This is a genomic window from Vibrio variabilis (genome assembly GCF_003263785.1).
GTDB classification, from domain to species: Bacteria; Pseudomonadota; Gammaproteobacteria; order Enterobacterales; family Vibrionaceae; genus Vibrio; species Vibrio variabilis.
Genome location: NZ_JYJK01000044.1, coordinates 1 through 214,430, shown reverse-complemented (window position 1 = coordinate 214,430; position 214,430 = coordinate 1). Strand labels below are relative to the sequence as shown.

Here is a 214,430-nt window from a genome sequence, read left to right as displayed (position 1 = left end):
AGAGAACCCGATGCGAGAGCGTCGGGTTTTTTATTATCTAAAATTTGGTAGCTTCCTTTTCAAGGAAGTCGAATCCCGGTTGGGTGCAACCCCAGGCTAGGCGCCCCCGCCATTCCGCCACTTATACTAAGCCCTAAACTAGGCGTCCCCGTCGAATGACTAGGGCTTTTTTACATCTATAGCTTTTTGAAGTTCAATCATCTGCCATTCAATAGATACAAAAAAGGCGGTATTTCTACCGCCTTTGTTCAATGCTTATTGCCTATTCAAACAAGTCTTCATGCAATGCTTTTACTGCATCTTTCGCTTCGCCTTCATCTAGAAGGAAGCAAAGGTTGTGAGGGCTTGCGCCGTAGCAAATCATGCGGATATTGAAGCTGTCTAGAGTATCGAATACTTCTGCTGCTGAGCCTTTGGTTTCGCTCATGTTGTTGCCGATGAGTGCAACTAGGCTGAGCCCTTGTTTGACTTCAACAGTACAAAGCTGCTCGAGCTCTTGCTGAGCTTCAAGTGGAAGTTCTGGTGCACCGCCACCTGTATCAGTTTGATCAAGTGTTAGAGAAACACTGACTTCAGAAGTCGTTACTAGGTCAACAGAGATCTTGTGCTTAGCAAGCACAGTAAATACGTTTGCTAAGAAACCATACGCCTGGAACATTCGAGGGTTACGTAGCGTGACCATAGTTTGGTTGTTACGTAGCGCTAATGCGCGGAACAGAGGTGCGCTCTCTACGGTTTGTCTAACCCAAGTGCCACCTTCTTGTGGTGCTTTAGATGAACCTACAAAAACTGGGATTTGATGACGCAGTGCAGGCAGTAGTGTTGAAGGGTGCAGGATCTTGGCACCGAAATTCGCCATCTCGGACGCTTCACTAAAGCTGATCTCTGGGATTGGACGAGCATTGGGTGCAATGCGTGGGTCAGTCGTGTAGATACCTGGTACATCGGTCCAGATTTCCAGACCTGCAGCTTCTACGGCTTCAGCAATCAGCTGCGCTGTAATCACTACCGCCACGACCTAGCGTGGTAGTCTCACCATCTTCATCTGAGCCGATAAAGCCCTGTGTAACGACAACATGTTGCTTGCAAAGAGGAACTAGCTTCTCGCTAGCTGCTGCTTTGGTCGCTTCGATGTTTGGCTCTGCCTTACCGTAATCACTGTCAGTCTTAAGCGCTTCACGAATATCAAAACGCACTGCATCGATACCACGCTCTTGCATTAAGCGAGTAAGGATGTGTGTCGACATACGTTCACCACATGCCACTAGGTGATCGGTAAGCTTTGGAGTCGCTGCAATGCAAGCTGCTTCCGATAGCGTTGCTACCTTTTCGATCAGAGCGTCTACACGTGCTTCAATAGAGCTTACATCATTGAGCTTTGACATGATGTCGGTATGGATATCGCGAAGCTTGCTAATCAGCTCAGCACGACGAGCTTCGTCTTTAACGCCGTTTGCAAGTTCAACCAATATGTTGGTCACGCCTGAGCAAGCGCTACTGACTACCAATTTGGTTTGCGGGTTATTTTCGATGATTTCAGCACAACGGCTCATGGCTTCGAAGTTGGCGACGCTTGTTCCGCCAAATTTAGCTACATTGAATGCGCTCACAGTGTTTCTCCAGGACTTCCAGTTTAAAGTTTAAGGTTGGTAACCCAACATCCGATGTTTGAAGAGAGAAATAGAGCAGAGGAATCTGAATAATTAGAATAGACCTCAGAAGCTCTTCACCAAATCTTGGTGACAGTTAAAGGGATTCAGCCCATTTAACCGACAAACTAAATCCGACAATTTTAGTTCATCTCGGCACTGCTCCCCATGAGTGAATTGTATTGAAGTTGCGGCTTCACAAATCACTTGCCTGGGCAGTGCTCCTCTTCCGCTGCAGCATCGAGAACGTCAATGAAAACGATTGGCTACAGATAGTGTGTTTATTCAACGTTTTTGCGTGCAAAAAGTCAATGGATGTTTATGCATTTCACATGAAAAACTTGAGTGGTTGGATGTTGCAAAAATGTTGCTTTTTCGCCATTGTAGATGACATTAACGTCCAACGTGATGTTTTTCCCAACAACTACAATAATCTAATAGGATAACTGCCCATGACCATTTCAAGCTTTGTGCCCCCTCACCGAACCCTAATGGGACCTGGCCCATCTGATATTTATCCGCAAGTATTGCAAGCATTGAGCCGCCCAACAATAGGTCACCTTGATCCACTTTTTATTGGCATGATGGATGAGCTCAAAGCGCTGCTGAAGTATGCATTCCAAACCGAGAATGAATTTACTATAGCGGTCTCAGCCCCGGTAGTGCGGGCATGGAAACTTGCTTTGTAAACCTAGTTGAGCCGGGGGATAAGGTTATCGTGTGCCGCAATGGCGTGTTTGGTGAGCGTATGCGCGAGAATGTGGTTCGCTGCGGCGGTGAAGCTATTGTAGTGGATGATGAGTGGGGAGCACCGGTTTCGGTCTCTAAAGTCGAAACGGTGATGGCTGAGCACCCCGATGCGAAGATTCTAGCATTTGTACACGCTGAAACATCTACCGGTGCAGTGAGTGATGCTAAGGCGCTAGGTACGCTAGCTAAGCAGCACAACATGCTATCGATTGTGGATGCAGTGACCTCGCTAGGTGGCGTTCCTCTATTGGTAGACGAGTGGCAGTTGGATGCCGTGTACTCCGGTAGCCAGAAATGCCTATCTTGTGTTCCTGGTTTGTCACCAGTAACCCTCTCTCCTGCAGCCATTGAAGTGATTAAGTCCCGACAAGCGCCTGTTCAGAGCTGGTTCTTGGATCAGAGCTTGGTACTAGGTTATTGGAGTGGGGAAGGTAAGCGCAGCTATCACCACACAGCACCAGTAAACAGCCTTTACGCGCTTCATGAATCCTTGGTGCTTTTGAAGAACGAAGGCCTAGAAAATGCGTGGCAGCGCCACAAAGATATGCATATGTTGCTACGCGAAGGGTTCGAAAACCTGGGGCTGAGTTTTGTGGTTGAAGAGCAAAGTCGTCTGCCGCAACTTAATGCTGTCTATCTTCCAGAAGGTGTGGATGATGCCGCAGTAAGATCGCAGCTTTTAGATGAATACAACCTAGAGATCGGAGCTGGACTTGGTGCGCTCGCTGGAAAAGCATGGCGTATCGGTTTGATGGGTTATGGCGCGAGAAGAGAGAATGTTGCGCTTTGTTTGAAGGCGCTTGAGACTGTGTTGAAGTAAGCCCTGTTATTTAAATATAAAAAACCGAGAGTGCTTAGCACTCTCGGTTTTTGTTTTGTGAATAGCTAATTAAAGCGCAGTAATAGTTTGCTTTTGCTCTTCAAGCTTAACTAGTGTCTCTTTGTAGCCTTCTAGCTTCTCACGCTCTTTGGCCACAACCGCTTCAGGTGCTTTCGCTACGAAGCCTTCGTTACCTAGTTTGCCTTCGATACGTTTGATCTCGCCTTGAGTTTTAGCGATCTCTTTCGCTAGACGATCTAGCTCAGCGTCTTTGTCGATCAGACCTGCCATTGGGATCATCAGCTCAGATTTACCAACCAGTGCCGTTGCACATGCTGGCGTTTCCTCGCCTTCAGCTAGTACCTTGATGTCTTCTAGTTTAGCAAGCGAAGCCAGTACCGCTTTGTTTGCTTCTAGGCGTGCGGCGTCTTTCTCGTCAGCCACTTTCAGCATAACATCCAGACCTTTGCTTGGTGCAATGTCGTATTCAGCGCGAAGGTTACGGATACTAGTGATGAATGCTTTCACCCACTCGATGTCATCCAGCGCTTCTTGGTTGAAGTTAGCTTCTTCAAACTGAGGCAGAGCTTGTAGCATGATCGTGTCGCCTTCAACACCGTCTACTAGCGGCTTCACGCTTTGCCAGATAGTTTCAGTGATGTATGGCAGTACTGGGTGAGCAAGACGAAGTGTCTTCTCAAGTACGGTGATCAGCGTACGACGTGTACCACGTTGCTGCGCTTCGTTGCCTTTCCATAGAACTGGTTTAGTAAGCTCTAGGTACCAGTCACAGAATTGGTTCCAGATGAACTCGTAGATAGTGTTCGCTGCCATGTCTAGACGGTAGTTGTCTAGGTGAGCGTTGAACTCTTTTGCTGCCAGTTCAAACTGAGATTCGATCCACTTGTCTGCTAGTGAGTATTCGATGTCACCTTCGCCGAAGCCACAATCTTGGTCTTCAGTGTTCATCAGTACGTAACGGCTTGCGTTCCACAGCTTGTTACAGAAGTTACGGTAACCTTCAAGACGCTTCATATCCCAGTTGATATCACGACCGGTAGACGCCATTGCTGCAAGAGTGAAGCGAAGTGCGTCAGTACCGTAAGGTTCAATGCCATCTTCGAATGTCTTACGAGTGTTCTTCTCGATCTTCTTCGCTAGTTGAGGCTGCATCATGTTGCCAGTACGCTTCTCAACTAGAGATTCTAGGTCGATACCATCAATCATATCGATTGGGTCAAGCACGTTACCTTTTGACTTCGACATCTTGTCGCCGTTCTCGTCACGGATTAGGCCGGTAACGTAAACTGTCTTAAATGGTACTTGTGGCTTACCGTTTTCATCTTTACAGAAGTGCATTGTCATCATGATCATGCGCGCAACCCAGAAGAAGATGATGTCGAAACCTGTTACCAGTACGTCTGACGGGTGGAAGGTTTTTAGATCTTCTGTGTTTTCTGGCCAGCCTTGCGTGCCGAATGTCCATAGTGCAGAAGAGAACCAAGTATCCAGTACGTCATCGTCTTGACGCAGTACAACAACTGGAGCCAAACCGTTCTTCTCACGAACTTCTTCTTCAGTGCGACCTACGTAAACATTGCCGTCGTTGTCGTACCATGCAGGGATACGGTGACCCCACCATAGCTGACGAGAAATACACCAGTCTTGAATGTCGCGCATCCAAGAGAAGTACATGTTTTCGTATTGCTTAGGTACGAACTGGATTTCGCCGTCTTCAACGGCTTTGGTTGCTGTTTCAGCAAGAGGGGCTGTGCGAACGTACCATTGGTCGGTTAGCATTGGCTCAATAACCACACCACCACGGTCACCGTAAGGGACTGTTAGGTCGTGATCTTTGATCTCATCAAGAAGACCCAGCTCTTCGAATTCTGCCACGATAGCTTTACGAGCAGCAAAGCGCTCCATGCCGTGGTATTTCGCTGGAAGCTCTGTTGAGTAAGCATCGCTTGCTTCACCGTTAGTGTTAAATACTTCAGCGGCGTCACGGATGTTGGCATCGAAGGTTAGGATGTTGATCATCGGTAGTTGATGACGTTTACCTACCTCGTAGTCATTGAAGTCGTGTGCAGGTGTGATCTTCACACAGCCCGTACCTTTTTCCATATCGGCATGCTCGTCACCCACGATAGGGATGCGGCGATCAACGATAGGAAGCAGGATTTCTTTACCAATAAGATCTTTGTAGCGCGGATCTTCTGGGTTGACGGCAACGCCAGTATCACCAAGCATGGTTTCAGGACGTGTCGTTGCAACAACGATGTAGTCTTTGCCTTCAGCGGTCTTAACGCCATCCGCTAGTGGGTAGCGGAAGTGCACATATGGCCTTTTTTGTCTTTGTTTTCTACTTCTAGATCTGAGATTGCTGTGTGCAGTTTTGGATCCCAGTTAACCAGACGCTTACCACGGTAGATTAAATCTTCTTCGTATAGGCGAACAAAGACTTCTTGAACGGCGTTAGACAGGCCGTCATCCATAGTGAAGCGCTCACGATCCCAATCTACAGATGCACCTAGGCGACGAAGCTGTTTAGTGATTGTGCCACCAGATTCGCCTTTCCATTCCCAGATTTTGTCGATGAACGCGTCACGACCGTAATCGTGCTTAGTTTTGCCTTCTTCTGCAGCGATCTTGCGCTCAACAACCATTTGCGTTGCGATACCTGCGTGGTCGGTACCTACCTGCCAAAGGGTGTTTTTGCCTTTCATGCGCTCAGCACGGATCAGAGTATCCATGATGGTATCTTGGAAAGCGTGACCCATGTGTAAGCTACCAGTGACGTTCGGTGGCGGGATCATGATGCTGTATGATTCTTTAGATGTGTCACCGTGTGGCTTAAAGTAGCCTTTCTCTTCCCAAGTCTGGTACAGAGCTTGTTCGATAGATTGTGGGTTATATGTCTTTTCCATAGCTTTCTTGGATACTTACTTTAATCTGTGAAAGAAATTTGCCAAACCTTATAAATAAACGAGAGTGTGTCACGCTTACTTATAAGGATTGACCTTGATTAGGATTCTGAATGCTGAATCTCAATGGTTTGTAGCTGATAGCCCGCTTGACGGTAAATTTTATACCTTTCTCGCGCAACTTGCTTAGCTTTTTCTTCGCAAGAGACGAAGTCTACCACTTGACCAAAGGAGTTCGCAAAGGTTGCGTGACTATTGGCCATATTTATTATCAATTGACGGTTCCAACTGGGTTTAAGCCCCTCAAAACCGATTTCAACAGGTGTGCCATTCTTCGGTCCTTCGCCCACCAAATTATGAGCGATGAACTGCTCTGGTGAAACTTGCCAGAAGAACTCGGCTACTGCTTCCGCATGCTGCCTATCGGCGCAATTGATGTAGAGTTTGGCACCTTGGCCTACGAAGTGACGAGTGAGAAAGTGCACATAGGCAAACCAGCCTTGCTGTGTCGCTTGCTCAGAGTCTTCTCCAATAATGTAAAACGTTGCAGTATTCATATCGTCACTTCTATATACAAAGGGTTTGCTGGTGCCCAAAACTAAAAAAGGGCCTTGCGGCCCTTTTCTCGATTACTCTTCAGTTTCTTGGCCACTGCGGTTAAGCAAGAATTGGACAAGCATTGAGACTGGACGGCCTGTAGAGCCTTTCGCTTTACCTGACTTCCACGCGGTACCTGCGATATCTAGGTGAGCCCAGTGGTACTTTTTCGCAAAGCGCGACAGGAAACAGCCAGCAGTGATGGTGCCACCAGGACGGCCGCCGATGTTTGCCATGTCTGCAAATGGGCTAGCGAGCTGTTCTTGGTACTCGTCTGCCATCGGTAGACGCCAAGCGCGATCGCCCGCTTGTTCAGAAGCGTTTACTAGCTCGTGAGACAGTGGGTTGTGGTTAGAGATAACGCCACTGATGTGGTGACCCAGCGCAATCACACAAGCACCTGTCAGCGTTGCTACGTCAACCACACACTCTGGCTCGTAACGCTCAACGTAGGTTAGGGCATCACACAGTACTAGGCGGCCTTCTGCGTCAGTGTTGAGTACTTCAACCGTTTGGCCTGACATAGTAGTTAGGATGTCACCTGGACGGTAAGCGTTGCTACCCGGCATGTTTTCACAGCCTGCAAGAATACCCACTACGTTAATCGGCAGATTTAGCTTCGCAAGTGCCTTCATGGTACCGAATACCGATGCCGCACCACACATGTCGTACTTCATCTCATCCATACCTTCACCCGGCTTAAGCGAGATGCCGCCTGAATCGAAAGTCAGACCTTTACCAACTAAAACAATCGGTTTTGCGTCGGACTCTGGGTTACCCTTGTACTCCATGATAGACATCATAGATTCGTTCTTAGAGCCACGACCTACCGCTAGGTAAGAGGTCATGCCCAGTTTTTCCATCTCTTGCTCACCGATGATCTTAGTCGTTACGGTTTCATAGTCATCAGCTAGACGACGCGCTTGAGAAGCAAGGTAGGCTGGGTTAGCAATGTTTGGTGGCATGTTGCCAAGATCTTTTGATGCTTTCACACCTGATGCAACCGCTAGACCGTGCGCAATCGCTTTTTCACCTAGGTTTAGCTCACGACGCGTTGGTACGTTGAATACTAACTTGCGCAGTGGGCGACGAGTTTCTGGCTTGCTGCTCTTGAATTGGTCGAAGGTATAGAGACCATCTTTAGTCGCTTCCACAGCCTGGCGCACTTTCCAATAAGTGTCGCGGCCTTTAACGTGAAGCTCAGTTAGGAAGCAAACCGCTTCCATCGAACCTGTTTCGTTCAGCGTGCTGATGGTTTTTTGGATGATTTCTTTGTATTGACGCTCGCCAAGCTCGCGCTCTTTACCACAACCCACAAGAAGCACACGCTCCGATAGTACTCCAGGTACTTGGTGCAAAAGAAGCATTTGGCCTGGCTTACCTTCAAGGTCGCCACGGCGAAGCAGTGAGCTGATATAGCCATCACTGATTTTATCCAGTTGCTCTGCAACCGGAGAGAGACGACGTGGCTCAAAAACGCCAACTACGATGCAAGCACTGCGCTGCTTCTCTGGGCTGCCACTTTTTACACTAAACTCCATGCGTACTCCTACATCCTAAAGACAAATAGAACTAAATGTTAGATAATCGATTATTAGTGTTTGAATTTTATGTGCCAGTTCGGCCTATAATCTAAAGATAAGAATCGATCAAAAAAGTAAAAAATAAAAGGTTTATCCGAAAACTATAGCGATTCAATCAAAAAAACAAGTTTTGTATAGGTGTTTTCACTGTGATTATTGTTAGATATTTGATCAGAGAAACAGTTAAGAGCCAATTAGCCATCTTTTTAGTGCTCTTTCTCGTGTTTTTCAGTCGTCAATTTATCCAAGTGCTTGCTGATGCGTCGGATGGAGATATTCCCGCCGGATTAATTATGACGTTGGCGGGGATCAGCATGCCAACCATGGGACTGCTCATGTTCCCACTGAGTATCTATATCGGTATTTTGGTGACATTTGGCCGTCTTTACGCCGAAAGTGAAATCACGGTCATGAACGCGACCGGTATTGGTAATAAGTTTTTGATCCGCGCGGCGATGTATCTTGCAGTGATCACCACGTCTCTAGCGGCGTTTAACGCATTTTGGCTTGCGCCTTGGACGCAAGAGCAAGAAGTGCAAATCCGTGAAAAACTGGCCTCGGAAAATTCTGTTGAGCTCATTCAAACGGGTAGCTTCCAGCGTACGCCAGATGGTTCCTCTGTAGTGTTTATCGACGATATTCGTGATCGTAAGCTCGACAACGTATTTGTGGCTCAGCTCAGTCCTAGAGACTCAGTGTTGCCGAGTGTGATTGCTGCTCGATCCGGCGAAGTGAAAGAATTGAGTGATGGCAGACAGGTTATCGCTTTGTATGACGGTACGCGTTATGAAGGCGTGCCTACACGCCTAGAGTATATGATAACGGAGTTTTCTGACTACGAAGGGGTGATTGGCCAACGTGAAGTAAAGCCAAGAGGTCGTTCATGGATGGCAATTCCGACGCTGGATTTGCTTTCTGATCCAACGCCTAAAGCGCAAGCAGAGCTTCATTGGCGCATTTCACTTGTTGTCTGTATTCCACTACTGACTATGCTGGTGGTGCCACTTTCAGCGGTGAACCCAAGGCAAAGTAAGTTTGCCAAGATGGGGCCGGCGATATTCGTTTATTTTGCTTACTTTATGGCGATCAGTGCAATGAAGTCGGCGCTGGAAGATGGCGCATTCCCAACCTATATTGGTCTGTGGCCCGTGAATTTTGCCTTGTTGGTCGCGGCGATTAGTGTCAATACCTGGGATACCGTACCTGTGAGACGAGTCAGAGAAAAATGGCGTCGCAAAAGACGCGGTAAGCCGCAAGAGGTAGCGTAAACGTGTTTCGAATTTTAGATGTCTATGTTGGCCGAACCATTATTACCACCATTTTGCTGGTATTGTCGGTGTTTGTAGGTTTGTCCGCCGTGATTAAGTTTGTTGAGCAGCTTCGCTCCGTCGGTGAAGGCAGCTATGACATGTTGGCGGCCATGTACTTTGTACTGCTGGGTATGCCACGTGATGTGGAGCTGTTCTTTTCTATGGCTGCGCTGCTCGGCTCGCTGATTGGTCTTGGTATGTTGGCCGGTAGCTCTGAGCTGGTGGTGATGCAGGCGGCAGGAATTTCCAAAATGCGTATCGGCTTTTCGGTGCTAAAGACCGCAGTGCCGTTAATGCTTGCGGTGATGGCACTTGGAGAGTGGGGGCACCTACCACCCAGCAAATGGCTCGTGATTTAAGGATGCAGTCTATTACTGGGGCAGTATTGTCTCTGTGAGAAACGGGGTCTGGGCGCGAGATGCCAATGACTTTATATTTATCTCCAAGGTTGATGGCGAATCTATTTCTGGCTTGAACCTTTGGCGTTTCAATACAGATAAGCATTTGGTGACAACCATATACGCCGATCGCGCAGACTATCTGGGTGATAACCGCTGGCAGATGCAGGACATTCAGGTGACGGACATGTCTGACAGCGTCGTATTAAGTAAACAGACCATCGATACTCAAGAGTGGCAAACATCGCTCGTGCCTGACAAGTTAGCGATTGTGACGGTGGATCTCAATGAGCTGCCGTTGAGCGGACTTTGGGATTACACTCAATACTTAAAAGACTCAGAGCAAGATGCGTCACGTTATGAGCTGGCTTTTTGGCGCAAGGCTACTCAGCGATATCGGTGGCGGTCATGATGTTGATGGCGCTCTCTTTCGTCTTTGGACCGCTGCGTAGCGTGACGATGGGCGCGCGCATATTATCGGGTGTAATAGCGGGTTTTACTTTCTATATTTCAAGCGAGTTCTTTGGTCCGGTGAGTTTGGTGTATGGCATGTCACCGCTGTTTGGTGCCTTGGGGCCGAGCTTGGTGTTTCTTACCATTGCATTGCTGTTGTTGAGAAGAAAGTTATAGATAAAAAAGAAGGCTCCGATGGAGCCTTCTTTTTTTATGCAATCATGATGGTGGCGAGACCTAAGAATACCGAAAGGCCAACCACATCGGTGATGGTGGTCAGTGCCATACCGCCAGCGAGTGCTGGGTCGATGTTCATCTTCTTGAGTAGAATTGGGATGGTTACCCCTGCCACACCAGCAACGAGCAAATTAGTCATCATTGCAGCTGAAATAATGCCGCCAAGCATCCAATCGCCTTTCCAAGCGACGACGATACCGCCGATGATCAGTGCCCAAAGGATCCCGTTGAGAAATCCGATTGCCGCTTCTTTTAGAAGCAATTCTCTGCGGTTACTGTCACCAATATGACCCAATGCTAAGCCGCGAATCACCAGTGCCACCGTTTGGTTACCAGCGACGCCGCCCATTGATGGCACAATGGTCATCAATACTGCGATGGCGGCCATTTGCTCAAGAGTCGCCTCAAACATGTTAGACACCGAAGCCGCTGCAAGCGCAGCCAGTACATTGGCGCCAAGCCAAACGCTGCGTCGTCGAGCCGATTTCACTACTGGGGCGAATGTGTCTTCGTCATCATCCATACCGGCCATGCTCATCATAGAGTGTTCAGCGTCTTCACGAATGATGTCGACGACGTCATCGATGGTGATACGACCGACAAGGTGATGGTCGCTGTCTACTACCGGTGCGGATACCCAGTCACGACGTTCAAATAACGACGCCACATCGGAGTCACTGGTTTCAACGTGGATTGCTTCATCGGCATCATCCATGACGTCACTGACTTTGATATCGGGCTGAGTGGTTAACAAAGTGGTCAGAGAAAGGTGACCAATCAGCATATCTTCTTCATCAATCACATAGAGCGCATCGGTGGCCTCAGGAAGCTCGCCTTTCATGCGTAAGTAACGCAAAACGACATCGACATCCACATCACCACGAATGGTAATGACGTCGGTGTTCATGATACCGCCGGCCGTATCCTCGGGATAAGAAAGGGCGGTCTCGACACGCAAGCGATCTGCTGTGTCCATTTGTGATAGGACTTCACGGGAAACATCGTCAGGAAGACTACGAAGGACGTAGGCCACGTCATCGGTGTCCATGCCTTCAGTCGCTTCTGCCAGCTTCTCTGGTGCCATTTTGGAGACTAAGGCATCTTTGACATCCTCGTTAAGTTCATCGAGGATTTCGCCGTAATCTTCAGGATCGGTTAGCTGCCAAAGTACTTCACGGCTTTTACGCGGTGAGGCCTCTAAAAGATGGGCAATATCTTCAGGCTCCATGTCCTGAAGTTGTCTACGTACGAATACGAAGCGGCCGTTTTCCAGCGCTTCTGTGACTTCTTGGAGGGTTTGGTGAGCTTGATCGAATTCTATTTGCTCTGCCATGGATGCCCCCTACACTCAACTGCTTGTTAATGTACTGAATAGTAGCCTAATTCTGCTTGTTAATTAATAACAAGTTTTCAAAGGCGAGAAAGTTTTTTGTGTGGAGTAGGCTAGGGAGTGAGGTTACTCATCTTCGTCGAAACGGTGTTCGACCAAGTCACAGACAGCATTGAGTGCCGCTTCTGCCTGAGAGCCTGTTGCCTTGATGGTGATGTTCTCACCTTGTGCTGATTCAAGCATCAACAATCCCATCACGCTATCCGCTGTGGCTTCTTTCTGTTCGTGGTTGCAGATGGTCACCGTGGCATCAAAGCTCTGCGCTAACTCAACCAGTTTAACTGCTGCGCGGGCGTGTAGACCAAGACGATTGAGGATAAGTACAGTGCGTGAGTGAGACATCGATGTTCCTATTGATGTTTTTCGAGTGAAGCGTGACGGATTTTGACCTTATGACCAAGCTGCTCAAAGTACTCACCGATTTGCTGAGTAATATACACAGAACGGTGTTTGCCACCAGTGCAGCCGATTGCCACGGTCAAGTAACTACGATTGTTCTTTTCGAGCAGTGGAAGCCAGCGCTCGACAAAGCCTTGGATCTGCTGTTTCAGCTCAATCACATCAGGGTAAGACTCAAGAAATGATTTGATAGGCGCATCTAGCCAGTCATTGGACGAAGCTCTGGTTGCCAGTGTGGGTTAGGTAAAAAGCGCACATCAAACACATAGTCCGCGTCACTAGGCATACCGTATTTAAATCCAAAAGATTGAAATACCATCACCAGATCTTTTTTTTCTTGTCCTTCAATTTGGAAACGAATGGTTTCACTGAGATCATGAATTGACTGTTCGCTGGAATCGATAACGAAATCGGCCTGTTCTTTGATCGGTGCAAGCAATGTGTGCTCTAAATCGATCGCTTGCTCAAGAGAAAGTTTGTCTTCACGTTGCGACAGTGGGTGAATACGTCGCGTTTCACTATAGCGAGTCAGTAGTACTGATTTGCTGGCATCAAGAAACAGCAGTTTGACGTCGTGCTTTAGCGAAAGCTGATCCAGCGTCAGCGAAAGCTGGGCAAGGTTTTTCGGTAGGTTTCGAATATCGATACTCACTGCGACACTTTGCTGTGTGTCTTGGCTTGAGTCGACAAATGGGCCGAGAAGGTCGACGGGAAGATTGTCGACGCAGTAGTAGCCGGAGTCTTCTAGAACTCGCAAGGCGACGCTTTTGCCAGCCCCTGAGTGTCCACTTACCACAACCAAACGCATGTCTGCTGGTTTCCTTGATTAGTGACTAACAATGATGTCGTAAAGCTCTTGATCGCTCTGAGCATTACGAAGTTGTTTGAGGACAGCTTTGTCGTTGAGACGTTCTGCCATGCAAGAAAGTGTTTTTAGATGCTCTTTACATTGTGCGTCTGGCACAAGTAGAGCAAACATAAGATCGACAGGGCGATTATCGATAGCGTCAAAGTCCACCGCATCTTGGCATTGAAGCAATACTGCCACGGCCTTGTCGCTGTCTTGCATACGGCGTGCGGGATAGCGATGCCATTACCGATACCGGTACTGCCGACTTTTTCTCGGCTTAGCATGCACTCGAACAGTTCTGTTGAGTTTTTTCCAGTATGCTGCGCAGCGATTTCACTGATGATCTCAAGTGCGCGCTTTTTGCTCGTACAAGGGACTGCACTTTTGGTGCAGTCCAGTGTTAATACTTCACTTATTTGCATGTTAGTGATTACTTAACTTTTCTTTGTGCTTATTCAGTTGTCTGGTTAGTTTATCTACTAACGAGTCAATTGCAGCGTACATACTCTCATCATGAGAGGCTGCGTGAATTTCAGCTTGATTTACGTGGAGCGTAGCTTCGGCGATCTGGTCTAATTTTTCAACTTTTAAAACCACATGAATGTTGTTTATATGCTCAAAAAAGCGCTCGAGCTTCTGAAATTTACTGTGAACGTAGTCTTGCATTGAATCAGTGAGATCAACATGGTGGCCTGTAATTTGAATTTGCATAGACTTTCCTTCTTAGTTATTGACCTTAGAGTAGGCGTTTTCGCTGACTGGAAGGGGCAATGCCCAACGATTCACGGTATTTCGCTATGGTTCGCCTAGCGACCTGAATTCCTTGGTCAGCGAGTTGAGCTGCGATTTTACTATCGCTCAATGGCTTGGCTGGGTTTTCCGCAGCAACAAGCTTCTTGATTAGGGCACGAATGGCGGTTGACGAGCATTCTCCGCCGTTATCGGTCGAAACGTGGCTAGAGAAGAAGTACTTGAGCTCGAAGATGCCTCGTGGTGTGTGCATGTATTTCTGTGTGGTTACACGCGAAATGGTCGACTCGTGCATGTCGACCGCGAGTGCGACGTCGTTCAGCACCATAGGCTTCATGCTTCTTCGCCATATTCGAAGAAATCGTGCTGATGCTCCACAATGCACTTAGCCACTTTTAATAGGGTTTCATTGCGGCTTTCTAGCTTTTGATTAGCCATTTTGCTTCTTGAAGGTTAGAACGAATATATTGGCTGTCTGCGCTGTTGCCCGTACCTAGCTGAGCATACTGCTGATTGACCTTTAGCTTAGGCACGCTGTCTGGTTGATGTGCACTACCCACTTGCCGCGGTCTTTGAATACGGATACGTCAGGTACCACATATTCAGTTTCATCCGGGGTGATCTTGCTGCCTGGGCGGGGGTCGAGCTGCTGAATCAACTTCATGACCTCACGAAGCTCAGCTTCTTTTAGCTTGGTCTCTTTGATGACAAGCTTATAGTCACGATTGCCCAATTGATCGATATGGTGAGTCAGGACTAACTTGGCCTCGGCAAGCCATGGCGTATCTTCGGGGAAGGTCGCAAGTTGTAGCAGTAAGCAGTCTTGAAGGTTGAGAGATGCAATACCCAGAGGATCAAATTGCTGAATGCGTTTGCGTACCGCCTCGACTTCATCAAGCTCAACGTCTTCAATATCGACACTTTCCAAAATTTCTTCGCAAGAGAGTGTCAGGTAGCCGTAGTCGTCTACAGCATCAATGATGGCTAGAGCGATGGCGCGATCGGTTTCCGTAAAGGGGGTTAGGTCGAGTTGCCACACCAAGTAGTCTTGCAGTGACTGAGTGGTTTCACCTTGATAAATAGGCATGTCATCATCAACAGCAATACCGGTATTACCCGTATTGGCGCTATAGACATCGTCCCATGTGGTATCCATTTCTAGCTCGTTAGATATCTCTGATTTTTCAATTTGATCAGAGCTGTCCTTAAGCTCAGGCTCACTGGTTATTTCTGCAGTTGGGCTCTCATCTTTGCTCTCAGCATTGGGCTTGTCGTCATTGCTTGTCTCGTCGGTAGACTCTTCAACGTCGAGAAGTGGGTTTGAGTCCAGCGCTTCTTGGATCTCTTGTTGCAAATCAAGCGTCGACAATTGCAGTAAGCGAATCGCTTGCTGCAATTGTGGCGTCATTGCTAACTGTTGACCTAGCTTGAGTTGTAATGAGGGTTTCATGCAGTGTTATGAACCTATTATTTATTTTTTATCCATGCCTATTAAATCATAGTCTGAATTGTTCACCGAGATAAACCTGCTTTACGTGTTCATTATTGAGAACATCTTCAGGACTTCCCTCCGCGATCAAGTGACCTTGACTCACGATGTAGGCTTTTTCGCAGACATCTAGCGTTTCGCGCACGTTGTGGTCGGTGATGAGTACACCTAACCCTCTGTCACGCAAGTGTTCGATGATTTTCTTTATATCAATTACAGAAATTGGGTCAACCCCAGCGAAGGGTTCATCAAGCAGGATAAACTGCGGGTTTGCGGCCAATGCCCTAGCGATTTCTACACGTCTACGCTCACCACCAGAGAGAGCCATACCTGCGCTTTTGCGAATATGCTGGATATTAAACTCGTCAAGCAAATCCTCGAGTCTGTCTTGTCTTTCTTCTTGAGTCAGTTCGTTGCGCGTTTCCAGTACCGCCATGATGTTGTGTTCAACACTGAGCTTACGGAAGATCGAGGCTTCTTGTGGCAGATAGCCGATGCCCATTTTGGCGCGGCTGTGCATCGGTAGGATACTGATGTCATTACCATCGATGGTGATGCTACCTTCATCACGTGCCACTAGACCAACGATCATGTAGAACGAGGTTGTTTTACCTGCGCCATTTGGACCTAGCAGTCCGACAATCTGACCGGACTCAACCGATAGACTTACGTCAGAGACTACTTTGCGGTTTTTATAGCTTTTCGCCAAATGTGAAGCTTTCAGTAACGCCATATTGGACTCTACTTCTCTTGAACTTGTTGTGGCTGCAGAACGGTCGAAACGCGTTCGTTGGCGTTACCGTCAGCAACCAGTTTTTGAGATGAAATACGGTACTTGATGGTGGTACCACGGATCACGCTGTCATCTTGTGACAACATGGCCTGTTTTTTCATCGTTAGCTGATCGTCTTTTAGTGAGTAGTGAAGCTCTTTTGCTTCGCCATACAAGGTTTTACCATCGTCCGTTAACTGCGAAAAGGTAGCCAGATCACCAAACCCTTGGATGACTTCTATGGTTCCGGTTTGGGGTTCTCGGGTCACGACGATTTTGTCGGCATTAATGTTGATGCTACCTTGCTTTAACTTCACATCGCCCGCAAATGTTACTTTGTTGCTCTTCATGTCGAGCTGTTGGGTGTCTGAGTCAATGTATACCGGCTGTTCGGTATCGGTCGACAGGGCCAGTGCCGCTGTTGGCAGTAGCAGGCACAGGCTAAGACTAAGGTGCGAGAGTTTCATATTTACTATTCACTTTGTTGTAAAGTTCCGCGAGATGATTGGCAAAGTTTCCTTTCATTGCATCACCTTGCGTTTCAAATTGTGGACCAAGCATGATGACCTTGTTGTCGGCCCAAAAATCACGATTTTCGAGTTTGATACTCATAGTTTGCGTCGATAATGTGTCAAACCCAGATTCTGGGAGCAAGTTTCGAGCGACGACATTGTCATGAAGCGTTAGTACTTCTTGCTTGTCTAATACTGCCGTCTCGGCAGAGATCTCCCACTCTTGGACTTCACCATTGGCAAAGATACGTACCACGGGTTGTTGGAATACGGTTTCTCCTCGTTTCGAGAAGTGCTCTAGATGCGCAGAAGTGATGCTGTAGCTGCGGATCCCCGTATCGCTGTAGGAGATATTGTGTAAGTTGGTACCGCTAAATGCCGGTAACTCAATGTCCGGTTCAATTTGGATGATATTTTTATCATCCTTGCTGTACAAGTAGTAAGCACTACCTGCGATAACAATGGCAAGTAAACTGTAAAGAATACGAGATAAACTCATATACTTAGACCCTTGTGAAGCTCAAGTTCTCCCTTTGATTCTAGGATCAGATCACAGATTTCCCTAACCGCACCATGCCCACCGCGAATCGTGGTCACGTGGTCTGCTTTTTTTGCTATTAGTGGATGACCATCCGCCACGCAAACACCGAGTCCAACTTGTGCCATCACGGGCCAGTCAATAAGGTCATCACCGATGTAAGCAGTATGCTGAGGGGCAATACCAAGCTTGTCGCAAATGTCTTGGTAAGCGATTACTTTGTCATCTTGACCCTGGTAAATCAATGTGATGCCAAGGGCTTTCATGCGGTTCTCGACAATCTTTGAGCTACGTCCAGTTATGATGGCCACCTGTACACCTGCACTCATTAACGCTTTGACGCCGTAGCCATCACGAGTATGAAAAGTCTTTAGCTCTTCACCATCGTTGCCCATGTATATCAGGCCATCAGAAAACACGCCGTCAACGTCGCAGATCAATAGTTCAATGGCCGCGGCTTTTTCGACCGTTGCTTTACTGATTGGGCCGTAAAGTGTTTCAACACACTCAGACATTACACTACTCCTGCTTTGAGCAAGTCATGCATGTTTAATGCACCGACTACTTTGTTTTGTTCCAGTAAAACCAGGCCGCTAATTTTTTTCGACTGCATCAAGTTTAGTCCTTCTGCGGCTAACATGTTTGGCGTTGCTGTTGTTGGGGTGGCAATCATGACTTCGCCGATGGTCTCTCGTGAATATCCACGCGACGATCGAGAATTCGGCGTAAGTCTCCATCGGTGAAAATACCGAGTAGAGTATGTTTGTCATCGACAATGGTCGTCATGCCTAACCCTTTATTAGAGATCTCGAGTAGAGCATCACGAATTAAAGTGTTCGGGCCAACCATCGGAAGCGCATCGCCAGTGTGCATGATATCGCTGAGTTTCAGAAGCAGTTTTCGGCCGAGTGCGCCACCTGGGTGGGAGAGGGCAAAATCTTCTTCGCTAAAACCGCGAGCCTCAAGCAGTGCCATAGCCAGAGCGTCTCCCATCACTAGCGTCGCTGTTGAGCTCGACGTCGGAGCAAGCTCCAATGGACAAGCCTCTTTGGGCACCGTGATTTGCAAGTGGTAATCGGAAAGCTTACCCATTGTCGACTCTGGCTTACCGGTCATGCTAACAGTAGTAATACCTAAGCGTTTGAAAACGGGAAACAGACTGATGATTTCATGCGCTTCGCCTGAATTTGAAATCGCAATCACCAGATCGCGAGCTTCTACCATGCCCAAATCGCCATGCGCTGCTTCACCTGGGTGAACAAAAAACGCCGACGTACCAGTGCTCGCGAGAGTCGCAGCGATTTTCTTGCCAATATGCCCAGATTTGCCAATTCCCATCACGATCACTTTACCTTGATGGTTCAAAATGGCTTGGCATACCGCTTCAAAATGTTCGTCAAAGTAGCGCTCAATGTGCATTAACGCTTGCACTTCGGTATTGAGAACACGTTTGGCACTGCCGATGAAATCAAATTCAGACATACAATTGCTCCTAAGCTGCCATGTTGGCAAATAGATACACTTGATAACCTAAGAAGAGCACAAACAAAATGCCCCCTTCGATGCGATTAATGCTTTTTGACTTGCCAAGAGCCATAACGACCAGGAGCAAAGAGAGTCCTAGCATTACCCAGAAATCTCGGCCCATCGCATGCTCGCTCAAAAGCGATGGATTGAGGACACCAGGGATACCCATGACGGCAAGGATGTTGAATACGTTGGAGCCGATAATATTGCCCACGGCCATATCATCTTCGCCTTTGAGCACGCCTGCAAGAGAAGCGGCAAGTTCAGGTAAACTGGTGCCGATAGCGATAATCGTTAGGCCTATCACCAAGTCGCTCATTCCAAAGTACTGTGCGATAACAACGGCACTGTCGACCAAACGATCCGCAGCGAGTGGCAGTACTATCAGACCAATGACTACCCACATAGCGGCTTTGGCATTACTGACGCCTTCCGGTACTTCAGATTCTTGATCGTCCAGTAAGGCATCGGCATTACCACTTTCTTTTTCCGCTTTGCTGATACGAAGCATCGCTAGGATAAAGGCGGCAAATAAAGCGAACAGGATGACACCTTCAAAGAAACCAAGGTGACTATCCCAAAGTATAAGACCGGCAATGAGTGTGACAGCAATCATCAGCGGGAGTTCGCGTCTCAGAACGGCTGATGAGATAGAAAGTGGCTTGATCATCGCGGTAATACCGAGAATGAGTGCGATGTTGGCAATGTTGGAGCCGAGTACGTTACCTACAGCAGTGTCAGTTTTGCCTTCTAGCGCTGCGGTAGCGGAGACCATCATTTCGGGAGCGGAAGAGCCCATCGCAAGAATGGTCATGCCAATCACCAGTGGTGAAATACCTACGTTGCGTGCCAACGCGGCAGCACCAAATACCAGTTTGTCCGCACTCCATACGAGAAAAACCAGTCCAATAATCAGAAACACCACGGCTTCGAGCATGTTTAATTCCACTTCTTTTTTTCTGAGACAATTGGCGGCTAATTTTGACGCTTTGTCATCCAAAATGGAAGCTAATCAATAAATAAAATACCGATTACACTGTTAATTACGTACCTCTACTAACGCAAGTTGATAATTTGTTGAGTGAAGCCAGTCATCTCAAAACAGGGAATGGCTTATTCATCGAGAGTATTTTGTTGAATTGTTTATACAACTGAGTGAAGGTTAGGGTTTTAATTGTAGCCAGGTATCATTATCATGGAAGGTTATTAAACTTGGGATTCGAGATAAGGAAGTCTATGTCAAACAATGACTTGGTTTCTATTAGCGGGTTAACTTTTTCACGTGGGTCACGAGTTATCTTTGATGATATCGAACTGCATGTGCCAAAAGGCAAAGTGACCGCCATAATGGGACCTTCGGGAATTGGTAAAACGACGCTATTACGCTTGATTGGTGGGCAGTTGATGCCGGACCAAGGGGAGGTGTGGTTTGACGGCGACAATATTCCAGCTTTGTCTCGTAAACGTCTTTATCAAAGTTCGAAAAAAAATGAGCATGCTGTTCCAGTCGGGCGCGCTGTTTACCGATTTGACGGTATTCGATAACGTGGCATTTCCACTGCGTGAACACACAGAACTCGATGAGTCTATGGTTCGCACGCTGGTGCTGCTGAAACTCGAAGCCGTTGGCCTAAGAGGCGCGGCAGAGCTGATGCCGAGCGAACTCTCTGGCGGTATGGCACGACGGGCAGCTTTGGCACGAGCCATTGCCTGGATCCCGAGTTGATTCTTTATGATGAGCCATTTGTCGGCCAAGACCCCATTACCATGGGCGTGTTAGTAGAGCTCATCCGCAAGCTCAATAATGCACTGAATGTCACTTCCGTCGTTGTGTCTCACGATGTGCCAGAGGTGATGTCGATCGCTGACTGGGTTTACTTGCTGGCGAACGGCAAAATTGTTGCTAAAGGTACGCCAGAGGAGCTGCGCAATAACCCAGATCCTCAAGTACAACAATTTCTTAAAGGCGAAGCCGATGGTCCGGTGCCATTTCGCTTTCCTGCCTCTCCGTTAGAACAGGAGCTATTTTAATATGGCATCGCTTTCGCTGTGGGTTCAAAAAGTCGGCCAGCGCGCGCTTTCTGTGGGTTATGCATGGGGTCGGGCGACGTTTATGCTGTTGGGTGTGGTGTTATCTCGTCCGCAGCCGAAAAAGCATTTCCCACTGCTGGTCAAACAGCTTTATAACGTTGGGGTGCAGTCTCTGGCGATTATTTTGGTCTCAGGACTATTCATTGGCATGGTACTGAGCTTACAAGGTTATGTGGTGCTGGTGGACTATGGCGCGGAAGGCAGTTTGGGGCAAATGGTGGCGCTATCGCTACTAAGAGAGCTTGGCCCTGTGGTCACAGCGCTGCTTTTTGCTGGTCGTGCTGGCTCTGCGCTGACTGCTGAAATCGGCTTGATGAAAGCCACTGAGCAGCTTTCTAGTTTAGAAATGATGGCGGTTGACCCAATAAAACGTGTAGTGGCGCCGCGCTTTTGGGCGGGTGTCATCTCCATGCCCCTATTGGCGATGATCTTTATGTCGGTGGGTATCTGGGGTGGACAGTTAGTGGGCGTGGATTGGAAAGGTATCGATCATGGTAGCTTTTGGTCAGCGATGCAGTCTTCGGTGGAGTTAGGCCGTGATATCGGCAACAGTGCGATCAAGTGTGTGGTGTTTGCGATTACCGTGACTTGGATTGCTTTATTTAATGGCTATGATGCGACGCCAACCTCTGAGGGCATCAGTCAAGCCACGACGCGAACCGTAGTGCATTCCTCGCTTGCGGTACTCGGATTAGATTTTGTTCTTACTGCCTTGATGTTTGGCAACTAAGCTTACAACAATAATTAAAGGAATTCTTAATGCAACAAACAAGAAAGTTAGAATTGTGGGTAGGCAGTTTTGTGTTGTTAGGCCTGTGCGCAATCTTGTTTATGATTTTTCAGGTTGCTGACGTCAAGAGTCTAGGCTCCGGTGATACTTATACCCTAGAGGCTAGGTTTGACAATATTGGTAGCCTGAAAGTGCGCTCTCCAGTCAAAGTGGGCGGCGTGGTTATTGGACGAGTGAGTGATATCCACCTCGATAAAGAGTCCTTTCTGCCTGTTGTGAGTTTGGCAATCAGCAGTGACTACCAGTTTCCAGACACTTCTAGCGCACAAGTACTGACCTCTGGATTGATAGGAGAGCAGTACATTGGCTTAGTGCCTGGCTTTGTTTTTGATGATGAAGGCTATTTGGTCGATGGTGACCGAATTGAAGATACGAAATCGGCATTGGTATTGGAAGATATGATTGGCCAGGTGCTGTATAGCATCGGTGGTTCGGATGAGAGCAGCAAGGAGTAAGTGATGTTGAAGCGATGGTTTGAAATGTGTTCAGCGCTGATGGTAACGATATTGCTCTCAGCCAATGCAGTGGCAGATACAATTGATGCGACCAAGCCTTATGACATGATCATTAAGGTCTCAGATCAGGCTTTCTCCCGTCTTAGCGCGGAGCAAGATGTGATTAAAGCCGACCCCGACCACTTGAAAGTGGTAGTGGAGGAGGAGCTGATGCCTTATGTGAATTATCGCTATGCGGCACTCAAGCTGCTTGGGCCTAATCTAAAAGGAGCCAAACGTGAAGACGTGATGGAATTCATCAATGCGTTTCGTGCTTATTTGGTCACATCTTACGCACAAGTCTTGACGCAATATACGGGTCAAGAAGTGCAATTTGGTCCTGAACCCAAAATCGACGACAAGACGTCTATTATCGGCGTCAAGGTGGCCATCATGGACTCACCGCGCCCGAACATTAATCTTGAGTTTAAGCTCCGCAAGGATAAGAAAACCGGTGAATGGAAAGCGTTTGATATGATTGCCGAAGGCATCAGCCTACTTTCCAGTAAGCAGTCGGAGTGGAACACCAAGATCCGTCAAGAGGGTATCCTTTCGGTTGCTAATGAGCTTGAACAGTTGGCGAAAGCGCCAATTCGTTTTGAGGGCAGCGGGAAGTAATGGTGGCAAAATTAGAACAGCGTACTGACACAAGCTTGGCATTGGTGGGTAATATAAGCCGCGATACTGTGCCAGAACTTTGGCGTGATGTTCAGCGAATTAATTTCACTCAGCCAGAGATGAATTTGGCGCTAGAGCAGGTCGAGCGCTTCGATTCTGCCGGATTGGTGATGTTAATCCACTTATTAGAGCATGCAAAAAATCGAAAGTGTCATATAATGCTCAGCTTCGTGCCCGATGAGCTGAACATACTGTTTCAGCTATACAACGTTGAATCAGTCATAGAGAAACACATTTAGGAGTATCTTGTGGATAGCACAAAAGTACAGGAACTATTACAAAACGCGTTGAACCTAGAAGAGCTTATCGTCAAAGGCGAAGGTAGCCACTATGAAGTCATCGCGGTAGATGCTCAATTTGAAGGCATGAGCCGAGTTAAAAAACAGCAGACGATTTACGCTCCGCTGATGGAATACATTCAGCGTAATGACATCCACGCAGTATCAATTAAAGCCTATACTCCAGAAGAGTGGGCTCGTGATAAAAAGCTGATGTCTCTTTAAGGTTTATTAATGGATAAGTTTCGAGTTATTGGATCGAATACACCGCTGACAGGCGAAGTGTCGATCTCTGGTGCTAAGAACGCAGCACTGCCAATTTTATTTGCTTCTATTCTGGCAGAAGAGCCAGTAGAAGTCGCTAACGTCCCTCATCTTCGCGATATTGATACGACGATGAAGCTACTTAGCCGCTTGGGTGCCAAGGTGCATCGCAACGGTTCTGTTCATGTTGATGGTAGCGAAATCAATGAGCTCTGTGCGCCTTATGACTTGGTGAAAACCATGCGTGCATCCATTTGGGCACTTGGCCCTCTTGTGGCTCGTTTTGGTAAAGGTCAAGTGTCACTGCCTGGTGGTTGTGCGATTGGTGCTCGTCCTGTGGATCTTCATATTCATGGTCTAGAGCAGCTAGGCGCAACTATCACGCTTGAAGATGGCTACGTGAAAGCAGAAGTCGATGGTCGCCTAAAAGGCGCGCACATCGTAATGGATAAAGTCAGTGTTGGCGCAACCATTACTGTCATGTGTGCCGCAACGCTTGCGGAAGGCACAACCGTGCTTGATAACGCAGCGCGTGAACCAGAGATTGTGGATACCGCAGACTTCCTGAACAAGCTTGGTGCTAAAGTGACGGGCGCGGGTACAGATACCATCACTATTGAAGGTGTTGAGCGTCTTTCTGGTGGTAAGCATACCGTGGTTGCAGACCGTATCGAAACGGGTACCTTCTTAGTGGCAGCTGCAGTATCTGGCGGTAAAGTGGTTTGCCGTAATACCAGTGCGCATCTACTTGAGGCCGTACTGGCCAAGCTTGAAGAAGCCGGCGCTGACGTTGAAACTGGCGATGACTGGATTTCATTAGACATGACAGGTCGCGAGCTAAAAGCGGTATCGATTCGCACGGCTCCTCATCCAGGTTTCCCAACCGACATGCAAGCGCAGTTTACGCTGTTGAATATGATGGCGAAAGGTGGCGGTGTCATCACGGAAAACATCTTTGAAAACCGCTTTATGCATGTGCCTGAGCTAATGCGTATGGGCGCAAAAGCGGAAATTGAAGGTAACACGGTTATCTGTGGCGATGTGGAATCACTGAGCGGTGCTCAAGTGATGGCAACTGACCTTCGCGCTTCAGCGAGTTTGGTGATTGCCGGTTGTATTGCACAAGGTGAGACCATCGTTGACCGTATTTATCACATCGATCGTGGTTATGAACGCATCGAAGACAAATTGTCAGCACTGGGTGCCAACATTACCCGTGTCGCGGGCGATGAATAACAACATTTAAGATTCAATTAGCCGAAATCCAAGGGTTTCGGCTTTTTTTTGAAGCCATTGTCGGAGAACAAAATGGTTGCTTTACTTCGCTGCATCGCAGTGGCTATCTTCGCCGTCGTGATGTTTGTATTTGGCTGCGGCTATTGTCTGCTCAGCCCTAGAAATCCAAAACATGTGTTTACCTTTGGCCGCTATTTTGGCGCGATGTCAAAGATCCTCGGTGTGAAGCTCGATTTGCGCCTTCCAGAAGATGCGTACAAAACGTGGTCAACACATCTATATTGCCAATCATCAGAACAACTGGGATTTATTCACAGTCTCTTCAGCGGTAACGCCGAACGTGGTGACGGTAGGTAAAAAGAGCCTATTGTGGATGCCGCTTTTTGGTCAGCTTTACTATCTAACCGGAAACATCTTGATTGACCGTGCCAACCGCAGCAAAGCGAAAGGTACGATCGACCAAGTGGTGGATAGCATGAAGAAGAGCAATCTATCAGTATGGATGTTCCCTGAAGGAACTCGCTCACGCGGTCGCGGCTTACTGCCGTTCAAAACCGGTGCTTTCCATGCGGCTATTGGTGCAGAAGTGCCAATCATTCCAATCGTTTGCAGCAGCACTGGCCATTTAAAGCTGAACAAGTGGGATAACGGTCATATCATCGTTGAGATGTTGCCACCGGTCTCTATTGAAGGCTACGGTAAAGAAGACGTGCGCAAACTGGCGAACGTTTGCCGAGAGCAAATGGTGGAGAAGCTCGCGGAACTGGACGCCGAAGTCGCTGAGCTTAACGCGAAGAAATAATCAAAAAAGGGTTGCCAATGGCAACCCTTTTCTCTTCAATCGAAGCAATTATTTGCGAACTGCGATTGCTTCAATCTCAATCTTCACATCTTTTGGAAGACGAGCAACTTCAACACAAGAGCGCGCCGGGTAGTTTGCTACGTTGTGCTCATCGAAGAACTTGCCGTATACCTCATTCACAGTACCAAAGTCATTAAGGTCTTTAACGAACACGGTCATTTTAACGATGTCTGAAACCGTCAGGCCAGATGCTTCAACGACAGCTTTCACGTTATCTAGAGACTGACGTGCTTGTTCAGAAATGTCGTCTGACACGTCACCTGTTTGAGGATTCACAGGGATTTGGCCTGAAGTCAGTACCATGTTGCCTAGATCAACACCTTGAACGTAAGGACCAATTGCTGCTGGTGCAGACTCTGTATGAAGGACTTTTGTCATCGTTTTATCCATTATGATGGGATTAGTAAGAGCTTAAGACTGCCTCTAGCACAAATAAAAATCAAGCCTACAACAATGAGAAATATTATAGGCTTGAATGAGTATTGACTTGTGATTCACTCTAGCGTTCGGTCACGATCTCGCGAGAGTAAACTTTTTCGCAGTATTTGCATTTCAAACGGATGTCTTCGTGCTTTTCAAATACTTTGAAGCTGCTGTCTACTGGTTCGTTATGCGTGATGCAGTTGCTGTTCGGACACTCAAAAACACCAGTGATGGTTTCTGGAAGCTCTAACGCCAGCTTTTTGCACACTTCGTAGTTTTCAATCTGGTTTACTGTGGCATGCGGTGCATACAGTGCTAGCTTGTTCGCTTGCTCTTCGGTGATAAACACGTTTTCAATCTTTAGCAGATCTTTACTGCCTAACGCTGATGACGGTAAGTTCAGGCCGATAGTCACGCGCTGTTTTGATTCATCCATCGCGAACAGCTTCAACACCTTGATGCCAATATTCGCTGGGATGTGGTCAATAACGGTGCCGTTTTTGATTGCTTCTACCTGCAATTGAGTTTCTTTAGCCATGACAATCTCTCCTTAAAGTGCTTCGTTTAGAACAAGTGCTAGTAGCGCTTCACGAGCGTATACACCGTTTTCTGCTTGTTGGAAGTAATACGCGTAAGGCGTTTTATCAACGTCTACGGTGATTTCATCCACACGTGGCAGTGGGTGTAGGACTTTAAGGTTGTCGCGTGCCTCTTTCAGCGTCTCTGCTGACAAGATATACGCCGACTTAATGTGCGCGTATTCAGATTCGTCAAAGCGCTCTTTCTGTACGCGAGTCATGTAAAGGATATCAAGGTCTGGCACGACGCTGTCGATGTCCGTGTGCAGGCTATATTGAATGCCCGCTTCTTCTAGTTCTTCACAGATGTAATCCGGCATCGCTAGCGCTTCTGGTGCGATAAAGAAGAAGCGTACGTTGTCGAATTTAGCCAGCGCTTGAGTCAATGAGTGAACTGTGCGGCCGTATTTTAGGTCGCCCACAAACGCAACGTTGATGTCATCTAAGCGGCCTTGCGTCTCATAAATAGAGTACAGGTCGAGCAGGGTTTGTGTTGGGTGTTGGTTTGCACCGTCTCCCGCGTTGATAACCGGTACACCGTTAGAGAACTCAGAAGCAAGACGTGCTGCGCCTTCTTGAGGGTGGCGCATAACGAAGGCATCAACGTAGGAAGAGATGACCTGTACAGAGTCTGCCAGCGTCTCGCCTTTTTTCGCCAGTGACGTGTTACCACCGCTGTCGAAACCAATCACATCACCGCCGATGCGCTGGATAGCCGTTTCGAAAGAAAGTCGGGTACGTGTCGATGGCTCGAAGAAGCAGCTCGCCACGACTTTATTCTTGATTAACTCAGGTTGAGGGTTGGATTTTAGATGACCCGCGGTTTTCACAATGAGTTCTAGCTCCTCACGTGACAGTTCCGGAATCGAGATAATGTGCTTTTGATAGAGCGTATTCGCCATGTTTATCTTCCCTATAGTGACAACCAGACCAGATTTAACAGCCATAAAAAAGCCCCCATATTGGGAGGCTTAGAATTCGATAGGAAATAATAACGGTGCGTGATAAGCAAATTGCTTACCGAGAGTGTGTTGTGATGTCAAACTCGCTTGCGCCATTAATCGTTCCCCAGACAAATTGCCGAGAATTATACGCCCAAAATTTGCGAGCGCAAGCGATTACATCAAACATTTAGCGTCAATTATTGCCAACTTTGTTAGCTGCCTAACGTGGCCACCATGACCGCTTTAATAGTATGCATGCGGTTCTCAGCTTCATCAAAAACGATTGAATATTCAGACTCAAACACATCATTGGTCACTTCAAGGCCATTGAGTCCATATTTATCCGCAATTTCTTTACCTATAGTCGTCTGATCGTCATGGAAAGCGGGCAAACAGTGCATAAATTTTACGTTTTTATTCCCAGTTGCTTCGATCATCGCCATGTTAACTTGATAAGGTTTCATGACCGCGATTCGCTCTTCCCATGCTTCGGCAGATTCGCCCATCGATACCCACACGTCGGTATATAGGAAGTCACAATCTTTGACGCCCGCTTGGACATCTTCGGTTAGGGTGATGGTCGCACCGGTAGTTTGAGCTATGGTCTGACACTCATCAACTAAGCTTTGCTCTGGCCAAAATGCTTTAGGGGCGACCAAACGAATATCCATGCCCATTTTGGCTGCGCCTACCATCAGTGAATTGCCCATGTTATTGCGCGCGTCACCTAAGTAAGCAAGTTTGATTTGATGCAGTTGCTTGCCTTTGCCGTGCTCAAGCATAGTGAGGAAGTCGGCAAGGATTTGAGTGGGGTGGAACTCGTCTGTTAAACCATTCCATACCGGAACGCCAGCATGTGCGCCAAGCTCTTCAACAATCTCTTGGCCAAAGCCGCGATATTCAATGCCATCGTACATACGACCTAACACGCGCGCCGTATCTTTCATCGATTCTTTGTGACCAATTTGCGAGCCAGATGGGCCGATGTAAGACACTTGTGCGCCCTGATCAAAAGCCGCCACTTCAAAGGCACATCGGGTACGGGTCGATGCTTTTTCGAAGATAAGCGCAATGTTTTTGCCAACCAGTTTCTTTTGTTCAGTACCGGCGTATTTTGCCGATTTGAGCTCTTTAGACATGTCGAGCAAAAATTGAATTTCTTTTGGTGTGAAGTCGAGAAGCTTGAGAAAGTTCCTATTCCGTAAGTTGTAAGCCATGTTCCGTACCTCTGTGTTAGTTGTTGATTCTATTTATACATACAAATTCTTATTTTGTGAATAATTATTTTGTTTAAGTGCAAAAAAAGCCCCTTATTTGGGGCTTTTGTAAATAGTTATGTTTAAATGCCGTCACGCTCTATTGGGCAGCTCATACAGCGAGCACCACCACGGCCACGGCCAAGTTCATTGCCTGGAATGGTCAACACTTGAATGCCGGCTTTGTCGTATTTCTCATTGGTATACACGTTGCGTTCATAGCCGATGACCACACCAGGTTTAACTGTCAGCACATTGTTGGCGTCGTTCCATTGCTCTCGTTCAGCTTCGTAGTTGTCGCCACCTGTTGTGATGATCTTCAACTGATCCACATCCAGCGCGCTTTCTAGTGCCTTCAGATAGTTTGGCAGTTTCTCCACCTGCATTTGACCGTTATTTGATGGCGTTAAACGCCACGTATCGAGTTTGTCATTGATGATTTCTGGATAGACCGAGAAGGTATCGACATCCATGTGGGTCATCACTGTATCTAAGTGCATGCACGAACGATGCTTAGGTAGGTCGATAGCAATCACTTGGCTGGCTTGGCCTGATTTAAATAAGCTGGCTGCCAGATTTTCCACCCCTTGCGGTGTTGTACGCTCAGAGATACCAATAAGCACCGCGCCTTTACCAATGACCAGAACGTCGCCGCCTTCGATATTGGCATTGTCGTAGTGCAGATCTTCATCCCCGAAGTATTTAATAAAATCTTGACCAGCAAACGTAGGGTGCCAGCGGTAGATAGCACGAAGGTGATTGGTTTCGCGTTGACGAGCCGGTTTCATCATTGGGTTTAGTGAAACGCCGCCATACACCCAGCATGAGGTGTCGCGGGTGAAAAGATGGTTAGGCAAAGGCTCAATGACAAAGTCGAGCGGCCTGCTCATCTTTTGCAATATCGATGGTGTTTTGATTGGTAGCTCAGAGTAGGCAAGGCCACCGAGTAACACGGTCGCTAAATGCTCGTTGTCCATTTGCGCTAGGTATTGACGCAGCTCGCTGGCAAAAATAGGTCCGTAGCGAAAATCGGAGATTTGCGTATCGAGTAGCCAGGCTCTGGCATCGTCTACAGCGAGGGTTTCTACTAGCAAGTCATGAAGCAACAAAACCTCGACGTCTTGGCTGCGCAGTGTGCTTGCAAAAGCATCGTGCTCTTCGCCAGCCGCTTCTACTGCCAGTACGTCATCGAACAAGAGTTCATGACAGTTCGATGGGGTGAGGTGGGTTAGGGCTCTTTCTGGACGGTTTAGCAAAACGCGTCGTAATTGACCGACTTCCGAGCCGACATACAACTTACTCATTACGATTCCTTTCAGCTTGATCTGCCGCTATTTATGACAAGCTTGTTATCAAGATGCAAGTTTAGCGACCAGTAAATATCACTGCTGAAGGTTTTAATTGCAGTTAAATTTATTGATTGATGGATTCTATACAGACAAAGAGAGTGGCATTTTGGGTGTTTACTTGGGAGGATGAATGCTTGGATATGCAACGTTTTATACTTAGTGGTTATTAATACACATGTCTTCTACTTGAATAAAAAACCATTTTGCGGCGGGTTTGTTGTTGATTAATGAATAAAACGAAAATCTAGTCATAGTGTGATTGGCTAGCGGATATGCATACTTCATCTATAACTTTGCGGTGATCTAAGTTGCATTTATCCCCAACCACCAACGCACCTAAAAAAAGTGAAGCCTTTGAGTATGAAAATGTTAAATTTATGTATATGTGATCCTTGTCACGCTTTGTTCTCAATGCGATTTCGAAAAATAGTCAGTAAAGATCTCGTTTTGATCTTTCGATCTCTGGCGACTTCTCGTATTATTCATGCCGTTAACCTATTTATAGCTGGAGCACTTTATGTCTCAACAAGATGAGTATATGTCCGTTGAAGAACTGATCGAATTTCAGAAGGAAGAAACTCGCGATATCATTCAAGCGCTAATTGAAGATGGAAGTGATCCAGAAGCACTTTACGAGATCGAACACCACCTGTTCGCAGAAGACTTTGATCGTCTAGAGAAAGCGGTCGTTGAAGCGTTCAAGATGGGCTTCGAGGTGCTAGAAGCAGAAGAAACTGAAGACGAAGATGGCAACAAGCTGCTTTGTTGTGATGCGACAATGGAATCGGCACTTAACGCTGAGCAAATTGATGCTCAAGTAGAGAAGCTAGTTCACCTAGCAGAGAAATACGACATCATCTACGATGGCTGGGGTACTTACTATGAAGGCGAAGACGCGCTATACCCTGAAGAAGGTGATGAAGACGAATAAGTCTTGATGAAAAGGTCAGCTCAGCTGACCTTTTTTGATCTTGCTATCTTTCCAAATGCGATTTGATTATACTTCGCCTAACATGATCTAGGTCAATATAATCAATGAAGATGAATCTCGCCGGTCTTTGGCAACTCTCCCCCTTACCGATCTCTCTATCCCTCAAGATGATCTGACGTTTCCCGGAGCACTGAGCCAAGTACTACCAGAAACCTTGTCTGAACAAGCGATTCGTGAGCAAGAGTGGCACTTAATGCATGACTTTGAGCTGACGGAGGCTCAGTTGGCGAACCCTGCGGTGGATTTGGTTATTGGCGGCGTTGATTATTATGCAGAGGTGCGCATCAACGGGCGTGCGGTCATGGATTGTGATGGTAGCGAGACAACTTATCGCAAAGAGATTCGAGCTCATCTTCAACAAGGTCCAAATCGAGTCGAAATCCTATTTCTTGAGTATGATGAAGATGACCTGCTTGTTGATATGGATAACGCGCCAACATGTTCACTAGCTCAAGAAAAGTCTCGCACTGAAGAGCGCATGGGCGTTTGGCAAATGCCTTACTTGCAGTTTATTCCTCACGTACGGCTTGAGCATGTGGCGATGGAGCAGATCTGGCACCATGGTGGCGGCTGTGAATTCAAAGTGGACTTACACTATCAAACGTTTCGTGCAGGCCTCGTCTCGGCGTCGGTCAAGTTCGATGGTATGACTTACTTTTTGCCGATAGATGTTCGTGCTAATCAAGCCTCCGCACTGTTTCAGGTAGAAGCACCTAAATACGCAGACCCAGAACACCCGAATAAAGAGGATCTCTACAACCTAGTAGTAGAACTCGATGGCCAAAAGCAAGAGTTCGACGTCGCACTCAGCCAACAACTCTGCGTCACCCACGTAGCTCTCTAATAGCTAGGCGATGCGCAGCGAGCCAGTTGTTCCTCCCCTTTATAAGGGGAGGCTAGGAGGGGTAATCTCTTGATCTTAATCTTTAAGCACCTAAAGCAACTGCTTCAACCGATACAGCTCTTCCAACGCCTGACGCGGCGTCAAATCATCCGGATTAATCTGCGCCAACGCCTCTTCCACTTCACTTGGCTCCGGAATCAAGCTCAGCTGATTCGCAATATCCACCTGTGGTGATTCTGCTCGCGTTGGATTCTGACCAATCTGCTCCAACTGCGTCAGTTTTTGACGTGCGTTTTTAATCACCGCTTTCGGTACGCCAGCAAGGCCTGCTACGGCAAGGCCGTAAGACTTACTTGCCGCGCCCTCTTGAACCGCATGCATAAACGCAATTGAGTCACCATGCTCGACCGCATCCAAATGGACATTGGCGAGGTTTGGCAACTGATTTGGCATCTCAGTGAGCTCAAAATAGTGCGTAGCAAACAACGTCATCGCCCCCACTTTAGTCGCTAACCATTCTGCACTTGCCCAAGCGAGCGATAGGCCATCGTAGGTACTGGTGCCGCGGCCAATCTCATCCATCAGCACTAAGCTGTTTTGAGTGGCGTTATGTAAGATATTGGCGGTTTCTGTCATCTCAACCATGAAGGTCGAGCGGCCAGAGGAAGATCATCAGAGGCGCCAATACGAGTAAAGATACGATCGAGTGAACCAATTTCAGCCGACTCAGCAGGTACGTAACAGCCGATGTGCGCCATCAATGCAATCAGCGCGGTTTGACGCATATAAGTCGATTTACCACCCATGTTTGGACCGGTAACGATAAGCATCTTACGCTCTGGGTTAAGCGCTATTGGGTTAGCAATAAATGGCTCATCCATCACCTGTTCAACCACAGGGTGACGGCCAGACTGGATCTGAATGCCTGCTTTCTCAGTTAATGTTGGTCGGCAGTAATCTAGGCTTTCTGCGCGCTCAGCTAAGTTTTGCAGTACATCGAGCTGGGACAAAGCGGACGCTAGGTTTTGAAGCTGCTCTAGGCTTGGCAGCAGTAAATCAAACAACTCTTCCCATAGTTTTTTCTCTATGGCGAGTGCTTTTGATTTTGAGTTCAATACTTTATCTTCGTGCTCTTTAAGCTCTGGGATAATGTAGCGCTCGGCATTTTTCAACGTTTGACGACGAACGTAATGCGGCGGCACAAGGTGGCTCTGCCCACGGCTTACTTGAATGTAGAAGCCGTGAACATTGTTGTAGCCAACCTTAAGGGTGTCGATGCCGTGACGATCACGTTCATCGTGCTCAAGCTTGTCTAGGTAGGCCGTTGCGCCGTTGGCAAGGTCTCGCCACTCGTCTAGCTCGGCATTGTAACCATCGGCAATTACACCTCCGTCACGAATCACAACTGGAGGGTTGTCTTTAATGGCGCGCTCAAGCAGATCGGCCATTGAGTCCATTGGTGCAGAGAATTCGGCGAGCTGCTTGAGGTACGGATGTGCCACCGTCTCTAGGCTAAGTGCTAGCTCAGGTAATTGCTGGAGTGCGCTACGCAGGCGAGCCATGTCACGCGGCCTTGCTGAGCGCAGTGCCAATCTTGCTAGGATACGCTCAATATCGCCGATCTGTTTCAGCGTTGGCGCTAGCTCTGTGTAAAGGGCGTCTTGCTTGATCTCGGAGATCGCATCTAGGCGATAGTTCAGCGTTTTTTGGCAGCGCATTGGCTGGTGGATCCAGCGCTTAAGCATACGGCTACCCATGGCCGTTGCAGTATGATCGAGCACTTCAGCGAGTGTATTATCATAACCGCCAGACAGGTTTTGAGTGAGCTCTAAATTGCGTCTTGTTGCAGCGTCTAAGATCACGGATTGATCTTGGCTGTCCAACGTCAGCGAGCGAATGTGAGGCAGTGCGGTTCTTTGGGTGTCTTTGACGTACTGAATCAAGCAGCCAGCGGCGCAAAGCCCAAGTTCACACTGCTCAACACCAAAACCGACTAGGTCTTTGGTGCCAAATTGTTGGTTCAACTGTTGCCTTGCGGTATCGATTTCAAATTCCCAAACTGGACGGCGGCGATTGCCATTGCGATTGGCCATAATGCCAACCGGTTCAAAGTCTTCAGGGAATAGAAGTTCTTTTGGCGCCGTGCGTTGCAACTCGGCCAACATCGCTTCTTCACTACGAGGTTCACAAAGTTGAAAACGACCGGAGGTAATGTCTAGAGTGGCATAGCCAAATTTACCGTTTTGGTGGTAGATTGCGGCAATCAGGTTATCGAGTCGTTCTGATAGTAGAGCTTCGTCAGAGACGGTACCCGGTGTGACGATACGAACAACTTTTCTTTCTACCGGCCCTTTGCTGGTCGCCGGATCGCCAACTTGTTCGCAAATCGCGACCGACTCACCAAGCTGCACCAGTTTGGCAAGATAACCTTCGACAGCGTGAAAAGGGACACCCGCCATTGGAATAGGTTCACCCGCAGAAGCACCACGCTTAGTTAGCGAAATATCAAGCAATTGCGATGCGCGTTTGGCATCATCGTAAAACAGCTCGTAAAAGTCGCCCATGCGATAGAACAGCAAAATATCTGGGTTTTCGGCTTTTAGCTTCAGATACTGCTGCATCATTGGTGTGTGTTTTTGTTCCGCTTTCACTGTCACTTCTTTGCTACTGGTTTTCGTTGCCGCCTAGGATACGTGAAAGCAGCGAGAGCGAAAAGGGCAGAGTCTTTAATGATGCTCGTTAACATGATGTCACATCACAGTTAGCCTCAGTTTGAGGCGAGGAGTAGGGGAAATGCAAAACCTATCTGAGTTAAGTACGCAATTGGGTCAGCTATTGCTACAAGGTGATCAAGTACTAGTCACAGCCGAGTCATGCACAGGCGGTGGTGTCGCCACTGCTATTACGGATATTGCGGGTAGCTCGGTTTGGTTTGATCGTGCGTTTATTACCTACAGTAACGATGCCAAAATGGAAATGCTTGGGGTGCGTGCAGAAACGCTCGGTCAATATGGTGCGGTCAGTGAGGCTGTGGTTATAGAGATGGCGCAAGGCGCACTCAGCCATTCAAATGGCACCTTGAGCGTCGCTATCAGTGGTATTGCTGGCCCTGGAGGGGGCAGCGAGGATAAGCCTGTGGGCACGGTCTGTTTTGCTTGGGCTTCCTCTGTTGGCTGGCAAAAAGTAGAAACGTGCCTGTTTGCAGGTGACCGAGCTGCAGTACGTAATCAAGCCGTTTGGCATGCCTTAACGACTTTGCTTGACCATGTGACTGACGAAGAGCCGTTTAGTTAATCATGCGGAGCATTGAAGTGAGTCTCAGGGGGGGACGCTAAGCGTATGGAAATTAACAGACTCTTTTAGAACTCACACCAAGGTCACAAAAAAATCTTCATACAGGTATAGACACTGTATGAATCAACAGTATAATGAAACACATCTTGCGGCGGTTTTGAACACGCTGCTCACCTGATTAAAACAGCTCAAGCACGTAAGTTGCCTAAAGCGTATATCCGTAAAGGATAGTTGTGGAGAAAGTAATGGACGAGAATAAACAGAAGGCGTTAGCCGCTGCATTAGGTCAGATTGAAAAGCAATTTGGTAAAGGCTCAATTATGCGCTTGGTGATAACCGTACCATGGACGTTGAAACCATTTCAACCGGCTCACTTTCTCTGGATATCGCGCTGGGTGCTGGTGGCCTGCCAATGGGTCGTATCGTTGAGATCTACGGTCCTGAGTCATCAGGTAAGACAACGCTGACCCTTGAGTGTATTGCCGCAGCTCAAAAACAAGGTAAAACTTGTGCGTTTATCGATGCAGAACATGCACTCGACCCTATCTACGCGAAAAAGCTCGGTGTTGATATCGATGCGCTATTGGTGTCTCAGCCAGATACCGGTGAGCAAGCACTTGAGATCTGTGACGCACTAGCACGCTCTGGCGCGATTGACGTTATGGTTGTTGACTCGGTTGCAGCACTAACACCAAAAGCAGAAATCGAAGGCGAGATGGGTGACAGCCACATGGGTCTGCAAGCTCGTATGCTTTCTCAAGCAATGCGTAAGCTAACAGGTAACCTAAAGCAGTCTAACTGTATGTGTATCTTCATCAACCAAATCCGTATGAAGATTGGTGTGATGTTCGGTAACCCAGAAACCACCACTGGTGGTAACGCGCTTAAATTCTACGCATCTGTTCGTCTTGATATCCGTCGTACTGGCTCTATCAAAGAAGGCGATGAAGTGGTGGGTAACGAAACTCGCATCAAAGTGGTTAAGAACAAGATTGCTGCACCATTTAAGCAAGCGGAAACGCAAATTCTTTACGGTCAAGGCTTCAACCGTTACGGTGAGCTGGTTGACCTAGGTGTTAAGCACAAGTTAGTTGAGAAAGCGGGCGCTTGGTACAGCTACAATGGCGACAAGATTGGTCAAGGTAAAGCGAACGCGTGTAAGTTCCTGCGTGAGAACCCAGAAGCGGCACAAGCGATTGACAGCAAGCTGCGTGAACTGCTGCTAACACCAGCACTTCCTGAAGAAGCTGAAACTGGTGAAGCGCCGGCAGAAGAGCTATAAATCTTCATCTGAATTAAACAAAGCCCTGCACTGCGGGGCTTTGTTGTATCTGTTGTCTTATCAAGCTATTAGTTTTTATGTATCAACGAAAGCCACCGACGCTATCAGCCAACGAAGCCGCCATCCAATTATTAAGCCGCCGCGATCACGGTGAGTACGAGCTGTATCAAAAGCTGAGTTTCAAAGGGTATGAAGAGTCGGAGATCGAAGCTGCGATTGAGCTGTGTAAGTCCTATCGTTATCTCGATGATCTGCGCTTTGCAAAAAGCCAAGTTCGCCAACATATCTACAAAGGCCATGGCGAGCGCCGTATTCGTCAAGAACTGAATCAAAAACGTGTCGCAGAGTCAGTGGTTAATGAAGCCATGCTGGAAGAAGAGGTCGATTGGTTTGAGCTGGCCAAAACCACGGCCGAGAAAAAGTTCCGTCACGGAAAAGCGAGCGATCCCAAAGAATACGCCAAGCAAGTGCGGTTTTTACAGTACCGAGGCTACTCTTTTGAGCAGATAAACTACGCGCTGGACTCACTAGAAACTGAATGAACGCCATACGGGAGTGCCTGCAACTGCTTGTCCTAACTTGAATAAAGTGTCATTTCCTAACCTTTAATGCCTTTTTTACTAGAAGACTAGGCGAATCCTTACTCATGGGGTTACAATATGCCCCCAAAATCTAACTCGAATTATTTCAGGAAGAGCTGCATGTACATGAGCACAGACGAGGTTCGCAACGCGTTCCTTAAGTTCTTTGAGAGCAAAGGGCACCAAATCGTAGACAGTTCATCGTTGGTTCCACACGATGACCCAACTCTGCTTTTCACTAACGCCGGTATGAACCAGTTTAAAGACTGTTTCCTTGGCCTAGAGAAGCGTAACTACACTCGTGCCACTACGGCCCAGCGTTGTGTTCGCGCTGGTGGTAAGCACAACGATCTAGAGAACGTTGGCTTCACTGCTCGTCACCACACTTTCTTTGAGATGCTGGGTAACTTCAGCTTCGGTGATTACTTCAAAGAAGATGCCATCAGCTTTGCTTGGGAATTCCTAACAGAGACGCTAAAACTGCCTAAAGATCGCCTGCTGGTGACCGTTTATGAAACGGACGACGAAGCATTCGAGATTTGGAACAAACAAGTAGGCGTTCCTGCAGACCGTATTATTCGCATTGGCGACAAAAAAGGCGGTAAGCCATACGAGTCAGACAACTTCTGGCAAATGGGTGACACCGGTCCTTGTGGTCCATGTACAGAAATTTTCTACGATCACGGTGAGCACATTTGGGGCGGTCGTCCTGGTACTCCGGAAGAAGACGGTGACCGTTTCATCGAGATCTGGAACAACGTATTTATGCAGTTCAACCGTCACGCAGACGGTACAATGGAGCCGCTACCAAAACCATCGGTAGATACAGGCATGGGTATCGAGCGTATTTCTGCCATCATGCAGGGCGTTCACTCAAACTACGAAATCGATGTATTCCAAACGCTAATCAAAGCAGCGGCAGAAGTGATCGGCTACGAAGATCTTTCTAACCAATCACTGCGCGTTATTGCTGACCACATTCGCTCGTGTTCATTCCTAATCGTTGACGGTGTAATGCCATCAAACGAAGGTCGTGGCTACGTGCTTCGTCGTATTATCCGTCGTGCAGTCCGTCACGGTAACAAGCTTGGCGCACAAGGTGCCTTCTTCTACAAACTGGTTGGCACACTAGCATCTGTAATGGGTACTGCTGGTGAAGAGCTTAAGAAGCAACAAGCGGTTGTGGAAAAAGTACTGCGTATCGAAGAAGAGAACTTCGGTCGTACTCTTGAACGTGGTATGACAATCCTGACGGAAGCACTTGATAATCTTGGCGACGAGAAAGTGTTAGACGGCGAAACTGTATTCAAACTTTACGATACCTACGGCTTCCCTGCTGACCTGACTAACGATGTGGCTCGTGAGCGCGAGTTTGCTATCGATGAAGAAGGTTTTGAGAAAGCGATGGAAGCTCAGCGTCAACGTGCGCGTGAAGCTGGCCAATTTGGCACTGACTACAACGCCGCAATCAAAGTTGATACCGACACTGAGTTCTGTGGTTACACAGGTACAGAAGGGAACAGCACAGTGGCGGCAATGTTTGTTGAAGGCGATGAAGTGGAAGCACTGTCTGCTGGTGACAAAGCGATTGTGGTACTTGAAGAGACACCGTTCTACGCAGAGTCGGGCGGTCAATGTGGTGATGCTGGCGTACTGAAAACATCAGCGGGTCTATTTAAAGTAGAAGACACTCAGAAGCTGGGTAACGCAATTGCACACCACGGTGAGCTGGTTGAAGGTGTACTTGCTAAGGGCGATGAAGTCGCAGCGACTGTCGATGCAGAGCGCCGCGCAGCTATCTCGCTAAACCACTCAGCCACGCACTTGTTGCACGCAGCACTGCGTCAAGTTCTGGGTGAGCACGTCACGCAGAAAGGCTCCCTAGTGAAGCCTGATAACCTACGTTTTGACTTCTCTCACCTTGAAGCGATGACCAAAGCGGAAATCAAACAAGTTGAGCGCCTAGTGAACGCTCAGATCCGTACAAACCACGTGATCGAAACCAACGTCATGGACATTGAGTCAGCGAAAGCAAAAGGCGCGATGGCTCTGTTTGGTGAGAAGTACGATGATGAAGTTCGCGTTCTTTCTATGGGCGAGTTCTCAACTGAGCTTTGTGGTGGTATCCACGCAAGCAACACTGGTGATATTGGTCTATTCAAGATCACTTCTGAAGGTGGTATTGCAGCGGGTATCCGTCGTATCGAAGCGGTAACCGGTGAAGCGGCTCTGGATGCGATTGAAGCAACAGCGGCACAATTTGAGGCAAAACTTGGTGATGCGGCAAGCAAAACGAAATCTCTAGAAAAAGAGATTGCTCAGCTTAAAGACAAGCTAGCAGCAGTAGAAAGTGCCAACATCATGGGTAAAGTAGAAGAGATCAATGGTACTAAGGTACTGGTTGCGGCTCTTGAAGGTGCTGACAGTAAGAACCTTCGCACTATGATGGACAACGCTAAGAACCAAATGGGTAGCGGTATTGCATTCATTGCGAACGTTGCTGATGGCAAGATTGGTTTGATTGCGGGTGTGACTAAAGACCTGACTGGCAAAGTGAAAGCGGGTGATCTTGTTAAGATGGTCGCTGAGCAAGTTGGCGGTAAAGGTGGCGGTCGCCCAGATATGGCGCAAGCAGGCGGCAGTGATGTTGATGCATTGCCAGAAGCACTGCAGTCTATTCGTGGTTGGTTGGAAGAACGTCTATAACGCTCTGAACTAACAATGAAAATGCCCAATCAACGTAAGTTGATTGGGCATTGTTGCTTTAGGGTGTAACCTATTCAGGCGATCAATTGCATACCATAAAGCAGCCTACAAATTTAATAGGCGAGGCAATCTGCGTCGCCTATCTATAAGGAGCGGCCTTAATGGTCGCAGTTTCAAAATCTGACAACTTACGTTGTCTTGGGAAGGTGAAGACTGGTGAAAAGACCACTAATCGTACAAAAGTTCGGAGGAACTTCTGTTGGCTCTGTTGAGCGTATTCGTAACGTCGCAGAGCAAGTAATTCGTGCAAAACAAACAGGCAAACAGGTCGTTGTTGTTGTCTCTGCAATGTCGGGAGAAACCAATCGTTTGGTGGATCTGGCGAAACAGGTCGACAGCGTACCAAACGCGCGTGAACTCGATGTGCTTCTAGCGGCCGGAGAGCAAGTCTCAATGGCATTGCTTTCTATGGCTTTAAATAAGCTAGGACATGCCGCAGTATCGCTGACCGGTGCACAAGCGCAGATTACTACCAACAGTCGCCACAACAATGCCACGATTAGTCACGTCGACACCTCTGTTATTGACCAGTATTTAGACCAAGACAAAATCGTCATCGTTGCCGGCTTCCAAGGCGTTAATGAGTCTGGCGATATCACCACGCTTGGGCGCGGCGGATCTGACACCACCGCGGTGACCTTAGCTGGCGTGCTCAATGCCGAAGAATGCCAGATTTATACTGATGTAGACGGCGTTTACAGCTGTGACCCACGTGTCGTCACCAATGCAGTCAAATGGGCTGAAATCGATTTTCCTACGATGCACGAAATGGCGCGCAAAGGCGCGAAAGTATTGCATCTACCTTGCGTAAGTTACGCTTGGCAACATCAGGTGCCGCTGCGTGTGTTATCAAGCTTTGAGTACGGACAGGGCACGTTGGTCGTTGGCGAACAAGCCAAAGCACAAGTTCAAGGCATTGCATTGAGAAAGCAGATGCGCCTGCTCAAAATTGCTAAGTCTCATGTCGATGTGGTCGACAAACAGAAAGAGATGCTCGGTGTGGATGAAGCGGAATGGCTGCACGATGAACACTTTAGTCAGCTTTTGCTCAAGTCAGATTGTTCCGACAAGCTCAAATTGGTGATTGAAAATAAACTCGTTGCGGAACAAGACGTGGCGTTAATTACTATGATTGGCGTCGAGGCCATAGCGCAAGCGTCACAATATCAACAACTTCTCAACCATTCAGACATATCTGTTCTACACTTTTGTGAGGATAAACACTCAATTACATTGGTAATAGAGCCTGAAGCTATCGACAAAGCGGCGGTCGTACTGCATGATAACACCATTATCACCAGTGGCACCGTAGTGGAAGACGTGAAACAGGTACATTTGGGGTAAATACTTTTCATAAGAGAGTTTACGAAAATATAACTTTTGTTGGATAATAAGTTTCGTAGCAAGATAATTAGAGACTACTCAAGGAGCTAAGAATGCTGATTTTGACTCGCCGTGTTGGTGAAACGTTGATGATTGGTGATGAAGTCACTGTTACTGTATTGGGTGTAAAAGGCAACCAAGTTCGCATCGGTGTGAATGCTCCGAAAGAAGTATCCGTGCATCGTGAAGAGATCTACATGCGCATTCAAGCGGAAAAGGGAAATGGTAACGTTGCATCTGGCAACTACTAATTCTAAACGAGAGGGCTGGCACATTGCCGGCCTTTTTGTTGCGTGAAATTCGCCATAAACTCGTGGCACAAGGGTGAATTTTGCTTAGGAAAGCTACGATTAAATGGTGGTTTGGTTAATTTGCCAACGCTTAGTCTGTTTTTTCCTATTTTTGCCAAGAAAATGTTTGACTTATTTTTGGTAAATCGTAATATGTGCCTCCGCAAGACGGTGAGGTGGCCGAGAGGCTGAAGGCGCTCCCTGCTAAGGGAGTATACGGTTTGTAGCCGTATCGAGGGTTCGAATCCCTCCTTCACCGCCATTCTTGCATTGTGTTGTATGACACTGTTCTTATTGAACATATTGCGCGCTCGTAGCTCAGCTGGATAGAGTACCTGGCTACGAACCAGGCGGTCGAAGGTTCGAATCCTTCCGAGCGCGCCATTTCTCTCTTCGGAAAGAAATACATGCGGTGAGGTGGCCGAGAGGCTGAAGGCGCTCCCCTGCTAAGGGAGTATACGGTTTGTAGCCGTATCGAGGGTTCGAATCCCTCCCTCACCGCCATTTATTGACTGTTTAAGTCAATTTTTTTGTTCAAAAAGAAAATAAATGTGATATGCTTCACATCCTTGCGCGCTCGTAGCTCAGCTGGATAGAGTACCTGGCTACGAACCAGGCGGTCGAAGGTTCGAATCCTTCCGAGCGCGCCATTCTCTTTTTTATAGAGAATGCCCATTGGGAAAGGAGTTTCTCTATTAGAGAAAAAGGGTAATGCCCTGTAACGTCAAATGACAATGCGAAAACTTATTGCGCGCTCGTAGCTCAGCTGGATAGAGTACCTGGCTACGAACCAGGCGGTCGAAGGTTCGAATCCTTCCGAGCGCGCCATTCTCTCTTTGAGAGGCACTTTCGTTTCAATTGATAGTGGAAGCCAAGCATCATTAAGTGACAATACGAAAATTTGTTGCGCGCTCGTAGCTCAGCTGGATAGAGTACCTGGCTACGAACCAGGCGGTCGAAGGTTCGAATCCTTCCGAGCGCGCCATTCATTCTACTTTGTAGAGAAGAGGGCAATGCCCTGCAGCGTCATCTGACAATGCGAAAACTGTTGCGCGCTCGTAGCTCAGCTGGATAGAGTACCTGGCTACGAACCAGGCGGTCGAAGGTTCGAATCCTTCCGAGCGCGCCATTTTCTTTCTTTACAGAGATCTAGGGCAATGCCTGCAGCGTCATCCGACAATGCGAAAACTTGTTGCGCGCTCGTAGCTCAGCTGGATAGAGTACCTGGCTACGAACCAGGCGGTCGAAGGTTCGAATCCTTCCGAGCGCGCCATTCTTTAAAAAACCTCGCTTCGGCGGGGTTTTTTATTAACAAAAATTTATCATATCAATAACCTTATTATTACAACGTAATGTTTTTAAACGAAAAATTGCGGTAATTTTAAGCGTGTCCCAGTTTTTCAGCTTTAGTTTGTTTATGTTGAAACCTTAAGTCAGGTCATAGTATGAAGTTCTGCATAACTTGAAATGCACCGCAAATTGTTGTGCGCATCATAGTTTTTCATTCGAATGACGTTTTAATGACGGTGTAAGATTAAACAAAATTGACAAAGATTCACCAATCGAGATAATCCTAGACCTCTTGCAATGGATCGATGCAAGACCATTGCCAGTCAATCAGTGTGCAGTGACGCCACAGATAATGATTGAGTAACTTGTCAGGATGACAAAGAAAGGACGCAACATGACTAATATTGGAAGCCTGCTAGGAGATGCAGCCACCCTAATGCTGACGGGTATGGTTGTCGTATTCGTTTTCCTAACAATCCTCGTTTATCTCGTTCGGTTAATGTCGAAACTGGTACCACAAGAAGTACCAGAGCCGATCGCAGTTCCTACTCAAAATACAACACAACAATCCCCCTCAAATGGCGTTAGTCCGAATGTGGTTGCAGCAATTTCTGCCGCTGTACATCAATACCGCACGTCGGCTGCTAAATAGATTGAGTTAAAAGTTTAAAAAGGAGTTTATGAGCATGTCTAAACCACTCGCTATCACGGACGTGGTACTTCGTGACGCCCACCAGTCTCTGTTTGCAACTCGCATGCGTATCGAAGATATGTTGCCGATTGCCGCAGAACTCGACAAAGTTGGCTACTGGTCTTTGGAAACGTGGGGGGAGCAACCTTTGACGCGTGTATCCGTTTCCTTGGTGAAGATCCTTGGGAGCGCTTGCGTGAGCTGAAAAAAGCCATGCCGAATACGCCAATGCAAATGCTGCTTCGTGGTCAAAATCTATTGGGCTACCGTCATTACGCAGATGACGTGGTCGAGAAATTTGTTGAGCGTGCTCATGCTAACGGCATGGATGTGTTCCGTATTTTTGATGCGATGAACGATGTTCGTAACTTCGAAAAAGCAGTGAAAGCAGCGGTTGATGTAGGCGCGCACGCGCAGGGTACGCTGTCGTACACTACAAGCCCAGTCCACAATACCGACACTTGGGTTGACCTTGCTAAACGCCTAGAAGATTTAGGCTGTCACTCACTATGTATTAAAGATATGTCAGGTCTGCTCAAGCCATACGAAGCAGAAGAGCTTATCTCGCGCATCAAAGCATCATGTGAAGTACCACTAGCACTGCACTGCCACGCAACAACAGGTCTTTCTACAGCGACAGCTGTAAAAGCAGTGGAAGCCGGTGTGGATATTCTGGATACCGCTATCTCTTCAATGAGCCAAACCTACGGACACACACCAACGGAAACTGTGGTTGCGATGCTACAAGGCACTGAGCGTGATACCAACCTGAAACTTGAACAGATTGAGCCGATCGCCGCTTACTTCCGTGAGGTGCGTAAGAAGTACGCGAAATGGGAAGGCCAGCTAAAGGGTGTTGATTCACGTATCCTGATTGCTCAGGTACCTGGCGGTATGCTGACCAATATGGAAGGTCAGCTCAAAGAACAAGGTGCGGCCGATCGCATTGATGAAGTTCTCGAAGAGATCCCACGCGTACGTGAAGATCTGGGCTTCATTCCTCTCGTGACACCTACCTCTCAGATCGTTGGTACTCAAGCTGTGATCAACGTGCTTACTGGTGAGCGCTATAAGAGCATTACTAAAGAAACGGCGGGCGTACTCAAAGGCGAATACGGCAAAGCACCCGCAGAGGTTAACGCTGAGCTACAAGCTAAGGTACTCGATGGCGGTGAGGCAATCACTTGTCGCCCAGCAGACCTTCTGGAAGCTGAGCTGCACACACTCACCGATGACCTGCTACAAAAAGCAAAAGCGGATGGCATTTCTCTCGCTGAAGACACTGTGGACGACGTTCTTACTTACGCACTTTTCCCACAAGTTGGTCTTAAGTTCCTGAAAAATCGTCATAACCCAGATGCATTTGAACCAGCACCAGGCAAAGAAGAAGCGAAACCTGCTGCGCCAGTAGCGGCTCCGGCGGCATCAGCTCAAGGCATTGAGGCCTACAGCGTGAAAGTCGATGGTCAGGTTTATGATGTTGAGGTTGGCCCTAAAGGCGAGCTAACGTCTGTAACACCTACTCAAGCTCCGACAGCAGCGGCAGCTCCAGCACCTTCAGCAACCAATGTTGAAGCGGTAGCAGCGCCACTTGCAGGTAACATCTTCAAAGTAAACGTTGCTTCTGGTGCGCAAGTTCAAGAAGGCGACGTGCTACTTATCCTAGAAGCAATGAAGATGGAAACCGAAGTTCGCGCAGCGCAAAGCGGCGTGGTTCAAGATGTACACGTGAAAGAAGGTGATGCCGTTGTTGTTGGCGCGCCTCTTGTTAGCTTAGCGTAAGGGAGTACCATGGAAGGATTGATGACCTTATGGTCAGAAACAGGGATCGCTAACTTTGAATTCGGCCAGATCTGCATGATCATGGTCGGATGCATCTTGCTGTTCTTAGCGATCCGCAAGGGTTTTGAGCCTTTGCTACTTTTGCCTATCGGCTTTGGTGCGATCCTAGCGAACATTCCAAATGCTGGCTTTACTGAGCCAGGTGGTTTGCTTTACTACGTCTACTACATTGGTATTGAGTCAGGGGTGTTCCCGCTGCTTATCTTTATGGGTGTAGGGGCAATGACAGACTTTGGCGCCTTGATTGCCAACCAAAAACCTTGTGGCTCGGGGCAGCGGCGCAGTTTGGTATCTTTGCTACCTTATTTGGCGCAATTTTGCTGAACTACGTACCGGGTATGGAGTTCTCCATGCAGGACGCAGCGTCAATCGCCATCATTGGCGGTGCCGATGGTCCAACCGCTATCTTCTTAGCAAGTCGTCTCTCTCCTGATTTGCTGGGCGCGATTGCCGTTGCGGCATACAGCTACATGGCATTGGTGCCGATCATTCAACCACCAATCATGAAAGCGTTAACGACACCTGAAGAGCGTACCATCAAGATGGCGCAGCTTCGTCATGTCAGCAAAGGGGAAAAGGTTCTGTTCCCACTTGCAGTACTGCTAATGACGATTTTGTTCCTGCCATCAGCCACACCACTTGTCGGTATGTTCTGTTTGGGTAACTTGATGCGTGAAGCGGGCGTGGTCGATCGCCTGTCAAAAACGGCTCAAAATGAGCTTATCAACATTGTCACCATTTTCTTAGGTTTAGGTGTTGGTTCTAAGCTTCAAGCGGATCAGTTCTTGAATTTTGAAACTCTAGGTATCTTGCACTCGGTGCCGTAGCGTTCAGTATCGGTACTGGTGCAGGTGTGATGATGGCGAAGCTCCTCAACAAGTTCTCAAAAGAAGATATCAACCCACTGATTGGTGCAGCAGGGGTTTCTGCCGTACCGATGGCGGCACGTGTCGTGAACAAGGTTGGCCTTCAAGCGAACCCACAAAACTTCCTACTGATGCACGCAATGGGACCAAACGTTGCTGGCGTCTTGGGCTCAGCGGTTGCAGCGGGTATCTTGTTGGCGCTCGTTGGCTAATCGATTGGCGATAAGCTGTGATTCGAAGGGAAGCGAAAGCTTCCCTTTTTGCTTTCTTATTAAACCAAGAAAGTGAACATAGCCGATAGCTAAAGTGATTGAATTTGTTACATACTTGCTATTGAACGATGAAAAGATAATCTAGACTCATGGATGGAAATCGTTACTATGAAGTCTTAGTCAGGAAGAGGAAGCTGCAATGAAATGTAAACAGATCGTGATTCCAGAGTTTGGTGCTGCAGAGGTGTTAGCATTTCAGGAAGTCGATATCCCACAGCCACAGGCTGGTGAAGTGTTGGTGAGAGTGGCGTACTCAGGGATCAATCCGATTGATGTAAAAACGCGTGCAGGACTGGGCTGGGCAGCCGCCGAGAACAAAGATAACCTTCCTTGGGTTCCTGGCTATGATATCGCGGGCACGATTGAAGGACTAGGTGAGGGCGCGGCGCAGTTTGAGGTTGGCGAAGAGGTTGTGGGCTTTATTGGTTTCCCAGTACGTGGTGGAGGCTATAGCCAGTATGTGTGTGTGCCTGAATCGGAGCTGACACCGGTTCCTAGTTCTGTCACTTTAGAAGCCGCTGCAGCCTTGCCTTTGGCTGGACAAACTGCGGCACAAGCTATTAATAAAGCTCAAGTTCAAGAGGGCGAGCGAGTATTGATTCTGGCTGGCGCTGGCGGTGTGGGTCACATTGCAGTGCAGATTGCCGTCGCAGCGAAAGCGGAAGTGTACACCACCTGTAGCGAACGTAATTTAGATTACTTGGCGACGCTGGGAGCACATGCGATTAACTATGAATTCGCACCGGCCTCAGAGCGTTTGAGTGATGTCGATGTACTGATCGATCTGGTTGGCGGCGATACTGCGCTCGATGCACTCAAATGTCTAAAAGACAATGCTCGTGTTGTCACTATTCCTACTATCACTGCGGACTTGGTCTGCGAAAAAGCCAAGCTGCTTGGTTTTGAAGCCAGTGGTATGCTGGTATCGCCAGATGCTAAGCAGATGGAAACCTTACTCTATATGGTGGGTGTTGGACTGCTGAAGACAGAGATCCAACACGTTTATCCTTATCAACAAGTGGTCGAGGCGCATCAGCAAGTCGAAACCAGCCGTACACGCGGTAAAGTACTTCTTAATATGCAATGCTAGAAACATTCTCTCAATATCTCGCGGAGTCTTGGTTCGCCGACTCCGCTCTCGCTGTTCTTTTTATCTCAGGATTTTTAAGTGCCACGCTTTTGCCTGGCGGATCGGAAGCCGGTTTAGTTGCGACACTGAGCTTGCAGCAGTACTCGCCCGTATGGGTAATCGTTGTCGCTACCATAGGTAACACGTTAGGCGGCCTGACCAACTATTGGATAGGAATTTGGCTGCCGAATCGAACTCAAAACGAGAAGCACGGTCATAAAGCCATAGCTTGGCTGCAAAAGTATGGTTACTGGAGCTTGTTGTTCAGTTGGTTGCCCGTGATTGGCGACCCGCTCTGTTTAGCGGCCGGTTGGCTAAGAATGAAATTTCTTCCTTGCGTTATTTTGATAGCCATAGGCAAGGCACTGCGCTATATCGCGCTGACTGCCATCTTCTATGGGCTATTCTAGTTTTCTCGATCTTTTAAGGAGCTCTTATGAGAAAGATCTGGCTCGGCTTGCTGTCGGTCGTTTTTGTTTACGGTTGTAGTAACAGCGACGTTTCGACTCACACAACGAGTGCACTTCCTCCCGGTATTACCCTTGTTGAGGAAATGAAAGCCGATCCCGATAGGGTGATGATCCCGTACTCTAAGTACAAGTTGGATAATGGCCTAACGGTGATCTTGGCACCCGATGACTCAGATCCCTTGGTGCACGTAGACGTGACCTATCATGTTGGCTCAGCGCGTGAAGAAATTGGTAAATCAGGTTTCGCTCACTTCTTTGAACATATGATGTTCCAAGGCTCTGAGCATGTTGGTGACCAGCAGCACTTTAAGATCATTACGGAAGCGGGCGGTACCCTAAATGGTACGACAACCAGAGATCGAACCAACTACTTTGAAACAGTACCGTCGAACCAGTTAGAGAAGATGCTATGGCTGGAAGCCGATCGCATGGGTTTCTTATTGGGAGCGGTCTCGCAGCGTAAATTCGAAATTCAGCGTGATACGGTAAAAAACGAGCGTGCACAGAACTTTGATAATCGTCCTTATGGCTGATTTGGGAGCGTATGGGCGAAGCCATGTTCCCAGAAGGGCATCCGTATTCTTGGCAGCCGATTGGCTACGTTGAGGATCTTGATCGTGTCAATGTGAATGATTTGAAAGCCTTCTTCCTACGTTGGTATGGGCCAAACAATGCGGTATTGACCATTGGTGGCGACATCGATAAAGCGCAAACCTTAGAGTGGATTCATAAATACTTTGGCACTATCCCTGAGGGGCCAAGTGTTGAGAAAGCCCCTAAGCAGCCAGCAGTATTGCCAGAAGATCGCTATATCACTTTAGAAGATCGCATTCGTCAGCCAATGGTGGTGATTGGTTGGCCAACGACAAGCTATCGCGGTGCGGACGACCAAGTGGTACTCGATGCCATGGCGGACGCCATTGGTGGCGGTACCAATGGTTTGTTGTATCAAAAGCTGATTAAACCCCAAAAAGCACTCGATGCTGGCGCATTCAGTGATTGTAACGAGCTTGCTTGTAACTTTTATGTGTATGCGATGGGCGCGTCCACCGATAAAGACGGCCTAAAATCGCTTTACAATGACTTACTCGCCACCTTGGATGAGTTTGAAAAGCAAGGCATCAGTGAAGAGCGCCTGCAGCAAATCAACGGCCTTTCTGAAGCAGGTGCGGTGTTTGCACTGGAAAGTGTAAAAGGTAAGGTGACTCAGTTGGCCGCGAATGAAACCTTCTATGGCAAACCTGATCGCATTGAGCAAACCCTAGAGCGGATTCGCGCAGTCACTCCAGAAGCGGTGAGAGCGGCTTACCAAGCGTTTATCCAAGACAAGCATAAGGTCACACTCAGCGTAGTGCCGAAAGGGCGCACTGACATTGCAGTGCAACCTGCAACATTTGTAACGCCAGCGCGCACGCTGCCAGAGTATAAAGAAGTGACCGAAGCGGATCTTGATTTCCGTCGTCCAGTGGATAGCTTTGATCGCAGTGTAATGCCAGAAGTGGCGGAGGCTGTCAGTGCGAAAATGCCAGAGCTGTACGAGGTGTACTTTGATAATGGCAGTGAACTGCTAGGTACTGAAACGTCTGAAACGCCAACGGTGGAGATCCATTTCCAACTACCTGCAGGCAGTCGTTATGTGCCAAAAGGTAAAGAAGGACTCGCGGGGCTAACCGCTTCTATGATGGAAGAGGGCACGACTACTCGCACGGTTGAGCAACTACAAGCCGAACTTGATCGTTTGGGCAGCCAGATTGGATTTAGCGAAGGGGCATATACCACGCGTGTTTCTGTGTCTGCGCTGGAGCGAAATCTACCGCAAACACTGACGCTTCTTGAAGACATGCTATTTAACCCAGCAATGAAGCAACAAGACTTCGACCGTCTTAAAGCACAAACGCTGGAAGGTTTGGTGTATCAACACCAAAAACCAAGCTGGATGGCCTCACAAGCAACCCGTGATGTGCTATATGGCGACAGCGTATTTGGCCGCTCTTCCGACGGCAGTAATGCGTCGATTTCATCTATTACTTTGGATGACGTCAAAGCGTTCTATCGCGAGCACTACACGTCGCAAGGCGCACAGATTGTCGTGGTGGGGGATATCTCTAAGAAGCAGGTTACTGATCAGCTAGCATTTTGGTCGCAATGGCAAGGTGAAGCCGCGCCGCTGATTGATCCTGAGGTCATCCCTTCTTTGGCTGGGCAGACGATCTACTTGGTAGACAAGCTTCTGCACCGCAAAGTATTGTTCGTATGGTACGCCAGGGCTTGCCGTTTGACGCCACGGGTGAGCTCTACCTAAGCCGTCTCGCTAATTTTAACTTGGCAGGTAACTTTAATAGCCGTATCAACCAGAACTTAAGGGAAGATAAAGGCTATACCTATGGCGCAAGTGGTTACTTTGCAAGTAACCGAGAAGTGGGTGCGATTGTGTTTAGCGCTCAGGTGCGTGCTGATGCAACGCTTGCTTCACTTGAAGAGATGATCGCAGAGCTAAAAAACTACAGCGAGAATGGTATGACGGACGAGGAACTCGCATTTATGCGCCTCGCCGTTGGGCAGCAAGATGCATTGACGTATGAAACCCCGAGTCAAAAAGCGAGTCTGCTTTCGTCGATTTTAACCTATAGTTTGGATAAGGATTACCTGAAGCAGCGCAATGACATTGTGGCTAGTGTTGATAAATCAACGTTGAATGCGCTGGCGGCGAAGTGGTTTGACCCTAGCAATATCAACTGATTGTGGTGGGAGATGCTAAGCGTTTGAAGCCAGAGTTAGAGAAACTGAATATTCCAATTACAGAGCTTGAAATCTCTCAGTAACATGACCATATATTGAGAATGGGTGACTTAGCGAACACAAAGCTTTGCTGTTCGCTAATACATCCGCCCTTCAATTGGAATAACAAACTATAAGCGAATCGCATTGTGACTAAATTTGCCCAGCGACTGGATCAAGTTGCTAAACATCAGGCCGTGTTCAAAGAGTTTGGACGCGGAGTGGAACGGGAATCGCTGCGTTACACCGACGATGGTCGATTAGCGACAACACCTCATCCTAAGTCGTTAGGCTCAGCCTTCACTAATGAGTACATCACCACAGACTTCTCTGAGTCTTTGCTGGAGTTTATTACCCCAGTATCACGTGATGTCGACACGCTGATCAATCAGTTATCCGATATTCATCATTTCACGCAAACCAAGCTGGGCGATGAGAAGCTATGGCCGCTGTCGATGCCTTGCTATGTGGGTTCAGAAGATGACATTGCGTTAGCGCAGTATGGCACGTCCAACTCAGGTCGTATGAAGACGCTATACCGTCAAGGTCTCAAGCATCGTTACGGTAGCTTGATGCAGATTATCTCTGGTGTGCACTTTAACTTCTCATTCCCTGAATCGTTCTGGGATGCATTGTTTGGTGAACAAGACGAGAAAACGCGTCAAGATGCGAAGTCGGACGCTTACTTTGGTTTGATTCGAAACTATTACCGCTTCGGTTGGTTGATCCCGTATTTCTTTGGTGCATCTCCTGCTATTTGCTCATCGTTCCTCCAAGGTAAAGAGACTAAGCTGCCATTTGAAAAAGTGGGCGGCACTTTGTATTTGCCAAAAGCAACCTCGTTGAGATTGAGCGATCTGGGTTACACCAACAGTGCACAAAGCGCATTAAAGATTGGCTTTAACAGCCTTGACCAGTATCTGGAAGGATTGAACCAAGCGATTCATACCCCATCGCAAGACTTTGCCAAGATTGGCGTCAAAGTCGATGGTGAGTATCGTCAGTTGAACGATTATGTGCTGCAGATTGAAAACGAGCTGTACGCGCCAATTAGACCTAAGCGTGTGGCGAAAAGTGGTGAAAAACCATCAGAGGCACTGTCTCGTGGTGGCGTGGAATACATAGAAGTTCGCTCATTAGATGTGAATCCATTTAGCGCTATCGGCATTACCGCTGAGCAAATTCGTTTCCTAGATCTGTTCCTAACTTGGTGTGCACTTAAAGATTCCGAGCCAATGGATGATTGTGAGCTCGCATGCTGGCGCGAAAACTGGAACAAGGTGATCGTCGAAGGTCGTGAGGTTGGTCTGCAGCTGCAGATCGGTTGTCATGGCGAAGTGCTTGATAGTCAATCTTGGGTCAAACGCGTGTTTATTGATCTTCGTGAGATCGCCAAGCACATGGATGCGGCGCACGGTGGTAACGAGTACAGCGCGGTGTGTGATAAGCTTGCGGCATGGAATGAAAACCCTGAGTTGTCGATTTCTGGTCAGCTACTGGCGAAAACCAAAGAGCTAGGTGGACTAGGTAAAGTGGGCTGCGAATTGGGTAAAGAGTACCGTCAGATGAATCTTTCTCATGAGTACAAAACGTATTCGACTCAAGTGATGGAAGATGAGGTAACGCGTTCGGTTGCTGCTCAGGTGAGTATTGAGTCGGCGGATAGCGTCAACTTCGATGACTTCTTGTCTGATTACTTTGCTTATCTATCACCGGAGCAAGCCCAGGTCGCGAACTAAGCTTACCTACTGAGGTTGCACAGCGCTACTGCGCCACTTACAATCACGCTAAAGACATTGCTTTTGAAGACATAGTTCTCACGGTCTTAATCCAAGGTTGGTACCGTGAGTAAACCAAGGAGAAAATATCATGCCACTACTGGATAGCTTTACGGTAGACCACACTAAAATGCACGCTCCAGCGGTACGCGTTGCGAAAACAATGCAAACCCCTAAAGGCGACACGATTACGGTTTTCGACCTACGTTTTACAGCCCCAAACAAGGACATCTTGTCTGAGCGCGGCATTCACACCCTAGAGCACCTCTATGCTGGCTTTATGCGTGCACACCTAAATGGCGATCAGGTAGAGATCATCGATATCTCTCCAATGGGTTGCCGCACGGGCTTTTACATGAGCTTGATTGGTACGCCATCAGAGCAACAAGTCGCTGACGCTTGGCTAAATGCGATGCAAGACGTATTGAAAGTGGAAAGCCAAAACAAGATCCCTGAGCTTAACGAGTATCAGTGTGGTACGGCGGCGATGCACTCACTGGATGAAGCGAAAGCGATCGCTGAGAAGATCATTGAAGCGGGTATTCAGGTGAACAAGAACGATGAGCTTGCACTGCCTGAGTCTATGTTGCAAGAGCTGAAAGTAGACTAATTGACTTAGGTCGCTTTGAGTAGAAAGGCGGCTAGCGGAAATTAAAAAGGATGGCAAATGCCATCCTTTTCTGTTTTTAAATCTGATTTAAGCCCACTGCGCTTCAAACCAGCTCTCTAAGATCACAACAGCTGATTGGCAATCGACATTGCCTTTTGACAATGCCTTGTAACCGCCCATCTCAAACAATTCTGAGCGAGCCTCGGCTGTAGACAGTCTTTCATCGTGCATTTCTACTTGGTAACCGAAACGGCCATGAACGCGGTTAGCAAACTTCTTAGCGCGTGCAGTGATGTCTTCAAGTGCTTTGCCGCGTACATCTGTTGGCAAGCCGACAACAATAAGATCAGGTTGCCACTCTTTTAATGTTGCTTCGATATCATCCCAGTTTGGAATGCCATCTTTGGCTTTGAAGGCCTTTAGTGGACTTGCTGTACCTGTGACCTCTTGGCCGATGGCACTACCAATGCTTTTGGTGCCGAAATCGAAAGCAACGATGGTTCTGGATGTCATAAATTCTCTGTTTGTGAAGGCAATGTACTTATAAAACTAGGGCTACGCGTAATAGAGTCTATGCGTGACCGACGTCCGCTGAAAGCTGAGCGATGTCGAACCCTAACATACCTACCGCACTACTCCAACGTTCTTCCACTGGAGTATCAAAGATAACGCTTGGGTCTGCCTCTATGGTGAGCCATGAGTTTTCAGCCAGTTCCGTTTCCAGCTGTCCTGCGCTCCAGCCCGAGTAACCAAGAGCGACAATATAATTGTCAGGTTGGGCATCCGTACCGAGTACCGCCAAAATGTCTTTTGACGTGGTGACTGAGACGCGATCGGTGATCTGAATGCTAGACTGATACTGATCTTTAGGATTGTGCAGGATAAAACCGCGATCCTCGGACACGGGGCCGCCGTTTAGTACTGGTTCGTCGAGGCTCTTACTGTGTGTGGTTTGTGAAGCAATAGGGAGTTCAACTTGTACTTGCTTAAGCATGTTTGCGACAGTCACATCAATCGGGGTGCTGATCATGATGCCCATGGCGCCCTCATCGTTGTGCTCGCACACGTAAATCACGCTGCGCTGAAAGTAGGGATCTTTCATCCCTGGCATGGCAACGAGAAAGTGATTAGCTAAGTTCATACCCGTCTCTCCCTATCTACATCCACTAGTGGCTATTTGCCTAAACGACGCTCGATAGCGTCCATTAGCTTGCCGGTAATAGAGATGTCAAAGGCGGCTTCGATTTCACGAATACACGTTGGGCTGGTCACGTTGATTTCTGTCAGTTTGTCACCAATAACATCCAGTCCTACAAAGATTAAGCCTTTCTCTTTCAAAGTGGGAGCAACAGCCTCAGCTATTTGCTTGTCTGTCTCACTTAAGGGACGTGCTTCACCGCGGCCGCCAGCGGCTAAGTTACCACGGGTTTCACCTTTTGCAGGGATGCGGGCTAGGCAGTACGGCATTGGTTCGCCATCGACAACAAGAATACGCTTATCACCGTTACTGATATCAGGAACGAATGTCTGTGCCATCGCATAGTTTTGACCATGATTGGTCAGCGTTTCGATGATTACAGATACGTTCGGATCGTCTTGTTTAACGCGGAAGATAGAAGCGCCACCCATACCATCGAGTGGTTTTAGGATTACATCACCATGTTGGTCACGGAACTGCTTAATCTTCTCGGCTTTGCGCGTCACAATCGTCGTTGGTGTCAGTTCTGGGAACCACGCAGTGAATAGCTTCTCGTTGCAGTCACGCAGGCTCTGAGGCTTGTTGACGATGAGCGTCCCTTTTTCTTCTGCACGTTCTAGGATGTAGGTCGCGTAGATGTATTCGGTGTCGAACGGAGGATCTTTACGCATCAGTACGGCGTCAAGTTCGGACAGTTCAATGGTTTGCTCTGAGGTAAATTCGTACCAGCCGTTAGGATCTTCTTTGAGGCTTACGACTTTAGTGTCGGCAACGGCAGTGCCTTGATCTAGGTGTAGGTCATTCATTTCCATGTAGTGGATTTCATAACCGCGACGCTGAGCCTCCAGCATCATTGCAAAGCTAGAGTCTTTCTTGATGTTGATGGAGGAAATTGGATCCATCACGATACCGAGTTTGAGCATTTTTTTCTCCCGTTAACCTAAATCGCCAAAGCGTACTTGAAGTGCTGTTATCGCTGTAAGCGCAGCCGTTTCTGTTCTCAGTACACGAGGACCAAGCAGGGTTTCTTCGAATTGATATTGTTCCGTCATTTCAATTTCTTGCGCTGATAATCCGCCCTCTGGGCCGATAAGTAGACGAACCTTTTTAACCGGCTCTGGCAAGGTATTGATTGAATATTTGGCTCTTGGATGAAGGTTGAGTTTGAGCGCGTCAGATGGCTCTGCACACCACTCTTCAAGCGACATGATCGGACGAATCACAGGAACCGTGTTACGGCCACATTGCTCGCAGGCACTGATGGCGATCTTTTGCCACTGCTGCAGCTTCTTCTCGAAACGTTTGGCATCGAGCTTAACGCCGCAACGCTCAGAGATGAGTGGTGTGATGGTGTTGACGCCCAGTTCGACCGATTTCTGAATAGTGAACTCCATCTTGTCGCCACGAGAAATGACTTGTCCTAGGTGCAGATCGAGCGGTGACTCAATACTGACCGCAATTTTCTCGCGGATGTCGACATCAACGTTTTTCTTGCCGACGCTTGTTATCGTCGCTGGAAACTCATGACCGCTGCCATCAAACAGCAGCACCTCTTGACCTTCTTTCATACGTAACACTCGGCCGATGTGTCCTGCGGCATCATCACTGAGCGCAAGGGTGCCCAAAGATTGAATCGTTTCAGGGTGATAGAGTCGAGGTATACGCATAACAATTTCCAAACAACAAACAGTATTGAGGTATAAGATGGATGCCCGCCCCCGAAATTACAAGGGCTTGGCGTAGGATTTAACTGGGATTTTTACATGCCTGTGCCACGAACGGATTGTCGTTGCCTTGAATGCGCTTAATGCGCTCGTTACGAGTGCACTCCCAAGCGTCGACCGGGTAGGTTTTATTCCAGGCATTCATGAGCTGTGTCTGTTGTCTAGACAGCTTGAAGCCATATTCTTGGCTCATATAGAGGTAGGTGCGAGCGATAGAGCCACGTGCACGATCCGGCGGCATGACTTTGCGCTGCTTAAAGTTAACCTGCATCTCGCAGCGGCCGTAACTGACCCCATCCATGCCACTCCATTGTGAAAAATTGTAGTTGGAGCGATCGCCATTTACTTCACCGATCGCTGGCGTTAGGTTATGCAGGTCGGCTTCCATGAGTTTGAATTGCTTGTCGTTTTCGCGTGCAGTTTTTGCGTCCGCCTTGTTGCCAACATTGTCGCTGGTGGCCAAATTGCCATGCAGGAACCACGTGCTCCCACTCAATGCGACTGGCACGTTTTTGTTGCTTGCGCACTTGATACCCGCAAGCGGATAGATCCGGGATGCCTTTTTTACCCTGCCATTGAATATCGCAGCCACAGTAAAAACTGATCGGGTGGTCGGCATAAATCTTGACCGCTTCCTTCTTCGCTTTGCTAAAGCTACTTGGCGGTGCACTGTAAGTGGTAATAGGGAGAGTGGCGGCCAACAAACAGGCCGCAATGAAAAGCTGGCGGATCATAGCAAGGTCTATAAAAGGTTGAGATAACCTAGTGTAACTCGCAAAAAAGACCTTAGCTATTGATGGTTAAATTATTAAAATGGTTAGATCATGAAACTAGCTTAGCTGCGTACCAGTAAACTCAATCGTATCTCCACACTTACGACAGCGATAGCTGGCTTGTTGGCGCATCACTTTGTTGTGACGACGAACCGTGACGGCAAAGGTGTCACATTGGCAGCGATATTCGAATGTCCGCCCTTGTACTGAACTCACATTTAACGAATGCGTGGTTTTCGGCGTGATGCTAAATACCTGACTCATGACCATTTGCCACTCTTTGCCATGTGGGCGCACTCGTCCAAACAGCGCATAGGTGATCAAGTGAGCGACTTCATGTGGGATGACCTCTTGTATAAAGTCTTGCTGGTTTTCGACAAACAGCACGGGATTGAGGCGCACTTCCCACGATTGCAGGTAGGCCTTACCCGCAGCCTTACCACGCAACTTATAGTTGAGGGCTGGGACTGGGAAGTCGCGCTCAAAGTACTGGCGAGCTTGCTCTATGCAGCGAGACAGCGTCTTGATGGCTTGATAATGAAGTTGCTCAGAAAGCGAAGCGTCCACGGGGTATAACCTACAACAAAAAAGCGCCCAAATAGGGCGCCATTTTACTTAGGTTAGTTGAGTATGCCAACGTGTTACACGTGGTGTTTCTTCTTGATGGTCTCATGATAGGCGTGCCATGTGCCGTAACCAAGAATCGGCATTGTGACGATCATCCCGATACCGTACGTGGCGAAGCCAATGAGAATACCGCCGCAGATGATTAGAGCCCAGACGATCATGGCTGGTACGTTCGATTTCACAGCATTAAAGCTAGTGAATACAGCCGTCATGATGTCGACTCGACGCTCCATCATAAGCGGGATGGAGAACGCTGAGATGGAGAAGATAACCGCCGCTATTACCGCACCCACTACGCTACCGGTAATCAAGAACGGAGCAAATTCAGTGAGTGGCGCACCTTGCACAGAAGGGTAGAGTGCGTGAAGCAGAGCCGCTATTCGCATCCAAAAGATCATGGCGACGGCTAGAAGCACCGCAAACGCCCATTGCGAGGTGGAGTTGCGTCCAATCGCTTTCATGGAGTGGAACAGACTGGGCTTGTGTCCTTTCTCTCTTTCCCATGCGGCATCATAGAGACCTAGCGCAAGAAATGGCCCGATCAACATGTACACAACCAGACTTGGCATGATCACTAGGTGCGTGCCTTGCCATTGCACCAGAAGCACGATGGCGACGGCAGCGGCAGTAAAACAGAGCCCGTAAAAGGCGCTAATGATCGGCATGCGAATAAGGTCATGCAGTCCCAGCGCTAGCCAATGAAATGGTGCAGATACACTGAGCTGGTTGCATGGAATAGTTTTAGCGTAATCTTGATCCCTGACTTCTTGCTTCTTCTGGAAGTCATCAGAATTAACAGTTCGAGGCATATGTCCTCCCTGATTGACAAACTGGCCTTCGTTTTTCAGGGCGTGGCGCTAATGACAATGGAAGCGTAGGGCGGGAGAATTGCAATATCCAGCCACTTTCCGTTGTAAGCGTCTTCCCTCTTAAGTGCTCTATTCTGCATACGAACAAACCCGTAAAGCGGTCTATTCGCAAGGGCACTTTTGTCTAACTATTGACCGTGTTAGGGGAAAACACAATTTTCAGAAGGGTATTAAATACAAGCCACAAGATAAGAAATTAACACTTTTGTAACAAAGTGTTTGAAAAGACAGGATTAAAAAAATAAAAAAGCCCTCAAAAAATTTTGAGGGCTTTTTTGGAGTAAAAACTCAGACTAAGAGTAATTACAGACCAGCAAACTCACGTAGGATGGCTGCTTTGTCTGTCGCTTCCCAAGGGAACTCTTCGCGACCGAAGTGACCGTATGCTGCTGTCTTCTTGTAGATAGGCTGAAGCAGGTTGAGCATTTCTTGTAGGCCGTATGGACGTAGGTCGAAGTTTTGACGAACTGCTTCTACGATGATGTCGTGAGAAACTTTTTCAGTACCAAATGTCTCAACCATGATAGACGTTGGATCCGCAACACCGATTGCGTAAGACAGTTGGATCTCACAACGGTCAGCCATACCAGCCGCTACGATGTTCTTCGCTACATAACGTGCTGCGTATGCTGCAGAACGGTCAACTTTTGATGGATCTTTACCAGAGAATGCACCACCACCGTGACGAGCTGCGCCGCCGTAGGTATCAACGATGATCTTACGACCCGTTAGACCACAGTCACCCATAGGACCGCCGATTACGAAACGACCGGTTGGGTTGATGAAGAAGTTAGTCTCTTTGTTGATCCACTCAGATGGTAGTACTGGCTTGATGATCTCTTCCATTACCGCTTCACGCAGATCAGGCGTTGAGATTGAATCACAGTGCTGAGTTGAAAGAACAACTGCATCGATACCCACGATCTTACCTTGGTCGTATTGGAACGTAACCTGAGACTTAGCGTCTGGACGTAGCCAAGGTAGAGTGCCGTTCTTACGTACTTCCGCTTGCTTTTGAACCAGGCGGTGAGAGTAAGTGATAGGTGCTGGCATTAGGATGTCAGTTTCGTTGGTTGCGTAACCGAACATGATGCCTTGGTCGCCCGCGCCTTGCTCTTTAGGATCCGCTTTATCAACACCTTGGTTGATATCTGGAGACTGCTTACCGATGGTGTTTAGAACGGCACAAGAATCCGCATCAAAACCCATGTCAGAGTGAACGTAGCCGATTTCGCGAACGGTTTCACGAGTGAGCTCTTCGATGTCTACCCATGCTGAAGTGGTGATCTCACCACCCACCATCACCATGCCAGTCTTAACGTAAGTTTCACAAGCAACACGTGCTTTTGGATCTTGTTCTAGGATTGCATCAAGAACCGCATCAGAAATCTGGTCTGCGATTTTATCTGGATGGCCTTCTGATACTGACTCAGAAGTAAACAGGTGCTTAGCCATGAGAGCTCCAATTACTGTTTTTAAGCGAGTGTCTAATTACTCACTTGTAATAAATTCAATGATATATAGTAGGTGTATCTACATCTAGACGTCTATTCTAGTCATCAATGTTCGATTAGCAAGCGATTTTTGCTTTTAACATATAGCCAAACGTTTGCCTATTTTGCGCGTGGATCGCCACATTCCGGCGACATTATTCCGCGATAATGCCAAAAAATGACGGTAAATCGTTTGCAGAGACTATATGGCTTTGCGACAATAGCGGCCGCTGATTATTCAATCAGTCTATGAAAAACTTGGAATTCGCTTAATGCACTCAGGAGCAGACATGTCTTCTCGTAAACAACTCGCTAATGCAATCCGCGCGCTAAGCATGGATGGTGTTCAACAAGCTAACTCAGGTCACCCAGGTGCACCAATGGGTATGGCAGATATCGCTGAAGTTCTTTGGCGTTCTCACCTAAATCACAACCCGTCAAACCCAGAGTGGGCTGACCGCGACCGTTTCGTACTGTCAAACGGCCACGGCTCAATGCTGATTTACTCTCTGCTTCACCTAAGCGGCTATGAGCTATCCATTGACGATCTTAAAAACTTCCGTCAACTGCACTCAAAAACACCAGGTCACCCAGAGTACGGCTACGCACCAGGTATCGAGACGACAACGGGTCCTCTAGGCCAAGGCATCACTAACGCGGTTGGTATGGCGATTGCCGAGAAATCTCTTGCAGCGCAATTCAACAAAGAAGGTCACGATATCGTTGACCACTTCACTTATGTCTTCATGGGTGATGGCTGTCTGATGGAAGGTATCTCTCACGAAGCGTGTTCACTAGCGGGTACCCTAGGTCTTGGTAAGCTGATCGCTTTCTGGGATGACAACGGCATCTCTATCGATGGTGAAGTGGAAGGTTGGTTCTCTGATGACACACCTAAGCGCTTCGAAGCTTACGGCTGGCACGTAATTCCTGCAGTAGACGGTCACGATGCTGACGCGATCAATGCAGCGATTGAGGCGGCAAAAGCGGATCCACGTCCAACACTTATCTGTACTAAAACCATCATCGGTTTTGGTTCACCAAACAAAGCGGGCTCTCACGACTGTCACGGTGCTCCACTAGGTCACGACGAAATTGCAGCAGCACGTGAATTCCTAGGTTGGGAACACGGTCCATTCGAAATCCCTGCTGACATTAAAGCAGAGTGGGATGCAAACGAAGCGGGTAGCGCAAAAGAAGCAGCTTGGAACGAGAAGCTAGCAGCTTATGAAGCGGCTTATCCAGAGCTTGCGGCTGAGTTTAAGCGTCGTGTGAACGGTGAGCTTCCTGCTCAGTGGGAACAAGAAGCAAGCAAGATCATTGCTGACCTTCAAGCGAACCCAGCAAACATTGCATCACGTAAAGCATCTCAAAATGCACTAGAAGCGTTCGGTAAGATGCTTCCAGAATTCATGGGCGGCTCTGCTGACCTAGCGCCATCAAACCTAACCATGTGGTCTGGTTCTCAGTCGCTAACGGCTGACGATGCGTCTGGTAACTACATCCACTACGGTGTACGTGAATTCGGTATGACAGCGATCATCAACGGTATCGCGCTACACGGTGGTTTCGTACCATACGGTGCAACCTTCCTAATGTTCATGGAATACGCTCGTAACGCAATGCGCATGGCTGCACTGATGAAAGTGCAAAATATCCAGGTTTACACGCACGATTCTATCGGTCTGGGTGAAGATGGTCCAACGCACCAACCAGTTGAGCAAATCGCATCACTGCGCGTAACGCCAAACATGAGCACATGGCGCCCATGTGACCAGGTTGAGTCTGCGGTAGCTTGGAAATACGCGATTGAGCGTAAAGACGGTCCAACATCGCTTATCTTCTCTCGTCAAAACCTAACGCAGCAAGATCGTGACGCTGAGCAGCTAGCAAACGTTGCTAAAGGTGGTTACATCCTGAAAGATTGCGAAGGCACGCCTGAGCTGATCCTTATTGCAACAGGTTCTGAAGTTGAGCTAGCAACCAACGCTTACGCTGAACTGACGGCTGAAGGCAAGAAAGTACGCGTAGTATCTCTTCCTTCTACTGACGTATTTGACGCGCAAGACGAAGCATACCGTGAAGCGGTTCTTCCAGCAGCAGTGACTAAGCGTATCGCGGTTGAAGCGGGTATTGCCGATTACTGGTACAAGTATGTTGGCTTCGGTGGCAAGATCATCGGTATGACGACATTTGGTGAGTCTGCGCCAGCAGGCGAGCTATTCAAGATGTTCGGCTTCACGACTGAAAACGTTGTGAACACGGCAAAAGAGCTGCTTGCATAAGCACCTTTTTTCTTGAAATGAAAAACCGAGCCTAGTGCTCGGTTTTTTTATGGCTATTCAAACTCTTTGCCTTTGTTATCAAGTGTGCGCTTGCCACAGTCTTGGCAGGTTATGTAGCGATCCATATCGTAGTAATGGCCGCCATTAATAAACGTATGCGCAAACAGCTTAATTTTGCCCATTAACGATGGGTCGGTATCGTAACTGCTTGGCTTGCGTACCAGCATCTCTTTGTGAGTGGTGGGTTTGTTGCAAGCTTGGCAATAAGTTGCGCTTGTCATAGAGAACACCTCCTGTGCGTTAAAAACTGTGTGGTTAAAAGACACAAGATCATGACTCTCTTCTGAGTGTAACAGGGCTATTGATGGGAAGAGCGAGCGCTTTAGAGAGGTGCATCGCAACTATTGGTGATAAATAGCGCAATCAAATTGCGAATCACGTAATGCGAAATGTCGGTCGATCGGTTACCATGCAAGCCTTTATCACGTGAACAAAAAGGCGTAATGCGATGCTAAGAGTGGCAATCAATGGCTTTGGACGCATTGGACGGAATGTACTCAGAGCGCTATACGAAAGCGAGAAGAACGACCAAATCAAAGTCGTCGCCGTGAACGAACTTGCGCAACCTGAAGCGATGGCTCATTTGCTTCAATACGATACCAGTCATGGTCGTTTTGATAAAAAGGTTACTCACGACCAAGAGCATCTCTATCTGACTCATAAAGATGGTCAGTTCGACACCATTCGTATTCTGCATCTTGGAGACATCAGTCTATTGCCATGGAAAAACCTAGAGGTTGACATCGTATTAGATTGCACTGGCGTATTTGGCAGTCGTGCTGATGGTTTGAAGCACATCGAAGCTGGTGCCAAGAAGGTGCTGTTTTCCCACCCTGGCAGCAATGATCTTGATAACACCATTATTTACGGTGTTAACCACCATACTCTGACCAAAGATCACACCATTGTCTCCAATGGTTCTTGCACCACGAACTGTATCGTGCCGGTTATCCAAGCGTTAGATGAAGCCTTTGGTATCGACTCTGGGACTATCACCAGCATTCACTCTTCAATGAATGATCAACAAGTTATCGACGCTTATCATGCGATCTACGCCGTACTCGCTCAGCCAGTCTATCTATCATTCCGGTGGATACGAAACTTCATAAGGGCATCGAACGCATCTTTCCGAAATTTTCTAACAAATTTGAAGCAATTTCTGTAAGAGTGCCAACAATTAACGTCACCGCTATGGATCTTAGTGTAACTATAAATACGAATGTGAAAGTTAATGACGTAAATCAAGTCATTATTAACGCATCTCGGTGTACATTAGACGGCATTGTTGACTATACTGAAGCACCGCTGGTTTCCGTGGACTTTAACCACGACCCACACAGCGCCATTGTTGATGGGACACAGACTCGAGTGAGTGATGGTCGTCTGGTCAAAATGTTGGTGTGGTGTGACAACGAGTGGGGCTTTGCTAACCGCATGTTAGACACCGCGTTAGCAATGCAAGCGTCTCAGTAGTATCAAGGGCGCTCTTGGGGAAAATATTAATTTTGAAGGTTGAAATTAATATTCATGAGCCCAATATAAGTAACCAGTTGATGAATTCTAAAACTTGGCAAGAAGCCGGGTTTCAAAAACTTTATTTATTTTTTAGTTGAGAGGACTAAACATGTCTGTAATCAAGATGACTGACCTGGATCTAGCAGGTAAACGCGTATTTATCCGTGCTGATCTGAACGTACCAGTAAAAGACGGTAAAGTAACATCTGACGCTCGTATCATTGCGTCTCTACCAACCATCAAGCACTGCCTAGAAGCTGGCGCTAAAGTTATGGTTACGTCTCACCTAGGTCGTCCTACTGAAGGCGAGTACGCAGAAGAGTTCTCTCTACAACCTGTAGTTAACTACCTAAACGACGCACTAGATTGCGACGTTAAACTAGCAAAAGATTACCTAGACGGCCTAGAGCTTAACGCTGGTGAGCTAGTTGTTCTTGAAAACGTTCGCTTTAACAAAGGCGAGAAGAAGAACGAAGAAGAGCTATCTAAGAAATACGCTGCACTGTGTGACATCTTCGTAATGGATGCATTCGGCACTGCTCACCGTGCACAAGCTTCAACTCACGGTGTTGGCATGAACGCACCTGTAGCGTGTGCTGGTCCTCTACTAGCTAACGAACTAGATGCACTAGGCAAAGCAATGGACAAGCCTGCTCGTCCAATGGTTGCTATCGTTGGTGGTTCTAAAGTATCGACTAAGCTAACGGTCCTTGAGTCACTATCTAAAATTGCTGACCAACTTGTTGTTGGTGGTGGTATCGCGAACACGTTCATCGCTGCAGCTGGCCACAACGTAGGTAAGTCTCTATACGAAGCAGACCTAGTAGACACAGCGAAGAAGCTAATGGACGAGTGTGCAATTCCAGTGGCTACTGACGTTGCATGTGCAAAAGCATTCGATGAGAACGCAGAAGCTGAAATCAAGCACGTATCTGAAGTTCAAGACGACGACATGATTTTCGACCTAGGTCCAGACTCAACTGCTGAACTAGCGAAAATCCTGAAAGATGCTAAAACTATCCTATGGAACGGCCCTGTTGGCGTATTCGAATTCAAGAACTTCGAGGCGGGCACAGAAGGCATTTCTAAAGCGATCGCTGAATCTGAAGGTTTCTCTGTAGCAGGTGGTGGTGACACGCTAGCAGCTATCGACAAGTTCGGTATCAAAGCTGACGTTTCTTACATCTCTACAGGTGGCGGTGCATTCCTTGAGTTTGTTGAAGGTAAAGTACTACCAGCAGTAGCAATGCTTGAAGAGCGTGCTAAAGCATAATTATCTTTTTATAAAGCGGGCTAATGAGTCCGCTTTTATCTATGCTGCAATGGCTGGTTAACTTTGATACAATGCCGCCCGTTGTGAGCAAACGATTGCCAATTTTTATTTAAAACGACAGAAAATAGGACTTATTCCATGTCTAAGATCTTCGACTTCGTAAAACCAGGTGTTATCTCTGGCGATGACGTTCAGAAAGTATTTGAAGTTGCTAAAGAGAACAACTTCGCTCTTCCTGCAGTTAACGTAGTTAACACTGACTCTATCAACGGTGTTCTTGAAGCTGCAGCTAAAGTTAAAGCTCCAGTTGTAGTTCAGTTCTCTAACGGCGGTGCTGGCTTCTTCGCTGGTAAAGGCGTTAAGCTTGAAGGTCAAGGCGCACAAATCCTAGGTGCAGTTGCTGGTGCGAAATACGTACACGCAGTAGCTGAGTCTTACGGTGTTCCAGTGATTCTTCACACTGACCACGCTGCTAAGAAACTTCTACCATGGATCGACGGTCTTCTAGATGCTGGTGAAGAGTTCTTCGCTCAAACTGGTAAGCCTCTATTCTCTTCTCACATGATCGACCTTTCTGAAGAGTCTCTAGAAGAGAACATCGAAATCTCTGCTAAGTACCTAGCTCGCATGGCGAAAATGGGTATGACTCTAGAGATCGAACTAGGTTGTACTGGTGGTGAAGAAGACGGCGTAGATAACTCTCACATGGACGCATCTGAGCTTTACACTTCTCCAGAAGACGTAGCATACGCATACGAGAAACTAGTGGCTGTTAGCCCACGTTTCACTATCGCTGCTTCTTTCGGTAACGTACACGGTGTATACAAGCCAGGTAACGTTGTTCTAACTCCAACTATCCTACGTGACTCTCAAGCATACTGTGCAGAGAAGTTCGGTATCGCACCTAACGCTCTAAACTTCGTATTCCACGGTGGTTCTGGTTCTACTGAAGCAGAAATTCAAGAGTCAATCAGCTACGGTGTTATCAAAATGAACATCGATACTGATACACAGTGGGCAACTTGGGACGGTATCCGCAAGTACGAAGCTGAAAACCACGATTACCTACAAGGTCAAATCGGTAACCCAACTGGCGATGACGCGCCTAACAAGAAGTACTACGATCCACGCGTATGGCTACGTGCAGGTCAATCTTCAATGGTTGCTCGTCTAGAGAAAGCTTTCGCTGACCTAAACGCTATCGACGTACTATAAGATTAAATCGCATAAGATTTAACTGATAGTAAGATGAAAAAAGTCGCTCTTTGGAGCGGCTTTTTTTATGCCTGTAGGAAAATAACGTGATGTGATTAAAAAAACTGGCACAACCGCTCTTGATTGCGTAACCTTTTGTTATGTTTTGTGTATTGGTATTTGTAATCGGTATGCTTTAACGTTTTCGCGCGCCTTTGCTAATAAGTCAGTGGTATTAGCTAAGACTCGCTTTGCTCATCATTATCCTAGAGGTAAACAATATGGCCAATGAGTCTGTTGATATTGAAACTCCCCTTGTAGACAGTTTGTCTCATGCTGAGAAATGGTTAACTAACAACTCTGATCTTCTGGTTCAGTACGGTGTGAACATCATTTCGGCACTGCTTATCCTGTTCATTGGTAACATCGTGGTTAAAGCGATTGCCGGTAGCGTCGCTAAGTTGCTGCACAAGAAGAAAATGGATAAGGCCGTTGTCGAGTTTATTCACGGCATCGTACGTTACACCTTGTTTGTTATTGTTCTGATTGCGGCACTAAGTCGCATCGGTGTACAAACCGCATCCGTGGTTGCAGTGATTGGTGCTGCGGGTTTGGCTATTGGTCTCGCATTGCAAGGTTCGCTGTCTAACTTTGCTGCCGGGGTATTGATTGTTGGCTTCCGTCCATTCAAGTCAGGCGATTACGTCGAGATTGGTGGTGTTGCTGGCTCGGTTGATTCTATTCAGATCTTCCAAACCGTCCTAACGACACCTGACAACAAAATGGTTGTGGTACCAAACGCGTCTGTCATTGGCTCTCCAATCACCAACTACTCGCGTCATGCAACTCGCCGTATCGACCACGTGATAGGTGTCTCTTATGGCTCCGATCTTAAAAAGGCAAAAGAGGTGATTCGCAAGACGCTTGAAGCGGACGAGCGTGTCCTCAAAGAGCCTGGAATTACCGTGGGTGTCGTTGCACTTGCTGACTCATCAGTGAACTTCGTCGCTCGCCCTTGGGTTCGCACTGAGCAATATTGGGATGTGTACTTCGATACGCTGCAAGCGATCAAAGAAGCGCTCGATGCAGAAGGTATTGAAATCCCATTCCCTCAGATGGATGTGCACTTGAACAAAGTGGACTGATCGCTCAGGCGTCACCATCAGATGTAACAAAGGAGAAGCTAGGCTTCTCCTTTTTCTATTTCAATGACTTGATTTGGAACGTTTTCCAGTACTCGTTTGAGAGCATTACCATTAATGCCAAATGTCCACTCAGGCTTACCTGGTGTATACAGTATCTCTTCAGCATCAAACAAACGGCTATCGACAACGATGGTGATGTCTTCAGGGAGTCCTATCGGGCATACCGCTCCCGGTACGCAGCCTATCTGTTCAATCATTTCTTCATTACTGCAGATAGAGGTACGTTTGCCGAGTGCGTGTTTTAGCTGCGCTTTGTCTAACCTAGAGTCTTTATCGGTTAGAAACAGAGCAAACCCACCGCCCTTCTTTTTTAAGAATAAGCTCTTGCTGTGCAGCCCTGTCCAACCAAGCTCTTTTCCTATCCGAACATCGGTTTCAAAGTCCAGAATAGGCTCATGCTGCCATTTCGAAAAGGAGACCGATAAGGTCTCCAGTAATGTAAGGTTAGCAAGATAGATGCTTTCTGTTCTATCCATTTAGGTTTACTCCATTAACCCTTTGGTAAGTAGTAGAGCAATAGTAAACATCATCGCCGCTACCGCCAAGTCGATACCTTTCTTAACCTTTGGTTTTGATAGTGTTGGACCGAGTTTTGCCGCACCCATAGAGAGCGAATAGAACCAGACGAAGGAAGCCAGTACCGTGCCGATCGCAAAGGCAATTCGGTCATTACCTTCAAACTGTCCACCAATCGAGCCGAGGATCACCACAGTATCTAGGTACAAGTGTGGGTTTAGTACGGTGACCGCAAGGGCACCTAAAACCACAGTACGTCTTCCGCGCGCCAGGACTTCACCTGATGACTCTTTTGCTGCGGGCGCTTTAAATGCACTTCGCAGCGAGAGCAAACCATAACCAGTCAGAAAAGCGATACCACCTAAAGTCACCGCGGTTAGCAGCAGCTCGTTTTGCGACAATATCGCACCGCCACCAAAGATACCCAGTGAAATGAACGTCATGTCCAGCAGGCTACATACGGTCGCCGTTGTTAGGTGATGATTACGCTTAATACCCTGATTTAATACATAAGCGTTCTGAGCGCCAATTGGGATAATCATTGTCGCGCCCAATCCGAAACCTTGAAGAAGCACCCAAAAATTCACTTTAATTTCCTCACCACTGCATAAAAGAGAGCGAGAGAATAGCGATTCGATTATGATTAGGATAGTTAATAATATTAATGAGAAATAAGCTAGGCTAATGACTTTTTTGAGAGGTTAAAAGATGCGCGGATTAGACTACAAATGGATAGAGGCACTGGATGCGATTGTTGAGCAAAAAAGCTTCGATAAAGCGGCGGAGCACTTGTATATCTCTCAATCTGCCGTATCTCAGCGCGTGAAGCAACTGGAAAAATGGTTGGCGCAACCGGTACTGGTTCGCGAGCAACCACCACGTCCAACCGCAGTAGGTAAAAAGCTGTTAGGTCTTTACCGTCGAGTGCGCCTACTTGAGCAAGAATTGGTGCCGGAGCTTGCTGCTGATCTTGGCGATAAGCGCTATCGGTTTCTCTCGCGACGAACGCAGATAGTCTAGCGACTTGGCTGTTACCGAGTTTGTTTCCGCTTCTAGAGTCCAAGCGCGTAGAGCTTGATCTTATTGTTGATGATGAAGGCAGAACCATAGAAAAGCTGAAAAATGGAGAAGTAGTCGGCGCAATCAGCTTAGAGCCACAATCGATTCCTGGCTGTGTCGCCGATTACTTAGGACGCGTTGACTATCTTTGTGTGGCGAGCCCAAGCTTTATCAAACGCTACTTCAGCCAAGGGGTGAACCGGGAAACCTTGATGAAAGCGCCAGCCGTTGCCTATGACCAACACGACAAGATGCATCAGAAGTTTGTGAATCAACACTTCAATATTATGCGCGGCAACATACTCAAACACACGGTGCGAAGCTCAGAAGCGTTTGTGAAACTGGCGGTTGCAGGTGTGGCTTACTGCCTTATTCCTAAGCTGCAAATCCAAGATGAACTCGAGTCCGGTGCCTTGATTGAATTGACGCCCAATATCCTGCTATCCCACCAAATCTACTGGCATCACTGGCAGTTAGAAAGTGGTGTGCTGAGTGAAGTATCGGATGCCATTATTGGCCACGCTAGGCAATTCTTGCCTCAGTAATGACAGACATTGTTTGGTCAATGTTCTGTCAGCTTTTTAATGTCCGGGAACCTATAGTCCAAACCTATGCCTAATATTGAGTATAAGAAAATAAGACGAGGAGTCTTCATGAAACAGTCATTAGTTGTTGGTAGTTTGGTCGCCAGTCTATTTGCGGCGCCAGTGTTTGCAAGTCAGCTGGAATTTGCCCACATTTCTACAACTGGCTACGGTGAAATCCAAGCCAAGCCAGATATGGCTGAGTTTTCCGTTCGAGTGGTGCAGTCTCAAATGGACGCTGATCAAGCTAAGCAAGGCGTAGATACTGTCGTCGACAAATTTCTTGATGGTTTAACCAAGAATGGTATCGATAAAGCGGACATCCAAAGCTCAAATCTTTACCTATCACCGCAGTATCATTATCCAGAAAAAGGCAAGCCAGAGCTGATTGGTTATCGCGCTTCGCGCACGGTGACCGTTCAAGTGATGGATCTCGACAAGCTTAATAACTACTTAGACCTTGCCTTAGAGTCCGGGATTAATCAGGTCGATAACATTCAACTGAAAGTGAAAGACGAAGGGCAGTATCAAGAAGCGGCGCGCATGGCGGCGATAAAAGATGCGCAAAGCAAAGCGTCTTCATTAGCGAAAGGCTTTGATCAGCAGCTTGGTAATGTGTGGCGTATTGAGTACCGTCAGCAGATGAATCAGCCAGTGGTGATGCGTGCGATGGCGATGGATAGTAAGGCGGAGTCGAATAGTTATCAGGATTCGGTGATTACGATTCGTGATCGGGTGGATGTGACGTATCGGATTGACAATTAAAAAAACGCCCTGCATTCGCAGGGCGGTTTACTGTTAATGGGAGCGCCAATTAGTGAAGAATACGCGCTCTCAACGTCCCTTCAATCTGCTTCAATTTCGCCAACGCTTCTTCCGAACGCGCCGTCTCTACATCAATGACCACATAACCGATATCCGCAGAAGTCTGCAGGTACTGACCTGCGATGTTAATCCCTTCATCCGCAAAGATGGTGTTGATTTGCGTTAGGATACCTGGGCGGTTTTGGTGAATGTGTAGCAGACGAGAGCAGTCAGTGTGCTCTGGCAGTGATACTTCTGGGAAGTTCACGCTTGATAGCGTTGAGCCGTTGTCTGAGTATTTCGCGAGCTTACCAGCAACCTCAACACCAATGTTCTCTTGTGCTTCTTGTGTCGAACCACCAACGTGAGGAGTAAGGATCACGTTGTCGAACTTCATCAGTGGAGATTCAAACGGGTCTGCATTGGTTTTCGGTTCTTCTGGGAACACGTCAATTGCTGCGCCAGCAAGGTGACCGCCTTCTAGAGCATCACAAAGGGCAGGGATATCAACCACAGTACCACGCGCCGCGTTGATAAAGATGGAACCTGGCTTCATGCGCTCGAACTCTGCCGCGCCCATCATGTTCTTAGTGCCAGCAGTTTCTGGAACGTGCAGTGAGATGACGTCACACTTGTTCAATAGCTCAGTCATGGTGTGGACTTGTGTTGCATTACCAAGAGACAGTTTGTTCTCGATATCGTAGAAGTAGACACGCATACCCAAGTTTTCAGCAATGATACCCAGCTGAGTACCAATGTGACCGTAACCGATAATACCAAGGCGCTTACCACGAGCTTCATAAGAGTTATCCGCACTCTTCTTCCAAATGCCACGGTGAGCGAGAGCATTCTTCTCTGGAATACCACGAAGTAGCAATAGGATTTGACCAAGGACTAGCTCAGCCACGCTTCGCGTGTTTGAGAATGGTGCGTTGAAGACTGGCACGCCGCGCTTAGCCGCAGCTTCAAGGTTAACTTGGTTAGTACCGATACAGAAGCAGCCAATTGCCACAAGCTTCTCTGCCGCGTTGATCACCTTGTCTGTTAGGTTTGTGCGGGAGCGAATACCGATAAAGTGAACGTCTTTTACCGCTTCCATTAGCTCGTCTTCTGGTAGCGAGCCTTTGTGGTAAGTGATATTGGTGTAACCGGCAGCTTGTAGAACCTCTACAGAAGATGGATGCAAACCTTCCAGCAGAAGAATCTTAATCTTGTCTTTTTCCAGTGAAACTTTGGCCATTGAACTCATCCTTAACATGGGAAATTTGGGCTAAATTGGCGCACATTTGACAGTGAGAATATCAGGGAGGGAGCTTCCAACTGCTTGAGGCAAACGTTTTCCTTGTGCGTCTTGTGACCAATAAAGTAACAAAAAAGTTTAACGATGGGTAAGAAAATTACGGAATAAGGCATAATTTTCTTATAGGAAAACGAAAAAACGGCACCATGGGTGCCGTTTGTAGTCAAATGACGTAATCACGTTCAATATATCGGCCAGTTATAAAATCTGGCGTCAACGTGAATGCGGGGTCATTACTCTTCGATTTTCGCGCCTTCTGGCGTACCAGTGATGATCACGTCGGCACCGCGGTGCGCGAACAGACCCACAGTAACAACACCCGCTAGGGCGTTAATGCTGTCTTCCATCGCTTTTGGATCGGTGATTTGCATGCCGTGCACATCTAGGATCACGTTGCCGTTGTCGGTCACAACACCTTCACGGTACACAGGGTCACCGCCAAGCTTTACCAGCTCACGAGCTACGTATGAACGCGCCATTGGGATAACTTCTACAGGCAGTGGGAACTTGCCCAGTACGTCGACGGCTTTAGTGCCATCAACGATACATACAAATTTGTCAGAGATAGCCGCTACGATCTTCTCACGAGTCAATGCCGCACCGCCGCCTTTGATCATGTCGCGAGCTGCGTTGATTTCATCTGCGCCGTCAACGTAAACATCAAGTGCTGCTACATCGTTACAGTCGAATACTTCGATGCCAAGTGCTTCTAGCTTCTCAGTGGAAGCAATAGAGCTTGAAACGGCACCTTTGATGTCTTCTTTGATTGTGCCTAGCGCATCAATAAAGTGGTTAACAGTAGAGCCGGTACCTACACCAACAATGCTGCCTTTCTCAACATACTTAAGTGCTGCCCAACCAGCGGCTTTCTTCATCTCGTCTTGAGTCATGGTGAAATCCCAATGTTTAGAATTAAGGTCAAAATGCGGGCGAATTATATATCAAAAAACGCAAGAAATGACGGTTAAGTTGGCGAAATGAAGAAAAACAGCAAAAATCAGCAATCGATTGCGCTTTTCGCGATTATTTTTGCCAGCGCCAAATTTTGCTTGGTGTCATGATGGTACTGAGTGGAATATCCCATGATTCAATCGGTAGCCTTTCGACTTGCTGACAATCGTGAGCCAGCCCAATGGCCTTTGGGCTCGTCTGATTAGTGGCAAACGGTGCCAGGGTTCGGTCATAGTAGCCGCCACCCATTCCGAGACGTTGGCCATCCTTATCGAAAGCAACCAGCGGAGTAAAGAGGATATCCAGATCCGCGACAGGGCATATCGTCTGGGTATCAAGTTTTGGTTCGAGGATCTTATATTGATTGTGCACCAGAGGAGTGGTGCGTGCGTAGCGCAAGAACAGGAGGTGGCCTTTGGAAAAAGGATGGATAACCGGAAGGTAGGTCTCTATTCCTTGTTGCCAGCACCAATCAATCAGCGGCTGAGTATCCAGTTCGCCATCGGTTGCCAGATACAGCGCGACTTTTTGACCAGCGCGGATCTCGCGTAGCTGCTTGGCGCGTTCGACCAAGTCGAGAGCATACTGAGCTTGTTGATCTGAGCGGAGTGATTGGCGGCGGCCTCGAATCAAGGTTCGAATTTGCTGCCTAGTCGATGGTGACATTAGGAATACCCCAGAGTGCCGTTGAGGATTGTGGCCCTTGAACCAGCTGGTTCAAGGCGGATCAGCAATGATAACCGTAGGCTTCTCGATACGAGCCGAGCTTGCTCAATAGCTATCAAGTACTAACCCTTTGGTATTGCTTATCGGCTCAGGGACTTAAATCCACTGACGCACACCCCAGGGTAAAATTAGGCTTGCTGTCCTTGCTTTACTTTGCTGATGGCATCATCAAGTGATGCCGCGAGCTGCTCCATGCGCTCGTTCATTTCTGTCACTTCTTGAAGTGACTCATTACTGCGGTTGTTGAGCTCATACGACATGTTAAGCGCCGCGATGGTCAGCAGTTTCAACTCGTTGGTTACTTTAGTCCTTTGGGACATTTCTTGCAATCGGTTATCTAAGTCTTTCGCCGCTTGAACAAGGGTATCTTTCTGATCTGCTGGGCAATTTACCCGCGTCAGTTTACCCAAAATTTCCACTTCGACAGCTTGATTTTCCATAATGACAAGAACTCTTTTAAGTATCACCAATAGCGGTAATGTTGAGGGAGAAACTATAGGTAAAGCCACATTAAGATTCAAGCTTTTCTGGTGACTCCGTGCCAAATGCGTGGCTAATCACACACGAAATCGACAATTCGCACAAAAGCTATTCAGAAACGAGTGGGACACCATTTCCGCCATGAGTGGGAAGTGGTAGCATTGCACATCCAATTCGAATAAAAGCGGCACGACTGGTGACCCAGTTGGCTGCCCTACAGGACAACGAGAATCGTTATGAGTGAATCAACACTACCCGATTACATTGCGGTAGCGACAGAGCTACAACAAGCCGGCCTTGCCGTTTCCCCTGCTGAACTGCATGGCCTATTGGTTGGCATGTTAAGTGGCGGGTTAGGTTTGAAAGATGACAGCTGGCAACCTCTGTTGTTTGACTACACCAATGATGGGCTAGGTTGGCCTCAATCTCTGTTAACTCGCTCAAAAGCGCTGTTGGAGTTGTCCATCAAAGAACTGACGGCAGAGCAAAGCTTTGAGCTTGCTTTGTTTATTCCTGGTGAGGGTGTGGATGCTAGCTTGTTTGAGCAGGCAGATGGCCTTAGCGAGTGGGTGAACCACTTTATCTCGGGGCTCGGACTTATCAACGCGCCTTTGGCAAAAGCGTCGGCCGATACCAAAGAAGCGCTGGGTGACTTGGAAGAAATTGCCAGACTGGGCATCGATGAAGATGACGATCTGGAAGAGCAAGCGCAATTGTTAGAACAGGTTATCGAGCACGTTAAAGCTTGCGTATTGACTATTCACGCTGAGTTTGGCGTAAAACCCAATAAAGCGGCTGAATCACCGACGATTCATTAATCTAGGTGCGGGTCAGGTTGGCGAACAAGGAGAAAGTCTGTGCCCAAAAAGTATGATGTTGTTATTGCTGGTGGAGCAATGGCGGGAGCGACGCTCGCTATGGCCTTGGACACCAGCTTTGATCATGCGCTCAACATAGCGGTTGTCGAGTCGTTTGCACAAGACAATGCCGCTCACCCTGGGTTTGATGCCCGGTCTATTGCTTTGTCACATGGCACTGTCGAGATCCTGAAAGGTTACGGCTTGTGGCATGTGATCGAGGATCATGCGACCCCCATCACGCACATTCATGTATCAGACCGTGGCCATGCGGGCATGACGGACTTTTATGCTGATAAAGAAAGTCTTGATGCGATGGGGTACGTGGTTGAGCTTGCCGAGATAGGCAGGCGTTTTAATGACGAGCTCGCTAAGCGCGAACACATTGACCTATTCTGTCCTTACTCTGTCAGTGAGGTCGTACAGCATCAACAAGCGGTCACCGTCGACATTCAATCCCCAGAAAATGAAACCTTGCAGCTAGAGGCGAAATTAGTTGTCGCAGCGGATGGTGCGGATTCCGCGATTTGTCAGGCGGTTGGGCTAGAACAACATATCCAAGATTTTGAGCAAGTGGCCGTCATCGCCAATGTGCTCACCGGTGAAGCGCCAAACGGTCGAGCGTTTGAGCGATTTACCGAGCATGGCCCGCTTGCGTTGCTGCCTATGTCACAATCGCGAAGCTCGCTCGTTTGGTGCTTGCCACCAGAGCAGGCGAAGTCGGTACAAGTGTTGCCAGACCATGAGTTTTTAGAGGCGCTTCAAGAGGCGTTTGGTTGGCGACTGGGGCGTTTTTGATCGTGTCGGTTCGGTTGTTAGCTACCCGCTCTTGTTGAGATACAGACCACAAATCGTTGCTCATCGTGTTGCTGCGGTGGGAAATGCGGCGCAGACGTTACATCCGATTGCCGGGCAAGGATTCAATTTGGGTATTCGCGATATTGCGACATTGGTGGATTCGCTGCTTGAAAACCGAAAAGATGTCGGTGAGTACGCTAATCTAACAAAGTTTCAAGCGCAGCGTCAGACTGATCGAGAGCTCACGATAACTATGACATCAGGTTTGGTGCGCGTATTTTCCAATGATTTATTAACGCTCAGGATGGCGCGAAATCTTGGATTGGCAATGATGGACAACTTCCCACGGCTAAAGACTCCTGTGTTTAATCGTGCTTTGGGTGTGGTGAATAGGTAATACGAAGATGCAAAGTTTTGATATCGCCATCGTCGGTGGCGGAATGGTGGGACTCGCGTTAGCGCGTGCTCTAAAAGACACGGGGTTGCGAATTGCGATTGTCGAGGGCACGACGCCTTCAAAAGATCTCTCTGGTGATCCTGATATTCGTGTCTCGGCACTGAGCCGAGCGAGTGAAATGATCCTCAAAAACCTAGGCGCATGGGAAGCGATTGCCAAGCATCGCAATGCGCCTTACCAGGCGATGGAGGTCTGGGAGCAAGACAGTTTCGCTCGCATCGAGTTTTCTGCCAGCCAAATGTCCCAGCCTAACTTAGGCCACATTGTTGAGAATAGAGTGATTCAGTTGGCGCTGCTGGAACAGGTCGAGCAACAAAGCAATGTGACGCTCTTTATGCCACATCGCTGTCAGTCAATGGCGATGGGTGAAAGTGAAGTTTGGACGACACTGGACAACGGTCAGTCATTTACCAGCAAGCTCATTGTTGGTGCTGATGGCGCGAATTCTTGGGTTCGTAAGCAGCAAGATATTCCGCTGACTCACTGGGATTATGGGCACAGTGCGCTCGTCGCCAATATCACCACTGAAGATCATCATGCCAAAGTGGCGCGTCAGGTGTTTACCTCTCAAGGTCCTTTGGCGTTTTTGCCGATGAATGAAGACAACTTGTGCTCCATTGTTTGGTCAACTGAGCTACCCGTGCTGAAAAGCTGGCGAAGATGTCCGATGCCGAATTCAACAAAGCGCTGACAGCAGAATTTGATAGCCGTTTAGGTTTGTGCCAGGTGCATTCAGAACGTCGCGTGTTTCCTCTGACCATGCGTTATGCCCGAGATTTTGTGACTGAGCGTGTAGCACTAGTCGGCGACGCGGCGCATACCATTCACCCACTCGCTGGGCAAGGGGTAAACTTAGGTCTGCTGGATGCGGCAAGCTTGGCGCAAGAGTTGAAAAAATTGTGGCATGAAGGGAAAGATGTGGGTCGCAAGCGTCATTTGCGTGAGTACGAGCGCTGGCGTAAAGCTGAGGCGGCAAAAATGATCGCCGCGATGCAAGGCTTTAAGGATCTGTTCGAAGGTGATAATCCAGCGAAGAAGCTGATCCGAGGGATTGGTATGAGTCTAGTCGGGCAGTTGCCTGGTGCGAAACAAGAAATCATGAGTCGTGCTCTTGGGATGCGAGGTCGTCTACCGGAGCTTGCTAAGTCATTGGTGAATCAAGACTAACCAACAGATGCTTGTTTGAAAATAGAAAGGACAGCCTTGAGCTGTCCTTTCTAATTTGTAGTAAGTTTGACTAAAATTTCAGTTAGGCGTACGCGCACCTCAGCTTCATGACTTCTTGGTTAACCTCTTTCACCGCTTTGAAATGGCGCTGCTCTGCACGTTCAGGGATGATCAGTTTACCGTTGTCGAACTCAAAGCCACCGAGTCCGTAAATGTAGATCTTTCCCTTAAACAATCGACTGATGTGTTTAGCAATCATACTTGGCGTATAGCGCTTAAACAGTCTCATTGAACCTTCCTTATAGTGTACCTAACGTTGTCCTAGCTCGGGAATTATAGATAAAACCCTTACTAAATTGTGTGATTAGGGAGGCTTAATTGCCCTCTTGCTGGCGTCACTTTTTTGTTTTGTGCTACGTTTTGCATTTCTTCCAACTTATCGCCAATGCCACGTGATACTTAGCACAAAAGCTCATTCTGGGGGCTTCCATTCTTGATTCTCTGTTGTTTCTGATAGCCTAGTCGGTGAAAAGTGAGAATCAATAATATCGTGTAGCCTCGACGGTTGGTTTGATAACCGACGACCAATAGTTACGTTTTAATAGACCGGACAGAGCAAGAAAAGTTGTCATCTGACATACAAATTTACACATTCATGACGGAGTGGGATTGGAAACTATTTGAGAGAAAAGCAAAACAAAAAAAAGCCCGCACAGCGGGCCAAATGTCACAGATGCATTACACAAAAGTGGAGTTACTGCTCTAGGCAGAGATTCACTCTAGTGCGTGTTTCAATTTAACCTTGGGATAAAATTGAACACAAAGCCACCATAACGCAAATTTAACGTCGTGACTATTTATGCTGAATAAATGTATAAGTTTTCATTGCTGCGTGTGGTAAAATCCGACTAAGTTCACATTTGGCCATCATTGGTAGACAAAATGTTGCATTTTGTAGCGCTAAATTTAGCCCTGGTGATGTAGAGAGGCATTGGATTGGCAAGCTGGTGGGCCACAACGACTAACGAATGATGTCGCTCCAGAGCGGTGAGCATTGTCTTGTGAGGTCATCTAAAGCCAGTTCGATCCCAGCAATACGCTCGCCACTGCTAATGGTAATGGTAGGTGTTGCTTTTAGGGTCGGGTCAAACAGGATGGGCATTGGGGTTTTGAGTAACAGTGGCGTTACCGTACCAATTTTGTAGCCGGTGAGTAATTCGATATCTTGGCTATCAACGCAAGTCATACGTCTAGATTGCAGTACCGCTCTCACCTTCTTAGGGTCGATTTGGCGATCGCCTGGACAGCACGCTAGCGCATAGTGATTGCCCATGTCTCTCAATACCATGGTTTTGACCATCATATCGGGCGTAATGCCGCGCAGCATCGCCGCATCTTCAATCGACACGGCTTCGCGCGGCTGCATCAGTACCCGAAATGGAATGCTATTTTGCGTCAAGTATTGTGTGATCGCAGTTTCAAATTCGGGTACATCAGGCATCGGTGACGACACTCTATTTATTCGCTATCGAGCGAGTATGGAGGAAGTGACAATGTCAGGCGGCTATCTGGTTGAGATGCTAGGCGGAACTCAACGTCGTCATCAAGGTTATTGTTGATGATGATTGACGCCTTAAATGTGTGATCATCGTATTGGAATACGTTAACGACATCGCCTGCCTTACGCCAGTTGTCACCGACAGAGCGTTCAATGATGATTTCCTCATCGTCAGCGACAGCTGCGGTTAGGCGCCCTGTGAGTGTCGCTAGCATACGCTTGTTAATACCACGATACTTGGCTCGAGCGACCGTTTCTTGGCCGGTGTAACAGCCCTTAGTGAAGCTAATTCCATCCAATGCCTGTAGATTGAACGCTTGAGGAATGTGTTGGTTTTGCTGCTCTGCATTTAGAGTAGGTAATGCTGCATCAATGTCGAATTGAGTCCAGATAGACTCTTGCACCCATTGAGTATCTTGAGCGTCTAAGGACTCAATCAGTTCATCGCTAGCCAGTACCAGCCAGCGCGTTTCATCAATGCGTACAGCGCTGCTGCCATTTTGCTGTCTAACATCACCTGTTGATGGGAAATGCTCATCAACCCACGCTTGAGCCTGCGCTCCCATCACACCAATACACGCCTTGCTGCTTTGGGTGAACTCAACTTTAGAGAAGATGGCGTATTTTTTCAGCTCAACCAACTCTTGAGCAATCGCTGATAGTGGCTGAAACATCGCGTAGCCTTGCTCTGTGTGGAACAAGCGAAACACACTCCAGGCTTTACCTTTTGCATCACAATGAGCGCCAAGCGTGGATTGCTGTGCCTCCAATGAGACCACATCACAGGTCACCTGACCTTGAAGGTAAGACTTACGGTCATCACCTGTCAGTTCTATCGCGCCCCAAGAGCTGAGAGGCGTCAACATCAGAGGCGGAAGCGTTGTCTCTGGAGTAAGGGATAGTGCTTGAATGCTAGGTTGCCATTCCATAGGTTGTGATCTCTTTGTTATACATGGTTGTTATGTTAATCGCGACGTTACCATTTGTCAGCTTAAACTGCGTAGTAGAGGTAGATAGTTCAATAAGTTTGGAAACCCAAACAGGGCTTGTTGCACGAAATCTTGTGAGCAAAGTTGAGTTTGTGTGATGCAGAGTGTGGTGGGGCATGCACTTGCTTGTTACACTCGCCCAATAATGAGTAGTAGATGGAGATTAGAATGTACTCTAGTGAAGAAAAAGCGCGCATCAAGTGGGCGTGTCGTAGAGGTATGTTGGAGCTCGACGTCGTGATTATGCCTTTCTTTGAGGAGTGCTTTGATACTCTCAATGACCAAGAGCAACGTGACTTCGTATCGCTGCTGGAATGCGACGATCCGGACTTGTTCACTTGGGTGATGGGGCATGGGCGTAGCGAAAACCTAGGTCACGCGTCGATGGTCGACAAAATCGTCGCACATAACTTAAGTAAAGTTCGCTAATCAAATTTATGGCGCAGGCCGAGGTTCCTCATCTTGACCTGCATTTGTCCGCTTGTTTCCTTTCTTCTGCTATTGATAGTGTAATCAAGTTTCTGATTGGCTTCGCAGTTCTGTTTTCGCCATTACCTCTAGTGAGCCTACCCTTGGTATGGGCAATGCTTGTCTCTACGTCAATGGTACGACCTAGTGTTGCTGGGCGCCTGCGTTTTAAAGACGATAGGTGGTGCCTCAACGATGACAGGTTAAACAAGGTGCATTTTAATCTCGCCTTATCTGCATGGGTGATCGCCCTCTATGATGCGAAACACGGTTGGCGGCTTATTTGGCGTGCTTCCACAACAGAGCGAAGTTATCGGCATTTAGCCGTGACCATAAAAGGCTGGCAATAAAAAAGCAGCCGGTGAAATGGCTGCTTTGATACAGGTGCTTATGAGCAGACGATTGCTCTAAGTCGCTTAGGGTTCCAGAGATTGCGGCTCCAGAATAGTTGGGCCGCTGTTTTCCAGCATCTCAGGGTAGTCGAGCGTGTAGTGCAAACCGCGACTCTCTTTACGTTGCATCGCACAGCGAACCATCAGCTCGGCAACTTGCAATAGGTTACGCAGTTCTAGCAAATTGTTCGATACCTTGAAGTGGCTGTAGTATTCATGGGTTTCTTGTTGTAGTAACTGAATACGACGCAGCGCGCGCTCAAGTCGTTTATCGGTGCGCACAATGCCCATGTAATCCCACATAAACAGGCGTAGCTCGTGCCAGTTATGCTGAATAATAACCTCTTCATCAGAGCAGCTGACTTGGCTTTCATCCCAAGCTGGTAATGTGTCTGGGTGCGTCGCGCTGTCAAATTTTTCCATGATGTCTTTGGCTGCAGACCAAGCGTACACCACGCACTCAAGTAGCGAGTTTGACGCCATGCGGTTTGCTCCATGAAGGCCGGTGTAGCTCACTTCGCCAATCGCATAGAGCTGATCAAGATCTGTGCGACCCGCTTTATCCACCATGACACCACCACAGGTGTAGTGTGCCGCTGGAACAATCGGGATCGGCTCTTTGGTCATGTCGATGCCAAGATCTTGCAAGCGCATGTGAATGGTAGGGAAGTGCTTGATGATAAATTCTTCCGGCTTATGACTGATGTCGAGATACATGCAATCCGCACCTAGGCGCTTCATCTCGAAATCAATAGCACGAGCAACCACATCACGCGGCGCAAGCTCTTCGCGTTCATCAAAGTCTGGCATAAAGCGCGTACCATCGGGGCGTTTTAGGTAAGCCCCTTCGCCTCGCAGCGCTTCAGTGAGCAGGAAGTTACGTGCGTCTGGGTGGAACAAACACGTTGGGTGAAATTGGTTAAATTCTAGGTTGGCAACGCGGCAGCCTGAGCGCCATGCCATTGCAATACCGTCGCCAGAAGAGACATCTGGGTTTGAGGTGTACTGGTACACTTTTGACGCGCCGCCCGTTGCCAGCACGACAAACTTAGCGCGCACCGTTTCAACGTGCTCTTGGTTGCGGTTCCAAATATAGCGCCAACCACTTTGTCTTTGCTGCCACCGACTTTGTCTTCAGTGATCAAATCAAGCGCGTTATAGCGCTCGAAAATTTCAATGTTCGGGTGGTTTTGCACGTTGTCTTGCAGCGTCGTCTGCATCGCCATGCCTGTAGCATCTGCCGCGTGCAGAATGCGACGATGGCTGTGTCCACCTTCGCGCGTTAAGTGATAACGGGGTGCCTCGTCCTTTTCGGTTTCAACTTGGTCAAATGGAACACCGCCATCGATCAGCCATTGCACGCACTCTTTCGCGTTTTCTGCAATGAACTGCACCGTGTCTTCTTCACACAGGCCTGCACCCGCAATATTGGTGTCGTTAACGTGTGACTCGATGCTGTCGGCTTCATCGAAAACGGCGGCAATACCGCCTTGAGCGTAATAGGTTGCCCCTTCACTGAGCGGTCCTTTACTTAAAACAATAACCTTAGCGCGCTCAGCAACTCGTAGCGCGAGAGAAAGACCAGCAGCGCCACTTCCTATAACTAAAACATCACAAAGATGTTCTCGGTTTGTGTTCATAATTCTATTAAAATCCTGACCTATGGTAGAGCTAGCAAACTCTACCCAGCTAAAAGTGCACGATAGGAAGCTGCGTAATGCAGCTGGCGAAGGGCACTTGCTAATTGGATTATCGCCATGTGAAACGGGTCGAAAAACTCGTTGTGTTGTGGCGTTAACTAATCCATTCTAGTGAGTTGAGCCCATTGTAGTGGACGCTAAATCACATTGTGAATGACAAATAACAAAAAAATCCAGAAAGTTTTGAACTTTCCCATTTGCATAGAGTCACAATAGTGCTCATGTTAGCGGTGGTGTCAAGACTACAATATGCATAATTAATACTCATATCTGAGAAGGTAAGGGTGAGAACGAATAGGAGTGAACGCTCGCATGAACGAGCAGCCGACCGATCAGGTGTTGATTGAGCGCGTTCAAAGTGGAGATAAACAAGCATTTAACCTGTTGGTTTTGCGCTATCAAAACAAGGTTTGCAATCTCATATCAAGATACGTGAGCAATTCGGGCGACGTAGCGGACATAGCCCAAGAAGCGTTTATTAAAGCGTATCGTGCGATCCCAACGTTTAGAGGTGAAAGCGCCTTCTATACTTGGTTGTATCGCATAGCAGTGAACACCGCAAAGAACCACATTGTTGCCCAGAGTCGCAGGCCGCCGGCCAGCGATGTGGACGCAGAAGATGCCGAATTTTTTGAAACCGGTAACGCTTTGAAAGAAATTTCGAACCCTGAGAACTTAACGTTGTCGAACGAATTGAAGCGAACAGTTTTCGCTGCAATTGAAGCGTTACCAGAAGATTTGAAGACTGCAATGACCCTTCGTGAACTTGATGGTTTGAGTTACGAAGAGATTGCAGAAGTAATGGATTGCCCAGTAGGAACGGTACGTTCGCGTATCTTCCGTGCTCGTGAAGCGGTAGAGAAGAAGATTAAGCCTCTTCTTCAACGCTAAAACTAGTTACAACTATGGTGAATATAATGGCTGACAAACAGAAGCTTTCAGCATTCATGGATGGAGACTTGATCGACGATGCGCTAATCGAAGCGCTCGAGAATGATCAGGAGAGCAAACAAACCTGGCAAAACTACCACCTAATCGGTGATGTGATGCGTGGCGATGAGCCACAGAGCCTGGATTGGAATATTGCTGAGAGCGTCGCACTGGCACTCGACGATGAGCCAGCACATCAAGCGGTAAGCAAAGAGACAGTGATGCCGATTGAGGCACAACCGACACCGTCGCAAGCGAAACGTCAGCTACCGGCATGGCTCACTCAGTTTGGCCAAGTGGGTATTGCAGCATGTGTATCGCTCGCCGTTATTTTAGGTGTGCAGCAGTTCTCTGGACAAGATGCAACACAACCAGAGATCGAGCAGCTACCTGTTTTGCAAACTATCCCATTTGCGGGTAGCGCTGAACCAGTGAGTTTGACTCGTGATTCAGTCGCGAGAACGAACCAGAATGAAAGCGCCAATGTGCAAGAGCAGCGTCGCCGCATCAATGCTCTGCTTCAAGATTATGAGCTACAGCTGCGCTTAAACAGCGACGACCAAGCGTCTCTGACTACGGATACAGAATCGGTAATTGAATGAAAAAACTTCTGACCAGTTCGTTATTGCTGTTCAGTTTGTTTGCTAACTCGGCCTTTGCAGAAGAGCAATCTTCTGTAGAGGCTTTATTGCATCAAATGAATGACGCCAGTCAGCAATTGAACTACGAACTGTCCTATATCCTGATCAAAAAGAACAGTATTGAGCCTTTGTTGTATCGCCATGCAAGACATGAAGATCAGCAATTGGCGCATTTGGTTTACTTGAGTGGCCCGGTGCGTGAGGTTATCCGCCGTGGCAACGAAGTCAGCTACATCGAACCCGGTGCTGATCCATTCACAATAGAGTCGGGCAAGATGGTGGCACCTTTGATGCCCCTGCTTAACAGTGACATCAAAAAGCTAAGCCAGTATTACGATTATGTTCGCGTTGGTCGTGCCAGAGAGGCGGGAGCGGCGGCACAAGTGTTTCGTGTGGTACCAAAAGATGGCCTGCGCTACTCCTATGTATTGTGGGTGGACGAAAAAAGTAAGCTTCCGTTACGCGCTGATCTTCTCGACCGAGATGGTGAGATCCTTGAACAGTATCGTGTGATTTCATACACCATTAACGATCACATCGCGACCATGCTTAGCTCACTTGATGAAGTTCAGCTTCCAGCGGTATTGTCACTGCCAAAGGGCAACATTGAACAAACCTTCTGGCAAGTTGGCTGGGTACCAAGTGGCTTTACGCCCAAAGATCTTAATCGTTATCGCATGATCGCCACCGAAGATGTGGTGGAGAGTCAGATGTATACCGATGGCTTATTTAGCTTCTCCGTGTACGTCTCTGATCGTGATAGTAACTCGATGAAAGGCCAGTTAATTCGTCAAGGACGCCGAACCGTGCACAGCATTGTCACTGGAGACATGCAGATCTCTGTCGTCGGCGACATTCCTCCTGCCACCGCGCAGCGTATCGCACAATCTGTTAAACTGAACAAAGTACAGCAAGCAGATGAAGGCGTAACCCCATGATGACCGCTCTTGCAACGGTGACCTCGGTGAAAAGCCGTGGTCATCGTTACCAAGTCGAATTGAGCTGTGACCAACAAACCAGTTGCAGCTCTTGCCAATCAAAAAACAGTTGTGGAACCGGTATTGTCACCAAAGCGGTCGGTAATAAACAGTTGAGCTGGCACTTACTGACCTCCAAAACCGTCAATCCTGGCGATATCGTTGAAATCGCGTTTCCAGAAAAAAGTCTGCTGCAATCGGCGGCATTGATCTATTTATTACCTCTCTTGTTCCTGTTTTTGGGAGCGATGGCAGGTCAGTTGTGGTTAGCGCCCTTACTTGGCGGCAGTGAGCTGGTGGTGATTGGTTTTTCAGCAATTTCTGCCTACTTTGGCTTCCGACTTGCGAAAAAATGGGTGTCTCCAATGGAAGCGGCTTCGCACCAACAGGTTGAATTGGTGCGGGTGCTCGGGCAGTCCATTGCCTAAATAAGGTGCGAACCGCAACGAAATTGGGTAGAATCTGCCAACTTAATTGAAATGCGTGTTTTTTCCGCTATTTCATTCCCTAATTGTTTAAGAGTTTAGCTACACCAAATCTATGAAGCACATTCGTAACTTTTCTATTATCGCCCACATTGACCACGGTAAATCGACGCTGTCGGACCGTTTGATCCAAGTTTGCGGCGGCTTAAGCGACCGTGAAATGGCGGCACAGGTTCTTGATTCTATGGATCTAGAGCGCGAGCGCGGTATCACTATTAAAGCTCAGAGTGTTACTCTGGATTACACGGCGAAAGATGGGGAAACCTATCAGCTAAACTTTATCGATACTCCAGGACACGTTGACTTCTCGTACGAAGTATCACGTTCATTGGCGGCTTGTGAAGGTGCGCTACTGGTGGTTGATGCGGGTCAGGGTGTTGAAGCTCAGACACTCGCTAACTGCTACACCGCGATTGAAATGGAACTTGAAGTGGTTCCCGTTCTTAATAAGATCGACCTTCCAGCAGCGGAGCCAGAGCGCGTTGCTGAAGAGATCGAAGAGATCGTGGGTATTGATGCAATGGAAGCGGTTCGCTGTTCAGCGAAGACCGGTCTGGGTGTTGACGACGTTCTTGAAGAGATCGTAAAAGCGATCCCAGCGCCAGAAGGCAACCCAGACGATCCACTGCAAGCGCTAATCATCGACTCTTGGTTCGATAACTACCTTGGTGTTGTTTCTCTAGTACGTATCAAAAATGGCGTGCTGAAGAAGAATGATAAGATCAAAGTAATGAGCACAGGTCAGGTTTGGGGTGTAGACCGTCTTGGTATCTTCACACCAAAACAAGTGGATACGACTGAGCTAAATACTGGTGAAGTAGGCTGGGTTGTATGTGGTATCAAAGACATCCTTGGCGCGCCAGTGGGTGATACACTGACCACGGCTAAGAATGGCTGTGAAGTGGCACTACCAGGCTTCCAAAAAGTAAAACCTCAGGTATACGCGGGTCTATTCCCAGTATCGTCTGATGATTACGAAAACTTCCGTGATGCACTAGGCAAACTAAGCCTAAACGATGCATCACTGTTCTATGAGCCAGAGAGCTCAGCTGCACTTGGTTTCGGTTTCCGTTGTGGCTTCTTGGGTATGCTTCACATGGAGATCATCCAAGAGCGTCTAGAGCGTGAATACGACCTAGACCTGATTACGACAGCGCCGACAGTAGTCTACGAAGTAGAGAAAACGGATGGTTCACTTCACTATGTTGATAGCCCAGCGAAACTGCCGGCAACCAACGATATTGAAGAGATCCGTGAGCCAATCGCGCGTTGTAATATCCTAGTACCATCAGATTACTTAGGTAATGTGATTACGCTTTGTGTTGAGAAGCGCGGTACTCAGGTAGACATGGTTTATCACGGCAACCAAGTCGCTGTGACTTACGATATCCCGATGGCAGAAGTGGTACTCGACTTCTTCGACCGTCTGAAGTCTACATCTCGTGGTTACGCATCACTGGACTACAACTTCCAACGTTTTGAAGCGTCGAACATGGTTCGTGTGGACGTACTGCTTAACGGCGACACGGTTGACGCATTGGCCATCATTACTCACAAAGACCAGTCTCAGAGCCGTGGTCGCCAGTTGGTTGAGAAGATGAAAGAGTTCATCCCTCGCCAGATGTTCGATATCGCGATTCAGGCGGCGATCGGTAACCACATCATTGCGCGTTCGACTGTGAAACAGTTACGTAAAAACGTAATCGCGAAATGTTACGGTGGTGACGTGAGCCGTAAGAAGAAACTGTTGAAGAAACAGAAAGAAGGTAAGAAGCGTATGAAGCAGATCGGTAACGTCGAACTGCCTCAAGAAGCGTTCCTTGCGATTCTGCACGTAGCAAAGACTAATTCTTTTGCCTGACGTGGCGACATAATACAGCAGAAGTGAAAGTGCTCAGTGAGTGCTTTCACTTTTCGTTATTTTTAAAGATACGAAAATTAAGGGAATTGAATGGCTAATACCTTCTCATTGATCCTCGTCATCGTGACGTTAGTGACTGGTGTCGTTTGGGTTTTGGATAAGCTCGTATTGAGAAAGCAGCGTCAGCAGAAGCTGGCGGATATCCAAGCGCAAGCAAATCAAATTGATGAAGAGACAGCAAACAAAGCGGTCGCACCATCTTGGTTTGTTGAGAATAGTGTTTCAATTTTCCCTGTGATTGCCTTTGTTTTGGTGTTGCGTTCGTTCATCTACGAACCGTTCCAAATCCCATCAGGATCAATGATGCCAACGCTACTGGTTGGTGATTTCATCTTGGTTGAGAAGTATGCCTACGGACTAAAAGATCCAGTATGGCGTACTCAGCTAGTTGAAACGGGCAAACCTGAACGAGGCGATGTTGTCGTATTTAAGTACCCACCGCAGCCAAACATTGACTACATTAAACGTGTCGTTGGTCTGCCGGGTGATACGGTTCGTTACAGCGCTCGTAAGGACATCTGTATTCAGCGTCCAGGCGAGTCAAGCTGTAAGCCGGTTAAGCTGTCTAATGTCCAAGACAGTCCGTTTATCCAAAATGGTATCCCGCTTATCCAGATGGATGAAAAGCTGGGTGAAGTAGGTCACCAGGTATTGGTCAATCCACTGCGCCGCGACCGTGTTGATCAATATCAGCCTCGCAACGGCGTGAACGAATGGGTGGTACCAGAAGGTCAGTACTTTGTGATGGGTGATAACCGTGACAACAGTGCCGATAGCCGTTACTGGGGCTTTGTGCCAGAAGGCAACCTAGTAGGTAAAGCGGTTGGCATTTGGATTAGCTTCGAATTTGAACGTGGTGCAGACAGCATTCTGCCTACATGGATCCCAACCGGTGTCAGATTTAATCGCATCGGTGGAATAGACTGAACGAGAGAGCATGAATTCTCCTATTAAACTTTTAGAAAAAAGCTCGGCTATCAGTTCAATGATAGCGAGCTGCTGATGCTGGCGCTGACTCACCGCAGCGCCCACGGCAACCATAACGAACGACTAGAATTTCTGGGCGATTCAATTTTAAGTTTTGTCATTGCTGACGATCTTTACCATCGTTTTCCTAAGGTAAACGAAGGGGACATGAGTCGAATGCGTGCCACCTTAGTGAGAGGTAACACTCTGGCTGAGCTAGGGCGTGAATTCGTCTTAGGAGATTACTTAAAATTAGGTCCAGGCGAGCTAAAAAGTGGCGGATTCCGTCGTGACTCAATCTTGGCTGATGCGGTTGAAGCGATCATTGGCGCGATTTATCTTGATAGCGATGTCGAGACGGTTCGCGGCATCGTGCTGAGCTGGTATCAGTCGCGTCTTGATGCGATCAAGCCGGGTGTGTCACAGAAAGATCCAAAAACTCGCCTGCAAGAGTTTCTACAAGGTCGAAGAAAACCACTCCCTGTCTACACAGTGACTAATATTAAAGGGGAAGCGCATAACCAAGAGTTTACCGTTTCCTGTGAAGTGGCAGGTGTGGATAAGCCTGTTATCGGCAAAGGCACCAGCCGCCGCAAGGCAGAACAAGCGGCTGCGGAACTGGCTCTAGAGAAACTGACCAATGTCTGATAAACCAAATTCTGATCAAGAGTTCGATCTCGATGCGTACTTCGCGTCAACGAGCGACTCGGCAAGCGTAGCAACTCAAGAAAGCACGGGTGAACAGCACTGTGGCTTTGTGGCTATCGTAGGTCGTCCTAACGTCGGTAAATCGACGCTGCTTAACCGCATTTTAGGACAGAAGATCTCGATCACCTCTCGTAAACCACAGACCACGCGCCACCGTATTATGGGCGTGGACACGGAAGGCGATTATCAAGCGATCTATGTCGACACTCCGGGTCTGCATATCGAAGAGAAGCGTGCGATCAACCGTCTGATGAACCGCGCGGCAAACAGCTCGCTAAGTGATGTGAACTTGGTGCTCTTCCTTGTGGATGGTACGCAGTGGACTGATGACGATGAAATGGTGCTGAACAAGCTGCGTAAGTCGAACTTCCCAGTTATCTTGTGTATCAACAAGGTAGACAATGTGAAAGATCGCAATGACGTGATGCTGCACATGCAAGAGATGACCAAGAAGATGGAATTTGTTGATGTAGTGCCAATTTCGGCCAAGCACGGTAAAAATATCGACGTGATTCGTCAACACGTTCGTGAGCACCTGCCTGAGGCGATTCACCACTTCCCGGAAGAATACGTGACCGACCGCTCTCAGCGTTTTATGGCATCTGAAATCTTGCGTGAAAAGCTGATGCGATTCACTGGTGACGAGCTGCCTTACTCGGTGACCGTTGAGATTGAACGTTTCGATTACAACCCAGATACGGATGGTTTCCACATCAATGCGTTGATCCTTGTAGAGCGCAGTGGCCAGAAGAAGATGGTGATTGGTAAAGGTGGCGAGAAGATCAAAACCATCGGCCGCGAAGCTCGTCTTGATATGGAAGAGTTGTTCGACCGTAAAGTGTATCTAGAGACCTGGGTTAAAGTGAAATCAGGTTGGGCTGATGATGAGCGCGCACTACGCTCTCTTGGCTACATCGACGATATCGAAAACAAATAATACCGCAGATCAGAGTAGCGTTAGCTGCTCTGATCCCTTTTAGACAGAATATGACCTATGGATGGATTGCAACGCTGCTTTGTTTTGCATCGAAGACCTTACAGTGAATCGAGCTTAATACTCGATGTATTCAGTGAGGAATATGGTCGCGTCACGCTGCTTTCCAAAGGCGCTCGAAGTAAGCGCTCGAATCTTAAAGGCGCTCTACAGCCTTTCACCCCATTATTGTTAAAGTGGTCCGGCAATGGCTCAATGAAAACATTGAGGCAAGCGGAAGCCATTAGTCTTGGTCTGCCGTTAACCGGTGTGAACCTCTATTCTGCTATGTACGTGAATGAGCTGATTGCTCGCGTATTGGCAAGTGAGATCCCGTTTCCTGAATTATTTCACGACTATCTTCAAGCTTTAACAGAGCTCGCCCACAATACCAATCCTGAACCTGCGTTGCGGCGTTTTGAACTCGCTCTCCTTTCTGCAATGGGATACGGTGTAGACTTCTTACACTGTGCTGGTACCGGCGAACCTATCGATCCGACAATGACTTATCGTTATCGGGAGCAGAAGGGATTCATCGCCAGTGTGCGTAGAGACAACCTGACCTTTTTAGGTGAAGAGCTCATCGCCATCAGTGAGCGACGTTTCCTGAGTAAAACACAGTTACAAGCGGCAAAACGCTTTACACGCATAGCCTTAAAGCCGTATCTTGGCGGAAAACCATTAAAAAGCAGGGAACTGTTTCGAATGAAGCAGTCCTGATCATGGAGTAATCATCGATGAGTTCTATCCTTTTAGGTATCAATATTGACCATATCGCGACCCTACGTAATGCTCGCGGTACTAAGTATCCAGACCCAGTGCACGCGGCAGAGATTGCTGAGCGTGCAGGTGCAGATGGCATCACGATTCACCTTCGTGAAGACCGTCGTCACATCCTAGACCGCGACGTGCGTATCCTACGTGAAACGCTACAAACGCGTATGAACCTAGAAATGGCGGTCACTGATGAGATGATCGACATCGCGCTAAAAACTCAGCCTGAATTCGTGTGTCTGGTCCCAGAGAAGCGTGAAGAGCTGACGACGGAAGGCGGTCTAGACGTTAAAGGTCAGTTTGAAAAGATCAAGGCAGCGACAGAGAAGCTAACGGCAGCAGGTATTAAAGTGTCTCTGTTTATCGATGCTGATCGCGAGCAGATCGATGCTTCAAAAGCGGCTGGTGCACCATTCATCGAACTTCACACTGGTCACTACGCGGATGCAGAGACCGAAGAAGATCAACAAGACGAACTGAAGAAAATCGCAGCTGGCGCAAGCTACGCGGCTGACATCGGGATCACAGTTAACGCGGGTCACGGTCTGACTTACCACAACGTTGGCCCTATCGCGCATTGCCAGAGATTTACGAGCTGAACATCGGTCACTCTATTATTGGCCGCGCGGTGTTTGATGGTCTGCATAAAGCGGTTGCTGACATGAAAGCAGTCATGGAAGCGGCGCGCCGCGGTTAATCCGAGCACGATATATAACGAGTAGAGGCGAAGCTGAGTGGCAATCTTAGGACTTGGGACAGACATTGCGGAAATCGAACGTGTAGAAAAGGCGTTATCACGAACGGGTGAGGCGTTTGCTAAGCGTATCTTGACTGACAATGAACTGATTCAGTTCCAGAGCCTAAAGCAGCAAGGGCGCTTTCTCGCAAAGCGCTTTGCGGTAAAAGAAGCGGCCTCTAAAGCGCTCGGTACCGGTATTGCCCATGGCGTGACATTTCACGATTTTGAAGTGTCCAACGATGAACACGGCAAGCCTATCCTAACGCTCAATAAAAAAGCCGCACAAATTGCGGCTTCTATGGGGGTGGTCTCTAACCACCTCTCTATTTCTGATGAGCGACACTACGCAGTAGCCACCGTCATCCTAGAAAGCTAGAACACTCCAAGGACCAAGGACCAAGGACCCAGAACTTACGCCCCTTCACCTTCCTTCCCTTTCAAATACAACTCAGAACTCTCCAACACCTTCTCCATCTCATCTTGCAGTTCAAACAGCTCAGGCTCAATGTCTTCCAGACTGTCACCGGCACGTAGGGCTTTCTCTATCGTCGCACAGATGGATTTAAGTCGGGGCACACCACAGTAGGAGCAGCTGCCATGCAGCTTATGGATGAGGTGGATCACTTGCTCGACATCGTCAAAGCCATTGTCGAGAATGTTGTCGGCAAGCTCAGCCACTTCCGGAATAAAGTCGACCAACATTTGCAGCATGTCGATGGCGAGATCTTCTTTATTGGCTGCTTGCTTAAGCGCTGCATTCCAGTCAATAACTTGTGAGGTTGGCTTTTCCACCACGATAGGTGGCGCTTCTGTCGCCGTGCTTACATCAGTAGGCGCAACAAAGTCTAAGCACGCTTCTGGCTCTGCTGGGCGCACTGGCACCCATTTGTTGAGTACCTGAAGTAGCATGGTTTCATCAATCGGCTTGGTGAGGTAATCGTCCATGCCTTCTGAAAGTAAGCGATCTCGCTCGCCACTCATTGCGTGAGCTGTTACCGCAACCACAGGTGTGGCCGCGTTTTGCTGAGTCTCTTTGATAAGCTTGCAAGCCGTCACGCCATCCATTTGCGGCATCTGAATGTCCATGAACACCATATCAAAATGCTGCTCTTGCGCTTTTTGCACTGCAGCCTGACCGCTGATACAAGACACCACGGTTTCGACCCGCTCTGAGAGCAGCGCAGTAATGAGCTTAAGGTTGGCTGGATTGTCATCCACCGCCATGACGTTAAGGCTGCGTTTTTCGGTTGAAATCACCTCGACCGCAGGCGCTAGCTGAGCCGGCTGTTTATCGACTAAAGATTGCAGCAGCTTTTTACGTGACAGCGGTTTAGTCAAACATTGCACATGGTGCGTTTGCATCAGGTAATCCGACAGCGCCAACTGAGTACTAGCCGTACCTATGATGATGTTTGACGTCGATTGCTTGCAGCGTGCGATCCACTCTTCGATGACGGCGAGCGGCACTTCTTCATTGGTCGGCAAGCAAACAATAATGTAATCGAACGACTCTACACGCTCAGGCAATGTAGAGCGGTAGGTGACCATCACACCCTCATTGGTGAGCGTTTGCTGCAGTACCGAAGCTGCTTGCATGTTCGGTTCAACCAGCAGAAGTCGCTTGTTGTGAATCACTGCAGGATCGATAGGGTCGAGCATTGGAATGTCGGTCGAGCTCAGTTTCACGGTAAACCAGAAGGTCGAGCCTTGGTGCAGGCGACTGGTGAGACTGATATCACCACCCATTTGGCCTACCAGCTTCTGGGTGATAACCAAGCCAAGACCAGTACCGCCATAACGTCTTGAGATACTCGCATCGGCTTGACTAAACGCTTGGAACAGCTGCGCTTGCTGGCGTTCGGAGATACCGATGCCGGTATCGCGAACCATAAATTGCAGCTCGACACGATCTTCTTTACTGCTTTTCAGCTCAACCGAAATGTCGATGTTGCCGCGCTCAGTAAACTTAATCGAGTTACCGACTAGGTTGGTGAGGATCTGTTGAATACGCAGGGGGTCACCGACAAGGCCGCTTGGGATCTTCGGATCTACTTTTAGCGTCAGCTCAAGGCCTTTCTCGTGGGCGCTGGTGGCTTGCAAAGCAACCACTTCATCTAAGCTGTCTTGGAACTCAAATGGGATGTTTTCCAGCGCCAGTTTGCCAGCTTCAAGTTTCGAGAAGTCGAGGATGTCGTTGATGATGTTAAGCAGGTTGTTGGCCGACTTTTCGATGGTTTGCAGGTAATCGGTTTGACTGTTGGTCAGCTGAGTTTTCAGCATCTGACGGGTAAAGCCAATGACGCCATTGAGCGGGGTACGGAGCTCGTGAGACATGTTGGCCAAGAATTCAGATTTCACGCGAGCTGCTTCTTGAGCGCGCTTTTTAGCGATATCGAGCTCGACGTTCTGGATTTCTAGCTGTTCAAGCGTCTCACGAAGGTCGGAGGTCGCTTGGTCGATACTGTGCTGCATCTCCACGTGGTATTCAGACAGTGATACCGCCATGGCGTTGATACCGTTTTTTAGTGAGTCGAGCTCACCGTGCATTTTGCCTTCAATTCGCACATCTAGATGACCACGGCGGATGCGATCCACCATGTTTTTCATGTGCGAGATAGGGCGAGTCACGTCATACATCAAGCGATAGGCAAATATACCGGACAGAATGAGCCCGAGCACTAAGACTAAAATGGCTGAGAAGACTTCTTGATACTGCTGCAATCGCAGCGACGACAGGTCGAGCTCAATGGCCACATAGCCAAGCATTTGACTGGTGGGGGTTAGCTCTCGGGCATCGGTCGCGAGCTGACTCTCTGCAATCACAGGGGCTCTAAGAATTAACGTGTTGTCGCTAAACTCAGAGGAGCTAAGAAACGGGATGGGTTTGTCTTTGGGAAATGTTAGCGTGTCGAAATTTGGATGAAAGTTAGAGGTAACAAACAGCTCATGTGAAGCGTCAAAGACGGCGATACTGCGAACAAATTTGGAATTTTTACGGTGCGCGTAACTGATCAGGCGTCTGACAGACTCTCGGTTTTGATTCACAAGTCCCTGTTCACTGGCAATCGCCAGCGGTTCAATAATACTTGAACCGGCATTCAGCACCTGTGACTCAAGGTCGTGGTAACGGTTATAGGAGAAAAAGGCACTAAGAAGGAGACCGATGATCAGGGTCGGTGCCAAGGTTAATGTGATTACGCGAGCGCGCAGGCCGTATCTGGTCATGTTAATTCGACATCATTATTTACCAACAGAGTGTCATCTGATGGGGGATATGGGACAATACCCAGTATTGCATCCTCAAGATGACGTAAGCTTAATCAAAGCAGCGCTGTTCGACAATCATTCAGACTCAGAATAGTGAAACTCTAACAATATTTTATAGGCGCAAAGCATCAATGCTTTGCCTTGGAATTGGTCATGGCACGTTTTTTTAAACCAACAAAGAAAACCTCTTTCTCCAAAAAGCACCAAGAAGTGCAGATTGAACGCATGGATCACCACGGTGCCGGTATCGGCTATCTCAACAAAAAACCGGTGTTTGTTGAGGGCGCGCTTGCAGATGAAAAGGTGTTGGTGCAACTGACCGAAAGCAAAGCCAAATTTGCTAAAGCGAACCTGATCAAAATTCTCAAGCCCGCTGAGCAGCGTGTTGAGCCATTTTGTCCGCACTACAACGAGTGTGGTGGTTGCAATCAACAGCACCTAGAGCGCGAAGCACAAATCGCGAACAAAGAGCGCGTACTGTCGCAGCTGATGACTAAGTTTGCAGGCCAAACGTTGGAACTGTCACCATCCATTACTGGCCAAGGGCTGGGCTATCGCCGCCGAGCAAGGCTCAGTATCCACCTCGATAAGCAGCGCGGTCTCGTGATGGGCTTTCGCCGAAAGCAGAGCAATCAGATTGTCGATGTTGACCACTGCCCTGTGCTTGATGACAGACTCAATGCTCTGATCCCTCAGCTACGTAGCATTTTTGCTGACTTCAAGCAGCAAGCGATATTGGGACATCTTGAACTTGTGCTTGGTGATGCTGAGCCGGTTGCGGTCATTCGTCATACCAAACCGTTGACGGATAAAGACCAAGCGCGTTTAAAAGCGTTTGCAGAGCAAGCAGGCGTGACGCTCTACTTTATGCCAGAAGCGAATCAGCTCGATAGAGTCGTCGGCGAGCAGCCGTTTTATAGCGAAGTCGGCGTGAAGCTGCCATTTTTGCCATCGCACTTTATTCAAGTTAACCAAGCGATCAATGCTCGCATGGTGGCTCAAGCGCTTGAATGGCTGGCACCAGAGTCAACCGATCGCGTGTTAGACCTGTTCTGCGGCCTAGGCAACTTTACTCTGCCACTTGCTAAGCAAAGCGCCCATGTGGTTGGCGTTGAAGGGGTGCAAGATATGGTCGATTGGGCGGCGGACAATGCGAAACTTAATGGCCTTTCGAATGTCGAATTTTATCAGGCGAATTTGGAACAAGAGCTATCACAGCAACCTTGGGCATCGCAGCAGTTTGATAAGATTTTGTTAGATCCTGCGAGGGCAGGTGCGAGTGGTGTTATCGACCAAGTTTCCGCATTAGGTGCGACACGTGTCCTTTATGTTTCTTGCAATCCTGCTACCCTTGCGAGAGACAGTCAGAGCCTACTTGAACAAGGCTATTCATTGACTCGTTTAGGTATGATGGATATGTTCCCTCATACCAGTCATCTTGAGTCGATGGCGTTGTTTGAAAAATAGCGCAGATGTCATAGTAATAACGCTAACTGGGATAGGTTAGTGAACCAATAAACTAGGAAGAAAAAGAAATGGTTGCGGTAAGAAGCGCGCATTTGAACCCAGAAGAGCAGTTCAATTTGGATAATTGGATTGCGTCACTTAAGCAAGATAAAAACACCTCAAAAAGATTGAAAGACGTGTATCGTCAGTGCGAGGAAATCGTTGCCGATAGTGAGCAAGGGGCCTTGCTGTTGTGGCGCGGGAGAGAGATGAATGAAATCCTCATTACCCTGTCTATGGATAAAGCCACGCTGGTGGCAGCACAGCTCTATCCAGTCGTCTCAAGTGGCCTCTACGATCGCGAGCTACTAGAAGAAAACTACGGCAAAGAAATCATCAAACTGATCGACGGCGTGGAAGAAATGGCCGCTATCGGTCAGCTTAATGTCACCCTTCAAGATTCAGAGGCGTCGGGGCAAGTCGATAACGTGCGTCGCATGCTACTTGCGATGGTAGATGACTTCCGATGCGTAGTGATTAAGCTTGCAGAGCGTATCTGTAACCTGCGTGAAGTTAAAAATGAGCCAGATGACGTGCGCCGCGCGGCGCGAAAGAGTGTGCCAACATCTATGCACCGCTTGCCAACCGCCTTGGTATCGGTCAGCTCAAATGGGAAATCGAAGACTACGCCTTCCGCTACCAGCAGCCAGACACTTACAAACAAATTGCCAAGCAGCTTTCTGAACGTCGTATCGTCCGTGAGCAATACATCAAGGACTTTGTTGATGACCTAACCAGTGAGATGCAAGCTTCAAACATCTTGGCTGAAGTCAGTGGCCGTCCAAAGCACATCTACAGTATCTGGCGCAAGATGCAGAAGAAGAATCTGGATTTTGACGAGTTGTTTGATGTGCGCGCAGTGCGAATCATCGCTGAGCGTTTGCAAGACTGCTACGCGGCACTGGGCGTCGTGCATACCAAATACAAGCACTTACCTAGCGAGTTCGACGATTACGTCGCCAACCCAAAACCGAATGGTTACCAATCGATTCATACCGTGATCTTGGGACCAGAAGGTAAAACCATTGAAATCCAAATCCGTACTAAGCAGATGCACGAAGACTCCGAGTTGGGTGTTGCAGCGCACTGGAAGTACAAGGAAGGGGGCAGTGGTGGTCGCAGCGGATATGATGAGAAGATCACTTGGCTGCGTAAACTACTCGATTGGCAAGAAGAGATGTCAGACTCTGGTGAGATGCTTGATGAGCTTCGAAGTCAGGTGTTTGATGACCGCGTTTATGCGTTTACGCCACGCGGCGACGTAGTCGACTTACCTATGGGCGCGACACCGCTTGATTTCGCTTACCACATTCACTCTGAAGTGGGGCATCGATGCATTGGCGCTAAGGTAGGTGGACGTATTGTCCCGTTTACCCATAAGCTCGCAATGGGTGATCAGGTTGAAATCATCACCGCGAAAGAGCCAAACCCATCTCGTGACTGGCTCAATCCGTCAACGGGTTTTGTGCACTCTGGTCGAGCACGCGCGAAGATCAACGCATGGTTTAGAAAACAAAGCCGTGAGAAGAATTTAGAAGCGGGTCGAGAGATCCTTGAGGCTGAGCTGACTAAAATCGGTGCAACTCTCAAAGATGCCGAACAGTACGCACTAAAACGCTTCAACGTGAATTCCGCCGATGAGCTGTATGTCGGTGTTGGCAGCGGTGACCTGAGAATCAACCAGATCATCAACCACATCAATGCCTTGGTAAACAAGCCAACCGCGGAAGAAGAAGATCAGCAAGCGCTGGAGAAGCTGCAAGAGTCAGAGAACAAAGCGCCAGCGCAAAGCCGCCCGCATAAAGATGCGGTGGTAGTGGAAGGTGTTGATAATCTAATGACTCACTTAGCGCGCTGCTGTCAGCCAATTCCAGGCGACCAGATAAAAGGCTATATCACCCAAGGACGCGGTATCTCAGTGCACCGCGCTGACTGTGAGCAGCTAGAAGAGCTTAGCCATCACGCGCCAGAGCGTATTATTGATACGGTTTGGGGCAGCGGATTTGTTGGTTCATACATTTTGACGATTCGTGTTGAGGCGATGGAACGTGGCGGTCTACTGAAAGACATCACGACCTTGCTGACCAACGAAAAGATCAAGGTGACCAGCATGAAGAGTCGCAGTGATTACAAACGCCAATTGTCTATCATGGACTTTGATCTGGAAGTGAACAATATTGAGGTATTGTCGCGCGTGACTAAGCGTATTGAGCAGATTAAAGATGTGATGAATGTGAAGCGGTTGGGGTAAAAAACACGCGCTCCCAACCCAAACAAAACAAAAACCAAGGGCGAGTGCTACCACACTCGCCCTTGTCGTAACCAGGAACCCAACATGACCCAACCTATAGACCAACTCCTCACCATCATGGCGCAGCTTCGCGACGAAGAAAAAGGCTGCCCATGGGATAGAAAGCAAACCTTCGACACCATTGTGCCTCACACTATCGAAGAAACCTTTGAGGTGGTCGATGCGATTCACAACAAAGATTGGCCGAACCTAAAAGAAGAGTTGGGCGATTTGCTGTTCCAAGTCATCTTCTACAGCCAGATGGCCAAAGAGCAGGGGCTGTTTGATTTTAATGAGGTAGTAGAAGGGCTTAACGAGAAGCTCACCCGTCGCCATCCGCACGTTTTTTCTGACGTCGAGTTTGAAGATGAAGCGGCGATCAACGCTAACTGGGAAGCCGAGAAACAGAAGGAAAAAGCCCAACTAGGCAAAACTGCGCAAAGTATTCTAGACTCAATACCACAGTCGCTTCCTGCGCTTTCCAAAGCCAACAAAATCCAGAAACGTTGCGCAAAATTTGGCTTCGATTGGGATGCACTTGGATCTGTGGTTGAGAAGGTTCAAGAAGAGATTGAAGAGGTCGTTGAAGAAGCGATTCAAGTCGATGTAAACGAAGACAAATTGGAAGAAGAAGTCGGCGATCTCTTGTTTGCAGCAGTGAATCTTGCTCGCCATTTGCAGAAAGATCCTGAAGTGGCGCTAAGAAAAGCCAACGACAAATTTTCTCGCCGATTTAAGGGGGTAGAGGCGCGTGTTGCGGAGGAAGGTAAGTTATTGACGGACTTCAGCCTTCAAGAGCTAGATGCGTTTTGGAATGATGTAAAAAAACAAGAAAACTGCTCGGATTTGTGAACCGGTTCTCACTGGTGTACGTTTCTACTATTGATTTGAAGCAAAAAATAAAAATTTTGAATGTGATAAGTTTCACGTTGTGGCGGTAAAGGGCTTCTGGTATATTTGCATCCCGTCCAGAAGAAATCCATTTTCCCTCATTCAACCAACTTCAGGTTAAACATGACGACAAATTATATTTTTGTTACTGGCGGGGTAGTATCCTCTCTAGGTAAAGGTATTGCAGCAGCATCTCTTGCAGCAATTTTAGAAGCACGTGGTCTTAAAGTGACCATGATGAAGCTTGACCCTTACATCAACGTTGATCCAGGCACAATGAGCCCAACTCAGCACGGTGAAGTGTTCGTCACGGAAGATGGCGCTGAAACTGACCTTGACCTTGGTCACTACGAGCGTTTCATCCGTACCAAGATGACAAAACGCAACAACTTTACTGCTGGTCGTGTTTACGCTGACGTTCTACGTAAAGAGCGTCGTGGTGACTACCTAGGTGCGACTATTCAGGTTATCCCACACATCACAAACGCTATTAAAGATCGTGTTATCGCAGGCTCTGAAGGCCATGACGTTGCGATCGTTGAAGTTGGTGGCACCGTTGGTGATATCGAATCTCTACCATTTATGGAAGCTATCCGTCAGCTAGCGGTTGAGCTTGGTCGTGAGCGTGCCATGTTCATGCACCTGACTCTCGTTCCTTACCTAGCAGCAGCAGGCGAAGTGAAAACTAAGCCAACGCAGCACTCTGTAAAAGAGCTTCTATCTATCGGTATCCAACCAGATATCCTTGTTTGTCGTAGCGATCGCATGATCCCTGCAAACGAGCGTAAGAAGATTGCTCTGTTCTGTAACGTACAAGAGAAAGCAGTTATCTCAATGAAGGACGTAGATTCTATCTACAAGATCCCTCAGCTGATTAAAGCGCAAGGTCTTGACGATCTTGTTTGTACTCGCTTTGGTATTAACGCTCCAGAAGCAGACCTATCTGAGTGGGAACAGGTAATCTACGAAGAAGCGAACCCAACGGGTGAAGTTGTTATCGGTATGGTGGGTAAGTACATTGAACTACCAGACGCCTACAAATCGGTAAACGAAGCGCTTAAGCACGCTGGCCTTAAAAACCGTCTAAACGTGAAGATCAAGTACGTTGACTCACAAGATGTTGAGAGCAAAGGCGAAGAAGCACTAGCAGGTCTAGACGCAATCCTCGTACCAGGTGGCTTCGGCGACCGCGGTGTAGAAGGTAAGATCCTTGCTGCGAAATACGCTCGTGAGAACAAAGTACCTTACCTAGGTATCTGTCTAGGGATGCAAGTGGCGCTTATCGAATACGCTCGTAACGTAGCGGGTATGGAAGGCGCACATTCAACAGAATTTAACAAAGAGACGAAATACCCTGTGGTAGGCTTGATCACAGAGTGGGTTGATGGTGAAGGTAAAGTTGAAGAACGTACTGAAACCTCTGATCTTGGCGGCACAATGCGTCTAGGTTCTCAGCTGTGTCACCTTGAAAAAGGCACGAAAGCTTACGAGCTATACGGCAATGCGAAGATCCACGAGCGTCATCGTCACCGCTATGAAGTGAACAATGTACTTCGTCCTCAAATTGAAAAAGCAGGTCTAAAAGTTTCCGGTCTATCAGCAGACAAGAAACTAGTTGAAGTGATCGAGAACCCAGCACACCCATGGTTTGTTGCTGCGCAGTTCCACCCAGAATTCACTTCAACACCACGCGATGGTCACCCACTGTTCTCTGGCTTTGTTAAGGCAGCAGGTGAGTACCAGCGCGGTACTGAAGAAAAGTAAAAAGGATACGGGCGGCAGCGAAGGTTGTGCGGCTGCCCTAAATTTGACATTTATATTTAATGAGAGGAAACATTAATGTCTAAGATCGTTAAAGTTCTAGGTCGTGAAATCATCGACTCACGTGGTAACCCAACTGTTGAAGCTGAAGTACACCTAGAAGGCGGTTTCGTAGGTATGGCTGCGGCTCCATCTGGCGCATCTACTGGTTCTCGCGAAGCTCTTGAGCTACGTGACGGCGACAAAGCACGTTTCCTAGGTAAAGGTGTTCTTAAAGCTGTTGAAGCTGTGAACGGTGCAATCGCTGAAGCTCTAGTTGGTAAAGACGCTAAAGCTCAAGCTGACGTTGACCAAGTAATGATCGACCTAGACGGTACTGACAACAAGTCTAAGTTCGGCGCGAACGCTATCCTAGCTGTTTCTCTAGCAAACGCTAAAGCGGCTGCAGCGGCTAAAGGTATGCCTTTGTTCGAGCACATCGCTGAGCTAAACGGTACTGCTGGTCAGTTCTCTATGCCTCTACCAATGATGAACATCATCAACGGTGGTGAGCACGCAGACAACAACGTTGACATCCAAGAGTTCATGATCCAACCAGTTGGCGCTAAGACTCTTAAAGAAGGTCTACGTATCGGTGCAGAAGTATTCCACAACCTAGCTAAAGTACTTAAGTCTAAAGGCTACAGCACTGCAGTTGGTGACGAAGGTGGTTTCGCTCCTAACCTTAAGTCTAACGCTGAAGCTCTAGAAGTTATCGCAGAAGCTGTTGCAGCTGCTGGTTACGAACTAGGTAAAGACGTAACTCTAGCGATGGACTGTGCAGCATCTGAGTTCTTCGACAAAGAAGCTGGCATCTACAACATGAAGGGCGAAGGTAAAACTTTCACTTCTGAAGAGTTCAACCACTACCTAGCTGAGCTTGCTAACCAATTCCCAATCGTTTCTATCGAAGACGGTCTAGACGAGTCTGACTGGGATGGCTTCAAGCATCAAACTGAACTACTAGGTGACAAGCTTCAACTAGTAGGTGACGACCTATTCGTTACTAACACTAAGATCCTTGCTGAAGGTATCGAGAAAGGCGTAGCTAACTCTATCCTTATCAAGTTCAACCAAATCGGTTCTCTAACTGAGACTCTAGCTGCTATCAAGATGGCTAAAGACGCAGGTTACACAGCTGTAATCTCTCACCGTTCTGGCGAAACTGAAGATGCAACTATCGCTGACCTAGCGGTAGGTACTGCTGCAGGTCAAATCAAGACGGGTTCTATGAGCCGTTCTGACCGCGTTGCTAAGTACAACCAGCTAATTCGTATCGAAGAAGCGCTAGGTGAAAAAGCACCTTACAACGGTCTTAAAGAAGTTAAAGGTCAAGCTTAATTCTTGATTTTTAAGAGACATCAAAAAGTCGCTCGTTAGAGCGACTTTTTTTTGCCAAAATAATGGCTCAGATTTGTGACATTTGTCATCAAAACGGGTAACAGTTTAAGTAACACCATCCAGTATGTTACTTCTGAATTTCGTCTTTTCGGTTAAAGTGACTACAGTTTTCATAAAAACGTATTCCTACTTATACAGAGGACATTACCATGGCTAAAGTTAGCAGCCCTACTACTACGTTTAACAACGAGTACTTCTCATTCATCGTTTCCGAATCTTGGAAGCACATCGGTGCATCTCAAGAGCACGCTGATATCCTAGCGCACAACCTACTTGTAGGTGGCCTACAGGGTAAACTACACCAAGGTCTAGGTGTTATCGAAGCGGTAACTATCCCTTACGAAGCGGGCATCCTTGACACGACTACGACTCCAGAAATCGAGTCTGAAGGTGACACTTGGGCTGTTTACAACGGTAAGAAGTCTTCTGGCCACTACGTATGTACGCTAATGGCTCAAACGGCTATCGAGAAAGCACGTAAGCACGGTATCTCAATCGTATTCGGTTACGACCACTGTGACGGCGGCAACTTCTCTAACTACACACAGATGGCTATGAAAGAAGGCATGTTCGCTATGTCTTCAAACAACTCTGTACCTCTAAACGCACCATTCGGCGGCATGGATCCAGCAATGTCTTGCCCTCCGTTCGATGCGGCTCTAGTAGGTGGTGAAGAGCTTCCTCTAGTAACGTCTATCATGATCGGTGAAGGTTACGACTCTCACATCTGTGACGCTATCGTAAACGACCGCGACCTACACGTTGCTGCACTTGTTGACCAAGACACGGGTGAGCTAACGGCTGACGCTCGTAAGTGGGGCTCTCTAATCGAAGGTTACGGCCGCGTTGCTGACTGTAAAGCACCATGGACGTTCCTAACACCACGTCTGTACTCGCTAAACATCTGGAACGAAGTAATGACAGCAATCATCAACCCGAAAGGTAAGATTGCTCCTGAGCTTCCAGCGGTACCAAGTGACTTCTTCACTATGGAAGATGCACCATGTCCAGTAGGCGGTTCTTACATCCTAGTGATCGACCCAAGCCACTTCGGCCCTATCGAAGAAGTGAAGCGCAAGTCTGACATGTTCGTTAAAGCGATCAAAGAAAACCGTCCACGCGCTGGCTTCAACGAAGTATTCATCCCAGATGAGTGGGGTCTAAAAGCGCTTGCAACTGCAACTGATGAGCACCAAGTAATGGACGCTCACTGGGACGGTTTCAAAGACTTCCTAAAACGTTCTGGTACTTCAATCGAAGAGCTAAACGCGAAGTGGGAAGCAAAAGTTGGCGCTGAGCGCGCTGCGGAAACTATCCGTAACTAATTGAAAATCATACGCACATGATTTTAAGCCCGGTCCTTTGGACTGGGCTTTTTTTGCTTGTAACCGACTGTTACTGGCTTAGGGAGATTCGCCGGGTTATTTTGAGGCGGACTGTCTGTATTGCTTTGGGCTACAGCCCTCAAACTTGCTGAACGCGCGAAAAAAGGGTGGTGCAGAGTGGTAGTTGAGTAGCTCTGCAATTTCAGCAATGGGCAGCGAGGAATTGGCCAAGTACTCTTTGGCAAGCTGCATTCGAGTATCCAATACTAGCTGCTTAAAGGTGGTGTGTTCCGCGTCTAGTTTACGTCTAAGCGTGCGAGAGGTCATGTTAAGGTCGTCTGCCACCATTTCCATCGTTGGTAAGCCGTATTTCATTTGGCTGAGTAGCTTAAAGCGAATTTGGTAGCTCAGCGGAGAGTCAAGGCTATCGTCGAGTTGCTGGCTTTGCACAGTGGCGATGTGGGCAATGATTGCAGGTTGTAGGGTAATATCATGGAGCACCCAAGTGACCGGAAAGCGTAATTGGTTGGCCTTGGCGTTAAAACTCAAGTTGTCGGTAAATATCTCTCGATACAACGGCGCGTAGCTTGGCTCATCGTAGGAAAAATCGACAAAAACATATTGAGGTTCAAACAAGTCGCCAAGAAAGTTTTTTACTCCAAGGTAGTAGTGGCACAGAGACTCTTCAACATTGTAGTGCTGTGCAGAGCGTCCTTCGGAGCGGTCAACAATCGTAATGTAAGCCCACTCACTGTCGTAGCCAATATGAATATCCACATAATCTTTGGTCACAAACGAAAATTGTAACCCGGTATCGAGCAACTGCTTAATATTCTGACAGTTGATCATCGCATAGCCCCAAGCGCCCATATCTTGAAGTTTGAGTCGTTGAGCGATTCGCAGGCCTAGCCCGTCAATGTGCAGTTGGTTTACGGTGAGATCAATCAACTGATGTACTTGAGAGACCTGGATCGGATGGTAGTGCCCTTGAGTGATACGCACTATGCCTGCTTTACGTAGAAACAGCTGAGCATCGAAGTCACGGCCTAGGGATTGGCGTACGATCGCTTCCCAATGACCAATAATCGCTTGTAAGAAGTGCTGGTGGTTCAAAGAATACACAGAATATGTCCTGAAATATCATGTCACTGTCCGGAAGTGTAATTAATATTGCCCAGTTTAGCCACTATAATAGTCTTATCTTGAGAGGCCGCCGCAGCGACTTCTCCATTAACTAGAGGAATTATCCATGTTTAAACCAAAACGTGTTGAAATTGCGAAAGACAAACTAGACCTATACCAAGACATCTACTGGAACAAGTCAGATGCGGATTTCTACATCAACGAAGACATTGCTCCTATGCAAGCACGCATGGCTGAGCAAGGCGTTGAAGCATTTAGCCTGCTAGGTAAGCAGCACGTTGGTGCATTTGGTGCGCCTTATGTGAACAGCTTCGAAGGCGTTGACATTGCAATGTACGGTCTAACTATGGATAAGTGCTCACCAAACGCAGGTGGTCACAAGTTCGGTCCTGCTGCTATCCGTGAAGCATCAAAAACGGGTATGGGCATGATTCACCAAGACGGTACTATGCCGTTCGAACTGTGTAACATCATTGACTACGGAAACTGGGATGGCCTAGGTCAGTTCAACCTAGACGAAGAAATGCGTGCAGCACAAGAAGTGGTAGACGACATGGTGGTTAACCACGGTATCACACCATTCTTCTTCGGTGGTGACCACACAGTGGCCTACCCAGGTCCAGCGGCACTGGCGAAAGTTCACGGCCCGGTATCGCTCATCCACATCGATGGTCACTTTGACCTACTGACTCGCAAAGACTTCGACTACGAGTCATACTCAGGCAACTGGTACTGCCGCCTAGCATCAGAAGGTGCAATGGATCCATCAACCAGCTTCAGCCTCGGTATGCGTGGCCGCTGGTGTGCATCACAGCAAGGCAAAGCGAAAGCGATTGGTGGTAACTTCTTCCTAGCGGATGAAATCTACGACCTAGGCATCGACTACATCGTTGAGCAAATCCTAGAGAAGCAAGGCGACGGTCGTCCGGTTTACCTAACGTTTGACCTAGATGGCCTAGATCTTCTAGACCACAGTGCAAACTCAAGCCCAGATCCATTCGGTGTTTCTGCGCGCATGTACTACGACATCTTCCGTAAGCTTCGTGCAACTAAGCGTATCAACCTAGTAGGTGCAGATATCGCGGAATTTGCTCCTCAGAAGAACTCTGACGAGAAAGATGCGCTACTAACAGCAGCATTCGGTTGGGAACTACTGACATGGTTGGCAGAGTGTCGCTACATCCGTGAAGGCAAGAAGAACCCAACTAACTGGCCAATGAACTTCGGTCGTAACATCGAGTTCTAATCTGGTTTCAGATAGAAAAATGCCCGCTCATTCGAGCGGGCATTTTGTTTTTTGGCAAAAGGAAACTATTTGCTGAAGTTCATCGCCATCGCAGCCGCGATATTACGAGAAGTCATCTCCACATTAAACGCCGCTTCTTTCAAAGCCGTTGGCAGGTCGGTTGCGCCAAGTACCACGCTGTAAGCCGCATCAATACCGTGCTCATGCACAACAGCGCAATCTTTCGCGGTACTACCCGCAATCGCGATCACAGGAATATCGTATTGCTTAGCGGTGCGCGCCACACCAATTGGTGTTTTGCCATGGATAGTTTGGCTATCAATGCGGCCTTCACCAGTAATCACAAGGTCGGCATCTTTGACCACTTCGCTAAGGTTTACAGCATCCATTACGATCTGAATGCCCGGACGAAGCTCGGCATCAAAGAGACCTAAAAGTGCAGCACCTAGACCACCCGCAGCGCCAGCACCAGCGGTATCTACGACGTCACGACCATTGGTCGATTTAATCACTTCCGCGTAGTGCGCCAGGTTACTGTCTAGCGTTTCAACCATTTCAGGCGTTGCCCCTTTTTGCGGGCCAAACACATGAGAGGCGCCTTTCGGGCCACATAGCGGGTTATCGACATCACACGCTACTTCTAGCTTGATATCCGCGAGACGAGGATCTAGCTCAGCAAGGTCGATGTGGCTGAGCTTGCGTAGCTCACCGCCACCAAAACCCAGTGCATTGCCGTCGGCATCAAGGAGTTTTGCACCTAGAGCTTGCGCCATACCAATACCACCGTCATTGGTCGCACTACCGCCGATACCGACGATAATGTGCTTCACTCCGCGATCCAGCGCCGCTTTAACCAGCTCACCCGTGCCAAAAGTGGTGGTTAGGAGTGGGTTGCGTTTTTCAGGCTCTACCAAATGAAGACCAGATGCTGCCGCCATCTCAATGATGGCAGTTGAACCATCACCCATCAGACCGAAAAAGCCTTCAACGGTTTGCCCGAGCGGCCCTGTTACATCACAAGTAACAATAGAGCCGCCAGTGGCATCAACCAGCGATTGCACTGTGCCTTCGCCGCCGTCTGCCATCGGAAGTTTGATGTATTCGGCGTCGGTGAAGATTTTCTTAAATCCTGCCTCAATAGCTTCGGCAACTTCCATGGCCGTAAGACTTTCTTTGTATGAATCTGGAGCGATGATAATTTTCATAATTAAACCTTAAACAAATAGACCGAACACACCGAAGATCATGACCGAAACGAACGCGATCATCAGACCAACCGCAGACTCGTAAGGAATGAGTTTGAGACGCTCGCGAATATCCATATGCACTGCGCCACCTGTGGCGTGGAAGAAACTACCGTGTGGCATGTGATCCAATACAGTAGCACCAGAGTGAATCATGGCTGCACCCGCTAGAGCAGGAACGCCGAGTTCAAGAATGGTGGAGCTAAATACGCTTGATGCGACCGCAGTACCAGCTGTGGTCGATGCGGTGGCGAGTGCCATCATGGCACCTGAAATTGGAGCAAGAAGGTATGATGGAAGACCAGATGCGGTTAGCACATCAATAAGACCGTCTTTAAGACTGAGTTAGCGATGATGCCAGCAAGGGTACCCGTACCAAGAAGCATGACGGCCACTGGTGCCATACGCGATAGACCAGATACGGCAAAGTGGTTGGTATCGGCAAAGCGACCCATGACGACGGCACCCATCAAGCCACCGAGTGGCAGTGCGATGAGCGGGTCAACGTTGATGCCAGCAATTGGGCGAAGCGCAAGCAGTGCGATAGCAACAAGAGGTGCCACAATCGCAGCGCCAAATTTAGGCAGCTTAGAGTGGTCAACAGCAACGACTTCGCTCTCTGCGACTTTCGAGCCTTTGTTTACCAGCTTTTTCGCGATGAAGTAGGCGAAGATCATGCCGCACAGGCCAGGGATAACACCCGCTGCCATCACCGAGGTAAGAGGTACGTTGAATGCGTCTGCTGCTGCGATCGCATTTGGGTTCGGCGACATTACGTTACCCGCTTTACCACCGCCAACCATTGCCAGCAAGATAGCGGTTTTAGAGATGTCAGCACGGCGTGCAATCGCCAGTGCGATTGGTGAGACGGTAATAACCGCAACGTCAACGAATACGCCAACCGCAGTCAAAATCATGGTGGCAATCGCTAGGGCAAGAAGCGCGCGAGTTTCGCTACTTTCTTAACAATGGTTTCAGCAATAGAAGTTGCCGCGCCGGACTCAATCAGCACGCCAGCCAAAACACCCGCAGCCAGAATACGAAGTACTGCAGTGACAATGCCTTGTGCACCACCGATCATTAGAGCAACAGTATCGGTGAGAGAAACGCCGCCGACAACACCACCGACAAGGGCGCCGATGATCATACCGTAAGCAGGTGGAACTTTCTTAAGGATAAGGGCGATGGCAACAATCAGAGCTGCTAGTGCGCCTAAGGTAGAGACTTCAATCATGGTTTGTTTTCCGCAATTTTAATAATTTTTTCTTTGGGTCTAAAAACCCTTATTGAGCGGAAGAGTAGCCATTTAGGGGGAGGTTTTCTTTATGCGAGCTGACGAATTTATCACTGGTGATTATGGTTAATTTGTGCAAATGCACAAATTAACCATTTTATTACAAACATTTTAACGCTAGGTAGAGTTGTACCTTTTCATCTAAATTGTTGATATTTAAGCTGGTTGTTTGCTCTATTTTGTCGAGCCGATATCGCAAAGTGTTACGGTGGATATGGAGGGATTCACAAGTTTGAGCTAGATCGCAGTTTTGCTCAAAAAAAGTGCGCAGCGTCTTTAGAAGCACGCCTTTGCTATCAGCAGCAATCAGTTTTTCAATCGGAGTCTTTAGCTGATTGGCGCGCCATGGGTCGTGTTTGATGCTGCTTATTAGTACCGATAACTTGCGGTCTTGATAAAACAAAATAGGGCCATCCAGGCTGTGGCTACTTTTCGATCGTCGCTTTGGCGGTTTCATAGGATTTGGCAATACCGACCAGTTCAGGGAAGTAGTCACCTATCGCCATTTGAATTGAAAAATCACACTCTTGGTCGATACGCTTTAGCAGCTTTGCCACACGCTTCTCTTCTTCTTTGCGGCTCCAAGAGTCATTAATAATCGTCACTGGCTTCAAAACCACGATCTCATTCATCGATACCGAAGCGATCCCGACGATGTTATCGCGCTCTGGATACTCCAATAGATGCACCAGCTTTTGTAGGTGTTCAAGTGTTACTGGCTCGCCCGGTCGTGGGATCACCTTGATCACAGTAGCAACGCGAGGCTGGGCAAGGTCGAGATCGAGCCTTTGTGCGATAGAGAGTAATTGGCCTTCGTTTAAGCTTGAGCCTTCTATGAGTTGTAGCAGCAGCTCTTCGCGATGTCGTTTATTCCATTGCACCTGCGACATTAAGGCCGCCTGTTCAACGATAAGCTCGGCGGTCATCTTGACCAGCTCACCATAACTGCGCACCTCTTCCGGTGTACCAGAGATACCCACTACACCAATCACGTTCTCGTCGTAGATAATAGGTAGATTGATTGCCTTTTTAACCCTGAAGTAGAGGCAACGGAGTCATTGATCTCTAAGGTGCGGTTATCGCGGATCGCCAGTAGCGCGCCTTCGTGGATCTGATGCAGCCTAGAGGGATCACTTGAACCAATGATGACGCCATTTTCGTCCATCACGTTAATAGAGTAATCGATGATCTTTTTCGCACGATCGACAATTTGTTTAGCAATGAGAGAGTTAAGCTGCATACGTTGAACATGTTATCGGAAGATGCTTTTGAGTATACCCGATTGTCTTGCAAACTAAGGTATAATCGCCGCGAGATTACCAAGAGAAACAGTGATGGAATTCGAGTTTATTAAAAACAGTTTCACAGGTGAGTACCTAGTGAGATGCGAAATGGGCCAAGAAGTGATTGCTCGTTTGTTACATGAAGAGATCAGTACCAGTGACCGCACCATCATGGAAATTACCGAGTTGCTCACCCAAGCTGCCCAGTTTTCGGGCAATGAGTTTAAGTGGCAAGGTAAAGAGATCTCACTCAGTGTGGTCGACTCCGAGGTTCATGTTTACGAAAACTCCTTAGCTTTTGACAGCTTAATGGAGATGGATGAAGAGTTTTCTGTGTACGAAAGTGAGAGTCATAGCGAGTGTGGACTCGAGGATTTTCGCTCAGTTTTAGAGCAATGGGAGCGTTTTATTCATAACAGGTAATGACCCTTTGCCCCAAATTTGCACACTCCTAGTGCTAATAACATAAAACGCATTATTTTTGTGAATACCTTGCACCATTAAAGTGCAAGGTATTTTCATTTGCGTAACATAAAAATGTCAATCCCATATATATCAATGATTTAAAAAGTTGGCACGTACCTTGATTACTAGAATACGTAACAGGGATAAAAGGCGAAGGGGATGCCATGAAACTTATTAACGCAATCATTAAACCATTCAAACTCGATGATGTAAGAGAAGCACTTGCAGATGTTGGTATTGAGGGAATGACCGTTTCTGAGGTCAAAGGATTTGGCCGTCAGAAAGGACACACAGAATTATATCGTGGTGCGGAGTACCAAGTGGACTTTCTACCGAAAGTAAAACTTGAAATCGCGACGCACGCAGACAACGTAGACCGAGTTATTGAAGCGATCACTAACGCTGCTCAAACCGGCAAGATTGGCGACGGAAAAATATTTGTGTACGACCTAGCCCAAGCAGTACGTATTCGTACGGGCGAAATGGACGCTGAAGCACTTTAAGGGATTGGAGAACTTATTATGGAATTAGCAACGACTGTAAGCGAACTACGTTACGCGCTGGACACTTTTTACTTTCTTATTTCAGGCGCATTAGTAATGTGGATGGCGGCAGGTTTCGCCATGTTAGAAGCGGGCCTAGTCCGCTCAAAGAACACAACAGAAATCTTAACGAAAAACTTCTGTCTTTACGCGATTGCGTGTACTTGTTACCTCATCGTGGGCTACAACATCATGTATGTGGATAACGGCGAAGGCGGTTGGCTACCATCATTTGGTGCGCTAATTGGTACGCAAGGTGAAGGCGCAGACCACTCTCTAGAGTCGGACTTCTTCTTCCAAGTAGTATTCGTAGCGACAGCAATGTCAGTTGTCTCAGGTGCGGTTGCTGAGCGTATGAAGCTTTGGTCTTTCCTAATCTTCTCTGTAGTGCTTACAGCATTTATCTACCCAATGGAAGGTTACTGGACATGGGGCGGCGGTTTCCTATCAGAAGCAGGTTTTAGTGACTTCGCAGGCTCAGGTATCGTTCACATGGCTGGTGCAGCAGCCGCTCTAGCAGGTGTTCTACTATTGGGTGCTCGTAAAGGTAAATACGGTAAGAACGGTGAAATCCACCCAATCCCAGGTTCGAACATGCCACTAGCAACACTAGGTACGTTCATCCTATGGCTAGGTTGGTTTGGTTTCAACGGCGGTTCTCAGCTAATGGTGTCTGACTTCGAGAACGCAACAGCGGTTGGTCAAATCTTCCTAAACACCAACGCAGCAGCAGCAGCGGGTGCAATCGCAGCAATGCTTGTGTGTAAGACAACTTGGGGCAAAGCTGACCTAACTATGATTCTTAACGGTGCACTAGCTGGTCTGGTCGCAATCACAGCAGACCCACTGTCGCCATCACCAGTTTACTCGGTAGCAATCGGTGCAGTAGGTGGCGCGCTAGTGGTATTCAGCATCATCGGTCTAGACAAGCTTAAGATTGACGATCCAGTAGGTGCTATCTCAGTTCACGGTGTGTGTGGTTTCTTCGGCCTAATGGTTGTGCCACTAAGCAACGGTGACGCAACGTTCGGTGCACAGCTTCTAGGTGCGGCAGTTATCTTCGGTTGGGTATTCGCAGCAAGTCTAGCGGTATGGGCGGTACTGAAAGCAACAATCGGTATCCGCGTATCGGAAGAAGAAGAGCTAGAAGGTATGGACATGCACGACTGTGGTGTTGGTGCTTACCCAGAGTTCGTCAGCATGAAATAACATTTAGTTACATTTTTATTAAAAACCTGCCTTATTAGGCAGGTTTTTTTATGTCAGATCATTGTTTTTCAAATCTGTATGAATATAATAACGCAACTGATAAACGTTCTCATTATGAATTAAAGGAACTAAACAATGAAAAAACTGCTAACTCTTTCTGCAATCGCAGCAAGCTTTGCCGCTCCAGCGATGGCTGCGGAAGAAGTCAACGTTTACTCTTACCGTCAACCTTTCCTTGTTGAACCAATGTTCAATGAATTCACTAAAGAGACGGGTATCAAGGTAAACGTGAAGTTTGCTAAGAAAGGTTTGGCAGAGAAGCTTGCTCAAGAAGGCGAATACAGCCCAGCTGACGTTGTGCTTACAACGGATATCAGCCGTCTTGCTGAGCTAACAGACAAGGACGTAGTTCAAGCGGTAGACAGCGACGTGATTAACTCGAACGTTCCTGCTCAGTACCGTGATAAAGAGAATGAGTGGTTTGCACTGACTCTACGTACTCGTAACGTTTATTCATCTCGTGACCGTGTAGGTAAGCTAGGTGCAGAGTTCAACTATGCAGACCTTGCTAAGCCAGAGTACAAAGGCAAAATCTGTACTCGTAGCGGTAAGCACCCATACAATGTATCTTTGGTTTCATCTATGATTGCTCACCACGGTGAAGCGGAAACGAAAGAGTGGCTAGAAGGCGTTAAAGCTAACCTAGCTCGTAAGCCACAAGGCAACGACCGCGCACAAGTTAAAGCGATCAAAGAAGGTCTTTGTGATGTTTCTCTAGGTAACAGCTACTACCTAGGCAAAATGGTTAATGATAAAGAGCAAAAAGCTTGGGCTGATGCGGTTTACATCAACTTCCCGAATCAAGAAACCACTGGCACACACGTTAACGTGAGTGGCATGGCAATGGCGAAATACTCGCCAAACAAAGAAAATGCACTGAAGCTAATGGAGTTCCTAACAGGCGACAAAGCTCAGCAAATGTACGCAGAAGTGAACTACGAGTACCCAGTAAAAGAAGGCGTTAAGCGTTCTGAGCTTGTGGAATCTTGGGGTGACTTCAAAGCCGATACTATCTCGCTAGATGACATTGCTGGTTACCACAGCGCTGCGATCAAATTGTTAGATGAAGTTAAGTTCGACCTATAATCGAAAAAAGGGGGTATAATGCCCCTTATTCAATCTGGTTTATGACTTCTCGACTTCGCGTCGCCTGATGTATGTTTAGGCAATGAAAGAAAAAAATGTTGTTTGGAAAACCAGTAGTGGAGTGCTTACTCTGCTACTGGTTTTGCCTATTTTAGCGATCTTCTATACCGCACTTGGTGAATCAAGTGACCTTTTCGCACACCTGATGTCGACGGTGATGCCCACCTATATCCTCAATACCATCAAACTGGTGGTTGGTGTTCTGCTGCTTTCTCTTATTTTTGGTGTACCAAGTGCTTGGCTGATGGCTATGTGCCGTTTGCCGACGGAGCGAGTATTGCAATGGGCGCTGGTGCTACCTCTGGCGATGCCGGGCTATATTATTGGTTATATCTTTACCGATTGGTTTGACTTTGCCGGCCCTATTCAAGTGTGGCTACGGGATGTGTTTGCCTGGCAAGCGGGTGACTACTGGTTCCCGGACATTCGTACGGTTGGTGGCGCCACGGTTGTACTCTCTTTGGTGCTTTATCCCTACGTCTATCTGCTGTGCCGCGCGGCATTTATGGAGCAAAACGTCTCTTTACTGCAATCGGCAAGACTTCTTAAGTGCTCGCCGTTAGAAAGCTTTTGGCGTATCTCACTGCCACTCGCGCGTCCCTCTATTGCGGTAGGCCTGTCGCTGGTGGCGATGGAAACCATTGGTGACTTTGGTACGGTAAGCTACTTTGCGGTCAGCACTTTGACTACGGCGGTTTACGATACTTGGCTTGGCTATTCGAACTTGAGTGCTGCAGCCAAAATTTCCGCCATGATGATGGTGGTGATTGTGCTGCTACTGGGCGCAGAGCGTTATAGTCGTCGTAAACAGAAACTGTTTCAAAGTCAGTACAACAGTCATGAAGATTTTCGTTATGAGTTACGTGGCTGGAAAAAATGGGCAGCACTAACCTGGTGTTGGGGATTGGTATCGGCAGCGTTTATCTTCCCGCTGGGTCAGTTAGTGATTTATGCCTACAAGTACTTTGAGCAAAGCTGGACGGAAGAGTTTCAAACCTATGCCATCAACAGTTTACAGGTGTCGATCATTGCTGCCATCATTGGCGTAATCGTGGCTTTGGTGGTGAATTTTTATCGCCGTTTGGATCCAAGTCGTAAGGGTGTTGTTTTCATGCGTGCCTCGTCGCTGGGCTATGCCGTGCCGGGAACTGTGCTGGCGATTGGCGTGATGGTGACGGTCTTGTTTATGGATCATTCAGTGAATGACTTTGCCAAAGCAATGGACTGGCAGCGCCCAGGTCTCATCTTCTCTGGTTCGATGTTTGCGCTGATTTTTGCCATGGTGGTGCGCTTTTCTGCGGTAGCGATTGGCAGTATTGAAACCAGTCTCAGCAAGGTTTCCCCGTCGCTTGATATGGCCTCGCGCACTATGGGCTGTAAGAAGAACCAGATGTTGGTTCGCGTGCATTTGCCTCTGATTAAACGTGGTGTTTTGATTGCTGGCTTGTTGGTGTTTATTGAGTCGATGAAAGAGCTCAATGCTGCGCTGCTGCTGCGTCCATTCAACTTTGAAACCTTGGCCACCTACGTATTTAACTTTGCCTCAGATGAGCATTTGGAGCTTGCTGCGATGCCAGCCGTCTTGTTGGTACTCGTTGGCTTACTGCCGCTCATTATTGTTAACCGTTCATTGGAGCAAAATCACTGATGACCACTGCACTGTCGATTGAAAATTTATCTTGTCAGTATGACGAGCAAACGATCCTTGAAAACTTGTCTCTAGAGGTCAATCAAGGTGAAATTGTTTGTTTGCTAGGCGCCAGTGGCTGCGGTAAAACCACCTTGCTGAAAGCCATCGCCGGCCTATTGCCGCTTTCAGCAGGCAAGATGACGCTGGGTGAGCGTGAGATTGATAACGGTGAAACTTGGATGCCGCCAGAGCAGCGTAACATTGGTATGATCTTCCAAGATTATGCGCTGTTTCCTCATTTGACGGTGGCGCAGAACGTGGCATTTGGGCTTAAAGGCACTCCGAAGTCAGAGCAAGATGCCATCGTCATGGAAATGCTGTCACTGGTACACCTTGAGCAATACACCGACCGCTATCCCCATCAATTATCCGGTGGTCAGCAGCAGCGTGTGGCGATTGCGCGCAGCTTAGCGTACAAACCTGATCTATTGCTACTTGATGAACCGTTTTCCAACATTGATACCCAAGTACGTCATGAGTTGATCCGCGAGATCCGCAAAATCTTCAAAAAACAGGGTGTGACCGCGATTTTCGTGACTCACAGCCGTGAAGAAGCGTTCGCGTTTGCCGACAAAATGGCGGTGATGAACCAAGGTGTGATTGAGCAATATGGCTCGGCATCAGAGCTCTATTTCTGCCCATCGAGTAAGTTCGTTGCGGACTTCTTAGGTGGCGGCAGTTACTTGCAAGCTAAGCATGTCAATGACTCAACCTTCGAGACGGCTATTGGCCAAGTTGAAGCTCAGTCCTGTGCCTTGATTGAACACGGTGCAGATTGCCAACTCTTGGTGCGCCCACAGCACATTCAACTGACTCAGTCAGATAAGAGCACTATTACGGTTATTGAGCAGCAGTTCATGGGTGACCATTGCCGTTATGTGGTAGATATTGAAGGTACCCGCGTATTGGCAACCTCATTAGAAGCGCTGGATGTTGGCCAAAGTGTCGCGGTGAGTGTTGATGCCCAAGGCATCGTTGCTTTTGCTTAATGCGTGCTCTGGAAACTAGAGCTCGATACGCTGACCATTATTGAGATAGGTGGTGCAGGCCACACGGAGTAGAGAGGTGAAGTTACCGATTTCGCCTCGCTTTTCGACTACTTCCCGATAAATCCTCGATAGAAACTCCGCCACCGATATCTCGGCGTCCTCTGCAATCTCTTCAATGATCTTCCAAAACACCGCTTCCAGTCGAATGCTGGTGACGACGCCGTCAATGCGCACGCTACGCGACTTCAATTCAAACAAGTTGGTTTCGGCACCAGAGTAGATTTCACACATTGGTGAGCGCTCCAATGAACAGTGGGTTTGAATAGCATAGCGGCTACTGCGCGATTGTCTGTTGTGCTTTAGTCTTAGTTGAGTAGCTTGTTGAATTGAGCTAACCAGGCAGGGTGTGCAGGCCATGCAGGCGCGGTGACAAACTGGCCGTCAGTAACAGCGTCGGTAACCTCAATATCAGCGTAGCTGGCACCAGCGAGTTTCACCTCTGGCGCGCAGGCTGGATAGGCTGAGATAGTGCGTCCTTCAATGACGTTGGCGGCTGCAAGTAGCTGTGCGCATGGCAAATTGCGGCAATCGGTTTTTGCGTTGCCGCGAACGCTTGTACTAACTCAATCACCTCTGAGTTCAGTCTTAAGTATTCTGGTGCACGTCCGCCCGGGATGAGTAGGGCATCAAAGTCGGTCGCATCGATACTGCTGAAGTCTGCATTGAGGGTAAATAGGTGTCCCGGCTTTTCGGTGTAGGTTTGGTCGCCTTCAAAATCATGTATCGCGGTTTTAATGGTGTCGCCTGCTTTCTTTTCAGGGCAGACCACCGAGACTTGGTGTCCTACCATTAGCAGTGCTTGAAAGGGCACCATGAGTTCATAATCTTCCACAAAGTCGCCTGCAATAATCAGTACCTTAGCCATCGTGTTCTCTCCTTGTTACTTGTCGTGGTTGGGAAATGAGTCGCTAAATTCTGAAGTTAACAAATTTTTTACAATGTTTGGTAGTAGTGGATTACTACAAAAAAAAGCCCGGAGACAGTCGTTCCGGGCAAAGATGTTCTCCACCTATAGGGAGCTTTTTGCTAATAGGCGGTCAAGAAGGTGAGTCGAGACCGCTTAAGGCAAAAAGGAAAGGAAACAGTGACTACAAAGACAAAAAGTCTTTCATCTGTTGAAGAACATATTCCGCTTGTTCCTTGTCTTCCATTTCACAGAAGATGCGCAGCAGTGGCTCGGTTCCAGAGAAACGCGCAATCACCCAGCCGCCATTTTTAAAGTACACTTTCGCGCCATCGGCATAGCTAACTTTTTCTACCTCATACTCAAACTCAGGAAGCAGTTTCTCGACGTAGAGTTTGTGGTATAGGCTGTCTTTTTGTGATGGTTTAAAGGTGCAATCACCTTCGGCGGTATAGGCGTAGCCATACTTGCCGTAGATCTCTGATAGCAGCTCGGAAAGCGTCTTCTGAGTGACACTGAGCATTTCGACTAACAGGCTAGAGGCAAATACGCCGTCCTTACCTTTGATGTGACCGCGAATGGTCAAGCCGCCTGAGCTCTCACCGCCAATCAGTGAATCGTCGGCCTCCATTTGACTACTGATGTGCTTAAAGCCTACGGGAACCTCAAAGCTCTTTTGACCGTAGTCGGCAGCGACCTTATCCAGAAGATGAGTGGTAGCGATATTACGAACCACTGAGCCTTTCCAGCCTTTGTATTCAAGGAGATAGTAGTAGAGCAGTAGCAGAACTTCATTCGGGTGAATGAAGTTGCCTTTTTCATCAATGATGCCAAGACGGTCAGCATCGCCATCGGTACCAATACCGATATCGTAGCCTTCTGCCGCCACGAGGTGCTTAAGACGATAAAGTGTCGCCGCACTTGGTGAAGGCATCAAGCCGCCAAAGTCCGGGTTTTTACCATCGTTGATGACGTCAACATCACAGCGTCCATTAATAAGCACCGTTTGCAGTGCGTTTTTCGCTACCCCAAACATCGGGTCGATGAGCACTTTAAGATTGGCGCGTTTGATCGCGTCGATGTCGATAAGGTCGATGATCGAATCAACAAACTCGTTCATCGGGTTGATCACGGTGATCGCGCCGCGCTCGACGCACAGCTCGAAATCGCCAGAAATGACTTCTTGTTGAGTCAGGTTGGCAATCTGCGCTTCGATCTTCTCGGTGATCACTTCATCAGCGTCACGACCGCCTTCAATAAACACCTTGATGCCGTTGTAATCTGCTGGGTTATGAGACGCGGTGATACACGCAGAATACGCGCAGCCCATGCTTTTCGCCTTGTACATGACTATCGGGGTAGGCACAAACTTATCGATAAAGCTCACTGGGATACTGTTAGCTGCCAATACTTCTGCAAACCAGCGCCCCGCTTTGTCAGATAAAAAACGGCGGTCATAGCCAATCACGAACCCGCGCTCGGCCACGTTTTCGGCTTTAATGATGTTAGCTAGCGCCTGCGCGACGAGCTTCACGTTGTCCTTAGTGAATTCTTCGCCAATAAAGGCGCGCCAGCCGCCTGTTCCAAATTTGATCATCTCTCTCTCCTAAGAGGTTATCTGCTCATGCAGTGTGACCAATGATGAGCTCACACAGTAGCTCATCATTGCAGAAGGGCGAATTAGCCCAGCACCACATGAACTTGGTTCACGCTGCCTTCCGCTTGCGGTGGAATAGCCCCCTCAATCGCTTCGCCGTTCAGGGTGATAGATTTCACGCGTTTGCTAACATTGCTTGGGTTGTCGACTTTGATTTGATACGTCGCACCGCGCCATTGGCGAGTCACCTCAAACCCTGGCCATTCTGTCGGAATACATGGATCAACCACTAGCCCATTAAAGCTCAGTCTTACACCGAGAATGTAGTTGGTCGCGGCGAAGTAAGCCCAGCCAGAGGTACCTGTTAGCCAAGGGTGGTTAGCTCGGCCATGATCTTGGTGGTCACGACCCATGATGAACTGCACATAAGAGTACGGCTCTGTGATGCGCGTTTCGATCATGTCGTTTTGGTTATACGGGTTGAGCGCGTCATAGTATTTCATCGCTTGATCGCCGCGTCCCAGTTTCGCCTCAGCAACCCATGCCCATGGGTTTGGATGCGAGAAGATCGCGCCGTTTTCTTTTACGCCTTGATAAACGCGAGTGACGAAACCGATATCATCGTTTGGTGTTGCAAAAGACGGTGCATTAAGGTGTAAGCCGAAGTCTGAGTAGAGATACTCATCGACTGCGTCCATGGCTTTCTTGCCGCGCTCTTCGCTTACCGCGCCAGACACCACTGCCCAGGTGTTGGATTCAAGGTGAACTTTACCTTCGGTTTGGGTGCTGGTACCGACTTTGTCGCCATTTTTGGTGATACCGCGGATATACCAACCGCCGTCTTCATCCCAAAGGTGCGTTTCACAGGCGTCTTGAACTTTTTGCGCCATTTGTTGGTAGTAGGCGACATCATCAAGCTCACCACGGTTACGTGCGAGGTCAACGAAGTCTTGCAGAGCCCAATAATGCAGGAACGCCACCATGGATGATTCACCACCACCTAGGTTTAGACAATCATTCCAGTCCGCACGCAGACCTTTGGCGATGCCTGTCGCACCTACGTGCTCATCGGTAAAGTTAAGTGCCGCTTTCATGTGCTCGTAAACGGTCGCATTGCCGCCGTCAGCGTATGGGATCACCTCATCAAAGAAGTCTGTTTCGCCGGTTTCCATCACGTAGCGACAAATCGTTGGTACTAACCATAAATGATCGTCTGAACAGGTATCGGCAATGCCGTGGATCTTGTCTTCGTCACTTGGTGTTGGAACAACGGTTGGCGATTTTGATGGCTCTACATCGGCTTTGTCTGGATCGAACCAGTCTGGATCGAATAGGTGCAAACCGTAGCCTGCTTTCACCTGACCACGCAGTAGATCAACGATGCGTTTACGTGTCATTTCTGGGGCTGAGTGAGGTACCGCCATCGCATCTTGCGCAGTATCGCGATAACCCAAACCAGTACGACCGCCCACCTCAATGAAAGACGCAAAGCGCGACCAAACCACACAGGTTTCCGCTTGGTACAGCGTCCATGTGTTAAGCATGGTGTCCAGCCCTTCGTTAGGCGACGTCACTTGGAATTTTGCGCAGCGCTCATCCCAGTGGGCTTTAATCGCATCAAAGGCTGCATCGACTTCAGACAAGTCTTGGTACTTGGCGCGCAGACGCTCGCCGTTGCCTTTACCAATACCCAGTACGTATGCGAAACGCACTTCTTCACCCGGGGCAATAGTAAATTGCTTGTGTAAAGAACCACAGTGGTTGTAGCAGGTTTGGGTATGGTTCGAGCATTGACCTTTTTCAACGGCAATCGGGTTTGATTCATCGCGGTACAGGCCAAGGAAGCTATCACGCTGACCATCGTAGCTGTCTGGAGTGAACGTCGACGCTAGGTAGTAGTAGCCTTCAAAGTCGTTGGTGTTGTAGAACAGGTCGTACTCAATCACACCCTCTTGGTAGCTGGTGCCCGCAGAATAGAGCGACATCTGATGGTTTTGGTTGTCAGAGGCAATGTGGCTAAACGAGAACTCAACAAATGAGAACGCGCTGATGGTACGCGGTTTATCGCCAGTGTTGCGGATAACGACATCCCATACTTCCGCATCTTCACCTTTTGGTACGAACAGCGTTTTGGTGGCCTCGATGTCGGAGTATTGGCATTTGAATTTAGAGTAAGACAGGCCGTGACGAACTTCGTAATTGGCTTCATCTAGGCTTTTTGCCACAGGCTGCCAAGAGATTGACCAATAGTCGCCTGTCTCGTCATCACGTAGGTACACATAGTGCCCAGGACGGTCAAACGTTGCGTTAGGACGGAATTTCGTCACGCGATTGTATTCTGGGGAATTGTAGAACGAGTAACCGCCCGCATTGTGCGAAATGACGGTACAGAATTTTTCTGTCCCTAGGTAGTTAGTCCAAGGAGCAGGGGCATCGGGACGAGTGATAACATATTCTCGGTTCTCGTTATCGAAGTAGCCGTATTGCATGATGATATCCTTATTGGGGAAATTAAAACCGTTTGTTTGTTATTGGCGCTGCGTTTGGTATTGCGCGCCTTGTATACCTTGCCCTGTTGGCCAAGGGTGTTTGTATTTCACGCGTTGTCTGTCGAGCAAACTGAGGTGGCGTTTAAGCCGTGACAGAAAGGCGCGATAATCTTTGTGGTTGTTGGTGCTCCATGCGGTTTCTGCCAATGCAGTGAGGCGTGGGAACATCATATAGTCGAGTGTCTCTGGTGAAGTGATCCTCTCTGTCCAGACAGCCGCTTGCATGCCCAAAATGCGCTTTTTGACGGGATCATCTGGATGCAGCTGAGCCAGCGGCTCATAGTGATAGGCTTTCTCAAGGGTGATGGTATTCGCGCTATGCACACCTGGCTCATTGACGTTGTTATCTTGAGCCATGTCGAGGTAGGTGCTTTGGCCTGGCTGGAGAATGACGTCGTAGCCGAGTTTGGCAGAGTTAATTGCCGCTTCTTCACTCAGCCAAGAGTAAACAATGGTGTCTTTACTGACTTTGTTGACCAGGTTGCCTTCTTCCCAGCCCAGCATGCGCTTGCCAAGTGACTTAAGTTTATCTTCGACATGACGCAGTAGGTGGCCTTGAAGATCTTTCGGGTTGTGATAGCCATGTTCGGCCATCAATGCATGGCAGCTTGGGCTGTCACTCCATACTCCAACTGGAACTTGGTCTGCGCCAATATGAATGAACGGAGAGGGAAACAGAGCGGCAACTTCTTCAAACACGGTATCAAGAAACTGATAGGTGCCCGGTAAACCAGGAGAAAGTACGTTATCACAGTAGTTCTGGGCACTGCGATAGCTAGAGCTGTCGTCTTTGTCGACCAGCAGATGTGGCAATGATTTAATCGCAGCACGACTGTGACCCGGGACGTCAATTTCAGGTATGACTTGGATGTTACGTGCAGCGGCGTACTCAATGATTTCAGCCACCTCTTGCTGGGTATAATAACCGCCATAGTCGCGCTGAATACTGTGCAGTTGAGGCTCTAAAACGCGCTTTGCACCGCGCCATGCACCTACATCCGTCAATTCAGGAAAGGCATGAATCTCAAGGCGCCAAGCTTCATCGTCGGTAAGGTGCCAATGAAAGGTGTTGATCTTGTAGTGAGCAAAGAGATTCAAAAGACGTTTTGATTTCGCTTATTGGCTGAAAGCTGCGAGCACTGTCGAGCATGACGCCGCGATAGCGAAAACGCGGAGCATCGTGAATGGCAACGTGAGGGACATACAAGGTTTGACGGTCTTTGTCGAAGTCCATCAATTGCATCAGTGTTGCGCAGCCATACACAAACCCGGCGTTGCCATTGGATTCGATTTCAATTCCGGTGTGATCAACACGCAGTTTGTAGGCTTCATTATCCAGCACTGGTGAGTGTCGAAAACGAATATCTTGCTGACCGATGGACTTGGTCGTGATCGCGAACAAACGGTCGATCTCATCTTTGAGCCAATTGGCGACCGATTGCATTGCTTGATCTTCGACGCAGATCTGGCTGTAACGAGTCAGCTCATACACGCTGTCGCCAAGTTCGATGGACTGTGGCTCAGGGATCAGGCCGTGTTTGCCTTCAAAGACGTCGTCAATTGGATTCGATTTGTCTTCTCCTGACCAAGTACAATTGGGGAGGTGGTCACCGGATACTGGGTTAAGCTGTCAGTATTGAGGTAGGCTTCTTTAATGCATCATGGAGTGATTTGAAAGGCGCGGTGGCAATACAAAACTCAACATATACATGATTGTTGGCGTACAGAGGTGTCCCTTCAATATTGAGGCTACAGAAGGTGCCGACTTGCGCAAGGTTACCTTGAGATAAGCTGTCTGGCGTAATAAAGCGCTCGAAAACAAAGTGCAGCTGCCAATTGGCATGGCTTTTCTCAGATAAGTTATGCAAGGTTAAGCCAAAGCGGCAGCCTTTTGGCAAACGCTCTACAATGGCTAAATCGACACGAAAATCCATATCCGCCCCTTACTCGTACAGGTTGTGTTTCTCAATGCCTGCCATCATCAAAGCACCATCCATCGCATCTCCTTGTGGAGCCACGATCCAGCGCTGTGCAGCAGGCGATAACCAATCGAAGATGCGTTCAGCGATGCTGCCCATCAGGCAGATCTTGTCGGCACCGCGCTGGTTTAGCGCGCAAAGGAACATTTCAATATCGTCTGCGGTCTGTTGTAGCAGTGATTTGGCTAAGCTGTCGTTGAGGTAGGCGTATTCAAAAATTGCCGGTGAAAACTGCCCATAATCGCGCGGTAAAGCGCTTTTAGACCACTCAACAATCGCATCAATATCGTGGTTGAAATGGGTCATAACAATCTCAGCGAGAGGGGAAGCAGCTTAATGCCGTCTTGAATTAACAGCACTTGCTGAATCAGTCTAAGCCCCATTACTGCGCCGCCGCCCTGGTCGGAGATTGGGAATTCTCGGCCGCCAACAACATGCTGCTGGTCACCCTGAATGCAAAGACCAACAGAGCCAGTGCCAGCGATCATAATTGCGCCATCTTCGCCTTGATGGGCTCCTAAGCAAGCGCCATAGCCATCAGTGTTGAGTGTCACGCTGGCAAACGGATGTTCGGTATTCATAAAGGCGTGATAACTGGCTTTGTGTTCGGCACCGGCAAGCGCAAGGCCAACGTCCATCTGTGAAAACGATGACGCGTCTAAGCCGCCTTGCGTTGCTGCTTGCTCGATGGAGTCGATGATAGATTGCATGGCCAATTCAGCGCCGAGCATGATGTTGGCACTGCCGCTTTTGGCTTCGCCAATGATAGTGTTATTGTCATCGATAATTCGAGCGCGGCAGGAGGTTCCCCCACCGTCGATACCTACTTTATACCTAGCCATGATGATTCCCTTTATTTTTTATAGTGTTGTTGCCACAGCGCGAGAGCCAGCAGAAGCCAGCCTGCGTGAGGGATCCATTGCTCTCCCCAGCGCCAGTTCTGTAGCATGTCGTCTTTGTGTTTTTCTGGTTTGAAGGCGATATCGGATTCATCTTCAAACCCAGATGTGATGCCATTACACACACCGCCTAAGGCGTTAAAAAAGCCAATTTCAGGTAGGTAGTCTGGATTGTTGTGACCATGCCCATCGAGCATGCACATGTCGTATGGGTTAGCGCCGAGGATCCAGTTAATACAGCCATTGGCATAGTGTTCGAGCTGGGCTTTAAGTTCATCATTAACAAGATGTGGCTGAGCTAATAGCGCCATGGAGGCAAGAGAAGCGATGCGGGCATTTTCCCCTTGCCACCAGTAACCCGATTCGTTGTTGTGGGGAACGAAAAACGCATTGTGTTTCTCGCCATCGACCGCTTTTACATATTGTCTTGGATAACCAAATGGGTTGTAGGTCTGATCAGTGATAGACACTTCAAACTGACAGGCTTGGGTCAACAGTGCTTGAACTTGCAATGCGCGCTGGTGATCTGGTTCGATGGCGAGATATTCGGTCAGTGCGATCACTGGCAGTCCCGCCTCTGCAGCGTGGAAATAAGGACGACTGCCATCCGAGTTCGCTGACCAGTAGAAGCTGTGCTGCTGGTCACTTTGAGCGCGTTGACTGAGTGCCTCTACCCAGTCGCGAACCTCGCTCAAGTATTGCTGCTCGCCGCTGGCTTGGAATAGGGCGATGCTGGCCATGAGTGCGCAGTATTCGTCGATAATGTTAGCTGTTTGGTCGTTCAAATAACGGCTGTTGTGCTCTTTGAGGTGCCAGTAGCCTTTTTCGCCGCTTCTAAGTATCTTGAGATTGCTCGCGAGACAGGCTCGCAACCTGACTGGTTTTCGCAAGCGCCGCGATACTCATGCCACCACCTTGGCGAAACCCGGCTTCGAAGTCACTTTTCTTATGACCAAGCTGAGTTTCGTAGGCACAGATTTCTCGCTGCTCGGTATCTTTGCTCCACTTATCAAATACCGTCATGTAGAAAAAGCCACTAGGGTGCTGCATGCGTTTAAGGAACTCTGCGCCATGCAACGCTTCTTCAAGCAGTCGTGAGGTGACAAAATTGGGTTCTGCTTCTTTGCCTACCAGGTCGTGGGCTTTGAGCATGTTCCAAACCACCATGGGAATTTGCTGGGGGTTTAGGTAGTTGGCATAGGACAGGTGACTTAAGTACTTGCTCACATCACCAGAAGCGTCATACCAGCCGCCGTGCACATCAACGCGTTGTGAACTCCCTACAATCGGAGCGTTCTTGTCTGCGATATCAAATTCACCGCCACAGCGCTGTGATTTGAAGTAGTGAATAATGTCGGAGAAACTGCGGTTGTGAAGCGAGGTGCCGCCCACTTCAAACGTTTGTGATTTGATGTTTTGGTAACGTAGATAGTAGCGGCCTTGTTCTGTCCACTGACTAAAGTCGATAGTGAAGAAAACACCCATGTGCCAATTATCCACTTTGGAGCCACCGATAGGGCTCAGCTCAAGCACAATCTCGTCACTTTGCGCATCGACTAAGAATGCGCTTGCAACTTCATGTTGAGCGAGTGATGCCATCAAGATGGCACGTTTCTCGCTGTTCGCGTGGTAGCCAATGTGGTTGGTCAGCAACTGCATGTTTTCTTCCATTACTTCTCTCTCGGTATGGATGGGCTCCCAAAACGGGAGCCAAAAAGTTTAGTTTTCGTATAAGTAACAACGGACAAAGTGGTTGTCAGACAGCTTAGTGACACCAGGCAGTGCTTCACGACATTTGCTGGTGGCGTGTGCACAGCGACCTGCGAATGGGCAGCCGACTGATTCTGGTGTCCAAAGCGGAATTTCCCCTTTGTTGCCAGCCAGTTTTGTATGAATAGACTTCGCTGGATCAGGCACGGCTGAAACCAAAAGCTGGGTATACGGGTGTTGTGGGTTAGCAATAACCTCATCGGTATCGCCCCATTCCACCATGTGGCCGACGTACATTACTGAGATGTCTTCGGCAATGTAGCGCGCTGTTGCAATGTCGTGGGTGATGTAGAGTAGCGACATTTGTTTCTCAAACTTCATCTCTTCCATCAGGTTGAGAACGCCAGCACGAATCGATACATCAAGCATCGATGTTGGCTCATCCGCTAGCACGACCTCAGCACCTACCGCAATGTTTCGGGCTAGGTTAACGCGCTGTCTCTGACCGCCAGATAGCTGGTGTGGGTATTTCGCTGCGGTCTCTTTTGGCGGGATCAAGCCCACTTGTTCGAGCAGATCATAAACGCGCTCTTCGAGCTCTTTTTTGTTGCCCTTGCTGACTTTGTTGTGGATCAGCAGCGGACGCGCGATGTGGTGGAAAATAGTATGGGTTGGGTTTAGCGAGCCAAACGGGTCTTGCCATACCATTTGCACGCCTTCGCGGTATTGCATCAGGTCGCGGTTTGACTTGATCTCTTGAATGTCACGGCCGCGATATTTGATTTCGCCGCCGCTCGGGGCATACATCTTAGCGATCATCTTAGCGGTGGTTGATTTACCCGAGCCCGACTCGCCAACCACGGCAAGGCCACGGCTCTTGTACATTTTGAACGAGACATCGTTAATGGCTCGCATCATAGGTTGAGATAGGGCATTACTGTTGATAGGGAAGTCCTTAACAACATTGTTGCCTTCTATCAGTAGTTCACCAAAGTTGCTCATAATGGTTCTCCAGAAATCCTTGTTAGTACTTACTTATTTCGCTGGTGGTCGTTATGACAACTCTTGCGCAACGGCAATGGGTTCACCGTACAAGTGACAGTTAGAAAAACGGTTGTGCTCGATTTGACGCAGCTTAGTAGGTACTCGCGTACATGCTTCGTGAACACGTTCGCAGCGCGCTTGGAATCGGCACCCTTGTGGTATTTCCAAAAGGTTCAATGGGTTACCTGGAATACCCGTTAGCTTGGTTTTTGGTCCCGTCAGTGGTGGGAATGAGCTACCCAGACCTTTGGTGTAAGGGTGGTATGGCGACTCTAGGATCTGCTTGGACGGTGCGACTTCAATCAGCTCACCGGAATACATGATGCCGATGCGATCGGAGAACTCGACCATCAAAGAGATATCGTGGGTAATGAACAAGATAGAGAAGCCAAACTCTTCTTTTAGTGCGTAGATCTTCTGTAAGATCTCGCGCTGTACGACTACGTCGAGTGCCGTAGTTGGCTCATCCATGATGATCATTTTTGGATTCAGCGCCAATGCAATCGCGATAACCAATCTTTGGCGCATACCGCCGGAAAATTGGTGTGGGTAGTCGTTCAAACGACTTGGGTGAATATCGACGATTTCTAACAAACCTTGTGCGCGTTTTACCGCTTGCTGACGAGTTAAGTTAGTGTGACGCATAATCACATCGCAGAACTGCTCTTCCATGGTGAGTACAGGGTTTAATGCGTTCATCGCACTTTGGAACACCATCGACATCTCACTCCAACGGAACGTTTGCATGCGTTCATCACTGTATTGAAGAATGTCTTCACCGTTAAACAGTACCTGACCACCGCTGATGTATGCAGGCGGCTTATGCAGGCGCATTAATGAGAAAGCAACAGTGGATTTGCCACAGCCCGACTCACCAGCTAGGCCAAAGACTTCGCCCTTGCCAATATCAAAGCTGACGTTGTTACAGGCGCGGACATCGCCGGCATCAGTAATGTAGTCAACACAAAGGTTACGGATTGAAATTAGTGGGTCTGACATGATTAACGGTCTCCGCTCCATAGTGCATTTTGTGGCGCGACTTCAACCTCGCGTTCTTTCTTGTCTTGTTCTTGGATTTTCTTCCAACGCTTCATGCCTTTGTGTGAACGAAGCTGAGGGTTAGCGATTTCGTCGACTGCAAAGTTAAGCAGTGCAAGGCCCGTTACCAAGAAGGTCAGTGCTAAACATGGTGCGATAACTTCCCACCAAGCGCCAATGAGCATCGCTGATGAGGTTTGCACGTTGTAAAGCATGATGCCCCAACTGATGGTGTTTGGATCGCCCATCCCTAGGAATGAGATGGTCGCTTCCATCAAGATGGCGTACATCACCGAACCGATGAAGCTCGCACCAACGATAGAAATAAGGTTTGGTAGTAGCTCAACAAAGATGATGCGAAGACGTGACTCACCCAGTACTTCAGCGGCTTTTACAAACTCTTTTTCACGTAGTGAAAGGGTTTGTGCACGGATAACCCTCGCGCCCCAGGCCCATGACATACAGCCAATCACCAGAGCGATGGTCAGTGGCCCAGCCTCACCAATAAAGGCTGCCACAACGAAGATGAGAGGGAAGGGTGGGATAACCAGCATGATGTTCATCGCTGCGGTAAGCACTTCATCCACACGGCCACCAAAGTAGCCAGCAGAGATGCCGATAACCGTTGCTAGAAAACACACTGTAAGGCCTGCGCCAAAGCCCACCATGAGTGAAACACGTGCACCGTAAGCAACCTGTGACCAAACGTCACGACCCATACGGGTTGTACCTAGTGTGTGATCGGCTTTTTTAGACATCAGCAAAGTACGGCGATCATCTGCGAGGTTAGTGGCTACCCAACCGTCTGGGTTAGATTGAGCCATTTTTACGATGGCACCAGGGTACTCATGAGAGTTACCGGTACGTTTATCTGGAGCATGTTTGGTAAGTAGCGGTGCTGCAATCGCCACAAAGACGAACAAGCCAATGATTGAGAGTCCAAGTCTGGCTGTTCCATTGCGCCAAACAAGCTGTAAGAAACCTTTCATGGTTATTTGCCTCCCTTACGTAGACGAGGATCAAGCACGACATAAAGCATGTCTGCTGCTAAGTTAAAGAAGAGCATAAACAGAGTCATAATAAGTAGCTGCCCCTGAAGTACTTGGTAGTCACGTGCATGAATCGCATTGAGTAGTACTGAACCAAGGCCTGGGTAGTTAAAGATGATTTCGATAATTAACTGACCACCGATAGCCACACCAAGAGACATAGAAAGCGCCGTGACACTCGGCAGTAGTGCATTACGAGCGGCGTAGTTAAAGACCACGCGGTTCTCGCTCAGCCCTTTGCCTTTCGCCATGGTGATGTAGTCTTCGTTGAGTAGGTTAATCATGTTGTTACGCATGTTCACCAAGAAGCCACCGATTTGAATTACCGTTGCACAGATAAGCGGCAGGACTGCGTGATACAGTACGTCTTTGATGAACTCCCAGCTCGTCCAGTCAGGGATTTTGCCAGCTGTATAGGCGTAACCTGTTGGGAACCACTTAAGGCCAATCGCGAAGATGAACATGGCCATCATTGCGATAACGACTTGTGGTAGCGCTTGGATAATCAGCATGCCCGGAGTGATGAATGTATCGAACTTAGAACCGCGTTTCCAAGCGGCGAAGATACCGAGTACTGAACCGATCGAGAAAGAAAGAATAACCGCGGTACCCGCCAAGAATAGTGACCAGCCAAATGCGCTGCCTAGCAGGCTGTTGACGGATAGCGGGAAGTACTTAATAGAAGTACCGAGTTCCCAGCTCAGAATATTCTTCATGTAGTGAAGGTACTGAACGAAGTAGTTACCATCGACAAAGCCAAGCAGCTCTTTCATTGCTGCAATACGCTCTGGGGTAACCTGTACTGTCGCGTTAGCGAACATCATCGTGACCGGATCGCCCGGCATTGCACGAGGAATAATAAAGTTGATGGTGGCTGCAACCAGAAGTGCCACCAAATAAAAGGACAAACGTCTTAAAAAATAACCCATAACTCACACCTTAATTACCCAGCTTTTTCCTTGTTGCTGGTAGCCTCATCTCAAAATTTGAAACGAGTAACCCCTGACGACGAGCGCCACGTATCGACAAATCACGTTTGGGGGAGGAAAGCGGTACGGACGTACCGCTTTTAGTTTGTGTTTACTTACTTAACTGGTTTTAGGTCCAGTACGTGAAGTAGACGCTCTGGGATACCAGCCCAGATGTTTGGACGACCCTTAGGATTTTGCTCGTTCCACCAGCCTGCAAAGCGAGTGGTGTTGTATTGGTACATGTAAGCACCAGACATGACAGGGATGGTTACCTGATCTTGAGCGATGATCTTCTGGATGCCGTGAGCGATTTCTAGCTGCTCAGATTTATCCGCCGTTTTGTAGAAGCTGTTTAGAAGCTTGTCTAGCTCTGCATTTTGATAGAAGTGCATCGCGAAACGTGGCATACCATCACCTGACTGAAGCGCAGAGTTATAACCTGTGTTCCAGTATTTGTGTGGATCTGAACCGTGGAAGTAGTTGGTGTACGCTACGTCGTAGTCCGCTTCTAGCATTGCTTGGTTGTACACAGAGAAGTCTGGTGTACGTGCTTTCGCCTTGATGCCAGCCTCAGCCAGTTGCTCTACCGCTAGTTGAACTGTGTTGTTAAAATCCGTCCAGCCGTTTGGCGATTGAATCAATAGTTCAAAAGACTTACCTGATGGCGTGTCAACAAAACCGTCGCCGTTTACGTCTTTAAAGCCCGCTTTAGCAAGCAGTTTCTTAGCGCCTTCAACGTCGTACGTGTTAAAGCCTTTGTACTTGTTGTGCGTCGCTTCGTCAGACCAAGTTGCGAATGCATAACCTAGACCTGAAGCGAAGTCATTGACTGTACCGCCGCCGTAGAATGCGATGTCGATGATAGTTTGACGATCAAGAGCCATAGAGAATGCGCGGCGGAAGTCAACGTTAGTTAGCGCTTCTGCTTTCACTGGATCTTTGTGTTTAAAGTTCACTAGGAACGCTTGTGTGCCTGATGGCGGGTACCAGTACTGGTGGTTTGGCGACGCAGCAGCGTAAGTGCGGTCGATGTCCGGAATGAATGAAGACGTCCAGTCCATTTCAGAGTTAACCACTTTACCAAGGAACTGGTCATTGTTGGCGATTTGTGGAACGCGCAGACAGTCAACTTCTAGGTTATCGGCATCCCAGTAGTTCGGGTTACGACACTGGACGTACAGTTGAGGAGTGAAAGTATCAATTTCTGTGAATGGGCCAGAGCAACCGGGTTTTCGTTCATGAAAGTGGTTGGTTCTTTAACGTCTTTCCATACGTGCTCAGGTACGATTGGCACCTTCACGATTTCGTATGGAACGTTTGAGTTTGCTTCTGTTGCGTAGAACTTCACCTGGTAGTCGTTGATTTTCTCAACTTTAGATACCCAAGAGTTGATACCACTTTGGTCTAGCGCAGAGTTGTTTTGAACAAGGTTGAACGAGAACATTACATCGTCTGCGTCAAACGTTTCGCCATCAGACCACTTCACGCCTTTACGAATATCAAAGGTTACTGACATTAGGTCATCAGCGATTGTGAAGTTTTCTGCCAAACGGAATACAGGCTCATTGCCGTGCATTTCGTTGAAGACAACAAGCGGCTCGTATAGGAAGTCGGTTGTTGTATGTAAGTAGGTTGCACCCAAGTATGGGTTAAAGTTACGTACAAAGGTGTTGAACTCTTTCGGGTGGATAGTGAGTTCGCTGCGTTCTGCGGCTGTTGCTACAGAGCTAAAACCTGTAACTGCGGTTGCAATAATTGCTGTCGCTAGTGCTGTTTTTTTAATATGCGCAAGCATAGCTATTCCTTACTATTTGCTTTTGTTTCACAGAGAGACCAAGTGCTTCCCTCTCACATGTTTGCTAAAGCCTACCTCTTTAATCATTCCCAAAGAGTGGCCTGTAGGCCTTAGGCGTTACTAAGAAAACACCTTAAAGCACAATTTATCAATTACGCTCTCCGTTAAAAACGTCAAAATAACCGACGTCGTTGTCAAAAACGTTAAAAATGGTAGGTTTTGACGGGTTTTTAATCAAAATAGGACGGTGATCTGTGTCACTCATTAAGTCGAAAGTATGCTTGTATGTAAGTGCTTGCTATCCTTTTGTTGCTTTATTTTAATAGCCTATTTTCTATTGCTAGCAAATGTTGATTGGGATCACTCGCGAATTTGACTCGTTAATTTACTCAGGAAATTAGGGCGGTCGATTTGTTGTGATGATTATCGCAAACTGGTGAAGTCTCGTCTCTTGAGGACTGTAATTGCCAAAAATACATGGTGCTATTACTGTCTGTATCGAAAATTTAGCTACTTGTTTTACATCGCTAAATTTCATGACTAAGTATCAATTTGAGAGCCAGTTTCCTCTAGTAGATGCACGGAAAGAAGCAAGCGCTAGCGTGAACGCAAATGAGTACATCAGAAAGCATACGCATTTTGCATAGCGTTGTGCGGGGAGTACAAAAAAGCCTGAGATACTGAATGTACTCAGGCTTTTTAGTCGTTTGAAGAGCGATTATTTGGTGTGGAAAATCTGCTCAGTTTCCAATGATGTGAAGGCACGGATTTGGCGCCACACATAGTAGAAAATACCCAACATCATTAGCATGCTTGGAATCGCGATAGCCGGGTAGCTGTATAAGGTTAGCTTGCCTAATTCTTCATTGAACGCAGCCGTGCCCGCTGGACTGGTGACGATCCAGGTTGCTAGGAAATAGTTCATTGCCGATGAAAATGCAAAGGTACTGGCAAACAGGTAGTTCGATGACATGAGGCAGCGTTCAAACGCCTGCGTTTTACCGTTTTGCTCTAGGCGCTCATTAATTAATGTGAGATTTAGAATAGTATCGTTGAGGAGTACTTTCTGCATCATTGGATAGCGAGTGAATGTAGAAGCTAGCACAGCTAGACCAATCAAGCCTGGGATGAGTGCTTCTTTTAGCGCTAGCCAGCGAGTATCTAGCTCCAAAAGACCGATACCACCGGTTAAAAGCACGCTGACAAAGCCCAGAGCGGCAATGAAGTTAAACTTCTTATTACGGATCAGATCCATTCCGCCATAGAGCACAGGAAACAGCAGAGCGACAACCAGAGCCATCGCAGTACCTAGATGTTCATCACCACTAAACTTCATCAGAATGAAAGAGGGGATAAATACGTTGAATAGGATTTCAAATAGGGGGTTCGACTTTTTCGCCGTTGTGGTACTCATAATAGTGTGCTGACTCTAAGTTGTTACTGTTTTGTTCTATACAGGGCAGTGTTCATTGCTTGATAACAGAAGTAAAGCATTAAACGCGTAAGATGTGTAACGACGTATAAAATGAGACAGGGTTAATGCCGTAAGAACACGTGTTATTACGTTAGAGACGTAAAAAAGGCGCATAGATTTCTCCATGCGCCTTTCTAAAATTTGGTGGCCCCTCGCAGACTTGAACTGCGGACCAATCGATTATGAGTCGACTGCTCTAACCACTGAGCTAAGGGGCCAATAGGTGGATGATTATAGGGGAAGGCTGCGCGGGTGTCTAGATGCAGTGTAGGCTAATTGCGCTTGCTTTTTAGTCACTTAAACCCGGTAGATACAAAAAAGGTGAGCCAGTGCTCACCTTTTTGCTAAAGCTTGATGCGATTACTCGTCAAGGAAGCTGCGCAGGGTTTCTGAGCGACTTGGGTGACGTAGCTTACGCAGGGCTTTTGCTTCGATCTGACGGATACGCTCACGGGTAACGTCAAACTGCTTACCAACCTCTTCTAGAGTGTGGTCAGTGTTCATATCAATACCAAAGCGCATACGCAGTACTTTCGCTTCACGAGGCGTTAGACCGGCTAGAACGTCTTTTGTTGCCACACGCAGACTTGTCATTGTTGCAGAGTCTACAGGCAGTTCTAGAGTAGTATCCTCGATGAAATCACCTAGATGCGAATCTTCGTCGTCACCAATTGGTGTCTCCATAGAGATTGGCTCTTTGGCGATTTTCAGTACTTTGCGGATCTTATCTTCAGGCATCTGCATACGCTCTGCCAACTCTTCAGGAAGTGGCTCACGACCCATTTCTTGAAGCATTTGACGAGAGATACGGTTTAGCTTGTTGATAGTCTCAATCATGTGCACTGGGATACGGATCGTACGAGCTTGGTCAGCGATTGAACGCGTGATAGCCTGACGGATCCACCATGTTGCGTAAGTCGAGAACTTGTAACCACGGCGGTATTCAAACTTGTCTACCGCTTTCATCAGACCGATGTTACCTTCTTGATCAGATCCAAGAATTGTAGACCACGGTTGGTGTACTTCTTCGCGATAGAGATTACCAGACGTAAGTTCGCTTCAACCATCTCTTTCTTCGCACGGCGAGCTTTCGCTTCACCGATAGACATGCGACGGCTGATGTCTTTAATGTTTTGTACCGAAAGCGAGGTTTCTTCTTCGATGATGTTCAGCTTCTGGATAGAGCGGCGGATGTCATCTTCGTAGCGCTTGATCTTGTCAGCATATGGCTTGTCTGATGCCAATACTTCGTCAAGCCATGCTTCGCTTGATTCGTTGCCAGTAAAGAGGGCAATGAATGATTTCTTCGGCATTTTGCCGTACTCAACCGCTTGACGCATGATCAGGCGCTCTTGAGTACGTACGCGATCCATCGACGTGCGCAGTTCATTCACTAGGTGGTCGAATTGCTTTGGCGTTAGACGGAATTCACGGAATACTTCTTGAACAAGCTCGTGAGACTTAGCCACTTGTGGGCTGTCGTAGCCGAACTCATTAACAGCAAGTTGTAGATCTTGATAAGTGTTGCGAAGCGCTGTGAACTTTTCAAGAGCAAGTTCAGGATCGATACCTGTATCTTCCTCTTCCTCGGTCTCTGAATCGTCATCTTCGTCGACGTCTTCATCATCTTCGTCTTCAAGATCCGACTCTGACAGTTCAGAACCGATGTGCGTAGCCGTAGGCGCCGCTGTTTCGTCTTCGTTTGGATCAACAAAGCCGTTGATAACGTCAGTTAGGCGAAGTTCTTCCGCTTGTACTTTGTCAAACTGTTCTAGAATATAAGGGATAGTACCTGGGTACTCAGCCACTGAGCTTTGAACTTGGTTGATACCATCTTCAATGCGTTTTGCGATGTCAATCTCGCCTTCGCGAGTCAATAGCTCAACGGTACCCATTTCGCGCATGTACATGCGCACTGGGTCAGTAGTACGACCGATTTCACTTTCAACGCTTGAAAGTGCAGCTGCAGCGGCTTCGGCTGCATCTTCATCAGTAATGTTGTTGTCATCATTCAGTGCAAGATCATCAGCATCAGGAGCAGTCTCTACTACCTTAATACCCATGTCATTAATCATCTGAATAATATCTTCTACCTGTTCGGAATCGACGATTTCCTCAGGTAGGTGGTCATTTACTTCTGCGTAGGTCAGATAGCCTTGTTCCTTGCCCTTAATGACAAGTTGCTTCAGCTGTGACTGCGGATTTTGGTCCATAGACGATATCCAACTTAAGATCTGGTGAAGGAATTTTAGTATGCGAAATGCAAACCACTAATATTAACAAATTTATTCGTTGCTGACTAACTGAATTGGGTTACGCTTTTAAGTCTAGCATTAAGGCTAGCAGCTCCCGTTTTTCTTCGACTGATAAGCCGACACTTCTTTCTTTGGCCTGCAGGTTTTCAATTTGCTTTTCAATACATTGGGACAATATTTTGTCCAATGAATCGATAAATACGTCTTCTTGGTTGTCATCGTCAAGTGGAATGACCCAACTTGCGAGACGAGACAGAAGTGCCTCATTACTACTTCCACGCCATTGTTCTAATAGCTGGCCTGTAGTCATATGGGGATGTGCTTGACATTTATCAACCACTTCCACAAATAAATTAAGCCCAGGCAGTGATAAGTCTCTCACTGTGGACAGATCCGGTACCATTTCAGCATAGCTCGGATTTTGTAAAAGTAGAGCGATGACTTCACGCATTGGTGTGCGTTTGATTTCTTTATGAGGCTGAGCTCGCGTTTCTTGCTGGCCTTGCTTGTCAATTAACTGTTGAAGCTGCCTCTCATCAACTAACCCCAACTTACGGCCGAGCAGTTCTCTCAAGTATAGTCGCAATGTGCCACCAGGCACTTTGTCGATAAGTGGCACCGCTAATGTGCTAAGCCTTGCCATGCCCTCTTTGGTTCGCGTATCGACCTGCTGCATCAGCGAGGAGAACATAAACTCTGAAAGAGGCATCGCGTTTTGCACTTCTGTTTCAAACGCGTCTTTGCCATTTTGTCGAATGAATGAGTCAGGATCCTCGCCATCCGGCAGGAACATGAACTTTAATTGCCTACCGTCATTGAGGTAGGGCAATGCATTTTCCATTGCGCGCCAAGCGGCATCACGACCTGCTCGGTCACCATCGTAACAACACACGACGGTGCTAGTTTGGCGAAACAGAACCTGAAGGTGATCGCCCGTGGTCGAGGTACCGAGTGAGGCGACCGAATAGTCAACGCCATACTGCGCTAGCGCGACCACATCCATATAGCCTTCGACAACTAGGACTTGAGGCGGCTCGCGATAAGCTTGTAGCACCTCATACAGGCCATAAAGCTCTTTGCCTTTATGAAAGATCGGTGTTTCTGGTGAGTTGAGGTATTTGGGGGTGCCGTCACCTAAAACGCGCCCACCAAAACCAATCACTCGTCCGCGTCGGTCACGGATTGGAAACATGATACGACCGCGAAAACGGTCATAACGATTACCCTTGTCGTTTTCAATCAGCATACCGCCGGACACTAACATGTCTTGCGTGGTTTTTTGCTGACCAAAGTTTTTGCGCACGCTGTCCCATTCATCTGGAACGTAGCCGATACCAAATTTTTGAACAATCTCTCCAGAGAGTCCGCGGCCTTTCAGATACTCTATAGCGACTTTGTTGGTGGAAACTTTAAGTTGATCGCGATAGTACTGGCCGATCGTTCCCATAAGATCATACAAAGATCGTTTTTGTTCGCTATTGGCGGTAGGCCCTTTGGAGAAATTACCCGGTTGTCCACTGCGCTGCTCTCTAGGAACATCCAAACCTAGCGAGGATGCCAGCTCTTCAATCGCTTCTACGAACTCGAGACGTTCGTACTCCATAAGAAAGTCGATGGCATTGCCATGCACACCACAGCCAAAGCAATGGTAGAACTGTTTCTCTTGGCTGACGCTGAAAGAAGGGGTCTTTTCGTTGTGGAAAGGGCAGCAAGCACCGTAGTTCTTGCCTTGTTTTTTAAGTTTTACGCGCGTGTCAATGACGTCGACAATATCCAGCCGAGCGAGAAGGTCATCAATGAAGCTACGAGGGATTATTCCTGCCATAAAACCTTTTTACAAGAAAGAGATACAAACAAGCCGTGCGTTCCAAAGGATAGCACGGCTTGCTGCAATTTGGTTGGGCGGTTAAGCGAGTTTAGCGCGAACTAGACCACTTACCTTACCCATATCTGCACGGCCTTGAATTTGCGGCTTGAGCACGCCCATTACCTTACCCATGTCTTGCATGCCCGCTGCACCAGATTCAGTAATGGCACTATCGATTAGTGCTGCAACTTCATCATCGGTCAGTGGTTGAGGCATAAAGTCCTCAAGTACGGCAATTTCAGCTTGCTCAGCTTCAGCAAGGTCTTGACGACCCGCTGCTTCAAACTGCGTTACAGAGTCGCGACGCTGTTTAACCATTTTAGTCAGCACAGCAAGAATGTCGTCTTCGCCCAGAGTGATCTGTTCGTCAACTTCACGTTGCTTAATGGCTGCTAAGGCTAAACGAATAGTACCAAGGCGCAATTTGTCCTTGGCTTTCATCGCTAATTTTTGCTCTTCTTTGAGTTTCTCAATCAGAGCCATAACTAAAATCCTATCTGGACCTAGTTATTAGTACAGGCGAACGCGACGAGCGTTTTCGCGAGCTAGCTTCTTAGCGTGACGCTTTTGAGCTGCTGCTTTAGCGCGTTTGCGAACTGTAGTTGGTTTTTCATAGTGCTCACGACGACGCACTTCAGAAAGGATACCTGCTTTTTCGCAAGAGCGCTTGAAACGACGTAGTGCAACGTCGAACGGTTCGTTTTCACGTACTTTAACTACTGGCATATGCCTTTCACCTCAGGGGTTAACTGTTCATTAATGCTGGCGCTTTTGGGTTAGTACTAAGAGTTCATGCTTGAGCTCTTTGTTCTAAGCGTAAAACCAGCTAGATCAAAAATGGTGCGGAATTTTAATCCGATCCCTAGGGCTTTGTAAAGTACTTTGTCGCCTATCTCTTGTACAAAATTTGTTTGCGAGCCCATGACGCGGTAATATTGCGCCAATTTCGAAATAAGTCGAGAACAATATGCGCATTCTAGGTATTGAAACCTCTTGTGATGAAACTGGCATCGCAATCTATGACGATGAGAAAGGACTGCTGTCTCATCAACTTTACAGTCAGGTGAAACTGCACGCGGATTACGGCGGTGTGGTTCCGGAATTGGCATCACGCGATCACGTGAAAAAAACGATCCCATTGATCAAAAAAGCACTCGCGGACGCGGATCTTACTCCAAAAGACATCGATGGCGTGGCGTATACCGCAGGTCCTGGTTTGGTGGGAGCATTGTTAGTAGGGACAACCATCGGCCGCAGCATTGCTTACGCTTGGGGCGTACCCGCGGTGCCTGTTCACCATATGGAAGGCCACCTTCTAGCGCCTATGCTTGAGGACAACCCACCGCCATTCCCATTTGTGGCGCTGTTGGTATCGGGTGGCCACAGCATGATCGTTGAAGTGAAAGGCATTGGTGAGTATCAGATCCTTGGTGAATCTATTGATGATGCTGCAGGCGAAGCATTTGATAAAACGGCAAAACTCATGGGGCTTGATTATCCTGGTGGTCCTCTGTTGTCTAAGCTTGCTGACAAAGGCACGCCTGGCCGCTTTAAGTTCCCGCGTCCAATGACGGATCGCCCTGGCCTAGACATGAGTTTCTCCGGCCTTAAAACATTTGCTGCAAATACCATTGCTGCCAATGATGATAGCGAGCAAACTCGTGCTGATATTGCGTATGCGTTCCAAGAAGCGGTATGTGAGACGTTAGCGATTAAATGTAAGCGTGCACTTCAGCAAACCGGGATGAAGCGCATCGTGATAGCTGGTGGCGTGAGTGCAAACCGTTTCTTGCGTAAAGAGCTGGAAGCGTTAGCCAACAAAATGGGCGGTGAAGTCTACTACCCACGTACCGAGTTTTGTACCGACAATGGCGCAATGATTGCCTATGCGGGTATGCAGCGTTTGAAAAATGGTGAAGCCGCTGAGCTTTCGGTAGAGGCGACACCGCGCTGGCCGATTGATCAGCTAAGCCCGATCGAAGGCTAAATACGAAGGTCACGTAAGTGGCCTTTTTTAATGACATATTTTCACAAAATGCCTAAAGTTCGTGACTGACAGACCGTGCTAGAGTCTGAGTTAACAACGTACTGGTAATTATGGATTAGGAAATTGAGCGACATGAAACAATTTACCATTGATGGACAAATTATGGCGTATCAGGATGTCGGCGCAGGCCCAGTTATTCTGTTCGGTCACAGTTATTTGTGGGACAGTCAAATGTGGCAGCCGCAAATCGAGGCGCTAAGTCAGCACTATCGTTGTATCGTCCCTGATTTGTGGGCACACGGTGGTTCGCAGGCGGCACCGGCATCAATGGGTAACCTAACGGAATATGCTAAGCATTTGCTGGCGTTAATGGATGAGCTTGGCATTGATACGTTTTCAATTGTTGGCCTATCGGTTGGCGGCATGTGGGGAGCAGAGCTAACGGCTCTAGCACCAGCACGAGTTAAAAGTTTGGTGTTGATGGATACGTTTGTTGGTCTTGAGCCAGAAGTGGCGCACGCCAAATACTTCTCAATGCTGGCGACGATTGCTGAGCTTAAAATGGTACCCGCTCCCATTGTCGAGGCGGTGGTTCCTCTGTTCTTCGCTAATAATGCCAAGCAGGATAACCCGGAGCTTGTCGCGAGCTTTGAAGCTAAGCTGGCTGCTTTGTCTGGTGAGCAGGCCGAGCAAGTGGCACGAATCGGTCGCATGGTATTTGGTCGCCGCGATCTATGTGATGACATTGAAAAATTCGCATTGCCGACATTGATCGCAGTTGGCGCTGAAGATAAACCACGCCCAGTGCTGGAATCCTACTTGATGAATGATTTGATCACGGGTAGTTCGATCAATGTGATCCCATCAGCAGGGCACATCAGTAATCTAGAACAGCCTGACTACGTGACGGCTATGTTGACTGAGTTTTTATCGCAGCATGCCTAGTGGTTATTTACAAAGAAAAGAGCAGCTATGGGCTGCTCTTTTCTTGAAAGTGGAACGCTATGAGGTTTTCTTCTTTCCTAGTTTTGGCTCAGTGCCTTCAGCCAATCTACGAATATTCTGATGGTGCCTGAGCAGAATAAGGCAACTTAGCATCGCTACAGGCAAAGTGAACAGCGGGCGCGCCATCCAAGTGTAAACTGGCGCCATCAGTACCGTCACAATAGCCGCAAGGGAAGAGTAGCGAAATAACACCGCAACCAACAGCCAAGTACCGGTAATGAGACCGGTGAGATCCCAACCAATCGGAGCAATAGCGCCAAGAGCTGTCGCGACGCCTTTGCCACCTTTAAAGTGGAAAAACAGTGGGTACATGTGTCCAAGACAAGCCGCAATGGCAACGACGCCAAGTACCACCGCATCAATTCCCAAGTAGTAACCGCCAACAGAATGGTGCCTTTGAGCATGTCGCACAGCAAAACAGCGATGGCTGCGCCTTTGCCGCCGGTGCGCAGGACATTGGTCGCGCCCGGATTGTTGGAGCCGACCGTTCTTGGATCGGGCAGCCGCAGTAGACGACAGATCAACACGGCGCTCGACACGGAGCCGAGTAAGTATGCTGCGATGATCATAGCAAGTGCTATTAGTGTCATTGGTGTCCTTTTCGCAAGAAATTATCCATAGGGACTGATATCATAACGAAAATAGTACGTTTTTTCCCGACAAATGGGTATCCGACCTCTAATCAAAGGACAAATCATGGCATTGGATAAAGTATTCATTGAGCAGCTCGAAGTGATCACTACCATTGGGGTGTATGACTGGGAACAAGAGATTAAACAAAAGCTTATTCTTGATATCGAAATGGCACACGACAACGCGCCAGCAGGAAAAAGCGATGACGTTGCCGATGCTTTAGACTACTCCAAAGTGAGTGAAGCGGTGCTGAATCACATTGAAAATGGTCGCTTCTTACTGGTTGAGCGTGTCGCGGAAGAAGTCGCTGCGATTATTCAACAGCAGTTCAATGTGCCATGGGTCAAAATTCGCTTGGCAAAACCGGGCGCTGTGCCGCAAGCGAAAAGCGTTGGCGTGGTGATCGAGCGAGGTCAGGCATGATCACCACCTACATTGGCATAGGCACCAATGTGGAGCGCGAGAAACACATCAAAGCAGCCTATCGAGAGTTAAATGCTATCGGCGTTAACATAGCGTTGTCACCGGTGTATGCCTGTGAGTCGTTTGGTTTTGACGGCAATGAGTTTTTCAATATGGTCGTGAGGCTCGATACTGAGCTTGCCCTTGATGAGCTGTCTTCAGCGTTAAAAAGTATTGAGGTGAAGTGGGGACGCGCTGCGGATGCGGCAAAGTATCAAGACCGCACACTCGATCTGGATATCTTGTTGTATGGACAAGAAATCTCACAAAAAAAACCGCTGTTACCTCGCGAAGATATATTTAAATATTCCTTTGTCACACAACCGCTGTATGATCTCGACCCGCAGTTGGTCATTCCTCAAGACGGACGAACCATAAAACAGATCTTAGAGACCATGTCTGATGTGGACTCACTGAAAAGAATCGATTTTCAATTTTAGTTGGTAGTAGTTAAACATGAGTTATTTTGAAGCCTTTATCTTGGCACTGGTGCAAGGGTTTACCGAATTTTTGCCTATCTCTAGCTCGGCACACTTGATTTTGCCTTCCGCCATTTTGGGGTGGGAAGATCAAGGGTTAGCCTTTGATGTCGCCGTACACGTGGGGACATTGGCCGCTGTGGTGATTTATTTCCGTAAGGAAGTCGTGACACTCTTTAGCGCCCTGTTTGGTTCCATTTTCAAGGGTGAGCGTAGCAAAGAAGCCAAGTTGGCGTGGATGATCGTGCTGGCAACGATTCCGGCCTGTATCTTTGGTTTGTTGATGAAGGACATCATTGAACTTTATTTGCGCAGCGCCTACGTGATTGCGACCACGACGATCGTATTCGGCTTATTGCTATGGTGGGTGGATAAAAACGCCAAGCTCGCGGACGATGAATATCAAGCCGGCTGGAAAAAAGCCCTGTTTATTGGTTTGGCACAAGCGATGGCGATCATTCCGGGTACGTCACGCTCCGGCGCAACCATCACCGCTGCGCTTTACCTTGGTTTTACTCGCGAAGCGGCAGCGCGCTTTTCATTTTTGATGTCAATCCCAATCATCACACTGGCGGGTGCGTACCTTGGCCTTAAGCTAGTGACGGGCACAGAGCCTATCCACGTTGGCTTCTTGCTCACCGGCATTGCAGTGTCATTTGTGAGTGCCTACATCTGTATTCACTTCTTCTTGAAACTGATTTCACGCATGGGCATGACACCGTTTGTCATTTATCGATTGATTCTAGGCTTCGGTCTATTTGCTTTCCTACTAATGAACTAGCAAACTGACCAAGGACCAAGGACCAAGGACCAAGGACCAAGGACCAAGGAGCTAGGCCCTAGAATCTAGCGCCATTTCGATCGCCTGAGCTCGACGTCTGTCGAGCTCTTCTTTTATCGTCTTGCCTTTAAACCCATCGCTAATGATGGCTTGCACATCCACATTGATAGCGGCTTGGTAGGCAAGTCTAAAGCGCTCCGCCTGCGGGTAGGCTTCATTCTCCAACCCTTTTCTTCCCTGATGATCCGCTTGGCAGCACAGCAGTACTTGTTCGAGTTTTTCTGGCTTTTCGCCACACGTCCAGTTTGGCAAAAATCTTCACGAACGTACTTGGTTTGAGTTCAAAGGCACGATGGACATTGGAGTGCTGGGCACAGACCGCTAGCGCCAAATCGCGATAGTCATTGGGGACTCGTACTCGCGCGCACAGCGCTTTAATCACTTTCTGGCCAGTGTGGGTATGCAGCTTGTGACTCGGCCATTCCTCTTTCGGTGTCAGTGCTTTACCTAGATCATGGACTTGCGCGGCGAATCGAACTGTCGTTTGTTTACTCAACTTGGCAGCTTGTTTCGCTACCATAAGGGTGTGAACACCGGTATCAATTTCTGGGTGCCACTGTGCTGGCTGCGGGACGCCAAACAGCGCGTCGAGTTCTGGAAGCACCACCTTAAGCGCACCGCATTGGCGCAGTATATCGAGAAAAACCTCTGGAGAGGCAGTGGTGAGAGACTTATGCCATTCTTGCCAAACGCGCTCGGCGGTCAGGTACTCTAGCTCACCTTGCTCAACCATGTCTCGCATAAGCGCCATAGTCTCATGCGCGACGTGAAAACCTAGGTGCGCCAGTTTGGCCGCGAATCGTGCAACGCGTAATACACGCAACGGATCTTCACTAAAGGCAGGAGAGACGTGCCTTAGTACGCGATGTTCTAAATCCGCTTGACCATGATAAGGGTCGATAAGCTTACCCTGATCATCTTGAGCGATGGCGTTGATGGTGAGATCGCGGCGCATCAGATCTTGCTCTAGCGTTACATCGGGTGATGAGAAGCATTCAAAACCGGTGTAGCCATTGCCAGACTTACGCTCGGTGCGGGCTAGAGCGTGCTCTTGTTTGGTTTTTGGATGAAGAAAAACCGGAAACTCTTTACCCACTGCTTGGTAGCCTTGCGCCAACATGTGCTCAGGTGTGGCACCGACCACGACCCAATCTTTGTCATAGACTTCAATGTTAAGCAACTGGTCGCGTACTGCGCCCCCAACAAGATAGACTTGCAAATTGGCTCCCCTTTTTACTACTTAGCCGTTGGCATTCCTGTGCGCCAATGGTACTTTGCTTTGACTGATATTGTAAGGTTAACCCATGTATAAGGATTATTTTGGCTTTCGAGAAGTGCCGTTCTCGATTGTACCTAGCTCACGCTACCTGTTTTTGAGTCAGCGCCACCGTGAAGCAATGCAACATTTGCAGGCCGGCCTTGGTCAAGGCGGCGGTTTTGCGATGCTCACTGGTGAGGTTGGTACTGGAAAAACCACAGTAGCGAAAGCCATGCTGGCGTCGCTAGATGATAAAACCGCGTCGGGACTGATCCTTAATCCCACCTTTTCCAGCCAAGATCTTCTTGAAGCCATTTGCGATGAGTTTTCCATCGACTATCCACCGCAAGCTTCTCTCAAGCAGCTGAGCCAAGCCATCTATCAGTACTTGCAGCACAATGAGCAGCAGGGCATCAACACATTGGTGGTGATTGATGAAGCGCAGCATTTATCGGCGGAAGTGCTCGAGCAGCTTCGCCTACTCACCAATTTAGAAACGGACGACCGTAAGCTGCTTAAAGTGCTTCTTATCGGTCAGCCAGAGCTACAACAGAAACTGCGAACGACACAGCTTCGTCAGCTCGCGCAGCGTATTACTGGGCGTTACCACCTATTGCCACTCTCAGAGGGTGAAACGCGCCAGTATATTGAATTTCGTCTATCTACCGCTGGTGGCGACGCGTCGTTGTTCAGTAAGTCTGCCGTGGCGGTGATCAACAAAGCGAGCCAAGGCATCCCTCGATTGATTAACCTTATTGGTGATAAGGCGCTGCAATACGCTTACCACTCAGGTGAAAAGCGCGTTTCGAAATCGACAGCGCACAAAGCGTGTGAGGATATTCTGTCATTTCAAGCTCCAGGGGTAGGCAACAGTACGCAAGAGTCTGCACTGCTTCAAGTCATTAGCCGCTATGCATTTCCCGCACTGCTGGGTGTTAGCGTCGCAGCAGGACTTTACTGGAAGGGCGCCGATGCGCTGTCATGGGTTCAACAAACCGTATTAACTGCCACAACGCAGCAAGTGGCCAGCGAGAGTGCAGAGACTCAGCCAGCAGCAATCACTGAGCCTGTTCCTGAGCCCGTGGTTCAGAAGGTTGGTACTCAAACGGACTATCCAGTAGAGTTGCTTCAATCGCTATTTAGGCGTGATGACAAAATTGCGGCTATCCAAGAGCTTTATGCGGTATGGGGTTACCAAGCCGGTGTGCTAGATGGCATGTGTGAGTCAGGCGCAAACAGTTTATTCCAGTGTCATAAATACCTTGGCACTTTAGGGCAAATCATAGAGCAAAATTTGCCTGTGGTCATGCCGCTGTATCACTTAGGTGATGAGAGCTATGTGGTGCTTTATCGGGTCAATGGTGATGAGGTGGAAGTCCTCAATGGTCGCGAGCGCATTGTCATGCCAAAGAGCTGGCTAGAGGCCTTGTGGACAGGTGAGTACTATTCAATTTGGCAGCGTGATATCTACACCACATTGCGTTTGAATCAACGAGGAGAGCAGGTCGCTATATTAGACAGCAAACTATCTCAAGTCTTGGGTGAGCCTGCATCCGGAAGCGATGTGTTTGACAAAGCCCTAGAGCGAAAAGTGGAGCTGTTCCAACGTTGGCAAAAGATGGATGTAGACGGTATTGCAGGCCGCAATACATTGAAAAAGCTTGAATTGATGACACAAACGGATGCGCCAAGGTTAAACGAACCAACGATAAACGCACCAATGATAAACATAGATGAGCCACAGGAGGCGTTACAATGAGCCGTATTCAGCCCTTAAGCCTGCTCGTCGCCACACTTATTTCACACTCTTTACTGGCACAAACAGAGGTTGAGAGTGCCTATCGCGTATTGCCATACCCTGAGCTCAGTGAATTAAAGCCATTGCCAAAACGCAGTCAATCATCCACGGTGGTGAGTTTACCCGTGCCATCCGCGGCCACTGTGGCACCAGACTCAGGTGCAAATGAGCCATCAGGCAACTGACTGTGGCGCCAGCCTCCACACAAAGTCGCCAAGCTACAGCGCAAAATGCTGCAACGCAAAATAGTAGCGACGAGCCGTTTGGGCTCGATGATCTAGACTTATCGGGCTTGGATCCAGAGATTGCTCGTAAGGTCGCGGCAGCGATGAACGATGAGCCGAGCGATCCGCGATTAGGTAACGCCGACCATATTGCTCTTGAAAGCAATGAAGCGCGTTATCGTGGGCGACTACCTGCGCTTAACTTCCAAACTCATATGTATTCGTCCGATGTGAATCGCCGATGGATAAAGGTAAACGGTCAAGAGCTCAAAGAGGGTGACCGTTTGAACTTAATTCAACTGCTGGCGATTGAGCTCAGTCAGTGACCATTCGTTTTGACAACGACATCATAGACATTCCCGCACTCTATGAGTGGGGAGGATAAAAAAACGCCCGCTAGTTATATCTAGCGAGCGTTTTGGTGTCTTTCTCTTTCGGGCTACTTTTTCTGAGACTCCGCTTGAGATTGCGTCTCTTCGGCATGACTAACCGGTTTTACCGCAACCAATCCAAAGCTTTGCTGCGGGAAGAGATATTCAGCCTCAGCAAGCACTTGTTGAGCTTTGTTTATTTCGCCGCTGCCTTGATACGCCAGAATCAAATTGCGATAAAAGGCTGGCCTTGGTTTGCTCTTAATCACTTCCACAGACCAATCAATGTAAGGCTGTATGTACTCAGGATTATTGGTGGATAAGCCAAGCTTGAGGTAGGTGCTGTAGAGATCCCAGTGGTAGCGATCTTTCCATACCACTGGGTTGGTGACTTTTTCTAACAGACTTGCATTTACTGGCTGTGACTTTTCAAACTGCGTAAGCACATAGTTAGTGTGCAAGGCCGCGACCATATAAACGCTGACCAGAATTGGAATCAGCAATGATAATACTCGGCAAGTGGTTTTGGTTATACCGCTGAAAGAGACGCTTTTAAGCCTTGGTGTGCGTTGGTCGACCCAGTAGATCAATATCACGAAAGTGATCCAGTGGATCAGCGAGTGATAAAAGGGATACTCCAATTGACTGTGCAGAAAAATAGGCACAAAAAGAGCAAAAATAGCCAGTCGAGTACCGGGCTTGGCGGTATAAATACGACTCAACACGAACAATGCGGCCAGTAAGATCCCCAGAATCGGTAGCAATCCACCTTCGATGCCCCATAGCAGAAGCTCGTTGTGAGGATGATCAAGTGCTGGGATCCCCGGGGCAAAGTTGTCATTAAGTTGATGCTGCCTCGCGGTATAAATCAAGTATTCAGACTCAAACCTTCCTAGACCGTACCCTGTAAACGGTTTCTCAATCAGCATATCTAGCGACTGGCCGTAGATGGTAGAGCGAATATCTTCTAGTTGAGCTTTGTTGGTGATCAGGTTCTGACTGCCAGAGTTGGCAAAGCCCATCAGTAGGCCTAAAGCCAGTCCGGCTAAAGCTGCTAATGTCCAGCCTCTGAAACGCTTACGTGTGGAGTGGCGATAGAGATACGGCACCAACAAGATAAAGCCAATCATGGCACCCATCCAACCGGTACGAGAGCCGAGAATGACAATGAGAGGTATTACGATGATTGGCATCAAGTACAAAATGGAGACATCACTGATGTGCCAGTTGTACTTGTGTTTTTGTCTTGCAAGCAAGTAGCCGGATAGTATAAAGCCGGTCGCTAGAAAACTCGCCATCACATTAGGTTGCTGGAAAATTCCGTACGGGCGATTGCTGACTACGTCATATCCTAAAGGGTTATTTGCGCCAAGGAGGAAATACTGAACATAGCCGAACAGCGCCTGGATACAGGCAGCAAGCACCACTAACCAGAGTAAGCGCTGCTTCTGCTTATTGGTAAACTGAAACTGCTGCAATAACACAAACAGTAAAAATCCACTCCATAAGCCGATGAATCGTGGTATCACTGCTTCAATATTAGGATGACTGTAGAGTAGTGGCGCACTCATCAACAGACAAGCAAGCCCAAGGCCGACAGTCAGTTTGCTGTACTTAATTGCTTGGTTAGTACCAAGTTGATATAGGCCAATCCCCAACGCGAATGCGAAGGCTATCCAAGCTGTGTTGTTGAATGACAGCGCTAACCCAGTTCCGCCTGGATTCGGCCAAAAGAAATGCGTCGCAACGAGAAACAGCACCGCCATAGCGGTCATAAACTTGCGATTGAGTGGCGGGCGAACTTTAATCGGCTCGAGTTCGGTGCCATTGGTATGAATGATAGCCATAGTTGTGACGAGTAAAATCCAAGAAAATAACGGGGGCCAACATTGGCTCCCGTGATAATGCTCTAATTTACCCTTTTAGCATAGGCTTTAGGAAGCGTGCGGTATGCGAACCTTCGACTTGGGACACAGTTTCTGGTGTCCCTTCTGCAATGATTTGGCCGCCACCCTGACCACCTTCTGGGCCTAAATCAATCACCCAATCTGACGTTTTAACGACATCGAGGTTATGCTCAATGACCACGACGGTATTGCCGTGATCGCGCAGACGGTGCAGTACCGAAAGCAACAACTCAATATCATGGAAGTGCAGACCTGTGGTGGGTTCATCCAAAATGTATAGGGTTTTACCCGTGTCACGCTTAGACAGTTCGCGCGCCAGTTTGACACGTTGCGCCTCACCCCTGATAGGGTAGTCGCAGCTTGACCGAGTCGAATGTATGATAGGCCAACATCCATCAGGGTTTGCAGTTTTCGGGCAATCACAGGCACGGGATCGAAGAACTCACGCGCATCCTCTACCGTCATTTGCAGCACTTCATCAATGGTTTTGCCTTTGTATCGTACTTCCAACGTTTCGCGGTTGTAGCGCTTACCTTTACATACATCACACGGCACATAGACGTCTGGGAGGAAGTGCATCTCTACCTTGATTACGCCATCACCCTGACAAGCTTCACAGCGACCGCCGCGAACGTTAAAGCTGAAGCGCCCAGGTTTATAGCCGCGAGATCGGGCTTCTTGGGTGCCTGCAAACAGCTCCCGAATCGGTGTGAAAATGCCAGTATAGGTTGCAGGGTTCGAGCGTGGTGTTCGACCAATAGGGCTCTGGTCGATATCAATCACTTTGTCAAAATGCTCTAAACCTTCGATTTTCTTGTATGGCGAAGGCTCGGCAGTCGTTGCCCCGTTAAGCTGAGTGTGAGCAATCTTAAAAAAGGTGTCGTTAATTAATGTGGATTTACCTGAACCAGAAACACCGGTAATACAGCTAAATAAGCCTACAGGAATCGTGAGGTCAACATTCTTCAGATTGTTGCCTGTCGCACCTTGTAGGGTGACCACTTTTTTCGGATCCATTGGCGTGCGCTGCTCTGGAATCGCAATTTCGCGCTTACCGCTGAGGTACTGACCTGTTAAAGACTGTTCAGAAGCGATGATATCTTCGATAGTGCCTTCGGCAACCACAGAACCACCATGCACACCAGCGCCAGGGCCAATATCAATCACGTGATCCGCGGTGCGAATAGCATCTTCATCGTGTTCGACTACCAATACGGTGTTACCCAAATCACGCAGGTGGGTTAGGGTGTTGAGTAAGCGCTCATTGTCCCGCTGGTGGAGGCCGATAGACGGCTCATCCAGTACATACATCACCCCAACGAGACCAGCACCAATTTGACTGGCTAAACGGATACGCTGAGCTTCACCGCCTGAAAGTGTTTCTGCGCTGCGTGATAGGTTGAGGTAGTTCAGTCCAACGTTGACCAAGAAATGCAATCGGTCGTTGATCTCTTTCATGACCTTTTCAGCAATTTGAGCACGCTGTCCCTCTAGTTTCAGAGACTTGAAAAAGTCCATCGCTTCGCTAATGCTCATCTCAACGATTTCTGGCAGCGTGGTATCGTCAACAAACACATTGCGCGCTTCTTCACGTAGACGAGTACCGCCACAAGTGCCGCAAGATTTGGTCGAGATGTATTTCGCGAGATCTTCTCTGACTGAGTTAGACTCGGTGTCGCGATAACGACGTTCTAAGGTGTTAAGGATCCCTTCAAATGGGTGGCGTTTCACGCGAATATCACCACGATCATTGACGTAGTTGAACTCAATTTCGGTGCGGCCAGAACCCGTCAAAACCACGTCTTTGATCTTTTTCGGTAGCGAGTTAAATGGCGCAAACAGATCAAAGTCATAATGTTTGGCGAGCGAGGTGAGCATTTGGAAGTAGTAGTAATTCTTTTGATCCCAACCACGAATCGCCCCATCTGCAATACTTAAACTGTCATCAGCAATGACGCGCTCTGGGTCAAAATATTGCTGTACGCCGAGGCCGTCACAGGTGTGACAAGCGCCCGCTGGGTTGTTGAACGAAAACAGTCTCGGCTCTAGCTCTTGCAAGCTGTAGCCACAATAGGGACAGGCAAAGTTTGCTGAGAAGATAATGTCTTCTTTCTCAGGTTCATCCATCCAACCCACGCCGACAATACCGCCAGAGAGTTCTAGTGCCGTTTCAAAGGATTCAGCAAGGCGTTGTTGTAAGTTGTCGCGCACTTTAAAGCGGTCGACGACGACTTCGATAGTGTGCTTCTTATGCAGCTCTAGGGTAGGTGGATCGGACAGATCGCACGTTTCACCGTCGATACGAGCACGAATAAAGCCTTGTGCGGCAAGGTTTTCTAAAGTTTTAACGTGTTCCCCTTTACGCTCTTTGACGATGGGTGCGAGCAGCATCATCTTTGAGCCTTCCGGCAGCTCGAGCACCTTGTCGACCATTTGGCTGATTGTCTGGGCGGCAAGTGGCACTTTGTGGGTAGGACAGCGTGGCTCACCGACGCGAGCATAGAGCAGTCTTAAATAGTCATAGACTTCGGTGATCGTGCCTACCGTAGAGCGTGGGTTGTGAGACGTCGACTTTTGCTCAATTGAAATCGCGGGTGATAGACCTTCAATATGGTCAACATCAGGCTTTTCCATTAAAGATAGAAATTGTCTTGCATAAGCGGACAGAGACTCCACATAACGACGTTGCCCCTCGGCATAAAGGGTGTCGAAGGCGAGTGATGATTTACCAGAGCCAGATAGGCCAGTGATCACTGTGAGTTTGTCGCGAGGAATTGTCAGGTTGACGTTTTTCAGGTTATGGGTACGAGCGCCCCTAACTTCGATATTGTCCATTATTGCCACTCATGTAAAACGTAGTGTGACAAGTATTACATAGTGTGAAGTTTGTGCAAAGAAATACTGGATAAAAAAACAGGTCAAAACAAAAAGCGCGACGTAGTGAAGTTACGTCGCGCTTGATTGAATGATTACAGACTTGAAGCTCGCTTATGCTTTTTTGGTTGCGTGTTTACCAAGCTCAGCCGCTTTCTCATCCTTTAGATATAGGTTTTCAAAGCAATAGTTTGTCGCTTCGATATAGCCTTCAACACTACCACAATCAAAACGTTTGCCCTTGAATTTGTATGCCAATACGCAGCCTGCTTTCGCTTGCTTGAGAAGGGCGTCAGTAATTTGGATTTCGCCACCTTTACCTGGCTCAGTCTGCTCGATGAGCTCGAAGATATCTGGAGTCAGGATATAACGACCAATGATAGCAAGGTTGCTTGGTGCCGTGCCTTGCTCTGGCTTTTCTACCATGTCATCAACACGGAACAGGTCGTCTTTGATCATCTCGCCAGAGATCACGCCGTATTTGTGGGTTTCATCTTCTGGCACTTCTTGTACAGCCACGATTGAGCAGCGGAACTGTTTGTATAGCGCGACCATTTGCGCTAGTACGCCTTGCTCTTCGTTGACGCAAAGGTCATCGGCTAGGACAACAGCAAAAGGTTCGTCACCAACGAGTTCACGACCCGTCAGGATCGCGTGGCCAAGACCTTTCATCTCGCGCTGGCGAATATAGGTAAACTGTGCAGAGTCGATGATATCGCGAATATCGACCAGTAGCTCTTCTTTGTTGGTACCGCTGATTTGGTGCTCGAGTTCGTAGTTTTTGTCGAAGTGATCCATGATGGAATGCTTGCCACGACCCGTTACGATGCACATGCCGTCCATACCCGCTTGAATCGCTTCTTCCACACCGTACTCAATCAGTGGTTTGTTCACCACTGGCATCATCTCTTTTGGCATCGACTTTGTTGCTGGAAGAAAACGAGTTCCGTAACCCGCCGCCGGGAATAGGCACTTCTTAATCATGATAAGACCCTTTATCTTTATATGTTTCAATTCATTGCCAACTGTGGCGAATGGGATTAAGTCTACAGACTAACGAGCGCTTATGACAGTAGAAATGTTGTGAAGTTCGGTTCACATGCAGACAAAGAGATCGAGTGCAAAAAAGCAGTCAAGATAAAAGGTGCTGATTGGCCCAAGCGATAGCCTGCAATCGATTTTTTACCGATAGCTTGCGAAATATCTGATACAAATGTGATTTGACGGTTGATTCAGTGATGAAGAGATCCTCAGAGATTTCCAAATTACTGGCGCCTGACTGCAAACAGCGCAGAATCTCTATTTCACGAGAGGTTAAATCGACCACTGCCGTGCATGTGTTCGCGGAAACGACATATCGATAATGGTGAAGTAGTTGACTGGCGACATCTCTTGGCAGCCAGTTTTTACCATTAATGATTTCACCAAAGCCGAAAGTAATCTTATTGCCATCTTCATGACTGTAGAACAGCCCTTTTAAATGACCATACTTGAGAATTTCTTCAGTGGTTAAGCGGTGCGGTACATTGATAAGAATGGTCTCAAAGTTTTTGCTGGCAAGGGGCAGATTCAGTACTTGCTTAAACAGATCGAGCGACTCTTCGTAGTCAAACAGTAAAATCCGATTTCTCGGCCCTGTTGTGGCGTTCAGCAGATCTTTGGGTTCAATGGTCTCGATAGGATTAATGCAAAGATTGGAGAGCGCCTCAATTCGTCCGGTAACTTCAAGATCTTGACCGAGGCTGACGTGTTGTATGGTGCGTTTGTAACTGTTTTTTCTCATCGTCACTAATAATTTTTGCCGCTGAATTAATGTGCATGTTGGTGTATATATAGGTGAGCGGCTAGTGTCGGCAACACGAAATGAGAGAGACTTAAACTATTTTAAGTAATTGATATGTGTATTAGGTGGGCGTGTGCCTAGATGGGTTGAAATTTCGGCGCTAGACTTATATTCAAATGCCGAGCTGGGATTGTAGGATAGTTCACATAAGCGCTGTTGCTGTCTTGTGGGTTCATGGTATCCTACTGGGCTATTTTAAAACACACTGTGGTTACGGAGCAAAACATGGCAAGCCGTGGAGTAAACAAAGTCATTCTAGTGGGTAACTTAGGTAACGACCCAGAAATTCGTTACATGCCAAACGGCAGTGCCGTGGCGAACATTACAATCGCGACCTCGGAATCGTGGCGTGACAAAGCGACTGGTGAACAGCGCGAGAAAACTGAGTGGCACCGTGTTGCATTATTCGGCAAGCTAGCGGAAGTAGCCGGTGAGTACCTAAGAAAGGGCTCTCAGGTTTACATTGAAGGTCAACTACAGACACGTAAATGGCAAGATCAAAATGGTCAAGACCGCTACACAACGGAAGTTGTAGTTCAAGGCTTCAACGGTGTGATGCAAATGTTAGGTGGCCGTCAAGGCGGTGGCGCGCTATGCAGGGTGGCATGAACCAAGGTGGCATGCAGCAGCAAGCACCACAACAGCAAGGTTGGGGTCAGCCACAACAACCTGTTCAACAGCCAGCTCAACAAAAGCCTGCGCAACAGCAGCCACAATACAATGAGCCACCAATGGACTTCGACGACGACATTCCGTTCTAAATCGATTACCTTTGTGCGCAGTGAAGCCTATTCACAGTACAGATGCTGGAAGGCCGCGACATTCGTCGCGGTTTTTTTGTTTCTTAGAACCCTGCCATGGCTGGTGACTTAACGGTTTTGGCTAAATTTGATATAACAAACAATCAGCTGCCTGGCTGTTTTACTCTTGATAATTGACAGGCGATAGCGACATTTCGTTCAAAAAGGACTTTGGCAAATTATGAGGCAAACCCCCACTCTAAAACTGAGCACGCGCTTAGTCGCTTTTGTTACAGTCATTGTAATGAGTGCGGTTTTTATTCTATTCGTGGGTGGTACCTTGTCCATCAAGCGAATGGGACAAGAATATCTCAATCACCATCTTGCTGGGATCGTGAAAGTTATCGATAAAGAGCTTGAGGATCCCGATGCTGCTTACATGATGCAACGCTGGATGCCCAAAATGCTGCAAGCGAGCAATATCATTGAAATGCAGCTGACGTCTTCTGCTGGCGTGGTGTACCGTTATAAAAATACCTCGCCAATGCTCGACAGAAGCATAGTTTACCAGCAAAGCTTCGACCTAGAACGAAACGAAGGCTATCGTGTCGAGTTTGTTGCATTGCCGCCTTATCTCGATGTGCGCTACTCTCTTGAAGCGATGTGGTCGGTAACACTTGCGTTTGGCCTTATCGTATTTTGTTTAATGCAAGGGGTGAAATGGCTTCGCAAGCAACTCGTTGGCTCAGAACTTTTGGAAGAGCGAGGAGGATGATCCTCGGCGGCCGAGTTGAACAATACGCGAAAGGCGATGAGCGTGAATGGCCATACACCGCCAGTGAAGCGCTAGATATTCTGATTGAAGAGCTGCAAGATGCACGTCAAGAGCGCAGCCGCTTCGACACCTTTATCCGTACCCAGACGTTCTTAGATCCTCTTACAGGCAGTGCGAACCGAATTCTGTTCGATAGTAAGCTAGAGTCCGCTTTGCAAGAGAGCGGTGCGCAAGGTGGCGTGATCTTGTTCCGCGTCGAGGATTGGGAGCAAGCACAAGAGAAGCTTGGAAAAGCTGAGGCAGACGACTTTCTCATTGAAATTGGGGAAGTGCTCTCTCAAGCGGTACAAAAATACCCAGATGCGATTTTCTCTCGCTATTACGATGCAGACTTCGCCATATTGATTCCACATCAAAGCGCCAAAGACGTCGCCGCCTTGGCTAGTCAGTGCATCCGTCAAATGGAGAAAGCGCCGCCGCCGGTTCCTTTGGATGAAGATAACTGGTGCCATATTGGCGTGAGTATGTACTCTGAAGGTGAGCGTCGTGGCCGCATTATGGAAGAGGCGGAAACCGCGCTTAAGAGTGCGCAGCTGCAAAAAGTGAACAACTGGAGCCGTTTCCAGAAACAAGTTCAGAAGTTTGACGAGCGTGGCAGTGTCCGCTGGCGCACGCTATTTGACCGTGCACTGCTGCCTGAAAATCTGCTGATTTATGCTCAGCCCTGTTACTTGTATGAAAAGGGCAAAGAGCTGGCACCGCTGCACAAAGAATTGTTTGCACGCATCGATGACCCAGAGCGAGGCACTGTTAAAGCGTCTCGCTTCCACTCCGCTTTATTACAGGTGGGCTATGAGTCTAATTTTGATCGCGCTGTGTTAGGTAAGGTATTCAGAAGCATTAAACAGGGTAAAATCACTCTGCCGGTGTCGATTAATGTCTATGTGGTGCCGTTTGCAAACAAAAGCTACTTCAAGTGGTTCAGGGACGAGTTATTGCAACTGCCAGTTAGTGTTCGTAGCCAGCTTAGCTTTGAGTTTTCTGAGGCGCGCTTAGTACAGCATTTGGACTACATCCGTCCGGTAGTGAAAATGTTGTCTGGTTTGGGATGCACCGTCATCGTTGGTCAGGCGGGGCGCTCGATCGTCAGTACTCACTACATTAAAGATTTGAAAGTGGATTATCTAAAGCTGCATCGCAGCTTGGTCAAGCGTATCGATCAGCGTGACGAGAACCAATTGTTTGTTCGCAGCATGGTGGGGGCGTGCGGTGATGCACCTACCCAAGTGATAGCCGTTGGTGTTGAAACCAAGAAAGAGTGGCATACGTTAATCGATCTCGGTGTCAAAGGCGGTCAAGGGCGCTACTTTGCTGCTGAGACGCAGTTGTTGCCAGAGGCGCAGGCCAAAACTACATCGATTAAACCAGGCGTCGTAACCGCTGGAAGCGAACCTAACGCCTGGTCAAAAAATAAGCGCCTTTTTGGCGCTTATTTTTTATCAATCAACTTATGAGCGACTAGTTGATACGCGGTCGATACTCAGTCCAAGACTGATCATCGAAGCTGTAGAACTGTGTATCATTCACTTCGAGCATTGTTGTCCCTGAGTTCTGCGAGATAACCGGCGTCGTCGGTAAGCCTGGGTCAGAGATGTCAGAGACGTTGCTTTACCCTCATACATATTGCTGCTTAAGATATTGGCGAGCAGATCGCTTAACGCTAAGAAGCTGACTGGCTGCTCAACATCGATTTGACTGCGGTTTTCAATCGCTACGTCACCAAAGAACTTTACACCAACCGGCACATTAGTGATGGCTTTGGTTGGTATCTCACGCATCCCAGAGATCTGCATGCGATCGCCTCGCACCGCAGCACCGTGCTCGGGAAGTAGCACGACAACGACATTGCGTTTACTCGCCTCTAACGTTTGGAAGAAGGCATACAGCTCATCCAGCAAGATCTTTTGTTGGCGTTTGTAGGTCACTAAACGTGAACCAGATTGACCCACGACTCGGTTGCCATCATGAATACTAATGGTGTTATAGAGACTGACCGTAGGCTTGGTATGGTTGATTTGCTCCCACTGAGAGAGGATTTGCCCATCACTGTAAATTCGAGTGCCATCGAACGCATATTGCGACGGTGTCAGCGCCTCAATGTCGACGGCTGGTGAAAAGTTGCCGATGTTATTGGCAATGTGTTTGTTGAAACCATCGAATTTACCGTCATGGTTCATAAACACTTCTTTCTCATAGCCAAGGCGTGCAAGCTGATCAAACAAAGAACATTGCGCAGTCAAGTTATCATTAAATAAGTCGGCGTGAGACTGCTGACCACAGTTGGCTCGCAAAATACGCAGTACCGCAGGTCCGCTGTATGATGTGGCTGAGTTAAAGTGCTTGAACAGGATATCGAATTCTTTGAAGATCGGGTGATCAATGTTGCCGGAATACTCCAAGTCATCCCAAGCCAATGAACAGACACTCAGAAACAGGATGTCAAAGTTAGGCTGCGTTGCTAACGCGTCTATGTTCGACAAACTCGATGTTTTAGAAGCTTGATCGCGAAAGAATTGTCCTACATAGGTGGTGAGACCTTCTGATGACGTATCCACGGCAACTTGAGTCGGCGCCGTTGTGGTTGCTGTATTATTGCCTACGTTATTGGCGGTCGTTTCTACTGCTTGGCTGGTGGTTAATGACATCTGCCAAAATGAGCTGGGAATTGACGCAATCACCATACCTACGACGACGAATGCGGATAAACGTAGGATCTGGCTCAAATAGAGATAGCCAACAATGAGTACAAAGCCGAGTAATAGGAAGTCTAGGGAAATAAAATCCTTAGCCAGTGCCAGCAGATAAACGGTGTCGAATTGGCTCACTAAATCCCACTGGCTAAATAGCCGCTCCAATGGTGGCAAATAGGAATCATGGTGTAGCAGTAGCAGCGCCAGACCTATCGCAATGATATGTCTAATAATGTTGAGCCAGCGACTGCGCAGTGGGATCACGACAAAGCAGAGTAAACTGAAATTGTAGAGCGGTGAAAAGCTCAGAGTATCGCTGGCGTATAGCGCCAATTTCAGGGCAAAGTAGAGTGTCCACCAACCGAGTGAAATGTGAGCTGAGGGTTTGGTTCTATCCATGATTAAAACTTGGTTTCTCGTAAATGCTTAGGACGTTTTTTGAGTTTTGTAATTAGCCTTGATAATAGGCGCACGATACTTGGTGCGACGATACCGAGAGCCAGGCCAACAGCGGTAAATACGCCTGCGACCGTTAAAAAGTCTTCAATATTCATAGTTGATCCCAATCTACACGAGAAGCAAAGCGGCTGGCTGGTGTCGCCTTGTCAGGCTCCGCTTCGGTGATGCTTGGTTTTTCTTGGTAATCAATACCTTGTATGTTGTAAAGTCGCGTTACGATCTCATCAGCATCGGTGTATTGTGACTGTTCAATAAACAGTTCATTCGGCGCCACCGCAAACACATTTAATAACGCCTGGTGAATCTCATAACGTCTTAATGAGCTAAAAAAGATCAAAATTCGGCCATCAATTTGACAGGCAATATCCCCTCGGCGCTTCATTTGACTATAGGACATTGCCTCACTAAGTGGTACTGAAGAGAAAGGGGTTAACTCGACCAACGCATACTCAATTTGTGTGTTACGACAAACCTCGATGGCATTTAGCGTTAGCGATTTAAATGTGTCGAAGCTGACAAAGCCACTTTCATCGACAGGGCTTTCAAACTGTTTAAACAGCGAGGTTTCGGATAGGTAATTTGCTTCCATTTTCGTCATCGACGCCAAGCGTATTTGGTCGTAAAGCACGGCATCGCTTTTTGTGTGATCGACAATGCTTTGAGCGCCTGCTGTGATGAGCATGTGGAAGTCATTGTAGCGAATACAAGGGGTGAGCTCTTTAATGACAAAATGCACACTGTCCCCATAACGCTTCTTGTTTTGGAGAATGGTTTTAGCGACACGCTTGATGTCATCAAAACCGCCACAAGGGAGCACAACGACAGTTGCGACGCTGGTTTCGAGCACCGAATTAGGGAAGTTAAATTGCTCAAAAAACTGAAATCCATGTTCATGGACGAAGTCACGGCCTGCCGCTTGAGAAGAAACCAATACGGGCAAAATCTGTCTATTAACTTGATTGCCCGAATCATCTGACAATAAAAACAGCTTATTGGCTAATTGAGTGTCACCGTCTTGATAATGGATAGCCTTGATAAAAGTTTGTTGATTATGCTGTTTCAATTCACCAAGAAATATCCTTTTCCCCCGTAAAGATTGTTTATATTCCTCAGGATTAATCGAATTATTAATATCTAGTAACAAAATTGTAATATTTATAAAATCAATTGTTGTTTGTTCGATCGCAAAATTAACATCTAGTTTTGAACTCTGCTCCAAGTCGAGCAATATACAGATATGAACATTTTTATTAATAGGCAATCTTGATAAATCATCCAAGAACTCAGCCATTGATAGCGCAGGGTTTGAGAGGAATATCCGCGAGAAACTATGATTGATAAGTTCGGTAGATTTAGCACTGAGCTTGTCGGTTCGTGTAAGAAAATCCTTACCAGATGGGGAGGTAAATAGGTCAGCTTTAGTCTCGAAAAGTGGGGCTTTTTCGTGGTGAGTTAGCAGATTTTCCAAAGCCTGCCAAGAGTTAATGCGTATGATTTGCTGAATCATTAGCCTAATTACCATAAGTAATAGTGATATTAGTTGGGGCTTAGTGTACTATGCGTACAAATTTAGAACAAACTTATCTTAAGCTGAGTAGTAGAAGGTAATGCAAAACCATACCACCGATGTCGAACAAATTTATAAATCGTACGGCATTCCAACTTCTGGGTATCAGAATCTGGAACGCAGTAACGAAATAAAGTTATCGCAAAGTAAATGGAATTTTTTGCAATCAGAAAACACAGAGCAGAGTGAGTCGCCAGAATCGGCATTTGCTACGCTTAATAGTCAGACGGAGCCATCTCTGGCATCGTTAAAAGAGGAATAAGTTTGTCATGTCCATATTGTTGGTAACAGGTATCCATGCGGGAGTGGGGGCAAGTACTGTCGCCGCGAACCTTGCGGCTGCCTACACCGTACTTGGACATAAAGTACTTTTGGTTGACCTAGACCCTAAGAACCTTGTCGGTCCCTGGTTTGGCCATCCAACCGATAAAGCTTCTGGGTGGACAGACGCGGTATCTAGCGATCAAAGCTGGAAGCAAGCGTTGCTGCGAGATCCGATTGGTAGTTACTTCCTGCCTCACGGCGGTTCTTTGCTGACCTCGAGTGAATACGCCCGCTATTTAGATGAAATGCTAACGGCTGCACGAGATAAATTTGAAATCATCATTATCTCTGCGCCGCATGATATTGAGTTGTCGTTAAGCCTAACATGCTCATTACTCACATTGCGGGTCGTCAATCCGACCCCGATGTGCGTGACCTTATTAAGTCGTCAAATGGCACTGAGCCCTCCCGATAGCAATATCTTGTTTGTTCTTAACCAGTGCCGTCATGATATTGCTTTGCTGCGAGATATGACCTTGGTGCTGGAAGAGGCGCTCGGTACCCGACTTATTTCGGCACATCTCTATTATGACATTGCGATTCAAGAAGCGTTTGCCATGCTTGGTAATGTGATGACTGCTGCGACGCGCTCCAATGCGGCGGTTGAATTTAGACAGTTGGCAACCGTTGTGTTGTCTCAGGTAGAAAAGAACCAGCTTCGCTCATAATCATGTTTGTCGCCCGATTTGTTTCACCAAACCTGCTGCATCAGTTTAGCGGTTCGATTCAGTTGCCCGAGTTGGCATTAAAGAATCGACACACGCTGCTGTTGCTATGCTTTCTGATTTTGCTGGCTGGTACGCGGGTGACGCCAACACGCTCAGATTGGGAGCGTGCCTTCCCACACATCGACTTGAATCATTTCCGCTTTAGTGACAACTTCCGCCTGCTTATTCAGTTGTGTTGGTTAGCCTTGATTAAGCAAAATTTTACGTGGCAGCAGTGGCGTTTAACGCGTCATCTCCGCGCCATCAATCAGGTGATTTCGCGTTTCTTTACCGCTTGTCGACGCTTTTCGGCGACGGCCGTAACAGCCATTGATGACCAACTTGAAGGGCAGGGTGTCAAGCGAACAGCAAACCATTTCATCCCTGATAGCGTGCTCTATATCGTACTTATTGTGTTGACGGTGTTGTGTTTGACCGTGCCATTTTCCATTACTGCGCAAATTGTATTTGTGGCGGTATTGGCGATTGTTGCTGCCTCTGTTCGTGGGGTAAAAGGCCGCTTGCCGAACATGCTGCTCATCATCCTCTCTCTTATCGCCTCCTGTCGTTATTTATGGTGGCGATATTCGTCGACCATCAACTGGGATAAAGATCTGGATATGATGCTCGGTTTGGTGCTGCTGATGGCAGAAACCTATTCGTGGATGGTGTTGATTTTAAGCTACTTTCAGACTATTTGGCCGTTAAATCGTACTCCAGAAACCTTGCCGAATGATCCTAAAACCTGGCCAAGTATTGATCTTTTCATTCCCACCTACAATGAAGAATTGGATGTGGTTAGAGCCACAGTACTGGCGGCAACCGCGATAGATTGGCCAAAAGACAAGCTCAATATCTATATCTTGGACGATGGTAAACGTGACTCATTCCAGGCGTTTGCTGAGCAAGCCGGAGTTGGTTACATTCGCAGGCCGACCAATGAGCACGCTAAGGCCGGTAACCTTAACTACGCGCTGAAGCAAACTCATGGTGAATATGTCGCTATTTTCGACTGTGACCATATCCCCACCCGAGCGTTTTTCCAGGTGACGATGGGCGCGTTTTGTGAAAGATCCCAACCTGGCATTGGTACAAACACCACACCACTTTTTTTCGCCGGATCCGTTTGAACGTAACTTATCGCGTTTTCGTCAACTTCCGAATGAGGGCAACTTGTTCTATGGCTTGATCCAAGATGGTAATGACATGTGGGATGCGACCTTTTTCTGTGGCTCGTGTGCGATCTTGCGTCGAGGACCGTTGGAAGAAGTGGGGGCGTTGCGGTAGAAACTGTGACGGAAGATGCTCACACCGCACTAAAAATGCATCGATTAGGCTATCGCAGTGCCTATCTTAAAGAGCCGATATCGGCCGGCCTTGCAACGGATAGTTTGTCGGCTCACGTAGGTCAGCGTATTCGCTGGGCGCGCGGCATGGCGCAAATTTTTCGAACCGATAACCCGTTACTTGGTAGCGGATTATCTTGGCAGCAGAGATTGTGTTACCTCAACGGTATGATGCATTTCTTAAGTGGTATTCCACGCCTGATTTTTATGGTCGCGCCGCTGGCCTTTTTGATTTTGGATGCCTACATCATCTATGCCCCGGCGATTGCTATCGTACTGTTTGTCTTGCCGCACATGTTTCATGCCAACGTAGCAAACTCTCGGATACAGGGTCAGTACCGACACTCATTTTGGGGTGAGGTGTATGAAACGGTATTGGCCTGGTATATCGCGATTCCAACCACAGTGGCTTTATTCGCGCCGGGACGCGGCCGATTTAACGTGACGGCGAAAGGTGGCTTGATAGACAAGCGCTTTTTCGACTGGGACATTAGTAAACCTATTATCGGCTTGCTGTTACTGAATCTTCTCGGGTTTGCGGTGGGCGTTTATCGTTTATTTGATTACCAGTTTACTGACACAACGACTGTACTGGTGAATTTGTTTTGGGTCATCTACAACTTAATTGTGCTCGGTGTTGCATTGGCTGTGGCTGCCGAAGAAAAACAAGTGCGTATGGCGCATCGTATTGACGTCAATTATCCGGTGTCGTTTATGACCACATCGGGACATCATTACCCGGCGACACTGAAAGATTTTTCCTTCAGTGGTCTCGGTATGCAGATAGATCCCGCCATTGAGATTCAAACTGGTGACGAGATCCTAGTGGCTTTGGAGCGCTATGGCATCAAAGAGTCGTTTCGCTGCGTGGTGCGCTTTAGCCGTGATGGAGTGGTTGGTGCCGAGCTTTTGCCGATGACGATGGAAAAGGAAAAACGCTTTGTTCAGTGTACGTTTGCCCGCTCTGACACATGGTCTAAGTGGCAGCAAGCCTATGAACACGATAAGCCGCTTGAGAGCTTGAAAAGTATGCTCTACGCCAGTGCGATTGGAATAAGAAAAATGATTGAGTTTAGCCCCTCGCTTGTCAGAGTGGCGGTTTTTAAGTGGGTCGATATGATGAGGAACCTTGCCTCCTATCGTCCTCGCTGGATTGTATAGGATATTAGAATGAAACTGATTCACGCGTTAACGCGAGTGATGCTCGGGGCGAGCTGTTTGCTGTCTGCCTCTGCTCTGGCCGATTTTGTTGATACGTCTCCAAAGCAAGTAAGCTATACCTTCAGCGAGATTGCGGGGCCTTCGTCGATCACCATTCGCGGTAGTGGTGGTACCGCTTTTTTGGGGTTTGGCTCTCGCCTTGATCAGATCATCACGGGTGGCGAGCTAGATTTGTATTTTTCACCCTCTCCAGCACTGCGAGCACGCGTGTCACACCTTCGTGTCTATCTTAATGAAGAACTGATGGATGTCGTGGACTTTCAGCAAGATGATGCTCATAAGCTTGAAAAAACCATCCGTCTCGATGGTCGTTTCTTCAAAAACTACAATCAGATAAAGTTCGAACTCATTGGTCGTATTGACCAAGAGTGTAGCGATGCCAGCGATCCAGCATTGTGGTGGGAGTTAGGTTCAGCGAGTCGTATTACCCTTGATGTACGCAATATAGATGTGGCTAACGAACTTAGCCTACTTCCCGCGCCGTTTTTTGATGCACGAGATTTGAAAAATGTCACCATCCCTGTCGTATTGCCGAGCGATTTTGGTACCCAAAATTTGCATTCTGCTTCAGTAGTGGCGTCTTATTTTGCTAGCCAAGCGAAATGGCGAGAGGTGAGTTTCCCTGTCTACCAGCAAGACGCGCCAAGCCAGCATGCGATTGTGCTTGCGACCAATGATCATCGACCAGACCTAGTTAAGGACTTACCAGAGATCACTCAACCAACGATCCAAATGGTCACGCACCCGACAGTACCTGGTAAGAAACTGTTGTTGGTGTTGGGTAAAGATGAGCAGCAACTGGAGTTAGCGGCACGCGGCTTGGTGGCTGGCAGTCAGTTGATGTCGGGCGAAGTGGCGTACATCAATAGCGTGACTAGTGTTGCTCCGCGTAAACCTTACGATGCGCCTAACTGGTTGCCGACAGACAGAGCCGTTAAGTTCTCTGAGCTTATTGAGGGGAGTTACCAACTTGAGTCGCAAGGGGTTGAGCTAAATCCTATTCGTGTTGATTTTACTCTGCCACCCGATCTGTTTACTTGGAACGCGAACAGCGTGCCGATGAAACTTAGCTATCGTTATTCGCCGCCACTCAAAGGCACCAAAACCTCGCGTTTGAATATTTCCGTTAATGAGCGCTTTGTGCGTGCGTTTCCGCTCGATGAAAATAAAAGTGAGGGTGAACAAGATACCTGGCGAGTTCCTATTTTAGGTACCGAGTCGTTTACCGGTAAGTCATCGGCGCAACTGCCAGGGTTTAAGATCTCCCAAAACAACACGCTGGCGTTTAATTTTCAAATAGCCAATGTATCAACCGGTGTTTGTGAAGGCGTTGGGCCGACAATTAACTATGCGGCGATTGATGGCGCGTCGACGCTTGATTTTTCTGGCTTCCCACATTACATCCGCATGCCGGATGCACAGTCCTTTGTGAGCTCGGGTTTCCCATACTCACGAATGGCCGACTTGTCTGAAACGGCGGTAGTCATCACCCCTAAGCCAAGCGCAAAAGAAGTCGAACTACTGCTCAATACGGTCGGTTTTATCGCTAAGAAAACCGGTTTACCTGCTTATCAGTTTAGTTTGTCTGAGCGATGGGACGAGTCGGCTTTAAGTGACAAAGATATTTTGGTGTTGGGAGTACAAGCGGCGACCAAGCTCGATCTGACATCGACGGCGTTAACGCATGTCAGCTCTAGTGAGGCTGGTCGCTTTATAGAAGCGACAGCCGTGTCTGAAAAACCGCAAGCACAAGGGCTGGCAAAGCTATCGGGTCGCCAAGCAACGATAAGTGCCAACGTGCGCGCGCGCGGCGAATTCGCGTCTATCGCTAGCTTTGAATCGCCCTTTTCTAATCAGCGTACAGTCACCGTGTTGTCTGCTCGAAATGATGGCTCAGTTCCTCTTCTTTATGGTGCGATGAACGCCCGAGCTAATGCTGTTAACGGCTCTGCAGTGGCAATCACCCCAAGTGATATCGTGAGTCACCAAGTTGGTGACTACTATTATGTCGGTTCATTACCGCTTTATGATCTGGTTTGGTACCACTTCTCCGATAGACCTATGTTGATGGTCGCTATCGCACTGCTATTAGTCGTGGCCTTTACCATGGTGATGTGGCGCATGCTGTCACGTTATGCAAAACGCCGTTTAGCAAGCCAGGTTAGCACGCACAAAGGAGATTAATAATGAGAACATGGTTGTTCGCGTTCGCCATGATGCTAAATACTGTAGCACCTGCGAGCTTGGCTGAGACTTGGCCGCAGTGGCAAGCGTTCAAATCCGTCTATATGACGCCTGAAGGGCGTATTGTCGATGGCTCGGATGACAGGCTTATTACCACATCGGAAGGGCAGTCTTATGCGATGTTTTTTGCCCTAGTTGCTAATGACAAAGCCGCGTTCGATACGCTATATAACTGGACTCAACAGCATCTCGCTGATGGCGATCTTACCGCTCGTCTGCCTGCTTGGTTGTGGGGTAAAACGTCGCAGGGTTACGGCGTTATCGACAGCAATTCGGCGTCAGATTCAGACTTGTGGATAGCGTATACCTTGATTGAAGCGGGACGCTTGTGGGGCAGCGACTACTATCAAAACGTTGGATACCTGCTCGCCAAGCGCATTCTCAAAGAGGAAACGGTCTCTTTTGGGGCGGGGAATAGGCAGCTTTTGCCGGGCAAACAAGGCTTTGAGCAAGGGGATAAGGTAAAACTTAACCCCAGTTATGTACCGCTACCCGTTTTAGCGGCCTTCGCCCATCGCGATACTAAAGGACAGTGGCGCGATTTGTACTCTGGCTCTCTCATGCTGCTGCTCGACAGTCAGCGTCAGGGCGTGAGTCCGGACTGGTTGCTCTATGATGGTAAGGCAGTTAGCTATGACGCAGAGACCACCGATATTGGCAACTACAATGCCATCCGCAGTTACCTTTGGGCTGGCATGATGCCGAGTGATATGGAAGGCGCACAGCCGCTGGTTGACTCGTTTAAGCCTTTTGTCTCACGGGCTATTAAGCAGCAGTACACACCGCTTAATACCTATGCACAGAGCGGAAAAATGGATCAGCGTGGACCTGTTGGGTTTGATGCTGCGCTACTGCCTCTGATCGGCCTAAACGCAGACGAAGAGATCACGTCCAGCTGGGCAGAGCGAGTGCGTGAAAATCTCGTCACCGATCGCAATAATGAGTATTACAACAACGTGTTAGCGTTATTTGGATTAGGCTGGAACGACAATCAATATCGATTCAATAGCCAAGGAGAGCTGTTAGTGCCATGGGCGGAGAGTAGCCAGCCGTGAAGGTAACGAGAGCATCGAGCCAAATTTCTGCTGCGCTTTTGAGTGTACTTTGCTCATCGGCGTGGGGGGAGACGTACCCTCGGCGTTTTACCGCTCAGCACCGGACTGGCTTGAAAACCAGATAGTGATTGGTGAGCTCAAACAAGACGAGACGCTCGTTGAAGCGGCAGTAGAGCGCTGGCTGGCGATTGCGCCAGACAGTCCAGAAGCCTTGTTCGCAAAGGCGCGCTGGTTGGTAAGAAACAATCGAGCTGATGAAGCAAGCGCTCTTTTTAAGCAGTTGAATAGTCAGGCTGATCCGGCTTTGGTTTCAGCCTTTGGTAACTATCTAGAATTACATACCACAGAGCGCGATCAATACAATCAGGCTTTGCTGTTGCAGCGCGGCGGCCAAAACGAAGCCGCGTTGAAACTGTTTGAGGAGCTATACGGCTCCGAGCGCCCCGATATTATCAGTGAACTTGATTACCTCGGGCTCAAATCGACCTTTCCACAGTATCAAGAGCAGGTACTTGAAGCGTATCAGCAACTAGATCGCGCGTTTCCCAATGTGGGGGAAATTCGTCTTGGCCTTGCTCGCCACCTCTCTCGTTATGGTCGAGAATCTGAAGCGTTGGTGATTTATCGCGACTTGGCGAATGACTCACGTCTTGGCGTGTTTGCCAGCACTTTATGGATGACCGAGTTGCAAACCGAGCCCATGTCTCAACAGTGGATGGATACTCATGAGCTTATTGCGAGCTATCACCCAGAAAACTTGAGCATTCAGCAACAATACGAAACGGCGAAGCAGCGCTGGAAGCACGAAAAAACGCTGCGTAAAGATCCGATATACCGAGGCAAGCTCGCGGCGTTTGCGCGCATTGAAAATCGTCAGTATGACGCCACCACGTTCAAAGCACTGCAAGCGGCCAACCGCAAGTATCCCAATGATCCGGAAACCTTAGTGGCGCTCGGTCGTTACTATTACCATAACAATAATTATCAAGCCTCAGTCGATGCGTTTAAAAAAGCGCAGCAGCTTGATGATTCGCCAGATCTTATCGACTTTTACCAGTCTGAAATCAATTCGATTCGCTTTTGGCAAGCCCTTGATGCATCAAGGCGCGCTTTGAGTGCAGAGCAATACAGCACAGCCATGCAGCAAGCAGATTTGGCATTGTCACTCGATGACAGTGAGCCTTTTGCTCATATCATCAAAGGGCAGATTTATCTGGCGCAGCAAGAGTATCGTCAAGCGCACCAAGCGGCCAAGAAAGCATTGACCTTGGCGCCAGACAACAGTTCAGCGCTGCAACTGTGGGTGCAAACTTATGCGCCAGATAAAGGTCATGAAGGTGAGTATGCCGCATTGCAGACGCTCAAACCGGCGCAAATTAAGCAAATCGCCGCGTATGCAGCGGAGGTGGAGCACCTTGTGGTCTACGATACGCTGCTGAAAAGCCAGTCTCTGCCGGAAAATGATCCGCTATTTCGCGCGCAGTTTAAACGCGTACTTGATAGTGATGCTTACCTCCCTTGGATAAACAAAGACATTGCTGAGCAGTTGCTGCGTTTAAACCAACGCCGTTTGGCGGATATGGTAATGAGTCGCGCGTATCAGCAGCATCAAGATAATGAACATACTCACGCGTACACCTTGTACTTGTCGGGTCAAGGGCGTTGGGATGAAGCGTTTTCGGTCGTCAATCAATCGCCCGCTCAGCAGCTCACGTCTGCGGAACTCTCTACCTACTCTCGTGTAAAGCTTGCATACTACCGCCAACAAATCGCTGAGCAGCAACTCAGAGGTGATGAGCTGATTGCCTTTATTGATAATGTTGCCCTCGATGATCGCCCAACTGCGATTGTATTGTGGTCAGAGACCCCCTTTGATGAGCAAGCTCAAGCAGAAATGGACGCAGTGGATATTACATCGCTTAGTACGCCAGAGCTTGAGCTGATGTCGCAGGCAGCGTTTGATATCGACAATGCTGATTTTCACCGAGCGATCTATCAAGAAGCAGCGCAACGTAAAGTCCTGTCAGACATTATTGAGCAGCGCCAGAGCTTGTTTGATGCCGATAGATTGCTGGCTGAAAACAACGTCGAAGCAGCGTCAGAGATTTATTTGGCACGCCTTAACGATGGTGTTGTACTTTCTCAACAGCGTTTGAGTACTTGGCTGAGCGCTGCACCACAATACATCGACCCTGTATTGGATATTCAAGCAAAACGCGTGTTTGAGCTTAGTAATGAGCAAATCGTTAGCAGCTTATCTTTGGCGTTGGAAACCGATAACCAGCCCTACATCAACTTTTTCAATAACCATCTGCCATTAAAATCGCTCAATGCTTTCAATTACTGGCAGTTGCAAGAAGCGTCGTTGTCTCAATCCAACGATGCCTTGACTCAGCAGTACTCCCGTCAAGCTCTGTTATTGGATGACAAAGAGCGCTTGGGGCTGAACCGGGTACGAGATATTGGTAGCGCGTATCGCGATGCCGATGACAACTGGATGACCAACGACATTATTGCCACCCTCGATAGAATTGATGAGCGCCAGCAATCCTATTTCATCGTCGGTGGTGAGTTTAACAATGTGCCGGGTGGCTCTAAATACCTCACTGTTCCTTTTGAGCTTGGCATCGCTATCCCTAAATGGGATGGTCGTCTCAAGCTTCGCACTGACAGCGTTTATCTTAATAGTGGCTCATTAACCTATTACGATACTAATATTGAGTTTGAGCGTGACCGAGTGGGACAAGCCTTCTCTGTTGGTTGGGAGGCTGAGAACTGGCAAGCGGATCTTGGCACAACGCCTGTTGGCTTTCGTTACACCGATTGGGTAGGTGGCATTGAAGGGATCACCGAGTGGGGCGATGTGACCTTGCGCGGCAATGTCTCTAAGCGCCCTGTTACGGCGAGCTTTATCTCTTACTCTGGATTATCAGTGACGGATCGTACAGGCATGACCACTGAGTTTGGTGGTGTGACTCGCAGTGGCGCGACGGTGAGTGCGTCTTGGAATGACGGACGTCCATATGGCGTTTGGGGGTATCTCGAGTATCATCAGCTCACTGGTAACAATGTCGCTGATAACAATAGAACCTCTGGTATGCTGGGCAGTTACTACAACTTCATTAGTAGCGATGATGAGGTGTTCTCTTTAGGTGGCGCCGTGTTTTACATGGGCTACGAGAAGAATGTCAATGAAGTGATTATCGGCCATGGCAAATATTACAGCCCGCAAAACTACACATCGATTTCCTTACCTGTGTCGTACTATCGTCGTCATAGCTTTGATTGGACATATGGGGTGAGGGGCACGGTTTCGTTGTCGAATGCTTCCTTTGATGCGCCATACAATATCCAGGGTGGCACGGCTTCGTCATCAAGCGGTGTGAGTGCAGGACTGCAGTTTTATACCGAGTATCGAGTGAGTGATCATTGGAGCTTTGTTGGCTATGTATCGCAGCAATTTTCGAGTGATTACCAGCCGAGTGTATTCAATGTCTATCTCAAATATCACTTCGATCCTAACTGGCGTAAGGCTCGACTTCAGCCAGATCCGCTAAGACTGTACGCGGACTATTTCTAGTCCGCGCATTTCGCTTGTTACAGGGTTTACTGTGAGCGCTGTTTGAAGAATTTAGCGCGCTGTTTGACCCATTTGTTTGCCCAATCAACAGGCGCATTTTGGTAGGCACGCTCGACGGTTTGGTTTAAAACGCGCACGGATGGTAGGTAGTTAAGTGTCTCTTGAGCACCCCCAACTTAGCGATGTCGATGTCTGTTAATGAGCGGGCAGCGAACATCAGAGAGTTGAGATAAACCGTTCCTGATTCGTATTTACTGGTGGCGGTATCGGTGAACAGCGCTAAGCCTTTTCGATTCATTGCCCACCTCTCGCCAAGCCCTGAATAGCGCATTGTGTCAATGTGCTCGCCATCAATGTAGAGTTTGTAGGCCACATCTTCCGTTTCTGACGCAAAAAGACCATGGCAATGCGATGCCAGGTATTGGCCTTAATAAGTCCTGTGTAGTTTGGTGAAAGGCCTATCTCGCCTCCGGCGATAGGTAGATATCGGGCGCGCTGCTGCTTGCGTCTGCATCGATTATCGCTCGGTATTTACTGCTGTCACTGTCTAGTTCAGGCCATAGAGCATCAAAGACAATCGTGTAATAAGAGAGACGGTCTTGATCGGCAAAGTCTCCGTTAGTCTCAAGCTGTGTAGCAAGCTGGAAACTGCCGTTATCCAATGCTCTTAAAGCACTGAGTTCAATAACCGAAGCGTTGCTACCGTCAGGAAGCCGTGGTAGCGAAAAGAATTCAGCCGTGCCGCAGTTCAGCAGTTCGCTATCGCAATATTGCAATTCATCCGTCGCATTGGTGAGCGTTAGGCTTGAAGCGATGTTTTGCTCTGGTGCAAAGATGTTGCTCGCATCATCGAAGTTCCATACAGAGGTAATGTTTGGAGCGTTTTCATCACAGCTGAACAGCAGCTCATCAACATCGATGTATAGGCAGTTTGCAGTGCGCTTGCGGGCATAGGCATCAAAAATCTCCCAAGCTTCGCCAACAAACTGTGCATCTTCTTTGCGGTAGTAACTGCCGTTAAAGAACAGCTCAGGATTCCAAGCCGCCGATTTAAAGAGGCCGATTTGATAGGTCTTGGCTGATTCGATATCGTCTAGCGCTGGACCATGGTAATCAAGACCACTCTCATAATTGAGCATAGCGCTAAGTGCTTCGCCTGATACGCTCACTTGATACAGCGATGAGAAACCAGGCGTATTGGCAGGCTGGCGTTCAATTGGGTAGGCGTGATGAAAGTCTTCTTGGGTCAGTGAGCCAGGAGCCCAGATTTCACTATCTTCAATTTCTCCGCGATCGAGGAAGCTGGCATCTATCTGATAATTGATCCCTGACTTGGGTGCAGTAAAGTCGGTCAAACTGTCATGCAAAATATCCAAGATACCATCACGGCTTGGCTGTTTAAGCGATACCGCAATTTCGGTGTTCGCATCGGGAGCGTAAGTCCCCATGATGCTATCAATACGACGTTTGGTTGTCTTGTTAATCGGTAACGATTCGGTAATATCGAGTTCGGCAATGGTTTCGGGCGTTATTGCAGTTTTGGTGGCGAGGTCAAACGTTACCGTGACGTCGGTGTAACCTTTGGCATTAAAATCAGGCAGCAGTACCGTCGTGCCATTGACTCTAGTGGTCTTTGGTGAGTCATGAGTATGTCCGCCGAGCACGAGATCGATGCCGTCAACAAAGGTAGCCAATGCGACATCTGTGCCATGACCAAGGTGGCTGAGCATCACCATATAGTCTACTTGATCGCCATAGGCCGCGATGATCTCGCGAGCGCGTTCGTTCCAGTCCCAACGCATTCTGAAATCGTCAATAAAATCTACTTGAGGCTTAATCTCTTCATCTAGCTCATTCCATGGCCCCGACGTCATACCAAATACACCCACTTTAATGCAGCCTACTTCGGCAATAGCAAAGTCTACCCCTGCAAACCCCGCAGGGTCATTACCATAGTATTCGGTGTTGGAGGCAAGGACTGTTGATACATCATCTTTTGCGTACGCCAGTAATTGCTCAGGCCCCAGGCGAAGTCGTGATTACCAATCACGCGATAATCAAATTCCAACGCTTGCGTGGCCTCAAGCGTGGCATAGCCCTCTGATAATTGCTCGGCGACGGTGCCTTTTTCATAATCGTCCCCGCCATTGGTAAACAGGGTGAAAGGATCTTCGGCAAGCGCGTCGACATGAACTTGTTTGATTTTGCTGTAGAACTGCTCGCGATAACCGAAGTGGCCGTGTAGATCAGCGACGTGGATAAAGCGAATGGTCTGCGTGTCGGCATTGGTGTCACAGGCTGGCCCATGAGATTTAGTCGGTGCAACTGGAATGGGGTCGCCAAGCGATACGCTGGTGTCTTCGTTACAGCCTGAGAGCAACAGTGTGGATAGGGCGCTGCCTAAAGCAAGCAATGTGAAGCGGGTACGTGTCATCAAAAAACCATAGCTAATCAAAGTGGAGAGCAAAAGCATGCATAGGATACCAGATCCTGATTGGTAAATTATCATTGGTAATGGAGTTATTGATGGGTTTTATGTGGTGGTTCGCATTAAGGAGCGTTTAGGGGAGAGGAGTTAAGGGCAGAAGACCTATATCGAGATGTATCGGAGCCGCCGCAGGCGCTATTGGTTGGGGCGGTATAATGGCTGACTGCCAATAAATCCTGTGAATTTTTTGCGTTAAGTAAGGAAACTGTAAGAAAATGGGGGTTTCCTCCAATGTTTCTGCTTCAATGCCTTGCTGTGATGGCGCGGCATTGGTACATTTAGTGCAATTTTTGTCTTCTAATTCTTGCAGGACGAGCGAAGAATATGTTTAAAAAACTGCGTGGCATGTTTTCTAACGACCTATCGATTGATTTAGGTACTGCCAACACACTGATTTATGTAAAAGGACAGGGTATCGTCCTAGACGAGCCTTCTGTTGTAGCTATCCGTCAAGATCGTGCGGGTTCAGCCAAAAGCGTTGCGGCCGTCGGTCATGCAGCGAAACAGATGCTAGGTCGTACCCCTGGTAACATTTCTGCCATTCGTCCAATGAAAGACGGCGTAATTGCTGATTTCTACGTGACTGAAAAAATGCTTCAGCACTTCATTAAGCAAGTTCACGACAACAGCGTATTGAAGCCAAGCCCACGCGTGCTTGTGTGTGTGCCTTGTGGTTCTACCCAAGTTGAGCGCCGCGCAATTCGTGAGTCTGCGCTGGGCGCAGGTGCGCGTGAAGTGTACCTCATTGATGAGCCAATGGCGGCAGCAATTGGTGCAGGCCTACGCGTGTCAGAACCAACGGGTTCTATGGTGGTCGATATCGGCGGCGGTACAACGGAAGTGGCGGTGATCTCACTAAACGGTGTGGTTTACTCATCGTCAGTTCGTATCGGTGGCGACCGTTTTGATGAAGCGATCATCAACTACGTACGTCGCAACTACGGCAGCTTGATCGGTGAAGCAACGGCTGAGAAGATCAAACACGAAATCGGCTCTGCATACCCTGGTGACACGGTTGAAGAGATCGAAGTTCGCGGTCGTAACCTAGCTGAAGGTGTGCCACGTAGCTTTAGTCTAAACTCAAACGAGATCCTAGAAGCGCTTCAAGAGCCGCTAACAGGTATCGTATCGGCAGTGATGGTTGCGCTAGAGCAGTGTCCACCAGAGCTAGCCTCTGATATTTCAGAAAACGGCATGGTACTAACCGGTGGTGGTGCACTACTTCGTGACCTAGACCGTCTACTGACTGAAGAAACGGGCATTCCAGTTGTTATCGCTGAAGACCCACTGACCTGTGTGGCTCGTGGTGGCGGTAAAGCGCTTGAGATGATCGACATGCACGGTGGCGATCTATTTACTGAAGAATAATGGTTTCTCTCTAGTTTTGGTGTGGTACTGAAACTAGAGTCCGCATCAAGGTTATGAGTACATGAAACCAATATTTGGTCGAGGTCCGTCCTTACAACTTCGGTTATTTCTTGCTGTAACTCTATCAGCCGGCTTAATGCTGGCTGATAGTCGTTTAGACACATTCTCCAATTTCCGCTATCTGCTGAACAGTGCCGTTGCGCCTATTCAATATGCTGCCAACTTACCGCGTAGCATGTTTGATGGTGTCTATGAGCGTCTCAATACCCGTCAAGGCTTGGCTGAGCAGAACATCAACCTCAAGCGTGAAGTACTGCGCCTGAAAAGCGATCTTATCTTGCTCGATCAATATCGTGAAGAGAACCAGCGTTTCCGGGAACTACTTGGCTCGTCTTTTGTGAGAGATGAGAAGAAAGTGGTCACCGAGGTGATGGCGGTAGACACCTCTCCTTATCGTCACCAAGTGGTGATCGATAAAGGTCGTATTGATGGTGTTTACGAAGGTCAGCCGGTTATCAATGAAAACGGTATTGTCGGTCAGGTGACATTCGTTGGGGCGCACAATAGCCGAATTATGCTATTAACGGATACCAACAGTGCGATCCCGGTACAGGTGATCCGCAATGACATCCGTGTTATTGGCTCTGGTAACGGCTCTATTGATGAGATCCAACTCGAGCACATTCCTACCAGTACCGATATTCAGCCTGACGATCTTCTAGTGACCTCTGGTCTTGGCGGTATTTACCCTGAAGGTTATCCGGTGGCGCACGTAAAATCGGTGCAACGCGATAATCGTCGTGAGTTCGCTAACATCATCGCAGAGCCGGTGGTTGATTTTGACCGTTTGCGCTACCTACTTTTGATCTGGCCGAATAATGATAGGCAGCAGCAAGAAGTGGAAGACATCCTCAATGCAGAATAAAGGATTAACACACAATTATGGTTAACAGCTCTTTTCGCAGTCATATGGTGATTGGTACGTCGCTGCTGGTGGCGTTGGTGCTGCAAACCATCCCTTGGCCGGGCGTTTTGGATTTTGTCCGCCCTTCATGGCTATTTTTGGTGCTCGGTTACTGGGTGCTGGCACTGCCGCATCGCGTGAATGTCGGAACTGCCTTGTTTGTTGGCTTAGTGTGGGATCTGCTTGTTGGTTCGACGCTTGGCATACGTGGCATGATGATGTCGATTGTGGTTTACGTCATCGCGCTTAACTTTTTGGTATTGAGAAACATGGCATTGTGGCAACAGGCAACCATTATGGCGCTGTTGTCTATGGTGCTCGAAGTGTGCATCTTTTTCGGCGAGTATTTGATCCAAGACGTGACTTTTAATCCAATGTCGCTGTGGAGCGGTTTGATTAACTGTATACTCTGGCCATGGATGTTTTTACTGCTACGTCGAGTAAGAAGGCATTGGCATGTCAGATAATCAGTCTGTATCACGCGTTGTATTGGCGTCCACATCACCACGCCGCAGAGAATTATTGACTCAACTGGGCTACGAATTTTCCATTGTTAGCCCAGACATTGAAGAGCAGCAGCAAGAGAGTGAAGCGCCAGAAGAATACGTGGCGCGCTTGTCGCTAGAAAAGGCACAGGCTGGTCTGGCGTTAAGCGACCAAAGCAGTGTGGTCGTGGGGTCTGATACCGTAGTTGTGCTCGATGGTCATGTATTGGAAAAACCGCACGACTTTGACCACGCCAACCGCATGTTGAGTGCCATGTCCGGTCAAAAACACCAAGTGCTGACCGCGGTCAGCGTGGTAAGCGAATTAAAGCAAGCATCGGTGGTGGTGACCACGGATGTGTGGTTCAAAACACTCAGCCAACAAGAAATAGAACGATATTGGCAAAGTGGTGAACCGAAAGATAAAGCTGGCAGTTATGGTATCCAAGGATTAGGTGGGCGTTTTGTTACTCGGATCGAGGGCAGCTATTACGCCGTAGTGGGACTGCCGCTGTATGAAACTGACCAGCTCTTGCAAGAATTTATAAATAATTAAAAATATTGAGGTGCGCTCATGAGTGCAGAGCTGTTGATAAACGTAACTCCCAGTGAAACAAGAGTTGCGATGATAGAGAGTGGAATTCTCCAAGAAGTCCACATTGAACGCGAAGCCAAACGAGGCATCGTAGGGAACATCTACAAAGGCAAAGTCAGTCGCGTGCTTCCGGGGATGCAAGCGGCGTTCGTCGATATCGGTCTGGAAAAGGCCGCGTTTCTTCATGCCTCCGATATTGTCCCTCATACCGAATGTGTCGCAGAGAACGAGAAAAAACAGTTTCAAGTACGCGACATCTCTGAGTTAGTCCGTCAAGGGCAAGATATTGTTGTGCAAGTGGTCAAAGACCCGCTGGGCACCAAAGGCGCTCGCCTAACCACCGACATTACCCTACCTTCACGATACTTGGTATTCATGCCTGGAGCGAGCCACGTAGGTGTGTCACAGCGCATTGAAAGTGAAGATGAACGCCTGCGCCTTAAGCGAGTTGTTGCCGATTACTGCGACGAGAATGGTGGGTTCATTATTCGTACCGCGGCCGAAGGTGCGAATGAGAAAGAGCTGGCGCAAGATGCCGCGTTTCTTAAGCGCCTTTGGACTAAAATCAACGAGCGCCGTACTAAATACAAGACGCGTTCGACCTTGTATGGTGAGCTAGGCTTAGCACATCGTATTTTGCGTGATTTTGTTGGTACCGAAATCACCCGCATTCAGGTCGATTCTCGTTTGATATTCGAGAGTCTAAAAGAGTTTACCAGCGAATTTGTTCCAGAATTAGAATCACTGTTGGAACTCTATGAAGGTGATAAGCCGATCTTCGACATGTTCGATACGGAGAACGAAATTCAGCGTTCACTGGAGCGCAAGGTTGACCTTAAATCGGGCGGCTATTTGATCATTGATCAAACCGAAGCCATGACCACGGTAGATATCAATACAGGTGCATTCGTTGGTCGCCGCAACCTTGAAGAGACCATCTTTAATACCAATGTCGAAGCGACTCAGGCGATTGCTCGTCAGCTGAGGCTGCGTAACCTAGGTGGTATTATCATTATTGATTTCATTGACATGGGTTTGGATGAACACCGCCAGCGTGTTTTGGCTTCTCTTGAAGCGGCACTGTCAAAAGATCGCGTAAAAACCAACATCAATGGCTTTACTCAGCTTGGTTTGGTGGAAATGACTCGTAAGCGCACCCGTGAAAGTATTGAACATGTATTGTGTAGCGGTTGTCCAACTTGTGAAGGACGTGGTTCGGTGAAAACGGTGGAAACCGTCTGTTATGAGATCCTACGTGAGATCACCCGAGTTAACCGAGCTTACGATGCTGACAAATTTGTGGTTTACGCGGCACCTGCTGTTGCAGAGGCGCTAGAAGGTGAAGAGTCTCATGCACTCGCAGAGCTTGAAGTCTTTATTGGTAAGCAAGTGCGTATTCAAGCGGAACCCCTGTATATTCAAGAACAATTCGATGTTGTTATGATGTGATGAGAAGTTTGTGAGTCCTCGCGTTAATCAAATCATACGCCTATTTCTCTGGCTATTACTGACCGTGCTGGTGTTGCTTGCCTCCACGGTCACAGTGCTGCGTGTCGGCCTGCCTCAACTGAACAAAGTCCAACCTGAGATTGTTACTTGGATAAACCAAGGAACCGGGTTGAACGTCTCGCTCAAAGACGTACGTGGTTTCTGGCGTAACACTCACCCGTCAATTTCACTGCAAGGGGTATCTGTCGGTCTTCCTGACAGTCCTGAAACCCAGTTTGATGTGACCAACCTTGAACTTGAGTTCGACCTGGTACAAACCGTGTTGCAGCGTCAGCCTGTCTTGGCGGATATGGTGATCAACGGTATGACGCTAGACGTTCGTTCGGTGGATCTGCTCAAGGCGGCGGAGAGTGAACCGTCCGAGCCGGCAGCCAACGTGCCAGCGAAAAGCGGTGAGCAGTTGATTCAACGTCTGGATAACTTACTGCTGAGACAACTTGATAGGTTTACTGTCGAGAAGTCGACTCTTTTCTATACTTCCATTTCGGGCGAGGAGCGACAGCTCGATATTGAGAACTTGCAATGGCGTAACGAAAAACGTCGCCACTTAGCGCAAGGTGTGGTGTCTATTGCCGATGCCAACCTCAATGCGCTCGAAGTTCGAGCGGACTTTGTTGATAATGGCTCTCTCACCAGTGTGACTGGGGACTTTTATGTCACTGTGGATGAGATGTCACTGTCTCCTTGGCTATCGGATGAGCAGAAGCAGCAAACGGGCATTCAATCAGGCTCGGTCAGCCTAAGAGCTTGGCTTGAGCTAGATAATAGCAAAGCCAAAGAAGTCTATTTGGATGTGCTTCCTTCTGAACTCAGTTGGAAAAGAGATAATCAGCAACATGACCTCATCGTTGAATCTGCGGTATTGCATCTACTGCCATCCACCTCGGTTGGCAGTTGAATGTACACCAAGTGCAGGCGCGTACTGATGAAGTGACTTGGCCTGAGCTGGATATTGCTGTTGATTGGAATCGTGAAAATCAATGGCAAGTTAATATCTCCGAGCTCGATGTTGATAGCTTAAAACCGTTGGCGACATTGGCCAACAACGAGACCATTGATGAGTGGCTATCAAGACTTAACCCGGGCGGCCGTATTGAAGACATCCGTGTTTCTCAACTTGCTGGTACTGATTCGATTAAGTATTCGGCGTCATTAAAGCAAATGTCGCTCTCTCAATGGGGCTGCTACCGGGATTTTCTCATGTTTCTGGCCATCTGCGCGGTAACACTGAGCGTGCTTATGCGCGAGTGTCGGTGATTGATGACAAGTTCCCATACGGTGATGTATTCCAAGCACCATTGAATATCAAACAAGGTTTGGTTGACATCCACTGGGATAATCATGGTGAACAAGGCTGGTCGCTTTGGTCGGATAAAGTCACGGCTGCTACGCCTGATCTGCAGGTGCTCGGTGCATTTAGGCTCGATTTCCCTAAAAATGACAGTCCGTTTTTGTCTTTCTATGCTGAGGCGGATCTATACAACGCAGGGGAAGTCTGGCGCTATCTGCCAACGCTAGCAATGGGACAGAGCTTAACTGACTATCTATCGGCAGCGATTCAAGCAGGTCGTGTTAACACCTCTAAGCTCTTGTGGTACGGCAAGCTCTCTGATTTCCCATATCGAGATAACAACGGTATGTTCCAGGCGTTTGTTGGCCTGCGAGATGCAAAATTTAGCTTTGACACTAACTGGCCGCCACTAACAGATCTGCAGCTTGACCTGTTGTTCCAAAACGAGAGCATGTATCTCGATTCGCGCTCTGCGACTTTAATGGATGTGAAAGGGCAGCGGATAACCGGTCGGATTCCCGAGCTTCGTGGCGATGGCCACCTCGAAATTGAAGCGAAAGCGGCGGGTAAAGGCAGTGCGGTACGTGATTATATGACCGCTTCACCTTTGGTGGACTCGGTTGGTGCCGCGCTAACAGCGGTTCAAGTTAGCGGCGATGTTAATGCCGACTTCCAGCTTTATATTCCTTTTGGCGGCGATGACACGCCATCTAGAGCTTGGGGTCATGCTGAACTAAGTGATAACCATGTTGAGATTGACGCTCCGCCGATGACACTTGAGCAAGTTTCCGGTCGTATTGAATTCGATAATGATGTGGTTAAGGCGACGGGATTGTCTGCGAACTTGCTTGATCAGCCAATCAATTTGGACTTCCAAGGACAAAATGCAAGTAATGGCTATGCGGTGAAGATTAACTCCGTTGGTGACTGGAGCACCAAGCCGCTAGAGCCTTACATTGGTGACAAGGTCGTCAGCCGCTTATCAGGCCATGCACCTTGGCACTTAGATGTCGACATCCAGCTCAATGATGTGGGCTTTACTTATCAGCTTGATTTGGATGCAAACCTAGTCACTATTGCCAGCGATTACCCTTATCCACTGAGCAAGTCGTTTGGTGACGCAGGTAAAGCAAGGCTTCAGGCTTCAGGCAACCAGGAAAATATTACTGCTCGTTTGCAATTGCCGTCGGTGAAATATCAGACTGAGATTGATATTACCCAACAAGTTCCTGTGCTAAAGGCAACCAACCTGGTGCTTGGAGAGGGCGGCTTTAAAATTAGCCCAATTGTCGGCCATCACTTCCAAGTGCGTTCAGACACTATCGATTTTGATAAGTGGAGTGAGGTATTTAAAGAGCCACCGAGTGACCAAAAAGCGGTGCTGGATGACTTACCGAAGCCAGAGTTGCCACTGCCAAAGCGTGCCAGTGTAGAAGCTAAAGAGCTGATATTAGGCGGAATTGAATGGCACGATGTTAATTTCGATGCTAGATATAAAAAGGGTGGTTGGCAGTTTGCACTGGATAGCCAAGAGGCGAAAGGTGAAGCCAGTTACAGTGATAACAATGAGCTTCATGTTGCTTTGAGCCGCCTTCATATTTATGTGCCGGAGCTTGATGAGATTGCTGACCAAGATGAGTCGATCATCACTCAAGAAAACCCAGACGCACCGAGTGTGACTGATTTTGAGCGCTCCTTATTTGACGCGCTACCCGATACCTTGTTGACCGTTGATAACTTTTGGTTCCAAGGCTACAAAGTGGGTAAGGTCGACATGGACGTTTCTAGGCAGGGCAACAAGCTAGTTTGGAATAAACTGCAATTGTCCAGTGGTGCCAACCAAGTGGATATTGATGGCAACTGGATGGTGTCTGGCGACCAGAATAAGACACAAGTGAACTTCGCGGTTAAAGGTGAAAACAACAGTGACCTTATGGAGCGCTTTGGCATTACAACCGGTATCCAACGGGCACCGTTTGAAATGAACGCTAAGCTCGATTGGGAAGGGGCACCTTGGTCAATGCGCCTTGATACCGTGAATGGTGACATGAATACTAAGCTTGGCAAAGGGGTGATCTCCGATGTTAGCGGCGCAGCGCGCTACTTGGTTTGTTCAGTTTGGACTCTATCATTCGCAAGATGCAGCTCGATTTCTCGGACGTGTTTGATAAAGGCATGGCCTTTAACTCGATTACAGGCAGCGGCCGAGTGCGTGATGGTGTGTTTGTCACCAACGATATCAAGATGGATGCGGTAGCCGGTGATATGAGAATCAAAGGTTTGGCGGATCTTTCTAAACAAACGGTAGATGCAGAGGTGAGCTTTACCCCAGATATGACCTCTGGTATTCCTATCATCACCGCGTTTGCGGTCACGCCACAAACGGCGCTAGTGGTGCTGGCTGTGACAACCGTGATTTCACCGGTTGTTGAGGTAGTCACTCAAGTCAACTACTCAGTAAAAGGATCGCTTGATTCACCGACCGTGAGTGAAATATCCCGTAGTAAAGGGGAATACAAGTTGCCCGAGGAACTTAGAAAGGAGAAATAAGTCGTCTATGAGCATGGAACGCTTTGGAATCATACAAATGACCTCGGGGCCAGATCCGCAACGTAACTTTGAGCACATTGAGCAAAAAGTCGCGTTCTTGGCAGACAAAGGTATGCGCTGGATACTTACGCCTGAAAATGCGTTGGTATTCGGCCAGCGCCGAGACTACCACCAACACGCAGAATACTTGGGCAAAGGGGAGTTTCAAACCAAGCTCGCCAATCTTGCTAAGCAATATAGCGTGAATCTGATCATTGGCAGCTTCCCTATTCGCCTTTCCGACAGCGAAGTGTCGACCACTACATTGGTCTTTGACAGTAATGGTCAGCGTATGAATCACTACGACAAGCTGCACATGTTTGACGTCGATGTGAATGATGCTCACAAGACTTATCGAGAGTCCGAAACCTTTAAGGCTGGGGGCAACATCGCTATGGTGCCGACAGATTTTGGCGCGATTGGGCTATCTATCTGTTATGATTTGCGCTTTCCGCACTTGTACTGCGCGCTTAGGTCGCAAGGGGCGAATGTGATTGTCGTGCCAGCTGCATTTACTGCGGTGACTGGCAAGGCGCATTGGGAAGTGCTGCTGCGAGCGAGAGCCATCGAAAACCAATGCTGGATCGTTGCCGCTAACCAATGTGGTACTCACCCATGCGGTCGAGAGACTTGGGGGCGCTCTATGGTGGTGTCGCCTTGGGGAGAGATCCAAGGCCAACTTGAGCAGCAAGCGGGCACCATTACTGCCGAATTGAATTTTGATGTGGTCGAAGAGGTAAGACAGAGCATGCCTGTCGCTAAGCATATCCGCTTCGAGCAACATCTCCACTAATTATACTTATTAAGAGCAATCAAATATGGAACGCATAGAAGACGCGCTACTAGGCCCAACGGGTCTCTCTGAGCAAGATATTGAAGCTACGCTAGCGAGCATTGCGACTCGCCAAATTGACTATGCAGATATCTACTTTCAATCCAGCTGGCACGAATCTTTAGTTCTTGAAGACAGCATCATCAAAGATGGCTCTTTCAACATCGATCGCGGTGTGGGTGTGCGCGCAGTGACTGGTGAGAAAACTGGTTTTGCGTATTCCGACCAAATCACCCTTGATGGGTTGAAGCAGAGCGCAGTCGCAGCTCGCGGTATTGCCCAGCAAGGTCAAAGCGCTCAAGTTAAAGCGCTGATCCGCAGCGATAACCAAGCTTACTATGCAGCCGTAAACCCGCTGGAAAGCTGGGAAAAGCAGCAAAAAACTGAGCTGCTGAAACAGCTTGATGCCTACATCCGTACCAAAGAACCATTGGTTAAAGAAGTATCAGTGAGCCTGAGCGGTGTGTATGAACAGATGTTAGTTGCAGCAACCGATGGCACCTTTGCCGGCGATGTCCGTCCATTGGTTCGTTTGTCGATCAGCGTACTGGCGCAAAAAGGCGAGCGTCGCGAACGTGGCAGTGCGGGTGGCGGTGGTCGCTATGGTTATGATTTCTTCCTATCAACGGAAGAAGGCCAGCAGGTTGCCTACAACTACGCTGACGAAGCGATTCGCCAAGCGCTGGTTAACCTTGAGGCGATTGATGCTCCAGCGGGCATGATGCTGTAGTGCTCGGTGCGGGTTGGCCGGGCGTACTACTGCATGAAGCGGTAGGCCATGGTTTAGAAGGCGATTTTAACCGTAAAGAATCTTCAGTCTTCTCTGGCAAGGTTGGCGAGCAAGTGACTTCAAATCTTTGTACCATTGTTGATGACGGCACGCTGCAAGATTTGCGCGGCTCGCTCAACGTCGATGATGAAGGTGTACATGGTCAGTACAATACCCTGATCGAAAACGGTGTGTTGAAAGGCTACCTGCAAGACAAGCTTAATGCGCGTCTTATGGGCGTGAACCCAACGGGTAATGCGCGCCGTGAGTCATACGCTCACTTACCCATGCCACGTATGACCAACACTTACATGCTGCCGGGTGAGCACTCTCCTGAAGAGATCATCTCAACGGTGAAGAAAGGTCTGTATGCACCAAACTTTGGTGGTGGTCAGGTGGACATCACCTCGGGTAAGTTTGTGTTCTCAGCCTCAGAAGCGTACTTGATTGAGAATGGTAAGATCACAGCCCCTGTGAAAGGTGCAACGCTAATTGGTTCCGGCATTGAAGCGATGCAGCAAGTGTCCATGGTTGGTAATGATCTAGCCATTGACCGCGGTGTGGGCGTGTGTGGTAAAGCAGGACAAAGCGTGCCAGTGGGTGTCGGTCAGCCAAGCTTGAAGCTGGACGCCCTTACCGTGGGGGCACGGACTAATAGAACCGTATAGAGCCTAGGTATCGATACCTAGGCTCTTTTTTTGCTTACAAATTCTCTTCAGCAAACTCCGCCAATCGACTTCTCACCACACCATTGAGGTGAATATTGGCACTGCCCCCAAAGTTCTTAAATCGCTCAACCATGTAAGTCAGTCCTGATGTCACCGGCGTTAAGTAAGGCGAATCAATCTGCGCTAAGTTGCCAGAGCAAACAATCTTGGTGCCTTCACCACAGCGAGTAATGATGGTTTTGATTTGCGATGCGGTTAAATTCTGGCACTCATCCAAAAGCACAAACGCATTTTGAATCGAGCGACCACGCATAAAGTTAATCGATTTGAATTGAATGTTGGCCTTATCGCAAATGTATTTAAGTGACCCTTCAGTGCAGTGATCGTTTTTGTGCAGCGCCTCAAGGGTATCGGTGATCGCCGCCAACCACGGCATCATCTTCTCTTCTTCAGTACCCGGTAGGAAACCGATCGACTCACCAATGTCCGGCGTGTTTCGGGTCACGATGATCTTATCGAACATGCCGCGCTCTATGGTCATTTCCAGTGCAGCGGCCATGGCAAGCAGGGTTTTACCACTACCGGCCGCACCCGTGAGAATGACCAAGTCAATGTCCGGGTCGAGCAGGGCGTCCATCGCCATGCCTTGATAGATGTTTTTTGGTCGAATATCCCACGCTTGACGGCACAGCATGCGCTCTTGGCTTAAGTCGCGAATTGTCACCTTATCACCGTCGATGTCGCTACCCGCCCTGCAAAGTCGCTCGACTCGTCGATGAGGTATTGGTTGATGAAGGTTGGGTCAATCGCCTCGCGGTCGAAGGTGTGATAGGTCTTGCTGGCCAAGGTTTTGGTCTCGACTTCATCAATGTGTTCCCAAAACGCACCTTCCGATTTTTGAAAGCCCTTAGTTAGGTACTGCACATCGTCAATCAGTTGATCGGTTCGATAATCTTCTACAAAGCGCACGCCAGCGCCTTTGGCGCGTAGTCGCATATTGATGTCTTTTGTCACCAACACCACTTCGCGTGGTGAACGTTTGTTCTGCAGATAGAGCACTGCATTGAGGATCCGGTTGTCCCCCTCTTTGTCAGCAAAGGCTTTGACAGTTTCTTGCAGTACGTAATCCGCGAGGATGGAGAGGGTGCCTGTTGCGTCTATATTGCTGGAAAAGGGAATGCCTTCAGAGATCTCGTCGGGCGTGGCGTCTTTGAAAATATCTTCGAGAGCTCGAATGGCGACACGAGCATCACGCGCGACATCGCGCTTGCTGTCTTTAATGCGGTCGAGCTCTTCGAGAACGGTCATCGGAATGACGACGTCGTGTTCCTTGAATGAAAAAATGGCGTGAGGTTCGTGGAGAAGGATGTTGGTGTCGAGAACGAAAATTTTACGGTCGGTATCGCCCATAGAGTCTCCTTGCCGCAACTGGCGCTTGTCCTTTGCGGTTAACTCAGAAGGCGATCGAGTCAGACTGTCTGTCCACATTCGCTGGTTCTAGCTAATTCACTGTTTCTAGCCAATTCACTAGTGCTAGCAATGCTGGGGATCTACGCTGGCTCTGATGTCCTATCTTAGTGAGTCAACCGTGATACGTTCAATTGAAGTGAGTTCAAATTGAACCTGATTCCCTGTAAGGCTAACGAGAGAGGTGACTATCAGGGCTTGGCGAGTAGTCACATGTCGTTAACGTTTACATTCTGAGTATAAGTGAAAAATGTCACTTTCGTTCTCAGAAATGACACTGTTTTTTTGCAGTTTGATGTCAACCACGACAATTCAAAAAAAACTCAGCTTTTCCTTGTAATTGGCGTGACCTGTATCACGCCTTCAAGTAAGATTAGCGACCTTTCATCTAGGGGATAGGGCGAGCAAAATTTGCACTATCACCTACTATTATTTGGGCGGAGTATTGAGCTCAGTTTGCCACGACTTGGCAGGCTGCGTTACCGCCGAAATAACAAAAATCGACACGAATTGAGGTAGTCTCTCTATGACATTTGCTTTAGGGCAGCGCTGGATTAGCGATACGGAAAGTGATTTAGGTTTGGGTACGGTCGTCGCACTGGATGCGAGAACAGTATCACTTATGTTTGCAGCATCAGAAGAGAATCGCGTATACGCTCGTAGCGATGCGCCTGTCACCCGAGTTACGTTTAATGTCGGTGATGTCATTGAGTGCCAAGAGGGTTGGTCACTAGAAGTGGAAGAAGTGATCGAAGATCAAGGTATCTTCACTTACGTGGGTACACGTCAAGATACTGAAGAAGCGAATGTCGCCCTGCGTGAGATCTTCCTAAGTCACCAAATTCGCTTTAACAAGCCACAGGACAAATTGTTCGCAGGTCAAATTGACCGCATGGACAACTTTGTGCTGCGTTACCGCGCGCTGAGCAACCAGTATGAGCAACACAAGAGCCCAATGCGTGGTCTATGTGGTATGCGTGCTGGCCTTATTCCGCATCAGCTATTCATTGCCCATGAAGTGGGTCGCCGCTATGCACCTCGCGTGCTGCTTGCCGATGAAGTAGGCCTAGGTAAGACCATTGAAGCTGGCATGATCATTCACCAGCAGGTGTTATCAGGTCGTGCGCAGCGTGTGTTGATTGTGGTACCTGAAACCCTACAGCACCAATGGCTAGTCGAAATGATGCGCCGCTTTAACCTGCACTTCTCTATCTTTGATGAAGAGCGTTGTATCGAAGCGTACGCAGAAGCAGACAACCCATTTGATACACAGCAGTTCGTGTTGTGTTCACTCGATTTCCTTCGTAAGAGCCGCAAGCGTTTTGAACAAGCCCTTGAAGGCGAGTGGGACTTGTTGGTGGTTGATGAAGCGCATCACCTAGAGTGGAGCCAAGAGCAGCCAAGCCGTCAGTACCAAGTGGTTGAAGCATTGGCAGAAAAGACTCCGGGCGTGTTACTACTGACGGCAACCCCAGAGCAGCTTGGCCGCGAGAGTCACTTTGCCCGTTTGCGTCTTCTCGATGCGGATCGCTTCTTCGACTACGACGCCTTTGTTAAAGAAGAAGAACAATACGCCCCGGTTGCCGATGCGGTAACGGCGCTGTTCTCAGGCCAAGCGTTGGCCAATGAGGCTAAAAACCAAATTACCGAACTGCTGTCTGAGCAAGATGTTGAGCCACTCTTCAACGTGCTAGAGAGCAATGCCAGCGACGAAGAGAAGGCGACCGCACGCCAAGAGCTTATCGATAACCTGATGGATCGTCACGGCACTGGCCGCGTACTGTTCAGAAACACTCGCGCAGCGATTAAAGGCTTCCCAACGCGAAATGTGAACTTGGTACCGATGCCAATTCCGCAGCAGTACACCACCTCAATGCGTGTGTCTGGCATGATTGGCGGCAAAATGACGCCAGAAGCGCGTGCCATGAAGATGCTTTACCCAGAAGAGATCTTCCAAGAGTTTGAAGGTGAAGATTCCAGCTGGTGGCAGTTTGACTCACGCGTTAACTGGCTGATTGAGAAAATCACCGCCAAGCGCAGTGAGAAAGTCTTGGTGATTGCGTCTCGCGCCAGCACGGCGCTGCAGCTTGAGCAAGCACTGCGTGAGCGTGAAGGTATTCGCGCAACGGTATTCCATGAAGGCATGTCAATTCTAGAGCGCGATAAAGCGGCAGCTTACTTTGCGCAGGAAGAGGGTGGTGCTCAGGTTCTGATCTGTAGTGAGATTGGCTCTGAAGGTCGTAACTTCCAGTTTGCAAACCAGCTTGTGATGTTCGACTTGCCATTCAACCCAGATCTTCTGGAGCAGCGTATCGGTCGCTTAGATCGCATTGGTCAAAAACGCGATATCGATGTACACGTTCCTTACCTAGAGGGTACGTCGCAAGGCATTTTGGCGCGTTGGTTTAACGAAGGTCTTAATGCGTTTGCGGAGACATGTCCGACGGGGCGCATGGTGTATGACCGTTACCAAGATAGCATCATAAACATGCTAGCCAGCGGTGATACCAGCGAACTTGATGACGTGATTGAGGGTTCTCGTCAATACAACCAAGAGTTGAAGCACGAGCTGGAACAAGGCCGTGATCGCCTGCTGGAAATGCACTCTAATGGCGGTGAAGCGGCGCAGCAGATTGTTGAGAAGATCTCAGCAACGGACGGCGACACTAACCTAGTGACGTTTGCGCTGAGCCTATTCGACACTATAGGTCTAAACCAAGACGACAAAGGTGAAAATGCCCTCGTGGTGACACCTTCTGAGCACATGATGGTGCCAAGCTACCCAGGTCTTCCATACGACGGTGCCACGATTACGTTTGATCGTGATACTGCGCTGTCTCGTGAAGATATGAACTTCATCAGCTGGGAGCACCCAATGATCCAAGGCGGTATCGACTTGGTAATGAGTGAGGGTGTAGGCACGAGTGCGGTATCGCTTCTTAAGAACAAAGCGCTGCCAGTGGGTACGATTTTGCTTGAGCTGGTCTACGTTGTGGATGCGCAAGCGCCGAAGCAAAGTGGTATTAGCCGTTTCCTACCGCCTACACCAATTCGCATGATGATGGATGGTCGTGGCAACGATCTCTCTTCACAAGTTGAGTTTGAAGGCTTTAACCGTCAACTTAGCCCAGTAAACCGTCATCTAGCGAGCAAGCTAGTGAGCTCAGTTCAAGCGGACGTTCATCGTCTGATTGAAGCGGGTAACGGCGCGGTTGAAGAGAAGGTGACTGCGGTTCGTGAAGATGCGCACAAAGCGATGTACGCGAGCCTTAACGGTGAACTTGAGCGTCTGCAAGCTTTGAAAGCGGTGAACCCAAATATCCGTGATGAAGAGATTGAAGCGATTGAGTCTCAAATCACTGAGCTAGATGGCTACATCAATAAGGCGCAAGTACAGCTTGATTCGCTGCGCTTGATTGTCGTTAGCCACAACTAAACTTTGAGTTAAGAGTCTTGAGTTAAGAGCTTTGACTTAGGCGTTTTAAATAAGCATTTCGTCAATCCGAGATGCGATTGATACAATGGCGCAGCGTAGGTTGCGCCTTTTGTTTTTCCGTCAGCTATTTTGATTTCCACTGCGAGACCCTGTTATGGCCATGCTAAGTTACACCCCACCCACTGAACCTTGGACTGATATTGTCTATGAGGATGAGCACATCCTTGCAGTCAACAAGCCTTCTGGGCTCCTGTCTGTTCCGGGAAAAGCGGCGGAGCATTACGATAGCATGTGGAGCCGTTTAGTCGCAGACTACCCGGATATTCAAGTCGTGCACAGACTTGATATGTCGACATCCGGCCTTATGCTTCTGGCTAAAACCAAAGAGGCGGAGAGTTCGGTTAAGAAGCAGTTTCAATACCGTCTGACGCACAAGATTTACTATGCTCGCATTTGGGGTACACTGAAAGAGAGTGAAGGCCTCATTGATCTGCCCTTGATCTGCGATTGGCCAAACCGCCCGCGTCAAAAGGTGTGTTATGAGCATGGCAAGCCGTCACAAACCTACTATCAGGTGGTTGAGCAGGAAGAGAAAACCAGTATTGTTCGTCTGTTTCCTATCACGGGGCGCTCTCATCAATTGCGTGTTCATTTGCTGGCGCTCGGTCATCCTATTGTGGGTGATGAGTTCTACGCTCACGAAGAGGCCATGAACTATTCTGAACGCCTAGAACTGCATGCCTCAGAGCTTTGCTTCTATCATCCGCAAACTGAGCGGCTTCAGGCGATTTTTGTTCCATGCGATTTTTACCCTCAAACTGAGCAACTTGTGATTGAGCACTTTGACCCAGCACCACAATTACCCGATTATAAGACTCTTCCTCGGCCATAAATAACTGTCGGCCGTGAACATCAAAGGAGAGATCATGGCCGCCAAAAAGATTGTGTTCTTAGACCGAGACACGATTCCAGTTCACATTCATATTCCCACCCCTGCTTTTGACCACCAATGGGTCAATTACTCCAAAACCGAGCCTCATGAGGTGATGCAGCGAATTGCTGACGCCGATATCGTGGTCAGCAATAAAGTGTTTTTAGGATCGGAAGTGCTGAGTAACGCAGCCAAGCTTGAGCACATCGCCGTTGCTGCAACGGGTGTCAACAATGTGGATTTGGACTACTGCCAACAGCGCGGCATTCGAGTCACCAATATTCAAGGGTATGCGACCCAATCCGTCCCTGAGCACATCATTGGATTGCTGTTTGCCTTAAAACGTAACCTTTTGGCCTATCATAGTGATATTGCTGCGGGGGAGTGGCCGCGACAAAACAAGTTCTGTTTCTTTACTCATCCTATTCAAGATATGGCAGGCTCGACACTCGGTATCATTGGCAGTGGCGCGCTTGGGCAGGCTACAGCCGCATTGGCACGCGCCATTGGCATTAAGGTGCAGTTTGCTGAGCGTAAAGGTGCTGCTCAGTGCCGCTCAGGCTATGTCGCGTTTGATAAGTGCCTAGCGAGTAGTGATGCGATTGCATTGCTGTGTCCACTTACTGATGAGACTCGTGATCTGATTGATGCTGATGCGCTTTATAAAATGAAGTCGACCGCTGTGCTTATTAATACTGGACGTGGTGGCTTGGTTGATGAGACTGCGCTTGTTGCGGCGTTAAAAGGTGGGCAGATTGCCGGTGCTGGCGTGGATGTTTTTACTGAGGAGCCCGCGCCCATGGATAACCCGTTGGTCGCCAATCAGCAACTGCCCAACTTAATACTAACGCCGCATGTGGCGTGGGGCAGTGACTCGTCGATAACCAAGTTGTGCCAGATATTGGTCAGTAACCTTGAAGCTGCGATTGAAGGTGTTGACCAGAACCGAGTGGTATAGCGAGGCGCCATTTAGAGATGGTACAAACAAAAAGTCCCACTCGAAGTGGGACTTTTAAGTATGCATTCGGTTGGCTTGCTTGTGGCTTAACCTGTCTGTGGTTTAGCTTGCCTGTGGTTTAACTGGCTTGTGGCTTAACGACTAGCACATTAATTGGCGAGTTTTGTACCACTTTGCTTGCCACTGAACCAAGAACAACCTTATCAATCTTCGAGCGTTTATGGCTTGGCATGACGATAAGATCGGCACCAAGCGCTCAGCATAATCAAGAATAGTCGCGTAAGGCTTACCTTCAGTCACGTGTACTTTGTAGACCACATCATCAGAAATATGCTGGTCAGCAAACGCTTTTAATTGTGCTTTCACGTCATTTTTCATCTGCGCGGCGGCATCTTTAGGGAAGTAGCTCGCGACCATAGACATGTGAATGCCAGGAAGAACATTGAGTAGATGCACTTCTGCATTGGAGTGTTTGGCGTGCCAAACGGCGATTTCGACGGCTTTGTCTGAAAAGCCTTTGTCATTCAGATCGACAGGAACAAGGATTTGCTTGTACATGTTATTTCTCTTTTTGGTTCCTACCCTACTAGCATAGGGTAAAGCATAAGCTTGGCTAGTATTATCCGTTCCGTTTAAAGGTAGAAGGCTCCAAGCATTCAAACTTGGAGCCCAACTTACCTATGCGCTCAGGTTTTCACGACGAGCACGACGCTTTTGATTCATCGCCATGGCAATAAGCAAAAGCAGGGCAGGCACAAATACCCACTCTTTCATTGGTCTATCCGCTTCCTGCACGATAGACTTAATTTCCCAGTCAAAGTCTAGACCGGATGCCTCTGCTGGGCTACCGAACTCAACCATATCGACAATCATTTTGCCGTCAGTCTCGTTGAGCATTAGACCCATAGAGGCAATGCGATCGTCAGCACTTACCGCGTCATCCTCAAATGGCAGGCGTACCGTCTTCTCGACGTACTTACCTTCCAGAGTTTCACCGGCGACTCTCAACTCAAGCGATTGTCCAACATTTAGGTTTTCAGTAATTTGAGCTATCTCAACACCAGGTGAAAGAATCTTCGCTGGATAGAACATGTCCCACCAGAAACCCGGTCGGAAGAAGGTAAAGGTGAGTGCTAGAAGTAGCACAGTTTCCCACCACTTGTTCTTAGTGAACCACCATCCTTGCGTCGCCGCAGAGAAGATAAGCATCGCTATGACCGCTGAAATTACTGTCAGTACCAAGTGCCACCAAGAATCAATGCCCATCATCAATAGCTGCGTATTGAAGATAAACATAAACGGCAGAATCGCGGTACGAATATCGTAGGTAAAACCTTGGATACCGGTACGGATAGGGTCTGACTTTGCGATCGCGGCAGCAGCAAAGGCAGCAAGACCTACTGGCGGCGTATCATCAGCAAGAATACCGAAATAGAACACGAACAAGTGAACCGCAATCAGTGGAATGACCAGGCCGTGCGCTGCACCAAGCGTTACAATTACCGGAGCCATTAGTGTTGATACTACGATGTAGTTCGCCGTTGTCGGCAGACCCATACCTAGGATAAGCGAGATAACCGCGGTAAACAGCAGCATTAAGATGATGTTACCGCCAGAGATAAACTCTACGAAGTCGGTCATCACAAGGCCAATACCGGTTAGGGTGACCACACCCACCACGGTACCAGCTGCCGCTGTCGCCACGCCGATGCCAATCATGTTTCGAGCACCAGATACGAGACTTTCTGCTAGGTCAACGAAGCCCGCTTTAAGCTCTTCGGTAACATCATTGGTTTTCGCCATCAAAGCAATCAAAGGACGCTGAGTGATGAGGATGAAGATCATAAACACAGTGGCCCAGAATGCGGACAAGCCCGGTGAGAAACGCTCTACCGTCAAACACCAAACCAGAACCACGATTGGTAGCAAGAAGTGCAAACCAGACTTAATGGTTGGACCCGGATCAGGAACTTCATTCAGCTCAGCATCAATTTCAATACCACCTTCTTTGGCGTACTTAGCAGAAATGCGTAACAAGCCGACGTAAGAGAGCAGCAAAGCGACACCCACGATAGGCGTTGCTGCATCGCCAAAGACACCTTTAGTCCAGCCAATACCGTAGTAGACCACGGCGCTGATGACGCACAGACCCAAAATAGTGCCAGTAAACGACAGCAGGCTTTGTACCAGTGTCGGGTTGTGGCGACGAGGAAGGCCCGTCATACCCGCCTTACAGGCTTCTAGGTGCACGATGTAGATAAGGGCGATATAAGAGATCAGAGCGGGTAGAAGTGCCGCTTTGATAACCTCAACGTAAGAGATACCGACGTATTCCACCATCAAGAACGCAGCTGCACCCATGATTGGTGGGGTGAGCTGTCCGTTAGTGGACGCGGCCACTTCGACTGCGCCAGCTTTAGTGCCCGGAAAACCAACACGCTTCATCAGCGGAATGGTAAAGGTACCGGTGGTCACTACGTTGGCAATTGATGAGCCTGACACTAAGCCAGATAAGCCAGATGCCACGACTGCAGCTTTTGCAGGACCGCCGCGCATGTGGCCAAGTAGTGAGAACGCCACTTTAATGAAGTAAGCGCCCGCACCGGCACGTTCAAGCATGGCGCCGAATAGTACAAACAGGAATACGAACGAGGTAGAAACACCAAGTGCAACGCCAAATACACCCTCAGTGGTCAGCCATAGGTGTGACATCGCTTTATTTAGGCTCGCACCTTTGTGCGCGATGACGTCCGGCATGTATGGACCGCCAAAGGTATAAAGCAAGAATACCGCAGCAACGACCATTAGCGGTGGACCGAGTGCTCGGCGTGTCGCTTCTAACAGCAGTACCATACCCGTGACCGCAGCGACGATATCCATTGTCGTCGGTGCGCCAGAGCGACCGGCAAGTTGGGTATAGAATAGATAGATATAGGCGGCAGAAAAACTACCCGCTAGCGCCAAAATCCAGTCGATGGCGGGAATTCGGTCGCGAGGCGAATTCTTCATTGCTGGGTAGGCGGTAAACGCTAGGAAAATAGCGAAGGTTAAGTGAATAGAACGCGCTTCAGTGTCGTTCAGTACGCCAAAGTTAAATATAAATGGCAGTGGTGAAGCGTACCAAAGTTGAAACAGTGACCAACAAAGTGGCACGAACCAAAGAATCTTGGCTGGGATCCCCTTAGGGCTTCGTGCTCCTGTGTCGGCCTGTGCGACCATGTCTTGCACATCTTGCGACGGTTGTGTTGTCTGCGTCATGTACGTTGTCCTTTATTATTTTTGGATTCGTGACGTTTAAGCCAAAGGCTAATTAAAAAGGCACGAACCTATTTCGCATTTAACATTGTAGTCAATGGATGCAAACGTGTAGCAGTTGTTGTGTTTTAGGCTCTTAATGACGGGCTTGGAAAGAGAGCCCAAATAGCCACACCAGTTGGATGCACTGGTGTTAATTGTTTTGAGTGTTACTCATAATAGAAAAGCGGTAGGGGAAGCGATGCCTCCCCTACTAAGTGGTCTTATTTTAGTAGACCGACTTCTTTGTAGTACTTCTCAGCACCTGGATGAAGCGGGATAGATAGACCTGCTTTCACCATGTCTTCTTTCTTCAGGTTAGCGAACGCTGGGTGAAGACGCTTGAATGTGTCGAAGTTTTCAAACACAGCCTTAGCCACGTTGTACGCTGTTTCGTCAGAAACGTCTGATGTGGTTACCATTGTCGCAGCAACACCGAAGCTGTTTACGTCACCCTCTGTGCCACGGTACATGCCAGCAGGTACTGTGCTGTAAGCGTAGTAAGGGTTTGCCGAAACGATCTCATCGATTTTTTCGCCAGTCGCAGAGATTAGCTTAGCTTCACAAGAGGTTGTAGCTTCTTTGATTGATCCGTTTGGATGGCCCACAACGTAAACGAACGCGTCGATTTTGTTGTCACAAAGTGCTTGTGAACGCTCAGAACCTTTTAGCTCAGAAGCCAGTTTGAAGTCATCGTTGGTCCAACCCATCGCGTCCATGACTACGCCCATTGTTGCGCGGTCACCAGAGCCTGGGTTACCGATATTCACACGTTTGCCTTTTAGGTCAGTGACGTTGTTGATACCAGCATCAGCACGAGCGATGATGTTGAATGGTTCGGTGTGCAAAGAGAACATCGCACGAAGCTTATTGTAAGGGCCTTGCTCTTCAAATTTGCTTGTGCCGTTGTAACCGTGATATTGCCAGTCAGATTGAACGATACCGAAATCTAACTCACCAGCACGGATAGTGTTGACATTGTAGATAGAACCACCAGTGGACTCTACTGAACAACGGATGTTGTGTTCCTTACGGCCTTTATTCACAAGCTTACAGATTGCGCCGCCAGTAGGGTAGTAAACACCCGTCACCGAACCTGTACCGATTGTGATGAACTCTTGAGCATTAACAGCGCCTGCGCCCATAACAGCTGCGGCAATAGCACCGATTTTAACAAGTTTCTTAAATGCCATGAATTTCCCTTCCTTATTCATTATTAGCCCTGAATAACTATAGTTGTCTTCAGAGGTTTCCTATGTGGAAACGGCATCTTTTTCAATCCATATGTTGAAAAAGTGGCGCAATCATACCAAATAAATTGGAAGAAAATTACTGGATTGTTAATAGATATAGGGGATTTGTCTGTGCTAGAAATGGGAAGGAGAGATGTATTTTTGGAATATAAGTCAAATAAAACAGATAATTAAGGTAAATTTAAGGGCTGAAGTTTGATTTTTTCAAGATGTGATGAGTGTCACGGAACGGATTGCTCCGTGACAGAATGTTCTGAATGTTAACGTTTAAAACTTAGCCAGCGTATTCGAACAGATCACAGACAGAATCAAACAGCTGTTTCGTAGAGACGGTCAGCGTTGGGGTAATAAAGATAGTGTCATCGCCTGCGACAACGCCCAAGATACCTTCGGCCTTGCCGAGTGAGTCCAGCAATCGAGCGATAAGTTGTGCTGCACCAGGACCAGTATGAATGACGACTAGCGCATTGTTATGGTCAATATCGAGTACCAGCTCACGCAGAGAACTCGATACAGTTGGCACGCCAAGTTCCGCAGGTAAGCAGTACACCATTTCCATTTTGGCGTTGCGGGTTCTCACTGCGCCAAACTTAGTCAACATACGCGACACTTTTGATTGGTTAATATTTTCAAACCCTTCGTGTTTTAACGCGTCGACAATCTCACCTTGAGAGCCAAACCGCTCTTCTTTTAACAGCGCTTTAAACGCGCGAACCAGATTATCTTGTTTGTCATTATTGCGCATATACGCCTCTTATTCTTCGTTCTACTCGCAGTGATCGCCGTATTGTGGCACAGAACCCGTATCTTAACCAACTTATCCATGGTTTCTGCCGACAATATCACTTAAACCTATGTCACAAAAAAGCACCATAACCTCATAATTAACAAGGTAAAAGGTGGGTTTTAACGAGGGGGTTTACGTGCTAGTTTAGTGGCACGTTATTAGCGAGTTGCGTGACCTCGCAAAGCTGGGGTTAATTGATTGTAATCGATTAGTGAATGCTATAGCTTTTTACTAGCTGATGAAAAATTACCCTACAAGACTATTAATAAGAGATACCAATCTCAAGGAGAACTACCATGAAAGTAGCTGTTATTGGTGCCGCGGGTGGCATCGGTCAAGCCCTAGCTCTACTACTTAAGAACCGCCTTCCTGCAGGTTCTGATTTAGCCCTTTATGATATTGCCCCTGTTACACCTGGTGTAGCGGCTGACCTTAGCCACATCCCGACGCCAGTTTCCATTAAAGGTTATGCTGGTGAAGACCCAACACCAGCGCTTGAAGGTGCCGATGTGGTGCTTATCTCTGCGGGTGTTGCACGTAAACCTGGTATGGATCGCTCTGATCTGTTCAATGTTAACGCTGGTATCGTGAAATCGTTGGCAGAAAAAATCGCGGTAGTTTGCCCGACAGCGTGTATTGGTATCATCACAAACCCAGTGAACACGACTGTGCCAATCGCAGCAGAAGTGTTGAAGAAAGCCGGTGTTTACGACAAACGTAAGCTGTTCGGTGTCACAACACTGGATGTCATTCGCTCAGAAACCTTCGTTGCTGATCTAAAAGCAAAAGATCCAGGCGATGTGCGTGTACCGGTTATCGGTGGCCACTCTGGTGTAACAATTCTTCCTCTTCTTTCTCAAGTAGAAGGTGTTGAGTTTACAGCTGAAGAAGTCGAAGCATTGACTAAGCGTATTCAAAACGCTGGTACTGAAGTTGTTGAAGCGAAAGCGGGTGGTGGCTCTGCGACGCTATCAATGGGTCAAGCGGCGTGCCGATTTGGTCTAGCGTTAGTGAAAGGCCTACAAGGTGAAGAGAGCGTTATCGAATGCGCGTACGTTGAAGGTGACGGCGAACATGCTCCTTTCTTCGCACAGCCAGTGAAGCTAGGTAAAGATGGCGCAGAAGCGATCCTTAGCTACGGTGAGCTAAGTGATTACGAGAAAGCCGCTTTAGATGGCATGCTTGAAACGCTGAACAAAGACATCGAGATTGGTGTTGAGTTTGCGAAATAATCGCCAAGCCCTGCTCATTTAGCTTCTTTATATTCAAACCCAGTCTTTACTAGACTGGGTTTTTTGATCTATCCCTTAAAGTGCTCGTAAAAAATGAGGCACAAGATGGGGGATGGACCATGGAAATTGATAAAGTTCGCAAAGGGATGTGGGTTGAGTCCCAACACGGCGTGGGACAGGTGTTGGTAGTCGACAAAGTATCCAATTCGGTCTTGGTTGAGCCTTTAGGGAGCGATATCCAGTGGGCGCTCGATGCAGACGAGATCCAAGAAGACCAGCAACTTCACAACGGATGTGAGCAATATTACTGACTCACATCTATTGAGAGTTAACCAAAAGGGGTAGCAACTCGAGCCGCTGCCTCTTTTTTATGCGCTACGTTTAACGGCCATATAGGCAAGAGCGACCAACGCCTCTTTATACTCACTATCAGGAACCACAGAAAGCGCGTCAATCGCTTTATCTGCTTCTTTAAAGGCGATGTCTTCGGTGTATTTTAGTGAGCCTACACGCTCCATTGTCGCCATGATGGCGTCGATTTTGTCCAGGCCGTTGCCTTTCTCAATCGCTTCGCGAATCATTTCGCTCTCGTGTGCTTCACCGTGCTGCATTGCGTGGATAAGTGGTAGCGTCGGTTTGCCTTCTGCAAGATCGTCACCCACATTCTTACCCATGTCTTCACCCGTCGAGGTGTAGTCCATCACATCATCGATTAGCTGGAACGCGGTACCTAAGTACTTGCCGTAGTTTTGTAGGGCAAGTTCTACTTCTGGTTTGGCATCATTGAGTATCGCGCCAACTTGCGTTGCCGCTTCAAACAGACGTGCGGTTTTAGAATAGATAACCTGCATGTAGCTATCTTCACTCGTATCAGGGTCGTTGCAGTTCATCAGCTGTTGAACTTCGCCTTCCGCAATCACATTCACCGCATCACTCATGAGTTCTAGGATGCGTAGCGAACCGAGTGCTGTCATCATTTGGAACGAGCGTGTATAGATGTAGTCACCCACCAATACACTTGCCGCATTACCAAATGCCGCGTTTGCGGTCGCTTTACCGCGTCGCATGTCGGACTCATCAACCACATCGTCGTGTAATAGAGTGGCGGTGTGGATAAATTCTATAAAGGCAGCAGCTGTGGTGTGAGCATTGCCCTGATACCCCAACGCTTTGGCGGATAGGATAGCAAGAAGCGGTCTTAATCGCTTACCACCGCTGCTCACGATGTAAAAACCAAGCTGATTGATAAGGCTAACTTCAGAGTTTAATTGTGCTTGTATTGTTTCATTCACTTTTGCCATATCGTCGGCAGTCAGTGCTTGGATAGCTTTAAAATCCATTACGTACCCGGTTGAGCTTAGAGCCTGTAAGGCTTAATCGTTGGTTATAATCTGTGAATAATACACTAAAAAACGTTGATTAATACATGGTGAAAGGGCATTATTGCGGCACTTTCGATTGGCGATTAGTGTTTCGCCAATTTTTTCAAAATATGGCTTGTCATAGGGTAATCATTCGCGTAGAATCTGCGCCCTATTGATGATTAGTTTAGCGCACACCCTATTTGTTGAAATAACAATCAAAAGGCTGTGCGGAAAAAGCGGAGTAAAATATGTACGCTGTTTTCCAATCTGGTGGTAAACAACACCGTGTAAGCGAAGGTCAAACTCTTCGTTTAGAGAAATTAGACGTTGAAACTGGTGCAACTGTTGAATTTGATAAAGTTCTTCTTGTTGCTAACGGTGAAGACATTCAAGTTGGCGCTCCTCTAGTAGAGGGCGGCAAGGTTGTTGCTGAAGTAGTACAACACGGTCGTGGCGATAAAGTTAAAATCGTTAAGTTCCGTCGTCGTAAGCACTCTCGTAAGCAACAAGGTCACCGTCAGTGGTTCACGGAAGTGAAAATCACTGGCATCAACGCTTAATCGATTAGGAGAGTTTAACAATGGCACACAAAAAAGCTGGTGGTTCTACTCGTAACGGCCGCGATTCAGAAAGCAAACGTCTAGGTGTTAAGCGTTTCGGTGGTGAGTCTGTTCTTGCAGGTAACATCATCGTACGTCAACGTGGTACTAAGTTCCACGCTGGTACTAACGTTGGTATCGGTAAAGACCATACTCTTTTCGCTCTTACTGAAGGTAAAGTGAAATTCGAAGTTAAAGGTCCTAAGAACCGTAAATTCGTTAGCATCGAAGCTGAGTAATTAAGCGTCTCGCTAAATTACACAATGCTTTCAAGCTGAATTCAAAAGCCCTGCCGAGTCGGCGGGGTTTTTTATTTGTATTGAAATGAAGGCAGTCGATAGAGACGAATCTCTAGGTTTAGTCTTTGCAAAGTAAGGTCTAGCTTAGTGGGGAGTCGTCTCTGTCATCTGCTAATATGTAGTGATAATCGAATGAAGCCATAAGGCGCGTCGTGATGACGCTTGAGCCTTTTGGTGGGTAAGCGAAGAAGTAGTCGGAGTAAGAGATGAAGTTCGTTGATGAAGCGGTAGTAAAAGTCCAAGCGGGCGACGGCGGTAACGGTGTTGTTAGCTTTTGGCGTGAGAAATTTGTAGCGAAAGGTGGTCCTGATGGTGGCGACGGCGGCGACGGCGGCGATATCTATATCGAGGCAGATGAAAACCTAAATACACTAATCGACTACCGTTTCCAGCGTTTCTATGAAGCGGAACGTGGTGAAAATGGCCGTGGTGGTAACTGTACTGGTAAGCGTGGCAAAGACAAAGTCATGAAGGTGCCAGTTGGTACTCGCGCGGTTGACATTCACACCAATGAAATCGTGGCGGAAGTGGCTGAGCATGGCAAAAAGGTCATGGTTGCCAAAGGCGGTTGGCACGGTCTTGGTAACACGCGTTTTAAATCATCGGTTAACCGTGCACCTCGTCAAAAGACGCTCGGTACCAAAGGTGAGGTTCGTGAACTGCGCCTTGAGCTACTTCTGCTTGCAGACGTGGGTATGCTTGGTTTGCCAAACGCAGGTAAATCAACCTTCATTCGCGCGGTATCTGCGGCCAAACCTAAGGTAGCCGATTACCCATTTACGACCTTGATCCCAAGTCTTGGTGTTGTGAGTGTGGTCCCTGAAAAGAGCTTTGTAGTCGCTGATATTCCGGGGCTAATTGAAGGTGCTGCGGATGGTGCTGGCCTTGGTATTCGTTTCTTGAAGCACCTAGAGCGCTGTCGCGTGCTGCTTCACATGATCGATATTATGCCTATCGACCAATCTAACCCAATCGAAAACGCATTGACCATCATCGATGAGCTCGAGCAATACAGTGAAAAACTGGCTGATAAGCCGCGTTGGTTGGTGTTCAACAAAGTTGATCTGATGCCAGAAGAGCAAGCGAATGAAGTGATCCAAGAGATCCTTGATGCGCTGGGCTGGGAAGATGAATACTTTAAGATCTCGGCAGTCAACAAGCACGGCACTAAAGAGCTTTGCTACAAGTTGGCAGACTTTATGGAAACACTACCACGTGCTGAAGAAGAGATCTCTGAAGAAGAGAAAGTCGACTTCATGTGGGATGACTACCACAAAGATGCTATGTCAGGTAAAGACGTGATTACCGAAGACGATGACTGGGATGATTGGGATGATGAAGAAGATGACGGCCACGTTGTCTACGTTCGTGACTAAATCCGCATCTAGAATCAAAAACCGCAATTGTTATTGCGGTTTTTTTGTACCTAAATCATTTCTCTAATAGTGAATCTGAGGCAAACTAACGCGCTTAAACGTTTTGCATTCTTGCTTTGGTATGACTTTTTACATGGAAGGACACATGGCACCTAATCAAAGAGCGGTCTCTCGATTGATTGCTCAAGCTGGCCAAATGCTGTTGGCGCATGGCGCTGAAAGTACTCTGGTTGGTCACATAACACATCGAATTGGAAAAGCGGCAGGCATGGATGAAGTTGAAGTGTCGCTTTCCGCTAGCTCTCTAGTCGTCACGACAGTATATAACGAACATTGTGTTACCACTGCACGTAGAAGCCCAGATCGAGGCTTGAACATGCGGGTGGTTACGCAGATTCAGCGCATCTGCATTATGATGGAGAAAGGCATTCTCGACTATCAACTGGCACAAAAAAAGCTTAATCAAATCAGTCCTGAGCGCTACAACCGCTGGTTAGTGGTGGTGATGATAGGCCTTTCTTGTGCGGCCTTTAGCCGATTGGCAGGAGGCGATTGGGCGGTGTTTGCGATGACGTTCTTGGCATCGAGCTTGGGCATGATCGTTCGTCAAGAGTTTGGTCATCGTCACTTCAACCCGCTACTCAACTTCGCGATCACTGCCTTTGTGACGACACTCATCTCAGCGCAGGCGGTGATCTATGGAATCGGTGACCAACCTCAATTGGTGATGGCTTCTTCGGTATTGATGCTAGTGCCCGGTTTTCCGCTAATTAACTCGGTGGCCGATATGCTGAAAGGCTACGTTAATATGGGAATTGCCCGCTTTGTAATGGCAAGTTTGCTGACGCTCGCAACCTGTTTAGGCATCGTCGGTGCGATGAGCATTACCAACGTTTTAGGGTGGGTACAGTGATGATGGAACTACTACTCGCCCTGCTTAATGATATGTTTTTTGCCGCGATACCTGCGGTGGGTTTTGCTTTGGTATTCAATGTACCGCAAAATGCCTTGGCTTATTGCGCTATCGGCGGTGCGATCGGTCATGGCTCACGCTTTCTAATGATGCATTACGGGGTACCGATTGAATGGGCGACCTTTTTTGCTGCGACTTTAGTGGGAATGATTGGTGTGCATTGGTCGCATAAATTCTTGGCGCATCCGAAAGTCTTCACCGTCGCTGCTTTGATCCCTATGGTGCCCGGCGTGTTTGCGTTTAAAGCCATGATTGCGATGGTCGAGATCAATCACTTAGGCTATACCCCAGAGCTATTGGCGATGCTTCTTGAGAACTTTTTGAAGGCGATGTTCATTATCGCCGGCCTCGCAGTTGGTCTTGCGATGCCAGGGCTGCTATTCTACCGCCGTCGCCCAATCGTCTAATTAGGAACAAACAATTATGATCATCAGCATGATAGCCGCTATGGCAGACAATCGAATCATCGGCAAGGACAACCAAATGCCTTGGCATTTACCGGCTGATTTTGCGTGGTTCAAGCGCTGTACTATGGGGAAGCCTGTGATTATGGGTCGTAAGACTACGAATCTATTGGTCGTCCGCTGCCAGGGCGTCGCAATATTGTTGTAAGTCGCAACAGTGAATTGTCTATCGATGGTGTCGATACGGTGACTTCGCTTGAGCAGGCTTTGGAGTTGGTTCGCGATGCCGAAGAAGCGATGATCATTGGTGGCGGCAGCTTCTATAGTCACTGTCTTCCGATGGCCAATAAACTCTACCTGACCTACATTGACGCCAAGCTTGATGGTGATACCCAATTTCCTGACTGGGGAGAAGGTTGGCAGCAAAGCCACAGCGAGCACTACAGTGCGGATGAAAAAAACGCCTACAACATGGAGTTTGTGGTGTTAGAGCGTTAAATTTTTACTGCTCGCCAGTTAAGAGACTGGCGAGCTTTGTTGTCTTTTACAATGCTGGTTGACTGAATAGCGCTTTGTCTTCCCAGCGGATCATCGTCAGTTCCCCGCCCCAAACACAGCCAGTATCAAGCCCTATTACCTCTTCGCTGACATAACCACCCAGCGCAGCCCAGTGACCAAATATCACGGTCTTACTTAGTGGTTCACGTGAAGGTAGGGCAAACCAAGGGACATACTCACTCGGATTGACTTCTGAAGGGGGAAGCTTGCAACTCATGTCTAAGCGCCCATCAGGAAAACAAAATCGCATTCGGGTGTAAGCATTGATGGTATAGCGAAGTCGCTCAATCCCTTTGAGTTCAGAAGACCAAGCGTCTGGCTCATTGCTATACATGTTTTTAATCAGCGACTGCCAATCGTCTCCGCGTAATTTGTTTGCCACCTTTTTTGCGCATTTCTTCGCTTGTTTCAGTGTCCATTGTGGCGAAATCCCCGCATGACAAACGACAAACTCATCATGTTCAAGCAATAGTGGTTGTTGTCTTAGCCAGTTAAGTAACTCGTCTCTGTCGCTTGCTTCGAGAATGGGTAGCGTTTTGTCCTTTGGTTTTGCTTTGTGAATGCCTAAAGACACTGCAAGAAGGTGTAAGTCATGGTTACCCAAACAAACCTTGGCCGCATCTCCTAGCGATTTGACATACCTAAGTGTTTCTAACGACTTGGGGCCTCTAGCGACGAGATCGCCAGCGAACCAAACAGTATCTTGTTGCGGGTTGAAGCTAACGCTAGCTAACAAAAGCTGCAGTTCATCGAGACAGCTTGGATGTCTCCGACAATGTAGTTGGCCACGGTGTTCCTTAATTCAGTATGTTGGGAATGGCTAAGCGGAATGGTTCAATTTCGGCGGTAAACTGTTTGCCGTTAGCATCTAGCATGATGTAGTGCCCTTGCATTACACCAAGTGGTGTTTCGATCGCAGTACCACTGGTGTAGGTGTACTCGTCATTTCTCTCTATCACTGGCTGCTGACCCACGACTCCGTCGCCCTCTACGGTCAATTGCTTGCCATTGGCATCGGTAATCAGCCAGCGCCGGCTGATCAGTTGAACCGTTTCTTGACTCAAATTCTTGATGGTAATGATGTAGGCAAACACATAGCGGTTGTTGTCTGGATCGGATTGTTCTTCAACGTATTTAGTATGTACTTGGCATTTAACGCATGGCGTGGTCGACTCCATGTCAATCTCCTAACTGCTTGAAGTGCATATTCAGATATGACAAAAAAAACGCTCAATAGCAAGCTAGTGAGCGTTTTTTCTGTTATTGAGTTCGATTACCCGTGGTTGGCATCGAGCCAGTTCGCCATATCAACAAACTGTTGCAGCGTCAGGTTCTCTGGTCGCATTGATGGGTTTACACCAAGCTCTTCCAAGGTCTCTGCAGACATAAGTGCTTTGTAGCAGTTACGTACGGTTTTACGACGTTGGTTGAAGCCTTCACGGCATACACGATCAAGCCATTTGAGGCTAGTCGCTGGGTAAGGCAGTTCTTCGTATGGAACGAGACGCACAACCGCAGAGTCTACTTTTCGGCGGCGGCACGAATGCGGTCGGTGGTACTTCAAGTACGGGTACCACTTTACAGTAGTACTGCGCCATCACCGTCAGACGACCATAAGCTTTGCTACCAGGTCCCGCTGCTAGGCGATTAACCACCTCTTTTTGAAGCATAAAGTGCATGTCTTGAATGTCTTTATGAAATTCAAACAAGTGGAACATCAAAGGCGTAGAGATGTTATATGGCAGGTTACCGAAAATACGCAGTTTGTTGTTTGGTTTCACCAGTTGGGTGAAGTCAAAACGCATCGCGTCGCCTTCGTGGATGGTTAGCTTGTCAGCAAGATCTGGATGGTTGCGTAGACGCTCTGCCAGGTCACGGTCAAGCTCGATAACCGTGAATTTGTCGACTTCTTTGCCCACTGGCTCAGTAATTGCGCCAAGACCAGGACCGATCTCAACCAGGTTTTGGCCTGGCTTTGGATTAATTGAAGATACGATGCCATCGATGATGTACGGATCGTTCAGGAAGTTCTGACCAAAGCGTTTTCTGGCCTTGTGCCCTAAGTGGACATCATTTCTCATTGTCTGCTCTCTACTAAGTCTATTGCGTACGCCAGCGCTGTCTCAAAGCTGCCAAAGTCTGCTTGGCCTGTGCCAGCAAGATCAATCGCGGTGCCATGATCAACCGATGTCCTTATAAAAGGTAGACCAAGTGTAATGTTTACTGAACGACCAAAGCCTTTGTATTTCAATACAGGGAGCACTTGATCGTGATACATGCCTAAGACAGCATCCGCTTCGCGTAAGTATTTGTCATTAAATATCGTGTCGGCGGGTAATGGGCCAACAAGCTGATAATTTTTCTCTGTGCGAAGTTTTTCTAGGGTAGGAGTGATGGTTTCAATCTCTTCCATACCAAGGCAGCCATCTTCACCCGCATGAGGGTTGAGGCCGCAGACATAGATGTTTGGCGTCTTGATGCCAAACTTGGTGACCAAGTCATGATGCAGTATGTCGATGATGCGCGTTACGCGATCTTCGGTGATAGCGTTTGGCACTTCCGTCAAAGGAAGATGCGTTGTAACCAGTGCCGTTCTTAACCCTTCCGTTGCCAGCATCATCACCACAAGTGGTGTATTGGATACCTCTGCAAAGAACTCTGTATGGCCACTGAAGCTAACGCCAGCGCGATTGATCACCCCTTTGTGCACAGGGCCGGTGACAATAGCATCAAATTGACCATTCATACAGCCTTTTGCGGCTTTTTCTAGGGTATTTAGTACGTACTGACCGTTTCTCTCATCCAGAACGCCAGCTTTTGCAGGAACTGATAGCGGTTCATGGAGAATGACCAGACGCCCCTGCTGTTGGGAATCAAAGTTCTGCTCATCGAAGTCAACCAGTTCGACATCGATACCCAGCTGCTTAGCTCGATCCGCAATCAGTGACTTATCGGCGCAGATGACCACTTGATGGGGCCACGCTTTTTGCGACAAAGCCACCGCTAAATCGGGGCCAATGCCCGCCGGTTCACCGGCGGTAACAATAATGCGTTTAATTGGTTGCATTCTCATCGTCCTCAACCATTTCTACAAAAGCACTCGCACGAAGCTCTTGGATCCACGCTGATGCTTCTTCATTAAACTTGCGGTTAAATAGGATGCGGTATGCACGGTTTTGCATTGCAGAACCTGTTTTGTCGACATCGCGGCGATCCAGTACTTCGACAATGTGCCAGCCGTGAACGGTTTTAAATGGCTCACTGATCTGTTTAACTGGTAACGTTTCTACTTGGTGTTTGAACTCAGGTACGTAAAGCTCAGGCGTTTGATAGCCGAGTTCACCACCTTGTACCGCAGAACCAGGATCTTGGCTGTACTGTTCAGCCATTTCTGCAAAGCTCGCTTCGCCAGATTGAACCTTTTGGATAATGTCGTTGAGCTGGCGTTTCACGCCTCATCACTAAGAATGACCGTTGGCTTGATCAAAATATGGCGGGCATTGACTTCAGTCACAGAGACGGTTTCTAGGCCTTTGACATCTTCGATTTTTAGGATGTGAAAACCAACGCCGCTACGGAATGGACCTATGATGGTTCCTTTGGTTTGCATATTGATCTGGTCAGCAAAGATGGTTGGCATTTCTTCTTTACGCATCCAACCCCAGTCACCGCCCTCCAGTGCTTTTGGGCCTTTAGAGAAGGTATAAGCCATGGTCGCGAAGTCTTCGCCGCCGTTCAGACGCTCAATGATAGTTTCCGCTTGTTTCTCTTGAACACTCTTGTCTTCACCGTCGTTAAAGCGCAGTTGAATGTGGCGGATCTTGTACGTCACTGTTGCGTCACTTTCTTTTGCGAGCAGTTCAGACAGGTTATCGACCTCAGCAGGAAGAATGTTGATGCGCTGTCTTACCATGGCATTACGTGCTTCACTGGCAGCGATTTCATCACGAATTTGTTCGCGAAAGGCTTCCCACGATAAGCCTTCTTCAGCGACCGTTTGGCGAAGCTGCTCTTGAGTTTGCTCGTTGTTCGCTGCGATATCGCCAAGTGTTTGCGCTAAGCGGTTATCGTCGATACGAACACCGATACGCTCTGCTTCTTGAAGCTGCAGTTTTTCTAAGATCAGTTTGTCTAATATCTGCTCTAGCAAGATATCGTCTGAAGGCAACTCTTGGTTGTTCTTACGTGCGTTGGCTGTGAGGGTTTTGGTTGCTGAGTCGATATCGCTTTGCAAAATCACGCCATCGTTAACAATGACTCGAACACGATCAAGCTCAACGGGCTCCGCTACTGCTTGAAACGACAAGGCCGCCAATAGGCAAGTTGAAAAGAGTGTACTAATAAATTTCATCGATATTCCCAGTGAAAACTTCACAGACTATGAGTCTGTGAAGTGAATTAAGTTCCTTGCATAATGCCATCGTGTGACGGCTTGGCGATTATTGGTTAAGTATAAACGGTCTGCCGTATTTCAGCGCGTTACCATTTGGTGGCTCAGGGGCACGAGAGCTGCCACCAAGACCTGTGATACCAAAGCTAAATCGAATGTTGTCTTCGAAGTTAGCACCACCAATACCGACAATACCAGATTCCCAGCTACGAAGCTGACGGCTGTAGTCGACCCCAAAATACCAGCAATCCGACTGATACTCTAATTTGGCTAGCCATTCAATGGAGACACGCTCGGTCATGTCATAGTAATACTGACCCGTTGCGATCCAGTTGCGGTTAATTTGATAACCACCTAATAGGCCGACTTGGTTTATACCGTTACGCGTTAATTTAGACAGTTCATCGTTGCTATAGCTGTTGATGCTTTCGATATACTCTTTGGTCACGTAGCGATAGTTAGCCTGAATGAAGTCGTCTTCGACTCGGTATTCAACGGCACTATTGGCGAGTGACACCGAAGATGAATCAATATCGTACTGAATCCCGCCATGGTAGAACACGCGATCGTTGTAGTTAAAATCGGTTTCAATAGCCCATGATGAGTAGTTTGAAGACTCATTATCGGAGACGTTATTTGGATTTTTGCTTGCTGGATCCAGGTAGTAAATCTGACCAAATGAGATGGCTAAGCGCTCTTTTTGTCCACCGTCGTAAAAACGGGATGTCGCACCATAACTAATTTGGTTAGCTGCTGCGATCTTGTCCACGCCACTGAAGCGGCGGCTACGGAACAGGCCGTAGTAGTCGGTTTGCAATAAGGTGGTGTCGTAGTTAAAGATATTGCTTTGATCGACCTCTGGCACGTACAAGTATTGAACCTGCGGCTCCAATGTTTGTGTGTAACCATCGATAAACGCAGTATCGCGCTCGAAAACCATGCCGGCGTGAGTGCGAAATTCTGGTAATGCACGAGTGACTTTTTCTTCTAACGGCCCAACATCAACCGCATTTACGTTGTCGAGCTCTTGATTATATTGCGTTAACAGGTAACGAGCTTCTGTTGTCCATGTACCCCAGGTATTTGAAAGAGGCAGAGTGATGCCAGGCTCTACGTGAACACGAGTAGCCGAAGGCTTTTTCTCATCATCGGTTTCAAAGCGAGAGACACTGCTGACCAAATCAAAGTTCAGGTTTTGATAAATTTCGGGGCGGTAGTAGTTAAACTCAAATTGTGGCATTAAGCGGTAAGGCTTAGTGTCATCAACCAGAATTTGGAAGTCTTGAACCGTGATCGCTGCATCCCAGAACTGCTCGCGATAGGCAACAGTCCCTTTCTGCGAAAGTTGACCTTCTGAGCGGCTACCGATACTGGAATCGAGATCTTGGAAGTAGTCGTTATCGCTTACCTGAGAGTAATCGACATCCAGTTTCCAGTGCTGGCCAAAATTACTGTTATTTTTGTACTGAAATGCCCAGCGCTGATCCTTTTCAGGGTATTTTTGGTCGTCAGCAAGGTATTCGCCCTTGAGCTCACCACGACTGGTTGAGGTTAGGTAGCGAAAATCCCCTTTTAATTGCAAGCCACGTGTTTGCATGTAGTGGAATGTAGTGAGCAAGTCGTAATTAGGGGCTAGGTTCCAGTAAACCGGGATTTGTAACTCTAGTCCGTTTTTTGAGCCTAGTGATAGCGATGGAAACAGGACTCCGGTTTTTCGCTTGTTGCTGGTAGGCATCGTCATATAAGGCATGTAGAAGATAGGGACATCTTTTACTTCCACACGACTCCCGTAAAGGGTGGCTACCTCACTGTCTTGATCGACTCGAATGTCATCGGCTAGAAAGCGCCACGAATTGTCATCTTCTGGACAAGTGGTGATTGAGCCATCGTTGATTTGGTAGAGTGACTTACCTGTTTTTGAAATGTACACGGCATCGCCGCGTCCACCTCCACACAACATTTTGTACTGAGTGTTTTCAGCTGTAATGACATCTTTGTTTAAATCGTTCGTGATTTTGTCAGATACGGCATTAAACTGGCCATCGTCAATGGTGACATTGCCTTCAGCGACCACAACATTGTCGTCTTGATGGAGTGTCACGCTGTCAGCGGTAATGGTTTTATTGCCTTGAACAACCACCACGTCGCCTTTGTATGTTGCACGTTCGCCATTGATGGCCTCCAGAGAGTCAGCTTCAATATTGATTGGCTCTTGATTGGAGTCTGAACTTTGTGCAGTATCAACAGAGCATTGCTCTGCTGGTGGCATGGATTGTCCACTGTTTTTCGATGTTTCTTCGGCATGTGCGTAGGACGCTAGCAGCGCAGCACCAATAGAGGCCGCTAGATAAGTGCGGGAAAAACGTGACATCGAGTTGTACTATCCTGTTTAACTTGATTCATTCAGTTGAATTCGATTGATATTGAATCGTTTATAAGACGGTCTCTATCATAAAGGAAATTGACCTCAACGACACTAGTAGACTGCGAATCAGCGCAAAAATTCATAAATAAAGAGCACATACATCACATGATAGGTAAAATTTTAGGCGTATTTTTCGGCATGTTGTTTGGCGGACCGCTAGGGGCACTGTTTGGCTTGTTTTTGGGGCACCAGTTTGACAAAGCGCGCCGACTCAACCAGTCCGGATTTGCTCGTGGCGGATTTGGTGGTGCAGACCAAGCGCAGCGCCAAGAAGAGTTTTTAAATGCCGCTTATGCGGTGATGGGGCACGTTGCCAAAGCCAAGGGGCAGGTGACACCAGAAGAGATCCAGCTTGCGACCATCATGATGGATCGCATGAACCTCAACAATGAGCAAAAGCGCGCAGCACAGGAAGCGTTCCGTGAGGGTAAATCAGCGGATTTTCCGCTTGACCGCGTACTCGATAAAGTACGTATTTCCTCTGGTGGTCGCCATGACTTATTGCAGTTTTTCTTAGAGCTTCAAATTTCAGCTGCATTCGCTGATGGTAGTGTTCACCCAACTGAGCGTGAGGTCTTGCACCGCATTGCTCAGGGACTTGGCTTCTCAGCTCAACAGCTTGAGCAACGTCTGCGTATGCAAGAAGCGGCGTTTCGCTTCCAGCAAGGTGGAGGCAACTTTGGTGGCGGTCACTACCAAGGTGGGCAACAAGGTGGGGGTAATTGGCAACAGGCGAGTGGTGCCTCCCAGCTTTCTGATGCCTATGACGTGCTTGGTATCTCTGAGGATGCTGATTCAAAAGCCGTTAAACGTGCCTACAGAAAACTCATGAATGAACATCACCCAGATAAACTGATGGCGAAAGGCCTGCCACCAGAGATGATGAATGTGGCAAAAGAGAAGTCGCAAGAGATTCAAAATGCTTACGACTTGATTAAAAAAGTGAAAGGGTTCAAGTAGCGCTGCCAAGCGCTACTTCTGATTTAAGTCCCAATCGTAATCGTAATCGTACTTGATCTTGCCATCGAATTTGGCAAGTTCAGGGCGATACTTTGACATATGCTTCAATGCGCCACCGTCTTGCACAAAGTCTGCCTCAAACCACTCATAAATCGACGACAGAGTGATGGTGTTTCCTGACACGCTCGCGCCTTTCGATGAGTTCACGAATGCATTGGCAGCACTCTCTAACAGCGCTTCCGTGTTGTCAGCGGTAAATGCCTGAGTTTGCAAATTTGGGCAGCCAAGGCTGGCACAGTTGACCGCATAATGCGTTCTTGGATCATTCCAAATCGGGCGCAGTATGCGATGCTCAATATCGTTCAATGTGAGCGCTTGCCCGGTAATGGTAATCACCTCATCCCCCATGGACCAAAGCTAAATAAGCCTCCAAGCTTAGTGATGGATTTCACGGGGTACTCATCTAGGATCAAATCAACGGTGATGGCGTTGTAGAGGTTCACCCAGTAGGCATACTGCTCAGCGCGACTAAGCTGCCTTGGGTCGATTCGAGCCAGATCGCTAATGTAGGTTTTGAGTGCTTGCTTGTCGTTGGGAGAAACGCGGACATAGCGCACTAGAGTGTTCTCGCCCTCGGTGACCAAGTAGCGGTCGAGAAAGCTCTGCCAGGCTTGATGAGAGACACTTTGCGTGTTGCTGTCGTCACTTTTATCCCAGTATGGCCAAAGCTCAGATTTTGGCGCGGCGAAGGCACTGGTGGCAAACATGAGAAAAATTAAAGAGAGAACACGTAGCATAGCGAATATCCATTCCGTTAAGTGATTAATCCAACAGACCCGACTCTTGGCCGAGTTCTTTCAGTGTAGTGAAAATCTAGATAAAAAAATCCCAGCCTTACTAAGAAAGTAGAGCTGGGATGGGATAGTTCAACTAAATCGCTAACGGATTATTTTAAGAAGCTTGGGATTTTTGCTTCATAAGCTGCAATCTTCTCTTCGTGTTGAAGTGTCAGGCCGATGTTATCTAGACCGTTTAGTAGGCAGTGACGGCGGAACTCATCGATTTCAAAGCTATAAGATTGACCGTTGGCCGTCACTTTCATCGCTTCTAGATCAACGGTGATCTCAGCACCTTCATTCGCTTCAACATAGCTAAATAGCTCATCAACTTCTTGTTCTGTTAGGCGAACCGGAACCATTTGGTTATTGATGGAGTTACCGTAGAAGATGTCTGCGAAACTTGGTGCAATCATAACTTGGATGCCGTAGTCAGCGAGTGCCCAAGGAGCGTGCTCACGAGATGAACCACAACCGAAGTTTTCGCGAGCAAGCAGAATGCTGGCACCTTGGTAACGAGGCGCGTTCATGACAAATTCTGGATTATCTTGTTTGCCCGCATCATCTAGGAAGCGCCAGTCGTGAAATAGGTGCTGACCAAAACCCGTGCGTGTTACCTTTTGCAGAAACTGCTTTGGAATAATCGCATCGGTATCGACGTTGGCTGCATCAAGCGGGACGACTAAGCCGGTGTGTTGTTTAAATCCTGACATGGTATGTTCCTTCTTAGTCTAGCTCTCTAATATCAACGAAATGTCCAGCAATAGCGGCTGCTGCCGCCATCGCAGGGCTTACTAGGTGCGTACGACCATCACGGCCTTGGCGACCTTCGAAGTTACGGTTACTGGTCGATGCACAGCGCTCTTGTGGACCTAAACGGTCATTGTTCATCGCAAGACACATAGAGCAACCCGGTAGGCGCCATTCGAAGCTGCATCCTTGAAGATAGCGTCTAGACCTTCCGCTTCAGCTTGAGCTTTAACTTGCTCAGAGCCAGGTACGATAAGCGCCTGAACGTGAGAAGCAACTTGACGACCTTTGGCAATTTCTGCCGCTGCACGCATGTCTTCGATACGAGAGTTAGTACAAGAGCCAACAAACACCTTGTCTACCTTGTAATCTTTTAACGATTTACCTGCCTCTAGGCCCATGTAAGCCAGCGCTTTTTCTGCAGATGCTTTCTCTACTGGATCAGCGAAGCTTTCTGGTGCTGGAATTGGTTGATCAACCGCGATAACTTGACCTGGGTTAGTACCCCAAGTGACTTGAGGTTTGATGTCGGCACCGTTTAGTGTGACGACCGCATCGAAGGTTGCGTCAGCATCGGTTTTGAATGTTTTCCAGTACTCAACCGCCGCATCCCATTCAGCACCTTTAGGGGCGAATTTACGGCCTTTTAGGTACTCAAACGTGGTCTCATCTGGAGCGATAAGACCCGCTTTCGCGCCTAACTCGATCGCCATGTTACATACCGTCATACGGCCTTCCATTGAAAGATCAGTGATGGCTTCACCACAGAACTCAACAACGTATCCAGTACCGCCAGCGGCTGTTGTTTCGCCGATGATCGCGAGAACGATGTCTTTTGCCGTCACGCCAGGTGCCACCTTACCCTGCACTTCGATTTTCATGGTTTTGGCGCGAGACTGCTTAAGAGTTTGCGTTGCTAGAACGTGCTCAACCTCTGAAGTACCAATACCGAAAGCGAGTGAGCCAAATGCGCCGTGAGTCGCGGTATGAGAGTCACCACATACGATTGTCATTGCTGGCAGCGTAATGCCCAGCTCAGGCCCCATAACGTGCACAATGCCTTGGTATTTGTGGTTGATGTCGTAAAGCGTCACGCCAAACTCTTCACAGTTTTTCGATAGCGTTTCCATTTGAATACGCGCCATCTCACCAGAGGCGTTGATGTCTTTGGTCGTCGTTGACACGTTGTGGTCCATCGTGGCAAATGTTTTGCCTACTTGACGCACTTTACGACCTTTTTCACGCAGGCCATCGAAAGCCTGTGGTGAAGTCACTTCGTGAACCAAGTGACGATCGATATAAAGGATTGGGTTTTCACCCTCTGCTTCGACGGCGATATGAGCGTCGTAGACTTTTTCGTATAGAGTTTTAGACATTGCTTAATTCCTTGCTTCCCCTAGCCGAGTTGAACGGCCGTCGGCTAGGGCAGTGTTTTAATTATGAATTCAGTACGTACGCTGCGATCTTGTCACCCATCTCAGAGGTGCTCAGTGCTGGCTTGTCACCGGCTAGATCGGCAGTAAGCTCACCCGCTGCTAGGGCTTTACTCACCGCCGCTTCAATATCTTGCGCTGCCGCTTCTTCACCTAGGCTGTAACGTAGCATTAGCGCAGCCGAAAGGATTTGAGCAACCGGGTTAGCGATGTTCTTGCCTGCGATATCTGGTGCACTGCCGCCTGCTGGTTCGTAAAGACCAAACTGACTTTCGTTTAGGCTTGCTGATGGCAACATGCCCATAGAGCCTGTGATCATCGCACATTCATCAGAGATGATATCGCCGAAGATGTTTGAGCAAAGCATGATGTCGAACTGTGCAGGGTCTTTAATCAGCTGCATTGTCGCGTTATCAATGTACATGTGGTTAAGCGTTACATCTGGATAGTCCTTCGCCACTTCTTCCACAACTTCGCGCCATAGAATAGAGCTTTGTAGAACGTTCGCTTTGTCAATTGAGTAAACGTTCTTGTTACGAAGACGCGCAGATTCAAACGCGATCTTAGCGATACGCTCGATCTCGTAGCGGTGGTAAACCTCAGTATCAAACGCTTTCTCTGTTGGGCCTTCACCTTCACGACCTTTTGGTTGACCGAAGTAGATGCCGCCAGTGAGCTCACGAACAACCACGATATCGAAGCCTTTTGCTGAGATATCCGCACGCAGCGGAGAGAAGTCCTCTAGACCCGCGTGAATCTGAGCAGGGCGCAGGTTACAGAACAGTTGGAAGTGTTTACGAAGTGGAAGTAGCGCACCACGTTCAGGTTGATCGTTCGGTGGAAGGTGTTCCCACTTAGGGCCGCCAACTGAACCGAACAAAATCGCATTTGACTCTTCACAGCCTTTTACTGTGCTTTCTGGAAGCGGGCAGCCGTGGTTATCAATAGCAATGCCACCTACATCGAACTCTTCACGTTCTAGGGTAATGTTGTGTTTCTCTGAAATTGCATCAAGCACTTTATGAGCCTGAGCCATTACTTCTGGACCAATACCGTCACCCGGTAGAACCGCAATCTTGTAAGTACCTGCCATGGGGCTAATTTCCTTAAATGTTGTATTTGCTTATATTTTTATGTTGACTCGTTTCTCACGAGCCAACGAATTTTCTTTCTAGAACCAAGAACCAAGAACCAAGAACCAAGAACCAAGAACCAAGAACCAAGAACCAAG

The 214,430-nt window shown here is 48.1% G+C and carries 145 protein-coding genes, 9 tRNA genes, 1 other RNA gene, 48 pseudogenes and 1 riboswitch; of the genes and pseudogenes, 107 read left to right on the top strand and 96 right to left on the bottom strand.

Features of this window, described 5'->3' with window-relative positions:
* Window positions 1-262: 262 nt before the first annotated feature.
* Window positions 263-1,610: pseudogene (gene lysC, locus TZ48_RS06205) on the bottom strand (lysine-sensitive aspartokinase 3).
* A 101-nt stretch (window positions 1,611-1,711) separates the two neighbouring features.
* A riboswitch (Lysine riboswitch) is annotated at window positions 1,712-1,886 on the bottom strand.
* Between the two features lie 215 nt (window positions 1,887-2,101).
* On the opposite strand from lysC, the pseudogene TZ48_RS06200 reads away from it, so the two are divergent.
* Window positions 2,102-3,219 (top strand): annotated as a pseudogene (locus tag TZ48_RS06200) (pyridoxal-phosphate-dependent aminotransferase family protein).
* Between the two features lie 69 nt (window positions 3,220-3,288).
* On the opposite strand, the gene TZ48_RS06195 reads toward TZ48_RS06200, so the two are convergent.
* The 4 genes from TZ48_RS06195 to pepA form a co-directional block, all read right to left on the bottom strand.
* Window positions 3,289-5,556: a valine--tRNA ligase gene (locus tag TZ48_RS06195; protein WP_338062255.1), complete on the bottom strand. Its 2,268-nt coding sequence runs from the start codon at window positions 5,554-5,556 to the stop codon at window positions 3,289-3,291.
* Window positions 5,535-6,146 (bottom strand): class I tRNA ligase family protein, encoded by a 612-nt coding sequence (locus tag TZ48_RS26085; RefSeq protein WP_338062254.1) that lies wholly within the window; start codon window positions 6,144-6,146, stop codon window positions 5,535-5,537. The genes TZ48_RS06195 and TZ48_RS26085 overlap by 22 nt, the downstream gene beginning before the upstream one ends.
* Window positions 6,147-6,244: 98 nt before the next feature.
* Window positions 6,245-6,700, bottom strand: coding sequence for a DNA polymerase III subunit chi (locus TZ48_RS06190; RefSeq protein ID WP_112478601.1), 456 nt, complete (start codon window positions 6,698-6,700; stop codon window positions 6,245-6,247).
* 72 nt (window positions 6,701-6,772) lie between these two features.
* On the bottom strand, window positions 6,773-8,281 hold the full coding sequence (gene pepA, locus TZ48_RS06185) for a leucyl aminopeptidase (protein ID WP_112478600.1): 1,509 nt from the start codon (window positions 8,279-8,281) through the stop codon (window positions 6,773-6,775).
* 191 nt (window positions 8,282-8,472) lie between these two features.
* Here pepA and lptF point away from each other — a divergent pair, with 191 nt between their 5' ends.
* Together lptF and lptG are read left to right on the top strand one after the other, a co-directional pair.
* Window positions 8,473-9,591: an LPS export ABC transporter permease LptF gene (gene lptF / locus TZ48_RS06180; RefSeq protein ID WP_112478599.1), complete on the top strand. Its 1,119-nt coding sequence runs from the start codon at window positions 8,473-8,475 to the stop codon at window positions 9,589-9,591.
* Between the two features lie 2 nt (window positions 9,592-9,593).
* A pseudogene (gene lptG, locus TZ48_RS06175) lies at window positions 9,594-10,661 on the top strand (LPS export ABC transporter permease LptG).
* Window positions 10,662-10,695: 34 nt separating this feature from the next.
* Here lptG and mgtE read toward each other — a convergent pair.
* From mgtE to TZ48_RS06115, 14 genes and pseudogenes are all read right to left on the bottom strand, one after another.
* On the bottom strand, window positions 10,696-12,054 hold the full coding sequence (mgtE, locus tag TZ48_RS06170; RefSeq protein ID WP_112463144.1) for a magnesium transporter: 1,359 nt from the start codon (window positions 12,052-12,054) through the stop codon (window positions 10,696-10,698).
* Between the two features lie 123 nt (window positions 12,055-12,177).
* On the bottom strand, window positions 12,178-12,453 hold the full coding sequence (locus tag TZ48_RS06165; protein ID WP_112478598.1) for an HPr family phosphocarrier protein: 276 nt from the start codon (window positions 12,451-12,453) through the stop codon (window positions 12,178-12,180).
* Window positions 12,454-12,461: 8 nt separating this feature from the next.
* A pseudogene (rapZ, locus tag TZ48_RS06160) lies at window positions 12,462-13,318 on the bottom strand (RNase adapter RapZ).
* A gap of 18 nt (window positions 13,319-13,336) precedes the next feature.
* Window positions 13,337-13,782: pseudogene (ptsN, locus tag TZ48_RS06155) on the bottom strand (PTS IIA-like nitrogen regulatory protein PtsN).
* A gap of 1 nt (window position 13,783) precedes the next feature.
* A complete protein-coding gene (gene hpf / locus TZ48_RS06150) occupies window positions 13,784-14,071 on the bottom strand; it encodes a ribosome hibernation promoting factor (protein WP_042496145.1) in 288 nt (95 codons plus the stop codon).
* 25 nt (window positions 14,072-14,096) lie between these two features.
* Window positions 14,097-14,548, bottom strand: a pseudogene (locus TZ48_RS24785) (RNA polymerase factor sigma-54).
* 82 nt (window positions 14,549-14,630) lie between these two features.
* Window positions 14,631-15,266: an RNA polymerase factor sigma-54 gene (locus tag TZ48_RS24780; protein ID WP_420822922.1), complete on the bottom strand. Its 636-nt coding sequence runs from the start codon at window positions 15,264-15,266 to the stop codon at window positions 14,631-14,633.
* A 128-nt stretch (window positions 15,267-15,394) separates the two neighbouring features.
* A pseudogene (locus TZ48_RS26265) lies at window positions 15,395-15,560 on the bottom strand (RNA polymerase factor sigma-54); the annotation flags it as partial.
* Window positions 15,561-15,606: 46 nt separating this feature from the next.
* The gene (gene lptB, locus TZ48_RS06140; RefSeq protein WP_112478597.1) at window positions 15,607-16,332 is read right to left on the bottom strand and encodes an LPS export ABC transporter ATP-binding protein; all 726 of its coding nucleotides are present in this window, start codon (window positions 16,330-16,332) and stop codon (window positions 15,607-15,609) included.
* A gap of 8 nt (window positions 16,333-16,340) precedes the next feature.
* A complete protein-coding gene (lptA, locus tag TZ48_RS06135) occupies window positions 16,341-16,838 on the bottom strand; it encodes a lipopolysaccharide transport periplasmic protein LptA (RefSeq protein ID WP_112478596.1) in 498 nt (165 codons plus the stop codon).
* Window positions 16,819-17,382: an LPS export ABC transporter periplasmic protein LptC gene (lptC, locus tag TZ48_RS06130; RefSeq protein ID WP_112478595.1), complete on the bottom strand. Its 564-nt coding sequence runs from the start codon at window positions 17,380-17,382 to the stop codon at window positions 16,819-16,821. The genes lptA and lptC overlap by 20 nt, the downstream gene beginning before the upstream one ends.
* Window positions 17,379-17,936, bottom strand: coding sequence for a 3-deoxy-manno-octulosonate-8-phosphatase KdsC (gene kdsC, locus TZ48_RS06125; RefSeq protein ID WP_112478594.1), 558 nt, complete (start codon window positions 17,934-17,936; stop codon window positions 17,379-17,381). Before kdsC ends, lptC begins: the two co-directional genes overlap by 4 nt.
* A pseudogene (locus tag TZ48_RS06120) lies at window positions 17,936-18,903 on the bottom strand (KpsF/GutQ family sugar-phosphate isomerase). The gene kdsC and the pseudogene TZ48_RS06120 overlap by 1 nt, the downstream one beginning before the upstream one ends.
* 10 nt (window positions 18,904-18,913) lie before the next feature.
* A complete protein-coding gene (locus tag TZ48_RS06115; RefSeq protein ID WP_112463136.1) occupies window positions 18,914-19,885 on the bottom strand; it encodes a calcium/sodium antiporter in 972 nt (323 codons plus the stop codon).
* 299 nt (window positions 19,886-20,184) lie between these two features.
* Between TZ48_RS06115 and mlaF the strand changes: the two are divergent.
* The 8 genes and pseudogenes from mlaF to TZ48_RS06075 all read left to right on the top strand — a co-directional run bounded on the left by mlaF (window position 20,185) and on the right by TZ48_RS06075 (window position 25,581).
* Window positions 20,185-20,979, top strand: a pseudogene (gene mlaF / locus TZ48_RS06110) (phospholipid ABC transporter ATP-binding protein MlaF).
* Window position 20,980: 1 nt separating this feature from the next.
* The gene (mlaE, locus tag TZ48_RS06105) at window positions 20,981-21,769 is read left to right on the top strand and encodes a lipid asymmetry maintenance ABC transporter permease subunit MlaE (RefSeq protein ID WP_112478593.1); all 789 of its coding nucleotides are present in this window, start codon (window positions 20,981-20,983) and stop codon (window positions 21,767-21,769) included.
* 29 nt (window positions 21,770-21,798) lie between these two features.
* Window positions 21,799-22,284, top strand: a complete 486-nt coding sequence (gene mlaD / locus TZ48_RS06100) for an outer membrane lipid asymmetry maintenance protein MlaD (protein WP_112478592.1) — start codon at window positions 21,799-21,801, stop codon at window positions 22,282-22,284.
* Between the two features lie 24 nt (window positions 22,285-22,308).
* On the top strand, window positions 22,309-22,941 hold the full coding sequence (locus TZ48_RS06095) for an MlaC/ttg2D family ABC transporter substrate-binding protein (RefSeq protein ID WP_112478603.1): 633 nt from the start codon (window positions 22,309-22,311) through the stop codon (window positions 22,939-22,941).
* Window positions 22,941-23,240 (top strand): STAS domain-containing protein, encoded by a 300-nt coding sequence (locus TZ48_RS06090; protein ID WP_112478591.1) that lies wholly within the window; start codon window positions 22,941-22,943, stop codon window positions 23,238-23,240. Before TZ48_RS06095 ends, TZ48_RS06090 begins: the two co-directional genes overlap by 1 nt.
* 9 nt (window positions 23,241-23,249) lie before the next feature.
* The gene (gene ibaG / locus TZ48_RS06085; RefSeq protein WP_042496156.1) at window positions 23,250-23,504 is read left to right on the top strand and encodes a BolA family iron metabolism protein IbaG; all 255 of its coding nucleotides are present in this window, start codon (window positions 23,250-23,252) and stop codon (window positions 23,502-23,504) included.
* 9 nt (window positions 23,505-23,513) lie between these two features.
* On the top strand, window positions 23,514-24,779 hold the full coding sequence (murA, locus tag TZ48_RS06080; RefSeq protein WP_112478590.1) for a UDP-N-acetylglucosamine 1-carboxyvinyltransferase: 1,266 nt from the start codon (window positions 23,514-23,516) through the stop codon (window positions 24,777-24,779).
* Between the two features lie 72 nt (window positions 24,780-24,851).
* A pseudogene (locus tag TZ48_RS06075) lies at window positions 24,852-25,581 on the top strand (1-acylglycerol-3-phosphate O-acyltransferase).
* Window positions 25,582-25,629: 48 nt separating this feature from the next.
* Here the strand turns inward: TZ48_RS06075 and TZ48_RS06070 are convergent.
* The 5 genes from TZ48_RS06070 to arcA form a co-directional block, all read right to left on the bottom strand.
* Window positions 25,630-26,019, bottom strand: coding sequence for a RidA family protein (locus TZ48_RS06070; protein ID WP_042496163.1), 390 nt, complete (start codon window positions 26,017-26,019; stop codon window positions 25,630-25,632).
* A 121-nt stretch (window positions 26,020-26,140) separates the two neighbouring features.
* On the bottom strand, window positions 26,141-26,602 hold the full coding sequence (gene pyrI, locus TZ48_RS06065) for an aspartate carbamoyltransferase regulatory subunit (RefSeq protein ID WP_112463130.1): 462 nt from the start codon (window positions 26,600-26,602) through the stop codon (window positions 26,141-26,143).
* Window positions 26,603-26,614: 12 nt separating this feature from the next.
* The gene (pyrB, locus tag TZ48_RS06060) at window positions 26,615-27,544 is read right to left on the bottom strand and encodes an aspartate carbamoyltransferase (protein ID WP_112478589.1); all 930 of its coding nucleotides are present in this window, start codon (window positions 27,542-27,544) and stop codon (window positions 26,615-26,617) included.
* A 254-nt stretch (window positions 27,545-27,798) separates the two neighbouring features.
* Window positions 27,799-28,803: an ornithine carbamoyltransferase gene (argF, locus tag TZ48_RS06055; RefSeq protein WP_112478588.1), complete on the bottom strand. Its 1,005-nt coding sequence runs from the start codon at window positions 28,801-28,803 to the stop codon at window positions 27,799-27,801.
* 122 nt (window positions 28,804-28,925) lie between these two features.
* Window positions 28,926-30,146, bottom strand: a complete 1,221-nt coding sequence (gene arcA, locus TZ48_RS06050) for an arginine deiminase (protein ID WP_112463128.1) — start codon at window positions 30,144-30,146, stop codon at window positions 28,926-28,928.
* Between the two features lie 562 nt (window positions 30,147-30,708).
* Here arcA and rraB point away from each other — a divergent pair.
* Together rraB and TZ48_RS06040 are read left to right on the top strand one after the other, a co-directional pair.
* On the top strand, window positions 30,709-31,122 hold the full coding sequence (rraB, locus tag TZ48_RS06045) for a ribonuclease E inhibitor RraB (RefSeq protein ID WP_112478587.1): 414 nt from the start codon (window positions 30,709-30,711) through the stop codon (window positions 31,120-31,122).
* A 104-nt stretch (window positions 31,123-31,226) separates the two neighbouring features.
* Window positions 31,227-32,026 (top strand): annotated as a pseudogene (locus TZ48_RS06040) (glycosyl hydrolase 2 galactose-binding domain-containing protein).
* A gap of 90 nt (window positions 32,027-32,116) precedes the next feature.
* Here the strand turns inward: TZ48_RS06040 and mutS are convergent.
* Window positions 32,117-34,677 (bottom strand): annotated as a pseudogene (gene mutS, locus TZ48_RS06035) (DNA mismatch repair protein MutS).
* A gap of 142 nt (window positions 34,678-34,819) precedes the next feature.
* On the opposite strand from mutS, the gene pncC reads away from it, so the two are divergent.
* The 22 genes and pseudogenes from pncC (at window position 34,820) to luxS (ending at window position 53,348) form a co-directional block, all read left to right on the top strand.
* Window positions 34,820-35,320: a nicotinamide-nucleotide amidase gene (gene pncC, locus TZ48_RS06030; RefSeq protein ID WP_112478586.1), complete on the top strand. Its 501-nt coding sequence runs from the start codon at window positions 34,820-34,822 to the stop codon at window positions 35,318-35,320.
* 233 nt (window positions 35,321-35,553) lie between these two features.
* Window positions 35,554-36,602 (top strand): annotated as a pseudogene (gene recA, locus TZ48_RS06025) (recombinase RecA).
* 77 nt (window positions 36,603-36,679) lie between these two features.
* Window positions 36,680-37,144 (top strand): recombination regulator RecX, encoded by a 465-nt coding sequence (gene recX, locus TZ48_RS06020; RefSeq protein WP_112478585.1) that lies wholly within the window; start codon window positions 36,680-36,682, stop codon window positions 37,142-37,144.
* Between the two features lie 159 nt (window positions 37,145-37,303).
* A complete protein-coding gene (gene alaS, locus TZ48_RS06015; protein WP_112478584.1) occupies window positions 37,304-39,889 on the top strand; it encodes an alanine--tRNA ligase in 2,586 nt (861 codons plus the stop codon).
* A gap of 216 nt (window positions 39,890-40,105) precedes the next feature.
* Window positions 40,106-41,293: an aspartate kinase gene (locus TZ48_RS06010; protein WP_112478583.1), complete on the top strand. Its 1,188-nt coding sequence runs from the start codon at window positions 40,106-40,108 to the stop codon at window positions 41,291-41,293.
* 92 nt (window positions 41,294-41,385) lie between these two features.
* Window positions 41,386-41,583 carry a carbon storage regulator CsrA gene (gene csrA / locus TZ48_RS06005; RefSeq protein ID WP_004415691.1) on the top strand — a complete coding sequence of 66 codons (198 nt, stop codon included), beginning with the start codon at window positions 41,386-41,388 and terminating at the stop codon, window positions 41,581-41,583.
* Window positions 41,584-41,792: 209 nt separating this feature from the next.
* Window positions 41,793-41,884, top strand: a tRNA-OTHER gene (locus tag TZ48_RS06000).
* 45 nt (window positions 41,885-41,929) lie between these two features.
* Window positions 41,930-42,006, top strand: a tRNA-Arg gene (locus TZ48_RS05995).
* Between the two features lie 27 nt (window positions 42,007-42,033).
* Window positions 42,034-42,126, top strand: a tRNA-Ser gene (locus tag TZ48_RS05990).
* A 69-nt stretch (window positions 42,127-42,195) separates the two neighbouring features.
* Window positions 42,196-42,272: transfer RNA gene (locus TZ48_RS05985), tRNA-Arg, on the top strand.
* A 101-nt stretch (window positions 42,273-42,373) separates the two neighbouring features.
* A tRNA-Arg gene (locus tag TZ48_RS05980) sits at window positions 42,374-42,450 on the top strand.
* A gap of 80 nt (window positions 42,451-42,530) precedes the next feature.
* Window positions 42,531-42,607, top strand: a tRNA-Arg gene (locus TZ48_RS05975).
* Between the two features lie 67 nt (window positions 42,608-42,674).
* A tRNA-Arg gene (locus TZ48_RS05970) sits at window positions 42,675-42,751 on the top strand.
* A 67-nt stretch (window positions 42,752-42,818) separates the two neighbouring features.
* Window positions 42,819-42,895, top strand: a tRNA-Arg gene (locus TZ48_RS05965).
* Between the two features lie 411 nt (window positions 42,896-43,306).
* A complete protein-coding gene (locus tag TZ48_RS05960; protein WP_042496179.1) occupies window positions 43,307-43,564 on the top strand; it encodes an oxaloacetate decarboxylase subunit gamma in 258 nt (85 codons plus the stop codon).
* A 34-nt stretch (window positions 43,565-43,598) separates the two neighbouring features.
* A pseudogene (gene oadA, locus TZ48_RS05955) lies at window positions 43,599-45,385 on the top strand (sodium-extruding oxaloacetate decarboxylase subunit alpha).
* A gap of 9 nt (window positions 45,386-45,394) precedes the next feature.
* Window positions 45,395-46,523 (top strand): annotated as a pseudogene (locus tag TZ48_RS05950) (sodium ion-translocating decarboxylase subunit beta).
* 199 nt (window positions 46,524-46,722) lie between these two features.
* On the top strand, window positions 46,723-47,673 hold the full coding sequence (locus TZ48_RS05945) for an NADP-dependent oxidoreductase (RefSeq protein WP_112478582.1): 951 nt from the start codon (window positions 46,723-46,725) through the stop codon (window positions 47,671-47,673).
* Window positions 47,667-48,122 (top strand): YqaA family protein, encoded by a 456-nt coding sequence (locus TZ48_RS05940; RefSeq protein ID WP_112460258.1) that lies wholly within the window; start codon window positions 47,667-47,669, stop codon window positions 48,120-48,122. The genes TZ48_RS05945 and TZ48_RS05940 overlap by 7 nt, the downstream gene beginning before the upstream one ends.
* A 26-nt stretch (window positions 48,123-48,148) precedes the next feature.
* Window positions 48,149-51,004: pseudogene (locus TZ48_RS05935) on the top strand (M16 family metallopeptidase).
* Window positions 51,005-51,109: 105 nt separating this feature from the next.
* The gene (gene gshA, locus TZ48_RS05930; protein ID WP_112478581.1) at window positions 51,110-52,699 is read left to right on the top strand and encodes a glutamate--cysteine ligase; all 1,590 of its coding nucleotides are present in this window, start codon (window positions 51,110-51,112) and stop codon (window positions 52,697-52,699) included.
* A 130-nt stretch (window positions 52,700-52,829) separates the two neighbouring features.
* Window positions 52,830-53,348 carry an S-ribosylhomocysteine lyase gene (gene luxS / locus TZ48_RS05925; protein ID WP_112478580.1) on the top strand — a complete coding sequence of 173 codons (519 nt, stop codon included), beginning with the start codon at window positions 52,830-52,832 and terminating at the stop codon, window positions 53,346-53,348.
* 87 nt (window positions 53,349-53,435) lie between these two features.
* Here the strand turns inward: luxS and ruvX are convergent, their stop codons facing one another.
* From ruvX to metK, 8 genes and pseudogenes are all read right to left on the bottom strand, one after another.
* Window positions 53,436-53,861 carry a Holliday junction resolvase RuvX gene (gene ruvX / locus TZ48_RS05920; protein WP_112478579.1) on the bottom strand — a complete coding sequence of 142 codons (426 nt, stop codon included), beginning with the start codon at window positions 53,859-53,861 and terminating at the stop codon, window positions 53,436-53,438.
* 58 nt (window positions 53,862-53,919) lie between these two features.
* A complete protein-coding gene (locus TZ48_RS05915; protein ID WP_112478578.1) occupies window positions 53,920-54,489 on the bottom strand; it encodes a YqgE/AlgH family protein in 570 nt (189 codons plus the stop codon).
* 32 nt (window positions 54,490-54,521) lie between these two features.
* The gene (gene gshB / locus TZ48_RS05910; protein ID WP_112478577.1) at window positions 54,522-55,469 is read right to left on the bottom strand and encodes a glutathione synthase; all 948 of its coding nucleotides are present in this window, start codon (window positions 55,467-55,469) and stop codon (window positions 54,522-54,524) included.
* Between the two features lie 12 nt (window positions 55,470-55,481).
* Complete coding sequence (gene rsmE, locus TZ48_RS05905) at window positions 55,482-56,213, bottom strand: 16S rRNA (uracil(1498)-N(3))-methyltransferase (protein WP_112478576.1); 732 nt, start codon at window positions 56,211-56,213, stop codon at window positions 55,482-55,484.
* A gap of 79 nt (window positions 56,214-56,292) precedes the next feature.
* A pseudogene (endA, locus tag TZ48_RS05900) lies at window positions 56,293-57,004 on the bottom strand (deoxyribonuclease I).
* 96 nt (window positions 57,005-57,100) lie between these two features.
* On the bottom strand, window positions 57,101-57,610 hold the full coding sequence (locus TZ48_RS05895; protein WP_112478575.1) for a SprT family zinc-dependent metalloprotease: 510 nt from the start codon (window positions 57,608-57,610) through the stop codon (window positions 57,101-57,103).
* A gap of 74 nt (window positions 57,611-57,684) precedes the next feature.
* On the bottom strand, window positions 57,685-58,479 hold the full coding sequence (locus tag TZ48_RS05890; protein WP_112478574.1) for a DUF2189 domain-containing protein: 795 nt from the start codon (window positions 58,477-58,479) through the stop codon (window positions 57,685-57,687).
* Window positions 58,480-58,842: 363 nt separating this feature from the next.
* Complete coding sequence (gene metK, locus TZ48_RS05885) at window positions 58,843-59,994, bottom strand: methionine adenosyltransferase (RefSeq protein WP_112478573.1); 1,152 nt, start codon at window positions 59,992-59,994, stop codon at window positions 58,843-58,845.
* A 310-nt stretch (window positions 59,995-60,304) separates the two neighbouring features.
* Between metK and tkt the strand changes: the two genes are divergently transcribed.
* Complete coding sequence (tkt, locus tag TZ48_RS05880; protein WP_112478572.1) at window positions 60,305-62,317, top strand: transketolase; 2,013 nt, start codon at window positions 60,305-60,307, stop codon at window positions 62,315-62,317.
* Window positions 62,318-62,370: 53 nt separating this feature from the next.
* Here tkt and TZ48_RS05875 read toward each other — a convergent pair whose 3' ends face one another.
* Window positions 62,371-62,598 (bottom strand): hypothetical protein, encoded by a 228-nt coding sequence (locus TZ48_RS05875; protein ID WP_112478571.1) that lies wholly within the window; start codon window positions 62,596-62,598, stop codon window positions 62,371-62,373.
* 227 nt (window positions 62,599-62,825) lie between these two features.
* On the opposite strand from TZ48_RS05875, the pseudogene epd reads away from it, so the two are divergent.
* From epd to mscS, 4 genes and pseudogenes are all read left to right on the top strand, one after another.
* Window positions 62,826-63,850, top strand: a pseudogene (gene epd / locus TZ48_RS05870) (erythrose-4-phosphate dehydrogenase).
* A gap of 151 nt (window positions 63,851-64,001) precedes the next feature.
* Window positions 64,002-65,165 (top strand): phosphoglycerate kinase, encoded by a 1,164-nt coding sequence (locus TZ48_RS05865; RefSeq protein ID WP_112478570.1) that lies wholly within the window; start codon window positions 64,002-64,004, stop codon window positions 65,163-65,165.
* A gap of 138 nt (window positions 65,166-65,303) precedes the next feature.
* Window positions 65,304-66,380, top strand: coding sequence for a class II fructose-bisphosphate aldolase (gene fbaA / locus TZ48_RS05860; protein ID WP_112478569.1), 1,077 nt, complete (start codon window positions 65,304-65,306; stop codon window positions 66,378-66,380).
* Between the two features lie 260 nt (window positions 66,381-66,640).
* Window positions 66,641-67,504 (top strand): small-conductance mechanosensitive channel MscS, encoded by an 864-nt coding sequence (mscS, locus tag TZ48_RS05855; protein WP_112478568.1) that lies wholly within the window; start codon window positions 66,641-66,643, stop codon window positions 67,502-67,504.
* Between the two features lie 38 nt (window positions 67,505-67,542).
* Here the strand turns inward: mscS and TZ48_RS05850 are convergent, their stop codons facing one another.
* Both TZ48_RS05850 and TZ48_RS05845 read right to left on the bottom strand, forming a co-directional pair.
* Window positions 67,543-68,040, bottom strand: coding sequence for a YbaK/EbsC family protein (locus TZ48_RS05850; RefSeq protein ID WP_112478567.1), 498 nt, complete (start codon window positions 68,038-68,040; stop codon window positions 67,543-67,545).
* A gap of 6 nt (window positions 68,041-68,046) precedes the next feature.
* Entirely contained in the window at window positions 68,047-68,667 is a 621-nt protein-coding gene (locus tag TZ48_RS05845) for a LysE/ArgO family amino acid transporter (protein ID WP_042496218.1), read from the bottom strand.
* Between the two features lie 121 nt (window positions 68,668-68,788).
* Between TZ48_RS05845 and TZ48_RS05840 the strand changes: the two are divergent.
* Both TZ48_RS05840 and TZ48_RS05835 read left to right on the top strand, forming a co-directional pair.
* Window positions 68,789-69,684: pseudogene (locus TZ48_RS05840) on the top strand (LysR family transcriptional regulator ArgP).
* Window positions 69,685-69,792: 108 nt separating this feature from the next.
* Window positions 69,793-70,488 carry an oxidative stress defense protein gene (locus tag TZ48_RS05835; RefSeq protein WP_112478566.1) on the top strand — a complete coding sequence of 232 codons (696 nt, stop codon included), beginning with the start codon at window positions 69,793-69,795 and terminating at the stop codon, window positions 70,486-70,488.
* A 49-nt stretch (window positions 70,489-70,537) separates the two neighbouring features.
* Here the strand turns inward: TZ48_RS05835 and serA are convergent, their stop codons facing one another.
* From serA to zapA, 5 genes are all read right to left on the bottom strand, one after another.
* The gene (gene serA, locus TZ48_RS05830; RefSeq protein WP_112478565.1) at window positions 70,538-71,767 is read right to left on the bottom strand and encodes a phosphoglycerate dehydrogenase; all 1,230 of its coding nucleotides are present in this window, start codon (window positions 71,765-71,767) and stop codon (window positions 70,538-70,540) included.
* Between the two features lie 293 nt (window positions 71,768-72,060).
* Window positions 72,061-72,717 (bottom strand): ribose-5-phosphate isomerase RpiA, encoded by a 657-nt coding sequence (gene rpiA, locus TZ48_RS05825; protein ID WP_112478564.1) that lies wholly within the window; start codon window positions 72,715-72,717, stop codon window positions 72,061-72,063.
* Window positions 72,718-72,850: 133 nt separating this feature from the next.
* Window positions 72,851-73,444 (bottom strand): 5-formyltetrahydrofolate cyclo-ligase, encoded by a 594-nt coding sequence (locus TZ48_RS05820; protein WP_112478563.1) that lies wholly within the window; start codon window positions 73,442-73,444, stop codon window positions 72,851-72,853.
* Window positions 73,445-73,447: 3 nt separating this feature from the next.
* A non-coding RNA gene (ssrS, locus tag TZ48_RS05815) (6S RNA) lies at window positions 73,448-73,631 on the bottom strand.
* 1 nt (window position 73,632) lies between these two features.
* Complete coding sequence (zapA, locus tag TZ48_RS05810; protein WP_042496233.1) at window positions 73,633-73,944, bottom strand: cell division protein ZapA; 312 nt, start codon at window positions 73,942-73,944, stop codon at window positions 73,633-73,635.
* 276 nt (window positions 73,945-74,220) lie between these two features.
* Here zapA and TZ48_RS05805 point away from each other — a divergent pair, with 276 nt between their 5' ends.
* The 3 genes and pseudogenes from TZ48_RS05805 (at window position 74,221) to TZ48_RS05795 (ending at window position 77,263) form a co-directional block, all read left to right on the top strand.
* Window positions 74,221-74,802 carry a YecA/YgfB family protein gene (locus tag TZ48_RS05805; protein WP_112478562.1) on the top strand — a complete coding sequence of 194 codons (582 nt, stop codon included), beginning with the start codon at window positions 74,221-74,223 and terminating at the stop codon, window positions 74,800-74,802.
* Between the two features lie 78 nt (window positions 74,803-74,880).
* Window positions 74,881-76,036 (top strand): annotated as a pseudogene (ubiH, locus tag TZ48_RS05800) (2-octaprenyl-6-methoxyphenyl hydroxylase).
* 7 nt (window positions 76,037-76,043) lie between these two features.
* Window positions 76,044-77,263 (top strand): annotated as a pseudogene (locus tag TZ48_RS05795) (FAD-dependent 2-octaprenylphenol hydroxylase).
* A gap of 82 nt (window positions 77,264-77,345) precedes the next feature.
* Here the strand turns inward: TZ48_RS05795 and TZ48_RS05790 are convergent.
* The 3 genes from TZ48_RS05790 to ygfZ all read right to left on the bottom strand — a co-directional run bounded on the left by TZ48_RS05790 (window position 77,346) and on the right by ygfZ (window position 79,750).
* Window positions 77,346-77,552, bottom strand: coding sequence for a DUF1107 domain-containing protein (locus TZ48_RS05790; protein ID WP_112478561.1), 207 nt, complete (start codon window positions 77,550-77,552; stop codon window positions 77,346-77,348).
* A 732-nt stretch (window positions 77,553-78,284) separates the two neighbouring features.
* Window positions 78,285-78,764 (bottom strand): aminoacyl-tRNA deacylase, encoded by a 480-nt coding sequence (locus TZ48_RS05785; RefSeq protein WP_112478560.1) that lies wholly within the window; start codon window positions 78,762-78,764, stop codon window positions 78,285-78,287.
* A 17-nt stretch (window positions 78,765-78,781) separates the two neighbouring features.
* Window positions 78,782-79,750: a tRNA-modifying protein YgfZ gene (gene ygfZ / locus TZ48_RS05780; RefSeq protein WP_112478559.1), complete on the bottom strand. Its 969-nt coding sequence runs from the start codon at window positions 79,748-79,750 to the stop codon at window positions 78,782-78,784.
* Between the two features lie 228 nt (window positions 79,751-79,978).
* Here ygfZ and TZ48_RS05775 point away from each other — a divergent pair, with 228 nt between their 5' ends.
* Window positions 79,979-80,239: an FAD assembly factor SdhE gene (locus tag TZ48_RS05775; RefSeq protein ID WP_042473291.1), complete on the top strand. Its 261-nt coding sequence runs from the start codon at window positions 79,979-79,981 to the stop codon at window positions 80,237-80,239.
* A gap of 455 nt (window positions 80,240-80,694) precedes the next feature.
* Here the strand turns inward: TZ48_RS05775 and nadB are convergent.
* Window positions 80,695-82,310, bottom strand: a pseudogene (nadB, locus tag TZ48_RS05765) (L-aspartate oxidase).
* 372 nt (window positions 82,311-82,682) lie between these two features.
* Between nadB and rpoE the strand changes: the two are divergent.
* The 11 genes and pseudogenes from rpoE to acpS all read left to right on the top strand — a co-directional run bounded on the left by rpoE (window position 82,683) and on the right by acpS (window position 91,860).
* Complete coding sequence (gene rpoE, locus TZ48_RS05760) at window positions 82,683-83,261, top strand: RNA polymerase sigma factor RpoE (protein WP_103882021.1); 579 nt, start codon at window positions 82,683-82,685, stop codon at window positions 83,259-83,261.
* Window positions 83,262-83,275: 14 nt separating this feature from the next.
* Window positions 83,276-83,902, top strand: a complete 627-nt coding sequence (locus TZ48_RS05755; RefSeq protein WP_275426419.1) for an RseA family anti-sigma factor — start codon at window positions 83,276-83,278, stop codon at window positions 83,900-83,902.
* Window positions 83,899-84,879, top strand: a complete 981-nt coding sequence (gene rseB, locus TZ48_RS05750) for a sigma-E factor regulatory protein RseB (protein ID WP_112478557.1) — start codon at window positions 83,899-83,901, stop codon at window positions 84,877-84,879. Before TZ48_RS05755 ends, rseB begins: the two co-directional genes overlap by 4 nt.
* On the top strand, window positions 84,876-85,346 hold the full coding sequence (locus tag TZ48_RS05745) for a SoxR reducing system RseC family protein (protein ID WP_112478556.1): 471 nt from the start codon (window positions 84,876-84,878) through the stop codon (window positions 85,344-85,346). Before rseB ends, TZ48_RS05745 begins: the two co-directional genes overlap by 4 nt.
* Window positions 85,347-85,458: 112 nt before the next feature.
* A complete protein-coding gene (lepA, locus tag TZ48_RS05740; protein ID WP_112478555.1) occupies window positions 85,459-87,264 on the top strand; it encodes a translation elongation factor 4 in 1,806 nt (601 codons plus the stop codon).
* A 90-nt stretch (window positions 87,265-87,354) separates the two neighbouring features.
* Window positions 87,355-88,251: a signal peptidase I gene (lepB, locus tag TZ48_RS05735; protein ID WP_112478554.1), complete on the top strand. Its 897-nt coding sequence runs from the start codon at window positions 87,355-87,357 to the stop codon at window positions 88,249-88,251.
* A 10-nt stretch (window positions 88,252-88,261) separates the two neighbouring features.
* A pseudogene (rnc, locus tag TZ48_RS05730) lies at window positions 88,262-88,938 on the top strand (ribonuclease III).
* Entirely contained in the window at window positions 88,931-89,935 is a 1,005-nt protein-coding gene (gene era, locus TZ48_RS05725) for a GTPase Era (RefSeq protein ID WP_112478552.1), read from the top strand. Before rnc ends, era begins: the two are co-directional and overlap by 8 nt.
* Window positions 89,936-89,992: 57 nt before the next feature.
* Window positions 89,993-90,691 (top strand): DNA repair protein RecO, encoded by a 699-nt coding sequence (recO, locus tag TZ48_RS05720; RefSeq protein WP_042496265.1) that lies wholly within the window; start codon window positions 89,993-89,995, stop codon window positions 90,689-90,691.
* Window positions 90,692-90,708: 17 nt separating this feature from the next.
* A pseudogene (gene pdxJ / locus TZ48_RS05715) lies at window positions 90,709-91,442 on the top strand (pyridoxine 5'-phosphate synthase).
* A 37-nt stretch (window positions 91,443-91,479) separates the two neighbouring features.
* Complete coding sequence (acpS, locus tag TZ48_RS05710; protein ID WP_112478551.1) at window positions 91,480-91,860, top strand: holo-ACP synthase; 381 nt, start codon at window positions 91,480-91,482, stop codon at window positions 91,858-91,860.
* 35 nt (window positions 91,861-91,895) lie between these two features.
* On the opposite strand, the gene barA is transcribed toward acpS, so the two are convergent.
* Entirely contained in the window at window positions 91,896-94,709 is a 2,814-nt protein-coding gene (gene barA / locus TZ48_RS05705) for a two-component sensor histidine kinase BarA (protein WP_112478550.1), read from the bottom strand.
* On the opposite strand from barA, the gene TZ48_RS24775 reads away from it, so the two are divergent.
* From TZ48_RS24775 to TZ48_RS05675, 7 genes and pseudogenes are all read left to right on the top strand, one after another.
* On the top strand, window positions 94,708-94,845 hold the full coding sequence (locus TZ48_RS24775) for a hypothetical protein (protein WP_162631326.1): 138 nt from the start codon (window positions 94,708-94,710) through the stop codon (window positions 94,843-94,845). The genes barA and TZ48_RS24775 overlap by 2 nt on opposite strands.
* Window positions 94,846-94,904: 59 nt before the next feature.
* Complete coding sequence (gene rlmD, locus TZ48_RS05700; RefSeq protein ID WP_112478549.1) at window positions 94,905-96,218, top strand: 23S rRNA (uracil(1939)-C(5))-methyltransferase RlmD; 1,314 nt, start codon at window positions 94,905-94,907, stop codon at window positions 96,216-96,218.
* Window positions 96,219-96,286: 68 nt separating this feature from the next.
* Window positions 96,287-98,508: pseudogene (gene relA, locus TZ48_RS05695) on the top strand (GTP diphosphokinase).
* Window positions 98,509-98,592: 84 nt separating this feature from the next.
* Window positions 98,593-99,399, top strand: a complete 807-nt coding sequence (mazG, locus tag TZ48_RS05690; protein ID WP_112478548.1) for a nucleoside triphosphate pyrophosphohydrolase — start codon at window positions 98,593-98,595, stop codon at window positions 99,397-99,399.
* Between the two features lie 162 nt (window positions 99,400-99,561).
* Entirely contained in the window at window positions 99,562-101,202 is a 1,641-nt protein-coding gene (locus TZ48_RS05685) for a CTP synthase (RefSeq protein WP_112478547.1), read from the top strand.
* 75 nt (window positions 101,203-101,277) lie between these two features.
* Entirely contained in the window at window positions 101,278-102,579 is a 1,302-nt protein-coding gene (gene eno, locus TZ48_RS05680; RefSeq protein ID WP_112478546.1) for a phosphopyruvate hydratase, read from the top strand.
* A gap of 209 nt (window positions 102,580-102,788) precedes the next feature.
* Window positions 102,789-103,964, top strand: coding sequence for an Ldh family oxidoreductase (locus tag TZ48_RS05675; RefSeq protein ID WP_112478545.1), 1,176 nt, complete (start codon window positions 102,789-102,791; stop codon window positions 103,962-103,964).
* Window positions 103,965-104,060: 96 nt separating this feature from the next.
* Here the strand turns inward: TZ48_RS05675 and TZ48_RS05670 are convergent, their stop codons facing one another.
* Complete coding sequence (locus tag TZ48_RS05670; protein ID WP_112478544.1) at window positions 104,061-105,086, bottom strand: helix-turn-helix transcriptional regulator; 1,026 nt, start codon at window positions 105,084-105,086, stop codon at window positions 104,061-104,063.
* A 127-nt stretch (window positions 105,087-105,213) separates the two neighbouring features.
* Between TZ48_RS05670 and TZ48_RS05665 the strand changes: the two genes are divergently transcribed.
* Window positions 105,214-106,353, top strand: coding sequence for an arginase family protein (locus tag TZ48_RS05665; protein WP_112478543.1), 1,140 nt, complete (start codon window positions 105,214-105,216; stop codon window positions 106,351-106,353).
* A gap of 65 nt (window positions 106,354-106,418) precedes the next feature.
* Here the strand turns inward: TZ48_RS05665 and TZ48_RS05660 are convergent, their stop codons facing one another.
* The 3 genes and pseudogenes from TZ48_RS05660 to TZ48_RS05650 all read right to left on the bottom strand — a co-directional run bounded on the left by TZ48_RS05660 (window position 106,419) and on the right by TZ48_RS05650 (window position 110,131).
* Window positions 106,419-107,558, bottom strand: coding sequence for a glycerate kinase (locus tag TZ48_RS05660; RefSeq protein ID WP_112478542.1), 1,140 nt, complete (start codon window positions 107,556-107,558; stop codon window positions 106,419-106,421).
* 9 nt (window positions 107,559-107,567) lie between these two features.
* A pseudogene (locus TZ48_RS05655) lies at window positions 107,568-108,831 on the bottom strand (GntP family permease).
* A gap of 160 nt (window positions 108,832-108,991) precedes the next feature.
* Window positions 108,992-110,131: pseudogene (locus TZ48_RS05650) on the bottom strand (sugar diacid recognition domain-containing protein).
* A 94-nt stretch (window positions 110,132-110,225) separates the two neighbouring features.
* Here TZ48_RS05650 and TZ48_RS05645 point away from each other — a divergent pair.
* From TZ48_RS05645 to TZ48_RS05620, 6 genes are all read left to right on the top strand, one after another.
* Complete coding sequence (locus tag TZ48_RS05645) at window positions 110,226-110,597, top strand: YacL family protein (RefSeq protein WP_112478541.1); 372 nt, start codon at window positions 110,226-110,228, stop codon at window positions 110,595-110,597.
* A gap of 206 nt (window positions 110,598-110,803) precedes the next feature.
* Complete coding sequence (locus tag TZ48_RS05640; protein ID WP_038229080.1) at window positions 110,804-111,142, top strand: P-II family nitrogen regulator; 339 nt, start codon at window positions 110,804-110,806, stop codon at window positions 111,140-111,142.
* 18 nt (window positions 111,143-111,160) lie between these two features.
* Window positions 111,161-112,390 (top strand): ammonium transporter, encoded by a 1,230-nt coding sequence (locus TZ48_RS05635; protein WP_042473340.1) that lies wholly within the window; start codon window positions 111,161-111,163, stop codon window positions 112,388-112,390.
* A gap of 135 nt (window positions 112,391-112,525) precedes the next feature.
* Complete coding sequence (locus TZ48_RS05630; RefSeq protein ID WP_112459503.1) at window positions 112,526-113,536, top strand: Fe(3+) ABC transporter substrate-binding protein; 1,011 nt, start codon at window positions 112,526-112,528, stop codon at window positions 113,534-113,536.
* 82 nt (window positions 113,537-113,618) lie between these two features.
* Window positions 113,619-115,244, top strand: a complete 1,626-nt coding sequence (locus TZ48_RS05625; RefSeq protein ID WP_112478540.1) for an ABC transporter permease — start codon at window positions 113,619-113,621, stop codon at window positions 115,242-115,244.
* Window positions 115,244-116,275: an ABC transporter ATP-binding protein gene (locus TZ48_RS05620; RefSeq protein ID WP_112478539.1), complete on the top strand. Its 1,032-nt coding sequence runs from the start codon at window positions 115,244-115,246 to the stop codon at window positions 116,273-116,275. Before TZ48_RS05625 ends, TZ48_RS05620 begins: the two co-directional genes overlap by 1 nt.
* A 15-nt stretch (window positions 116,276-116,290) precedes the next feature.
* On the opposite strand, the gene TZ48_RS05615 is transcribed toward TZ48_RS05620, so the two are convergent.
* The 18 genes and pseudogenes from TZ48_RS05615 to rpsU form a co-directional block, all read right to left on the bottom strand.
* On the bottom strand, window positions 116,291-116,566 hold the full coding sequence (locus TZ48_RS05615; RefSeq protein ID WP_042496304.1) for a ribbon-helix-helix domain-containing protein: 276 nt from the start codon (window positions 116,564-116,566) through the stop codon (window positions 116,291-116,293).
* A gap of 74 nt (window positions 116,567-116,640) precedes the next feature.
* Window positions 116,641-117,200 (bottom strand): annotated as a pseudogene (locus TZ48_RS05610) (DJ-1/PfpI family protein).
* Window positions 117,201-117,423: 223 nt separating this feature from the next.
* A complete protein-coding gene (locus TZ48_RS05605) occupies window positions 117,424-118,836 on the bottom strand; it encodes a phosphoglucomutase/phosphomannomutase family protein (RefSeq protein ID WP_112478538.1) in 1,413 nt (470 codons plus the stop codon).
* Window positions 118,837-118,919: 83 nt separating this feature from the next.
* On the bottom strand, window positions 118,920-121,325 hold the full coding sequence (locus TZ48_RS05600) for a glycoside hydrolase family 94 protein (protein WP_112478537.1): 2,406 nt from the start codon (window positions 121,323-121,325) through the stop codon (window positions 118,920-118,922).
* 39 nt (window positions 121,326-121,364) lie between these two features.
* Window positions 121,365-123,319: pseudogene (locus TZ48_RS05595) on the bottom strand (beta-N-acetylhexosaminidase).
* Between the two features lie 9 nt (window positions 123,320-123,328).
* A pseudogene (locus tag TZ48_RS05585) lies at window positions 123,329-124,206 on the bottom strand (glucosamine kinase nucleotide-binding domain-containing protein).
* Between the two features lie 11 nt (window positions 124,207-124,217).
* Window positions 124,218-125,922: pseudogene (locus TZ48_RS05580) on the bottom strand (glycoside hydrolase family 9 protein).
* A 60-nt stretch (window positions 125,923-125,982) separates the two neighbouring features.
* Window positions 125,983-126,975: an ABC transporter ATP-binding protein gene (locus TZ48_RS05575; protein ID WP_162674507.1), complete on the bottom strand. Its 993-nt coding sequence runs from the start codon at window positions 126,973-126,975 to the stop codon at window positions 125,983-125,985.
* Window positions 126,976-127,026: 51 nt separating this feature from the next.
* A complete protein-coding gene (locus tag TZ48_RS05570; RefSeq protein ID WP_112459506.1) occupies window positions 127,027-128,016 on the bottom strand; it encodes an ABC transporter ATP-binding protein in 990 nt (329 codons plus the stop codon).
* Between the two features lie 2 nt (window positions 128,017-128,018).
* Window positions 128,019-129,044: an ABC transporter permease gene (locus TZ48_RS05565; RefSeq protein WP_112478534.1), complete on the bottom strand. Its 1,026-nt coding sequence runs from the start codon at window positions 129,042-129,044 to the stop codon at window positions 128,019-128,021.
* A gap of 2 nt (window positions 129,045-129,046) precedes the next feature.
* A complete protein-coding gene (locus tag TZ48_RS05560) occupies window positions 129,047-130,033 on the bottom strand; it encodes an ABC transporter permease (protein ID WP_112478533.1) in 987 nt (328 codons plus the stop codon).
* A gap of 155 nt (window positions 130,034-130,188) precedes the next feature.
* Window positions 130,189-131,591, bottom strand: a pseudogene (locus tag TZ48_RS05555) (ABC transporter substrate-binding protein).
* A 997-nt stretch (window positions 131,592-132,588) separates the two neighbouring features.
* The gene (locus TZ48_RS05550; RefSeq protein WP_112478532.1) at window positions 132,589-133,284 is read right to left on the bottom strand and encodes a VC0807 family protein; all 696 of its coding nucleotides are present in this window, start codon (window positions 133,282-133,284) and stop codon (window positions 132,589-132,591) included.
* A gap of 202 nt (window positions 133,285-133,486) precedes the next feature.
* Window positions 133,487-133,562 (bottom strand) — tRNA-Ile (locus tag TZ48_RS05545).
* A gap of 142 nt (window positions 133,563-133,704) precedes the next feature.
* Window positions 133,705-135,557 (bottom strand): annotated as a pseudogene (gene rpoD / locus TZ48_RS05540) (RNA polymerase sigma factor RpoD).
* A gap of 100 nt (window positions 135,558-135,657) precedes the next feature.
* Window positions 135,658-137,424 carry a DNA primase gene (gene dnaG, locus TZ48_RS05535; protein ID WP_112478531.1) on the bottom strand — a complete coding sequence of 589 codons (1,767 nt, stop codon included), beginning with the start codon at window positions 137,422-137,424 and terminating at the stop codon, window positions 135,658-135,660.
* An 81-nt stretch (window positions 137,425-137,505) separates the two neighbouring features.
* On the bottom strand, window positions 137,506-137,949 hold the full coding sequence (locus tag TZ48_RS05530; protein WP_112478530.1) for a GatB/YqeY domain-containing protein: 444 nt from the start codon (window positions 137,947-137,949) through the stop codon (window positions 137,506-137,508).
* A 27-nt stretch (window positions 137,950-137,976) separates the two neighbouring features.
* Window positions 137,977-138,192, bottom strand: a complete 216-nt coding sequence (rpsU, locus tag TZ48_RS05525) for a 30S ribosomal protein S21 (RefSeq protein WP_001145625.1) — start codon at window positions 138,190-138,192, stop codon at window positions 137,977-137,979.
* A gap of 241 nt (window positions 138,193-138,433) precedes the next feature.
* On the opposite strand from rpsU, the gene tsaD reads away from it, so the two are divergent.
* Entirely contained in the window at window positions 138,434-139,453 is a 1,020-nt protein-coding gene (tsaD, locus tag TZ48_RS05520; protein WP_112478529.1) for a tRNA (adenosine(37)-N6)-threonylcarbamoyltransferase complex transferase subunit TsaD, read from the top strand.
* Window positions 139,454-139,585: 132 nt separating this feature from the next.
* Window positions 139,586-140,398 (top strand): alpha/beta fold hydrolase, encoded by an 813-nt coding sequence (locus TZ48_RS05515; protein ID WP_112478528.1) that lies wholly within the window; start codon window positions 139,586-139,588, stop codon window positions 140,396-140,398.
* A 57-nt stretch (window positions 140,399-140,455) separates the two neighbouring features.
* Here the strand turns inward: TZ48_RS05515 and plsY are convergent.
* Window positions 140,456-140,985: pseudogene (gene plsY, locus TZ48_RS05510) on the bottom strand (glycerol-3-phosphate 1-O-acyltransferase PlsY).
* A 169-nt stretch (window positions 140,986-141,154) separates the two neighbouring features.
* Here plsY and folB point away from each other — a divergent pair.
* From folB to TZ48_RS05495, 3 genes are read left to right on the top strand one after another with little or no spacing between them, the layout of a single operon-like run.
* The gene (folB, locus tag TZ48_RS05505) at window positions 141,155-141,514 is read left to right on the top strand and encodes a dihydroneopterin aldolase (RefSeq protein ID WP_112478527.1); all 360 of its coding nucleotides are present in this window, start codon (window positions 141,155-141,157) and stop codon (window positions 141,512-141,514) included.
* Window positions 141,511-141,993, top strand: coding sequence for a 2-amino-4-hydroxy-6-hydroxymethyldihydropteridine diphosphokinase (gene folK / locus TZ48_RS05500; protein WP_112478526.1), 483 nt, complete (start codon window positions 141,511-141,513; stop codon window positions 141,991-141,993). Before folB ends, folK begins: the two co-directional genes overlap by 4 nt.
* A gap of 16 nt (window positions 141,994-142,009) precedes the next feature.
* Complete coding sequence (locus tag TZ48_RS05495) at window positions 142,010-142,813, top strand: undecaprenyl-diphosphate phosphatase (protein WP_112478525.1); 804 nt, start codon at window positions 142,010-142,012, stop codon at window positions 142,811-142,813.
* A gap of 51 nt (window positions 142,814-142,864) precedes the next feature.
* Here TZ48_RS05495 and TZ48_RS05490 read toward each other — a convergent pair.
* A pseudogene (locus tag TZ48_RS05490) lies at window positions 142,865-144,092 on the bottom strand (multifunctional CCA addition/repair protein).
* Window positions 144,093-144,177: 85 nt separating this feature from the next.
* Here TZ48_RS05490 and TZ48_RS05485 point away from each other — a divergent pair.
* Genes TZ48_RS05485 through TZ48_RS05475 form a run of 3 tightly spaced genes read left to right on the top strand, consistent with a single transcriptional unit; the run spans window position 144,178 to window position 146,479 of the window.
* Window positions 144,178-145,890: an AAA family ATPase gene (locus TZ48_RS05485; protein ID WP_112478524.1), complete on the top strand. Its 1,713-nt coding sequence runs from the start codon at window positions 144,178-144,180 to the stop codon at window positions 145,888-145,890.
* The gene (locus TZ48_RS05480) at window positions 145,887-146,114 is read left to right on the top strand and encodes a hypothetical protein (RefSeq protein ID WP_112478523.1); all 228 of its coding nucleotides are present in this window, start codon (window positions 145,887-145,889) and stop codon (window positions 146,112-146,114) included. Before TZ48_RS05485 ends, TZ48_RS05480 begins: the two co-directional genes overlap by 4 nt.
* Window positions 146,115-146,116: 2 nt before the next feature.
* The gene (locus TZ48_RS05475; RefSeq protein ID WP_112478522.1) at window positions 146,117-146,479 is read left to right on the top strand and encodes a general secretion pathway protein GspB; all 363 of its coding nucleotides are present in this window, start codon (window positions 146,117-146,119) and stop codon (window positions 146,477-146,479) included.
* Between the two features lie 113 nt (window positions 146,480-146,592).
* On the opposite strand, the gene TZ48_RS05470 is transcribed toward TZ48_RS05475, so the two are convergent.
* From TZ48_RS05470 to TZ48_RS05455, 4 genes and pseudogenes are all read right to left on the bottom strand, one after another.
* Window positions 146,593-148,371 (bottom strand): PglL family O-oligosaccharyltransferase, encoded by a 1,779-nt coding sequence (locus TZ48_RS05470; RefSeq protein WP_112478521.1) that lies wholly within the window; start codon window positions 148,369-148,371, stop codon window positions 146,593-146,595.
* A 67-nt stretch (window positions 148,372-148,438) separates the two neighbouring features.
* Window positions 148,439-151,266: pseudogene (gene uvrA, locus TZ48_RS05465) on the bottom strand (excinuclease ABC subunit UvrA).
* Window positions 151,267-151,419: 153 nt separating this feature from the next.
* On the bottom strand, window positions 151,420-152,289 hold the full coding sequence (gene galU, locus TZ48_RS05460; protein ID WP_112459521.1) for a UTP--glucose-1-phosphate uridylyltransferase GalU: 870 nt from the start codon (window positions 152,287-152,289) through the stop codon (window positions 151,420-151,422).
* Between the two features lie 148 nt (window positions 152,290-152,437).
* Window positions 152,438-153,088 carry a LuxR C-terminal-related transcriptional regulator gene (locus TZ48_RS05455; protein ID WP_112478520.1) on the bottom strand — a complete coding sequence of 217 codons (651 nt, stop codon included), beginning with the start codon at window positions 153,086-153,088 and terminating at the stop codon, window positions 152,438-152,440.
* Between the two features lie 285 nt (window positions 153,089-153,373).
* On the opposite strand from TZ48_RS05455, the pseudogene TZ48_RS05450 reads away from it, so the two are divergent.
* Window positions 153,374-153,909, top strand: a pseudogene (locus TZ48_RS05450) (single-stranded DNA-binding protein).
* Window positions 153,910-154,129: 220 nt separating this feature from the next.
* Window positions 154,130-156,177 (top strand): annotated as a pseudogene (gene csrD / locus TZ48_RS05445) (RNase E specificity factor CsrD).
* A gap of 69 nt (window positions 156,178-156,246) precedes the next feature.
* Here the strand turns inward: csrD and bcsG are convergent.
* From bcsG to TZ48_RS05435, 3 genes are read right to left on the bottom strand one after another with little or no spacing between them, the layout of a single operon-like run.
* Entirely contained in the window at window positions 156,247-157,812 is a 1,566-nt protein-coding gene (gene bcsG / locus TZ48_RS05440) for a cellulose biosynthesis protein BcsG (protein WP_112478519.1), read from the bottom strand.
* Window positions 157,813-157,814: 2 nt separating this feature from the next.
* On the bottom strand, window positions 157,815-157,967 hold the full coding sequence (locus tag TZ48_RS24350) for a hypothetical protein (protein WP_162631224.1): 153 nt from the start codon (window positions 157,965-157,967) through the stop codon (window positions 157,815-157,817).
* Complete coding sequence (locus TZ48_RS05435) at window positions 157,964-159,379, bottom strand: BcsE family c-di-GMP-binding protein (RefSeq protein ID WP_162674506.1); 1,416 nt, start codon at window positions 159,377-159,379, stop codon at window positions 157,964-157,966. Before TZ48_RS05435 ends, TZ48_RS24350 begins: the two co-directional genes overlap by 4 nt.
* Before the next feature lie 329 nt (window positions 159,380-159,708).
* Between TZ48_RS05435 and TZ48_RS05425 the strand changes: the two genes are divergently transcribed.
* The 6 genes from TZ48_RS05425 to TZ48_RS05405 all read left to right on the top strand — a co-directional run bounded on the left by TZ48_RS05425 (window position 159,709) and on the right by TZ48_RS05405 (window position 169,916).
* Complete coding sequence (locus tag TZ48_RS05425; RefSeq protein WP_112478516.1) at window positions 159,709-160,431, top strand: cellulose synthase operon protein YhjQ/BcsQ; 723 nt, start codon at window positions 159,709-159,711, stop codon at window positions 160,429-160,431.
* A 2-nt stretch (window positions 160,432-160,433) separates the two neighbouring features.
* The gene (locus TZ48_RS25755) at window positions 160,434-161,600 is read left to right on the top strand and encodes a glycosyltransferase (RefSeq protein ID WP_275426418.1); all 1,167 of its coding nucleotides are present in this window, start codon (window positions 160,434-160,436) and stop codon (window positions 161,598-161,600) included.
* 162 nt (window positions 161,601-161,762) lie between these two features.
* The gene (locus TZ48_RS25745) at window positions 161,763-162,977 is read left to right on the top strand and encodes a PilZ domain-containing protein (protein ID WP_275426414.1); all 1,215 of its coding nucleotides are present in this window, start codon (window positions 161,763-161,765) and stop codon (window positions 162,975-162,977) included.
* A gap of 9 nt (window positions 162,978-162,986) precedes the next feature.
* A complete protein-coding gene (bcsB, locus tag TZ48_RS05415; RefSeq protein ID WP_112478515.1) occupies window positions 162,987-165,221 on the top strand; it encodes a cellulose biosynthesis cyclic di-GMP-binding regulatory protein BcsB in 2,235 nt (744 codons plus the stop codon).
* A 2-nt stretch (window positions 165,222-165,223) separates the two neighbouring features.
* Window positions 165,224-166,336: a cellulose synthase complex periplasmic endoglucanase BcsZ gene (gene bcsZ, locus TZ48_RS05410; protein WP_112478514.1), complete on the top strand. Its 1,113-nt coding sequence runs from the start codon at window positions 165,224-165,226 to the stop codon at window positions 166,334-166,336.
* A gap of 49 nt (window positions 166,337-166,385) precedes the next feature.
* Window positions 166,386-169,916 (top strand): cellulose synthase subunit BcsC-related outer membrane protein, encoded by a 3,531-nt coding sequence (locus TZ48_RS05405; RefSeq protein ID WP_112478513.1) that lies wholly within the window; start codon window positions 166,386-166,388, stop codon window positions 169,914-169,916.
* A gap of 124 nt (window positions 169,917-170,040) precedes the next feature.
* On the opposite strand, the gene TZ48_RS05400 is transcribed toward TZ48_RS05405, so the two are convergent.
* The 3 genes from TZ48_RS05400 to TZ48_RS05390 form a co-directional block, all read right to left on the bottom strand.
* Entirely contained in the window at window positions 170,041-170,289 is a 249-nt protein-coding gene (locus tag TZ48_RS05400; protein ID WP_112478512.1) for a hypothetical protein, read from the bottom strand.
* Window positions 170,290-170,374: 85 nt separating this feature from the next.
* A complete protein-coding gene (locus tag TZ48_RS05395) occupies window positions 170,375-171,790 on the bottom strand; it encodes a bifunctional UDP-sugar hydrolase/5'-nucleotidase (protein ID WP_162674505.1) in 1,416 nt (471 codons plus the stop codon).
* 47 nt (window positions 171,791-171,837) lie between these two features.
* Window positions 171,838-172,389, bottom strand: a complete 552-nt coding sequence (locus TZ48_RS05390) for a metallophosphoesterase (RefSeq protein ID WP_239670718.1) — start codon at window positions 172,387-172,389, stop codon at window positions 171,838-171,840.
* A gap of 339 nt (window positions 172,390-172,728) precedes the next feature.
* Between TZ48_RS05390 and TZ48_RS05385 the strand changes: the two genes are divergently transcribed.
* The 8 genes and pseudogenes from TZ48_RS05385 (at window position 172,729) to tldD (ending at window position 183,474) form a co-directional block, all read left to right on the top strand.
* The gene (locus tag TZ48_RS05385; protein WP_042473407.1) at window positions 172,729-173,772 is read left to right on the top strand and encodes a rod shape-determining protein; all 1,044 of its coding nucleotides are present in this window, start codon (window positions 172,729-172,731) and stop codon (window positions 173,770-173,772) included.
* A gap of 61 nt (window positions 173,773-173,833) precedes the next feature.
* Window positions 173,834-174,697, top strand: coding sequence for a rod shape-determining protein MreC (gene mreC / locus TZ48_RS05380; protein ID WP_042496397.1), 864 nt, complete (start codon window positions 173,834-173,836; stop codon window positions 174,695-174,697).
* Window positions 174,698-174,714: 17 nt separating this feature from the next.
* Window positions 174,715-175,203, top strand: coding sequence for a rod shape-determining protein MreD (gene mreD, locus TZ48_RS05375; protein ID WP_112478509.1), 489 nt, complete (start codon window positions 174,715-174,717; stop codon window positions 175,201-175,203).
* A complete protein-coding gene (locus tag TZ48_RS05370; RefSeq protein WP_112478508.1) occupies window positions 175,193-175,777 on the top strand; it encodes a Maf family protein in 585 nt (194 codons plus the stop codon). Before mreD ends, TZ48_RS05370 begins: the two co-directional genes overlap by 11 nt.
* A gap of 18 nt (window positions 175,778-175,795) precedes the next feature.
* Window positions 175,796-177,265, top strand: a complete 1,470-nt coding sequence (gene rng, locus TZ48_RS05365; protein WP_112478507.1) for a ribonuclease G — start codon at window positions 175,796-175,798, stop codon at window positions 177,263-177,265.
* 10 nt (window positions 177,266-177,275) lie between these two features.
* Window positions 177,276-181,166, top strand: a pseudogene (locus TZ48_RS05360) (YhdP family protein).
* Between the two features lie 13 nt (window positions 181,167-181,179).
* Entirely contained in the window at window positions 181,180-181,998 is an 819-nt protein-coding gene (locus TZ48_RS05355) for a carbon-nitrogen hydrolase family protein (protein WP_112478602.1), read from the top strand.
* Between the two features lie 25 nt (window positions 181,999-182,023).
* Window positions 182,024-183,474 (top strand): annotated as a pseudogene (tldD, locus tag TZ48_RS05350) (metalloprotease TldD).
* 34 nt (window positions 183,475-183,508) lie between these two features.
* Here the strand turns inward: tldD and TZ48_RS05345 are convergent.
* Window positions 183,509-184,884, bottom strand: a pseudogene (locus tag TZ48_RS05345) (PhoH family protein).
* Window positions 184,885-185,467: 583 nt separating this feature from the next.
* Between TZ48_RS05345 and rapA the strand changes: the two are divergent.
* From rapA to TZ48_RS05330, 3 genes are all read left to right on the top strand, one after another.
* Window positions 185,468-188,377 carry an RNA polymerase-associated protein RapA gene (gene rapA, locus TZ48_RS05340; protein WP_112478506.1) on the top strand — a complete coding sequence of 970 codons (2,910 nt, stop codon included), beginning with the start codon at window positions 185,468-185,470 and terminating at the stop codon, window positions 188,375-188,377.
* 154 nt (window positions 188,378-188,531) lie between these two features.
* Complete coding sequence (rluA, locus tag TZ48_RS05335; RefSeq protein ID WP_112478505.1) at window positions 188,532-189,269, top strand: bifunctional tRNA pseudouridine(32) synthase/23S rRNA pseudouridine(746) synthase RluA; 738 nt, start codon at window positions 188,532-188,534, stop codon at window positions 189,267-189,269.
* Window positions 189,270-189,303: 34 nt separating this feature from the next.
* Entirely contained in the window at window positions 189,304-190,266 is a 963-nt protein-coding gene (locus TZ48_RS05330) for a D-2-hydroxyacid dehydrogenase (RefSeq protein WP_112478504.1), read from the top strand.
* 118 nt (window positions 190,267-190,384) lie between these two features.
* Here TZ48_RS05330 and TZ48_RS05325 read toward each other — a convergent pair.
* From TZ48_RS05325 to argR, 4 genes and pseudogenes are all read right to left on the bottom strand, one after another.
* Window positions 190,385-190,824: pseudogene (locus TZ48_RS05325) on the bottom strand (universal stress protein).
* Window positions 190,825-190,944: 120 nt separating this feature from the next.
* Window positions 190,945-193,524, bottom strand: coding sequence for a TRAP transporter permease (locus TZ48_RS05320; RefSeq protein ID WP_112478503.1), 2,580 nt, complete (start codon window positions 193,522-193,524; stop codon window positions 190,945-190,947).
* Window positions 193,525-193,784: 260 nt separating this feature from the next.
* Window positions 193,785-194,753: a TAXI family TRAP transporter solute-binding subunit gene (locus tag TZ48_RS05315; RefSeq protein ID WP_112478502.1), complete on the bottom strand. Its 969-nt coding sequence runs from the start codon at window positions 194,751-194,753 to the stop codon at window positions 193,785-193,787.
* A 334-nt stretch (window positions 194,754-195,087) separates the two neighbouring features.
* Window positions 195,088-195,558 (bottom strand): transcriptional regulator ArgR, encoded by a 471-nt coding sequence (gene argR, locus TZ48_RS05310; RefSeq protein WP_042473435.1) that lies wholly within the window; start codon window positions 195,556-195,558, stop codon window positions 195,088-195,090.
* Window positions 195,559-195,896: 338 nt separating this feature from the next.
* On the opposite strand from argR, the gene mdh reads away from it, so the two are divergent.
* Window positions 195,897-196,832 (top strand): malate dehydrogenase, encoded by a 936-nt coding sequence (gene mdh, locus TZ48_RS05305; protein WP_112478501.1) that lies wholly within the window; start codon window positions 195,897-195,899, stop codon window positions 196,830-196,832.
* 119 nt (window positions 196,833-196,951) lie between these two features.
* The gene (locus TZ48_RS05300; RefSeq protein ID WP_112478500.1) at window positions 196,952-197,143 is read left to right on the top strand and encodes a hypothetical protein; all 192 of its coding nucleotides are present in this window, start codon (window positions 196,952-196,954) and stop codon (window positions 197,141-197,143) included.
* Between the two features lie 57 nt (window positions 197,144-197,200).
* Here TZ48_RS05300 and ispB read toward each other — a convergent pair whose 3' ends face one another.
* The gene (gene ispB, locus TZ48_RS05295; protein WP_112478499.1) at window positions 197,201-198,172 is read right to left on the bottom strand and encodes an octaprenyl diphosphate synthase; all 972 of its coding nucleotides are present in this window, start codon (window positions 198,170-198,172) and stop codon (window positions 197,201-197,203) included.
* 272 nt (window positions 198,173-198,444) lie between these two features.
* Between ispB and rplU the strand changes: the two genes are divergently transcribed.
* The 6 genes and pseudogenes from rplU (at window position 198,445) to folA (ending at window position 202,345) form a co-directional block, all read left to right on the top strand.
* Window positions 198,445-198,756, top strand: a complete 312-nt coding sequence (gene rplU / locus TZ48_RS05285; RefSeq protein ID WP_006074830.1) for a 50S ribosomal protein L21 — start codon at window positions 198,445-198,447, stop codon at window positions 198,754-198,756.
* A 20-nt stretch (window positions 198,757-198,776) separates the two neighbouring features.
* On the top strand, window positions 198,777-199,034 hold the full coding sequence (rpmA, locus tag TZ48_RS05280; RefSeq protein ID WP_004409945.1) for a 50S ribosomal protein L27: 258 nt from the start codon (window positions 198,777-198,779) through the stop codon (window positions 199,032-199,034).
* Between the two features lie 266 nt (window positions 199,035-199,300).
* A complete protein-coding gene (gene cgtA / locus TZ48_RS05275) occupies window positions 199,301-200,470 on the top strand; it encodes an Obg family GTPase CgtA (RefSeq protein ID WP_112478498.1) in 1,170 nt (389 codons plus the stop codon).
* Window positions 200,471-200,615: 145 nt separating this feature from the next.
* Complete coding sequence (locus tag TZ48_RS05270; RefSeq protein WP_112478497.1) at window positions 200,616-201,383, top strand: threonine/serine exporter family protein; 768 nt, start codon at window positions 200,616-200,618, stop codon at window positions 201,381-201,383.
* The gene (locus TZ48_RS05265) at window positions 201,383-201,850 is read left to right on the top strand and encodes a threonine/serine exporter family protein (protein ID WP_162674503.1); all 468 of its coding nucleotides are present in this window, start codon (window positions 201,383-201,385) and stop codon (window positions 201,848-201,850) included. Before TZ48_RS05270 ends, TZ48_RS05265 begins: the two co-directional genes overlap by 1 nt.
* Window positions 201,851-201,866: 16 nt before the next feature.
* Window positions 201,867-202,345, top strand: a pseudogene (folA, locus tag TZ48_RS05260) (type 3 dihydrofolate reductase).
* Between the two features lie 46 nt (window positions 202,346-202,391).
* Here folA and apaH read toward each other — a convergent pair.
* The 6 genes and pseudogenes from apaH to lptD form a co-directional block, all read right to left on the bottom strand.
* Window positions 202,392-203,194: pseudogene (gene apaH / locus TZ48_RS05255) on the bottom strand (bis(5'-nucleosyl)-tetraphosphatase (symmetrical) ApaH).
* A gap of 8 nt (window positions 203,195-203,202) precedes the next feature.
* Window positions 203,203-203,583: a Co2+/Mg2+ efflux protein ApaG gene (gene apaG, locus TZ48_RS05250; protein WP_112478495.1), complete on the bottom strand. Its 381-nt coding sequence runs from the start codon at window positions 203,581-203,583 to the stop codon at window positions 203,203-203,205.
* Window positions 203,584-203,678: 95 nt separating this feature from the next.
* Window positions 203,679-204,486 (bottom strand): annotated as a pseudogene (rsmA, locus tag TZ48_RS05245) (16S rRNA (adenine(1518)-N(6)/adenine(1519)-N(6))-dimethyltransferase RsmA).
* Entirely contained in the window at window positions 204,483-205,472 is a 990-nt protein-coding gene (gene pdxA / locus TZ48_RS05240) for a 4-hydroxythreonine-4-phosphate dehydrogenase PdxA (RefSeq protein WP_112478494.1), read from the bottom strand. Before pdxA ends, rsmA begins: the two are co-directional and overlap by 4 nt.
* Window positions 205,459-206,756 (bottom strand): annotated as a pseudogene (gene surA / locus TZ48_RS05235) (peptidylprolyl isomerase SurA). Before surA ends, pdxA begins: the two are co-directional and overlap by 14 nt.
* Before the next feature lie 88 nt (window positions 206,757-206,844).
* Window positions 206,845-209,166 (bottom strand): LPS assembly protein LptD, encoded by a 2,322-nt coding sequence (gene lptD / locus TZ48_RS05230; protein ID WP_112478493.1) that lies wholly within the window; start codon window positions 209,164-209,166, stop codon window positions 206,845-206,847.
* 159 nt (window positions 209,167-209,325) lie between these two features.
* Between lptD and djlA the strand changes: the two genes are divergently transcribed.
* Complete coding sequence (gene djlA / locus TZ48_RS05225) at window positions 209,326-210,180, top strand: co-chaperone DjlA (protein ID WP_112478492.1); 855 nt, start codon at window positions 209,326-209,328, stop codon at window positions 210,178-210,180.
* Window positions 210,181-210,192: 12 nt separating this feature from the next.
* Here the strand turns inward: djlA and TZ48_RS05220 are convergent.
* The 4 genes and pseudogenes from TZ48_RS05220 to leuB form a co-directional block, all read right to left on the bottom strand.
* Window positions 210,193-210,977 (bottom strand): annotated as a pseudogene (locus TZ48_RS05220) (DUF547 domain-containing protein).
* A 149-nt stretch (window positions 210,978-211,126) separates the two neighbouring features.
* A complete protein-coding gene (gene leuD, locus TZ48_RS05215) occupies window positions 211,127-211,729 on the bottom strand; it encodes a 3-isopropylmalate dehydratase small subunit (RefSeq protein WP_042473468.1) in 603 nt (200 codons plus the stop codon).
* Window positions 211,730-211,742: 13 nt separating this feature from the next.
* Window positions 211,743-213,142, bottom strand: a pseudogene (gene leuC / locus TZ48_RS05210) (3-isopropylmalate dehydratase large subunit).
* 61 nt (window positions 213,143-213,203) lie between these two features.
* On the bottom strand, window positions 213,204-214,292 hold the full coding sequence (gene leuB / locus TZ48_RS05205) for a 3-isopropylmalate dehydrogenase (protein WP_112459557.1): 1,089 nt from the start codon (window positions 214,290-214,292) through the stop codon (window positions 213,204-213,206).
* Window positions 214,293-214,430: the final 138 nt, after the last annotated feature.

What these genes read in the sequence shown, in the direction of transcription:
- TZ48_RS05530 (WP_112478530.1), bottom strand. Translation starts at nt 137,949, where the DNA reads ATGGCTCTGATTGAGAAACTCAAAGAAGAGCAAAAATTAGCGATGAAA.
- barA (WP_112478550.1), bottom strand. Translation starts at nt 94,709, where the DNA reads ATGACCAGATACGGCCTGCGCGCTCGCGTAATCACATTAACCTTGGCA.
- lptB (WP_112478597.1), bottom strand. Translation starts at nt 16,332, where the DNA reads ATGGCGTTACTGAAAGCTTCACATTTGGCGAAAAGCTATAAAAACCGC.
- metK (WP_112478573.1), bottom strand. Translation starts at nt 59,994, where the DNA reads ATGGCTAAGCACCTGTTTACTTCTGAGTCAGTATCAGAAGGCCATCCA.
- folB (WP_112478527.1), top strand. Translation starts at nt 141,155, where the DNA reads ATGGCATTGGATAAAGTATTCATTGAGCAGCTCGAAGTGATCACTACC.
- TZ48_RS05875 (WP_112478571.1), bottom strand. Translation starts at nt 62,598, where the DNA reads ATGACAAGCGCAACTTATTGCCAAGCTTGCAACAAACCCACCACTCAC.
- TZ48_RS05265 (WP_162674503.1), top strand. Translation starts at nt 201,383, where the DNA reads ATGATGGAACTACTACTCGCCCTGCTTAATGATATGTTTTTTGCCGCG.
- rpmA (WP_004409945.1), top strand. Translation starts at nt 198,777, where the DNA reads ATGGCACACAAAAAAGCTGGTGGTTCTACTCGTAACGGCCGCGATTCA.
- TZ48_RS05820 (WP_112478563.1), bottom strand. Translation starts at nt 73,444, where the DNA reads ATGTCACCATCGACTAGGCAGCAAATTCGAACCTTGATTCGAGGCCGC.
- mazG (WP_112478548.1), top strand. Translation starts at nt 98,593, where the DNA reads ATGACCCAACCTATAGACCAACTCCTCACCATCATGGCGCAGCTTCGC.
- lptD (WP_112478493.1), bottom strand. Translation starts at nt 209,166, where the DNA reads ATGTCACGTTTTTCCCGCACTTATCTAGCGGCCTCTATTGGTGCTGCG.
- TZ48_RS26085 (WP_338062254.1), bottom strand. Translation starts at nt 6,146, where the DNA reads ATGGAAAAGACATATAACCCACAATCTATCGAACAAGCTCTGTACCAG.
- fbaA (WP_112478569.1), top strand. Translation starts at nt 65,304, where the DNA reads ATGTCTAAGATCTTCGACTTCGTAAAACCAGGTGTTATCTCTGGCGAT.
- TZ48_RS06090 (WP_112478591.1), top strand. Translation starts at nt 22,941, where the DNA reads ATGGTGGCAAAATTAGAACAGCGTACTGACACAAGCTTGGCATTGGTG.
- pyrI (WP_112463130.1), bottom strand. Translation starts at nt 26,602, where the DNA reads ATGGCTAAAGAAACTCAATTGCAGGTAGAAGCAATCAAAAACGGCACC.
- TZ48_RS05675 (WP_112478545.1), top strand. Translation starts at nt 102,789, where the DNA reads ATGGCTAAAGTTAGCAGCCCTACTACTACGTTTAACAACGAGTACTTC.
- TZ48_RS05790 (WP_112478561.1), bottom strand. Translation starts at nt 77,552, where the DNA reads ATGAGACTGTTTAAGCGCTATACGCCAAGTATGATTGCTAAACACATC.
- TZ48_RS24350 (WP_162631224.1), bottom strand. Translation starts at nt 157,967, where the DNA reads ATGAATATTGAAGACTTTTTAACGGTCGCAGGCGTATTTACCGCTGTT.
- serA (WP_112478565.1), bottom strand. Translation starts at nt 71,767, where the DNA reads ATGGCCAAAGTTTCACTGGAAAAAGACAAGATTAAGATTCTTCTGCTG.
- mdh (WP_112478501.1), top strand. Translation starts at nt 195,897, where the DNA reads ATGAAAGTAGCTGTTATTGGTGCCGCGGGTGGCATCGGTCAAGCCCTA.
- rseB (WP_112478557.1), top strand. Translation starts at nt 83,899, where the DNA reads ATGAAAAAACTTCTGACCAGTTCGTTATTGCTGTTCAGTTTGTTTGCT.
- alaS (WP_112478584.1), top strand. Translation starts at nt 37,304, where the DNA reads ATGTACATGAGCACAGACGAGGTTCGCAACGCGTTCCTTAAGTTCTTT.
- mgtE (WP_112463144.1), bottom strand. Translation starts at nt 12,054, where the DNA reads ATGGCAGAGCAAATAGAATTCGATCAAGCTCACCAAACCCTCCAAGAA.
- galU (WP_112459521.1), bottom strand. Translation starts at nt 152,289, where the DNA reads ATGATTAAGAAGTGCCTATTCCCGGCGGCGGGTTACGGAACTCGTTTT.
- cgtA (WP_112478498.1), top strand. Translation starts at nt 199,301, where the DNA reads ATGAAGTTCGTTGATGAAGCGGTAGTAAAAGTCCAAGCGGGCGACGGC.
- mlaD (WP_112478592.1), top strand. Translation starts at nt 21,799, where the DNA reads ATGCAACAAACAAGAAAGTTAGAATTGTGGGTAGGCAGTTTTGTGTTG.
- rraB (WP_112478587.1), top strand. Translation starts at nt 30,709, where the DNA reads ATGTCTCAACAAGATGAGTATATGTCCGTTGAAGAACTGATCGAATTT.
- TZ48_RS05515 (WP_112478528.1), top strand. Translation starts at nt 139,586, where the DNA reads ATGAAACAATTTACCATTGATGGACAAATTATGGCGTATCAGGATGTC.
- TZ48_RS05685 (WP_112478547.1), top strand. Translation starts at nt 99,562, where the DNA reads ATGACGACAAATTATATTTTTGTTACTGGCGGGGTAGTATCCTCTCTA.
- rapA (WP_112478506.1), top strand. Translation starts at nt 185,468, where the DNA reads ATGACATTTGCTTTAGGGCAGCGCTGGATTAGCGATACGGAAAGTGAT.
- rpiA (WP_112478564.1), bottom strand. Translation starts at nt 72,717, where the DNA reads ATGACTCAAGACGAGATGAAGAAAGCCGCTGGTTGGGCAGCACTTAAG.
- TZ48_RS05455 (WP_112478520.1), bottom strand. Translation starts at nt 153,088, where the DNA reads ATGAGAAAAAACAGTTACAAACGCACCATACAACACGTCAGCCTCGGT.
- TZ48_RS05835 (WP_112478566.1), top strand. Translation starts at nt 69,793, where the DNA reads ATGAAACAGTCATTAGTTGTTGGTAGTTTGGTCGCCAGTCTATTTGCG.
- pncC (WP_112478586.1), top strand. Translation starts at nt 34,820, where the DNA reads ATGCAAAACCTATCTGAGTTAAGTACGCAATTGGGTCAGCTATTGCTA.
- lepA (WP_112478555.1), top strand. Translation starts at nt 85,459, where the DNA reads ATGAAGCACATTCGTAACTTTTCTATTATCGCCCACATTGACCACGGT.
- TZ48_RS06190 (WP_112478601.1), bottom strand. Translation starts at nt 6,700, where the DNA reads ATGAATACTGCAACGTTTTACATTATTGGAGAAGACTCTGAGCAAGCG.
- TZ48_RS05640 (WP_038229080.1), top strand. Translation starts at nt 110,804, where the DNA reads ATGAAACTTATTAACGCAATCATTAAACCATTCAAACTCGATGATGTA.
- recX (WP_112478585.1), top strand. Translation starts at nt 36,680, where the DNA reads ATGTATCAACGAAAGCCACCGACGCTATCAGCCAACGAAGCCGCCATC.
- zapA (WP_042496233.1), bottom strand. Translation starts at nt 73,944, where the DNA reads ATGGAAAATCAAGCTGTCGAAGTGGAAATTTTGGGTAAACTGACGCGG.
- TZ48_RS05890 (WP_112478574.1), bottom strand. Translation starts at nt 58,479, where the DNA reads ATGCCTCGAACTGTTAATTCTGATGACTTCCAGAAGAAGCAAGAAGTC.
- TZ48_RS05625 (WP_112478540.1), top strand. Translation starts at nt 113,619, where the DNA reads ATGAAAGAAAAAAATGTTGTTTGGAAAACCAGTAGTGGAGTGCTTACT.
- folK (WP_112478526.1), top strand. Translation starts at nt 141,511, where the DNA reads ATGATCACCACCTACATTGGCATAGGCACCAATGTGGAGCGCGAGAAA.
- lptA (WP_112478596.1), bottom strand. Translation starts at nt 16,838, where the DNA reads ATGAAACTCTCGCACCTTAGTCTTAGCCTGTGCCTGCTACTGCCAACA.
- TZ48_RS05635 (WP_042473340.1), top strand. Translation starts at nt 111,161, where the DNA reads ATGGAATTAGCAACGACTGTAAGCGAACTACGTTACGCGCTGGACACT.
- TZ48_RS05605 (WP_112478538.1), bottom strand. Translation starts at nt 118,836, where the DNA reads ATGATCAAATTTGGAACAGGCGGCTGGCGCGCCTTTATTGGCGAAGAA.
- tkt (WP_112478572.1), top strand. Translation starts at nt 60,305, where the DNA reads ATGCACTCAGGAGCAGACATGTCTTCTCGTAAACAACTCGCTAATGCA.
- TZ48_RS05355 (WP_112478602.1), top strand. Translation starts at nt 181,180, where the DNA reads ATGGAACGCTTTGGAATCATACAAATGACCTCGGGGCCAGATCCGCAA.
- TZ48_RS05645 (WP_112478541.1), top strand. Translation starts at nt 110,226, where the DNA reads ATGGAATTCGAGTTTATTAAAAACAGTTTCACAGGTGAGTACCTAGTG.
- TZ48_RS05470 (WP_112478521.1), bottom strand. Translation starts at nt 148,371, where the DNA reads ATGGCTATCATTCATACCAATGGCACCGAACTCGAGCCGATTAAAGTT.
- TZ48_RS05300 (WP_112478500.1), top strand. Translation starts at nt 196,952, where the DNA reads ATGGAAATTGATAAAGTTCGCAAAGGGATGTGGGTTGAGTCCCAACAC.
- ruvX (WP_112478579.1), bottom strand. Translation starts at nt 53,861, where the DNA reads ATGACATCCAGAACCATCGTTGCTTTCGATTTCGGCACCAAAAGCATT.
- djlA (WP_112478492.1), top strand. Translation starts at nt 209,326, where the DNA reads ATGATAGGTAAAATTTTAGGCGTATTTTTCGGCATGTTGTTTGGCGGA.
- TZ48_RS05570 (WP_112459506.1), bottom strand. Translation starts at nt 128,016, where the DNA reads ATGTCAGACCCACTAATTTCAATCCGTAACCTTTGTGTTGACTACATT.
- TZ48_RS05395 (WP_162674505.1), bottom strand. Translation starts at nt 171,790, where the DNA reads ATGACGTCGGGGCCATGGAATGAGCTAGATGAAGAGATTAAGCCTCAA.
- pyrB (WP_112478589.1), bottom strand. Translation starts at nt 27,544, where the DNA reads ATGGCGAATACGCTCTATCAAAAGCACATTATCTCGATTCCGGAACTG.
- tsaD (WP_112478529.1), top strand. Translation starts at nt 138,434, where the DNA reads ATGCGCATTCTAGGTATTGAAACCTCTTGTGATGAAACTGGCATCGCA.
- TZ48_RS06070 (WP_042496163.1), bottom strand. Translation starts at nt 26,019, where the DNA reads ATGACAAAAGTCCTTCATACAGAGTCTGCACCAGCAGCAATTGGTCCT.
- TZ48_RS05600 (WP_112478537.1), bottom strand. Translation starts at nt 121,325, where the DNA reads ATGCAATACGGCTACTTCGATAACGAGAACCGAGAATATGTTATCACT.
- TZ48_RS05660 (WP_112478542.1), bottom strand. Translation starts at nt 107,558, where the DNA reads ATGAAAATTATCATCGCTCCAGATTCATACAAAGAAAGTCTTACGGCC.
- TZ48_RS05495 (WP_112478525.1), top strand. Translation starts at nt 142,010, where the DNA reads ATGAGTTATTTTGAAGCCTTTATCTTGGCACTGGTGCAAGGGTTTACC.
- TZ48_RS06095 (WP_112478603.1), top strand. Translation starts at nt 22,309, where the DNA reads ATGTGTTCAGCGCTGATGGTAACGATATTGCTCTCAGCCAATGCAGTG.
- TZ48_RS05315 (WP_112478502.1), bottom strand. Translation starts at nt 194,753, where the DNA reads ATGGCATTTAAGAAACTTGTTAAAATCGGTGCTATTGCCGCAGCTGTT.
- lepB (WP_112478554.1), top strand. Translation starts at nt 87,355, where the DNA reads ATGGCTAATACCTTCTCATTGATCCTCGTCATCGTGACGTTAGTGACT.
- TZ48_RS05390 (WP_239670718.1), bottom strand. Translation starts at nt 172,389, where the DNA reads ATGCTTTTGCTCTCCACTTTGATTAGCTATGGTTTTTTGATGACACGT.
- TZ48_RS05550 (WP_112478532.1), bottom strand. Translation starts at nt 133,284, where the DNA reads ATGAGTACCACAACGGCGAAAAAGTCGAACCCCCTATTTGAAATCCTA.
- arcA (WP_112463128.1), bottom strand. Translation starts at nt 30,146, where the DNA reads ATGAGTAAGTTGTATGTCGGCTCGGAAGTCGGTCAATTACGACGCGTT.
- TZ48_RS05940 (WP_112460258.1), top strand. Translation starts at nt 47,667, where the DNA reads ATGCTAGAAACATTCTCTCAATATCTCGCGGAGTCTTGGTTCGCCGAC.
- TZ48_RS05805 (WP_112478562.1), top strand. Translation starts at nt 74,221, where the DNA reads ATGAGTGAATCAACACTACCCGATTACATTGCGGTAGCGACAGAGCTA.
- TZ48_RS24780 (WP_420822922.1), bottom strand. Translation starts at nt 15,266, where the DNA reads ATGGATACCACATGGGACGATGTCTATAGCGCCAATACGGGTAATACC.
- rlmD (WP_112478549.1), top strand. Translation starts at nt 94,905, where the DNA reads ATGGCACGTTTTTTTAAACCAACAAAGAAAACCTCTTTCTCCAAAAAG.
- TZ48_RS05620 (WP_112478539.1), top strand. Translation starts at nt 115,244, where the DNA reads ATGACCACTGCACTGTCGATTGAAAATTTATCTTGTCAGTATGACGAG.
- TZ48_RS05615 (WP_042496304.1), bottom strand. Translation starts at nt 116,566, where the DNA reads ATGTGTGAAATCTACTCTGGTGCCGAAACCAACTTGTTTGAATTGAAG.
- TZ48_RS05775 (WP_042473291.1), top strand. Translation starts at nt 79,979, where the DNA reads ATGTACTCTAGTGAAGAAAAAGCGCGCATCAAGTGGGCGTGTCGTAGA.
- eno (WP_112478546.1), top strand. Translation starts at nt 101,278, where the DNA reads ATGTCTAAGATCGTTAAAGTTCTAGGTCGTGAAATCATCGACTCACGT.
- TZ48_RS05560 (WP_112478533.1), bottom strand. Translation starts at nt 130,033, where the DNA reads ATGGGTTATTTTTTAAGACGTTTGTCCTTTTATTTGGTGGCACTTCTG.
- TZ48_RS05435 (WP_162674506.1), bottom strand. Translation starts at nt 159,379, where the DNA reads ATGATTCAGCAAATCATACGCATTAACTCTTGGCAGGCTTTGGAAAAT.
- bcsG (WP_112478519.1), bottom strand. Translation starts at nt 157,812, where the DNA reads ATGGATAGAACCAAACCCTCAGCTCACATTTCACTCGGTTGGTGGACA.
- TZ48_RS05915 (WP_112478578.1), bottom strand. Translation starts at nt 54,489, where the DNA reads ATGAACTTAGCTAATCACTTTCTCGTTGCCATGCCAGGGATGAAAGAT.
- recO (WP_042496265.1), top strand. Translation starts at nt 89,993, where the DNA reads ATGGATGGATTGCAACGCTGCTTTGTTTTGCATCGAAGACCTTACAGT.
- rluA (WP_112478505.1), top strand. Translation starts at nt 188,532, where the DNA reads ATGGCCATGCTAAGTTACACCCCACCCACTGAACCTTGGACTGATATT.
- TZ48_RS05665 (WP_112478543.1), top strand. Translation starts at nt 105,214, where the DNA reads ATGTTTAAACCAAAACGTGTTGAAATTGCGAAAGACAAACTAGACCTA.
- mlaE (WP_112478593.1), top strand. Translation starts at nt 20,981, where the DNA reads ATGGCATCGCTTTCGCTGTGGGTTCAAAAAGTCGGCCAGCGCGCGCTT.
- TZ48_RS05370 (WP_112478508.1), top strand. Translation starts at nt 175,193, where the DNA reads ATGTCAGATAATCAGTCTGTATCACGCGTTGTATTGGCGTCCACATCA.
- TZ48_RS25755 (WP_275426418.1), top strand. Translation starts at nt 160,434, where the DNA reads ATGTTTGTCGCCCGATTTGTTTCACCAAACCTGCTGCATCAGTTTAGC.
- TZ48_RS05565 (WP_112478534.1), bottom strand. Translation starts at nt 129,044, where the DNA reads ATGAAAGGTTTCTTACAGCTTGTTTGGCGCAATGGAACAGCCAGACTT.
- TZ48_RS05270 (WP_112478497.1), top strand. Translation starts at nt 200,616, where the DNA reads ATGGCACCTAATCAAAGAGCGGTCTCTCGATTGATTGCTCAAGCTGGC.
- leuD (WP_042473468.1), bottom strand. Translation starts at nt 211,729, where the DNA reads ATGTCAGGATTTAAACAACACACCGGCTTAGTCGTCCCGCTTGATGCA.
- TZ48_RS05330 (WP_112478504.1), top strand. Translation starts at nt 189,304, where the DNA reads ATGGCCGCCAAAAAGATTGTGTTCTTAGACCGAGACACGATTCCAGTT.
- TZ48_RS05960 (WP_042496179.1), top strand. Translation starts at nt 43,307, where the DNA reads ATGACTAATATTGGAAGCCTGCTAGGAGATGCAGCCACCCTAATGCTG.
- leuB (WP_112459557.1), bottom strand. Translation starts at nt 214,292, where the DNA reads ATGGCAGGTACTTACAAGATTGCGGTTCTACCGGGTGACGGTATTGGT.
- TZ48_RS05320 (WP_112478503.1), bottom strand. Translation starts at nt 193,524, where the DNA reads ATGACGCAGACAACACAACCGTCGCAAGATGTGCAAGACATGGTCGCA.
- luxS (WP_112478580.1), top strand. Translation starts at nt 52,830, where the DNA reads ATGCCACTACTGGATAGCTTTACGGTAGACCACACTAAAATGCACGCT.
- lptC (WP_112478595.1), bottom strand. Translation starts at nt 17,382, where the DNA reads ATGAGTTTATCTCGTATTCTTTACAGTTTACTTGCCATTGTTATCGCA.
- pepA (WP_112478600.1), bottom strand. Translation starts at nt 8,281, where the DNA reads ATGGAGTTTAGTGTAAAAAGTGGCAGCCCAGAGAAGCAGCGCAGTGCT.
- TZ48_RS05630 (WP_112459503.1), top strand. Translation starts at nt 112,526, where the DNA reads ATGAAAAAACTGCTAACTCTTTCTGCAATCGCAGCAAGCTTTGCCGCT.
- TZ48_RS05785 (WP_112478560.1), bottom strand. Translation starts at nt 78,764, where the DNA reads ATGCCTGATGTACCCGAATTTGAAACTGCGATCACACAATACTTGACG.
- TZ48_RS05850 (WP_112478567.1), bottom strand. Translation starts at nt 68,040, where the DNA reads ATGGATAGAACAGAAAGCATCTATCTTGCTAACCTTACATTACTGGAG.
- TZ48_RS06115 (WP_112463136.1), bottom strand. Translation starts at nt 19,885, where the DNA reads ATGCTCGAAGCCGTGGTGTTTCTGATTATTGGACTGGTTTTTCTCGTA.
- TZ48_RS05865 (WP_112478570.1), top strand. Translation starts at nt 64,002, where the DNA reads ATGTCTGTAATCAAGATGACTGACCTGGATCTAGCAGGTAAACGCGTA.
- gshB (WP_112478577.1), bottom strand. Translation starts at nt 55,469, where the DNA reads ATGCTCAAACTCGGTATCGTGATGGATCCAATTTCCTCCATCAACATC.
- rsmE (WP_112478576.1), bottom strand. Translation starts at nt 56,213, where the DNA reads ATGCGTATACCTCGACTCTATCACCCTGAAACGATTCAATCTTTGGGC.
- bcsZ (WP_112478514.1), top strand. Translation starts at nt 165,224, where the DNA reads ATGAGAACATGGTTGTTCGCGTTCGCCATGATGCTAAATACTGTAGCA.
- apaG (WP_112478495.1), bottom strand. Translation starts at nt 203,583, where the DNA reads ATGGAGTCGACCACGCCATGCGTTAAATGCCAAGTACATACTAAATAC.
- TZ48_RS06165 (WP_112478598.1), bottom strand. Translation starts at nt 12,453, where the DNA reads ATGTCTCACTCACGCACTGTACTTATCCTCAATCGTCTTGGTCTACAC.
- mscS (WP_112478568.1), top strand. Translation starts at nt 66,641, where the DNA reads ATGGCCAATGAGTCTGTTGATATTGAAACTCCCCTTGTAGACAGTTTG.
- pdxA (WP_112478494.1), bottom strand. Translation starts at nt 205,472, where the DNA reads ATGCAACCAATTAAACGCATTATTGTTACCGCCGGTGAACCGGCGGGC.
- TZ48_RS05945 (WP_112478582.1), top strand. Translation starts at nt 46,723, where the DNA reads ATGAAATGTAAACAGATCGTGATTCCAGAGTTTGGTGCTGCAGAGGTG.
- bcsB (WP_112478515.1), top strand. Translation starts at nt 162,987, where the DNA reads ATGAAACTGATTCACGCGTTAACGCGAGTGATGCTCGGGGCGAGCTGT.
- TZ48_RS05425 (WP_112478516.1), top strand. Translation starts at nt 159,709, where the DNA reads ATGTCCATATTGTTGGTAACAGGTATCCATGCGGGAGTGGGGGCAAGT.
- mreC (WP_042496397.1), top strand. Translation starts at nt 173,834, where the DNA reads ATGAAACCAATATTTGGTCGAGGTCCGTCCTTACAACTTCGGTTATTT.
- mreD (WP_112478509.1), top strand. Translation starts at nt 174,715, where the DNA reads ATGGTTAACAGCTCTTTTCGCAGTCATATGGTGATTGGTACGTCGCTG.
- ispB (WP_112478499.1), bottom strand. Translation starts at nt 198,172, where the DNA reads ATGGATTTTAAAGCTATCCAAGCACTGACTGCCGACGATATGGCAAAA.
- dnaG (WP_112478531.1), bottom strand. Translation starts at nt 137,424, where the DNA reads ATGGCAGGAATAATCCCTCGTAGCTTCATTGATGACCTTCTCGCTCGG.
- murA (WP_112478590.1), top strand. Translation starts at nt 23,514, where the DNA reads ATGGATAAGTTTCGAGTTATTGGATCGAATACACCGCTGACAGGCGAA.
- rpsU (WP_001145625.1), bottom strand. Translation starts at nt 138,192, where the DNA reads ATGCCAGTAGTTAAAGTACGTGAAAACGAACCGTTCGACGTTGCACTA.
- era (WP_112478552.1), top strand. Translation starts at nt 88,931, where the DNA reads ATGTCTGATAAACCAAATTCTGATCAAGAGTTCGATCTCGATGCGTAC.
- TZ48_RS05485 (WP_112478524.1), top strand. Translation starts at nt 144,178, where the DNA reads ATGTATAAGGATTATTTTGGCTTTCGAGAAGTGCCGTTCTCGATTGTA.
- hpf (WP_042496145.1), bottom strand. Translation starts at nt 14,071, where the DNA reads ATGCAAATTCAAATTACAGGCCACCATGTTGATCTCACTGATTCAATG.
- argF (WP_112478588.1), bottom strand. Translation starts at nt 28,803, where the DNA reads ATGGCTTACAACTTACGGAATAGGAACTTTCTCAAGCTTCTCGACTTC.
- rpoE (WP_103882021.1), top strand. Translation starts at nt 82,683, where the DNA reads ATGAACGAGCAGCCGACCGATCAGGTGTTGATTGAGCGCGTTCAAAGT.
- TZ48_RS05755 (WP_275426419.1), top strand. Translation starts at nt 83,276, where the DNA reads ATGGTGAATATAATGGCTGACAAACAGAAGCTTTCAGCATTCATGGAT.
- csrA (WP_004415691.1), top strand. Translation starts at nt 41,386, where the DNA reads ATGCTGATTTTGACTCGCCGTGTTGGTGAAACGTTGATGATTGGTGAT.
- TZ48_RS05480 (WP_112478523.1), top strand. Translation starts at nt 145,887, where the DNA reads ATGAGCCGTATTCAGCCCTTAAGCCTGCTCGTCGCCACACTTATTTCA.
- argR (WP_042473435.1), bottom strand. Translation starts at nt 195,558, where the DNA reads ATGCGCAATAATGACAAACAAGATAATCTGGTTCGCGCGTTTAAAGCG.
- TZ48_RS05575 (WP_162674507.1), bottom strand. Translation starts at nt 126,975, where the DNA reads ATGAGCAACTTTGGTGAACTACTGATAGAAGGCAACAATGTTGTTAAG.
- kdsC (WP_112478594.1), bottom strand. Translation starts at nt 17,936, where the DNA reads ATGTCTGAGTGTGTTGAAACACTTTACGGCCCAATCAGTAAAGCAACG.
- rng (WP_112478507.1), top strand. Translation starts at nt 175,796, where the DNA reads ATGAGTGCAGAGCTGTTGATAAACGTAACTCCCAGTGAAACAAGAGTT.
- TZ48_RS05385 (WP_042473407.1), top strand. Translation starts at nt 172,729, where the DNA reads ATGTTTAAAAAACTGCGTGGCATGTTTTCTAACGACCTATCGATTGAT.
- TZ48_RS24775 (WP_162631326.1), top strand. Translation starts at nt 94,708, where the DNA reads ATGTTAATTCGACATCATTATTTACCAACAGAGTGTCATCTGATGGGG.
- TZ48_RS05745 (WP_112478556.1), top strand. Translation starts at nt 84,876, where the DNA reads ATGATGACCGCTCTTGCAACGGTGACCTCGGTGAAAAGCCGTGGTCAT.
- ygfZ (WP_112478559.1), bottom strand. Translation starts at nt 79,750, where the DNA reads ATGGAATGGCAACCTAGCATTCAAGCACTATCCCTTACTCCAGAGACA.
- rplU (WP_006074830.1), top strand. Translation starts at nt 198,445, where the DNA reads ATGTACGCTGTTTTCCAATCTGGTGGTAAACAACACCGTGTAAGCGAA.